This is a genomic window from Montanilutibacter psychrotolerans, from assembly GCF_003719825.1.
Lineage (GTDB): Bacteria > Pseudomonadota > Gammaproteobacteria > Xanthomonadales > Xanthomonadaceae > Montanilutibacter > Montanilutibacter psychrotolerans.
Window position 1 is genome coordinate 286,194 of sequence record NZ_RIBS01000004.1, and the last position, 164,243, is coordinate 450,436.

The window sequence follows — 164,243 nt, forward strand, 5'->3', positions numbered from 1 at the left end:
TCGGACGCGCCGCGACGCCGCGAGTCAGGGCATGGCCCCGGGGCCGGCGATCTTGCGGCGTGTGGTCTTGAAACAGGTGCATTCGGCGCGGCTTCCCCCAGTCGCAATGGCCATCTTGGCCGCTGCCGATGCTCGCCGCCAGCCAATCCGGTCGCGGATCGGCACTTGCAGCCGCGCGGCCAGCGCCGAGACCGAGGCAAAGAAAAAGGAGGCCTGGGCCTCCTGAAAACCGGCCGGAGCCGGAGGATTACGAGTTGTGGCGCCCGCAGGTTAGCGCGGCGCCAGAGTTGCCGCAACAGATGCGCTTACGCGCATAACGCATTGATTTTAAATTGCTGAATGGGGCGGGATGCCGGCGTCTATCGTTCCCGACACCCACGCGCGGGTGCCGGGAGGCGGGGCACCGGGTCAGGGCGCCACGTCCAAGGCGTCGCGTTTGGCGGCACGACGCGCCTGGCGGGGCTGCGCGCGGTCGTTGTTGAACAGCGCCGGTTCCCAAGAGCCATAGGTCGGGTTGGGCAGCATCCACCAGCGCTCGCCGAACCAGTCGCCGTACTCGTCGAGCAAGGCGTTGCGATCGCCGGGCGTGTTGCTGACCACCTGGACGAAGTCGCCCAGCTGATCGCCGAACTGCATCAGCACCCGGTACTTCTGCCCGGCCAGGCGCCGGCGGCAGTTCTTCTCGCTTCCGTGCTGCTCGCAGCCATCCACCACGGTGCCCAGGCCAAGGAACACGTCGTCGCTGGCGACCGGCAGGCCGACGCTGCGCAGGTTGGCCAGCGTGGCCTCGTTGAGGTGCACTGCGCGGTTGGACACATACAGCACGGTCACGCCCTTGGCGGTGGCGGCCTTGGCGAAGTCGACCACGCCCGGCAACGGCTTGGCCTTCTTCTCGGCGACCCAGGCATCCCAGGTCACTTCGTCGTACTCCTTGCCCTGCTGCACCAGGCGCGCCTGGTACGGCGAGTTGTCGAGTACGGTTTCGTCGATGTCCATGATCACCGCCGGCTTGAGGCCGGTGCTGGCGTTGCCGCGCTCGTCCGGCACCAGCGCATCCCAGTGGGCGGCATTGAGCGCGGCATCGAGGTGGTCGGCGGCGGCGCGGTAGGTCTGCGTCGTCAGCGCCCGGTACTCGGCCGATCGCTGCACCCAGAGCACGGCGTTGAGATTGTCATCGGCGGCCGTCGCGTCCGGGGTGGCAGTGACGGCCGCGGTCGCCGGCGGCGTGGCCTCGGTCGCCGGTGCCTTGGTGGCCGGCGCGGTGGGTTTGCAGGCGGCCAGCAACAGCGTGGTGGCCAGCACGGCGGGCAACGGGGACAGAGCGCGAGGCGACATGCGCGGTTCCGGATCGAAAGAAGCCGGCGAGTTTAGCCGAGTGCCTTGCAACGCCGTCCGGCGGCCCGCGGGCGAGGCCCGGGCGTTGCAGCGCGCTCATCGCGCGACGTCGCTTCTGCGACCAGGCCAAGCCCGCGTCGACGCAAGGCGCCGGCGGCATCGCCGGCGCGCCAGGGGGCGACGTGGTCCGGGCGTCTAGCCGTCCAGCAGGGCGCGGATCGCGGCGAAGCCGGCGCTCGCGCGTTCCTGCTTGCGCGCCGCGTCCGCCACCGGATCGGCGCCGTCGCGTTGGATCTCGGCCGCAGGCAGCTCCTCGAAGAAGCGGCTGGGCTTGAGGCGGATCGTGTCGCCCCATTTCTGCGCCATCTTCGAGTACGACATCCACAGCTGCTCTTTTGCGCGCGTGATGCCGACGTAGAGCAGGCGGCGCTCCTCGTCCAGCCTGCCTTCGTCGAGGCTGGCCTCGTGCGGCAGCGTGCCGTCCTCGACGCCGACAATGAACACGTAGCGGAACTCCAGCCCCTTGGCGCCGTGCAGGGACATCAGCCGCACCTGGTTGCCGGCCTCGCCCTTGTCGGCGTGCGACAGCAGCGCGAGCTGCGCGGCCAGTTCGCCCGGCCCGGAACCCTTGCCGCCGTCGAACCAGTCGGCGAGTTCTTCCAGATTGGCCTTGCGTCGCTGGAAACCGGCCTCGTCCTTGCACTGCTCGCGGATCGCCTGCAGCAGGCCGCTGCGCTTGCCAAGCTCGCGCACCAGATCGGCCGGGCTGAGCTTGTTGGCGTCGCTGCGCAGGCCGCGCACGATGTTGTTGAAACCGTCCAGCGCGTTGGCTGCACGGGGTGCCAGCTGCTTGAGCGCGCCCATCTGCTCGGCCGCGCGCGACATCGGCATGCCGGCCTGCTGGGCAAGCTCGGCAAGCCGCGCCAGCGTGGTCGCGCCGACCTCGCGCTTGGGCGAGGTGACCGCGCGCAGGAAGGCCGCGTCGTCGTCGGGATTGGCGATCAGGCGCAGCCACGCCAGCGAATCCTTGACCTCGCCGCGTTCGAGGAACGCCGTGCCGCCGGACAGGTGGTAGGGAACACGCAGCAGCTGCAGCGCCTTCTCGAGCGCGCGGCTCTGGAAATTGCCGCGGAACAGGATGCAGAAGTCGCTCCACGGCGCCTGCTTCGCGCTGGCGACGAAAGCGATCTCGGCGGCGACCTTCTCGGCTTCGTGCGCGCTGTCGCGGCACTCCCAGATGCGGATGCGCTCGCCGTCGGCCTGGTCGGACCAGAGCGTCTTGGGATGCTCGTGCGGGTTGTTGGCGATCAGCGCGTTGGCCGCGCGCAGCACGCGGTTCGAGCAGCGGTAGTTCTGCTCGAGCTTGATGATCTGCAGGGTGGGGTAGTCGCGACCCAGCTCGAGCAGGTTGTCGGGATTGGCGCCGCGCCAGGCGTAGATCGACTGGTCGTCATCGCCCACGCAGGTGAACAGCCCCTGCGGGCCGGCGATCGCCTTGAGCAGGCGGTACTGCGCGTCGTTGGTGTCCTGGCACTCGTCGACCAGCAGGTAGCCAATGCGCTCGCGCCAGCCCAGCGCGCACTCTTCGTGGCTTTCGAGGATCTGCACGGGCAGGCGGATCAGGTCGTCGAAGTCGACGGCGTTGAACGTGGTCAGGCGCGCCTGGTAACGCGCATACAGCGTCGCCGCTTCCATCTCGCGCGTGCTGGTGGCCGCAGCCAGCGCCTGTTCCGGCGACAGGCCGAGGTTCTTCGCTCGCGACACCAGGTTGCGCATGTCGTCGATCACGTCGGGCTTGCTGCCGGCCGGCAGGAGGTCCTTGATCTGCGCGGCACTGTCGTCGCTGTCGAACACGCTGAAGCCGCGTCGCAGCCCCGCCTTGGCGTGTTCGATCTGCAGGAACCGCAGGCCCAGCGCGTGGAAGGTGCAGATCGTCAGCCCTTCGGCGGCGTCGCCACGGATGCGCTTGGCGACGCGCTCCTTCATTTCCTTTGCCGACTTGTTGGTGAAGGTGATCGCGGCGATGCGGCGCGCGGGCATGCGGCCCGACGCGATCAGGTGCGCAATCTTCTCGACGATGACGCGCGTCTTGCCGCTTCCGGCGCCAGCGAGCACGAGCAGGGGGCCGTCGGTGGCGAGGACCGCGGCGCGTTGGGGGGGGTTGAGACCGTGCATTGAGGCTTCCGTATAGCCCATCAGTCTACCTGTGCACGGCGCCGGAGCCGGCTAGGCTATGCACATTGAACAATGGAATTCGGCAAAAAGCCCATGGAAATGAATGCGACCACTACCCGTCTGCGACAGGCTCTGCTGCTGACGCTACTGCCGGCGGCGTTGTGGGCCGGCGCGGCACTGGCGGGAGAGGACACCACCCCGCCGGACCCGATCGACAACCCGATGCTGATCACCGCCGGCTTCCTTACCCATCACCCCGACATGAAGTACCGGATGCTGGGGATGAAGGCGTACGAGCAGCAGCGCTACGCCGATGCGATGCGCCTGTTCCGCCGTGCCAGCTACTTCGCCGACAAGCCCTCGCAGGGCATGGTGGCGGAGATGTACTGGAACGGTCACGGCGTAGAGCGCGACCCGGCGCTGGCCTACGTCTGGATGGACCTGGCCGCCGAACGCAGCTACGTCGGATTCCTCGGCCTGCGCGAGCGCTACTGGGATGCGCTGGATGCCGCGCAGCGCGAGCGCGCGGTGCGTGAAGGCGCGCAGGTGTACGCGCGTTTCGGCGACGCTGCCGCGCAGGTCCGCTACGAACACCAGTTGCGCATTGGCCGCCGCACGCTCACCGGAAGTCGCACGGGCTTCAATCGCGGTGTGCAGATCGAAGTGCCCGGCCCGCGGGGCAGTCAGACGATCGAGGGTTCCAAGTTCTTCGATGATCGCTACTGGGATGCCAAGAAGTACTGGGCCTGGCAGGACAAGGTGTGGAAGAACCCGCCGATCGGGCGGGTCGAGGTTGGCGAGCTCGAGGTGGTGCGTGACGGAGCGCAGGTTCCGGACGTCGATTCGCGGATTCCGCAGACCGCTCCCGAGGTGGATGCGCCGATTCCGGATGTACCCGACGAGGCGATGCCCGAGCCCTCCGCGACGCGTTGATCGCAGACGGTCGATGCACGGCGCGGCAAATTGGTGCCGTGCCGGCGCCCCGATGGAAAGGCCGATCGACGCCAATGGTCGGAACCCTCACGTTGGCGCTTGTTGCGCCGCAGGTGCGGTGCTAAACAGGCCTCGCACGGCACCGGCCGTGCCTTCCACCAGGCAAGGAGCCGTCATGCGACATCTGCGTACACGCCGTGGAATCACCGCCATTCTGTACGTCGCAGCGTTCGTGCTGGGCACCGCCGATGCCGCCGAACGCCCGACGCTCAGCGCGATGAGTTTCATGCAGCTCGACGAGGCCGCGACGCTGGCCAAGGGCAAGCCGAACGAGGAGTCCCGGCTGCACGGCCTGAAGGCCTACCAGCGCGGCGACACCGAGGACGCGGTGCAGCGCTTCGAACGCGCCGCGTACCACGCCGACAAGCCGGCGCAGCACTACCTCAGCCTGATCCACTGGCACGGCGCGGGCGTACCGGTCGACCGTGTGCTGGGCTACATCTGGAGCGACCTCGCCGCCGAACGCGGCAGCCAGCGGCTGCTGCGGATCCGCGAGCGCATGTGGTCCGAACTCTCCGCCGATGAGCAGGCGCAGGTGGCATCGCGTGGCGAGTCGTTCGCACAGCGCTACGGCGACGCCGTCGCGCGGCCGCGCGCCGAGAGCCGTCTGCGCACCTTCGCACGCGCGATGACCGGCAGCCGGGTCGGCTGGCGCGGGCAGCGACTGGAAACCCGCGCCGGGTCGTCCAGCGGTTCGTTCGACGGACCGGGCAGCGGCAACCAGCTGTACGCCGTGGCGTCCGCCGACCGCCTGTACGGCGAGCTGGGCGGCCTCAGCGAACTCAATGGCTACTGGGAGCGCGAAGACCGCATGCTGGAGGGCAGCGTGGAAGCCGGTCCGCTCCGCCCGGTGGCCACGCCGCCTTCGCCGCCCGAGCCGTCGTCGCGCTGACTGGCGATCGGTTCCGCGTCGCCCCGCAACCGCCCGTGGCCGACGCCACGGGTGTGGAGGGCAGGGCGACGGCGACGGGATCGCGCGTTGGTCGTGCGGTGGCTCGGGCGCCGCATTCCACGCGCAGCGGCGGGCCGGCACGAGGTTCCATGCCGCGCGGGCAGCAGACCGCGCGTGGCGGCGACTAAAATGCGCGCATGGCCAAGCTCTACTTCTACTACTCGGCGATGAACGCCGGAAAGACCACCACCCTGCTGCAGTCCGCGCACAACTACCGCGAACGCGGCATGCGTGTGGCGATACTCACGCCGCGACTGGACAACCGCGCGGGCAGCGGCACGGTGGCATCGCGGATCGGCTTGCGCGCCGATGCGATCGCGTTCGACCGCGACCAGGACCTGTTCACCCTGGCGCAGTCGGACATCGTCGCTCATGGGCCGCTGCACTGCCTGCTGGTCGATGAGGCGCAGTTCCTGGGCAAGCCGCAGGTCTGGCAGCTCAGCGAGATCGTCGATCGCCTGCGTATCCCAGTGCTGTGCTACGGCCTGCGCACCGACTTCCGGGGCGAGTTGTTCGAAGGCAGCCAGTACCTGCTGGCCTGGGCCGACGAGCTCACGGAGATCAAGACCATCTGCCACACAGGCAGCAAGGCGACGATGACGGTGCGCGTGGACGACAACGGTTACGCGGTGCAGGACGGGCCGCAGGTGGAAATCGGTGGCAACGAGCGATACGTGTCGGTCAGCCGCGCCGAGTTCAAGAAGATCGTGCGCGGTGAAGGCCGCATCGAGCCGATGCAGCCCTCGCTGGCGCTTTGATACCGCGCCTATCGCTGCGCGTGCTGCACCGGCGCCTGGTCGCTGGCGGGCGTGGGCGATGCGGCGAAGCACTGGGCGAGCGTCCGGTCGACCTCGCGGCTCAGCAGGCCGCCCTCGGGGCGGATCTCCGGCAGCCGGTCATGCAAGGCCTGCACGCTGGCCAGGGCCGCGGGCTGGGTGGTGGTCTGGATGCAGCGCAGGCCGGCCGCGGCGACGCGTGCACGCCAGGCAATCTCCTGCAGGCGGATGCTTTTTCCAGGCCGTGCCGCCAGCGTATCCAGGTGCACCAGTGCCGCACTGTCGCCCCCGTTGGCCTTGACCCGCAGCAGCGAAAGCTCGGCCTCGAGCGAGCGCGGGTCGTCCGCGCCGTAGTCGGCACGGTTGAGCTTGATCGCCTGTTCGAGCAGCGCCATCCCCTCATCGGTGTTGCCCAGCGCGAGATGGACCTCGCCGAGTTGGCGATCGATGTCGCCACCACGAACGTTGCCACCATCGTGCAACTGGCTGACGCGTCGGCGCGCGTCCAGCAGCAGCGGCAACGCGTCGCTGTCCTTGCCGCCCTCGTGAAGCACCCGCGCCAACGTCGACAACGTGGCGATGGTCGCGGCCGGATCCGCGATCCGGCGCTGGATCGACAGCGCCCGTCGCAGCTCCGATGACGCGGTGGTCTCATCGCCAAGCTGCATCGCGATCTCGCCGAGCCGGCGGTGGTTTTCCGCGCGCGCGGGCTGGGCTGCGTCGTCGCGTTCGGGCAACAGCTGCTGGTCGTCGCGCACGCGCTGCCCGGCCTCGGCGTAATGGCCACCGTCCATCAGCACCGAGACCAGCTGCACGCGCACGGCGCGCGTGGACGGGTCGGCCGGCCCGTTGAGTTCGTTGCTTGCCTCCAGGGCGGCGCGCAGCTCGGTCTCGGCCGCGGCCAAGGCGCCCTCTGCCTGGTGCAGGCTGGCCAGGTTGCGGCGGATGTCGATCAGAAGGGGGTGGCGGTCGCCCAGGTCGGAGTGCAACTGCTCGCGCGCGGCCTTCAGCTCGGCCAGGGCCTGGCGTGTCTCGCCGGCATCGGCGTGCAGTCCGGCCAGGTCCATGCGGTTCTCGATCTCGCCCAGGCGAAGGTTGCGGCTGTCCTGGCGCAAGGTCAGGGAGCGCTCGAACAACTGCCGCGCCGTCTGGCGGTCGCCATTGGCGGCCCGGCAGCGGCCGAGCTGCGAATAGAACTCGCTGGCCTGCGGCGGCAGCTGCGCCTGCTCGCGGCGCACCTCCGCCAGCGCCGGCTGCATCAGCTCGATGCACGCGGTCGTGTCGCCGAGCAGGCGCAGCACGCGGCCGCGCTGCGTCAGCGATTCCAGTTTCAGGCTGGTCGGGATGCCCGCGGTGGTCTCGATGATCACCGTCTGGCGTGCCAGCAGTCGGCGGGCTTCGCTGTAGTCACCCAGGCCGATGCGCAGGCGCGCGACCACGCCCAGCAGCTCGGCGCGCGCGCGCGGCTGCCGCGAGAGTTCGCGGGTGCCGCGCTCGACCGAGGCGTCGAGCAGCTCGCGCAGGTCGAGTTCGCGCGCGCCGCGCGCGCCACCGGCGTTCTCGAACACGCCGATCATGAAATCCTGCATCGCCTGCGCGCGCGCGGCCTCGTTGAGTGCCTCGCGCGCCTGCCAGGCAACGATCGCGAGCGCGGCACTGAGCACCACGGTCACCATCAGGCCGGTCGCCAGTGACCAGCGGTGCCGGCGCAGGTACTTCTGCACCCGATAGCCGATGCTCTGCGCGCGTGCCTGCACCGGGCGGCCCGCCTCGTAGCGCTGCAGGTCCAGCGCCAGCGCCTCGACCGAGGGATAGCGCAGTTCGGGGCGCTTGGAGAGTGTCTTCAGGACGATGTTGTCGAGGTCGCCCGACAGCGTGCGCGCGTGCCGGCGCAATGCCAGTAGCGTCGCCTTGTCGCCCTCCGCGTCGCGCAGCAGGGCTTGCGATGGTCGAAGCGGATCGGCGCTGAGGATGGCCTCTTCCCACTCGGCATCCGTCTGCCGCTTCAGACGGTACGGCTTGCGGTCTGCCAGCAGTTCGTACAGCACCACGCCCAGCGAGTAGACGTCGGTCATCGTGGTGACCGGTTCGCCACGGATCTGTTCGGGCGCGGCGTAGTGCAGGGTGAATGCGCGCATGCCGGTGCGCGTCTGCTCGATCATCGGCGTGTCGCCGTCGAGCAGTTTGGCGATGCCGAAATCCAGCAGCCGCACCTCGCCACCTGGCGTCACCAGGATGTTGGAGGGCTTGAGGTCGCGGTGCACGATCAGGTTGGCATGCGCGTGGCTGACCGCGTCGCAGATCTGCTGGAACATCCGCAGCCGCGTCTCCAGCGGCGTCTCGTGGTCGTGGCAGTAGTCGGTGATCGGCGCGCCGTCGACATACTCCAGTGCGAGATATGGCCAGCCTTCCGCGCTGATCCCGGCGTCGAGCAGGCGGGCGATGTGCGGATGGGCGAGGCGGGCGAGGATCTCGCGCTCGCGCGTGAAGCGGATGCGCAGGTTGGTGTCGGCCAGCCCGGGCCGCAGCAGCTTCAGCGCGACCCGTCGCTGGTACAGGCCATCGGCACGCACCGCCAGCCACACCTGGCCCATGCCGCCTTCGCCGAGCAAGCTTTCGAGCCGGTAGGGACCGACCTCGGCACCGGTGTATGCACCGCGCGGCGGCTGCACCAGCGGCTCGGCGAGGAAGTCGTCGTGGTCGTCTTCCAGCGCGACCAGCCGCTCGAGCTCGGCGGTGAGCTCGGCATCGTCCGCGCGCAACGTGGCCAGGCGGTGCGCGCGCGCCTGCGCGTCGAGCTCGAACAGCTCGTCGAGCAGCGGGGACAGCCGTTGCCAGCGCTCCGGATCCATCGTGTCAGGTACCGCTACGGCCTTTGGACATCGTCAATTCCCCGGTGGGCATCCCGGCACAGGCACGCGGCGGCAGCGTTGCCGCCGTCGATCGATCCTGCCGCCGCCGAAGCGGGTCGTGCCGGCGCTGCCGCCCGGGGCGCTCAGCCGGCGGGTTCGTCGCGAAGCGAGGCCAGCAGGAACAGCCGCGCCTTCTGCCAGTCGCGGCGGATGCTGCGCTCGGAACGCTCCAGCAACGCGGCGATTTCGAGTTCGGACAGGCCGGCGAAGTAGCGCAACTCCACCACCTGCGCGAGGCGTGCGTCGACCGATGCCAGTCGTGTCAGCGCGGTATCCAGGCCGAGCATCTCTTCGTCCAGGCGCAGTGCGCCCTCGAGATCCTCGGGCAATTCGGTGACGCGGTGCAGGTCGCCGCCGCGCTTCTGGGCAAGGCGCTGGCGGGCGTAGTCCACGACCACGCTGCGCATCGCCGAGGCGGCGTAGGCGAAGAAATGGGCGCGGTCGTCGAACTGGGCCTCGCGTCGGCCGACCAGCTTGAGGTAGGCCTCGTGCACCAGCGCGGTGGCGTCGAGCGTATGGCCGTGCTGGCCGGCGAGCTGTCGCCGGGCCATCGAATGCAGCTCCTGGTAGAGCGTTGCGAGCACGTTGTCGAGTGCGCCACGATCGCCCCCCCGGGCTGCGTCCAGCAGGATCGTGATGTCGTTGGTGTCGGCCATCATGGCCCCCCGGTGGCAGATGGCCGGACTATAGCGCCTCCCCATTCGCCGCGGGAACGCGCCGACGACAGCGCTGGCGCCGCGGTCGGGCGAGCCGTGCTTCGCGGCCCGCCAACGGCGGGGATGGCGTCGACCGCTATGTTACCGGTGCCGGTGCGACAGCGCCCCAGGGACCGCCTCGCGCTCAGCGCTGGCAGTGGCCGCACCACACCGTGGCGCGCTGGCCGACCATCGCCTGTTTCAGTACGCGTCCGCACGTCGGGCAGGGCGCGCCGCCGCGGCCGTAGACCGACAGTTCCTGTTCGAAGTAGCCCGGTGCGCCGTCGGGGCTGATGAAATCGCGCAGCGTGGTGCCGCCGCGCGCGATCGCGTGTCCGAGGATTGCGCGTACTGCATCGGCCAGCCCACGGTAGCGCTCGCGCGACACCTTGCCGGCCTCGCGCACCGGCGAGATGCCGGCGGCGAACAGTGCCTCGGCGACGTAGATGTTGCCGACGCCCACGACCACCTTCTGGTCCATCAGGAAGCTCTTCACCGCCACGCTGCGGCCGCGGCTGAGGGCGAACAGGTAGTCGCCGTCGAAGGTGTCCGACAGCGGTTCCGGCCCGAGTCCGGCTAGCAAGGGATGGACCGAGTCGGCTGCCTGCCAGAGCAGGCAGCCGAAGCGACGCGGGTCATTGAATCGCAGGACGTGGCCGCCCTCGATGGCGAGGTCGACGTGGTCGTGCGCGCGAACCGGCGTGTCGCCCGGCAGCACCCGCAGGCTTCCCGACATGCCCAGGTGCAGCAGCGCGCTACCGACGGCGGTGTCCAGCAGCAGGTACTTGGCGCGACGGCGTACGGCGTCGATCCGTTGGCCCGGCAGTTCGGCGGCGATCTCCGGCGCGATCGGCCAGCGCAGGTCGGGCCGTCGCAGGGTCGCGGCCAGCACGCGCCGGCCCGTCAGGTGCGGGGCGAGGCCGGCACGGGTGGTTTCGACTTCGGGCAGTTCTGGCATCGGGCGGGCGCAGCAGCAACGAGGAAGGGAAGGGTAAAGCCTGGGCGATGGACGACGGGGCGTCCCCGGCTGGTGCGTCGCGGCGGGTCTGGGCCACGAACCTGACGACCGCCCGTCTGCACGGCATTTCCCGCCCCGCGCCAGTCCCGGCCGCTTCCGCTTGTCGGCGGGCGCGTTGTTTCCGTATGAACACCCCCATCACCGTGGTAAACCATACCGGGGCGCATGGCTTCGTATGGTGGCATCATCGCCAGCTGGATCGGCCTGGATGCCGGTCCGCCGCGCATCCGCTCCCGGTTGCGCAATGCCGCCCCGCCGCTGTTGGCGTGGCAGCCGGCCTTTCTTCCGTTTCCGGAGCACGTATGCCCGCTTCTCTCTACGACTTTCTCGCTGGTGGCCTGTTGCAGGCTGGCTTCGGGTCGCTCGTGATCTATTTCCTGGTCGCCACCCAGCTGACGATCTTCGCGGTGACGCTGTACCTGCACCGCTCGATGGCGCATCGCGCGGTCGACTTCCATCCGCTGCCCGCGCACTTCTTCCGCTTCTGGACCTGGCTGACCACCTCGATGGTCACCCGCGAGTGGGCTGCCATCCACCGCAAGCACCACGCCAAGTGCGAAACCGAGGAAGACCCGCACAGCCCGCAGGTCAAGGGCATCCGGACCGTGTTCTGGCGCGGCGTCGAGCTGTACCGCGAGGCACGCGCCGACCGCGAGTCGATCGAGAAATACGGCAAGGGCTGCCCGGACGACTGGATCGAACGCAAGCTCTACACCGCCCATCCGACGCTGGGTCCGACCTTGCTGCTGGTGATCAGCTTCCTGCTGTTCGGCTTTGCCGGCATTGCGATCTGGGCCATCCAGATGGCGTGGATTCCGTTCTGGGCGGCCGGCGTGGTCAACGGTCTTGGCCACTGGTGGGGCTATCGCAACTTCGAGAGCGCCGACACCTCGACCAACCTCACGCCGTGGGGCTTCTGGATCGGTGGCGAAGAACTGCACAACAACCACCACGCGTTCCCGAGCTCGGCCAAGTTCGCCCTGCGTCGCTTCGAGTTCGACATTGGCTGGGCGACGATCCGTCTGTTCGAGATGGTCGGCCTGGCCAAGGTGCTGCGCGTTGCGCCGTCGCTGGACGTGCGCCCGAACATCGCCATGCCCGACGCCGAGACACTGCGCGCGTTGCTGGCGATCCGTTTCCAGGCGATGACCGACTACTACCGCTGCGTGACCCTGCCGGCGCTGCGTGAGGAAGCGGCCAATGCCGGCGACCGGATGCGCGCGCTGCCGCGCAAATTGCGCCAGGGCCTGGCCGATGGTGGCCGCTGGCTCGACGACGACAAGCGCGCGCGCCTGCAGGCCTGGGTGGCCGAAAGCCCGCGCATGGCGCAGGTCGCCGATTTCCGCCAGCGCCTGGCCCAGGTGCTCGACGAGCGATCCAACGACGCGCAGGTCACGCTGCACAAGCTGCACGCGTGGTGCGTCGAGGCCGAAGCCAGTGGCGTGCAGGCACTGCAGGCGTTCTCCGAACGCATGAAGGGTTACGCTTTGGCGCCTGCGCGCGCCTGAGCGTCACGCACGGGATGACGCGGTCACCGGCCCGCCGGTGACCGCGGCAACTCGTCGCCGCGGCCCCGCGGCCGTACGATGCGGTTTCCCGCTCAGTCCGAAGTCCAGTCGTCGCCATGCGCCCGATCCTCCTGCTGCCGCTCCTGCTGATGCTGCCAAGCCCCGTGCCGGCCCAGGTCAGCCGCACCAGCGAATACCTCGATCGCATGGATCGCGACCAAGACGGCCGCGTCTCGCTGGCCGAATACCAGGCCTGGATGGGCTACGCGTTCGAGCAGATGGACCGCGATGGCAACGGCACGCTGGTCGCCGACGAGCTGCCCGGTGGACGCGGCAAACCGGTCAGCCTGGTTGCCCACCGCGAAGCGCTTGCCGCCGCGTTTCGGCGCCAGGACATCAACCGCGATGGCGTGCTCGACGCTCGCGAGCTGGCGGCACCGCCGCAGTGAACTGACCCGCGCGCGCCGGCCCGCGCGCGCCATCTCATGGCGTTGCGTCGCCGCGCCATCGCCTCCCTGCCCCGCGCACGGACGCGAGTGACCGCCACGCCACACGGTGTCGCAACCGGCCACGCCGCGCGCCCGCACGAACGCTTGCCGGTAGCGACCGGATCGGCGTTACCATCGAGCCGGCGATGCAGGTCGGCACCAACCCGACTCCGGATTCGCCACCGCGACAAGGCGTCGCCGGTGCAGTGAGAGTTCGCCTGGGGTAGCGATTCGCCATGGAGGTGGTCGTGATGTCGCCATGCAGCGTGTTGACGGACCGACCGACGGTGGCGCGACGCCCCAACGGCGCAGGCTGTGCGGTCGGCAGCGCGGCACGCAAACACCCATCCGCACGCGACCATCGGCCCACGGCCACAACGATGGCGGGCTGCCGCTCGCGGGATGGCTGACGCATGGCCACCGTCCTGATCGTCGATGACCGTGCCGAGAACCGTGACTTCCTGGTCAACCTGCTCGGCTACCAGGATCACCGCATCCTGACCGCGCGCAACGGATTCGAGGCGTTGGACCTGACCCGCGAAGAGCGTCCGGACCTGGTGATCACCGATGTGTTGATGCCGGCGATGGACGGCTACGAGCTGGTCCGCCGGTTGCGCGCGGATCCGGCCACCGAACACACTGCGGTCGTGTTCTACACCGCGCACTTCCACGGCCCCGACGCAGAGAGCCTGGCGCAGGCGTGCGGCGTGCAGCACGTACTGGCCAAACCCAGCGAGCGCGGCGTGGTGCTGCGCACGATCGAGAAGGCCCTGTCGGGCGTCGCCGAGCCGGCGTCATCGCCCGCAAGCGGGTTCGACGAGCAGCACCTGCGGCTGATCACCGACAAACTGTCGGAGACCGTGGACGTCTTGCGCCAGACCAACGCGCGCCTTGCCGCGCTGGTCGACATCGACCTGCAACTGGCCTCCGAGCGCAACCCGCGGCGTCTGCTCCGGACGGTCTGCAGCGCCGCGCGCGACCTGATCGGCGCCCGCTACGCCATGCTGATCAGCGGCAAGGCCGACGACGACGGCGAGGCCGAGCACATCACCACCAGCGGCATGGGACCGGAGGTGGCCGGGCAGCCGGAACTGCCGTTGCGTGGGCACGGAGCGGTCGGCCGCGCGCAGACGCTGCGCAAGCCCGTGCGCATGTCCAATCCCGGCGGCGATCCGGCCGCGGTCGGCTTGCCCGCGTGGCACCCGCGCGTGCAGGCGCTGATGGTTGCGCCGATCGTGTCGCTCTCGCATGTCTACGGCTGGATCTGCCTGGGCGACAAGCCCGGAGCGGACGAGTTCAACGCCGAGGACGAGCGCCTGCTCGCCATCCTCGCCGCGCAGGCGGGTCGCATCTACGAGAGCGGCCTGCTGTACCAGGAAGTTCGCGACCACGCCCAACAGCTGCAGGTCGAGGCGGCCGAGCGAAAGCGCGCCTCCGAGGAACTGGTCGAGAGTGAACTGCGCTTCCGGCAGCTTGCGGAAAACATCAACGAGGCGTTTTTCCTGGTGGACCCGCGCAGCGGTCATGTCCTGTACGTCAGCCCGGCGTTCGAGACGATCTTCGGCCGCACCTGCGCGAGCCTGCAGGCGTCGCCGCGATCGTGGCTGGACCTGGTGCATTCCGACGACCGCGAGCGCGCGATGGCGATCTACGACCCGGCCAACGCCCGTGGTCCGTTCGACCACGAGTACCGGATCGTGCGTCCCGATGGCGCCGTCCGCTGGATCCGCGTGCGGATCTTTCCGATCCGCGGCCCCAACCGGCGCGTCTATCGCGTCGCCGGTGTCGCTGCCGACATCACCCAGGCCCGCAACCAGCAGGAAAAGAGCAAGCGGCTCACGCGCATCAAGGAGGTCCGCAGCCGCATCAACGCGGCGATCGTGCACATCCGCGATCACCAGGGGCTGCTGGCCGAGGTCTGCCGCGTCGCGGTCGAGGTGGGCATGTTCAAGCTGGCCTGGACCGGCGTGATCGATACGGACACGCGCGACGGCCGGGTCGTCGCGTGGCGTGGTGGTGCGGAGGCCGACATCGAACCGGTGCGGTTGAGCGCGAGGCCGGATTCGCCGTTCCGCGATCGTCCCGCCAGCCGCGCGGCGCGTGAGCTGCGGCCGATCGTGTGCAACGACCTGCGGCTGGAAGCCACCGCGGCGCAAAAGGCCGAGCTGGCCCGGCAGGGCCATCGGGCGATGGCCGTGTTCCCGATGGTGGTGCTGGGCCGTGTGCACGTGCTGGCCTTGATCGCCGGCAACGCCGACTTCTTCGATCACGAAGAGATCGACGTGCTGCAGGAGCTGGTCGGCGATGTCGCCTTCGGCCTGGAACACATCGCCAAGGACGCGACGCCCAGCCAGGTCACCGGCTACGACGCGCTGACCGGCTTGCCCAACCGCATGCTGTTCTACGAATCGCTGAAGTGGACCATCAGCCAGTCCCGAGAGCACCACTGGACCGTGTCGGTGCTGCTGGTCGGGCTGGACGGTTTCAAGGACGTCAACGACACGCTGGGGCAAGCGTTCGCCGACGAGCTCGTTCGCCAGGCCAGCCAGCGACTGGGCGATGGCCTGGAGATACGTGAGACGGTGTGGCGCCTGGGCGGCGACCGGTTCGCGCTGGTGCTTGCCAGCCCGGACGGCCACCTGGGTTTCGACGTGGACGTCGGCAATGGCATCCGCGAGGTGCTGCGCAAGCCCTTCCAGCTGCACGACCGCAAGGTGTCGATCACCGCGAGCATCGGCATCGCCACGTGCCCCGTCGACTCCAGCGATCCGGACACGCTGCTGGAGTTCGCCGACGGCGCGATGCACGACGCCAAGGCGACGGGCGGCGACCGGCTTCGCTTCCATCGCGGCGAGATGAACGTGCGCGCGCTGGAGCAGCAGCAGCTCGGTGAGGCGTTGCGCGATGCCCTGGCTAACGACGAGTTCGAGCTGTACTACCAGCCCATGGTGTGCGCCAGCAGCGGTCGATGGGCCGGCGTGGAAGCATTGCTGCGCTGGAACCGGCCCGGCCACGGCCTCGTGCTGCCGTCGGTGTTCCTGCCCATTGTCGAAGGCACGCGGCTGGCCGCGCCGATCGGCGCCTGGGTCGTCGATGCCGCCTGCCGCCAGATGGTCCAGTGGCAGCGCGCAGGCATCGACGGCTTCCGGGTCGCGGTGAACGTGTCAGGGAAGGCGTTCGTGCTCGAAGGCCTGCTCGGCTCGATCGCGACCGCGCTGCGCGAGCACGCCATCGAACCATCGCGGCTGGCGATCGAGATCACCGAGAGCTCGCTGATGATGCCCGCCGGCGAAACCGTTGCGGTGCTGCGCAGGATCAAGGCGCTGGGCGTGGGCATCGCGATGGACGATTTCGGAACCGGCTACTCCAACCTCGCCTGCCTCAAGCGCTATCCCATCGACACGCTGAAACTCGACCTCAGCGTGGTGCGCGACATCAGCACCGACCCGGACGCGGCATCCGTCGCGATGACGGTGATCGAGATGGCGCATGGCCTGGAGATGAAGGCGATCGCCGAAGGCGTCGAGAGCCGCGAGCAGTTCGAGCTGCTTCGCGCCAGCGGCTGCGACGAGATCCAGGGGCACTACATCTCGCAGCCAGTGCCCGCCGACGCGCTGGAAACCCTGTTTGCCAACACGCAGGCCGTCGATGCGCCGGGCGTGGTCTGATCGACGGCTGCCCGACGCCAGCGCGCTGGCGGCCGCGGCGCCGGCTTGCGGTGCCGGAGGAAGCGGAGCACCCCGGGCATGAGCACCGACGGCGACCCCGGTGCATCCGCGGGCAGCAGCGAGCATCGGCGTTTCGTCGCGCGCATCTACCGCATGCGGATCCTCGGCCTGGGCACCGGCTGCATCGCGATCTCCGGCGTGCTGTACGAGAACGGTGCGTCGCTCCTGACCTGGATGGCGCTGGCGTTCAACGGCGGCATCTGGCCCACCGTGGCCTATGCGATCGCGCGCGGTAGCCGCGACCCGAAGCAGGCGGAGTTCCGGAACCTGGCCATCGATTCGATATGCGGTGGCATCTGGATCGCGGTGATGCAGTTCAACGTGGTACCCAGCGCATTGCTCGCGGTGATGCTGTCGGCCGACAAGATCGGCGTGGGCGGTTGGCGATTCCTTGCGCGCACGGCAAGCGTGCAGGCTCTGGCCTGCCTGGCGACGTGGGCGTTGCTGGGGTTCGGGTTCCGCCCGGACACCACGATGACGCAGGTGCTGGTCTGCCTGCCCTTCATGGTGGCCTACCCGCTGGCGATCAGCACCGCCGCGTACGCATTGGGCCGCAAGGTGGTGCGGCAGAACCGGATGCTGGACAGGCTCAACCGCACCGACGGGCTGACGGGCCTGCCGAACCGTCTGCACTGGGAGGAGGCGGCCGTCACAGAGTTGTCGCGCTGCTCGCGCACCCGCCGGCCGGCGGCATTGCTGATGTTCGACATCGACAACTTCAAGCAGATCAACGACAGCTACGGTCATCCGGCCGGGGATGAGGTGCTGCGGCGCGTGGCGGCCTCGCTGCGCGCATCGCTCCGGGCGCTGGATACACCGGGACGTTTCGGCGGTGACGAGTTCGGCGTGGTGCTTGGCGACACCGACAGCCGGGACGCGATGGACGTGGCCGAACGCCTGCGCGCCACGGTTGCCGCGATCCGCATCGAGGGCCTGCCGGACCTGCGCTGCACGATCAGTGTCGGCGTCGCCTTCATCGTGCCCCGCCTGGACAGCGTCAACGTGTGGATACGGCACGCCGACACGGCCCTCTATCGGGCGAAGCAGACCGGCCGCAATCGCGTCTGCACATCGGGCGCCTCCTGGGAGTAGGTCGGGCGGCGCCGCGTGCGGGGCGTCAGTGCACCTCGCGGACCACGGCGCGGTTTTTTCCTGCGTGCTTTGCGTCGTACATGGCGACGTCGGCGGCTTCCAGCAGCGGCGCGTACGACTCGCCGCGTCCGGGCGACACGGTCGCTCCGCCAACGCTCACCGTGATGCACGCGGCCTGGCTGCCACGGTGTGGAATCGCCAGGTTGCGGACGTTGGCGAGAATATCGTCCGCCACGCGTTGTGCGCCTTCGCTCGGCGTCGCGGGAAGGACCATGGCGAATTCTTCGCCACCGTACCGGGCGGCCAGGTCGGCGGGACGCTGCGCGCACCGCTTCATCGCGCCGGCGACGAGCTTGAGCACCTCGTCGCCGGCCAGGTGGCCGTAGGTGTCGTTGTAGGTCTTGAAGTCGTCGACATCGACCATGAGGATGGAGAATGGATTGCCATCGCGCACCGCGCGACGCCACTCGGTGTCCAGGTAGGCATCCAGGTAGCGACGGTTGTTGAGTCCGGTGAGGCCGTCGACGTCGCTCAGCCTGCGCAGCACCTCGTTGACCTCCAGCAGCTGCTGCTGGTTTTCGCGCAGTGCGCGGTAGGCCGCGTCGCGTTCGAGCTGGTTGAGGTACGAGCGCGAGTGGTGGCGGATCCGTGCGATCAGCTCGATCGGTTCGGGCAGCTTGACCAGGTAGTCGGCCGCCCCGGTCGCAAAGGCCTGACTCTTCACCGCGGCATCCTCCTTGCTCGACAGCACGATGATGGGCACGTGCCGCAGCGCGGGGTGCATCTGGTACAGGTGCACCAGCGTCATGCCATCGACATCGGGCATGACCAGGTCCTGCATGATCACCGTGGGGTGGAGCGACGCGGCCATCATTACCGCGTCGCTGGCCACGCTGCAGTAGTGGAACTCGATCTCCGGGTCATTGGCGACCGCGCGGCGAACCGCCTCGCCGATGATCGGCTGGTCGTCGACCAGGAAAACGACGATGCGGCGCTCGCCCGCGTTCATCGGCATCCCGAGCGGCAAACTGCCTGAAGCGGACGTGGTCATGGAGGATGCTCCTTGCGTCTCAACTAAGGTCCCGAAGGCGCGCTGCCACGCGCACCAGCGGCAGGATATCCACAGCCGCCCCCAGCTCCGCTGCCGCCTTGGGCATTCCGTACACCGCACTGCTTGCCTGGTCCTGGGCGATGGTGTGGTGCCCCTTCGCGCGCATGGCCTTGAGGCCGACGGCACCGTCGCGGCCCATGCCGGTAAGCAGCACGCCCACCGCCTGCCCCGGCCAGGTATCGGCGACGCTGCCGAAGAAAACGTCGACCGAGGGCCGATACGGCATCTCGACGGGTTTGCACGTGTAGTCCAGGCGGCCGTCGTCGCGAAGCACCAGGTGTTCGTTGGTTCCGGCCAGCAGCACCGTGCCGGTGGCCGGGACATCGCCCGGCCGGGCGACGCGCACCGGGCACTGCGAGAACCGGCCAAGCCAGTCGGCCATGCTCTTGGCGAACTTCTCATCGATGTGTTGCACCACCACGATCGCCATCGGAAACGTCACCGGCAGCCCGCCCAGGACCTCCGCCACGGCGGCCGGCCCACCGGCCGACGCCCCGATCGCCAGCAGCCGCATGGACGTCCCACGGCGCGCCGCCAGGGGCTTGCTGTGCGGGGCCTTCTGCCGCCGGTCGCCGCCGATCAGGCGACCGATCAAGTCGATCTTCGCCAGCAGCGCGGAGGCGCCTTCGGCGTCTTCCTCGCCGTTGACTGCCATCGTGGGCAGGTCGACGGCATCGAGGGCGCCGTGACCCATCGCCTCGAACACACGCGAGGCATTGCCGCCGACGCTGGTGGTGACCACCAGCACCGCGCAGGGACTGTTGGCCATGATCTGCCGCGTGGCCTCCACGCCGTCCATGCCGGGCATCAACAGGTCCATCAACACCAGGTCGGGTGTCTCCTGCGCACAGCGCGCAACGGCTTCGTCGCCGTTCGCCGCCGTCCACGCCACCACGTAATCGGGACGCTGCGACAGCGCGCGGCGCAGGGCTTCCACTGCCAGTGCAAGGTCGTTGACGATGCCGATCCTCACGCGGCCGCCTCGCCGATCAGATCGATCACCGCCTGCAGCAACGCTTCGTCGTGGAAGCTGCCCTTGGTGAGGTAGAAGTCGGCGCCGGCGTCCAGGCCACGACGGCGGTCCTCCTCACGGTCCTTGTAGGACACGATCATGACCGGCAGCGTGCGCAGGCGCGGATCCTTCTTGATCAGGGCGACCAGCTCGATGCCATCCATGCGTGGCATGTCGATGTCGGTGACCACCAGGTCGAACTGCCCCAGGCGCACCGCGTTCCAGCCGTCGACGCCGTCGACGGCGACCTCCACCGCGTAGCCGCCGCTTTCGATGAGCTTGCGTTCGAGTTCACGCACGGTCAGCGAATCGTCCACCACCAGCACGCGTTTACGCGCGACCGCTTCGGCATCGTCGTCGTAGCGCAGCCGGGTCAGGTGGCCGGTGGAAGCCAGCCGTTCGACCGAGCGGATCAGGTCGTCCACGTCGACGATCAGCAGCGGCGTTCCGTCGTCCAGCAGCGCGCCGGCACTGATGTCCTTGATCTTGCCCAACCGCGGGTCCAGCGGCTGGACCACGAGTTCGCAGACCCCGCGGAAGCGGTCCACCGCCAGCCCGTACTCGTGCCCGCGGGTGCGGTCGCCGACCACGATGATGCACAGCTGCTCGGGCGCCGATGCCGACTCGGTTCCGTCCATGACCTGCCGCGCGCCCACCAGTCCCACGCGGTGCCCGTTCAACTGGAAGTGCTGTCGACCTTCCAGCAACTGCACGTCATCGCGCGGCAGCATCGCGGTACAGACGATGTGCGCCAGCGGGAACGCGTACGGCTCTCCGCCGATATCCACCACCAGCGTGCGCACCACGGACGTCGTCAGCGGCAGGTGCAGGTGGAAGCGCGCGCCCTGGCCGTGCCGGGACGACAGCCGGACGCCACCGCGCAACTGCTTGACCATGTTCTGCACGGCATCCAGGCCCACGCCGCGCCCGGAGATCTGCGTCACCACGTCCTTGATGGTGAAGCCGGGCAGGAACAGGAACTCCAGCACCTCGGCCTCGGTGAAGCGCTGCGCGGTGGCCTCGTCGGCCAATCCGCGCGCGACAGTCGCCGCCCGCACGCGCTCGATGTCGATGCCCTGGCCGTCGTCACTGACAGTGATCTCCAGCAGGCCGGAGACGTGGTGGGCTTCGAGGCGGATCACGCCTTCGACGTGCTTTCCCGCGGCCAGGCGCGCCACCGGCGATTCGATGCCGTGGTCGACCGCGTTGCGCAGCAGGTGGCCGAGCGGGGCTTCGAGCTTGCCCAGCACATCGCGATCGACCTGGGTTGCCTCGCCCGCGATCTCCAGCCGCGCTTCCTTCCCAAGCTCGCGGGCGAGATCGCGCACCATCCGCTTGAACCCGCGCGTGCCGTCGGCAAACGGACGCATGTGGCTGGCCAGGGCTTCGTCGTAGAGCCGGTGCGCGACACTCGCCGATCGCCGGTCGAACAACTCCAGCTGGCCGACCTGGTCGCCGAACAGGCGCTGGCACTCGGCGATCCGTGCGCGGGCCTCGGCGAGGATGGCCATCGACACGTGGTCGCTCGGGTGCGCGCTCCAGGCATCGTTGAGACGGTCCAGCGTGTGCGCGGTTTCTTGCTGCAGGCGCTTGAGCCGACCCAGCGAACGGATGAACGGATCGACCCAGCGCGATTCGACCAGCGACTCGCCCGCCAGCCCCAGCATGCGGTTGAGGCTGCGCGCGGTCACCCGCAGCACGCGTTCTTCGGCATCGGTCTCGGCGTCGTGCTTGCCCGTGCCTGTGACGGCGGCGGGAGCGTCTGCGGCCGTCGCTTCGATCGCGGCCGCGGCCGGGATGGCCGTCGGTTCGCCCGCATCGCCGGCGTCCAGCGCCGCGGCCAGTGCCGTGCGGAAGTGGTCGACTTCCGGCGTGTCCTCCTGGCTCCAGTGATCGGCTTCCTGGGTTGGCGTGTCGGCGATACGGCTGAGCAGGTCGACGCCACGCAGCAGCACGTCGATCGCATCGTTGCCCAGGGTGAGGCGGCCGTGCTGCGCCTCCACCAGGCAGTCTTCCATGCTGTGCGCGACGCCGACGGCGGCGCTCAATCCAACGATCCGCGCCGCACCCTTGAGCGAATGCGCCGCGCGCATGCACGCTTCCAGCTCGGCGGCGGCCGAGGGCGAGCGCTCGAGCACCAGCAGGCCATCGGTCAACACCTGCCGCTGTCCCTCCACCTCCATGCGGAACAGGTCGTGCAACGAGTAGTCGCGGAGGTCTTCGGTACTCATCCCAGGCGCCGGTTGATTGCGTGGAACAGGAGTTCGGCATCGAGTTGCCCCACCACGCGATCGTTCCAGGGCAGCACGGCCGTGGTGAAGTTGGCCATCGAATGGGCGACCGTGGAGGGCACGGCCCGCAGGCTGGCCGGATCGAAGCGGTGCTCGCCGTGCACCTCGTCGGCCTCGAAGGCCGTCCGATGGCCTTGCGATGCCAGCACCACCAGCCGTCGGCCCAGCAGCGATTGGCGTCTGCGCTCGGGCCTGGCGACACCGAGCTGGAACAGCTGTTCCAGCGCGACGCACAGCGTGAGCTGCCCGGACACGTTGACCAGGCCACGCACCACGCCCTCGCGCCGATGGGGCAGAGCGTGGATCGCGCGCGGCTCCACCACCTCGTCGAAGTACGAGGTGGCCAAGCCAAGCCACTCCGCGCCGAGGCGGAAGATGAACATCGCCTGCGTCCGCACCAGTGAATCCTGTCCCGCCAGTGGACGGGCGACGTGTTCGGTCGCGTCGCGCAGCGCGTCGGCATCGAGCTGGCGATCGAGCAGGGCAGCCGCGGCGGTGGCGTTGTCGCGCGCCATGTCAGCTGGTCGCCTTGCTATGGCGCTTGGCACGCAGGCGCAGCACGCGTCCGCCGGCGATGTCTCCCCGGGTCTCCAGCAGCAACGCCAGGTGCATCAGGCTCTCCTCGTGGTCCGGTTCCAGGTACAGGGCCTTGCGGAAGCAGTCCTCGGCACGTGCCGGTTGGCCGTTGGCCCCGTGCACCAGACCGAGCAGGTGCAGCACCGTGGTCGACGGGCCGCGCGTCTTGAGCAGCGCCTCGCAGGCGGTCGCCGCCTCGGCGAACTGTCCGCCATCGGCCAGTCGCTGCGCGGCGTCCAGGGCCGCATCGCCAGCCGGGGGCGACGGCGGTGCGGAGGTTGCGGCCTTTGACGGCGCAGGCGCCGTGGCAGGCTTGGGGCGGGGGACCGCGGCAGCCGCGGCATCGACCCGGGCGGGCGTTCGCGGGGTGGTGGCGGTGCGGGCGGCCGGCACCTGGGACGCGGGAGTGTCGGTTCGCGTGTCCGGCTTGCGGAACGCGAACGCCATCGGCATCTGCGCCGAGACGAAGCCCAGGTTCAACATCAGGCCGGTCTCCGCCGGGCCGACGAACAGCAGGCCGTCCTGCCGCACCAGCCGTGCCAGTACCTCGACAACCTGGACCTGGGTCTCCAGGTCGAAATAGATCAGCAGGTTGCGGCAGAAGATCGCGTCGTAGATTGCCTGGCCCGGCAGGAACGTGCTGTCCATCGCGTTGCCGTGGATGAACCGCACGTGCCCGCGCACCGTATCCGACAATTGCCAGCCGCCGGCCACGTGCGCGAAATGTCGGTCGCGAAACCGTACATCGCCCCCGCGGAACGAGTTGCGTCCGTACCGCCCGCGTCGTGCCTTGGCCAGCGAGTGCTCGCTGATGTCCACCGCGTCGATGCGCAGCAGGTTGGCGGGAAACTCGGCATCCAGCAAGGCTATCGCCATCGTGTAGGGCTCTTCCCCCGAAGAGCACGGCAGGCTCAGCAGGCGCAGTGAACGACCCGGGTTTGCGGCCAGCCAGCGCGCGTCGAACACCCGGGCCAGCGCCGCAAACACTTCGACATCGCGGAAGAACGACGTCTCCGGAACGATGACCGCTTCGATCAGCTCCTGGCGCTCCTCCGGCGACTCCTGGACGAAGTGCCAGTAGCCAGCCAGGTCGTGGCGCTTGCACGCGGCCATGCGCGTCTTGACGGCGCGCTCGACCACCGACGGGCCGACCGTGCTCGCGTCCAGTCCCATCGCCTGCTTGAGCCACAGTTTGAAGTCGTCCCACTGCATCAGCCGGCGACCGCCTGCGTGAACAGCTGGTCGCGCAGCGCATCGGGAAGCAGGTGTTCGACCTGCACCCATTGCAGCAAGCCGCGTGCATCGGATGCGAGGGGGCCCAGGTAGCGCGCGCCGCCGTTGTCCACGCCGCTGGGCACGAACTGCGCCGGGTCGCGGACGACCGTTTCCAGAGCCTGCTCGGCAATCAGTCCCAGCCACCGCGTCTCCCCCGCGCCAACCGGGTAGTCCACGACCAGGACCCGGGTGCTGCGCCGCGGCTGCGAAGGCCGACCAACCGCCAGCACGCTCAGGTCGATCAAGGGTACCGGCGTGCCGCGGTAGTCGAACGCGCCCACCACGGCCGGCGGCGCCTGCGGGATGGCTTTGGGCACGACCAGCGGAAGCACCGCGGCGATCTTCGCCGCCTCCATCGCGTAGCGATCCCCACCCAGTTGGAATAGCAGGAAAAGCACGGCTGGGCGCTCCTTGTCCGGACGGTCATTGCGGCGGTCCTCGCGCCGCCAGCGCTTGGGCTATGCCTGCAACTTGAACTTGGAGACGCCATCGCGAAGACCCGCGCTGACCTGGTGCAACTCGTCGATCGCCTGGTTGGACTGGCGCAGCGCATCCACCGTCTGCTGCGCCGCTTCGCTCAACTGGGTCAATGCCAGGGTGATCTGTTCGGCGCCGGCCGACTGCGCCTGCACGCCTTCGTTGACCGCCTCGAACCGCGGCACCATCGCCTGCACGTGCTCGATCACCTGCGACAGCTGGCTGCCGACCTGCTGCACGTCGCTGGTGCCGCGGCGCACCTCTTCGGAAAACTTGTCCATGCCCATCACGCCGGCCGATACCGCCGACTGGATCTCGCGGACCATCTGCTCGATGTCCAACGTCGCCACGGCGGTCTGGTCGGCCAGCCGACGGATCTCCGTGGCCACCACCGAGAAGCCGCGCCCGTACTCGCCGGCCTTCTCGGCCTCGATCGCGGCATTGAGCGACAACAGGTTGGTCTGGTCGGCCACCTTGGTGATGGTGGTGACCACCTGGCTGATGTTGTCGGCCTTCTCGGTCAGCACCGCCAGCTTGGCGTTGATCGAGGCGGTGGCGTCGATGACGCGCCGCATGGTTTCTTCCATCTGCACCAGCCCGGTCTGCCCGCTGCCGGCCAGCAGCGAGGTCTGCTCCGCGCCGGACGCCACCGCGCCCATCGTGCGCGCCAGCTCCTTGGACGTGGCGGCGATCTCGCGCGACGTCGCACCGATCTCGGTGGTGGTCGCGGCGATCTGGGCGGCCGTGGCCTGCTGCTCGCGCAGCGTCGCGGTGATCTCGTTGATCGACGAGTTGACCTGGATGCCGGACGTCTGCACCTGGCCGACCAGCGAGGAGAGGTCCAGACCCATGCGGTCGTAGCCCTGGGCCAGCACGCCGAACTCGTCGCTGCGGGCCAACGCGAGGCGCTGGCTGAAGTCGCCCTTGGCCATGACCTCCGACGCGCGTGTCAGCAGGTGCAACGGCTGAATGATCGCCTTCAGCAGGTAGAAGCCCGACAAACCGGCCAGGAGCAGTGCGCCGATGAATGTCGCGGCGATCTCGATCTCAGCCGACTTCACGGCATCGTCGATGCGCTTTCCGGCTTCGACGGCGGTCGCGTGGTTGTAGTCCATGACCTGCTCGATCGCCTTCTCGCCCTGTCCGAAGGCCGGATCCAGACTGCCACGCATGAAAGCGCCGGCGGCCGCGACATCGGTGGTGCCCAACCGGAGCAGGTTGGGCTCGAGGGCGAAGTAGGCTTCCGTGGCCTGCTTGACTCTCGCGACGTTCTCACGGTCCTGGGCCGTGGTGATGGTGCCTTCGTAGTTGCCCAGCGCGGTTTCGAACTCGGCATGGGTGGCCTGCAGGCGTTCCTGCGCCAGCCGCCTGGCCTGGGCGTCGTCCGTGCCAACCAACGCGTGGATGGCCACGTAGTTGGCATGCCAGGCCGACTCCATTTCGCCGGCAAGGTGCATACCCGGAATGGAATCCAGTCGCAGCAGCGCCTCTTCTTTCTCGATGCGGAGCAGGCGCTGCAGCGCGATTCCCCCCATCACCAGCATCACCACGAGGATCACCGCAAAGCTCAACAGAATCCGTTGGCGGATCGTGACGTTCTTCATGAACGAACCCCGGATGAATGTCCTCGACGAGGGCATATCACGGCCCATGTGAGGACGATTTTCACGCGGTCCCGACGCCCACCCACGGCGGCGTCCGCCCGTCGAAGCCGGCGTCGTCGTTGCGGTGAGTGTCGGCCGCGCGGCAGCTACTCGGTGATGTCGACCCGGTAGGTCTCGCGAAGGAACAGCGAACCGATCACGAAGGTTATCAGGGCGATCACGATCGGGTACCACAGGCCGTAGTAGATGTTGCCCGTGGCCGCGACCAGGGCGAACGAGATCGTCGGCAGGAAGCCGCCGAACCAGCCATTGCCGATGTGGTACGGCAGCGACATCGAGGTGTAGCGGATGCGGGTCGGAAACAGCTCGACCAGCCATGCCGCGATCGGCCCGTAGACCATCGTCACGTAGATCACCAGCACGGTCAGGATCAGCAGCACCATCGGCTTGTTGATGCGCTCCGGATCGGCCTGGGCCGGGTAGCCACCGCGCTCGAGCGCGGCCTTGAGCGCACCGGTGAACGCCTCGCCGTGCGCCTTCGACACGTCCTTGGGCAGGCCGGTGGCCTCGTAGCTGGCGACCGGCACCGAACCGATCGACACGCTGGCGATCGCGCCCACCGCCGCCGGTTGCACCGTGTAGGGCACGCCGGCCTTGGCCAGCGCCGCGGTGGCGATGTCGCACGAGCTGGTGAACTGCTTCTTGCCGACCGGATCGAACTGGAAGCTGCAGGTGGCCGGGTCGGCGGTGACCACGGCCGGCGCGCTGGCGCTGGCCTCGGCGATTGCCGGGTTGGCGTAGTGGGTGAGCGCCTTGAACAGCGGGAAATAGGTCAATGCGGCGATCAGGCAGCCGGCCATGACGATCTTCTTGCGGCCGATGCGGTCGGACAGCCAGCCGAAAAACACGAAGAACGGCGTGCCCAGGATCAACGCGCCGCCGATCAGCAGCCAGGTGGTGGTGCTGTCGACCTTGAGCGACTGGCTCAGGAAGTACATCGCGTAGAACTGCCCCGCGTACCAGACCACCGCCTGGCCGGCGGTGGCACCGAGCAGGGCCAGCAGCACGATGCGGCCGTTCTTGGAGAAGAAGCTCTCGGTCAGCGGCGCCTTGGAGGTCTTGCCTTCGGCCTTCATCTGCTGGAACAGCGGCGATTCGGCCAGCTGCATGCGGATCCACACCGACACGCCCAGCAGCACGATCGACACCAGGAACGGGATGCGCCAGCCCCAGGCCTCGAACGCCTGCACGCCGATGCTTTCGCGCACGCCCAGGATCACCACCAGCGACAGCAGCAGGCCGATCGTGGCGGTGGTCTGGATGAAACTGGTGTACAGCCCGCGCTTGCCATTGGGCGCGTGCTCGGCGACGTAGGTGGCCGCGCCGCCGTACTCGCCGCCCAGCGCGAGTCCCTGCAGCATGCGCAGCACGATCAGGATGATCGGTGCGGTGATGCCGATGCTGGCGTAGCTGGGCAGCACGCCGACCAGGAACGTCGAGATGCCCATGATCACGATCGTGACCAGGAACGTGTACTTGCGGCCGATCATGTCGCCCAGGCGCCCGAACACCAGCGCGCCGAACGGACGCACCGCGAAGCCGGCGGCGAAGGCCAGCAGGGCGAAGATGAAGCCGGTGGTCTCGTTGACGCCGCTGAAGAACTGCTTGGCGATGATCGCTGCGAGTGAGCCGTACAGGTAGAAGTCGTACCACTCGAACACGGTGCCCAGGCTGGACGCGAAGATGACCTTCTTGTGCCCCTGGGTGAGGCTGCCGGCGGGTGCGGCGCCGGCGGATGCGATGGTGCTGGACATGGGTGGTTCCCCTTGGCGAGTAGCGGCAATCGGAAGCCGGGATGCGTGGGAGGTGCGTGGGATGTGCTTGGAATGCCGGGCGTGCGGGCGTCGAACGCCGGCACAGGGCTAGAAACTGTATTTGACGTGTGTCTGCACGCGGTTGAGCTCACCCGAGTCGCCGCTTTCGATCTCGCGCTTGCCCCAGATCAGCTCGGCCCCGAGGTCGAGTTTGGGCAGTGGCGAGTAGATCAGATTGAGGTGGGCCGAGGTGGCCGAGCGGGTGATGCCCAGCCCGGTGAGGTCGGTGGGGTTGTCGTACTGCGCAACCGAGACCATCAGGTTGCCGCGCAGCTTCGGGGTGAACACGTGGCGCCAACCGGCGAAGCCGGCCACCACGTCGATGTTCTCGAGGTCGCCGGTGGCATCCAGCACCGCATCGTTGTTGAGGCCCAGTCCGAGGTAGCGACCGATGCCGCTGCCGGCGGTGACCATGTAGCGCAGGTCGTCGTTGCTGCCCAGGTTGACCTTGCCCGACACGCTGACGCCGTAGCCGGTGGCGCTGGAGCTGATGCCGGCCGGACCGTTCTGGTACTTCAGCTGGCGCACCAGTCCAGCGACGCCGACGTGGCCCCACGCGCCCTTGGCGGTGTACCGGGCGATGACGTCGGGCACGGCGCCGTCGTCACCGGCGATCTGCGCCATGCCGCCATTGAACGGCGTGATGGCGGTCTCCGGATTCTCGATCGACACCGACCACGGCCCGCGGGTGTAGCGAACCTGCGCCTGACGCACGAAGGTGGTGCCCTCGGTCGGGCCGACGAAGTCGACCGCGTCGGGCAGCGCCGCGGTGTCCTGGAAGTTCGACCAGGTCTGGCCGGCCAGCCAGCCGTTCCAGCTCACGTAGGCCTGGCGCATCGTCAACGCGTAGGTGTTGGTGGCGATCTCGTTGCCGGTGAACGCGGTGCTTCCGCCGCCGAACAGGTCGAACTCCAGGTAGCCGCGCAGCTTGTCGCCGCTGTCCAGGTCGGTGTCGGCGGCAAACCAGAAGCGCGAGTACTGCGCGCCCATGTCGGTGTCGGTGCCGCTTTCCTTGCTGTGGCCGTTGCCGACCGGAATCGTCTTGGGAAGGTAGAACGTGCGGCCGACGCTGCCGTCGGCGATGTCGCCGTCGTTGGTGCGGGTGACCGACGCGTCGAGCTTGATGAAGCCGCCGTAGCTGAAGCGCGTGCCGGGGTTGCCACCGGGCAGGATCGACGATGCCTGGATGGCCGGCTTGCCGCCCGCGGTCGCGGACGCTGCGGTTGCGGGAGCGGTGACCTGCGCGCTGCGCACTTCGGTGATCTGCACCTGATGCTGCGATTGCTGCGAGACCAGTTGCTGCACCATCTTCTCCAACTCGGCCACGCGCGCCTCCAGCTCGACTTCCTTGGCGGTCTGCGCCATCGCGAAGCCAGGCAGTGCCAGCGCCACCAGCAGCGCGGCGGCCAAAGGTCGGGTGCGGTTCGATGCGATCTTCGATGCGATCTTGCGGGTGGACATGTCTCCCCTCCATGCGGGTGCGTAATCGGCAAACCGCACGCAACACCGCACGGCGCCGGCAGACTGCGTGGCCATCGCGCCGCACCACCATTCGCCATTGGTCGTAGGGACGCGCATTCAGGCGGTGGCCTGCGACCATGGTCTAAGGACTGCGCTCGCGAGCGTTGCCGCGGATGCGGCACACTGCAGTCCCTGCGCGATGCGCTCGCGTGCGCCGTCGCCCACCAACGTTCCGGAGTGCGCCATGACCCAACCCGCCTGCTATCCGATCTCCGAGGCATTCGCCGCACGCGCGCGCATCGGACGCGACGACTACCAGCGCGACTACGCGCAGTCGGTGTCGGAGCCGGAGGCGTTCTGGGGGCGTATCGCGCAACGGCTGGAGTGGTTCCGCGCACCCACGCGCATCAAGGACACCAGCTTCGCACTCGAGGATTTCCGCATCCGCTGGTACGAGGACGGCGAACTCAACGCCAGCGTCAACTGTGTCGACCGCCACCTCGCCACGCGCGGCGACAAGACCGCGTTGCTGTTCGAGCCCGACTCGCCGGACGCGCCCTCGCAGCGCATCAGCTACCGACAGCTGCACGAGCGCGTGTGCAAGCTCGCCAATGCGTTGCGTGCGCTGGGCGTGCGCAAGGGCGACCGCGTCACGATCTACCTGCCGATGATTCCCGAGGCCGCCGTGTCGATGCTGGCCTGCGCGCGCATCGGCGCCATCCACAACGTGGTGTTCGGCGGCTTCGCGCCAAACTCGATTGCCGACCGCGTTGCCGACAGCACCAGCAAGCTGGTGATCACCGCCGACGAAGGCCTGCGCGGTGGCAGGAAGGTGCCGCTCAAGGCCAACGTGGACGCGGCGCTGAAGCTGCCGGGTACCGATTCGGTCGAGACGGTGCTGGTGGTGCGTCATACCGGCGCGGCGGTCGAGATGCAGATGCCGCGCGACCGCTGGTTCGATGCGGTGGTCAATGACCAGCCCGCGCAGTGCGAGCCCGAGCGCATGAACGCCGAGGACCCGCTGTTCCTGCTGTACACCTCAGGCAGCACGGGCAAGCCAAAGGGCGTGCTGCACACCACCGGTGGTTACCTGGTCTACGCCAGCTACACCCACGAGGCGGTGTTCGACCTGCGCGAGGACGACGTGTACTGGTGCACCGCGGACGTGGGCTGGGTTACCGGCCACAGCTACATCGTCTACGGGCCGCTCGCCAACGGCGCCACGGCGCTGATGTTCGAAGGCGTGCCGAACCATCCGGACGTGTCGCGCTTCTGGCAGATCGTCGACAAGCACCAGGTCACGATCTTCTACACCGCGCCCACCGCGATCCGCGCGCTGATGCGCGACGGCGACGAGCCGGTCCGCCGTACTTCGCGCCGCTCGCTTCGCCTGCTGGGGACGGTCGGCGAGCCGATCAATCCCGAGGCCTGGCGCTGGTACTACGAGGTCGTCGGCGATTCCCGTTGCCCGATCGTCGACACGTGGTGGCAGACCGAAACCGGCGGCATCCTGATCAGCCCGCTGGCCGGCGCGATCGACCTCAAGCCCGGCTCGGCGACCAAGCCGTTCTTTGGCGTGCAGCCGGCGCTGGTCGATGCCGGCGGCAACGTGCTCGAGGGCGAAGCCGAGGGCAACCTGGTGCTGCTCGATTCCTGGCCGGGGCAGATGCGCACCGTGTACGGCGATCACCAGCGTTTCATCGACACCTACTTCAAGACCTACCCGGGCACCTACTTCACCGGCGACGGATGCCGCCGCGATGCCGACGGCTACTACTGGATCACCGGCCGCGTCGACGACGTGATCAACGTCAGCGGCCATCGAATCGGCACCGCGGAAGTGGAGAGCGCGCTGGTGTCGCACCCCAAGGTCGCCGAGGCTGCCGTCGTGGGATTCCCGCACGATCTCAAGGGACAGGGCATTTACGCCTACGTCACGCTGATTGCCGGCGAGGCGAACAGCGACGCGCTGCGCCGTGACCTGATCGCCCACGTGCGCAGTGAGATCGGCCCGATCGCGACGCCGGACCACCTGCAATGGGCGCCGGGCCTGCCCAAGACCCGCTCGGGCAAGATCATGCGCCGCATCCTGCGCAAGATCGCCGAGTCGGGTTCCTCGGAGCTGGCGCCGGAGCAGCTGGGCGACACCAGCACGCTGGCCGACCCCTCGGTAGTGGAAAGCCTGGTCAACGAACGCCTGCGGCGGTGATCACGCGCCCGGCCCTCCCGACCGCCTTGCAGGCCACATCGATGCCCACGCTGCTGATCGCCGATGACCATCCGCTGTTCCGCGAGGCCTTGCGCGGCGCGGTGGCACGCCTGCTGCCCGAGGCGCGGCTGCACGAGGCCGACAGCGTCGATGCGCTGTACGCGCTGGTCGATGGCGAACCCGATGCGGACCTGTTGCTGCTCGACCTCAACATGCCGGGCGCCCAGGGTTTCAGCGCGCTTGCGCACCTGCGTGCACTGCACCCGCAGCTGCCGATCGTGGTGGTTTCCGCGCGCGAAGAGCCCGCGGTGATGCGGCGGGCGCTCGATCACGGTGCGCTCGGTTTCATTCCCAAGTCCGCCGATTCGGCGACGCTGGGCACCGCACTGGCCAGCGTGCTGGCCGGCGATCGCTGGGCACCGTCGGCGGCGTTCGATGCGCCGGCTGCCGGCGTGGAAGAACACGACGCCGCGCAACGCCTGCGTGATCTGACGCCACAGCAATTCCGCGTGTTGCAGATGCTGGGCGCAGGCCTGCTCAACAAGCAGATCGGCTACGAGCTCAGCGTCTCCGAGGCCACCGTGAAGGCGCACGTGACCGCCATCCTGCGCAAGCTCGGCGCCAACAACCGCACCCAGGCCGTGTTGATTGCCGGGCGCCTGGCGCTCGACCCGGGCGCGATCGTCTTGCCGCCCGACGACGCCGACTGAACCCGCGCCGCGCACGCGCTCCGGGAGTCGCGCCATCACCTCGTCCTCGTCCGCACTGCAACGCTGCGCACGTTACAGGTTGTGACGGCGGTCGCAGGCAACTGGCACCGCCATGTTGTTCGATGGAGGTGTGTGACGGGGGGAACACAACATGCCTAGACGCGGTCTGCCGCGGCCCGATCGGGCCGAACTGGTAATGAGAGGATTGGCGGCGCTTGCGCTGCTGGTGGCAGTGGCATGGAGCTGGCTGGCTGGCGGGGCGATGCCGACGCCCTGACGCGCCAACGTGGTGGCACCTCAGCGGTGCCGCTGCGCCGCCAGGAACGCGCGCAACGACGCCGGTTTGACCGGCTTGGTCAGAACCGTGCAGCCGCGCTCGCGCGCGGCCAACTTGAGCGCGTCGCTGCCATCTCCGGTCAGCAAGGCGGCCGGCAACGAACGGCCACTGCGCACGCGCAACGCATCGATGACGCGCAGGCCGTCGAGGCGGTCGTGCAGATGGAAGTCGACCAGCACGACATCGATCGGCGCGGCATCGACGCGCGCGGGATCGTGGCGTCCGGCCATCAGTTCCAGCGCCTCGTCGACAGTGGCCGCGGTCAGCGCCGTGACGTGCCAGCGTTCGAGCAATACGCGCATGCCGTCGAGGATCTCGCGGTCATTGTCGACACACAGCACGTGCAGGCCGGCAAGCGAATCGGCGTGCCCCACCGCGCTGGCATCCGTCACAGTCGCTGCATCGGGCGCCACCTGCGGTGCACCGCCGGGCGGCACGCCGATCGAGAACACGCTGCCGTGGTTGAGCCGCGAGCGCACGCGCAGCGGGTGGCCCAGCATGCGGGCGATGCGCTGGCAGATCGACAGCCCCAACCCGAGCCCGCGTTCGCCGCCGATGCCGGGTTGTTCGAAGCGGCGGAACTCTTCGAAGATCTGCTCCAGGTGGTGCCCCGGAATCCCGGGGCCCGTGTCCCAGACCTGCAGCTCGACTGCGCCGCCTTCGCGCACGCGCGCGGCCAGCAGCGCGCCGCCGTCGCGGGTGTAACGCAGGGCATTGGCGAGGAAATTCTGCAGTGCGCGCCGCAACAGACGGCGATCGCTGCGCACCGGCAACGGCATCGGCGGCACGCGCACGCGCAGTTGCAGTCCGCGCCCCGCCGCACCGGGTGCGTACTGCGCGGCGAGTTCACGCAACAGCTCGCCGGCATCGAAGTCGGACAACTCCGGACGCAGCGCGCCAGCATCCAGCCGCGAGATGTCCAGCAATCCGTCGAGCAGATCCTCGGCCGCGCGCAGCGACGCGTCGACGCGCTCGGCCAGCCGCACCTGCTCGGCGGGCTCGCTGTTCTCGCGCAACGCGCTGGTGAACAGCCGCGCGGCATTGAGCGGCTGCAGCACGTCGTGGCTCACCGCCGCCAGGAAGCGTGTCTTTGACTGCTGCGCCTGCTCGGCCTCGCGCGTGCGCTGTTCGACGCGATGCTCCAGCGTTTCGTTGACCTCGCGCAGCGCATCCTCGTTGCGCTTGTAGTCGGTGACGTCGCTGTAGCTGGTCACGTAACCGCCACCGGGCAGCGGGCGGCCGCGCATCTCGATCACCTGGCCGCTCGCGCGCACGCGCTCGAACACGTGCGCACTGCCCGCGCGCATGTGCTCCAGGCGGCGGTCCACCTGGTGTTCCGGCACGCCATCGCCCATCTCCCCGCGTTCGGCGTTCCAGCGGATGAGATCGCTGACCGGTCGGCCGACGTAAAGCATCCCGTCCGGGTAGTCGAACAGCTCCTGGTAGCGACGGTTCCACGCCACCAGGCGCATCTGGCGATCGACCACGCTGACACCCTGGCTGATGTTCTCCAGCGTCGTGGCGAGGATTTCGCGGTTGAAGCGCAATTCCTGGTTGGCCTCATCAAGCAGCGCCACCACCTCGCCCAGCTCCATGCCCGAGCCACGCAGCGCGGTGGTCAATGTCAGGCGTGCCGAGGCCGCGCCGATCGCCGAAGCCAGCAGTCGCTCGGTGAACTGCGCGAGTGCGCGGTCGGCCGGCTGCTCGGGTTGCCACGTGTCGCCGTTGCGCGCGGCGTAGTCCTCGAACGCACGCCGCGCATGGCGCTCGCCGACGATGCGTTCGGCCAGTGCCAGCAGCTCGCCGCCGCGCACACTGCCGGCCCATCCGCCGGGACCCAGCGCAGGGCGCTGCACGTATGGGTCCAGGAACGGCGCGGCGCTGAGCTGGTCCTGCAGGCGCGGACGTTGGCGCACGGACACGTAAACGAACGCGGCGACGTTACCCAGCAGCGACCAGAAGGTTCCGTGGGTCAGCGTGTCCCAGCCTTGCAGGCCGAACAACTGCTGCGGGCGCAGCCAGCCGATCGCAAACGGTCCGTGCTCGATCCATTGCACGCCGGCACCGCCGTCGCCGAACCAGCCATCGCGTGCCAGCGTCGGCAGCAGCAGCGTGTACGCCCACAGCACGGCGCCGACGCACAGCCCCGACAGCGCGCCGGCGCGACTGGCGCCGCGCCAGTACAGGCCGCCGACCAGCGCAGGGGCGAACTGCGCCACCGCCGCGAACGCCAGCAGGCCGTGCGCGGCCAGGCCCGCATCGCTGGCGGGCGAGGACGCGGCGCCGCGCTGGTACGCATACGCCATCAACGCCAGCGCGAGGATCGTCGCGCGACGCACCCACAGCACCTGGCGATCGATGCCGTGGGCTTCGCGCAGCGCGCCGCTGCGCAGCAGCCACGGCACCACCAGATCGTTGCTGACCATCGTCGACAACGCGACGCTGGCGACGATCACCATGCCCGTCGCCGCCGAGAAACCGCCGATGTAGACCAGCAGTGCCAGCGTGTCTTGGCCGAGCGCGAGCGGCAGCGCAAGCACGTAGCTGTCGGGCGACACCGAACCGCCGCCGAGCACTGCCTTGCCGGCCAGGGTGATCGGAACCACCAGCACGCAGATCAGCGCCAGGTAGCCGCCAAACAGCCAGCGCGCCGGACGCAGCGTGGCCGGATCCTGGCATTCGACCACCGCGACGTGGAACTGCCGCGGCAGGCAGATCAGCGCGAGAAACGCGAGCAGGGTCTGCGCGACGAAGCCTTGCGGAAGACCGGGCGCGGTGACCACGGCGGCGGCCTGCACGACGCGCTCGCCCAGGTGTCCGGCGCCGGGCAGATGCGCAAACGCGAACACGCCGATCGCAACGAACGCCAGCAGCTTGACCAGCGACTCCAGCGCCACCGCCAGCACCATGCCGCGGTGATGCTCGGTGGCGTCGATGCGACGCGTGCCATACAGGATCGCGAACACCGCCAGCAGCAGCGCGACGTACAGCGCCGGATCGACCAGCACCGGGCTGTTTCCCGGCGTGCCGGCGAGCACCTGCAGGCTCATCGCCACGGCCTTGAACTGCAGCGCCACATACGGCACCGCGGCGATCAGCGCCAGCGCCGCGACCAGCGCCGCCAGACCGGGCGCGCGACCGTAACGCGATGAAAGAAAGTCGGCGATCGAGACGATGCGCTGTTCGCCGGAGATCAGCACCAGCCGCTCCAGGATGCGCCAGCCAAACGCCAGCAACAGCAGCGGCCCGAGGTAGATCGGCAGGAAGCCCAGGCCCGTGCGCGCCGCCGTGCCGACCGCGCCGTAGAACGTCCACGACGAGCAATACACCGCCAGCGCCAGCGCATAGATGGCCGGACGCATGCGCAGCAGCAACGGACCGTCGGGATGGCGATCGCCGTAGTAGGCGACGGCGAACAGCATGCCGACGTAGCCCAGCGAGACCAGCAGCAGCAACCAACCTGGAATCACCCGTGCGCATCCCCTTTGGTGGATGGATGCAGTCTAGTGGTTGGCGCAGGCCTCGCGCGCCTCACGGGTGCAACGTGCACGCCGTGCGGATTCGTCGTGCGGATTCGTCGTGCGGATTCGTCGTGCGGATTCGTCGTGCGGATTCGTCGTGCGGATTCGTCGTGCGGATTCGTCGTGCGGATTCGTCGTGCGGATTCGTCGTGCGGATTCGTCGTGCGGAGCCGGGCGCCATAAACGCACGATGGAGACCACTACCCCAGCACCATCGCAGCAATGTTTCCGAGTGATGCGCGTTCGACATCGCGCGTCGCCACGCAAGCCGAGACCTTGTTCGCGCCAAACCTTGTTGCAATGCACGATCGCGGGCCGGCGCACGATGGTTTCGATGCGTGCGCCGCGTGCCCTTGCGCAACCGCCTCTGCGGGCTTTTGAGCGCGTGAAGTCAAGGCCTCCTTCACTACCGCCGTCCGGATTGCGACGGGCAGCGGATCACGGTTCGAGGACAAGCGTTTGACAGTCCGTCCGACAGCGACGGATAACGACCGTCGGGCTATCCGCCCATGCGCGCAGGGGGCGCGCAGTGCACCGGGACATTGTCGCGTCGCCGTTTCTGACGCCGTGGAGTGGTTGTCGCCGGCACATCACATCAGCCGCGGGAAAGGACTCTGCAACGGAACGCCGCGCGTTCCGCACGGCCTGCCGCGGTCCACATGGATAGGGAGATGCGCATGAAACCTTCTCTGCCGCTGTACTCCGCCGTCACGCTGGTGACGGGCGCACTGTTTGCCTGCCTTCCGATGCAGGCCATCGCCGCCGGACCCGCGATCGTCGCCAATGCCGCCGCGCCCAAGCCGATGAAGATCGCCGATCAGCGCAGCGTGTCGCTGAGCCTGCGAGCCGGCGGACCCGGGCTGGTGGCGCAACCGATGCAGGTGATCCGCACCGCCGACGCGGCGTTCATCAAGGTCCACTTCGACCACTTCTCGCTGCCGGCCGGCGTGACGTTGGAGGTCTCCAGCCCCGATCGCCGCGAGGTCTACCGTTACAGCAAGCAGTCGCTCGATCGCCACACCGTCGACGGCGCATTGGGCCAGAACGGCGCGACCAGTTTCTCGGCGATGTCGATCCAGGGACCGGTCGCCGTGCTGCGCCTGGTCGGCACCGCAACCGAAGCGTGGACCGCGCGCCACGGCGTCACCGTCAGCCGCTACCTCGAAGGTTATCCGGAGCGGATGATTCCCGAGCTCGACAACGCCGGCCTGCTGGGCGATGTCACGTCCAAGTCGGTCTGCGGCGTGCAGGACGCGCGCGGGGCGGCCTGCTACTCCAGCAGCGAGCCGGCTGCATTCGACCGCACCCGTCCAGTGGGTCGCATGCTCAGCGGCAGCGGCAGCCTGTGTACGGTGTGGCGTGTCGGTCCCGACAACCGTCTGTTCACCAACAACCACTGCCTGTCGACGAGCTCGGCCGTCGCCGGTTCCGAGTTCTGGTTCAACTACCAGGCCAGCAGCTGCGGTGGCAGTGTCGCCACCCCGACCAAGGTCACCGGCAACACGATGCTGGCCACCGATGCGTCGCTCGACTACACGTTGTTCACCGTCAACAACTTCAGCGCGCTGGCGCCGTTCGGCTGGCTCGGACTCGATATCAGCACCCAGGCCGTGGGCGCCAAGCTGTACATCGCCGGCCATCCGGCGGGCCGTCCCAAGGAACTCAGCGTCGTCAGTGACCAGAACGGCGGTGGCTACTGCCAGGTCGACAACGCCAATGCGGAAGGTGGCCTTGACCTTGGCTACTACTGCGACACCGAAGGCGGCAGTTCCGGCTCGCCGGTCATTGCGCGCAACAGCAACAAGGCCATCGCGCTGCATCACTTCGGTGGCTGTCTCAACAGTGGCGCCAAGATCGCGTTGATCTGGCCGCAGGTCGCCAGCCACTTCGGCAACGTGGTGCCCGATGGCGACAACGGTGGCGGCAACGCGCCGCCCGCGGCGAACTTCGGCGCCGCGGTCAGCGGCCTGTCGGTGGCTTTCACCGACAGCTCGACCGACAGCGACGGCACCATCGCCTCGCGCAGCTGGAACTTCGGTGACGGCACCACCTCCACCGCCACCAACCCCAGCAAGACCTACAGCGCGGCGGGCACCTACACCGTCACCCTGACGGTCACCGACGACGACGGCGCCACCAACACGAAATCCCAGTCGGTCAGCGTGGGCACGGTCGGCAACGTGCTGACCAAGGGCGTGCCGGTGACCGGGCTGAGCGCGGCGGCGGGTGCGTCGTTGAACTACACGATGGTGGTGCCCACGGGCGCGAGCAACCTGACCTTCACGATGTCCGGTGGCACCGGCGATGCGGACATGTACGTGAAGTTCGGCAGCGCGCCGACCGACACGGTCTACGACTGCCGTCCGTACACCGGTGGCAACGCCGAGACGTGCACGTTCGCCGCGCCGCAGGCCGGCACGTACCACGTGCGCCTGAAGGGCTACTCGGCATTCTCGGGCGTGAGCCTGGTGGGCGACTACGGCACGGGCGGTGGCGGCACGCAGACCTACAGCAACGCCGCCGACTACACCATCAGCGACAACGCCACCGTCGACAGCCCGATCACCGTGTCCGGCCGTACCGGCACCGCGCCCAGCAACGCTTCGGTGACCGTGGCCATCGTGCACACCTACCAGGGTGACCTGAAGGTCGATCTGGTGGCGCCCGATGGCAGCCTCTACAACCTCCACAACCGCACCGGCGGCAGCGCCGACAACATCAACAAGACGGTCACGCTGAATCTCTCGACCGAAGCGTTGAACGGCACGTGGAAGTTGCGCGTCAACGACAACGCCGGTGGCGACACCGGCAAGATCGATAGCTGGAGCATCACATTCTGATCGCACGACGCCTGCCTCGTCCCACAACGGACGAGGCGGGTGGCATTCGCGTGTCCGTTGGTCCCCCTTCCATTCACAACGATGGAGTAGCGCATGAAAAGAATTCTGGGTTCCGCCGTACTGTTGGGCTTGTCGATGGGCACGGCGTTTGCCGCGCCAGGACAGGTTGGCCCCGCTGCGTTCGAGCACCGCAACCTCGCGCGTCTGGATCGCGTCGAACAGCGCCGCATGCCGGCCGTCGACGTGCAGCGTCTGCGTCGCGAGGACGCACAGCGTCTCGCCCGTGATCCCGACCAGCCGGTGCGTTTCGCCGCGCCGATGGCGGTCGACATGGACACGAAGAACGCAGGTACCTGGGAGACGCTCGACGCGGATCACGTGATCTGGCGTCTGCGCGTGCAGTCGCAGGACGCCAAGTCGCTGAACTTCGGCTTCAGCCAGTACCACATGCCCGCCGGCGGCCGCATGCTGATCTATCCGGCCTCGCTGGGCGTGCTGGGTGACAAGCGTCTCGTGCGCACCTTCACCGCCGCCGACAACGACGCGCACGGCCAGTTGTGGACGCCGATCGTCGATGGCGAGGAAGCGGTGATCGAGGTCGTGCTGCCGCGCGCCAAGGTCGGCGAGCTCCGGCTGAAGCTGGCCAAGGTCAACCACGACTTCCTGGGCTTCGCCAAGCTTGCCAGGGACCCGGGCCGCGTTACCGCGCAGGGCGTGTCGGGCAGCTGCAACGTCGACGTTGTCTGCCCGGACGGCAACAACCACCGCGACCAGATCCGCTCCGCCGCCGCCTACTCCAAGGCCGGCACCATGTACTGCAGCGGCGCGCTGGTGAACAACACCGCCAACGACCGCAAGATGTACTTCCTGACCGCCAACCACTGCGGCATGGGCAGCGACAGCGCGGCGGCCAGCATCGTCGTGTACTGGAACTACCAGAACTCGGTCTGCCGCACGCCGGGCAGTCCGCAGAGTGGCCAGGACGGCGACGGCTCGCTGAGCCAGTTCAACTCCGGCGCGTTGTTCCGCGCGACCAATGCCGCGTCCGACTTCACCCTGCTCGAGCTCGACGATCCGGCCAACCCCGCGTTCAACCTGTACTGGGCCGGCTGGGACCGTCGCAACATCAACTTCAACGGTGCCACCGGCATCCACCACCCGGCCGTTGCCGAGAAGCGCATCAGCCACTCGATCGTCAGCACGGCGATCACCGGCTACAACGGCGCTTCCGGCGACACCCACCTGTGGGTGAAATGGCAGACCAACGGCGGCATCACCGAGGGCGGCTCGTCGGGCTCGCCAATCCTCAGTCCCGAAAAGCGCATCGTCGGCCAGCTGCATGGCGGCCCGTCGAGCTGCTCGGCGACCGGCGACAACCGCAGCGATTACTACGGTCGCTTGTTCAAGTCGTGGACCGGTGGCGGCACCGCCAGCTCGCGCCTGAGCAACTGGCTGGATGCGGCCGGCACCGGCGTGGAGTTCATCGACGGTGTCAACGGCACGGGCGGCGGCAACGCGGCACCGGTGGCGAACTTCAGCGCCGCGGTCAGCGGCCTGTCGGTGGCGTTCACCGACAGCTCGACCGACAGCGACGGCACCATCGCCTCGCGCAGCTGGAACTTCGGTGACGGCACCACCTCCACCGCCACCAATCCCAGCAAGACCTACACCGCGGCCGGTACCTACACCGTCAGCCTGACGGTCACCGACGACGACGGCGCCACCAACACCAAGACGCAGTCGGTCAGCGTGGGCACGGTCGGCAACGTGCTGACCAAGGGCGTGCCGGTGACCGGGCTGAGCGCGGCGGCGGGTGCGTCGTTGAACTACACGATGGTGGTGCCCACGGGCGCGAGCAACCTGACTTTCACGATGTCCGGCGGCACCGGCGATGCGGACATGTACGTGAAGTTCGGCAGCGCGCCGACCGACACGGTCTACGACTGCCGTCCGTACACCGGTGGCAACGCCGAGACGTGCACGTTCGCCGCGCCGCAGGCCGGCACGTACCACGTGCGCCTGAAGGGCTACTCGGCATTCTCGGGCGTGAGCCTGGTGGGCGACTACGGCACGAGCGGTGGCGGCACGCAGACCTACAGCAACGCCGCCGACTACACCATCAGCGACAACGCCACCGTCGACAGCCCGATCACCGTGTCCGGTCGCACCGGCAACGCCCCGAGCAACGCTTCGGTGACCGTGGCCATCGTGCACACCTACCAGGGTGACCTGAAGGTCGACCTGGTGGCCCCGGACGGCAGCCTCTACAACATCCACAACCGCACCGGCGGCAGCGCCGACAACATCAACAAGACGGTCACGCTGAATCTCTCGACCGAGGCGTTGAACGGCACGTGGAAGTTGCGCGTCAACGACAACGCCGGTGGCGACACCGGCAAGATCGACAGCTGGAGCGTCACGTTCTGATGGGCCTGTCACCCGGCACGGCTGCGCCGTGTCGGGTGGCATCCACGCAACACCCTCTGCCCGGCGCGTTCCCGTTGCGGGTCGCACCGCGCATTGACCGATGAACCGCGATGCCCGGCCAGCCGGCCGGGCATGCGCGCCGAATGTTCGATCACTCCTGTTGCGGCAACGGGCGCGCCCGTTGGCACCCGCCCAGCCCCGGCAGGCGAAGACCACGAGCGCGGCCAGGTGTCCGCGCAAGCCCGATGAGCGTCCACGCGCGGTGCCGTCTGCACCGCATTGCCGCCCACCGCCCGCGAGGGCGCGATCACGCAAGACGCGATCTCGAAATACTCGCGATGCCGGTGCTGATTTCCGCTGTCGCGTCTCCCCCACGCACCGATGGCGTCGCGTCTGCCAAGGCAATCGCCGCCATCGCCCCCGGAGCCATGCCATGCGCATCCAGACCTTTGCCCTGCCGTTGCTGTTGACCCTGGCCGCCGGCGCCAGTGCCGCCGAGCCGCAGCCGGAATTCGTTACCGCCCGCTTCCAAAGCCGCGCCCAGCTGCAGCAGGCCGCGGCGCGTTTCCAGCACATGATCGTCGACCGTCAGGCGCGCACGATCCGCGTCGAGGCAATGCCCGAAGACATCGCTGCGCTGCGCCGGGCCGGCATGCAGGTCAACGTCGACCGCGAGGCCACCCTGCGCATGCATCGGGCCTTCGAGGCATTGCGCCAGAACGCGTCCGGCCGTGTCGGCCCCGCCAGCATTCCCGGCTACGCGTGCTACCGCACCGTCGAGGAGAGCTACACCACGATCGACCAGCTGGCATCGGCCAAGCCGGGCCTGACCGAGGTGCTCACCATCGGCCCGAGCTGGGCGAAGAGCCGCGACGCCGGCGCAGGCTACGACATGCGCGTGCTGCGCATCACCAACGAGGCCACCAACAGCCAGCTTCCCAACAAGCCGGTGATGGTGCTGCTGGGCTCGATCCACGCCCGCGAGTACACCCCGGCCGAACTGGTCACGCGCTTCGGCGAGTGGCTGGTGAACGGCTACGGCAGCAACGACGAGGCCACCTGGCTGCTGGACAACTTCCGCTTCGACCTGGTGCTGCAGGCCAACCCCGACGGCCGCAAGAAGGCTGAAGCCGGCGCCTCGTGGCGCAAGAACACCAACAACCTCAACGGCACCTGCAGCGCCAGCAGCTACGGCACCGACCTCAACCGCAATTTCCCGTTCCACTGGAACACCGCGTCGGGCGGGTCCAGTGGCAACGCCTGCGCCGAGACCTACCGCGGGCCCACCGCGCAGTCGGAGCCGGAAACGCAGAACATCGTGCGCTACGTCGCCGGCGCCCCAGGCGCGGGCAACGTCTACAGCGGTGGCGTGTTTGTCGACCGTCGCGGCGACGCCGCCACCAGCCCGGCGCCCGACGACACCCAGGGCCTGTTCTTCGACATCCACAGCTATTCGCAACTGGTGCTGTGGTCGTGGGGCGACACCAGCGACCCGGCGCCCAACCAGGTGCCACTGCGTTCGCTGGGCCGTCGCCTGGCGTACTTCAATGGCTACACGCCGCAACAGTCCGACGAGTTGTACGCCACCGACGGCACCACCGACGACACGATGTACGGCCTGCTGGGAGTGCCCAGCTACACGATCGAGCTGGGCGTGGCGTTCTTCGAAAGCTGTTCGACGTTCACCTCCACCACCCTGCCCACCAACATGGCGGCGCTGCGCTACGCCGCCCGCAACCTGTGGGCGCCCTACCGGTACCCGGCCGGCCCGGACACGAAGGTCATCAGCGTGGCGACGGCCACCGTTCCGGCCGGCACGCCGGTAACGGTCAATGCCACCGTCAGCGATGCCGACTTCAACCAGAGCAACGGCAGCGAAGCGGTGCAGGCGATCGCATCGGCGAAGGCCTGGCTGGACGCGCCGCCGTGGTCGACCAGCGCGGTGCCCTTCACGCTGTCGGCCAGCGACGGCAGCTTCAACAGCAGTACCGAGGACGTCACCGGCAGCATCCCGACCACGGGCCTGGCCCAGGGCGTGCACACCCTCTACGTGCAGGCCGCCGACGCCTCCGGCAAACCCGGCACGCCCAACGCGGTGCGCTTCACGGTGGGCGGCAGCGGCGGCAACGCGCCGCCCGCGGCGAACTTCAGCGCCGCGGTCAGCGGCCTGTCGGTGGCGTTCACCGACAGCTCGACCGACAGCGACGGCACGATCGCCTCGCGCAGCTGGAACTTCGGTGACGGCACCACCTCCACCGCCACCAACCCCAGCAAGACCTACACCGCGGCGGGCACCTACACCGTCAGCCTGACGGTCACCGACGACGACGGCTCCACCAACACGAAATCCCAGTCGGTCAGCGTGGGCACGGTCGGCAACGTGCTGACCAAGGGCGTGCCGGTGACCGGGCTGAGCGCGGCGGCGGGTGCGTCGTTGAACTACACGATGGTGGTGCCCACGGGCGCGAGCAACCTGACCTTCACGATGTCCGGTGGCACCGGTGACGCGGACATGTACGTGAAGTTCGGCAGCGCGCCGACCGACACCGTGTACGACTGCCGTCCGTACACCGGTGGCAACGCCGAGACGTGCACGTTCGCCGCGCCGCAGGCCGGCACGTACCACGTGCGCCTGAAGGGCTACTCGGCGTTCTCGGGCGTGAGCCTGGTGGGCGACTACGGCACGGGCGGTGGCGGCACGCAGACCTACAGCAACGCGACGGACTATGCGATTGGCGACAACACCACCGTCGACAGCCCGATCACCGTGTCCGGCCGCACCGGCAACGCGCCCAGCAACGCTTCGGTGACCGTGGCCATCGTGCACACCTACCAGGGTGACCTGAAGGTCGATCTGGTGGCGCCCGATGGCAGCCTCTACAACCTCCACAACCGCACCGGCGGCAGCGCCGACAACATCAACAAGACGGTCACGTTGAATCTCTCGACCGAGGCGTTGAACGGTACGTGGAAGTTGCGCGTCAACGACAACGCCGGTGGCGACACCGGCAAGATCGACAGCTGGAGCATCACGTTCTGATCGCACCAGGCACAGCGTGATCCCGTGGCCAGGCCCGTCCATCCGACGGGCCTGGCTGCGCATCGGTCGGTCGACCGGTCACGCACGCACCAGCGCTTGTTCCACCCCGTTCCATCCACCGAAGTCCCGCCAGGGGAGGGGTTCGATGGCTGCTGATCGCACACGGGGACGCGCCGTGGCGGCACCGACGACGTCGGGGGCGCGCCATCGCGGCGCGTTCCGTTTCAGGCACAAGGTTTCGCCCAGCGGGCCGGCATGTTGCATCCAACCATGACGGCGTGAGCTGGCAGCAGACGTGAGGGCGCGTGCCGCCCGGCGCGTGGCTGTCCGCGGCCCGCCACGCCTTAGCGCGTTGGCGCCCCCCGGGCGCCGGCAAGGAGAGCCATGTTGAACGCAATCAAGACCTGCCTGCTCGCCAGTATGGTGTGCAGCGTGTTGTACGCCGGCACATCGCTGGCGCAATCCCGCCCCGTCGTTGCCCCTCCCGTGTCCGCCGTCGTCGACCCGCATGCCCCGGTCTACGTGGTCACCTCGCGGGCGACCTGGCAAGGACAGCTGCAGACGATCGCCCCCGACGCCACGTCGCGTCGCGACAGCCTCGGTCGCGAGCTGGTGGTGTCGCGCATCCGCAACCACCAAGTCAGCGATCTGGCCCGGCACGTGCACGAGAACGAGAAGCGATGCGGCGGCTTCTTCGCGTTCGACAGCCAGGCCGCGGCCGACCGCTTCATCCGCGATGACCGCAGCGCCCAGGCGCTGGCACGTGCCTCGCTGGTGGCCTACACCATCGACAACGGCGCCACGGTGAACCCGTGGCTGGGCGCGGTGGATGCGAACCGCATCAAGTCCACGATCACGCACCTGTCCTCGTACACCAATCGCTACTTCAGCGCACCGACCGGCAAAACGTCGGCCGAGTGGATCAAGTCCAACTGGGACAGCATCACCGCCGGTCGCAGCGACATCAGCAGCGAGCTGTTCGCGTGCAGCAACTGCTCGACCCAGCCGTCGGTGATCCTGACGATCCAGGGCGCCGAGCTGCCCAGCGAGATCGTGGTGCTGGGCGCGCACCTGGACTCGATCAACGGCAGTGGCGGCGGCAGCTCGACCCAGGTCGCACCCGGCGCCGACGACGACGCGTCCGGCATCGCCACCCTGACCGAGGTGCTGCAGGTTGCCGTCGCCAACGGCTGGCGGCCCAAGCGCACCGTCAAGTTCATGGGCTACGCGGCCGAGGAAGTTGGCCTGCGCGGGTCCAACGCGATCGCGCAATCGTTTGCGAGCGCGAGCCGCAACGTCGTGGGCGTGCTGCAGCTGGACATGACCAACTACCAGACCGGCGGCACCGAGATGCGGATCGTGTCCGACTACTCGAACGCCGAGATGAAAACCTTCCTGGCCAATCTGTTCGATACCTACCTGGCGCCGCTGGGCATCCAGCGCGGCACCTACACCTGTGGCTACGGCTGTTCCGACCATGCGTCCTGGACCAGCGCGGGCTACCCGGCCGCGATCATGTTCGAGGGCGGCGACAGCGGCGGCGGCTACAACCCCAACATCCACACCACCGGCGACACGCTGGCGAACATGGGCAACACCGCCGCGCCGTCGGCGCATTTCGCGAAGCTCGGCCTGGCCTTCCTCGGCGAGCTCGGCAAGACCGCCGGCACCGGCGGCAACACGCCGCCGGTCGCCAACTTCAGTTCCACCGTCAGTGGGCTGACCGCCACCTTCACCGACAGCTCCAGCGACAGCGACGGCACGATTGCCTCGCGCAGCTGGAATTTCGGTGACGGCACCACCTCCACCGCCACCAACCCCAGCAAGACCTACACCGCGGCCGGTACCTACACCGTCAGCCTGACGGTCACCGACGACGACGGCGCCACCAACACCAAGACCCAGTCGGTCAGCGTGGGCACGGTCGGCAACGTGCTGACCAAGGGCGTGCCGGTGACCGGGCTGAGTGCGGCGGCCGGGGCATCGTTGAACTACACGATGGTGGTGCCCACGGGCGCGAGCAACCTGACCTTCACGATGTCCGGCGGCACCGGCGATGCGGACATGTACGTGAAGTTCGGTAGCGCGCCGACCGACACGGTCTACGACTGCCGTCCGTACACCGGTGGCAACGCCGAGACGTGCACGTTCGCCGCGCCGCAGGCCGGCACGTACCACGTGCGCCTGAAGGGCTACTCGGCATTCTCGGGCGTGAGCCTGGTGGGCGACTACGGCACGGGCGGTGGCGGCACGCAGACCTACAGCAACGCGACGGACTATGCGATTGGCGACAACGCCACCGTCGACAGCCCGATCACCGTGTCCGGCCGTACCGGCAACGCGCCCAGCAACGCTTCGGTGACCGTGGCCATCGTGCACACCTACCAGGGTGATCTGAAGGTCGATCTGGTGGCGCCCGATGGCAGCCTCTACAACCTCCACAACCGCACCGGCGGCAGCGCCGACAACATCAACAAGACGGTCACGCTGAATCTCTCGACCGAAGCGTTGAACGGCACGTGGAAGTTGCGCGTCAACGACAACGCCGGTGGCGACACCGGCAAGATCGACAGCTGGACGATCACCTTCTGACCTTGCCGGCACCCGCCCCGTGAAACAGAACGAAACCCGCCGTGAGGCGGGTTTCGTCTGGGGGAGGGCAGGTTCGCGCGCAGGCATCGCGCCAGTGATCTTCAACGACGCGTGGGTGGCCGGCCCGCGGCGATGCCGTTCGAGACGGCGGACGATGCGCGGATGACCTGGGGGCTCGGCCTCAATCCGCGCGCGGTCGACAGGGCTGTCGTGCCGGAGAACGGCCGTCGCCGCCACAAACACCACCAGCGCCACAAAGCAAAAGCCCACCTTGCGGTGGGCTTCTGGTCTTGCATCGAAGGTGATCGATCCGCTTGCGCGGCAGTAACGCAGTGCCGGGGTGTTCGCGCGGTGCGCGTACGCGCCGCTGCCTTACTTGATCTTGCCTTCCTTGTACGGAACGTGCTTGCGGACGACGGGATCGTACTTCTTGATCTCCATCTTGCCGGGCGTGTTCTTCTTGTTCTTGTCGGTGGTGTAGAAGTGGCCGGTGCCGGCCGTCGAGATCAGGCGGATCTTGTCACGCTTGGAAGCCATGGTTCAGTCCTCCTCAGATCTTTTCGCCGCGGGCGCGGAGCTCGGCGAGAACGGAATCGATACCGTTCTTGTCGATGGTGCGCATGGCAGCAGTGGAAACACGCAGCTTCACCCAACGGTTCTCGGAAGCGACCCAGAAGCGGCGCTCATGGAGGTTCGGGAGGAAACGGCGGCGGGTCTTGTTCATGGCGTGCGAGACGTTGTTACCAGTCGTCGTTCGCTTGCCAGTCACTTGGCATACACGGGACATACGCACCTCGAAAGGACTATTGGTGCTCCCCTTGGCCAGGGGGGCGGCGGCCCCGGCACCCGGCGGACTCCGCGGGCGGCGCGCGATACGGGCTGGAAACGCTGCGGGCAGCGGCTCGCTGTACAGGGGCCGGCCGGAATCGCGCTTCCGGTACGGCTCGGCACCCCGAAAAGCAGGCGCCGGACACAGCGAGCCGCGCATTGTGCCGATGTTTTCCTTGTTTCGCAAGGACTTGCGGGGGGTGCTGGCCCAGGTGGCGACCGGCCGGGGGTGCTGCACCCGAGCCGGCGCGGGGGGTAACCTGTGCGCTGGCCAAGCGGGGCCGGGTGACGGGAGGGCGGCATGGCGATCCGATACGCGAGCTGCAGCTGTGGGCAATTGCGGATGGGCTGCCGGGACGAACCGTTCCTGGTCTCGGTCTGTCATTGCCTGGCCTGCCAGCAGCGCACCGGCAGCGCTTTTGGCATCCAGGCGCGCTTCCAGCGTGACCAGGTGCAGCAGGCCGCGGGCCGCTCGACGATCTACGTGCGCATCTCCGACAGCGGCACCGCGGTGACCTACCACTTCTGCCCGGAATGCGGCAGCACGGTCTACTGGGTGGTCAACGGCGTGCCCGACATGGTGGCCGTGGCGGTCGGCGCGTTTGCCGACCCGGATTTCCCGGCACCGGCCGTGTCGGTGTTCGAAGCCAGCCGCCACGAATGGGTGGGCGTCGGCGGCGACGGGCTCCAGCACAACGACTGAATCGACCGTCGCGCAGGCTTGCCCTAATGGCTCGCCTTCTCGCGGTGCCAGCCGCGGTGACGGATGTCCAGCCACAGGCTGTAGGCCGCGGTGAACGCCGGGAACACGTTCTGGATCACGCCGACCGAGTCCTGCTTCTGCGAGAACACGAAGTAGCTCAGCGTCATCGCGCTGCCGACCAGGCTCATGTACCAGAACAGCCGCGGGATCACCGGCTTGCCTTGCTTGCGCGAGGCGAGGAACTGCACCAGCCAGCGGCCGCCGAACATCAGCGCGCCGGTCAGGCCGATCAGCTTCCACGGCGACATGTGCAGCCCGGTCCATTCGAGCCAGGCGATTGGCGCATTCATGAAGTCGACGGGCATGCTCAGACCTCCTCGAGCCGGGTGACCTTGCCGCGCCGGATCAGCCAGGCCACGCCACGCAGGTCGGCAATCCCGACCAGGGCACGGTTGAGATTGTTGTACTTGGACACGCCGGTACCGCGCGCGCGGTGATTGACCGGCACGCTGACGGTCTTCCAGCCCGCTCGCTGCATCAGCGCCGGCAGGTAGCGGTGCATGTGGTTGAAGTGCGGCAGGTCCAGGAACGCCTCGCGCTCGAACAGCTTGATGCCGCAGCCGGTGTCGGGGGTGGCGTCGCGCAGCATCCGGCTGCGGATCGCGTTGGCCCATTTCGACGCCCAGCGCTTGCTGCCGCTGTCCTGTCGGTTGACGCGCCAGCCGGCGAACAGTTTCACGTCCGGGGAGGACTTCGCGCGTTCGGCGATCAGCTTCGGGATGTCGGCCGGGTCGTTCTGGCCATCGCCGTCGAGCGTGGCGATCCATTCACCGCGCGCGGCCTTGACGCCGTTGCGCACCGCAGTGCTTTGCCCGCTTTGGGTGACGTGGTGGACCACGCGCAGTTCGGGCACCTCGGACTTGAGCTGGCGCAACACCGCAAGGGTGTCGTCGCGCGAGTGGTCGTCGACGTAGACGATCTCGAAATCGCCCCCCTCGGCGGCGGTGCGACCGCGCAGTGCCGCGGTGATCTCGTGCACCAGCGGGGCGACGTTGCCCTGCTCGTTGAACACCGGGACGACGACGGAAAGCCGGGGATTGCTGCTCATGCGTTCTCACCAAAGTACGTGCGGCACCATTCCACCACCGACGGCAGGCCCTGGGCGATGGTGATCGACGGATCGAAGCCGAACGCCGCCTGCGCGCGCGAGGTGTCGGCCATGGTCTCCACCATGTCGCCCGGCTGCATCGGCCGGTAGACCTTCTGCGCGGGGACGCCGGCGGCCTGTTCGATCACCGCGATGAAGTGCTCCAGCTCGACCGGCGTGTGGTTGCCCAGGTTGAACACACGATGCCGGCCCTCGTCGGCCGGCGCGGCGTCGAGCGCGCCGAGCACGCCGGCGACGATGTCGTCGACATGGGTGAAATCGCGCCGCATGCGCCCGTGGTTGAAGACCTCGATCGGGCGCCGCGCAAGCACCGCGCGCGAGAACAGCAGCGGCGCCATGTCGGGCCGGCCCCAGGGGCCGTACACGGTGAAGAAGCGCAACCCGGTCGCGCGCAGGCCGTACAGCTGCGCGTAGGTGTAGGCCATCAGCTCATTGGCCGCCTTGGTGGCCGCGTACAGCGAGCGCGGCTGGTCCACGCGCTGGTCTTCGGAGTACGGCGGCGTCGCCGAATCGCCGTACACCGACGACGAACTCGCGTACACCAGGTGCTGGATGTCGCGGTGCCGGCACAGTTCGAGCACGTTGACGAAGCCGGCGACGTTGCTGTCGACGTAGGCGTGCGGATTGAGCAGCGAGTAGCGCACGCCCGCCTGGGCCGCGAGGTGGATCACGCGGGTGGGGCGGATCTCCCCGAACAGCGCGTCCAGGCCCTCGCGGTCGGTCAGGTCCAGCGTGCGGATATCGACCTGCGGGCACAGCGCGGCGACGCGATCGCGCTTGAGTTGTGGATCGTAGTAGTCGTTGAAGCTGTCGAGCCCCACTACCGTTTCGCCGCGCGCCTGCAGCGCACGACAGGTGTAGGCACCGATGAAGCCGGCTGCGCCGGTGACTAGCGTGACTGGCTTGGACATGGTCTGGCCGTGTGGCGGTGGGCGACAGGGCAACCGGACTGCATCGCGCAGGATCGGCCGTGTCGGGCGATCCTGCCGGTGGTCCGGCGCCGGGCGGTCGCGCAGGATGCGCCTGCGGGTGTCTGAAAAACGTAAATCCGTGGGTGGGTGCCGATTCGTGCTGCGTGCGCGAAGGCGGGTTCTCCCGCCCCGCCTCGCGCCGGTCGGGCGCTACTCGACCTTGCCGCGCAGCTTTTCCAGCACGCCGTCGAGGGAGTCCAGATCGCTGTAATGGATCACCAGGCGACCCTTTCCGCCGCGGCCGTGCAGCACGTTGACCTTGGTGTTCAACGACTCGGACAGCTCGCGCTCGAGCGTGGCGATGTCGGCCTGCGGCTTGGCCTTGATGGGCTTGGGCCGGCCGCCGTTCACCGGCAGCACGCCGGCAGCCAGCAGCTGCACGCGGTGTTCGACCTCGCGCACCGACCAGCCGTTTTCGGCGGCCTGCCGCGCCAGCGCGATCGCCGCCTGCGGCGTCAGCGCGAGCAGGGCGCGGGCATGGCCCATCTCGATGGCGCGGGTTTCCACCAGCACGCGGATTTCGGCCGGAAGCTCCAGCAGGCGCAGCAGGTTGGACACCGCGGCGCGCGAACGGCCCACGGCCTCGGCGGCCTGCGCGTGGGTCAGGTCGAACTCGTCGATCAGCCGCTGCAGCGCGGTGGCTTCTTCGAGCGGGTTGAGGTCTTCGCGCTGGATGTTCTCGATCAGCGCCATCGCGACCACGGTGCGGTCGTCGACCTCGCGCACCACGACCGGGATCTCGATCAGACCGGCCAGCTGCGACGCGCGCCAGCGGCGTTCGCCGGCGATGATTTCGTAAGTCTTGCTGCCGCGGATGCCATCGCCGCGCGCGACCTCGCGCACCACGATCGGCTGGATCACGCCCTGTGCCTTGATCGACTCGGCCAGCTCGCCGAGCTTCTCCTCGTCCCAATGCTTGCGCGGCTGGTACCTGCCGGCGCTGATCGCATCGACCGGCAGGTTGCGCAGCACGTCACTCGGGGTGGCTTCCAATGCCGGTGCCTCGGCGGCGGCCTTCGGGCCGAGCAGGGCTTCCAGGCCGCGACCGAGGCCGCGCTTCTTCGCTGCACTCATGCCGTGGCCTCGCGGGGTTCGGCCTTGCCGGCCTGACGGAGGGCCTGATCGCGCTCGCGCTGGCGGCGCAGCACTTCACCGGCGAGGCCGAGATAGGCCACGCCGCCGCGGCTGGCGCGGTCGTAACCCACGATGCTCTGGCCATGGCTGGGCGCTTCGGCCAGACGGACGTTGCGCGGCACGATGGTGCGGAACACCTTGTCGCCGAAGTGGTTGGTCAGCTCGGCCGACACCGCGTTGGCCAGGTTGTTGCGCACGTCGAACATGGTGCGCAGCACGCCTTCAATTTCCAGGCCCGGGTTGAGCCTGGCCTTGAGCGCTTCGATCGTGTCGAGCAGGGCGCTGATGCCTTCGAGGGCGTAGTACTCGCACTGCATCGGCACGATGATCGAATCGGCCGCGGTCAACGCGTTGAGCGTGAGCAGCGACAGAGCCGGCGGGCAGTCGATCAGGATGTAGTCGTAATGCACGCGCAGTGGGGCCAGCGCGACCTTCAGGCGCTGCTCGCGCGCGTCCTCGTTCATCAGCCGGATTTCGGCCGCGGTGAGTTCGATGTTGCTCGGCAGCAGGTCGAAGTCTTCCTCGGTGCGCACCAGGATCGAGGCCGCGTCGGCCTCGCCGAGCAGCACGTCGCAGACCGAACTTTCGACCGCGCGCTTGTCGATGCCGCTGCCCATCGTCGCGTTGCCCTGCGAGTCGAGATCGACCAGCAGCACCCGCTTGGGTGCGCGGGCGAGCGCGGCCGCGAGGTTGACGGCGGTTGTGGTCTTGCCGACCCCGCCTTTCTGGTTGGCGATGGCGATGATGCGGGCCATGCGGCTCGTCCCCTGCTGTTCGGGCTGTGATGCTGATGAGGGCGACGCAGGCGTCGCACGGACTGGGGATTATGCCCGCTGGGGCGCGCCGATGCGTGTACGGGGCCCGGCCGGGCGACCGGCGAGGCTGCCGTGGGCCGGGCCGATCGACGGGATCGGGCCGCCGGGCCGTGCTTTGGGCCGTGGCCGGGTCGACCGGTGCGTCCGGACTGGGCAGATGGTTCGGGCCGCGCGGCCGCGCGTGGCGGCCGTCGGTGGCACGGTGGGCAGGCCACGCGGCGGGTGGGCCGCGCGCCGCGGGCTCAGTTGCGCGTCACCACCACCAGGTGGCGTTCCGCGTCCAGGCCCGGCACACGCAGCGGGTGCGAGGTCCGAAGCGTCCAGCCGGCCGGCATCGCGTCCAACTCCTCGACGGGGTGGACGCCCTTCATCGCGAGCAGTTGGCCGCCGTCGGCCAGCAGGTGGCCGCCCAGCTCGAGGATCAGCGGAATCGTTGCCAGCGCCCGTGCGGTGATCGCCGCGTACGCGCCCGGCTCATCCAGCGCCTCGATCCGCGATTCGGCCACGCGCACGTCCTTGAGACCGAGTTGGCGCACGGCTTCGCGCATGAACCTCGCCTTCTTGCCGTTGCTCTCGACCAGGGTCACGCGCAGCCCGGGTTTGACGATCGCCAAGGGGATGCCGGGAAGCCCGGCGCCGGTGCCGAGGTCGGCAAGCGCGCCGCCGCTGGCCACCAGGCCGTCGACGTACGGGTGCATGGCCAGCGAATCGAGCAGGTGCTTGGACACCATCTCGCGTGGGTCGCGCACCGCGGTCAGGTTGTAGGTCTTGTTCCAGCGCAGCAACAACGCGAGGTAGTCGAGCAGAGGCGTGGCGAAGGAGCGGTCGAGACCCAGCGTGGCCAGCCCGGATTCGAGCAGGGGACGCAGGTCGGGGGGCAGGGTGGCGGTATTCATCGGGGCGGAAGTATCGCCGATGGCGCCGTCCGGAGGCGGATCGCTGCCGCCGCCGCGTGCCTCAAGGCTGCGTTGCCGCGCGCCACGCGAGGGCGCCCAGGTAGCCCGGCGCGGGCGCCAGTTCCCGCAGTCGCCATTGGTCCGGCGCGCCAAGCTCGGCCGCGCATTCGACCAGGCGCAGGCGACCGGCGTGCTCCTCGAAACGCAGGCGGTCGAGCCCGAACGCCAGGCCGTGGCCGTGCGCCTTGAGCACCGATTCCTTGGCGCACCACAGGCGCAGGAAGGCTCGGGCCTGTGCATCGGCGTCGGGCTGGCCGGCCAGCCAGTCGACCTCGCCCGTCGTGAAATAACGCTGCGCGAGTGCCAGCGCGCGAGGCCGGGCGTGCTCGCGTTCCAGGTCGATCCCCACCTGCAGCCCACTGCCAATCACCACCAGCAGGCCCTCGCCGCTGTGGCTCCAGTTGCAGTCGTGTTCGAGCAGGGGAGTCAGCAGGCGCGGTCGGCCGCGCTCGTCGCGCTGCAGTGGCAGCGCCTCCGGAGCGATCCCCAGTCGCTGCCCCAGCCATTGCCGCGCCTGGTCTTCGGCGGCGACACCGGCATGGCGGTGCAGCCAGCTCCAGGACGGCTCGGACGCGACAAAGGGGAGGGCGTGGGTCGACATGAATGGCGCCAAGGGTCGGCCGCGACGGCGGCAAGACGGGCGGTCAGCGTAAGCTAGTGTGCAGGGGGCGACTACGGTCGCGGGGAACGCACGTTTGAAGAATGCAGCGCCATGGCCGGTCTAGCCGTCACAACGTTTGCATCCACCGAGTTGGCGGATGACACCATCAGACTCTGCCGGTTGACACACGGCGGTGGCGACCGCGCGCTGGTGTTCGACGGTGGACGCGTGGTCGATGTCGACCGGTTCGAGCGCGACGTGCGCGGCGTGGCGGCCTTGCTGCCCGATGCCCGCCACGCGATCAATCTGTGCGAGGACCGCTATCGCTTTCTCGTCGCCTTCTGCGCGGCGATGGTGCGCGGCCAGACCACGCTGCTGCCGCCCTCGCGCGCGCCGGCGGTGATTGGCGACGTCCTCACCCGCCACGCGGCCAGCTACTGCATCGGCGACGGCGAACTCGCGCCGAATCCGCCGCGCTACCTGCGCCTGCCGGTGGAGCTGCCGCAACGCGACGGCGCGCCCCTGCAGGTGGACCGCGATGCGCTGGTCGCGATCGGCTTCACGTCCGGCAGCACCGGGCAGCCGCAACCCAACGCCAAGACCTGGTCCGCGTTCACCGCCAGCACCCGGCAGAACGTCGCCGCGCTGGCCGATCTGCTCGAGGGCGATCGTGCTGCAGTGGTCGCGACCGTTCCGCCGCAGCACATGTACGGCATGGAAATGTCGGTGTTGCTGCCGCTGCTGAGCGCGGTCGCGGTGCACGCCGGTCGCCCGTTCTTCCCCGCCGACATCGCCGCCGCAGTGGCCGAAGCACCCGTGCCGCCGTTGCTGGTCACCACACCGGTGCACCTGCGCGCGCTGGTCGCGTCCGACGTCGTGCTACCGCCGCTGGCGGCAATCGTCTCGGCCACCGCACCGTTGTCGCACGAGCTCGCACGCGCCGCCGAACACCGCTTCGGCTGCGAGGTGCGCGAGGTGTTCGGGTCCACCGAGACCTGCGTGATCGCGCGCCGACGCACCGCGCACGAGATCGCATGGACGCCTCTGCCCGGCGTGCACATCACCGCGCACGAAACCGGCACGGTCATCGCAGCGCCGCACCTGGCGCAGCCCGTCCTGCTCGCCGACCGTTTCGAGCTGCGGGTGGACGGCCGTTTCGAACTGCTGGGTCGCGACGCCGACCTGCTGGAGATCGCCGGCAAGCGTGCCTCGCTGGGCGACCTCACACGCCGTCTGCTCGCCGTGCCCGGCGTGGAAGATGGCGTGGTGTTCCAGCTCGACGCGGCCGATGCCGGTGGCGTGCACCGCATCGCCGCGCTCGCCGTGGCGCCGGGGCTCGATGCGGAAGCCATCCTCGACGCGCTGCGCGCGCATCTGGATCCGGTGTTCCTGCCGCGGCCCTTGCGCTGCGTTGCCGCATTGCCGCGCAACGAAACCGGCAAACTGCCGCGGCACGCACTGCTGGCGTTGATGCAGGGCTGATGGTGTCAACGTCCCGAGGCGCACCACGCGGCGAGCATCCTCACGCGGCGTCCACCTTTCCCAACGCCGACGTGCGCTGACACCCCCGTCACGCAAGCCTCTCCATGATTTCTCCAGCCCGAATGCAGGGCTGTACCTGCAGGTCCTCTGCAGTGACCATTGGAGACAGTCATGGGCATCATCATCTGGTTAATCGTAGGCGGCATCATCGGCTGGCTGGCCAGCATGGTCATGAAGACCGATGGGCAGCAAGGCATCATCCTCAATGTTGTGGTTGGCATCATCGGTGCCTTCATCGGCGGCTGGCTCGGCGGCATGCTGGGCATCGGCGGCGGCGACATCAACGACGGAAACTTCAGCGTCACCGGTCTGCTGATGTCGCTGGTCGGTGCGATCGTCCTGCTGGCGATCGTCAACCTGTTCCGCCGTGGTCGCGTGCGTTGAACACGTCACGCTGAATCACGGTTCCCGGAATCACGTGACGCGGAACCCTGCGACACGTTGAAATGCAGAAGGCCCGGCAATGCCGGGCCTTCTGCGTTGCATGTGCCGTCTCGCGGCGGCGTCGCGCTCGACGGAAGTCAGCCGGCCAGTTCGACCCAGGCGGGCGCGTGGTCGCTGGGACGATCCCAGGTGCGCGGCTCGCGATCGATGCCGGCGGCGGCCGCGTGCGGGCGCAGTGCGTCCGACACCAGGGTCAGGTCGATGCGCAAGCCGAGGTTGCGGCGGAAGCCGGCCTGGCGGTAATCCCACCAGCTGAACTGCCCCGCGTCGTCGTGGTGCAGGCGGAACGCGTCATGCAGGCCGAGCGACTGCAGTCGTGCCAGCGCGGTGCGTTCGGCGGTGGAGGTCAGGATGTGGCCATCGTTCCAGACCTGCGGATCGTGCACGTCCCGATCGTCCGGGGCGATGTTGAAATCACCCAGCAGCACCAGCCGCGGGTGAGCTTGCAGCTCGCTGGACAACCAGCCGTGCACCGCATCCAGCCAGCGCAGCTTGTAGTCGTACTTGTCGGTGCCCACGTCCTGGCCGTTGACCACGTACAGGTTGACGATGCGCACGTCGCCGACGGTCGCGGCGATCACGCGCTGCTGGACGTCATCGAATCCGGGAATGCCCACCTGCACGTCGGCGATCGGCTCGCGCGACAGAATGGCCACGCCGTTGTAGGTCTTCTGCCCGGCGAACACGCTGCGGTAGCCCAGTCCGACCAAGGCCGTGTCGGGGAACCGGTGGTCCTCCAGCTTGGTCTCCTGCAGCGCGACCACGTCGGGCTGGAACTGACCGAGCCATTGTTCGAGGTGCGGCATGCGCACGTTGAGCGAGTTGACGTTCCAGCTGGCGATTTTCATGGCGCGCAGTCTACGCGGCGCGTCGGCAGCCGGCACGTGCGCGGCGATGGCATCATCGTCGGGATTTCCGGACGGGAGTTTCGATGGGCGCGACGAACAACGAGGCGATGCAGCTCCGCAAGGGAGACAGCGACGGCGACCTGGCCGGTTGGGTCGACCTGCGCAGCGACACCGTGACCCAACCGACCGCGGCAATGCGCGCGGCGATGGCGACCGCCGACGTCGGCGACGACGTCTACGGCGAGGACCCCAGCGTCAATGCGCTGCAGGCGCGGCTGGCCGATGAGCTCGGCTTCGACGCCGCGCTGTTCGTGCCCACCGGCACGCAGTCGAACCTGCTGGCGATGCTGGTGCACTGCCAGCGGGGCGACGAATACCTGGTGGGCATGGACGCGCACACCTACAAGTACGAGGGCGGTGGCGCCGCGGTGCTCGGCTCGATCCAGCCGCAGCCGATCGCCCACGCCGCGGACGGCAGCTTGCCGCTGGACGTGGTCGAGGCGGCGATCAAGCCGGTCGATCCGCACTTCGCGCGCACCCGACTGCTGTGCCTGGAGAACACCTGGCACGGGCGGGTGATGTCGCAGGAGTACCTGGCCGCGGCCCGCGAGCTGTGCGATCGGCGCGGTCTCGCGCTGCACCTCGATGGCGCGCGCATGTACAACGCGGCGGTGGCGTCAGGGGTGGCGCCGCGTGAGATCGCACGCCACTTCGACAGCGTCTCGGTCTGCCTCTCCAAGGGGCTGGGCGCGCCGGTGGGCTCGGTGCTGCTGGGCACCCGGGCGCTGATCGACGAGGCGCGCCGCTGGCGCAAGGTCTGTGGCGGCGGCATGCGCCAGGCCGGCATCCTCGCCGCGGCGGCATGGCATGCGCTGGACCACCACGTCGAACGCCTCGCCGACGACCACGCGCGCGCCGCGCGCCTGGCCGACGGCCTGCGCGGACTCGGCGCGATCGCGGTGACCGCGCAACACACCAACATGGTGTTCATCGACGTGCCCACCGAGCGCCTCGAAGCGCTGCGCCGCCACCTCGAGGCCGCGCGCGTGCGCGTCGCCATCGGCTACACGCCCAAGGTGCGACTGGTCACGCACCTGGATGTCGATGACGCCGGCGTGCAGCGCACGATCGACGCCTTCGCGGGGTTTGCCGCGCAGTCGGCCTGAGTTTCCCGCGCGGGCATCGAAGCGGGCGGCATCGTGGCGTACTGCCGCGGGCCGCCCGATCTGCAGGACGGGAGCCGCGCGCCGGCTACTTCGCCAGCCAGCGCACCAGCCGGTCGATCTTGCCGCGGTAGGGCGGCTTGATCAGGTCGGTCGCTGTCCAGCGGCGCTGGTGGAATACCGGCAGCAGCTTGCTGAAGGTGTCGAAGCCGAAGCGGCCGTGAATGGCGCCGATGCCGCTCGGGCCGATGCCGCCGAACGGCAGGCCGTGCGCTCCGAAGTGCAGCAGCGTGTCGTTGACGGTGACACCGCCGGCGAGCGTGCCGGCCAGGATGCGTTCGATGTCGCCGCGGTTGCTACTGAACGGGTACAGCGCCAGCGGGCGGTCGAGCGTGTTGATGCGGGCGATCGCCTCGTCGAGATGGTCGTACGACAGCACCGGCAGGATCGGTCCGAAGATCTCTTCCTGCATCACCTTGCTGTCCGCGCCCGGGTCAACCACCAGCGCCGGTGCAAACAGGCGTTCGTTGGCGCGTCGCGCGCGCGCGGCGTCGTCCTCGCCCGCGGTCAGCGGTTCGATCACCTGCACGCCGCGCATGCGGGCATCGTCCAGGTAGCCCGACAGGCGCGCGTACTGCGCGTCGTTGATGATGCGGGTGTAGTCGCGTGGCGAGCTGAAGTCGCCGTAGCGCGCGCGCAGCTGGGCCTGCAGTGCTTCCAGCAGTTGGTCACGGCGGGCCGCGTCGACCAGCACGTAGTCCACGCCGATGCACGTCTGGCCGGCGTTGAACCACTTGCCCGAGGCGATGCGGGCGGCCGCCAGCTCGATCGGGAAATCCGCGCAGACGATCGCGGGCGCCTTGCCGCCCAGCTCGAGCGTGACCGGCGTGAGGTTGGGCGCGGCGGCGGCCATGACCTTGCGTCCGACGGCGGTGGAGCCGGTGAACAGCAGGTGGTCGAAGCGCAGTGCCGAGAACGCCGCACCCACTTCCGGTCCACCCAGTGCGACCGCGACGCGGTCGGAGGGAAACACCGATGACAACAGCTCGCGCAACCATGCGCTGGTGCGCGGGGTGTGTTCGGACGGCTTCAGGTAGACGTGGTTGCCGGCGGCGATGGCCGACACCAGCGGAACCAGCGCGAGATTCACCGGGTAATTCCAGGGCGCCAGGATGCCGACGACGCCGACCGGCTCCGGACGCACCTCGGCGCGCGCCGGCCAGAACCGCCAGCCAACCGCCGCGCGGCGCGGTCGGGTCCAGCGGCGCAGGTTGCCCAGCGCCTGGTCGATCTCGGCCAGGGTGACCATCGCTTCCGACACCAGGTTCTCGTGCTCGGACCGATGCCCGAAGTCGCCGCGGATGGCCACGTCCATTGCCGGGATCGCCGCCCGGAATGCCTCGCGCAGGCGGACCAGGTCGGCCCGTCGCTGGGCGAGGTCGGGCTTGCGCGCCTGCCAGGCCGCGCGCAGACGCAGACGGGTGGACTCGAGTTGCTCGGTCGGGGTATCGGCGGTGATGTCCATACGGCGGAGTCTAGTCCTTGGGGCCGGGGAAATAGTGATGCGGCGCGGCAGCCCGGAAAAGCCGTCGCATCCGGCAGCCGGCTGCGCGTGGCGCCACGACGTGCAACCTGGCCCCGTCCCCCGGGCGACTACAATGGCGCCCATGGCCATCCGACCCTTCCTCGAACACTTTCCCGCGCTCGGCGAGCGTGTCTACGTCGATCCGGCCGCCACCGTGATCGGCCGGGTCACGCTCGGCGACGACGCCTCGGTCTGGCCGGGCTGCGTGGTCCGCGGCGACGTCAACGAGATCCAGATCGGCGCGCGCACCAACATCCAGGACGGCACCATCGTCCACGTTACCCACGAAGGTCCGTTCACGCGGCCCGGTGGCTTGCCGACCGTGATCGCCAACGACGTCACCATTGGCCACGGCGCGATCATTCATGCCTGCCGACTGGAGGAGTTCTGCCTGGTCGGCATGGGCGCCAAGGTGCTCGATGGCGCCATCGTGCAGCGTCACGGTTTCGTCGGCGCGGGCGCGGTGATCGCGCCGGGGAAAATCGTTGGCGCCGGCGAGTTGTGGCTCGGCAATCCGGCGCGCTTCGTGCGTAAACTCTCCGAACGCGAGATCGAACAGCTGCAGTACAGCGCGCAGCACTATGTCCGGCTCAAGGATCGCTATCTGGGGATGGCAAACACCGGCTAACGCGTGCCGGGCACGACGGCGCCAGCGGCGCCAGTTTCTGGGAGTGGACGAAGCGATGCAGCAACAACCCGGCGGCAGCCCTGCGCACTGTGCCCCGTACGCGTGTCAGATGCCGCACGAAGTGAATCGATCCGTTCTTATGCCCTTGCACGCGGCGCTGGCCGTCACCGACACCACCGCCGTGGCCGCCTGATGCTCGATACCCACCGGGAAGTCGTGACGCCCGAAGGCGTGGCGCTGCACCTGCCCGCCGCGGGGCCAGTGCCGCGCGCGCTCGCCTGGGTGCTCGACTTCGTGATCCGCATGGCCGTGGTGACCCTCGGCGCGATCGTGCTCGCTGCGATGGGCCGTGCGGGTTCGGGCATCCATGCGGTGCTGATCTTCCTGGTCTATTGGTTCTACCCGGTGCTGTTCGAGGCGCTGGGCAACGGCCGTACGCCCGGCAAGCGCGTGCTCGGCTTGCGCGTGGTCGCAGCGAATGGCGCCCCGGTGGGCTGGATGGCGGCGTTCGTGCGCAACCTGCTGCGCACCGTCGACATGCTCCCGTTCGGTTATGCCGTAGGGCTGGTGACCAGCCTGGCCGACCCCTGGGGCCGGCGACTGGGCGACATGGTTGCCGGCACGCTGGTGGTGCATGTCGAACGCGCGCACCCGCCCCTGCCGGGCACGACAACCGGCAGCCAGGCATCACCGGTGCCGTTGCTGCCCCACGAACAGGCGGCGCTGGTGGCCTTCGCCGAACGCGGTCCGCGCCTGACCGCGGCGCGCCAGGTCGAGCTGGCCGAACTCGCCGCGCCGCTGGTGGACAGCACCGGCACGCTCGCCGTGCACCGGTTGTACGCAATTGCCAACTGGCTGTTGGGGCGGCGATGAAGCAGGAACATTTCGTCGAACGCCACCAGGACGAGTGGCTGGCGCTCGAACGCTGGCTGGACGTGCGCTCGAACGCCCGCGACGCCCGCGCGAAGCGACGCGAGTGGCACGGCTTCGCCGACCACGAGTTCCCGTCGCGCTACCGGCGCCTGTGCCAGCAGCTCGCGCTTGCGCGCCGGCGTGGTTACAGCCCGGTGCTGGCCTCGCGCCTGCAGACCATCATGCAGCGTGGCCACAGCCTGCTCTACCGCACGCCGACGGCACGCTGGACGCGCGCGGGCGAGTTCCTGCTGGCCGACTTCCCTCGCCTCGTGCGGGCCGAACGTGCCTGCATGTTCGCCGCCGCGTTGCTGTTCTGGGTGCCGCTGCTGGCCACCTTCGCCGCGATCGTCTGGAAGCCCGAGCTGGCCAGCGCGCTGTTCGAGCCGCGTGAGCTGGCGGAGTTCGAGTCGATGTACGACCCTGCCGACCCGTCGCGGGCGCTCGGGCGCGACGACGGCACCGACCTTGCGATGTTCGGCCATTACATCTGGAACAACGTCAGTATCGGCTTCCGCACCTTCGCCACCGGCCTGCTGGCGGCGATCGGCACGGTGTTCGTGCTGCTGTTCAACGGGCTGGTGATCGGCGGCGTCGCCGGCCACCTGCAGGCGGTCGGGCACGGCGATCCGTTCTGGCGCTTCGTCGCCGGCCATTCGGCGCCGGAGCTGACCGCAATCGTGATCGCCGGTGGCGCAGGCCTCCGGCTGGGTCTCAATCTCGTCGCGCCGGGCCAGCGCCGGCGCATCGACGCGCTGGTCGAAGGCGGCATGCGTGGCGCACGGCTGTGCCTGGGAGTGCTGGCGATGCTGGTGTTCGCCGCCTTCGTCGAAGCGTTCTGGTCGTCGATCGGCTGGATGCCCGCGTGGATCAAGTACACCGTCGGCGCCGGTCTGTGGACGCTGACCGGGCTGTGGCTTGGCCTGGGCGGTCGCAACCTCGCTGTCGATGCTGCCGGCGACGGGGTGGCGCGATGAAGATCGAGGCACTGACCGTGGCGTTGCGGCCACGCACGGCGTGGGAGGCGGTCGAACTGGGCACGGCCCTGGTGCGCACTCACGCGGGCGCGGTGTGGAAGCCGTGGCTGCTGCTGAGTGTGCCGGTGCTGTTGCTGCTGAACCTGCTCACGTGGTCGATCGGCGCGGTGTGGCTGGCGGGGCTGCTGATGTGGTGGCTCAAGCCGGTGTTCGACCAGTCCGTGCTGTTCGTGCTGTCGCGCGCGGTGTTCGGCGATGTGCCCGGCACGGGTGCGGCCGTCGCCGCGCCATGGCGCTGGGGGCGGCACTGGTGGTTGCCGTACCTGACCTGGCGGCGGTTGAGTCCGGCGCGGTCGCTCTACTTGCCGGTGGATCTGCTCGAAGGCGCGCGCGGCGATGTCGCCAGGCAACGGCGCAGTGCGATCGGCGCACCGGTGTACGGCGTCGCCGCGTTGCTGACGGCGGTGTGCCTGGAGTTCATCGCTGCCTTGGCGATCGGCATCGTGCTGTCGGTCTGGATGTTCGTTCCCGAACAATGGCTGCCCGAATCGGCACGCTGGGCTGGTGCGCTGCTGGAGAGCGCGCCGGACTGGCTGATGATCACCTTCAACCTGGTGGCGTGGGCCGCGACCTGTGTGATCGAGCCGTTCTACGTCGGTGCCGGCCTCGGCCTGTACCTCAATCGGCGCACGGAGATCGAGGCCTGGGACATCGAGATCGTGCTGCGCCGCCTGCGCACCCGGCTGACCGCGGCCGCGCCGCTGGCGCTGGTGCTGGTGCTGGCCGTGCTGGCTGCCGGGCTGCTGCCGATGGCGCCGGCGCGCGCGCAGGACGCCGCCATCGCGCCGTCCACCGCGCCGTCCTCCGGCGCGCGCGCGCTGCCGGTGGTCGCCCCGTCGCCTGGCACCCCGACCAACGCGCCGGCACTGCCGCCCGAGCGCGATGAATCGTCAGAAGACGATGACGCTGGTCGCGTCGCCGAAGCGGCCGCAGCCGGAGAAGAAGCCGACGCCGCCGCAGCAGCAGGCAAAAAGAAGCCACGTCGCAAGGCCGAGGTCGTGCGCCCGCCGACGCTGCCGCCGGTGTTCGGCCCACAGTTCGTCGACGACGCGGGCCTGCGCAAGGCGGTCAAGCAGGCCTATGCCGATCCCAGCGTGACGCCCAAGCGCAAGGTCATGAGGTGGCAGCCGCGCGAGAAGGACACGCCGTCGGACAAGAAGATCAGGAACCCGGCCATGGAGAAATTCCTGGCCGCCCTGGCGGGCGCGGCTGCGGCGATCGGCGAGTACGGACTCTGGGTGCTGCTGGGCCTGCTGGTGCTGGCGTTGCTGGTGACCGCCCCGCGCTGGCTGCCGTGGCTGCGCACCGGCGTGTCGATGCCGCGCCGTCAGCACGGCCACGTCCACGAGCAGGATGCGCCACCGCCGGCGCCGTTGCCCGAGGATCCGGTCAGCGCGATCCGGCGCCTGTGGCTGGCCGGTCGCGCCCGTGACGCGCTGGCACTGATGTACCGCGCCAGCGTCGCGGCGATGAGCGTTCGCGCCGACGTGATGCTGGTGCCCGGCGCCACCGAGGCCCAATGCCTGCGAGCGTCGCGGCGCATGCCCGAGGCCGCCGACCGGGAGGCATTCGCCGATGCGGTTCGCCTGTGGCAATACGCCGCGTACGCCGGCCGGTTGCCGACGCAGGACGAGTTCGACGGCGTGCTGGGCGCATGCCGCCAGCGTTTCGGGTGGCCGGCATGAAGGCGCGGGCAGTGTGGATGGTGCTTGCCGGCCTGGCGGTAGCGGCGCTGGTCGCAGGCGGCGTGGTGTGGTGGAAACACAACTACAAGCAGGTGGAAGAGGAAATCGAACTGCCGCGCACCGGCGAGATCATCTGGAATCCGTTGTACGTGCTGGGTCTGGCACTGAAGAAGGACGGCCTCCAGGTCCAGTCGCGCCAGCGCCTGCTTGGCGGTAGCTCCGGCCTGGGCCGGCGCGACACGGTGGTGCTGTACGGCGATCCACAACAGCTCGACGCGGCCGAAAGCCGTCAGCTGCTGGCCTGGGTCGCCGCGGGTGGCCACCTGGTGATGCGCACCTCGCAGCCGCAGCCGTTCGATGACCTGCGGCCAACGCCGCTGTTCGACGCGCTGGGCGTCGCGCTGATCGAACCGGATCGGGGCAGCGATGAGGACGAGGAAGACGCTCGATCGACCTGCACCGCGATGTACGTGCCCGGGCAGGAATCGCACGTGGAGTTCTGCGGCGGACGCCAATTCGTCCTCACCGGCGCCGGACCGCTGCGCAGCTGGGGCGACCCCGAGAGCGGCTACGTCTACGCGCGCGTCGTGCACGGCCGCGGCCACGTCGACGTCGCCGCCGAGCTGGACTTCCTGCGCAACGACAGCATCGACGACGTTCCCCACGTCGCCCTGGCCAGGCAGATCCTGGCGCCGAACTACCGCGCCGGCACCGTTCACCTCATCTACGCCGGCGCGCTGCCGTCGATCTGGGAGTTGCTGCTGCAGCGCGCCTGGATGGCCTGGCTGCCGATGCTGCTGGTGCTGTTGGGTTGGCTGTGGCGACGCACGCAACGTTTCGGCCCGCTGCTGCCTTCGCCGAGCGCGGAGCGCCGCTCGCTGCTCGAACACATCGTCGCCAGCGGCCAGCACGCCTGGCGCTACGGCTATGGCCACGTGTTGCATGCCGCCGCGCGCGAGGCGTTCCTGACGCGCCTGCGGCGCCGCGACCCACAGGCCGCCGCGCTCGAAGGCGAGGTGCAGGTCGCGCAGATCGCGCAGCGCCTGCAGTGTTCGCCGGCCGAGATCCGCGACGCGCTGGCCACGCCAGTGGCGCGTGACGCCAACGCTTTCCGTACCCGCATCGCCACCCTGATCCGACTGAGAAACCAGCTATGACGCCTGCCGACGCCACTCCGATGTCGCCGCCCGCCGCCGGTCACGCGCCGATGGTTGGCGCCGCTTCCACCGAACGTGCGCCGATCACCGGCGCCGCCCTGGCCGAACGCGTCGCCGCCGTGCGCGACGAAGTGTCGAAGGCCTTCATCGGCCAGGGCGAGGCACTCGACCAGATCCTGATCGCGCTGCTCGCCGGCGGCCACGTGCTGATCGAGGGCGTGCCGGGCCTGGGCAAGACGCTGCTGGTGCGCGCGTTGGCCAAGACCCTGGACTGCGGCTACGCGCGCGTGCAGTTCACCCCCGACCTGATGCCCAGCGACATCAGCGGCCACGCGGTGTACGACCCCAAGACCGAGAGCTTCAACATCCGCCGCGGCCCGGTGTTCACCAACCTGCTGCTGGCCGACGAGATCAACCGCGCACCGGCCAAGACCCAGTCGGCGCTGCTCGAGGCGATGGCCGAGCGACAGGTCACCATCGAGGGCCACAGTTTCGAGTTGCCGCCGCCGTTCCTGGCCATGGCCACGCAGAACCCGGTCGAACAGGAGGGCACCTATCCGCTGCCCGAGGCACAGCTCGACCGCTTCCTGCTCAAGGTGCTGATCGGCTACCCCAGCCGCGACGACGAAAAGCGCATGGTGGCCTCGGTCAGCCAGGGCCGAACCGCATCGGACTTCGACCTGTCGCAATTGCGCCGCGTGGTGGGTCCGGACGAGATCGTCGCGATGCAGGCAGGCACCGCGCTGGTGACCCTGGACGATGCGGTGATCGACTACGCAGTGCGGATCACCGCGGCAACGCGCGAATGGGCCGGCATCTCGCTCGGCGCCGGACCGCGCGGCAGCCTTGCGCTGGTGCGAGCGGGGCGTGCGCAGGCGGTGCTGTCGGGCCGTGACTTCGTGACCCCCGACGACATCCGCGAGATCGCCAAGCCCGCGTTGCGCCATCGCATCGCGCTGGCCCCGGAGCTGCAGATCGAAGGCCAGTCGGTCGACGACGTGCTGCAGGCGCTGCTGGCCAAGGTCGAAGCCCCGCGTCGATGAACCGACCCGTACAACCCGGGCCCGCCGCAACGGCGCAGGCACCCGGTGCGGCGCCGTCGTTGGTGCAGGCGCCGCCTGGCGTCGCGGCGCGCACGCTGCCGCGCCCGGGCACGGGGCTGCTCCTGCTGTTGCTGGGTTGGGGGTTGCTCGGTCTGGTGGTGAGCGTCGGCGTCTTGCCGGCGCGGGCCTGGCAGGGTGCGGGCGTCGGATTGCTGCTGCTGATGCTGATCGACGGTGCGCGGCTGCTGGTTGCCGCCACGCCGCACGTCACCCGGCGTCTCCACGACACCTGGCCGGTGGGTGTCGAGCGCGAGGTCGTGCTCGAACTCGACGCCGCCACCCCCGTGACGGTCGACGTGTTCGACCTGCACCCCGGTGGCTGGGTCATGCACGGCCTGCCACGGCGTCTTCGCCTGCAACCGGGCAAGCTCAGCAGCGTGGGCTACCAGTTGCGGGCCAACGAACGCGGCGACTTCGCCTTTGCCGGCACGCACCTGCACCTGCATTCGCCGTGGCGTCTGTGGAGCCAGCTGCGTGGCGGCGGGCAGGCGCAACCGGTGCGGGTGTTCCCGAACTTCGCGCCGCTGGCACGCTTTGCGATGTTCAGCGCCGAGCAGGCCTCGCGCCTGGTCGGCGCGCACCTCAAGCGTCGACGCGGCGAGGGCACCGACTTCCACCAGATGCGCGACTACCGCGTCGGCGACAGCCTGCGCCAAATCGACTGGAAGGCCACGGCGCGCGCGCGTCGGCTGATCTCGCGCGAGTACCAGGACGAGCGCAACCAGCAACTGGTGCTCTTGCTGGACACCGGCCGCCGCCTGCTGGCGCGCGATGGCGAGCTGGCCCATTTCGACCACGTGCTCGATGCGGCGCTGGTGGTGGCCTATCTCGCGCTGCGCCAGGGCGATGCGGCCGGTCTGCTGGCCAGCGGCGGCGACCACTGCTGGGTGCCGCCTCGCCGTGGCGTTGCCGCGATCGACCAACTGCTGCGGGCGAGCTACGCCCTGCAGCCGCAAGCGGTGGCCACCGATTTCCTGCAGGCCGCCACCGAGTTGAGCCTGCGCCAGAACCGCCGCTCGCTGGTGATGCTGGTGACCAACCTGCGCGACGAGGACATGGACGACCTGCTGGTTGCGGTGCGCATGCTGCGTCGCCGCCATGTGGTGTGCGTGGCCAGCCTGCGCGAAGCATCGCTGGATGCCGCGCTCGCCGACGACGTGCACGATCTCCCCGGCGCGATCCGCGCGGGCGCGACCGCGCAGTACTTGCAGCAACGCGCCGCCGCCCACGAGGCACTGCGCAACCACGGCGTGATGGTGCTCGACGTCGCCTGCGAGCACCTGGCGGGCGCACTGGTCGAGAAGTACCTCGCGGTGAAGCGCGACGGCCTGCTGTAGCGCTGAGGCCACGCGATGCGGCGACATCGCGCGGATGCGGATGGACATACGCCCTCGCGCTTGCTTGCCTCGCTCGGCCTCAGGCCCGGCGCGGCATGCTCACTTGGCGTCAACGGGCCCTAGGGCCGGGTTGCCAGCTCCAGTGCCAGCAAGCCCGCCATCGCCGCCTGGCGATTGCTACCGCACATCTCCGCCGAGGGCTGCAGCGAAGCGCAGAACGCGGGCCGTTCGGGGTGGCCGAACAGCCGGCAACGCAGGTACTCGTCCAGCTGCACGCAGGCCACGCCGGCCGGCTTGCCGTCGGGCATGCCCGGAATCGGCGAGGTGATCGACGGCGCCGTGCAGCACGCGCCGCAACCGGTGCGGCAAGCGAACGCCGCGAGGCCGACCACCGGCACGGCCGCCACCAAATGCGCGTCGATGGGAATCATGCGGACCACGTCATCACGACCACGCCACGCCGGCGCGGGCCACGCCCGGCAACGCCACGTGCGCGGGTGTTGATTCGCCGTTGCGCTCGATCCCGCGGAAGCGGCGTTGGCCCATGCCCATCGCTACACCGCTCACGCTCTCGACCCGTCACTGCCGTCGGCCGGCGCCTCGAACGGTTCCGTGGCGATCACGGCCGACAGCGGTATGGGGCCGTACACGTGCGGGTAGTAGTCGCCACTGCCCTCGCTCCACTCGTAGCGCAGGCTGTCGCCCAGCGCCGCGGCATCGATCTCCAGCCGCACGCGCGGACCCGCGCCGCGCAGGTAGCGCGCCACCACCCCGGCAATCTGCGTTTCCGTCGCGCAGTGCAGGAAGCCTTCCTCGGCCAGCAGCGGCGGTGCGTACTCGCCGATGGGTTGCGCGATCTCCCACGCCGCCGGGACCGCGAAATGGAACACGTGCACCGGGCGCAATTCGGTCGAGGTCGGGGTCATCGGCGGCTCAGTCCGCGTTGACCAGCGCGCTGTCGTGCTGCCGCAGCTGCGCGTACACCGGGTCGGTATCGGGGCGCTGACCGTGCCAGCGCTCGAAACTCTCCGCGGCCTGCTCGACCAGCATGCCCAGGCCGTCGACCGTGCGGTCGGCGCCGCAGGCGCGCGCCCATGCCAGGAACGGAATCGCGACCTCGCCATAGCTCAGGTCGACGGCATCGCCACGCGGCGCGATCAGCGAGCCTGGCAGTGGCGGCAGGCCGTCGCCGCGGTTGGCGGCGCTGGCGTTGATGATCAGGTCGAACGCGCCCAGCGAATCGACGTCGGCGAGGTAGCGCGGGTGCACGCGGCCGGGCTCGCCAAGCGCGTCGGCCAGCGCGTCGGCACGCTCGGGCGTGCGGTTGACGATGTAGAGGTCGCCCACGCCGGCATCCAGCAACGCCGGCGCCACGCCGCGCGCCGCACCGCCGGCGCCGATCAGCAGCGTGCGGCGCTCGCGCAGGTCCATGCCTTCGCGTTCGGTAAGGTCGCGCACCAGCCCGATGCCGTCGGTATTGTCGCCGTCCCATCCGGTCGCGGTGCGGATCAGCGTGTTGGCTGCGCCGGCGCGCTGGGCGCGCTCGGTGAGGTTGCCGCAGATCGCCGCCGCGCGCGCCTTGTGCGGCAGCGTGACGTTCGCGCCGACGCCGCCCTCGGCCGCGAACGCCGCCAGCGCGGCGTCGAACTGTTCGGGCGTCGCGTCGATGCGGGTGTATTCCAAAGCGATGCCGAACTGCTGCGCGAAAGCGGCGTGGATGCGTGGCGACAGCGAATGCGCGACCGGGTGGCCGATCACCGCGAACCGCCTGGCGACGCTGTTTGGGCTGGACATGGTGGACCCTCGCTAGACTGCCGGATGACCGAAAACACCGAAGGATGAAACGATGAAGGACATCGCGATCCGCTTGCCAACGAGTCTACTCCGCGCCTGCGTGATCGGTGCCGTGTTGATCGGCGCGCCGGCCGCCTGGGCGCTGTCGGAGTACGGCATCGAGGGCATGGGCGTGGTGTCCACGCGCGACAGCGAGATCCGCGCCGCCGTCAGCCCCGATGGCCAGCGCATCGTCTGGGGCAGCACCGACCGCACCGGCGGCACTGGCGGTTGGGACCTGTGGCAGGCGCGCCTGCGCGAAGGCCGATGGCAGGACCCGCAGCCGCTGTCGCTCAACACGGCCGGCAACGACTTCGATCCGGCATTCAGCGCCGACGGCCGGTGGTTGTACTTCTTCTCGAACCGCCCGGGCGGGGCGGGCGGCGACGACCTGTACCGCGCGCCCGTGCTCGCCGACGGTGGGTTCGGCGATGCGGTGAACCTCGGCGCGGGCGTCAACAGCCCGGGTGACGAGTGGGCGCCGAGCCCGGGGCGCGACGGCCGGACGCTGCTGTTCGCCAGCGACGGCTTTGGCGGCCTGGGTGGCCACGACTTGCTGGTTGCGCGATGGGACGGCGAGGCATTCGTCGCGCCGCACCCCGTGCCCGGCGTCAATACGGCCGCAGACGAATTCGATGCGGTCTGGCTTGGCGACGGGGCAACGTTGGTGTTCGCGCGCTCTGCCGACGCCCAGTCCGCGCCGATCCAGCTGCAGCTCGCGCACTGCGATGGCACGCGTTATGTCGAAGCCGGCGCGCTGGCGTTGTCGTTCAATGGCGTCGGTGCGTGGACGCTCGGTCCGGGTATCGACTGGAGCAAACCGGGCGAATTGCTGGTCAGCGGCGCGGCCACGTCGCCGCGCGCGGGCAAGCTGGACATCTACCGGATGAAGGCGCCGGCGGCGACAGGCAAAACCGGCTGCGTCTGACCGATGCCGGGGCGGCGGCGAAGAGTGCGCATGCTGCAGTCGCCGCATCGCATGACGTCATCAGACGGTGCCAGGCGTCGCGGGATGGCCGCCGGTCCCAGGCGCATCGCCGCCCATCGGCTCCACTGCCGGATCGTGAAAATGTGCGTGGCGTCGCACTTTGGGGCGTGCCTATCCTGCGCCGGCCACGCTGCGTGGCCACCACAAAAAGGACTTTGTCATGAGCACCAAGATGCGCCGTAGCGCCCGCACCCTCCTTCCGTTGCTGCTGTGCGCCGCGGCACTGCCGCTGGGCGCGGCCCCGCCGGGCGGCCTCTCGCCAGTGACGCCGTCGCCGGCGACCTTCGGCACGTGGGAAGCCACCGTGCGTTGGGCCCAGCCGCACGATGTGCAGGGGCCAACGGGCTCGGTGCACTACACGTACACCTACGCGCACATTTCCGCTACCACGCAGGACTCGTGCGAAGTGCAGCTCGACGGTTACGCCTCGCAACGCGGCGTTACCGTGGTGGACTACTGCACGTTCGTTCCGTACTGAGGCAAATCGCCGCGGGGCTGCTGCAGCCCCGCGGCGCTTGTCGGGCGCCAGCGCCGGAATGCGCAACGTCGACGCGCGCGGGCAAGCTGGACATCCACCGGATGAAAACGCCGGCGTCGACGGGCAGGCCAGGATGCGTCTGTTTGGAGTGCGGGAGCCCGCGTGCGCAACGTTAGAGGTCGAATCAATTCCGGGCGTGTCAGGGCACTTCGACCCGAACCCAGCGGAATGCCCGCGTCCATTCCTTCACCTTGAACGCATAGGACTTGAAGGCTTCGATCACGGCCTCGGCGGTGACCGGGGCCAGCGCCACGTAGCGGTTTTTCGAGGTAACGAGCTGGTGCTCGATGATGTAGCTGCCGTCGGGCTTCTGTTCTGCCAGCAGGTAGGTGCCATGGCCGCGATCGAGCACGATGATCGGCTCTTCAGAATGGCTGGCCAAGCGGGGGACCCAGGTTTCGATCAGTTCATCCGTGGCCGGCCCCTCGTAGTCGGCGCCAGGACAAACCAGGACGGGATCCGCGTACTCGGCGCCGATGTCGAAGACGATGTAGCTCTCGGGCAACTGCGACCGCAGGTTGTAGGCCACGATCACGAAGCAGTTCGAATGATCCGCGTCGATGTGCGCCAGCAGATACCTGCCGTCTGCGGTCGCGGAGGTGTAGTAGACCCCACGATCCACGTGGTCCCAGCATCCCAGACCGGTCCTGGCCCAAACGGTTTCCACCGCCCGCAAGCAGGTCTGCACAACGGCCGGGGAAATCCCGGCCGTGCTGGCACCATCGGGCGGGAACAGATCCAGATACTCATGGATCTGCAGCAATCGCATCAGTGTGCGTCCTTCAACCAGCGCGCCGCATCCAGTGCGAAGTAGGTCAGCACGCCGTCGGCGCCCGCGCGCTTGATCGAGGTCAGCGCCTCCAGCGCGCAACCGCGTTCGTCGATCCAGCCGTTGAGCGCGGCGGCCTTGAGCATCGCGTACTCGCCGCTGACCTGGTAGACGAAGGTCGGCGCACCGAACTCGTCCTTGGCGCGACGCACGATGTCCAGGTACGGCAGGCCCGGCTTGACCATGATCATGTCGGCGCCTTCCTCCAGGTCGAGCGCGATCTCGCGCATCGCTTCGTCGGAGTTGGCCGGGTCCATCTGGTACGTGTACTTGTTGCCCTTGCCCAGCGCGCCGGCGCTGCCGACGGCATCGCGGAACGGCCCGTAGAACGCACTGGCGTACTTGGCGCTGTAGGCCAGGATGCGCGTGTGGACGTGGCCTTCGAGTTCGAGCGCGCTGCGGATCTCGCCGATGCGCCCGTCCATCATGTCGCTGGGCGCGACGACGTCGGCGCCGGCAGCGGCGTGCGACATCGCCTGCTTGACCAGTGCCTCGACGGTCTCGTCGTTCATGACGTAGCCGGAGGCGTCGATCAGGCCGTCCTGGCCGTGCGTGGTGTAGGGGTCCAGGGCGACGTCGGTGATGACGCCCAGTTCCGGGAAGCGCTGCTTGAGCGCGCGCACCGCGCGCTGGCAGAGGCCGTCTTCGTCCCAGGCCGCCGCAGCGTCGAGCGATTTGGCTTCCGGTGCGGTCACCGGGAACAGCGCCAGCGCCGGAACGCGCAGTTCGCTGGCCTGTTCGGCGACGCGCATCAGCTCATCGATCGACAGGCGCTCGATGCCAGGCATCGAGGCGACCGCCTCGCGACCTGCCGGTTCGTGCACGAACACCGGATAGATCAGGTCGTTGCTGGTGAGGACCGTCTCGCGCATGAGGCGTCGCGAGAATTCGTCACGGCGCATCCGCCGCGGGCGTGAGAAGGGATAGCTCATGGCGGCCGATTCTACGCCCGTCGGCAGCCGGTACCGTCACCCATCCTGTCCGAATTCCATGTCGGAGCATCGATCGAAAATTCTGGCGGTGCCAGGCCCTGGCTGCCTCGTCAGTCCGGATAGACCCGGTACCGCAGCAGCTGCACCGTCACCGCGGCGCCGAGCGCCGGCACGTGCGCATCGGGCGCCGCGATCAGATCCAGTTCCAGCATGCGCGCCTGCTCGTGGACCTGCAGGTCCAGGGTGATGCGGTCGGCGCGACGGTGGATCGCCACCACCCACGCAGGCAGGCAGGCGTCGGAGTCGTTGGCGCTGCCATCGGCCACCAGCGCCAGGTCGTGCGGGCGCACGAACAGGCGCGCGGGGCCGGTGGCGACGGCATCGCCGTGGGTGGCGGCCACGGGCAGGCGGTGGCCATCGAGCACGAAACGATCACCGTCGATGTGGCCGTCCAGCGCGTTTGCCCGGCCGATGAAATCGAACACGTAGGCCGAGGCCGGGGCGCGGTAGATCTCGTGGGGCGTGCCGACCTGTTCGATGCGTCCGTCCTTCAGCACCACCACCCGATCGGCCAGTTCCAGCGCCTCTTCCTGATCGTGGGTCACGAACACCGTGGTCTGCCCGGTCTGCTCGTGCAACTGGCGCAGCCAGCGACGCAGTTCGACGCGCACCTTGGCGTCGAGTGCGCCGAACGGCTCGTCGAGCAGCAGCACGCTGGGGTCGATCGCCAGCGCACGCGCAAGCGCGACGCGCTGCTTCTGCCCACCCGACAGCTGCTCGGGGTAGCGGCCGCCCAGTTCGGGCAACTGGATCAGGCCGAGCAGTTCCTCCACGCGGCGCGCGATCGTGGCCTTGTCCGGGCGCCGCGCACGCGGTCGGCTGCGCAGGCCGAAGGCGATGTTCTCGGCCACGGTCATGTGCTTGAACAGCGCGTAGTGCTGGAACACGAAACCGACGTTGCGCTCGCGCAGGCTGAGTCGCGTGGCATCGGTGTCGCCGAACAGCAGCCGACCCGAATCCGGGTGCAGCAGGCCGGCTACCACCCGCAGCAGCGTGGTCTTGCCCGAGCCCGACGGGCCCAGCAGCGCAACCAGCTCGCCCGAGGCAATGTCCAGGTCGACCGCGTCCAGCGCGGCAACGTCGGCATACCGCTTGCTGATGCCCTGGATGGCGAGGTTCATGCCGTGCGGTCTCGTCCGGAGGGTCGGGACGGTGTCCGTGCGCCCCGTGGGCGAGTGTGCGGGAGCCGCGTCATGACGGGCTTCACGCGGTGACAGCGCGACGACGTCGGCCAGGCGGGGCGATAGTGCCGTGGGCGCCGGAGCCAGTGGCCCGCGTTGCGTTGCTTCGTTGCGTGCTGTCGTCATTTCAGTGCCGCCGATGCGATTGTGCGAGGGCGTCGCCGTGACGCGCCTCCAGCCAGAACTTCAGGACCAGGGTCACCAGCGCCAGGCCGGCGAGCAGCGAGGCCACCGCAAACGCGGCGGTGCCGTCGAACTCGTTGTAGAGAATCTCGATGTGCAGCGGCAGGGTGTTGGTGAGGCCGCGGATGTGGCCCGAGACCACCGACACCGCGCCGAACTCGCCCATCGCGCGCGCGCCGCACAGCAGCACCCCGTACAGCAGGCCCCACTTGATGTTGGGCAATGTCACGCGGCGGAACATCGTCCAGCCACTGGCGCCAAGCGAACGGGCCGCGAGCTCCTCGTCCGCGCCCTGCTGTTGCATCAGCGGGATCAGCTCGCGCACCACGAACGGGAAGGTGATGAACAGCGTGGCCAGCACGATGCCGGGTCGTGCGAACAGGATCTTGATGTCGAACTGCTGCAGCAGCGACGCAAACCAGCCTTGCGAGCCAAACAGCAGCACCAGGCACAGGCCCGCCACCACCGGCGACACGGCGAACGGCAGGTCGATCAGGGCCAGCAGCACGCGCTTGCCGCGAAACGCGAAACGCGTGACCGCCCACGCGGTCAGCAGGCCGAACACGGCGTTGACGGGTATCACGATCGCCGCGGTCAGCAGCGTCAGCTTGAGCGCTGCAATCGCATCGGGATGGCGCAGCGCGTCGAGCCAGCGGGCGAATCCTTCGCCGAACGCCGCGCCCAGCACCATCAGCAGCGGCAGCACCACCAGCAGCGCCATGATCGCCACGGCCAGCACGATCAGGCTCCAGCGCAGCCAGCGCGGTTCGCGCAGCAGGTCGGCCTCGTCACTCACCGGTTGCCTCCGCGCCGCTCGTGGCGGAACAGCTGCGGGATCGCGTTGATCACCAGCAGGCACACGAACGAGGCTGCCAGCAGCAGCGCGGCGATCGCGATCGCGCCGTTGTAGTCGTACTCCTCCAGGCGGATGGTGATCAGCAGCGGCGCGATCTCGGTCTTGTAGGGCAGGTTGCCGGCGATGAAGATCACCGAGCCGTACTCGCCCAGGCCACGCGCGAACGCCAGCGAGAAGCCGGTCAGCAGCGCCGGCAGCAGTTCGGGCAGGATCACCCGGCGCAGCGTGGTCAACCGGGAGGCACCCAGCGAAGCGGCGGCCTCCTCCTGCTCGCGGCCCAGCGCTTCCAGCACCGGCTGCACCGTGCGCACCGCGAAGGGCAGGCCGATGAAGACCAGCGCGATCACGATGCCGGCTGGCGCGTAGGCGATCTTGATGCCGGCCGGCTCGAGGTAGCGGCCGACCCAGCCGTTCTGCGAGTAGATCGCGGTCAACGCGATGCCGGCCACGGCGGTGGGCAGGGCGAACGGCAGATCGACCAGCGCATCGAGCAGGCGCCGGCCGGGGAAGCGATAGCGCACCAGCACCCAGGCAACCACCGCGCCCGCCAGCAGCGCCAGCACCGCGGCCACCAGCGCAGCGCCGAAGCTGAGCTTGAGCGAGGCCTGCACGCGTTCGTCCTGGATCGCACGCAGCCAGCCCTCGGCGCCCAGTCCGGCCGCCTTGAACGCCAGCGCAGCCAGCGGCAGCAGCACCACCACGCCCAGCCAGGCCATGCCCAGGCCGAGGCTGAGGCTGAAACCCGGCAGCGGGCGGCGACCGCGTGGCGGTGCGGACGGCGATGTGATGGCAGTGGCGCTGGCGGTCATCGGGCGGTTCGGGGCCGGGAGTATTGCTGGACGCGCTTTCGCATGGAGTGGTCTGCCTCGCCGTTGTAAGGAACCCGGTGTTGGCTGGCGTGACGATCACGCACCGTGCCGGACAGACCCGGCACTGAACCCGCTATCGACTCGCCACGCCAGTGATGCAACGGCATGACGCCATAACCAGCGCGCCGGCCGGCCCTGCGGCGCCGTCACCGCAAGCCCCGGGCCGGCTCAGCGCCGGTAGATCCGGTCGAACAGACCGCCGTCGGCGAAGTGCTGCGCCTGCGCTTTGCGCCAACCGCCAAAGGCGTTGTCGATGGTGACCTGGGGCACGCGTGGGAAGCGCGCGAGCTCGGCCGCCGGGACGCCGGCCGGGTTGGCCGGGCGGTAGTGGTGGCGCGCAGCCAGGCGCTGCCCGGCCGGGGAGTACAGGAATTGCAGGTAGGCCTGGGCCTGCTTGCGGGTGCGGTGCTTGTCGACGTTGCGGTCCACCAGCGCCACCGGCGGCTCGGCGCGGATGCTCATGCTGGGTACGACGATCTCGAACTTGCCGCGGCTGCCCGGTTCGGCCAGGGTCAGCAGCGCCTCGTTTTCCCAGGCCACCAGCACGTCGCCGATGCCGCGCTCGACGAAGGTGGTGGTGGACCCGCGCGCGCCGGTGTCGAGCACTGGCACGTTGCCGAACAACTTGCCCATGTAGGCCAGCACCTGGTCGGCCCGGCGGTACTTCCACGACGCCCAGGTCCACGCGGCCAGGTAGTTCCAGCGCGCGCCGCCGGACGTCTTGGGATTGGGCGTGATCACGCCGATGCCGGGCCGCGCGAGATCGCCCCAGTCGCGGATCTGCTTGGGGTTGCCCCGGCGCACCAGGAACACGACGGTCGAGGTGTACGGCGCGCTGTTGTGCGGCAGGCGCGATTGCCAGTTGGCCGGCAGCAGCTGGGCCTTCTCGGCCAGTGCGTCGATGTCGGCAGCCAGCGCCAGCGTGACGACGTCGGCCTCCAGGCCGTCGATCACCGAACGGGCCTGCTTGCCCGAGCCACCGTGCGAGGCGCGGATGGTGAGGTTCTCGCCGGTCTGCTGTTTCCATTGCGCGGCAAACGCCTGGTTGACGTCCTGGTACAGCTCGCGCGTGGGGTCGTAGGACACGTTCAGCAGTTCGGCCGCGACGGCGTTTCCGGAAACGGCGGCAGACAGCGCGAGCAGCGCGGTCGCGGCAATCAATGCGGTGCGAAGGGTGCGCAGGCGGGTCGTCGTGCCGTTGCGCGGGGTGGGGGAGGCGGTGCTGGCAGAACGGGAGGCGATGGGCATCGTGGGGTCCTCGTGATGGCCTTGTGGGCTCTTGTAGGAGAGCGGATCGAAAATCCGGGTGAGCACCGTGTCGAGCAGCTCAGTACACCAGGCCGATGCGGGTCAGCAGCACGTCTTCGCGGCGGTCGGTGCCGCCGGGCGCGGCGTCGAGCCGGGTGCGTTCGTAATCGATGCCCAGGCGCAGGTGCCGGTTCGGCCACCAGTTGACGGTGACGCCGCGGCTGCGCGTGCGGCGCCATGCCGTGCCGGGGTTGGCGTAGAACGGGAACGCGTCGACGTCGGCATCCAGCCGGCCGATGCGCGCGGCCACCTGCACCGCGCCAAAGCCGCCGTTGCCGCCCAACAGCGGACGCGCGGGGGCGATGGCATCGAAGCTGGCGTCCTCGCCGGTCAGCACCCAGCCGCCCTGCAACTCCCACGCGCGGTGGTCGAGCGAGGCGCTGGTGCCCCCGCGACGAAGTGCGTGGCGCGACTGCAGCGTTTCGATCTGCAGGTGCGCCGGGCCGCGGTACCAGTCGCTGTACGCGCCGACGCGGGTGAATCGACCGTCGGCGATGGCGTCGCCGCGGTAGCGGAAGATCGTCTCGCGACCGGGTGTGCGGTAGCGGCCCAGGCGCGGGTCTTCGAGGCTGCCCTTGCGATCGCCGCGGCTGCCGGTCACGCCGACGCGCCACCGACCGCCCAGCAGCGGCTGCTTGAACTGCACGTGGCCGACCAGCTCGGCACCGGCGTCGGGGCTGTGCGCGATCTCGCCGTCGGGCGCACCGTCGAAGACGCCGGCCTGCACCTGCCAATGCTTGCCGGGCTTCCAACCGAGCATGAGGCCGTTGTCTCGGTTGGGTGCCAGTTCGCCGACCAGGCTGGACTCGACGAAGGTGATCGCGTTCGACGACTTCAGCCGATCCAGGCTGATCGGCGGCTTGGTACGGCCGACGGTCAACGTCCAGTCCTGGTCGATCTCGAACGCGACGTAGGCATCGAGCAGCTTGTTCTCGTCGCGCGTCAGCTCGGGCATCAGGCGCAGGTTCCAGCGTTCGCCCTTGAGCTGGATGATCGGGTCGACGCGGCGCCAGTACGACACGCGATCGGCCGGATGCGCGTTGTCGTCGAGAAATCGGACCTGGTCGTAGTGGATATAGCCGCCGAAGGTGGGCGTGACCGCCGCGGCGGTCGGGGCCAGCGCAAGCCATGGCAGCGCGCGCAGGACGATGGACAGCGTGGGCATGACGAATCCTCTGTAACGGTTGGTTGCGTGCGGCCAGGCAATGGGCAGGGCGTGGTTGTGGCAACGCCGCGCACGTCGACGTGCGCCTTGCTGGGCGCAATAACCGAAGGGCATCGCGCGGGATTCGATTACGTAGAGATGGGTTCTGCGTCGCGCGTCGCGTCCGGCGCATTACGCCTTCGGCTAATGCGCCCTACGGGCACATCGCCGATCGCCGATTGCATCCACGTTTCCTGGCCGGCACGTTGCGCCAGCGTGGCCAGGCTGCAGTGGTCCAGCACGCCCGACAGCGCCTGGCGGGTCTCGCGCATGAGCGCGCGCACCGCGCACCGCGACGGATCGGCGCAGTCGTGGCACGGCCGGTAAGCGGTGATGCTCGCGCAGCGCACCGGCGCCAGCGGACCGTCGATGGCGCGGATCACGTCGCCGACCATGATCGCGTCCGCCGCGCGTGCCAGTGCATGGCCACCGGTCTGGCCGCGGCGGCTGCGCACCAGGGCGGCCTTGCGCAGGTCCACCAGGATGGCTTCGAGAAACTTCGGCGGCACGTTCGCGCGCGCGGCGATCGCATGCGCCTGCAGCCAGTCCTCGGCGCTGCCGGTGAGGGCGCACATCGCACGTAATCCGTACTTGGCTTTGTTGGTCAGCATTTCCTAGTTTTTCTATAGGGATGGATTTTCAGCGTCAATCGCCGCTGCGCCATGTGGTCATGCGCCAACTCGGTGATCGCCTTGCGTGGCAACGGTTTCGCTGGTTCCGGTGCGGCTCATTGCCGGTTGGCATGTCGTGATGACCGGCTGCAGTGCGACCGTCGTGATCCGCTGCCAGATCGCGGCATTGCTGCCTTGCGACGACGTGGCGCGCGGCGGTTTGCGGATCGGCCTCGCTTAAGATGCGCCGATGCGATCTCGCCCCCTGCCACCACTCGTCCGCGCCTGCTTCGTCGGCCTATGCGCGCTCGCCGTGCTGTGCTGGTTCGGGCCGTGGCTGACCCGTTTCGATCCGCATGCGCCCGACTGGACGGCGCTGTCGGTTGCGCCCGGAACGGCCGGTCACTGGTTCGGCACCGATGCGATCGGTCGCGACGTGTTCGCACGCACCCTGGCCGGCGGCAGGCTGTCGCTCACCATCGGTCTGTTGTCGAGTGTGGTCGCGCTGCTGATCGGACTGGCTTACGGCGCGATCGCCGGACTTGCCGGCGGGCGCGTCGAGCGCGCGATGCTGCGGGTGCTCGACGTGTTCAGTGCCTTGCCGTTCCTGCTGGTGGTGATCCTGCTGTTGACGTTGTTCGAGCGTTCGCTGGCGTTGTTGCTGGCGGCGATCGGCGGCTACGTCTGGATCGACCTGGCGCGGGTGATGCGTGCCGAAGCCGCGCGCCTTCGCGAGGCGCCTTTCGTGCTTGCCGCGCAGGCCGCCGGGGCCGGCTTCGGCCAGCGCCTGCGCTGGCACGTGCTGCCCAACCTGCTGCCGCTGGCGTTGGTCTATCTGGGCCTGATCCTGCCGCAGGCGATCCTGGTGGAGAGCTTCCTGGGCTTCCTCGGACTCAGTGTCGACGAGCCCTCGGCCAGCTGGGGCACCCTGCTCAGCGAGGGCGTGCAGGAACTGGATTCGGCGCCGTGGACGCTGCTGTTCCCGGCCGGACTTCTGGTGGCGACGTTGGCCGTGTTCCAGTTTCTCGGTGACGGCCTGCGCGACTGGCTCGACGTGCACGGCGCGCGCGAGGCGGCCGCGGCATGAGGTCTTCCACGTGCGCACGTCGCCTTGCCGGCGGCGGCAGTCCCGCAGCAGCGGTTGCAGGTGGCCAGGCGTGTGCAGCCGGTCGGAGCGCGCCGCCATGATCGTGCTGCGCGACCTGTGCATCGAACACCGCGAACGCCGTCTGCTCGGCCCGTTGCAGCTGGAGCTGCGCGCAGGCGAATGCGTGGGACTGGTGGGCGAGAGCGGCAGCGGCAAGAGCCTGACGGCGCTGTCGCTGCTGGGGCTGCTGCCGGCGGGGCTGCGCGCCGCCGGATCACTGGCCTGCGATGGCCGCGCCATCGCGCTGGATTCGCCCGGGCACGCCGCATTGCGCGGCAAGGTGCTGGGCTGGGTGCCGCAGGACCCGCTGGCGACATTGCACCCGCTGCGCACCGTCGGTTCGCAGCTGACCGAAACCCTGCGCGTGTTGCGCGGACTGTCGCGCGGCGATGCCCTGCGCGACGCGCGCGCGCTGTTCGAGCGTGTGCAGCTGCCCGAGCCGCAGGCCGCGCTCGATCGTTACCCACACCAGTTCTCCGGCGGCCAGCGCCAGCGAATCGCGATCGCCCTGGCGCTGGCGACGCGGCCGCGCGTGCTGATCGCCGACGAGCCGACGTCGGCGCTGGACGCGCGCATCGCCCGCGACATCCTCGACCTGCTCGATGCGCTGCGTCGCGAGGACGGCCTGGCGATGTTGCTGATCAGCCACGACCTGCCGCTGGTCGGGGCCTACGCGCAGCGCCTGCTGGTGCTGCAGCGTGGCGTGGTGGTCGAGGCCGGCGACACCGCCACCGTGTTCGCGAACCCGCGGCACGCGTACACCCGCGAACTGCTGGCCGCCGACCGGTTGGCACCGTTGCCGCCCGGCAACAACGACGCGCCCTTGCTGCTGCAGGGCGAAGGGCTGCGCCTGCGCTACCCGCGCGCACCGCGCGATGCGCTGACCGACGTGGGCATCGAATTGCGCCGCGGCGAAGGGCTGGCGCTGGTCGGCGAGAGCGGCAGCGGCAAGAGCACCCTGGGCCGGGTGTTGCTGCGCCTGTTGCGCGGGGCGCACGGGCGCGTCCTGCTGCACGAGGCCGACGGCGGCGTGGTGGATCTCAACACCCTGCCAACGCACGCGCTGCGGCGTCTGCGCGCGCGCATCGGCGTGGTGTTCCAGGATCCGTACGCCTCGCTCGATCCGCGCATGCGCATCGCCGAGATCGTCGGTGAGCCGCTGCGCATCCACGGACGCGGCGATGCGGCCGCGCGTCGTGCCCGGGCCGCCGAACTGCTGCAGGCGGTGGGCTTGGGCGATGGCGATCACGCGGCCGGTGCGGACGTGCTCGATCGCTATCCGCACGAGTTCTCCGGCGGCCAGCGTCAGCGCATCGCGATCGCGCGTGCATTGGCCACCGATCCGGAACTGCTGGTCTGCGACGAGGCGGTGTCCGCGTTGGACGCACACCACCGCGGCGCCATCCTCGCCTTGCTGCAGCGGCTCAAGCGCGAACGCGGCCTGGCGTTGCTGTTCGTCACCCACGATCTTGCCGCGGCGGCGGCGGTGGCCGAGCGCATCGCGGTGCTCGAGAACGGGCGCATCGTCGAGACCGGGGCCACCGGCGCGGTGTTGCGCGCGCCGCAGCATGCGCACACAAAGGCACTGTTGGCAGCCAGACCGCCGGCGGCGTGAGGGTTGCCCTCGTCCGCTCGGCTCGACCTCTCGCGTGCGTCAGCCGCGCAGGTCGGTGTCGAAAGTCAGCAGTTGCAGGTACACCGCCAGATCGGCATCGCTGTGGCAGCAGAACACCACCTCGTTGATGCCGGGCACCTGCGGCAGCGTGGCGCACACCGTGTCTATCGCGATGCGCGCGGCCGGCAGGAACGGATAACCGTAGGCACCGGTGCTGATCGCGGGGAACGCGATGCTGCGTACGCCCGCATCGGCAGCCACACGCAGTGCGTTGCGGTAGCACGCGGCCAACAGCTCGGGTTCGCCGTGCGCACCGCCGCGCCACACCGGGCCGACCGTGTGCACCACGTACCGGGCCGGCAGGAGGTGCCCACCGGTGAGCTTGGCCTGGCCGGTCTCGCAGCCGCTGAGCCGGCGGCACTCGTTGGCAAGCTCGGGTCCGGCCGCGCGGTGGATCGCGCCGTCGACGCCGCTGCCGCCGAGCAGCGACGAGTTGGCGGCGTTGACGATCGCGTCGACGGCGAGCGTCGTGATGTCGGCTTGTCTTGCGCGCAGTCGGGTCATCGCGCACTCCCGGGGTTAGACGATACCGCCGCCCAGCATCAGCCGCGCGACCGCGACCACGATGACGATGCCGTTGAGCAACAGGCCGGTCTTGGCCCGGCCGTTGCGCTCGCTGCGGGTCAGTGCCATGGCGAGCGCGGCGATGATCGCGCCGATCGCGGCGAAGGGAATCAGGAACCAGTTGCCCCATCCCAGCAAGGGGACCAGCGCAACCACCATCCACACCATTGCCACGATGCCCCAGATCAGGCTGATCAGTCCCATCGGCTTCCCCCTGCGTGAGTGATGCGCCGAGGATAGCCGGTGATCGGTGATCGGTCCTCTGTCGGAAGTGGGTGGGTGGTCCGGGCCTGGCGCCGGGCCGTGGCGTGCCGGGGGACCGGCTCGATCACCCATCGCGGGTTCGGATCGCACGATCGGCGGCGATTGGCCAGGACCCTGCGGCAGCGGTCGCTGCCGCAGGGTGTGTGCGACGTGCTTGTCGCGGTGGCGCCGTTGCGGGCGCCGCGTCCCTCAGCCGTGCACCCCGTCGATCTCCACGCGCAGTTCGCGGCGGCAGATTGCCGCGTGCAGCACCAGCCGCTGCACCGCGGGGTCGAGGCGTTGTTCGAGCAGGGCGGTGACCTGGGCGATCTCGTCCCGGTCGCGCACGTAGACCTTGAGGCAGCTGGTCGCGCCGAAGCGCGGTTGCAGCTGGGGTTGCCGGGCGCGCGCGACGGCCAGCAGGCTGTCGAAGTTGGCCAGGGTTTCGTCCAGCTGCGCGGCCACCGAATCGGCGTGGCGCGACTCGTGACCGACCACCGCCGCGGTACCCGACAGCAGCAGCGGTACCTCGGCGCCGGTCGGCGGCAGCATCGCCCGGGCGAAGCTGGGCGGCTGCGGACCGTACTGGCGCGGGTAGCGGTAGGCGCTGACCTGGCGCGGGTTCTCCAGCGGATTGCCGGGCGCGCGCGCGGCCAGCCAGTAAACCTGCAGACGGCGTTCGTTGTCGACGCGGCCGATCGCGGTCGCGGCCGGCAGTTGCGCCGGATGGGCATCGCCGATGCCGCGCGCACGGCCGACGCAGAACACGCGATAGCGCTCGATGTCGCCTTCGCCGTGGGTGATGCCGTCGAGGTAGTTCCAGGTACGCAGCAGGTGCGGGTAGCCGTGCTCGAGGTTGAGCTCGCGCAGGCGCCGGTAGATGGTTTCGGCCGTCACGTCGATCTCGGACGTGCCTTCGTCCAGCTCGAGCGCGCCGAACAGCAGCTCGCCATCCTCCGCCCAGGCCAGACCGTCGATGCGGCCGTGGCGAACCGGGCCGCCGGCACGCCACAGTTCCAGCGGCGCGGCACCGTGCGGTTCGAGCGCGACGCGCAGGTAGCGTGGATCGTCCAGTACCGGTGCGTGGCTGCCGAAACCGAACAGCGCCAACGTGTCCGGCCTGGCGAGGAGTTCGGCCGGATCGCCGTCGACATAGTCGACCGACAGGCGCACCGGGTGCGGGCCATGGGCCATCAGCGCGCTCACGGATTGCCCTGCTGCAGGGTGTCGCCGGTGACGGTGACGTCGACCTGGCGGCGTCGACGCAGCCAGCCGCGCAATGCCGCCGGTGCCATGCGCAGTGCGGTGAACAGGTAGATCGCGCGGAACAGGCGCAGCCGGCGCAGTACGGCGGCGTTGTCGAACACATCGCCGGCCAGCATCGAGATCACGGCCTGCTCCACCTGCCAGTCGTTGCGCGGATTGTTGAACAGATGTTGCATCACCGGCGTCGTGAAGCGGTAGATGAACCAGGTGAAGTGCTTGAGGCCGCGTCGCAGCCGCTTGACCATCGCGGCCTGCAGGACCGGCTCGCGGCGCGGTTCGCGCAGGCTGCCATCGACCACCTCGGCGGCCTGCTCGGCGCTGTTCATGCCCAGGTAGACACCCGAGGAGAACACCGGGTCGACGAACGCGTAGGCGTCGCCCACCATCAGCCAGCCCGGGCCGGTCATCTGCGTGCAGGTGTAGGAGTAGTTGCCGGTGACGTGGACGGGCGCGACACGCTGGGCGTCCTGCATGCGCGCCCAGGCCTGCGGCTCGGACTCCAGCGTCTTCATCAGGAACGCCTCGCTGTCGCCACGGCGCTGCTTGAGGTACTCCGGGAAGCACACCGCGCCGACGCTCATGACGTCGTTCTGCAGCGGAATCAGCCACATCCATCCGTGTGCGAAGCGCTGCACGGTGATGTTGCCGGCGTCCTCGCCATCGCGCCGAAGCACGCCGGTGAAGTGGCTGAAGATTGCCGCCGACTGGTGCAGGGGATTCTTGCGCTTGAGCTTGAGCTGGCCGCCGAGCAGGGCGTCGCGGCCGCTGGCATCGACCAGGTAGCGCGGTCGCACCAGCAACGCATTGCCGTCGGCGTCGCGCGCACGCACCAGCGACGGCCGGTCATCGGCACCGAACTCGACCGATTCGACCTTGACCCGCTCGCGCGCGTCCACGCCGTTGGCCTGGGCGTGCCGGAACAGGATCTCGTCGAACTGCTCGCGCTTGACCTGGTACGCGTAGCCAAACCGCGGGTTGAGCGCGCGATCGAAACGGAACGTGTTGTAGGCCAGCCCGTTGCCTTGGCCGTCGTCGGTCACCGGGAATTCGGCGCCGGGCTTGAACGTGCCGATCGCCTTGACCTGCTCGAGCACACCCAGCCGCTCGAGGATCGGCAGGTTCATCGGCAACAGCGATTCGCCGATGTGGAAGCGCGGGTGTTCGCCCTTTTCCAGCAGCAGGACCCGCCAGCCCTTTCGGGCGAGGAGGGTGGCCGCGGTGGTTCCGGCAGGACCACCGCCGATCACCAGTACGTCGGTGTCGATCGGGGCAGACGGCGTGGCGGGGCGTGGCGGGGCGGACGGGTCGGCGGCGCTTTCGGTCATAGGACCGTATGATAGCCGGCCAACCGTGCGCTCCGTCGCGGTTGCGCCCGTGGTCTGGATGCCGGATCGTGGCGTCCCTTGTCATGCCACGCACTGGAAGTCCGATGTCCGAACAAACCGCCTCCGAACGCGCCCTGGCCGAGCTGCTGGTGGATAGCCTGAACCTGGAGGGCGTGTCCCCGGACGCAATCGACCCGGAAGCGGCGCTGTTCGGCACCGGGCTGGGTCTGGACTCGATCGACGCGCTGGAACTGGCGCTGGCGGTAGGCAAGCATTACGGCTTCCAGCTGCGCTCGGACAACGAGGAAAACCGTCGCGTGTTCGCCTCGCTGCGCTCGCTGTCGACGCACATCGAGCAGCACCGGACGGCCTGATCGCAGTCCTGCGGTCCTGCCCGCCGTGGAACGCGCCGACGTGGCGCGCCCGTCGCCCCTCCCGCCCGCCGACCCGGTGACACCGGCCTGGCTGGTCGGCGTGCGCGTGCTGCTGGCAGTCGCCTACCCGCTGCTGGCGCATTGGGCCAGCCATCGTGGCAGTGGCGAGGCCGCGGCATTCGCGCTGGTCGATCTGATGCTGATCGTGCTGCTGGGCCCGTTGGCCGCCCGCCGGCCGTGGGCGTGGGTGCTGCTGGCAGCGCTGATCTCCGGACTGGCGATGCTGGCCTCGACGCCGTGGCTGCAACTGCTTCTGCTGGCTCCGCCGATGCTGTTCACCGCGTTGCTGGCGTGGTGGTTCGGGCGCAGCCTGCGGGCGCCGCGCGAGGCGCTGATCAGTCGCATCGTCGGTGCGCTGGACGGCTGCGAGCCTTCCCAGCTGCCCTCGCCGTTGTACCGCTACACGCGTCGCCTGACGGCGGCGTGGTCGTTGCTGCTGGCCACCCTGTCGTTGACCAACGGTCTGCTGGCGGTGATCGCCGTGCCCGGCGGCGTGCTGGTCCGGTTGGGCCATCCGCCGCTGTTCGCCGTGGCGCAACAGCAGTGGTCGCTGTTCGCCAACCTGTTGAACTACGGCATCGTCGGCGGCTTCTTCGTCGCCGAGTACGTCATCCGCCGGCGCCTGTTCCCGCACCGCCCCTACCGGAATTTCGTCGATTTCATGCGCCGCATGGGGGCGCTGGGTCCGGACTTCTGGCGCAAGCTGTTCAGCTGAGACGCCATGGGGCCGATGCTCGTACCCCGGTCGGCGCCGACTCGCGCGCCTGGCTTATCCTTTGCCACCCTGTCTGTGGTGGCACGTCAGATGCAATTCACCGTCCCCGCCGACCATCCGTGCCTGCCCGGCCATTTCCCGGGGCGTCCGCTGGTGCCTGGCGTGGTAGTGCTCGACCGCGTGCTGGCGGCGGTAGAGGCCGCAACCGGCCGGCCGATCGAGACGCTGGGGCTGCCGCAGGTGAAGTTCCTGCTGCCGCTGTTGCCCGGTGAGTCGGCTCGGGTTGAACTGCAATCGGACGCGACCACGCCACTGCGCTGGCGATTTCGCGTGCTGCGTGGCGATGACCTGCTGGCCAGTGGCGAGGTGGTGATCGATGCAGGCCGCCCTGCCGATGGCTGCGGAGCGGGGGCATGAGCACGGACTGGAAGCAGCGCCCCGAAGGCGGCGGCCGCTTTGCGATCTGGCTGATCCGCACCATTGCCCGCTACGGCGGGCGTGCCGTGGCGCGTCTGCTGCTGTACCCGATCACGGCTTACTTCGTGCTGGTGCGCGGGCCGGAACGGCGTGCCTCGCAGGCCTTCCTCCAGCGGGCCCTGGGCCGACCGGCGGGCTGGACCGATGGCTTCCGTCACGTGCACAGCTTCGCCGCCACCATCCTCGACCGCGTGTTCATGCTCAGCGGCCAGTTGGAGCGTTTCGATATCACCATCGACGGCGTGGACGCCGTTCACGCCCAGCTCGACCGCGGACAGGGCGTGCTGATGTTCGGCTCGCACCTGGGCAGTTTCGAGGTGATGCGCGTGCTCGGCTGCCGGCGGCCGGGCCTCAAGGTGCGCGTGGTGTTCGACCGCGGCCACAACGCCGCGGTCACCCAACTGCTCGAAGCACTCGATCCGCAGATGGCCGCGACCGTGATCGATGCCGCCCAGGACGGCCCGTCGATCGTGTTCGCGATCAAGCAGGCGCTCGACGAGGGCGCGCTGGTGGCGTTGCTGGTCGACCGCGCGCGACCCGGCGAGCCGACCGTCCAGGCGCCGTTCCTGGGAAGCCCGGCACCGTTCCCGGTGGCACCGTGGCTGATTGCCGCGGCACTGAAGGTGCCGGTGATGCTGGCGTTCGGCCTGTACCGCGGTGGCCGCCGCTACGAGCTGGCCTTCGAGCTGTTCAGCGCGGGGCTGGACATCGGTCGGCATAACCGTGCTCAGGCATTGCCGGCGGTGGTGCACGACTATGCCGCGCGGCTGCAGGCACGCACCCTGGCAGCGCCGTACAACTGGTTCAACTTCTACGACTTCTGGCAGACCGACGATGCGAACGATCCCGCGTGTGACCCTGCTGGCGACGCTCATGGCGCTGGTCGCGAGCCCGCTGGCCGCCGCCCCGCCTGAGGTCCAGGCGGCCAGCGTCGACTGGGCCCTCGCGCAACTGGCGCAGCCCACGCCCAGCCGGACCGAATTCCTCGAACTGCGCGGGTCGGCGATGCTCAAGCAGCCGCTGCGCCTGCAGGGCGAGTACCGTCGTCCCGACGGGGCCACGCTGGTGCGCGAGGTGCGTCAGCCGTACGCCGAGACCACCACCATCCGCGCCGGTGAGGTGCGCATCGCGCGCGCTGGCCAGTCGCCGCGCACGTTCTCGTTGGCCCGCGCGCCGGAGCTCGCCGGGCTGCAGGCCAGTTTCGGCGCCCTGCTGTCGGGCGATCGTGCGCGCCTGGAGCGTGACTACCGCATCGTCGTCAACGGAAGTCGCGCGCAATGGACGCTGGCGCTGCGACCCAACGACGCCGCGCTGGCCGCGCGCGTGCAGGCGATCGTGCTGTACGGGCGCGCCGCCGAATTGCGCTGCATCGAGACCCGAGCCGTGCCGGCGCGCGGCGGCCCCATGGCGGCGCCGCAACGCACCCTGCTCGCCGGCGCCGCGCGCGCTGCGGCCACGGTCGCCGAGCCGGCCGGTCTGGCCGCGCTGTGCACCGGCCAGCCGGCGCAATGACGGCCTCGTCACCTTCCGGCGACGCGCCGTCCGGCCACGCCATTCCCGATGATTCCCAGCCCGGTGCGCCCCAACCTGATGCGACCGGATCACACGGGCCGCGTCTGCTGGCGCCGGGGCTGCGGATCGCGCTGGCGCTGGCGTGGCTGGGATTGCTGGTCGCGGCCGGCCTCTGGCTGGGGTCGCGCCTTCAACTCAGTGGCGACCTGCGCAAGTTCATGCCGGCCGCGCAGACGCCGGCGCAGAAGCTGCTGATCGACGAACTGGGCGAGGGCCCGGGCTCGCGCCTGCTGCTGATCGCGTTGTCGGGCGCCGATGCGCAGACCCTCGCCGCGCAATCGACGGCGATGGCCGCGACGCTGGCGGTCGAGGACCGGTTCCAGTTCGTCGCCAACGGCATGGACGGCGGGCTCGACGCCGTGCCCGAACGCCTGCGGCCCTACCGCTATTTGCTGTCGCCGACGCTCGACGGGCAGGCATTCGATGCGGCCTGGTTGGCCGATGAACTGGGCGCGCGCGTGCAGGACCTCGGCTCACCGGCGGCGGGCTTGATCGAACCGCTGCTGCCGGCCGATCCCACGCTGGAGACGCTCAAGCTGGCCGAGGCCTGGCAACCGGCCAACGCGCCCCAGCGCGTGCACGGCGTGTGGTTCGATCGCGCCGGTCGCGAGGCGTTGCTGGCGGTGCAGACGCGCGCTGCGGGCTTCGATCCGACCGGCCAGCAACAGGCGGTCGACGCCATCCGCGCGGCGTTCGAGGCCAGCCGCGGCGACAGCGCTGCCACGCTCACGCTCAGCGGCCCGGGTGCGTTCTCGGTGGAGATCGGTGGCCGCACCGCGCGCGAGGCCAGCCTGATCGGCACGATCGACTCGATCGTGTTCGCGCTGCTGCTGTGGCTGGCCTACCGCAGCTGGAAGGCACCGCTGCTGGGCGGCCTGCCGCTGGCCACGGGCGGGCTGGCCGGACTGGCGGCGGTCGCGCTGGCATTCGATGGCGTGCACGGCATCACCATCGCCTTCGGCTTCACCCTGATCGGCGTCGCCCAGGACTACCCGATCCACCTCTTCAGCCACCAGCGTGCGGGGCTGTCGCCGTGGGCGAACGCGCGCGCGCTGTGGCCCACGCTGGGCACCGGTGTCGCCTCGACCTGCATCGCCTACCTGACCTTCCTGGCGTCGGGTGTCGACGGCCTGCGCCAACTGGCGGTCTTCACCATCGTCGGGCTCGGCAGTGCCGCGCTCGCCACGCGCTTCGTGCTGCCCGCGCTGCTCGACCCCGATGCGCGCGATCCGGCGCACTCGCCCCGACTGGCCCGTCTCTGGGCGCGGCTTGCACGCTGGCCGCGCATGGGCCCGGTGTGGTTCGGCGCGGTGGCGATGGTTGCGCTGGCGATCGCGTTGCTCGCTCCGGGGCCGTTCTGGCAGAACGACCTGGCCAAACTGACACCGGTGCCGGCACCGGCACTGGCGCGTGACGCGCAGTTGCGCGACGAACTGGGTGCGCCCGACGTGCGCTACCTGGTGGCGCTGGAACGCGCCGATGCGCAGACCGCCCTGCAGGACAGCGAGCGACTGCGTCCGGCACTGGAGCAGTTGCGTACCACCGGCGCGATTGCCGGCTATGACCTCGCCGCGCGCTATCTGCCCAGCGCGGCGACCCAGCTCGCGCGGCAGCGTAAATTGCCCGACGCCGACACGCTGCGGCCGATGCTGGCCTCGGCCGTGGCCGCCAGCCCGTTCCGCGAGGATGCGTTCGCCGCGTTCGTCGATGATGTCGCCGCCGCGCGTGCCGCGCCGCCGCTGCGCCCGCAGGATCTGGCGTCGACGCCGCTGGCCGCCAGCGTCGATGGCTTGTTGTTGCGGCACGCCGATGGCCGCGCAACCGCGCTGGTGTCGCTGGGCGGGCTGCGCGATCCCGACGCGGTCGCGCGCGTCGTGTCGGCCAATGGCGCGCAACTGCTCGACCTCAAGCAGGCGTCCGAGTCGCTGGTGGCGCAGTACCGCAGCCGCGTGCTGTGGGCGCTGGCGCTGGCCTCGGTGTTGCTGGTGGCGACGGTGTGGTTCGCATTGCGATCGGGACGGCGCGTGCTGCGGGTGATCGCCCCGATGCTGCTGACCACGCTGCTGGTGCTCGCCCTGCTGCGTGGCCTGGGCATCGAACTCAACCTGTTCCACCTGGTCGCACTGATCCTTGCCGCCGGGCTCGGGCTGGACTACGCGCTGTTCTTCGACCATGCCGGCGACGACCGCGACAGCCAGCTGCGCGCGCTGCACGCGATCATCGTGTGCAGCCTGACCACGTTGCTGGTGTTCGCGCTGCTGGCGACCTCCAGCATCCCGGTGCTGCGCGCCATCGGCGCGACGGTCGCGCTCGGCGTGGCGTGCAACTTCGTGCTGGCGCTGTTGCTGGTGCGCGGCGCGGCCGAGGTGGACGGCGATCCGATGCCGAGCCGCGCCACGGCGTCGACCTGAGCGACTCGCGTGATACCAAACGTTTTCCGTCGCATGCCCGGATGCCCCAAATGAGCGAACCCGTCCTCGGTCGCGACCGTATCGTCGCCCTGGTACCCCATCAAGGTGCGATGTGCCTGTGGGACGAGGTGTTGGCCTGGGATGCGCAGACCATCCGCCTGCGCGCGGGCAACCACCGCGACCCCGCGCACCCGCTGCGCAGCGACGGCCGCCTTCGCGCGGTGCACCTGTGCGAGTACGGCGCCCAGGCAATGGCCGTGCACGGCGGCCTGCGTGCCGGCGAGGGAGGCGGCGCGGCGCGGCCCGGCGTGCTGGTCGCGTTGCGTGGCGTGGCGCTGCACGTGGCCCGCATCGACGACCTTGCCGACGCACTGGAGTGCGAGGCGCAACTGCTGGCCGAGGGCGAGGCCAGTCAGCAGTACAGCTTCCGCATCCACCACGCCGGCGTCGTGCTTGCCGAAGGCCGTGCGGCCGTGGTGCTGCAACCACGCGGGTAGCGCAGGCCGCCGGCAGCGTGCCGGAGCGGACCACCATTGGCCCGGCTCCTACAATGGCGGCCCACACTCCATCGAAGGTGCACCGATGCCCCAGGCCCCCACGCTCCGCCGCGCGCTCGTCACCGGCGGCAGCGGCGATCTCGGTGGCGCGATCTGCGCCCGACTTGCCGCCGATGGCCTGCACGTGATCGTCCACGGCAACGGCAACCCCGCGCGCGCGCAGGCGGTGGTCGAGGCGATCCAGGCCGAGGGTGGCAGCGCGCAGGCGGTGGTGTTCGATGTCGCCGACGGCGAGGCCGCGGCCACGGCGATGGCGGCCCTGCTCGCCGATGGGCCGATCCAGGTCGTGGTCAACAACGCCGGCATCCACGACGACGCACCGATGGCGGGCATGAGCGAGTCGCAGTGGAAGCGCGTCATCGACGTATCGCTGCACGGGTTCTTCCACGTCACGCAGCCGCTGCTGCTGCCGATGGCGCGCGCGCGCTGGGGGCGCATCGTCAGTGTGTCGTCGGTGGCGGCGGTGCTGGGCAATCGCGGCCAGACCAACTACGCCGCGGCCAAGGCCGCGCTGCACGGCGCCAGCAAGTCGCTCGCGCGCGAGATGGCCTCGCGCAACATCACCGTCAACGTGATCGCCCCGGGGGTCATCCAGGGCCGCATGGCCGCGGACGCGTTCCCGGCCGAGACCATCAAGCAGCTGGTTCCCGCCGGCCGCGCCGGCACGCCCGAAGAAGTCGCCGCGCTGGTCGGATTTCTCTGCTCGGACCAGGCGGGCTACATCAACGGCCAGGTGATCGGCATCGACGGCGGGATGAGCTGAACGGCGGATTGCGCCGCGCCGGCCGATTGCGGCGCGCAACGCATGCCCTCACCCGATTGGTGGTCCAGGTGGACTAGGATCACGGAGTGCTCCGCAGTGGAGCAGCCACTGGAGACCGCGATGGTCCGTTCCCTGACATTGCTGATGCTGACCTTGCTGCTGGCCGCATGTGCCAGCTCGCATGTACTGACCGGCACGCCGCGCCCGCCGGTCGATCCCGCCCAGGTGCGGGTGGTGTTCGGCCCGCCGCCGGTGGCCTACGAAGAGATCGCGCAGTTGCAGGCCACCAGTGGTGGCTTCACCTGGGGCGAGCAGAACAAGATGAACTCGGTGCTGCGCAAACTGCAGCGCGAGGCCGCGAAGCTTGGCGCGAACGGCGTGGTCATCCTCGGTATCGACGAGGGATACGGCGGTGGTGGCGTGGGCATCGGCGTTGGCGGTGGCCGCCATCACGTCGGTGGCGGCATCGGCGTGGACATCAGCCCCAGGCAGAAGATCGCGCAGGCAATCGCCGTGCACTTCAACGCGCCGTTGCCACCGTCGCCGCCGGCGCCACCGGCCGACTAGCCTCGCCGCTGCCGCGCTGGTGCCGGCGGGGTTTGACTGCCACACACCCGGCGCGGCTGAACTTCCGGGCGGCGTGGCCCGTGCGGGGCACTCAGTCGGCGATGTCGCCGTGCGCGCGGTCGTCGCGCAAGGCCGCCGGTGACCTGCCGGCAAACCAGGTCAGCAGCGGCCCTGTCATCACCGTGGTGGTCAGCGCCATCACCAGCAACATCGTGAACAGCTCCGGGCCGATCAGGCCCACGTCCAGGCCGACCTTCATCACGATCAGTTCCATCAGGCCGCGCGCGTTCATCAGCGCGCCCGTCGACAGGCTGTCGCGCCAGCCGTAGCCCGCCAGGCGTGCGCCGGCCGTGCCGCCGATGCCCTTGCCCAGCACCGCCGCGGCAAGGATCAACGCCAACGCGCCCAGGCCGGCACCGGTGAATGCATCGCTGCGCGTGTTCAACCCGGCCAGGGCGAAGAAGATCGGCAACAGCAGCACCACCGCGATGACCTCGATGCGGTCGATCAGGTACTGCAGCAGTCGGTCGTCGCGCGGCAGGCAGGCGCCGAACAGGAACGCACCAAACACCGCGTGCAGGCCCAGCCATTCGGTCAGCGCCGCGCAGGCGAGCATGCCGGCGAGGATGGCGGCGAGCAGCATCGGCGACGGCCGGCCGTCGGGGGCATGGCGCGCCAGCAGCGAGCCGTACAACGGTCGCAGCACGCCGAACACCAGCGCTGACAACGCCACCAGGCCCAACACGGTTTTCAGGAAGCCCACGGCGCCAGCGTCGGCACCGGCCAGTGCCACCACCACTGCGAGCACGATCCAGGCAAACACGTCGGCAATCGCCGCGCTGCTCAGCGACAACTGGCCCAGCCGCGTGCGGGTCATGCCGCGGTCCTTGAGGATCCGAGCCATCACCGGGAACGCGGTGATCGACATCGCCGCGGCCATGAACAACGCGAACGGCCAGAACGCGACCCCGTCCGGCGCCAGCGTGGGATGCAGCATCGGCGAGATCGCCACGCCCAACGCCATCGGCAGGACGATGCTGAGCAGGCCGACCGTGCCGGCCGATTTCAGCTGTGCGCGAACGCCATCGGGTGCGCGCAGTTCGGCGCCGACGATGAACATGAAAAGCACCAGGCCCAGTGTCGACAGCGAGGCCAGCGCCGGCAGCGACTCGTGCGCAAACAGCTGGGCGTGCAACTGCGGCGCCAGCGCGCCAAACACCACCGGTCCGAGCAGCAGTCCGGCGGCCATCTCGCCGATCACTGCCGGTTGGCCGACATGACGTAGCAGCAGCCCGCACAGGCGCGCGGTGACCAGGATGACAACCAGTTGCAGCAGGAGCAGCGAATGGGGCATGGCGATCGACGGCGAGAGAGGAGGAAATGGATCGAAGGGAATCGGCGCGCACCACGCCGACGCGGAATGCCAGGCGCCGGCGCACACCGCTCGGCTGGGAAATTACGAGTGGCTGGGCAGCGGCCTCAGGCCAGCACGGGTGCCTCGCAAAGGTACCAATGGCCGTCCAGCTGCTCGCCGCTTTCGTCGACGCCGACCAGCAACGCATCCAGGCCGTGGTCGTCGATGTCGGGCCAGTGCTCGCGTGCCCGTTCCAGCAACTCGGCGGCCAGTCCGCGCATGCGCACGACGTTGGCATCGATGCGGTCGGCGAAGGCGCCGGCGTCGAGCTCGTCCATCAGCGCGCGGTTCATCTCGTGGAACCAGCCCAGCGTGAACTGGTCCAGCATCGCCCGGTCGTGCGTGCGTGGGTCGTCGGCGTCGAACACACCGGCCGCGGCGTTGCGCTCGCCCCAATCGCGCAGCAAGGGCTGCACGGCCAGGTTGAGCTGGCGACCGAGCGTGAACTGCGGACGCAAACGGCCGAGCGTCGCGATGTCGGACTGTCGCTGGGCGAAGAACAGCGGTGCCAGCAGCGCCCAGTAGAACGTGTAGTCCCAGACCACCTTGAGTGGCATGACCTGGGCGTCGCCGAACAGCGGGTACTGGTCCTGGTAGATGCTCAACGTGCTCTCGTAGAACGAGAAGTACAGCTGCTGGTAGATCGACGCGTACGGCGCGAACTGCTCGCCGGCCCGGTCCTTGCCGATCAGCTCGCAGATGTAGGTGTTGCTCATCGCGATGAAGTCGCTGCCCGGCGAATAGAACGGGTCGAGGAACAGCCCGGCCTCGCCGGTCAATGCCCAGCGATCGGCCGAGAAGACCTGCTTGCAGCCGTACGAGAAGTGCCGCAGGAACAGGAAGTCCTGCACGCCGTGCGCGTCCTTGTCGATCGCGCGCGCCATCGCCGGCTGATGCGCGCGCAGCCAGTCCATCGCCTTGGCGTGGGTGTTCATGGTGTCGAGCGGATGCATCTTCGCGTCGCAGACGATGCCCAGTGAATGGGCGCCGGAAGCCAGCGGGATCAGCCAGAACCAGTAGCCGGGTCCGCACATGTGGTTGGTCGAACGCCAGCGGTCGGCGGGCGTGCAACGCTGCAGCCAGTCGGCATCGGTGGACCAGTCGTTCGGATCGACGAAGCCGTCGACACGCCACCACACCGCATTGACGTCGTGGTCGTTGGCCTGCGCGAGGTCGAGCTTGCGCTTGATCAGCCCGGCACGACCTGCCGCGTCGACCATCCAGCGCGCGGTCAGCGTATGCGCCTGGCCATCGTGCTCGTAGCGAATGAGGTGCGGCGTGTCGTCGACGCCGATGTCGAAGCCCCGGACCACGCACGCGTCACGGAAGTCGACGCCCAGCGCGCGCGCCTGTTCGCCGAGGAAGTTCTCGAATCGTCCGCGGTCGAGTTGCCACGACGGCGCTGGAAGCAGTTGCGAGACGCCGAGCTCGGTGCAGCGGTCGATGTCCGTGCGGCCTTCGCTGAAGAAGAAGCGGAAGCCGAACTTGCGGATCTGCTCTTGCTCCAGATGGTCGCGCAGGCCGAGCACGTGGGCGAAGTAGTGCGCGCCAATCTCCACCGACGACTCACCAACCTTGAACGCCGCCTCGCGCACCGGGTGCGCGTTGCGCTCCAGCACCACCACCTCGATCGTCGGATCACGCTGCCTGAGCTGGATCGCCAGGCTCAGGCCGGCCAGGCCACCACCGAGAATCACGACATCGGCGGTGGCGGGCGTTGGGGTGGTGGTGTGGGACATTCGACGGGCACTCCAGGGTGGAAGAGGCGACGCATCGCGTCGTGGCCGGTGGTGCTTCCTTGCAGTCGTGCCAATGCCAGTGTCAGTGCCGGTGATGCGGACTACGTGTCGAAGATCCGCGGCGGGTTGGCGCGCGTGCGCCGATACTCTCGGACCACGTGGCCATGACGCAAGACCTGGCCGACCACGTGGGAGGTGATGCGGTACAGATCGTGCAGCGGACGGAAGTGGCTCTTGCGGAACTGCACCGCTTCACCGGATTGCTGGTAGCGCGACTCGACCGGCACCGACACCACGTGCGCGTCGAGCCGGCGCGCGGCCGAGATCAGGATCTGCGCCTCGAACACGAAGCCGTCGCCGGGCACGTCGTCCAGCGCGCACACCGCGGCCGGGTAGTAGCGCTGTCCGCTCTGGGTGTCGGCGATGCGGTAGCCGCATCCCCAGCCGATGCCCCAGTCGCCGAACTCGTTGGCCATGCGGCGATAGCCAGGTTGCGAGGCCCGCTTGCGCAGGCGCGCGCCGATCACGATCGCCCCGGGATGCGCCGCGGCGGCGGCCAGCAGGCGTGGGATGTCGTCGGGCGAGTGCTGGCCGTCGCCGTCGATGGTCAGCACACCGTCGAAGCCACGACGCAGCGCCTCGGCGAACCCGTCGCGCAGGCTGGCGCCCTTGCCCTGCCGTTGCGCGTGGCGCAGCAGGATGACCGGCAGGTCGGCAATCTGTTCGTGGGTGCCGTCGTCGGAGCCGTCATCGACGACGATCACGTTCGGGCAATGCGCCAGCGCGCCCTCGACGACCTCGCGGATGCGCAATGCCTCGTTGAGCGCCGGCACCAGCACCGCGACGCGGTTGCGGTCGATCTGGGTCATGCGCGATCTCCGGCGCGGCGGCAACGGCACATGACGCGCAGGAGACGTGTGGTCATGGTCGCGGCTTGCAAGGGCGATGGGGAGTGGGTCATCGGCCAAGCTCCACCCGCAGCGCGCGTCCCGGTCCGGCATGCAGCAGCGCCTGCGTTTGACCGCTGGCGATCGCATCGAACAACGGCAGCATCGCCGCCATGGCATTGCCGGCGGCGAGCCGCGCGATGGCGCCGTCGCCGTCGTCGGCATCGCCGTCGACCAGGGTGATGCTCAGTGTCATGGCGTCGGTGCGGGGCGTCGACGACAGCACCAGCCCGGTGCCGAGCAGGCCCAAGCTGGACGATACCGCCGCGAGCGGGCCGGCCGAACTGCCGTCATAACCCACCAGCAGCACCGCCTCGCTGCCGCTGGCCAACTGCACCATGGCCTCGATCAGGCCCTGGGCGTAGCTGGCATCGAACGCGCTGATGGCGGTGGTCGGGTGCATGCAGCCCGCGCCGATCGTCCAGTAGCCGGCCGCGGCGTTGTGCACCGAATTGTGGAAACGCGTCGGCGACACCGATTGCGGCGCGTCGGCGAGCGTGGTGCAGATGTAGTCGGTGATCGTCAGGTCACCGTGCACGGAGGTGAACACACTGGGCAGGGTGGCCGGATCGCGCCCTGCCTGGGTGCACGCGGCCAGCGCCACTTCCAGCGCGACCGCGACGGTTTCCGGCGCGCGTCGACGCTCGTTGGGCGCCAGCAGCTGCGGCGATGGCCGGGTCGCGGCGTCGGTCGGCAACGTGCCGCCGCGCGCGTACGCCTGCGCGTCGGCCCACGACGGCAGGCCATGGGTCCACAAGCCGATGCCTTCGATCCAGGCAGTGAACACGGGCCCGCTCATGGCGCCTTCCCGAACAGCAGCGAGCAGTTGTTGCCGCCGAAGCCAAACGAATTGTTCATCGCGAACGCGAGGGTGTCCTGGCGCGCATTGTCGAAGCGGATCTGCGCACCGCAGACCGGGTCGGGCTCGCTGCTGTTGAGGATGCCGGGCAGCTCGCCCAGTTCGAGCGCGAGCAGGGCAATCACCGACTCGACGATGCCGGCCGCGCCGAGCGTGTGGCCGGTCCAGCCTTTGGTCGAGCTGGCATGCAGCGTGTCGGGGAACAGCGCGGCGACCGCGATCGCCTCGGCACGGTCGTTTGCCGGCGTGGCGGTGCCGTGCAGGTTGAGGTAGCCCACGGCGCTGGCGTCGATGCCGCCGCGCGCGAGCGCCTCGGCCATGGCCAGCTGCGCGCCCAGGCCCTCCGGGTGCGGCGACGACATGTGGTGGGCGTCGCTGGACTCGCCATAGCCGCGCAACTGCAGGCTGCCGCTGCGCTCGTCGGCGTCGCACCGCTCGAGCAGCGCAAAGCCGCCGGCCTCGCCCAGCGACAGGCCGACGCGCTGGGCGTCGAACGGTCGGCACGGCTCGCTGGAGACCAGCTGCAGCGAGTTGAAGCCGAACAGCACGCTGCCGCACAAGGTATCGACGCCGCCGACCAGGGCGGCGTCCACGACGCCGGCGGCGATCAACCGGGCGGCCTGGGCGAACACCTTGGCACTGGACGAGCAGGCCGTGGCGACGGTGATCGCCGGCCCGCGCACGCCGGTGGCCTGCTGGAGGAAGTTGCCAAGCGAATGCGGAGTGTGGATGCCAGGTCGGTCGAGGTCGTCCGGAAAGCGCTGGCCGTCGTCGCCGACCTGCAGGCGGGTGTAGGCCTCCTCGGTGGCGCCGATGCTGGAGGTCGAGGTGCCCACGACCAGGGCGACCCGTTCGGCGCCGTGGCGCGCGATCGCGGCGTCCACCGCCCCGCCGACGCCGTCCTGCTGCAGGGCCAGCCAGGCCAGGCGGTTGTTGCGGCACTCCCACGTCGCCAGCGACGGCGGCAGCGGCAGTGCCTCGAGGCCGTCGACGCGGCCGATCCAGCACGGCAGTGGCTTGCCGTCCGCGCAGGCCGGGCCGAAGTCGTTGGGGCGCAGGCCGCCGCGGCGTTCGCGCAGGGCGTGAGCGTGGGCGTCGCGGCCTCGTCCGAGGGCGCTGGTGGCGGTATAGGCACGTACCGCCACGGCGGGCATCGGTGCGGAGGGGGATACGGGAAGTTGCGGCACGCAGTGGTCCGGATTGCAGGCAATGGCGAGTATAGCCAGCGCCCGCGCGCTGTCCGCGTCCCACCATTCGGACCGGTATCCATGCCGTCGCCCGCGTCGCGGGCCCGCCGGCCGGTCCGTACGGCGCAGCAGCAGGCGCCGGGCCTTGCCGTCGGGCGCCACCGATCGCGCCAGCCGCGACGGCCGTCGCGCGTGCACTGGCCCGGGCCGCCGTAGACTGGTTGCCCACTGCCGCCAGGCCACGACGCCCGATGTCCAGCCGTACCGCCCACCGGCTTGCCCTGTTCGGCGATCGCGATGTGCTGCACGCGATGGCCGTGGCGTCGGCGGCCTGCGTCCTCAGTGCCGGGCTGGTCTACGTGGGCTACTTCGTGCACGTGCTGCGCGTCGCACGGCGCGCCCCCTGCCTGCCCACGCGTGGCGATTGCGTGCTGCTGTTCGGCAAACACTCGCCGGGCGGCCTGATCGACAACGATTTCGCCGCACGCCTGGACCGCGCGGTGTCGCTGTGGCGCGAGCGCCCGCCGGCCAGCGTGGTGCTGCTTGGCGGCGGCCCCGACGACGAACCCACCGAGGCCGAGCTGGCCCGTGACGGCCTGTTCGCGCGCGGCATGGCCGCCGATGCCCCGCTGTGGCTGGAGGCGGAGTCGCGCAACACCCTGCAGAACCTGCGCAACGCACGCGCGATGCTGCTGACCGGCGGTCCGACGGCCGCCGCGGGCGCGTCGCTGGTGGCAGCGTTGCCGCCGGGCACTGCCGTCCGGATCGAGGGCGCGGGCGTCACGGCGCCCGCAACGGCAACGGCCGCGCGTCCGCACGTGATCCTGCTCAGCAGCCGGTATCACCTGGCGCGCTGCGCGCTGTTCGCCCGCCAGCTTGGCTTCGATGCCGAACTGTGCGCCGCCGAGCCGCGCCTGCAGCTCGGCCCGCGCATGCTGCTGCGACTGGCCGGCGAGGCCGGCTACGTGTGCATCACCGATCTGGGAACCCGCTGGGCGCGCCTGATCCGCCATCGGCGGATGCTGGAACGCGTGAGTTGACCCGCGCGGACCGGGCGCGTCGTGACGCGCGCCCGCCCCCGGGCGTGGTCCGCATCAGCGCCCGGGCGTAGTCTTCGCGAAATCGCCGGCGGCGACGATGCTCAATCGTTCTGGACGCAGGTGCTTGCGGATCGCGGCGTTGACCTGTTCGACCGTCATCGCGCGATAGCGCGCGTCGCGTTCGGCGGTGTACTGCATGGTGACGCGGTAATGGAGGTTGCTGGCGAGGATGCCGGCGATGCTGCCGTCGGAGGCGCGGCCCTGTTCGCGCTGGGTCAGCAGCTCGGCCACCGAATCGCGCACCTCGGCCTCGGTGACGCCATCGCGCAGCAGTCGGTCCAGCTCCTCACGCAGGGCGCGCTCGACCTTGTCGACGTTTTCCGGGGCGGCGATCGCGTCGATGGCGAAGCTGCCAGCGTCGTCGCGGCCTTCCGGGCTGGCGTCGGCGCTGATCGCGCTGCCGATGCTGTAGCTCAGCCCGTCGCGGTCGCGAATCCGGTCGTACAGCCGCGACCGCCTGCCGCCGCCGAACACCTGGTTGGCCACCATCAGCGCCTCGTAATCGGCGTCGTCGATGTTCAGCGAGAGGTTGTGCCGCGCCTTCACCACCGCGTTGGACTTGTCGGGTGCGGGCAGGCGCAGGTCGGTCGCGGCGATGTCGACGTGACGGGTGTGGATCGGCGCATACGGCGTTGGGCTCTGCCAGTCGGCGAACAGAGCCTCCAGTTGCGCGCGCACGGCATCGGCATCGAAATCGCCGACGATGGCGATCTCGCCATCGGCGCTGCCATAGAAGTCGCGATGGAAGGCGCGCAGGTCCTCGACCTTGAGTGCGCGAAGCCGCGCGAGTGAATCGTCCAGCGGCACCCACTCCAGCGGGTGGCCGGCGGGCCACGTGTTGAAGTGACGACCCAATGATTCCCCGACCAACGATCCGGGCTCGTTTCGTGACGCTTCCAGCGAGGTTATCCAGCGCAGCCGGAGTTGTTCGAACTCGCTCTCGGGGAACACCGGGTGGCGCATCACGTCGGCGGCCAGCGCGAGCGCGTCGGCCAGGCGGTCGCGCTGCGAGATCATCGCGATGTCGGCCCCCTGCATGCCGCCGCGCAGGCTGGCGCGGGTCTTGAGCGCGTCGAAGCGCTGGGTGATCTCGTTGCGGGTCATCGTCGCGCTGCCGGCAGTCAGCAGTGCCCCGGCGACGGCGGCATCGGTGCGACCGCGCAGGCTGGCCTCGTCGCCGAAGCGGAACGTCGCGTTGACCACCACGGTGTCGCCGCGGTTGTCCTTGGGAAGCAACGACACCTTGAGGTGCGTGCCCAGCGTGAACGTCTGCGTGCGCGCGTCGATGTTGGCAGGGGTGGACTCGAAGCGTTCGCCAGCGGCCATCGCGGCGCGACCGGTGTAGCCCTGCAGCGCGGCCGCGGCCGAAGGCGCTGGCGGGATCTCGACGCGTTGGCTCGCATCGCCGGGCACATAGCGGCCCAGCGTGCGGTTTCCGGACTTGAAGTAGGTGCGTGCGACGCGATTGACGTCGTCGACGCTGACCTGCGCGACCCGATCGCGACGCAGGAAGAACAGTCGCCAGTCGCCCTGCGCGATCGCGTCGGTCAGCGCCATGCCGATGCCGTTGGGATTGCTCATCGCCAACTCGTAGCTGTTGGCGATGCGCTGCCTGGCGGCATCCACCTCGGCCGGGTTGGCGGCCGGGAAGTGCTCGATCTGCTCCAGCAGCACCGCCTGGACGCGCGCGGCGTCGCCGTCGCGCGGCAGGGCCGCGAACACCGTCATCAGCCCCGGCGCGCGGTTGTCCTCGTTGCCGGCGTTGACCGCCGCCGCCAGGCGCGTTTCGACCAGCGTCTGGTGCAGGCGTCCGCTCGGCGCGTGGTTGAGCAGGTTCGACAGCACGTCCAGCGCGGCGCCATCGGGGTGCGTGGCTGCCGGAATGTGGTAACCCAGCACGATGGCCTGGAAGTCACCGGCGCGGCGCAATACCACCTCGCGTTCGCCGTCCTGGGTGGGCTCGACGGTGTAGGCGCGCGGCATCGGCGTGGCGGGCCGGGCAACCGTGCCGAACGCGGCGGCAATGCGTGTCAGCGTCTCCGCCGCATCGATGCGCCCGGCGATCACCAGGCTGGCGTTGTCGGGTCGGTACCACGTCCGATAGAACGCCTGCAGGCGCTCGATCGGCACGTTTTCCACGTCGCTGCGCGCACCGATCGTGGTGTTGCCGTAGTTGTGCCAGAGGTAGGCGGTGGCGCGGACGCGCTCGTCGAGCACGTTGCCGGGGCTGTTCTCGCGGCTTTCCCACTCGTTGCGGACCACCGTCATCTCGCTGTCGAGGTCGGCCTTGGCGATGCGGGAGTTCACCATGCGGTCGGCTTCAAGCGCGAGCAGCCAGGCCAGGCTGTCGTCGTTGGCCGGGAACGACGCGTGGTAGTTGGTGCGATCCAGCCAGGTGCTGGCGTTGTAGCCGATGCCGCGACGCTTCATCTCGCCGCGGATATCGGCGTGGCGCGGTGTGCCCTTGAACAGCAGGTGCTCGAGCAGGTGGGCCATGCCGGTCTCGCCGTAGTTCTCGTGCACCGAGCCCACGGCGTAGGTCAGGCTGACCGTGACGGTGGGCCGGCTGGCATCGGGGAACAGCAGCACGCGCAGCCCGTTGCCCAGCGTGTACTCGCAGACGCCTTCCACGCAGGGGCCGGCACTGACACCGCGCGGCAGTGCGGCCGCGGCGATCTGCGGGTCGTCCGGGGCGGCTGTCGTGTCCGCGCCGGTGGCGGCCGCCGGTGGTGGCGTCGGGATCGCCAGCACGGCAAGCGTGGTGGCCAGCACGAGCGGGCGGAGGCGGTTCGGCAGCATCGGAATCCTTGCGGGCGGAGACAGGGCGACAGGAACGCGCCGGACGCGCGGCGCGATCGGCGAGAATGGCGATCCTCGCGAACCCGGCGCCGAATGTCATGCCCGAAACGTCACACCCGGCCGCCTTCGACGTCGGACCCGACAACGCATCCGCTGCCGCCGAGACCGACGTGCCGGCGATCGCCGAGGCCTGCACCGAGCCGGCGCCGGCCGCGCTCGCGGTGTTGTACGTCGATCCGTACCTGGCGGTGATCGACAAGCCGGCCGGCCTGATGGTCCACGACAGCGCGTTGGCGCGCGGCGAGACCGATTTCGCCGCCGACCGGCTGCGCGAGCAGTTCGGCCGGCCGATCTTCCTCGTGCACCGGCTCGATCGCGCCACCAGCGGTTGCCTGTTGCTGGCGTTCGACCGCGACACGGCTTCGGCGCTGGGCCGCGTGCTGATGTCGCGCGAGGTCGAGAAGGACTATTGGGCGGTGTGCCGTGGCTGGCCGGAGGAGGCGTTCGTGATCGACCACGATCTCGACGGCGGCCCGGGCAAGCCGATCAAGAAGCCCGCGATCACGCGTTTCGAGCGGCTCGCCACCACCGAGCTGGAAATACCGTCGGCGGGCTTTGGCACCTCGCGGTACGCCTTGCTGCGCGCGCAGCCGGAGACGGGCCGTTTCCGGCAGATCCGCCGCCACCTCAAGCACGTCTCGCATCACCTGATCGGCGACACCAGCCACGGCGACGGTCGCCACAACCGCAATTTCCGCATGCTCGGAATCCACCGCATGCTGCTACACGCGCGTCGTTTGGCGTTTGTCCATCCGCACGACGGGACACGCATCGAGGTCACGGCGCCGCTGGACGCGGAGTTCGCCAAGGCGCTGGCATTGTTCGCCGATGCCCCGGCGCACTGAACGGACCGGCTGACCGCAGTCCTGCCGGCCGGCGCACCGGCGTCAATTCCGGGCGCCGGCACCGGACGCCAACCGCCGCGCCTGCGTCTACAATCCCCGGGCCGCGTGGCCGTGCGCCCCGGTACGTTCACCGATTGCGAGCCGACCGCGCATGACCGAATCCCGTCCATCGCTGGCGATCCCCGAGGCCGAACTGGTCGAGCGCTTCGTGCGCGCGACCGGGCCGGGCGGGCAGAACGTCAACAAGGTGTCGACGGCGGTCGAGTTGCGTTTCGACGTGGCCAGCTCGCCTTCGCTGGCTGAACCGCTGCGCGCGCGCCTGCTGGCCAAGCGCGACCGCCGTCTGACGACCGAGGGCGTGCTGGTGATCAGCGCCCAGCGCTTCCGCACCCAGGACCGCAACCGCGAAGATGCCCGCGAGCGCCTGGCGGCGTTCATCGAAAGCGGCCTGCACGTGCCCAAGCCGCGGATTGCCACCAAGCCCAGCCGCGGTGCCAAGGAACGGCGTCTTGGCGAGAAGCGCGAGCGCAGTACGATCAAGCGCGGCCGGGGGAAATCCGATTGGGACTGAGCGTCGCTTCAGGCCACTGCGCGTCAGACCGGCCGTCGCCGGGCCGACACGGGTTGGCACATGCCGACCACGGGAGTCATGCACATGCCGGCCGACGACCCCATGACTGACCAGCCAGCGCGCGCGGGCAAGGCGGCCGGGGGCGGTCCGCCCGTGACGCATCCGGTCAGTGACATGGCGCCCGACGGTGTCGTCCTGCGGCTGCCGCCCAACGTGCCGCGGGTGCGTCCGAACCGCTTCATCCGCTGGCTGGCGCGCAGCATGCTGCGCCTGGGCGGCTGGCGGATGGCCGGCACGTTCCCCGACCTGCCCAAGATCGTCCTGATCGGGGCGCCACACTCGTCCAACTGGGATGGCGTGTGGGGGTTCGCGGCCAAGGTGGCGCTGGGGCTCGACATCAAGATCCTCGGCAAGGACTCGCTGTTCAAGGTGCCGGTGGTGGGCGCCCTGCTGCGTCACCTCGGGGTGATCCCGGTGGACCGGAACAAGCCGCAGGGCGTGGTGGAGCAGGCTGCGCAGATGATCCGCGACGCCGACCGGCTGTGGTTCGGGCTGGCGCCGGAAGGTACCCGCAAGCCGGTGGAGCGCTGGAAGACGGGCTTCTGGAAGATCGCCAAGGCCGCCGACGTGCCCGTGCTGCCGGCCTATTTCCACTACCCCGACAAGACCATCGGCATCGGCGAGCCGTTCACGCTCAGCGACGACATGGCCGCCGACGTTGCCCGGATCCGCGCCTGGTTCCGCCCCTGGCAGGGCAAGCACCACGGCACCACCTAGCACCGCGCGGTAAGGCCGGGGATTGGGCTGCGGGCTGAGGCCCGCCCGTCGCCTTCGAAGCGGTCGGCATGGCGGAAACCGGAGGGTCGGGCGACCGGTCCGGTTCACTTTCGGCCCGCCAAGGCCCCCCGGTGGCACGACCCTTGCATCGTTATCCACAAGACCGCCGTCCGGTGGTCGGGTAACGGCGGACCGACTCGCCGGGGAGGGGCAGGCATGCCGTGCCGCGACGTCGCCGTCGTTGCCTCTCCACGCACGCCCACGGGCCGGGGGTCACGTGCTGTTCTCGCTTAGCCCCGGCAGCCTGCTGGCCGTTGCCGGCGTGCTGCGTGGCCCCGAGCGGCGCGAGCCGACCCCGGCCGAGGACTGGCGGCGAGCCGTCGTCGACGTGGTGATTCCGGCAAGCCGGCACCAGCACAGCATCGTCCACTGCCTTTCCTCTCTTCTCAGCCAGACCCGTCCGCCGCGCCGCGTGGTGCTGGTGGACGATGGTGGGAGCGACCGCGACCACACCGCACAGATCGCCCGCGAGTTCGCCATCGCCAATGGCATGGACCTGGTGGTGATCGAGCGCTTGTGGTCGATCGGGCGCACGCCGACGATCAAGCGCCAGGCGCGCGAGCTCGACTGCGACGTCGAGTTCATCCTCGACGGCGATACCGTGCTGGAGTCGCCCGACTACATCGAACGCTGCGTGCGCGAGCTCTACCAGGGCGTGGGCATCGCCAGTGTCGGCGGCCTGCGACTGCCGATGCGGGCCCGGCACCGCCGGCGCTGGGCGGACAGTGAGCCGTTCCGGCGCTGGGTGGGCGGGGACGACTACCGCGACCCGTACCTGCAGGGCGGCGCCGAGGGCTTTGCGCGCTGGATCGCCGATGGCTACCGCGAAAGCGCGGCACTGTTTTCCCAGGGCTTCGTGCAACGCGGGCAGATGGCGCTGCTCGGCGGCGTCGCGCACCCGGCCGGCGGCGCGGTCGCGTATCGGCGGCGCTACCTGAAGGATCTGTTCGACCGCTACGAGCCGCACCACGGCGAAGACATGAGCGCCGTGCCGGAGATCTTCATCGGCCTGGCGCTCGACCACGAGGGCTACCGTCACGTGCAGCTGACCGACCTTCGTGCACGTTCGCTGGAAGCCGCACCTGAGCACCTGCCGCGGCAACTGCGCGAAAACACGATGGCGTTCCTGCAGTGCTGCCGCGCGTTCGACGCCCTGCTGCGCACGCCGTTCCAGCAGCCGCGGCAGTGGTGGCGTCGCCGGCAGGCACGCCGGCAGATCGCCAACGGCACGCGTCCTGAGCAACGGCGTGTCGTGGAGGCCTATCGGCAGCCGTTTGGTGCCCGATTGACGCACCAGCAGGGGCGGCCGATCGGCTGGGCGCTGGTGCTGGCGATGTTCGATCGCCTGGCCTTCCCGGCCATGTTGCTGCTGTTTGCTGCAGCTGCTTCCTGGACCGGACTGCTGGCGGCGGTGGCGATCGAGATGCTGGGGTGGCTGGGCGTGCTGATGATCGTCTCGCGCGGCGAACGCATGGCGATGCTTGGCAAAGGGTTGATTGCCGCGCCGCTGCGCTATCCGGCAGCGTGCGTCGAGTTGTACAGCCTGTTGGGTTTCATCGGGCGCAGCCCGGTGTCGGTGGTGCAGGAGCACCGGCACTAGCCGCGCGCCGGAGGTATTGGCATTGCCAGGCGGATCCAGGGCCTGGGGGGTACGCAAGGATGCCCGGTAGTGACGGGCATGGCGGAACGGGGGCGCCAGTGGGTGGCCTTCGGGCAGCACGGTCACGACAGGGCAATTGCCATGAACGACGAACTCCGGATGCCGATGTTCCTGCCGCAGCGATCGCGCAAGGCGATCGTGCTGCGCACCTTGCGCGTCGACGGTGCCGCGCCGCAGGGCCGCGCGCCGCAAGCCACCACCAACGCCGCCGCCGGCATCCGCCGCGCCGGCTGCCCGCCGCGACCGGTGCACACCCCGGTCGGATCCGGTTGGCAACAGGCACCCGTGCGACACGTTGCCACCACCGGCTGAACTCCGACCCGTACGTCACTGCGGCCGGCGAGGCGCGTTGCGGATATCGGTCAACGCGAACTTGCCAGGGATGTGCCGGTAATTCACCGCCCTATCGAACAACAGGGGAATGGGCATGCATATCTTGATCACCGGCGGCGCGGGCTTCATCGGCTCCCACCTGGTCGACCTGCACCTGGCGCGCGGCGACAAGGTCCACGTGGTCGACGACCTGTCGACCGGATCCCAGGCCAACATCGCGCACCACCAGAACCATCCGCACCTGCGCTTCGACGAAGCCGACATCCTGGTCTGGCCGAACCTGGGCCGAGCCGTGGGCTGGGCCGACCGCATCTACAACCTCGCCGCGGTCGTTGGCGTGTTCCGGGTGCTGGCCGAGCCGACCAACGTGCTGGCGGTCAATATCGCCGCATGCGAACGCTTGCTGCGTGCCGCGCGGGAAGGGGGCTGGCAGCCGCAGATGGTGCTGGCGTCCAGCTCGGAGGTCTATGGCCACAACGACGAGGACATCCTGCAGGAAGACCAGGACCTGGTGATCAGCACCCGCGCCGGCACGCGCTGGAACTACTCGGTCAGCAAGATCGCCGACGAAGCACTGGGGCTGTCGTATTCGCAGCGCTTCGGCATTCCGGCCGTGGTGTCCCGCTTCTTCAACACCGTCGGGCCACGCCAGGTCGGACGTTACGGCATGGTGGTGCCGCGCTTCGTGGCGCAGGCGGTGCGCAACGAGCCAATCACGGTGTTCGGCGGCGGGTTGCAGACGCGCTCGTTCTGCGATGTGCGTGACACCGTCGTCGCACTCGACGCGCTGGCGACGGCCGTTGGCCGCGACACCCTGGTGGCCAACGTCGGCAACGACCGCGAGATCAGCATCATCGACCTGGCCAGGCTGGTGATCGAGCGGGCAGGCAGCCGTTCGCAGATCACGCACATGGGCCTGCGTGAGGCCTATGGTGAAGACTTCGAGGACATCCGCCGGCGACGTCCCAACCTGTCACGACTTCGCGACAGGACCGGCTTCCAGCACCAGTATTCCCTAGAGCGCACGATCGATGATCTGATTGTGATCGAACGCGCCCGCCTTCAGGAAGAACGCGATGGCCACTGCACCCTGGTTCGTCCTCAGTCCGAATGTGCTGCTTAGCACCATCGGACTACTGCGCGGCGCCGACAAGACGGTGCCGACGCCGGCCGATGACTGGCGAGCTGCGGTGGTCGACGTGGTCATTCCCGCCTACAAGGAGGAGGACAACATCGTCCACTGCCTGGCGTCGCTGGCGCAGCAGACGATGGGGATCCGCCATGTGATCCTGGTCGACGACGGCGGCAAGGACGCGACGGTTCCGCGCGCGCGGGAATACGCGGCCGCCGCCGGACTCGACCTCGTGGTGATCGAGCGCGCCAGGTCGATCGGCAAGACGCCGACCATCAAGCGGCAATCGCGCGAGTTCGATTCGGACGTGGAGTTCATCCTCGACGGCGACACTTTCCTGGAGTCGCCGACGTACATCGAACGCTGCGTGCAGGAGCTTTACCAGGGCGTCGGCATCGCCAGCGCCTGCGGCACCATCCTGCCGATGCGCCCCAAGGATCGCCACGCCCTCGCCCAGACCGAGGCGTTCAAGCGCTGGCACGGCGCAACCACCTACGACGACCCGCATGCGCGTCGGGGTGCGCTGCATGCGGTGTGGTGGTGGATCACCAACGCCTATCGCGAGTGCCTGTATCTGTTCCTGCAGCGCTTCGTCTACAAGGGCCAGATGGTGTTCTTCGGCAGCATCACCAACCCGGTGGGCTGCGCGGTCGCGTACCGGCGGCAGTACATCGAGAACCTGTTCGATCGGTACGAGCCGATCTTCGGCGACGACCTCACCAACTCCGAGGACATCTTCATCGGCTTCGCGCTCAACAACGAGGGCTATCGGAACATCCAGCTGCAGGATGTGCTGGCGCGTTCGGAGGAGCCCGAAGTGCAGCGTCTGCCGCGGCAGATCTACCTGTGGTCGTCGTCGTTCCTGCAGAGCTGCTTCTACTTCGACGAACTGCTGCGCACGCCCTTCAAGTCGATCCGGCATTGGCGCAAGAAGCGCCGCGACCTGGCCAGTGGCCAGGCGCAGCGCGTCGAGGAGATGCGCCAAGTCAAGGAGCAGTACCGGCAACCGTTCGGCGAGCGATTCACGATCGAGTACGGCCGTCCGATCGGCTGGACGATGTTCATGTCAGCGCTGGAGAAGATCGGTTTCCCCACCGCGATCATCATCATGGCCATCCTGCGCATGTGGGAGCCGCTGGCGGTGACTTTGCTGGCCGAAATGGCCGTATCGCTGGCGGCGCTGATGGCGGTTGCGCGTGGGCAGCGTCTGGCGATCCTGCTCAAGGGCATCGCGTTGACGCCTTTGCGCTATGCCTTGATGGTCGCCGACACGCTCACGATTGCGCGCTTCGCGATCGATCTGTGGATCACGGGGAATCGGAAATGGCGCAAATAGGCAAACAGGGATTCGCGCGTGCCGGCCTGCTGGCATTGGCCTTCGCCACGACCGCGCCTGCCATCGCGGCCGACCAGGCTCCGCCGGACCCTGCGGCGCAACGCTCGCTTGCCGATCAGGCGCGCCAGGCCGCGTGGGACGGCCGCATCGGTCGAGGCATCGCGCTGATGGACCGGCACCTGGCCGAACATCCCGACGATCGCGCCGCGCGGCTCGATCGCGCGCGCTTCCTGGCTTGGCGCGGCGACCACGCCGGCGCGCTCGCCACTCTCGATGCAATGGGTCCCGCTGCGACGGGCGATGCCGAGGTGCAATCGCTGCGCGCGCGCATCCATGCCTGGGCGGGTCGGCGCGACGCCGCGCTGGCGCTCAACACGCCGCTATACCGGGACAACCCGGACAGCCCCGATACCGCATGGACGCAGGCGCTTGCCGCGCGTCTGGGCGAGTGGCCGCACGAGGGACTGTCGCCGTTGTCGAAGGTCATCGCGGCCAGGCCCGACGAGCCCGACACGCGCACGCTCGCGCAAGCGGTGCGATTGCCGATGTTCTCGTGGGTCGGGGCGCCGTTTGGTCACTACGAGGACGACGACGACATCCAGGTCGACACGTTCGGCCTCGACGCCAGCCTGCGTGTGTCGCCAACCTGGCGCCTGAATGCCCAGGCACAGCGCCGGGAGTACCGCGCGCCGGCACCCGGGCCCTTTGCGCCGGTCACCGGCGGCGACTCGGCCGACGACCGCCGGTTGGGTCTGGGCGCACGCGCATCGCTGTCGCCCGATACCGCGGTGTCGCTGATGCTGACGCAATCCCGGCTGGACACCCAGGACAACCGCGGGCAAGACAGCGAACTCCTCGGACGGGCCGAGCTCAACCATCGCGCAAGCGATGCGTTCAAGTACTCGTTGCGCCTCGAGCGTGAGCGCGTCGCCGCCTCGCCGCGTTCGCTCACCCTGGGGGTGCTGCGCGACACCGTCGCGGCCGATGTGCTGTGGACGCCCAACCTGCGCGACCGCATCAGCGGCCACGCCGCCTTCGACGATCACAACGACGACAACACGCGCCATTGGCTGCTGGTCGACTGGCGCCACGCCGTCATGCGCGCCGACCGCGCCACCCTCGACCTGGGCCTGCAGGGCGAGTGGATGGGCTACGCCAACGATCCCGGCAACGGCTATTACAGCCCCAGTCGGTACGCGCGCATCGCCCCGGTGGCGGCGAGCTACATCTACCTTGGCCAGAACGCCGGCCTCAATCTGCAGGCCGCCATTGGCGTGCAACGCGACGCCAGTTTCGACGGCTGGAAACGCGCCACCGACCTGAGCGCCGAACTCACCGTGGGGATCTACTCGCGCTGGCAGATGGTGGCACGCGCGGCCTACAGCGAGCGTCTCAACGAGTTCGGCCAGTACGAAGGCAGTTCGATCGGGCTGGAGCTGCGCTACCGATTCTGCGACCACCGCGCCGACGAATGTCCCGCGACGGCCGAATAGCGGAGCCGTCGCCCGGGAGTCGATGGCGGCGCTGGCGGCGCGCTACCGGTCCGATTGCCCGGTGGCGTAATAGTCGCCGCGCTCGAACAGGGCAGGGTGGATCAGCTCGGTGAACGCCCTGGCCTGCGGCGACAGGTACTTGCCCTTGCGCACCACCACGCCGTAGCTGCGCGACGGGAAATAGTCGGCCAGCGATCGCGCCGCCAGTCGCGTGCGGTCGGCGTCGGTCAGGCAGATCGCGGTGACGATGCTGATGCCCAGGCCCATCGCGACGTACTGCTTGATCACCTCCCAGCCACCGACCTCGAGCGCGACCGTGTACGGCACCCGGTTCTGCTGGAACACCAGGTCGACCATGCGGTAGGTGGTCAGGCGCTGCGGCGGCAGGATCAGGCCATACGGCGACAGATCCTCCAGGCGCAGCACCGGCTTGTCGGCCAGGGGGTGGTCGCGCGGGGTGATCAGCATCGGCTCGAAGCGGTACACCGGCGCGTAGTCGAGATCGGCCGGCACGTCGAGCATCGAGCCGACCGCCAGGTCGACCCCGTCCGAACGCAGCAGATCCAGGCCGCCGGCCCCGGTGACGTTGTGCAGGGTCAGCCGGACCTCGGGATGGGCGGCGCGGAAGGCTTCGACGATTTTCGGGAGCAGGTACAGGATGGTCGAGCTGCCGGCGGCGACCTGCAACTCGCCCGCATCGAGGCCGCGCACGCGCTCGCGGAACACCCCGTCGAGGGCGTCCAGGCCCTCGACCAGCGGCCGGGCCAGTTCGTACAGCTCCTCGCCTTCGCGGGTCAGTGCCAAGCGGCGGCCGCTGCGCTCGAGCAGGCGCACGCCCATCTCGCGTTCCAGCGCCTGCAGCTGCAGCGTGACGGCCGGCTGGCTCAGATACAGCGCCTCGGCCGCCCGCGAGACCGAGCCCAGGCGGGCTGTCTGGCAGAACGCCCGCAAGGGCTTCAGACGATCACCCTTGTAGGTGAATCGCGGGCTTTTGGGAGGCTTGGGGGCCATATCCATCAACACGTATAAGGTTAGCTAATGATATCTATTGCCAAAACTTGATTGTCAAATACAACACGCCGCCGCATGTTGCCAGTCCATTGAGACGGACGGAGTGCGGGCATGTCGGCAGTGTTGGCGGAATCGCATCAGGCGGGGTCGGACCCGGTGGCCATCGAACGCACCGGCAATGCCGGCCGCGCATCGGGCATCGAGTTGCTCGCCAGCATCGCGGGCCAGGAGCTGCTGCTGACCCCGGCTGCGCTGGCCTTCCTGGCCGGCATGCATCGCCGCTTCGAAGCCATCCGCCAGGCCCGGCTGGCGGCGCGACTCGAGCGGCAGGCCGCGTTCGACGCCGGCGCGCTGCCCGACTTCCGCCAGGACACCGCGGCGATCCGCGCCGGCGACTGGAAGATCGCGACCCTTCCGGCGGCACTGCTGGACCGCCGCGTCGAGATCACCGGTCCGGTCGATCCCAAGACCGTGATCAACGCGCTGAACTCCGGCGCGAACTGCTACATGGCCGATTTCGAAGACAGCACCTCGCCGACCTGGGCCAACCTGCTGGCCGGCCAGCGCGCGCTGCGCAAGGCGGTGGCCGGAACGCTCGACTGGATGGCGCCGGACGGCAGCAAGCACTACACACTCAAGCCTGCCGAGCAGCAGGCCGTGCTGATGGTGCGGCCACGCGGCTGGCACCTCGACGAGAAGCACCTGTGCGTCGACGGCCAGCCGATCTCGGCCAGCCTGTTCGACCTGGGACTGTTCGCCTTCCACAACGCGCAGGCGCTGGCGGCGGCCGATCGCGGGCCCTACTTCTACCTGCCCAAGCTGCAGTCGATGGAAGAGGCCGTGCTGTGGAACGAGGTGCTCGATCACATCGAGACCACCCTGGGCCTGGCTGCCGGACAGATCCGCGTCACCGTGCTGATCGAGACGCTGCCGGCGGTGTTCGAGATGGACGAAATCCTGCATGCGCTGCAAAGCCGCATCGCCGGCCTCAACTGCGGCCGTTGGGATTACGTCTTCAGCTATCTCAAGACCTTCCGTCTGCATCGCGACAAGGTGTTGCCCGAGCGCGGCCAGGTCACCATGACCCAACCCTTCCTGCGCAGCTATTGCGATCTGCTGGTGCAGACCTGCCACCGTCGCGGTGCCCACGCGATGGGCGGCATGGCCGCGCAGATTCCGATCAGCGGCGACGCGCAGGCCAACGACGCCGCGCTGGCCAAGGTGCGCGCCGACAAGCTGCGCGAGGTCATCGCCGGCCACGACGGCACGTGGGTCGCGCACCCGGCCCTCATTCCGCTGGCGCGCGAGGTGTTCGACGAGCGCATGCCCACGCCGCACCAGCAGCACGTGCTGCGCGAAGACGTGCTGGTCATCCGCGACGACCTCATCAAGCCTTCGCTGGGCACCATCACGCGCGCCGGGTTCGAGAACAACGTCGAAGTCTGCGTGCGCTACCTGGCGGCCTGGCTGGACGGCAACGGCTGCGTGCCGATCCACTGGCTGATGGAGGACGCGGCGACCGCCGAGATAGCGCGCACCCAGTTGTGGCAGTGGCTGCACGCTGCCGACGCCGGCCGCGACGCGCTGCACCTGGCCGACGGCACCGAGATCGACTTCGGCCTGCTCGATCGCGCCCTGATCGGCCTGCCCAGCAAGCTCGCCGACCGCATCAACCTGCCCGGTGCGAGCCGCATCAACGAGGCGATCGGAATGCTCGACCGCCTGTGCCACGCCGACACGCTGGAGGAGTTCCTGACCTTGCCTGCCTACAAGCGGCTTGACTGACCGGCGCCGCCCGCCGACCACCGCACCACACCGTTGCCAACGAACCCACCGCGACACAAGGAACTGCCACGATGATCAGCCAACTCCCGACCGCCGACCAACTCCGCCAGGAATGGGCCAGCAGCCCGCGCTGGGCCGGTATCGAACGCCCGTATTCGGCCGAGGACGTGGTGCGCCTGCGCGGCACCGTGCACGTCGAGCACTCCATCGCCAAGCTCGGCGCCAACAAGCTGTGGGCATCGTTGCACCGCGAGGAGTTCATCAACGCGCTCGGCGCATTGACGGGCAACCAGGCCATGCAGCAGGTCAAGGCCGGTCTCAAGGCGATCTATCTCAGCGGCTGGCAGGTGGCGGCCGACGCCAACCTCGGCGGCCAGATGTACCCCGACCAGTCGCTGTACCCGGCCGACTCGGTGCCGGCGGTGGTCAAGCGCATCAACAACACGCTGCTGCGCGCCGACCAGATCCAGTGCGCGGAGGGCGGCGGTGACACCGACTTCCTGCAGCCGATCGTGGCCGACGCCGAAGCCGGCTTCGGTGGCGTGCTCAACGCATTCGAATTGATGAAGGGCATGATCGAGGCGGGCGCCTCGGGCGTGCACTTCGAGGACCAGCTGGCCTCGGTCAAGAAGTGCGGCCACATGGGCGGCAAGGTGCTGGTGCCGACCCGCGAGGCCGTCGAGAAGCTCGTCGCCGCGCGCCTTGCGGCCGACGTGATGGGCGTTCCGACGCTGATCGTGGCCCGCACCGATGCCGAGGCTGCCGATCTGCTGACGGCCGATATCGATCCCAACGATCAGCCGTTCACCACCGGTGAGCGCACCGTCGAAGGCTTTTACAAGACCCGCAACGGCATCGATCAGGCGATCAGCCGTGGCCTGGCCTACGCGCCGTACGCCGACCTGGTGTGGTGCGAGACCGGCAAGCCGGACCTCGAGTTCGCGCGCCAGTTCGCCGAGGCCATCCACGCCCGGTTCCCGGGCAAGCTGCTGGCCTACAACTGCTCGCCGAGCTTCAACTGGAAGAAGAACCTGGACGACGCGACCATCGCCCGGTTCCAGAAGGCGCTGGCGGCAATGGGCTACAAGTTCCAGTTCATCACCCTGGCCGGCTTCCACAGCCTCAACTACGGCATGTTCAACCTTGCCCACGGGTACGCGCGTCGCCAGATGAGCGCGTTCGTCGAGCTGCAGGAAGCCGAGTTCGCCGCTGCCGAGCGGGGCTTCACGGCGGTCAAGCACCAGCGTGAGGTCGGCACCGGCTACTTTGACGCGGTGACCCAGACCATTCAGGGCAATCAGTCCTCGACCGTTGCGCTGAAGGGTTCGACCGAGGAAGAACAGTTCGACGCCGGTCCGACCGCTGCCGCGGCCTGATTCATTTAATTAGGGCACCGGTAGCCACCGCCTGCGTCGCCAGTGACGCGGGGGCGACCGGCCCGACGGATGCGGCCACCTCCGGGTGGCCGCCTTCGTTCCGGGTCCGCGTTGCCCCCAGGCCTGTCAGAGGCGCCGGGACCACCGTCCCGCCTCTCGAACAGGCGTGAAAGGCCAGGTGCTATCCTGCCCATCCACGCGACCGGGGGTTGTGGGATGAAGGTTGATGCCGTGGGGTCGGTAGCGCCCTGCGATCTGTCCAGCTCGAAACCGGTGACGCCGCGCGATCCTGCGGCGGCCGAGCTCACGCCTGCCGAATATGCGTTGTTCGCCTCGGTCGCTCGCGTGCGGCGCATGTACACCGGCGAGACCTTGTTTCGCCGTGGGGACTTGGGCACGACGATGTTCGTGATCAGTTCCGGCGCGGTCGAGCTCGACTTCGGCGAGGACCTCATCGCCAAGCGCCTGGGCCCGCGCGAATTCTTCGGCGAGTTGGGCCTGCTGATCGGCGACCACGCCCGCAGCGCCGACGCCGTGGCCACCAGCGATGGCGAACTGCTGGAGCTGCGCCACGAGGAATTCCAGCTGCTGGTCGAGCGCGATTCCACCCACGTCTCGTACTTCCTGCGCCGCGCGATCATGCGTGTGGTGCTCAACGAGCAGGGCCTCATCCGGCGCCTTCGCCGTCGCAACCAGGATCTCGAGTCCGCGCTCGACAGCCTGCGTGCCACCGCCCACCAGCTCAACCAGACCGAGGTGCTGATCCGCACCGACGAGCTCACCGGCCTGTACAACCGCCGCGGCCTGAGCCTGCACCTGCAGGAACGGCGTCGCAGCGGCACGCTGTCGGGGCTGGCGCTGCTGCTGGTCGACTGCGACCGCTTCAAGCAGGTCAACGACGAACATGGCCATCTGGTCGGCGATCGCGTGCTGCAGGGCGTGGCCAACATCCTGCGTTCGGTGGTGGGCCCGGGCGACCTGGCTTGCCGGCTCGGCGGCGACGAGTTCTGCCTGCTGGTCAAGGCCGGCGACCGCGACGAAGTGATGCGTTACGCCGACTTCGTGGTGGCCACCGCCCACGGCCTGCTGCAGGTGCCACAGTCGCCACCGCTGATCTGCACGTTGAGCCTCGGGGCTTGCCTGCTGGCACCGGATGCGGACTGGAACGACTGGTATGCCCGGGCGGACGCCGCCCTGTATCGCGCCAAGCGCCTCGGCGGCAGCCGGGTGGAATGGCAGGACGCCAGCCTCGCGCCGGCCTGATCAACGCACCCCTGCCGGCACGCATAGGACATGCAAGATGGACATGACTGACCTCCCCGGCCGCCGCGTTCCCGACGCCCCGCAACTACGCACCCTGCTGCTGACCGACCTGTGCGATTCGACCACCCTGGTCGAGCGTCTCGGCGATGGCCCGGCAGCAGAGCTGTTCCGTGAGCACGATCGCCTGGTGCTGAAGCTGCAGCAGCAATGGCGCGGTCGACTGATCGACCGTTCCGACGGCCTGCTGTTGCTGTTCGAGCGCCCGATCGACGGTCTCGGCTTCGCCCTCGACTACGTGCGTGGCCTGCGCGAGATCAGCCAGCGCGAGCCCTTCGTCTCGCGCAAGCTGCCCATCAAGGCGCGTGCCGGCCTGCACGTGGGCGAAGTGCTGACCTGGCGCAACAGCGACGAGGCGGTGAAGGTCGGCGCGAAGCCGCTCGAGGTCGAGGGCCTGGCCAAGCCGATGGCCGGCCGCCTGATGGCGATGGCGCGTCCGGGCCAGGTGCTGATCTCGGCCGTGGCCGAACCCTTGGCCCACCGCGCCGCGCGCGAGTTGGGCGAACGCGGCCAGCACCTGTTGTGGAAATCCCACGGCCGCTGGCGCTTCAAGGGCGTGCCCGAGTCGCAGCAGATCTACGAGGTCGGCGAGCCGGGCATCGCACCACTGCGCATGCCGCCCGCATCGGCCAAGGCCTGGCGCGACCTGCCGCTGTGGCGGCGCCCGGCGGCGTTGGCTGCCGAGGTCGCGGTGCTGGCCGGCCTGGCCGGTGGCGCCTGGTTCGTGACCCGTCCGCAACCGGCCATCGCGTTCCACGAGCGCGACTGGGTGGTAGTGGGCGACCTGCGCAACCTCACCGGCCAGAAGCTGCTCGACGACTCGCTCGAGCAGGCATTCCGGATCAGCCTCGAGCAGTCGCGCTACGTCAACGTGCTCAGCGACCTCAAGACCCGCGACACCCTGGCCCGCATGCAGCGCCCGGCGGGCACCGCGCTGGACCGCGCGATTGCTTCCGAGATCGCCCTGCGCGACGGCGCCCGCGCGGTGATCCTGCCCACCGTCGCCGAAATCGGCGGTCGCCTGCGCGTCAGCGCCGAGGTCATCGACCCGCACACCCAGACCACCGTCTACGCTGAATCCGCCGACGGCCAAGGCGCCGCCTCCGCACTGGCGTCGATCGACGAGGTCACTGCCAGCCTGCGCGAGAAGCTGGGCGAGGCGCTGGCCGCGATCGAGAGCGACTCCAAACCCTTGCCGCAGGTCACCACCGGCAACCTGGACGCGTTGCGGGCGTATGCGTTGGGGCAGGCTTCCTATGCGAGCGGAAAGCACCAGGAAGCCCTTCAGCTGTACGAGCGCTCGACCCAGCTCGACCCGAACTTCGCTTTGGCGTGGCTGGGTCAGGTGCGCGTCCAGTACTCGAACGTCAACGCGCCAGGAGCCATCGTTCCGCTTCGGAGAGCCCAAGGGCTGAGGGAGCGGCTGGCGTCCCGAGAGGCACTCTACCTCGATGCATGGGGAGCGGAGTTCGACAGCCCCGCAGACGCGATTGGGAAGTGGGTTGAATTGGCGAAGCTGTATCCGGACTTCTGGGCCGCACAAGGAAATGCGGCACTCGCGTTCTACACGAGGAACAATTTCCAGGAAGCCGTGGTGTACGCGAAGCGCAATACTGCTCCGCAGAACGAACTGTCCGCGATGGGCTGGGACTGGCTTGGGCGTGCGCAGCTCGGAATGGAGCAGTATCCGGACGCCGCCAAGTCCGTCGAGACAGCGTTGCGACATGGTTACAAGTCGAGCCTACGCAGAAAGGTCGCGATCCTCGCCGCGCAACGCGACTTTGCGACAGCGGGGCGCTTCCTGGACGACCTCGCTCCCAATGACCGGCACGCCTATATCGAACGCACAAGTGTCGCGCTGGATTCGGGGAAGTGGAGGGATGCCGTGGCCACGTCGCAAACGGGTCTCACGATGGCCAGGCATCAGGGCGGATTCGACAGTCGCGCGATGCTCCTTCCGATGGCGGTCTCGACTTGGCTTGCGGGTGACACTGCTGCGGCAACCAGATACTGCGCCACGGCCGTAAATCAAGCGCTCGGCGCGCTGAGTGCAGTGGAGAATGCCGATGCAGTGGAGGACGCGGAACTGGCCTTGTCGGCCTCGATTCTGATGGTGAGGCTCGGCGATCGGAGTCTTGCCGATCGGGTGCTGGACGTAGTGGATCGACAGGAAAAGATCTCCGCGATTCCGAGTGTCGTCGAACTCGCCGTGGTTCTCAGGGCTGAGCAGTTGAAGCTGGCGTCGGATCCCGAGTCCGCGGTGAAGCTATTGGAGCCCTTGCTTGCAGGGCACGAACGATTCCAGACCCGAGTCGCTTTGATGGGGGCCTATCTCGATGCCAACCAGCACGCTGCTGCGCTGGAGCAGGCCAGGTGGGTGCGGTCGAGGCGCGGGCTCGCGTACATCGAACTTGAGTGTGGCTACTGTCTACAGGCCTTGAACGTGGCAGACAGCAATGCCGCGATGCTTGCGGAAGCGCAGGCGCTTGCTGGGCTGGGGCGTGCTGGCGATTCGGCGCGTGCATTGCAGGATTTCGACCGGTATTGGCCGGTCGAAATCCTCCCGGCTCACTTGAGAGTGAAGCGCGATGAACTAACGGCGGTATCCAACTGAGGCGTGGTCTGGCTCAGGCCGCTGGTCAGCATCGCCTTGATGGCGCTGCGGGCCCCTGCAATCACTTCCTTCGACGCCAAGCGCACGGTCTTGCAGTCGATCAGCGCCTCGGGTTGGGCCTTGGCCACCAGCCCGCAAGCGGTCATCTGTCCCGGAGTGGGTGACTCGTAGCCGATCATTTCGAGTGCGGCGCGCGGATCCTGCTGGAACCTGGCGCGGTAGATGTCGTCACTGCTGAGCAGGTCCAGCAAACGATCAGCGATTATCGGATCCAGTGGCGCGCTCTTGGCTTTCTCGGTCATTCCCCTTCCCCCATCCTGGGCCCGACTGGCCCGGTTGCGGGGGAATCTAACCTTGTCGTCATTAGCTCACAAGCCGAGCAGGAGCGGGATGTCGCGTATCTGCTGCTGATTTCTCGACGTATGGGATGGAGCCGCGCCGGGCACTTGCGTGGCATTACGTTGCTCGCTGCCGGTAATGCGTCGATGCGAACACGCGGAGTTTGCGAGCGGATGCCGCGCGGCCTTCGGTGTGGCTGGTGTGCATGTCGACCCGTGTTGTTGTGACCACGGCCGACTTCAGCCGACACGGCAGTCACCTTCTCGCCTACGAGTTACTGCAAGTACAGTGCAGTCCTCTCCCTCGGCCGGAAACAATCATGAAGGTTCGTCGCTGCGCGGTGGTGTTTCTTGAGCCGCGCGAGGAAGTCAGCTTCGATCTCAACGTGCTGCTGTCCGGTGGCGACGGTCTGCAACGCGATCGGCAATGGCTGGCATTGGCGCCGCACTTGGGCGAGGAAGTCGCCATCGACATCGACGAACGTGAGCTGCTGGGCGCGCTCAGCCCGACCCAGTGGGTCGAAGCCGAAACTCTCGCCAACCATCCACCTTCCGCGATCGATCGCCTGCTGCACGAAGGCTTGCTGATCGGCGACGACGATGACCACGCTGCACAACGCCTGCGCGACGAACGTCTGCGCGACACCTACTGGCACCCGCTTGCCGCGACCTTGCATGCGTTCACCCGGTGGAGTGAGGTCGACACGGTCCAGAACTCGAAGGACAGCGGAACCGAAACTGCCGTGGCGATGCGCGAAGTGCTGGGGGCGCCGCCGGTCGAAGCGGCCCGACGCGTTGGCGACGCGCAGCGACTGCCGCTGCCGCGCAGTGCGCCCAACGACTTCGACCGCCTGCTCGCGCGCCGCGCCACGTGCCGCAATTTCGATCCACTCAGGCCACTGCCGATGGCGCTGTTCGCGCAGATGCTGCAACGGGTGTTTGCCGCGCAGGCCGAGGTGCGGGTCAGCGACGATCTGGTGTTCCTGAAGAAGAACGTGCCCTCCGGCGGCGGCCTGCACCCGATGGAGTGCTACCTGATCGTGCAGCACGTCGAGGGCGTTGCGCCCGGGCTGTACCACTACCAGGCCGGCGAGCACGCGCTGGAGCCGTTGCCGGCGCCGGATCGGCCGATCCGCGACTTCATCATGGACATGGTGGCCCAGCAGCACTGGTTCGCCGACGCGCATGTGCTGGTGGTGTTGTCGCCGCGCTTCGACCGCACCTTCTGGAAGTACCGACACCACGCCAAGGGCTACCGCGTGGTCGCGCTGGAGGGCGGTCACCTGTCGCAGACCCTGTACCTGGCGGCCACCGATGCGGGGCTGGGCGCGTTCATCACCGGTGCGATCAACGAGGTGCAACTGGAGCAGGCGTTCGGCCTGGATCCGATCCACCAGGGCGCCTTGGCGATCTGCGGGTTCGGCTGGCGGGCGCAGGTCATGGAAACCGCAGAGCTGGACCCCGCGGGCGAGGTCTGGGCGGCGGCCATTCCGACGGGTGAGGGCGCTGAACCCTGACGGGAACGCGCTACCAATTCCGACCCCGACCATGCCCGATGGCAGTCGACAGCCCGGCTGTCCCGCGTCTATGGTCGCCTCCCCCTCTCACGCTTGGGTTCCGCAACAATGCAATCGAATATCCGTTTCCGTCGCGCGCTGCTGGCTCCGGTCTTCGCCCTGTTGCTGGCCGTGTCGCTGTCCAGCGCCGCCAGTGCTCCCGTGGCCAACTTCAACATCGAAGCCATTCGTGCCCAGCAGGCCGAAATCCGCACCGGCGTGCAGGCCGGCACCGGTCACTTCAAGGACATGCCGCAGGCGACCCGGCAGGAACTGCTGAGCAAGCAGTCCGAAGTGCTCGCGACGATCGATGGCAAGACATCCACCGAGCAGTTGAATGCCGACGAAAAGTTGCGCGTTTTCAATGCGCTGGAATGGATCGAGGCCGCGATCAACAAGGCCGAAGACGAGCGCATGGTGTGCGAGCTGCGCAGCACCCTGGGCAGCAATCGCAAGACGCGCGTGTGCATGACCGCCGGGCAGATGCGCGAAGCGCGCGAGCGCAGTCGGACGGAGATCGAAAACAACCAGAACATGGGTCGGCGCCAGTGACCTGAGCTGCACACGCGTTCCGAGAAGGCGGCCTTGTGCCGCCTTTTCTTTTGCGGGTCCGCGGCCCGGGGGAAGCCGCACCGCGGACGGCCGCCTGCCCGGGGCTCGTTGAACCGTCGGCGGTCTGGGCGTAGTGTCGGCGTGGGCCTTGGCCCGGCCAGGACAGCGGCCGCTCCGGCAGGGGGAATCTTCCGGACCTGGCGCTTCACTACATGCAACTCACTACGTGCAACAACCCGATCGGACGACGATGGAACGCGCCGCGTGCCGTTGTCGTGATCAGGGTGCCATAGCAGTACGTCGTGCGGGGACGCCGCGATCCCGATGACGATGTACCGGACGTTCTTTTCACCTTCATGGAGATCGTGATGAAAGTGCTCTGTTCCATCGCTCTTGCCAGCCTGCTCGTCATTGCCCCGGCCGCCGCACAGATCGGCACCCCGGGTTTCACGGTGAAGTCGATCCTCGAGAACCAGCGCGAGATCCGCACCGAGACCGAACGCAGGAGCGGCGCATACACCCGTTTCGGAGAGTCGGCACTGTCGCAGATGCATTCGGCACAGGACCGCATCTTCCACTTGCTGGAAGGCGTGCAGGCCATCGAACAGCTCAACGACGAGCAGCAGGTTCAACTGGTCAATGCCATCGAAGAGGTCAAGGCGGTGATCGCCAACAACGAGGCCAGTCGCCTCGAATGCTGGCGCGAGCCCAAGACCGGCACCACCATGCGCGAAAAGCGCTGCGCGACCGTCGCCGAGCGCGCACGCATCCGCATGGAATCGCAGGACTGGAAGAACGAAACCGATTGACGCAGCGCGCTGGCGCCCGCGGCAAGCGGCTGGCCGGCATCAGGCAATGGCCCACGGCGCCGACGCGGCGCCGTGGTGATCTCAGTCAGCCAAGCAAGACGGGGGCAACATGAAGAAGGCAATCCTGTATGCGGCGATGATGGCGATGGCCCTGACGATGGCGGGCGAGGCGCTTGCCCAGCCAAGTCGCGACAACTCGCTGGAGAAGATCCTGCAACAACAGAATGCGTTGAAGGCCGACCTGGCCGACGATGGCATCGAGGGCCTGACCCCGCGCCAGTCGAACATCGTGCGACGCGCCCAGGAAGAGGTGTTTCTGGTGACGGCGGGCAAGACCATGATCGACGAGCTCTCGATGGAGGAAAAGATCCGCCTCGAGAACGCGTTGGAACGCATCAACGCGCAGGTTCGCAATACCCGCGCCGGTGGCGACGAACAGAACGTCTGCTGGCGCGAAGCCAAGACCGGCACGACCATCAAGGAAACCCGCTGTGGCACCGTGGCGGAGATGCGCGAAGCGCGCGAGGGCGCACGCGATTACCTTGAGCGCCCCAAGACCTGCGCCAAGGACTGCACTCCCTGATTCGTCGCCCCGATGCTGGTCCGGCCGCGATGTTGCCGGACTCGGGGACGCGGCATCATGCGATGCAACACAAGCGACCGGGCATGCCCCGGTCGTTTTGTGTCCGGGGTTCGGTGGCGCGCGCTTCGGTCGACGACGGTGTCGCTGCGATCGTGCGTGATCGGGTGGGTGCGTAATCGTGAGCATCGGCCGGGCTGCCGTTCCGATTTCGTTCCGGTCGAAGCGGCGCAGCAGATGACCTCACTTGTCGCCCGCCTGGGGCATCGATAGGCTCCGCCGTTCTCCAATCCACTGGAACCGTATGAACCGTCTCGCTGTCGTCGCAGCTGCCTGGGTGTTGAGTGTGATCGCAGGTCACGCAGGAGCGGCGGAGCGACCGGCTGCAGCGCCCACGCCGACCAACGCGGACGAGGTGTTCCAGCGACTGGGCGCGGAGTTCGTCGCCGCCGACCGGTCCGACGGGCTGTCGATCGCGGTGGTCGAGAACGGCCAAGCGAGGTTCTACAACTACGGCACGGTGTCGCGACAGAAACCGCAGGCACCGACCGAGCACACGGTCTACGAGATCGGTTCGATCACCAAGATCCTCACATCACTGATCCTGGCCAACGCGGTTGGCGAAGGCAAGGTCGGGCTGCAGGACGACATCCGCCGTTACCTGCCGGGCGAGTACCCCAAGCTCGCGTTCGACGGCGAACCGGTGCGTCTGATCCACCTGGCCAACACCAGTTCGGCCTTGCCGGACAACCTGCCGGCGCTGCCGGCCGACGCCGAACAAGCGCCGTTCCAGGCGGTCGCCGCGCTCAAGCGCATCACCGACCAGCACGTGTACACGGCGTTGGCGTCGGCCAGTCCGAGCGACCGGCCCGGTCACGAGCCGCGTCACTCCAACCTGGCCGCCAACCTGATGGGCGGCATCCTTGAGCGCGTCTACGGCCAGCCCTACGAGGCCTTGCTGGCGCGTTACGTCGAGCAGCCGCTGGGCATGGCAGCGGGCACCGGCGAGGCGCGCGCCGCGCTCCTGGCGACCGGCTACAACAGGGATCGCGCCGCCATGCCGGCGCTGGATGCGCGTTCGGTCCTGGCTGGTGGCGGCCTGCGTTACAGCACGGCCGACCTGGCGAAATTCCTGGGCGCGCAACTGTCCGCCAAGGATGCGGCGATCCGGCTGAGCCAGACGCCGGCCTGGGGCGATGCCGACAACGTCGCGGTGGGCTTCAACTGGATCATCAGCAAGACCATCGACGACCAACTGCACCTGCGCCACTCGGGCGGTACCTTCGGCTTCTCCAGCTACATCGAGATGTATCCGCAACGCGGCTACGGCATCGTCTTGTTGGCGAACCGGCCCGGCGAAGCGCAGGGGCAACTGCAGGAGCTGGCGAATCGTGCGACGGAAGCCCTGTGGGGCAAGCCGCCGGTGCTGACCGCATTGGAATCGGCGCTGCAGGCCAGCGCGTACCGGGACGTCGCCGGCACGGTGGCGCAGGTTCGTCGCGAGCACCGGGCGCTGCATCTCACCGAGGACTACCTCAACCAGTGGGGCTACCGCTTGCTGGCGGACAAGCAGACCGCCCAGGCGGTGGCGCTGTTCGGTTACGCCGCGCAGCAATGGCCCGACAGCTGGAACGCGTTCGACAGCCTCGGTGAGGCTTACGAACTGGCGGGTGACCGCGATCGCGCGATCGCCAACTACCAGCGCTCGCTGGACCTGTCGCCGAGCAATGGCAACGCGGCAGAGCACCTGCGCAAGCTGCGGCAGCAGCCGTAAACGCGGAGCTGTTGGCGGATCGCGGGGCAGGCGACGCGCGTGGGGCGGTCGCCTCGCTCGCCGTCGCCGACACCTGATCGGCGATGTTCGATCGTCGTCGCTCGACATCCGCCAGTTCGCGGAACGGCTCGGGTGCATGCGCTACAGGCCGGGCTGGCCCGGGGCTGATCCTGGTTTGAATCCCGGTCTGCGCGACCGACCACACCGTCAGTGCCGATCGTGTGCCGCGGCGGTCGGATCTCCGCGCCGGTAGCCGATCGCTTCGGCCAGGTGGGCGGTGAGGATGCGTGGACTGTCGGCCAGGTCGGCGATGGTTCGCGCGACCCGCACGATCCGGTGGTGCGAGCGCGCCGACAGTTGCAGGCTGTCCACGGCGCGTTCGAGCAGGGCGTGATCGGCCTCGGCGAGGCCGCAGCTGGCCTGGAGTTCCGCCTGTTCGAGGCGGGCGTTGCTCTTTCCGGCGCGCTCGTGCTGCAGCGCGCGCGCACGACCCACTCGGGCGCGGACCGTGGCGCTGGGTTCGCCGGCGGGCGCGTCGGGGCGCAGGTCCGACGATGGCAGGCGCGGTACGTCGACATGCAGGTCGATGCGATCCAGCAAGGGCCCGGAGATACGCGCGCGGTAGCGGCGGACGGTCTCGATGCCGCAGCGGCAGCGTCCGCTGGCGTCGCCGGCCCAGCCGCAGGGGCAGGGGTTCATGGCTGCGACCAGTTGGAAGCTGGCCGGGAACTCGGCACTGCGCGCTGCGCGCGACACCGTCACCACGCCCGATTCGAGCGGCTCGCGCAGCACCTCCAGCGCGCGTCGGTCCCATTCGGGCAGTTCGTCCAGGAACAGCACGCCGTGGTGTGCCAGCGAAATCTCGCCAGGGCGCGGCTCGGCGCCGCCGCCGACCAGCGCGACCGCGCTGGCGGTGTGGTGCGGCGAGCGGAAGGCGCGCTCACGCCATCGCGCGGGATCGAGCCCACGGCCGCTGACCGAGGCGATGGCCGCCGCTTCCAGCGCCTCGCGCTCGGTGGCTTCGGGCAACAGGCCGGGAAGGCGAGCGGCCAGCAGCGTCTTGCCGCAGCCGGGCGGGCCGACCAGGAGCATGTTGTAGCCTATTACGAGACCGTGCATCATGCTTCACATGACCAAAGCGTATTCCTACACTCGGATGTCTACCCCTGATCAGCAGAAGGGGGACTCAAAGCGCCGGCAAGTTGAGATGGCGCGGGCGTACGCTCAGCGGCACGACTTGGAGATCGTCGAGCGGTATGACGACCTCGGGGTGTCTGCCTTCCACGGCGCGAACGCAGCCCTTGGTGCGCTTAGTAGGTTCATAGGAGCTGTGGATGACGGGACGGTAGAGCCAGGAAGCGTTCTGATCGTGGAGTCGATTGATCGACTCAGTCGTCAAGCGGTGTCGTATGCGCTGACTCTGCTCATGGAGCTAATCAAAAAGGGAATTACCGTTGTCACCTTGGCGCCTGAACAGGTGTACTCGGAAGAGACGATAGAAAAGGAGCTCCATCTGATTGGTGCTCTGTTCGTGATGGCTCGCGCCCACGAAGAGTCAAAGATCAAGGCAATGCGGGGGCGCGAAGCCTGGAAGGCCAAGCGAGCAAGGGCGCGCGCTTCTGGTCAGGTCGCGACCCGCAGGGTGCCCGCATGGCTCTATTTGGAGGACGGCGTACTGAAGGTCCATGAAGGTCGGGCTAAGATCGTTCAAGAAATCTTCGCGCTGGCACGAGATGGTTGGGGCGCATTTTCCATTGCGCGGGCGTTGAACCAACGAGACGAGAAGCCTTGGGGAACGCGTCCCAATGCTGTCTGGCGTGATTCCTACATCAAGAAGATTCTGCACAGCCGGACTGTTTTGGGCGAGTACCAGCCCCACCAAGTCCATATGGTGGAAGGCAAGCAGCAGAGGGTGCCAGACGGGGATCCGGTGGAAGGCTATTACCCTGCCATCATTGATGTACCCCTCTTTCACGATGTCGGGCGCGGGCTCTCCATCCGCCGCTCAGTAGGGGCGGGTCGGAAGGGCGCAAAGTACGCGAATCTTTTCACGGGTCTTCTGCGCTGCTGGTGCGGGGCGGGCTACCGATACGTGTACAAGGGCACTCCGCCAAAGGGTGGCGAGTACCTGCAATGCTCAGTTGCCCTATCGAAGGGCAGTTGCTCCATGTCCCCAATCCGCTATCGCATCATGGAGACTCTGCTTTTGGATGCGGTCGATAGCATTGACGCCCGGAAGATCCTTGACCCCTCCACCATGAGCAAACGGGCGGTAGATGCGAGATCTAGACGTGCACAACTGATTGATTCGAGGGGCCAAGCTGCGCGGAGAGTGGCGAACTATGCGGACGCAATAGGTGACGACGGAAAAAGCCGCGAGCTGCTAGACCGCCTGGCCAAGCAGGAAGCTCACTTGCAGCATCTGGACGCGGAACTCGCCAGCGTTGAACGGGAAATCGCTGACCTCAACGTGGGTGAGGTCAGTCAACGGAAGGCGGCGCTGTCTGAGTTGCTCGTTGACATTAGAGCGGGAGGCGACGATGCCGTAGGGAAGCGAAGGGCGCTCGCAGGCGAACTGAGATCACTAGTCGAGAAGGTAGTGGTACACCCGTCGATGCATGTGGCTGAAGAGATTGCCAGCGGCGGCGTACTGTCCCCTCTTGGTGAAGACGACGGTGAGGCAGCGGAGACGGATTGGAAAAGCAAGTACGGGGTCAAGTCCATTGCCGGTCTCCGCAAGCTACTTCGTGAGCGCTGCTTTGAAGTTCATATCATTTACCGAACCGGTGCCTCCGAGCGGTTCGATGCCCTGACTGGACCGACCTTCAAGGTCACTTCGAGCCTTCGTATGAAGGAAATGCGCATGGTTAATGGATGACACCTCGCTGCGAGGACGAATCAACTGAAAGGACCTTTATCGCCGGACCATGAAGACGCGAGTCCAGCCAAGAGCGTTGCTTAGTTCAAATTCGTTTTCAAGTTCCTCAGCCCGGTCCGTCCTTCGCCCACGGCGGAGCTATCTATCAAGGCAGCCTAGCTGCCCTGATAGCTATCCCAACGTCAGCCTCCGCCCGAGCACTCGGCAGTCGGGAGGGGCGAGACCTGCGTGTTCAGCCAGTCGATGGCGTTTGCATAGTCCTGCTTGCTGCGCGTCTTCAGTATGTAGCTAAGCCAGCCGTCATCGCTTTCGGGTACAACGCGGTTTTGATCACGGCTTGCCCACCTCAACTGAGTCCAATATTGCGCTACTTTTTTGCCAAAGTTTTCGCCGCTCATGCCCGGTGGAATCTCGATCTTGAGGTGATAGTGAAGGCGCGTACCATCCTTAGCTCGCGTGCCCCCCTCCTGGACGGCGATGACCTGAAGGGCACGATTCCTGCCGCGCCGGTCCACGAACTTGTTGAGCCTTTTCATCAGCTCGTGGATGGCGGCTTGAGCGACCTCAGAAGTGAGGTACTCGGGCGAGCGAGCGGACCTAAAGGTGAGGGTGGCTGCCACCCCGTCGAAGGGGCGCTCTTTGAAGTACTTAAGCAACGCAGCCTGTTGCTGAGCGACTTTCGTGAGCCCGGAGGTGAGCCCTTGAGAGGCACTCGCTCGTGAATCGTACCGCTTCCTAGCCGGCTTGAAGCTGGGGGACTTGGGCTCCGGCGAGGGGACGAGCCTGCTGAGCCGAGCGCGCTGCTCCGCACTCAGGTTGGAATAGGAAAATCGACTGTCGAGGGGCATTGGAACTCACTCCATCTGGAAGAGCATCCAGACTCGCGAATTTAAATTCCAATGTTTTGGGGCGGCTCCGAAGGGAAAGGATAGGAGCGGCTGGTGCGGCAGCCCACCGGCGGAGCCCTCTGCAGAGGGCGAGACCGGCGAACGTGGAGATCTGACGCTATTCGTAGTTGTCGGCTTCTTGCAGAACTTCCCACGGCTTACAGCCGAGTCCGACGCAAACTTTGTGAAGAGTATCGAGCTGCAGGTTCTTCTCGCCGCGCTCGATTGCGCTGTAGTAGGTACGGTGCATTCCGATGTGGTCCGCGAACCCTTCCTGACTATAGCCAGCCGCCGAGCGTCGTACGCGCAATGCCTGTCCAAGCCGGTGCAGAAGGGAGGGTGTCATGCTCCAAACCGTAAGAGACCGCTCCTTTTAGCTCTACAGCCTTACAGGTAGACTACCTATAGGTATCTAACGGGGGGTGACGCTATGAGCTGGATGAATGCTTTGGTGGCAGCAGTGTTGGCGGTTGGATTGAGCGCCTGTCATAGAGGGGCGGGCGAGCTGCCTTACCCGCCCTCGCAGCGGCAGTTCGTTGACTTAAATCGAGGTTGCCTAGCTAGTTACGACGCTGGAGCCAACGAGATCCAGAAGTCTTTGGCGTTCAACGCGTGCAACAAGAGCCGGACCGAATTTGCCGCGAACGGTCCCATCCGTGGCTGGTTGGGCACCGTTGAGAGCATAAGTACCGATCAGGGCGCGGACGTCGTCTCTTTCAGAATCGCCACCTCGATAGATGGGTTCGACATCGCCTACAGGACGGTCAACAACCGGGTCTCGGACGACGGCTACGGTTCCCTAATCACGCAGGATAGTCCGCTGTTCGGCGCCCTCGCGAATCTTCGGGTTGGCGAGGTTGTCGCCTTCGATGGTGAGTTCCTGGACGACCCAAGCGATGAGCGACGGGTGTGGGAATCGAGCATCACTGAGCGAGGATCTATGGAAGAGCCGGGCTTCAACCTCCGCTTTACTTCAGTAAGAGCCACTCAGGACGAGTTGGCCAGTCCTGCACCTCAAGTGGGGCTACTGTCGGACGAGAGCCATTCCTCACGGATCAAGCTTCCGCCAGCCCGAGCCGATAGCCCAACGGTCGCCGGAAATGCTCAGCGTGAAGATGGTGCTAGCGGACGAACTGAGGTCGACAAGCCCTACTCCAGCAGAAGGGTCGACTTGCTGAAACGGGGCTACCAGCCCCAACCCGCAATCAACAACGTGCTTCCACACACATTGGGTGGAGATCCAGCTGCATGCGGCAACGCAGGCTGCCAGGTTCCGTGGACCAAGGGGGACGAGGTCGTGTGTGTCTCCGTCGAGGTCAATGACGACTTGGAGGAGGCGGGCTGGCTTTCTCACGCAGCGTCAGGACCCTGCACCTATTGAGGAAGCGGGAAGCATGATCGACACCGATGGTGCCCCGCCAGCGTAACGGGGGCGCGCCCATCGCCACGAAAATGACGAGTAGCCTCAGCCCAGCAAACGTTATATAATAACAATACGGGCGTATTGTCCTTATACGAGGCGCGCTATGACGCACTTTGTTCCTTACTACCGGGTGAGTACTCAAGCGCAGGGTCGAAGCGGACTGGGGCTCGAAGCGCAAAAAAACGCCGTGGAAGCCTTCATCGTCGCGCGCGGTGGGCAGGTGCTCGAGGAGTTCACGGAAGTGGAATCTGCGTCCAGCAGTGAGCGGGTCCAGCTCCGCAGAGCCATGGACCTCTGCAGGTCACGCAAGGCAACCTTGGTGATTGCACGCCTGGACAGGCTCGCAAGAAATGTCCACTTCATCAGTCGACTCATGGAGTCAGGCGTCGACTTTGTAGCTGCAGATATGCCCACTGCCAACAAACTTACCATCCACATAATTGCCGCAATGGCTGAGTACGAGCGAGACCTTATCTCCGAGCGGACGAAAAGGGCGCTGCAGGCAGCAAAGTCTAGAGGTACAGTTCTAGGAAATCCTGGCATCCGACTGGTATCCGCTGGCGGAACAGCAGCGCGAATCGCATCAGCCGATGCTTACGCGGCGCGCATATTTACCCTAATTGATGCGCAGCGAAAGATTGGGCGAGTCACTTATGCAAAGATTGCGGAAGGGCTCAACGATGGCGGTGTTCCTACACAGCGAGGTAGGCGGTGGACCCCCACCGGCGTACGGAACATAGTTAAGCGTATCGAGCCAAGTAAGGCAGGCTGAGACTTGCACGGACCGCCAAGGGTTGACATGCTGTCGTCTAAGGACAGCATGACTACAGGGGCTTGGCGTGCCAAAGGCAAAAATATTAGATCCGTGCATGCAGTACGGGGGGAAAGATCGCTATCTGACAGCGCTCAGGGGATCTCTCAATAGCGGCGACTTCACCACCATGCGTTTGGCTGCCGCCTATGCAAAGACATCCGGTGTGGCTCGAATTTTCGACGATGTTAGTGCACTTCGCAAACGAGGCGGGAATGCGGGGCTCATCGTAGGCATTGACCAGAAGGGCACCAGCTATCAGGCATTGAGCTTGGCAATGCAGGCATTTAATGAGGTGCACGTATCTCACACTGGGGGTGGGGGAACGTTCCATCCCAAGTTCTGTCTGCTTGCAGGTCCCGTGAAGGCTCAGCTCATTGTCGGTTCGCACAATCTAACGTGTGGTGGCTTGGAAACGAATCTGGAAGCAGGAGTCGTTCTCACTTACGAGCTTCCGCTTGAGAACGTTGAGTTCCAAGAAGCCGACGCCATGTGGACAAATCTGCTTGCAGCAAGCTTCACTAAGCAGCTCAGCCCCGCGAGCTTGAACACTCTCCTTCTGGCGGGCTCTCTTTTTGACGAATCTGCCAAAGGAGCGAAGCGGAGCAACGTTGGCAGCAGCGCCCAAGGCGCGGGCGGCGCCCTAATTTTCCCTCGAGTAAAGCTCACCCCTCCCAGTGCGATTCCAAAGGGCGTATTGGCGGCGGCAGCGCCACTTCCGCCGGGGTACCCACCCGCCGGTCCCTTCATGCCTCCAGCACCTGTAGTTCCGGGGGCAGTACCGTTACCGCTTGGTCCCGTAGTGCCCGGGGTACCGGTAGCGCCTCCGCTCGCAGCCCCTACTGTAGCCGGGGCAGCCGCGCTCGCACTCGTTATCCAATTGAGACCACACGACAACGGTGAGATATTCCTGAGCATGAGTGCGGTGAAGCAGAATCCCGCATTCTTTGATTTTCCGTTCACCGGAAATACCACGCCCAAGAAGCTAGGGGGCGTAGCCTACCCGCAGCGTGTTCCCGATCCGGTCGTCGACGTTACAGTGTATTCGAGCACGGGTGCCAAGCTAGTGACCCAGCTGGCCTATGCGCTCAACACCGTCTATTACAAGCCCAAAAGTGAGCTCCGCGTCACCATGACGTCTGCTATCCGGGACCACATCAGTAACCTGTCTATCCTTCATATGCAAATCGGAAGTGGCGGAGTGGACTACATCATGGATGTTTACAACCCTGGCAGTGCTGATTACGCGATGCTTCTGGCGTCCTGCAATCAGACTATGCCGGGTGGTGGAAGTGCTCCCAGGTTGTTCGGCTGGGTCTAGCCCTTTTTGAACCAATAGATCTCGTTAGTAGTGATGGTGTTCTTGCTATGGACTACGTTCTCACGCGTCACCGTGATGGGTTGAATGTGCTCCGTGGACCAGCCGGCAGCGTTGAACTGCTGTTCAATCACCCTCCCGCTACTGATCTTAATTTCAGTACCTCCTGCGGTGGTCTTGGTGTCGCCGATAACAACAAAGGCAGAGCCAGCGGGTTTGACCACTCGGGTGAGGTTCTGGACCACACGGTCCATCTTTTCGAAGTACTTGAGCAACAGGGCGGCGGTGTTCAGCTTTCTGAAACCCGCGTCCGTTCCTTGGTTTTCTGAGTGAATCATGCGCACCAGCTTGCGAGCAATGGAGGAGTTCAAAGAGCGAAGATCTCCTTCCTCGATCGTCGAATTGAGTGCGTTACGCTGGCGAGTAGTAATCTCTCTGCTCCCGATTAGCTGGTCTTCAGCGCACTTGCGTTGATCACTGGTCATGCTATGGCAGACCAGCATGCTCAATCGATCCGTGTCGATGTAGGGCAGGGCGGTGGCATAAGGAGGGCTGGTAACAACAAGATCGACAGACTCATCTTTCAGTGACGCCTTTGCAAATGAATCTGCTTCATCGGATGGACTGAGATTTGCTTGCGCCCTGCCTAGAGGGTAGGGCGCGTGGTTCTTCACAGAGGCGAAATGACGGAGCCGCCTCCGTATATCCCTGATTTTTTGCGTCAGAAGTTCAAAGACGGGGGCGTCGTCAAGGGGCAGCGCTCTGCGTCGAATTCGCAAGTCTCGCGGCTCTTGGTGCGAAATATCGCGGATGATGCTGCTTAATGCGACTCGCAGGATGTCGCGTGTGTGGGCATCAGGCACATCGTCAATTTCGGCTAGAACCGCAGACATTTTTTGGATCACAGGCGCTGGAAACCATGCCACGATCTCATCGAGGATCGCGCCGTTGAACCTAACGGATGAACTGAGCTTGCCAATTGAACTCAAAGCTTGGAGCTTCCGCTCGAAGCTGCAGAGGAGATGGTCCCGATAGACCGCATCAGCGCCTACTGCTCCCACTTTGGCAACGGCAGTCGCAATGGCAACCGGATTGACATCAAAGCCTACCGCGTTGCACCCCGACAAGGCTGCCTCAAGCAAGACTGTGCCGCTTCCACAGAATGGATCTATGACGGTGCTTCCGGGCTCAACCTTCGCTGTGTTGAAGAGCGCTTTGGCTAGCTGCGGGTAGAATTTACCTTTGTACGGATGGATTCCGTGCGTAACATACTTGGGATCCTTTCGCCCCACATGGGCGCTTTCGCCGCTCTCTAGAACCGCCTGCCAAGTGGGCTCAGTCGATCCTGATTTTGCCTTCAGTGCAGACGTAAAAGCCAAGCGCCTAGCCTGATTCCGCTGAAAGCGGTTCAGACGAACAATGAGACCTTCCTCTGTAAGCTCGGGCTTGCCCACTAGCGATTCAATTTCCTGCAGCGCAAGTAAATCTTCGTAGGGCTGCATCTTGTAGCTGGGCGGCTGTAAAGCAATGACGATGTCCGCAGACGGCTTGAACAGTACAAGAAGTTGCTCAGTTCTAAGGCGCCGCGCTGGGCTGGAGAACGAGCGCTTATTCTCTGGAAGATCGCGATTAATGATGCCTACCTGCTCAAAGCCAACGCTCACAGCCGCTTCACCTAGGTGCTTAGCTGTCTCGAACAGTTCCTTGTTGAAGATGGCATCGCCGACGACGAAGACAGCAAAGCTACCTGGCTTGAGTGCCAAGTACACGTTCGCGAGTACCAGCGTCATCTCCGAGATGTAGGAGCCGAACTCGGTTTTTTGCTTCTGGTGTCGAAGGTGCGAGCCAATCTCTGAGCTCGCCAGTCCCCGTGGATCGTGTCCTAGCCAAAAGATCCGAAAGCGATGGTAAAGGTGATAGTCGGTCGCGTTGGGGTAAGGTGGCGACGTCACGACCAAGTCAACTGACTCGGTTGCGATAGTTGAGCTAGGCTCGCTACCCACGATCTTCTTCCTCGCGTCCGCTGTAGCGAACACGGCTGAACGGAACTGCAGATGAGAGGCTTGTCGGCTCAGCTTGTCGATTGAGCTTGAAAGCGCTCTCGCAAACCTAGCGATTACGTCACCCGCGACTATGCCCTTCTCGATAGCCGTGTATCGCGTTTCAGAGTCCTGATTGGATGCTCCCAGAATTTCCTTGGAGAAGCACGCCAGTGCAACTGCTTTGGATTCATCCAAAAGAAGGTGTTCAATGCGGAACCTTAGGTACGCGAGTTCCGCGGTCGCCTCGGCAGTGAACCACTTGTCGTGATTAGGAATCTCAGGAACTCTGCTCCGGTCCCCCTCAAGCGGTGAAAGAGCCTCCTGAATTCGATGCGATGAGGAGGTCAACATGCGAAGTTCAGTGACCAGCTGGCTCAGCTCCACCTCGATCTCGGGAGTTAGGGTCGTGGTCTTAGCCGTACCTATGACTTGAGCCACTGGATTGAGATCTGTGCTGATGGCACGCCTGCCCAGCAGCAGTGCTTCTAGTGCTGTCGTGCCACTTCCGCCGAAGGGATCCCACACGAGATCGCCATGGTTAGAGAGTTTGGAGATCAGCGTGTTCGGTAGCTGCGGGATGAACTTTGCTGGGTAAGGATGAATGCCGTGTGCGAAATAGTCAGTCTTAGCAGATGCAAAATTCCAATCGATTGCATTCAGCGCCTCAAAGATGTCCTGGTGAGCATTTCGCACTGTTGAGGAATCGCTATGCGAAGTTCCAAGCGCGTCATCACGGGCGGCGTCGAGTTGTACAGATTGATCGGACACAGAGGGGGCTCAAAAACGGTTCTGGGAATTATAGGCTAAACCCAGAACGAGAGGTCGGCTGCTCTCAACGTACCTCTATCCGATCTCATCCTTCGCGACGAAAAGGGCGGCGAGCTGGCCCTCCATGTCGACAGACTGTGCTGATTGCCCGCCCGCTCCTTGGGGATGCGGGGATCTGCCATCCCCCGACGAATCCGTAATTAGCTATCATATGAGCAGATGATGACCGCCGGCCGCGGCGATCTCGAGTGCGCGCCTGGCGTGCAACTGGCCACGAACGTCGGCCAGGTCGGGACCTACGCCGCGCACGGTCGGCAACGCTTCGGCCGGCGGCAGCGGTTTGCGGCCGGTCAGCATCGAACAGACCTCGAGCAGGGTGCGCGCGGTGCAGGCCTCGACACGGCTGGCAAGCGCGGCCTCGGCGCCGTTTCCGGCCGGGACCACGAGCCGGCGGCCGGCATCGGCGGCCGCCAGCGCCGCCGGCAACACGCCGTCGACAGCGCGCAGCTCGCCGGTGAGGCCCAACTCGCCGAGGAACTCGCAGGTGGCCAGCGCGTCGAGCGGTATCTGCCCACTGGCGGCGAGAATGCCCAGCGCGATCGGCAGGTCGAAGCGACCGCCGCCCTTCGGCAGGTCCGCCGGGGCGAGGTTGACGGTGATCACCCGCGCCGGAAACTCGAACTGCGAGCAACTGATGGCCGCGCGCACGCGATCCTTGGCCTCGCGCACTGCAGCTTCCGGCAGGCCGACGATCGACATGCGTGGCAACCCGCCGGACAGGTGCACCTCCACGCGTACCGCTGGCGCACACACGCCCGATCGCGCACGGCTGTGCACGAGTGCCAGGTTCACGTCGAACCGCTCAGTGCTGCGGTGGCGTCGGGCCGTTGCCCAGTTGCGCCGCCTCGAGCTCGGCGACGGCGCGCTGCAGGGCTTCGAGCTTCTCGCGGGTGCGCAACAGCACCGCGCGTTGAACCTCGAACTCCTCGCGGGTGACGAGATCGAGCTTGCTCAGGCCGGACTGCAACACGGCCTTGAAGTTCTGCTGGAGCTCCTCGCGGCCTTCGCGCAGGCCCGGGGGGACCAGGGCGCTGAGGCGTCGGGCGAGGTCATCGATGGGGTTGAGGTCGATCATGGTCGGGCTCCTGCGGCGGTGCGCCAGCATGGCCGCGCGACGGCGGTGGCGCAGTCGGTTGGAATCGCGGCGTGGGGTCGGGAAACCCTGACGCGGGCGGCGCGCCAACGCAAGCCCCGGGCCGCCGGGCGCGGCCATCGCGTATCCTGCGGTCAGCAAAAAAAGCCGGATGGGAGACAGGCAATGAAGATGGTCATGGCGGTGATCAAGCCGTTCAAGCTCGACGACGTGCGCGAGGCGCTGGCCGAGGCCGGCGTGGCCGGCATCACCGCCACCGAGGTCAAGGGCTTCGGACGCCAGAAGGGCCACACCGAGCTGTACCGCGGCGCCGAGTACGTGGTCGACTTTCTCCCCAAGATCAAGCTCGAGGTTGCTGTCAGCGACGAGCAGGTCGACACCGTGGTGGAGGCGATCATGAAGGCCGCCGGCACCGGCAAGATCGGCGACGGCAAGATCTTCGTCTGGGAGATGGAACGCGTGGTGCGCATCCGCACCGGCGAAATGGACGCCGACGCGCTCTAGGCGAGCAGGGTTTTCAACGACGACTCCGCGATCGAATCGCGGACCCAGGGAGTGGGCGATGCACGGAAAGCGAAGGGTAGCGGGGCTGCTGGCAACGGCCGCATGGATGACGTTGGCGGGCAACGCGACGGCAGGCGCCGCCGGCGGTGACGGGATTGGCGCGGCGCTGGGCGACCCGCAGGCCTGCGCACAGGCCGAGGATTACCACGCCTGCACGCTGCGCGAGGAAGCCCGGCGGGTCGGCGAATCGAAGGCCCCGGTCAAGCGCGACGGACCGCAGCTGTGCGTGCGGCCTTCCGCTGGCGCGCCGGTCTGCTACCGCGACATCACGTTGGAGCAGTCCGAAGAGACGTACGCGATCCACCGCTTCCGCGGGGTGCTGCCAAACCTGCCGCTGGCGGTCATCGATATCACCCGGCACGAGGCCGGCGCGATCGAGCTGGTGTCGTTGCGCACCGGTGCCAGGACCGAGCTGTCGGGCATCGCCGCGCTGGCGCTCTCGCCCGATGGCCGCCATCTCGCGGCGGCCTCGGCCGATCTGGAAGCGGGCTACTTTCCCAACGACCTGGCGATCTACCGCATCGACGGCGACGCGCTGTCGGAAGCGTTTCGCGTGGCGCCCGACGACTGGGGTCCGGCGTCACCGCGCTGGCAGGACGCGAACACCCTGCGGATCACCGAATCGACTGACGAGGGAGCCGTGCACGTGTACCGGCGCCACGCGACGGGCTGGCGGGAGCAGTGAGCCGCGGTCACCGCCGGTGGCAGCGCGGGAAACACAGGACACTGTGAGGCCGCCGCCCCGGCGTGGCTGACAGCGCCACCTGCGGGGCGATCCGCGACGCCCGCATCCCGGCGGCCGCGCCGAAAAAAAAACAGCCCCGCACATGGCGGGGCTGCTGTCGGCGAACCGCTTGCGCGGGGACGCAGGTGATTACTCGCCCAGTGCCGCGGCCACGAACGGCGGCAACGTCGCCGCGCCCTTGTGGATGTCGGCGCTGTAGTACTTGCTGTCGAAGCCCTTGGCGCGCGCGTCCGCTTCGCGGAAGGCAAAGCCCTGGCCCTTGCGAGCCAGCGTGCAGCTCCACCAGCCGGTGGGGTAGCACGGCTGCGGGAAAGGCAGCGTCTGGAACGTGCTGAAGCCGGCCTTGCCCATCTCAGCGCGCATTTCCTTGATCAGGTCCAGCAGCACCAGCGGCGACTCGGACTGCTGGACGAGGATGCCGTCGTCCTTGAGCGCGCGGAAGCAGCTCTCGAAGAACGACTTGTTGAACAGGCCTTCGGCCGGGCCGACCGGGTCGGTCGAATCGACGATGACGATGTCCAGGCTGCCCGGCTCGGCGTTCTTCATGTACGCGATGCCGTCGTCGAACATCAGCTTCGCGCGCGGATCGTTGTTGGCATCGCACAGCTCCGGGAACCACTTCTCGGCCATGCGCGTGACCTGCTCGTCGATGTCGCACTGCACCGCGCTCTCGACGCCGGGGTGCTTGAGCACTTCGCGCAGCGTGCCGCAATCGCCGCCACCGATGATGACCACGTTCTTCGGGTTGGCGTGGGTGAACAGCGCCGGGTGCGACATCATCTCGTGGTACAGGAAGTTGTCGCGCGTGGTCAGCATCATCGCGCCGTCGATGAGCATGAGGTTGCCCCAGTCGGTGCTCTCGAAGATCTCGATCTTCTGGAAGGGCGACTGCACTTCATCGAGCTTGCGGGTGATGCGGTAGCCGATGGCCGAACCGGAGGGTTCGAAGTTCTCGTAGTGCCACGTCGTATTAGCGTTCATTCCAGTCCATCCGATCAAAAAGTGACCACCATCCGGCGCGCCCGGGCCGCCCTGTTGGGCCGGCGGACGCGTCGGTTCGGGCGCGGATTGTAGCGAACGGACATTGTCGGAGCGTGCAGGCGCTGCCTGATGGCCTTCACGCAGGGATGGCGACGCCTTCATGACGGTTTGCCAGGGATCCCGGCGCACGGCGGCCCTGCGGCCCGCCGTGCGCCTTCGGATCGGCCCCGTCGACAGGCGCTCAGGCGAGTGCGGGCTCTGCCACCGCGGCGACCCCGGCATCGCTGCCCATGCCCGGCCACGGCTGCTGCGGGTAGTAGCGCGCCATCATGCGGCCCACGTAGGCCACCAGGTTCGGGTATGACTCGGCCTCCCGGCGCAGGTCGGATGGGAACGTCGGCGCCATCAGGCCGGCCAGGACCGAGAACACCATCGCGTCGGTGCCGCTGGGCTGGTCGCCAAACAGGTAGGGCTGGTCGCCCAGCAGGATCGACAGCGCCGACAGCGAACGCGCGCCCAGTTCGACGATCTCGGCATGGCTGTGGCGGGTCAGGCCCACTCCGTGCACACGCTCCGATACCTGCGCCTGCACATCGGCCTGCACCGAGTCCGGCGCGCCGGCGAAGAAGTGCGCCGCCACCTTCGCGAAGTTCGCAGGCTGCAGCCAGCGCGTGTAGACCAAAGCCCACATCAGCTGGTTCTCGACCATGCGCTCGATGGCCCAGGCCTGCGCGCGCTGCCGGATGTCGAGCGCAGCGTCGAGGTCGATGCCGTATTCGCGCTCGATGTGGCTGCGGATGAAGGTCGAATCGGCGATGCGCACGCCGGCGTCTTCGATGAAGGGCAATTGGCCCTTGGGCGAATCGCCCGGCATCGCGCGTTCGACGCGATAGACCAGTCCGGCCATCTGCAACTGGACTTCGGACTTGCTGCAGTACGGGCTCAGCTCGGGCACGCCGAACGCGGGGCCGAAGCTGTAGAGGGTGATCGGGGCTTGCGTTTCCATCGCGGTGTTCCTGGTGGGGGTGGGGGAAGAGGCCGCTATGCTGGCGCCCCCCTGTTGCCACCGGTGTGGCAACAGCAGCACGGCATTCACCGGAGGGAGCTCGATGCGTCGCGCCGATCGACTGTTCCAGATCATCCAGGTCCTGCGCCGGCATCGCCGCGCGGTCACCGCGGCCGAACTCGCGGCGGAACTGGAAACCTCGCCACGCACGGTCTATCGCGACATCGCGACGCTGGTGGGGCAGCGCGTGCCGATCCGCGGCGAGGCCGGCAGCGGTTACGTGCTCGAACGCGGCTACGACCTGCCGGCGCTGATGCTGACGCCCGACGAGATCGAGGCCGCCGTGCTCGGCGCGCAGTGGGTCAGTGGCCGCGGCGACCCGGCGCTGGCGCGCGCGGCGCAGGACCTGATCGCGAAGATCGCCGCAGCGGTGCCCGAGCGGCTGCGGCCCTACGTGTTCGAGCCGGCCAGCGAAACCCCGCCGGCGCGCGCACGCGTGGTGACCGACGGCCTGGACATCGGGCGCCTGCGCGAGCAGATCCATGCCGGACGCAAGATCGCCCTGCGCTACCGCGATGAGAGCGGACGGGAGAGCGAGCGCGTGGTCTGGCCGGTCACAGTGGGCTACCTCGACACGGTGCGCATCCTGGTGGCGTGGTGCGAGCTGCGCGGCGACTTCCGGCATTTCCGCGCCGACCGCGTGCTGGCGGCGATGTTCCTCGATGTGCGTTGCCCGCAGCGGCCAGCGACCCTGCGCGCGCAGTGGCGGCGCTCGCTGGGGCTTCGCCGGCGTCCGTCCGCCGACGAGGCCGACGCGCGCCCCGCGGCGGTCTAGCGGGCCTGCAGCGACGCCAATGGCGCCGGCGCGCCGGGCTCCCGGCAGCCACGGCAACGTGGCGTTTGCCCCCGGGCGCTAGAATGCGCGTCCCCCACCCCCATTGGTGTCACGCCGATGACCGACTGGTCGCTCGATCAGGCACGCAAGACTTACTCGATCCCGCACTGGAGCGAGGGCTACTACGACATCGACGGCGCCGGCCGCGTCAGCGTGCACCCGCGCGGCGACCAGGGTCCGGCGATCGCGTTGGCCGAAGTGGTCGACGCGGCGCGCGACAACGGCGCCAAGCTGCCGATGCTGGTGCGCTTCCCGGACATCCTCGACGACCGCCTGGGCAAGCTGCAGGGCGCGTTTGCGCACGCGATGCAGGAATGGAACTACCCGGGCGGCTACACCGCGGTCTATCCGATCAAGGTGAACCAGCACCAGGGCGTCGCCGGCACGCTGGCAGCCAACCACGGCGAGGGCTTCGGCCTGGAGGCGGGCAGCAAGCCCGAGCTCATGGCGGTGCTGGCGCTGAGCCGCCCCGGCGGGCTGATCGTCTGCAACGGCTACAAGGACCGCGAGTACATCCGCCTGGCGCTGATCGGCCGCAAGCTGGGGCTCGAAACCTGGATCGTGGTCGAGAAGCCGTCCGAGCTGGCGCTGGTGATGGAAGAGGCCAAGGCGCTGGGCGTGACGCCGGGCCTGGGCGTGCGCATGCGCCTGGCGTCGCTGGGCGCCGGCAAGTGGCAGAACAGCGGTGGTGACAAGGCCAAGTTCGGTCTCAGCCCGCGCCAGGTGCTGGACCTGTGGAAAGAGCTGCGCGATGCCGGCATGTCCGATTGCCTCGGCCTGCTGCATTTCCACATGGGCTCGCAGATCTCCAACGTGCGCGACATCGCCAACGGCATGCGCGAGGCGGTGCGTTACTTCGTCGAGTTGTCCGTGCTGGGCGCCAACGTGCGCTACATGGACGTCGGCGGCGGACTCGGCGTCGACTACGAAGGCACGCGTTCGCGCAGCTACTGCTCGATCAACTACGGCGTGAACCAGTACGCCAGCAACATCGTCCAGCCGCTGGCCGAAGCCTGCGAGGAGTACGGCCTGGCGGCGCCGCGCGTGGTCACCGAATGCGGTCGCGCGATGACCGCGCACCACGCGGTGCTGGTGGCCAACGTCAGCGAGGTCGAAGGCGCGCCGGAAGGCCGCGTGCCCGAGGAACACGACGACGAGCCGGCGGTCATCCGCCACCTGCGCGAGGTCCATGACCAGCTCGATGCGCGCCCGGCGGTCGAGCTGTTCCACGAGGCCCAGCATCACCATGGCGAGGGTTTGTCGTTGTACGCGCTCGGCCAGATCGACCTGACCCACCGCGCGCGCATCGACGATCTGTTCTACGCGATCGCCCACGGCGTGCGCGACCGCCTCAGCGCCAGCGAGAAGAGCCACCAGGCCGTGCTCGACGAGCTCAACCAGCGCCTGGTCGACAAGTATTTCGTCAACTTCAGCGTGTTCGAGTCCATTCCCGACGTCTGGGCGATCGAGCAGGTGTTCCCGATCGTGCCGATCGAGCGCCTGGACGAGGCGCCCACGCGCCGCGGCGTGATCGCCGACATGACCTGCGACTCCGACGGCAAGATCGATACCTACGTCGAGAGCGAAGGCCTCAACAGCTCGATGCCGATCCACCCGCTGCGTTCGGGCGAGAGCTACCGGCTCGGGTTCTTCATGGTGGGCGCGTACCAGGAAATCCTCGGCGACATCCACAACCTGTTCGGCGACACCGATGCGATCGAGGTGCGGGTCGATGGCAATGGCTATCGCCTCACACAGCAGCGCCGCGGTGACACCACCGACGTGATGCTGGACTACGTCGGCTACGACCTTGCGCAGCTGCGTGCTGCCTACCATGGCAAGGTCGCCGCCGCGCACCTGCCCGCCGACGAGGCCGCCGCGCTGGAGGCCGCTCTGGAGGCTGGTCTGACCGGTTACACCTACCTCGACGACGAGCCGCTGATGTAGCGGCGCGGACGCCCGCAGGCGAGGCGGCGGACGGTTGGCACCAGCCACCGCGGCGCCGCCCCGGCCCGGGCCGGGCGGCCGATGGCCTTGGCCAGACGGACGGCAGCCGGCTCGCACCGGCGGCTGAAAATGCCGAAACTGCAACTCGATCGCGCTCCAGTGCCCGTTTTTGCACGGGGGGAAACCCGCGCTGCCGCGTTTTCCAATGGAACGCCCGACCGGCTTTTCGGATCGGGCAGAAGGAACAAGATGAAAGCTGGATTGATTGGACTCGGTGCCATGGGCGCACCGATGGCGCGCCACCTCAAGGAGCGTGGCCTGCTGACCGCGGTCGGCAACCGCACCCAGGCCAAGGCCGACGCGCTGGCCGCCGAACTGGGCGTCCGCGCCGCACGTTCGGGTGCCAACTTTGCCGACTGCGACGTGGTCGTGCTGTGCGTGTCGCTGGACATCGACGTACTCGAAAACGCGGCCGAGCTGGCCCAGGTGTTGCGCCCGGGCTCGCTGGTCATCGACCACTCCACCGTGTCGGTGCCCACTGCGCGCCGCGTGGCGGCAATGCTGGCCGAACACGCCATCGCCTTCCTGGACGCGCCCGTGTCCGGTGGCGCGGAAGGCGCGCGCAACGGCCAGTTGTCGGTGATGGTCGGTGGCACGGCAGCGGCGCTCGAACTCGGCCGTCCGGTCATCGACGCGTACGCCGCGCGCATCACCCACATGGGCGAAAGTGGCGCGGGTCAGGCGACCAAGTCGGTCAACCAGGTCATCGTCGCCGGCATCAACGAGGCGGTCTGCGAAGGCCTGGCGCTGGGCGAGAAGCTCGGCCTCGATCCGGCGCTGTTGCTACCGACGCTGATGGCCGGCGCGGCCGGCAACTGGTTCCTCGACAAGCGCGGCGCGACGATGCTGCGGAGCGAGTTCACGCCCGGCTTCAAGTGCGCGCACATGCTCAAGGACCTGCGCATCGTGCAGGCGGTGGCGCGCGACAGCGGCATCCGCAGCGTCACCATCGACCAGGCCGCGGCGGACTACGCCGAACTGGTCGAGCGCGGCCACGGCGACTCCGACACCTCGGCGCTGATCACCCTCAAGCGCGGCTGAGTACGGCGACCGCAATCGCCACCCGCGCGGGTGGCGTCAGCGGTCCGGTCTGCCGACGCGGCAAACTCACCTGCAAGGGTTTGATCCGCCGCAGTCTGTGAGACTCCTGCTTGCCACCGCCCCAAAAGGGCTTGTGACATCCATCAAAATCAGCCCGCAATCTGCGAGGAGCTGAACGGTGAATGATGACTTCCCGAGTTGCGCAAGAACCTATGCGACTCTGTGTTTTTACGGCGACTCCCTGGATCCGGACGCGATTACCAATGCCTTGGGCATAGGCCCGACCAGGTCAGTGCGGCGAAACGATGCACGAAAGCGGGGCAGTAAGACCATTATCGCGAAGACCGGCGCGTGGCTGCTCACATCTGATGAGCAATTGGACTCAAAAGATGTGCAATCGCATATCCGCTGGATCCTGCAGCGGGTAGCGGGGCGGCTGGGAGAGGTGACCCGTCTTCCGGAAGTGGAGACGGCCAGAATATTCTGCTTCTGGAGTTCGGTGCACGGAAATGGTGGGCCGGCCATCTCGTCGGCAACCCTGAAGTTGCTGGCGCAACATGACATTGATCTGGACTTTGATGTCTGGTTGGATCCAAGACCGTGAGGTGCGCTCGGTAGCGTCAACAAGCGAAGCGTAGCGCCGTATGCTGGATCGAAGCCCCACCCTTACCGGCGGGGCTTTTCATCTCGCCGCCGCGTCAACGCTGGGGGCTTCTCGGAACGGTGGAGCTAAGATGAAGCTGGCATGGTGGGTGTTGGCGGCACTTTGCATTGCAGCCATCTTGATAGTGAGAACCTTCGGCAACGCAGTCCTCGACAATCCCATTGTCGTGGCCGCTGTCGTGGCGCCATTCATTCTGTTCGGCCTTGTGCACCTGCTGCTCATGAAGCGCGAAATCAGTGCCCGCAAAGGATCAGGAAATCTGGCGGACAATGCAGTGCGAGTCTTCTATTGGATGGGGGCGGCCGCTTTCGCTCTGATTGCGATTGCGGTTCTGATCCAGTTGTACTCGTACGTGCAGTCAGCGTAGCTGGAGTTCAGCCGAAAATTGACCCTAATCGAAGCGCGTTGCGCCCGATGCTGGATCGAAGCCCGCCCTCAACGGCGGGGTTCTTCGTATTGCCAACGGCGTGGCCGGAATTGGAGTCCAGCACTCGCACGATGGCGCGGTGCACTGTCCGCGCGCCCCGGCAGAATCGTCGGGCTTGAGCCCGACCTACGGAATCAACGTGGGGCGGGCCCTGGCCCGCCGGATGGGGGCGCCGCGCGACCGTACGCCGGGCGAGAGCGCCGGGCTTGAGCCCGGCCTACGGAATCAATGTAGTGACGTAGGGTGGGCCCTGGCCCACCGATGGGTGCGCGCCGAGCGTTCGATCGAAGCCCAGATCAAGCCGCGGTGCGCAGTGGGAGGCGTAGCGTCAGGCGTTCGCCCGCGATGGCGCCGAGCCATGCCGCGCCCAATGTCAGCAGCAAGGCCGTAAGGCGCACTCGTAGGGCGTCAATAAGCGAAGCGCATTGCGCCGGATGTTGGGTCGAAGCCCCGTCCTCACCTGCGGGGTTTTCGACTACGGCCGTACATCGGCAAAAGCGTCGGGCTTGAGCCCGACCTACGAATCATCGTAGGGCGGGCCCAGGCCCGCCGGATCGGGCGCGACGCAAGGCCGCAAGGCGCACTCGTAGGGCGTCAATAAGCGAAGCGCATTGCGCCGGATGACGCAGCGGCTTCCTCGCAGGTCAGCCGGGCAGTTTCACCGGCCGCTTGGCTGCCAGTCGCTCGCCGATCAGGGCGCCGGCCCAGGCCATTGCGAGCGTCAGCAGCAGCGACATGCCGTTGTAGCGCAGGACCTGCCAGAACGCTCCGGCGAAGGAATCCATGTGGCGTTGCGCGGTATCGACCAGCATCGCCATCACCACCGCCGTCAGCAGCGCGGCGATCGCCAATGCGATCCAGCGGAAGCGCCTTCCGGCCAGCACGGCGCCCAGCGCCATGGCCGCGAACGTCACCACCAGACTGCCAAACGCGATCACGCCCAGCGGCGTTGATTTGGGCAGATCCAATGCCTTGCCCGACAGCAGGATGCACAGGTCGAACATCAGCATCACGATGACGGCCGCGAAGCTTCCCAATAGAACGCGCTTGTCCATGCAGTCCCCGCTTGTGGAAGCGGCGAGTCTACTGCAGCGGTCCGCCGCGCCACCGTGACCGGTGCGGCGTTGTCGCGATCCTCCGACGCAGGGTCGTTGGCGGCGGACAGGCGTTACGCCGGCGGGGGCGCCGCCGGCATTTCAGGTCGCGAGATCACGCCATCGGCGTTCGGTTTCGCCCCGTCACCGGCCGCACGGCGTGGCGCGCGGGGGATGCCGCATCACCCCCGCGGGATGAGCGCGGCGGGGGTGATGCGCGAGGTGTCAGTCGACTCGGCGGTACTCGCCGTCGTAGCTCACGCCGGTGCCGCATCCGGGGCTGGTGGCACTGACCGAGAGGCTGTCGGGCGCGAACATCAGGCGCAGCGAACACTCGCCCTGCTGGAACTGCGCACTGCCGACGCGCGGCGCGATGATGCCGTCGATGCCGGCCGTCGCGGACGCATGCTTGCCGGTGAGCCGGTACTGCGCGGTGTCGCGCGCGGCCAGCGTCAACTCGGTGCCGCTGGGATCGGGCCGGCCGCCAACGTAACGACGGTAGCGACCGGAGCTGACCAGCGACGGAGGCGCAACAGCGAGCTGCTTGTCCAGTTGTTTGAGGCGCGCGGCGTAGACCTGCTTGAGGCAGCCGGCGGCGGTGCAGGCGTCGCGCGTGCTGCGCAACCAGGCGGTCTGTTCGATCTGGACGGACGCGGCCAGGTCGCTGCGCGCCAGCACCTCGCGGTAGCGTGCGTCGAGTGCCTCGTCGAGGGCGCCGAGCGAAGGCTCGACGCAGATCGCGCGCTGGGCCCAGCTTTCGGCCTTGGCGCAGTCAAAGCTCGCGGCGTGGCCGGCAGGCGCCAGGGCGAGCAACAGGGAAAGGGTGGCGAAGCGGGGGAAGTGAGGCATCGCTGGACTCCGTTCCGTGCACCGCCGCGGCTTTGCGTGGCGATGCGGATGCGGCCGCGAAGCCGCGGGGTGGCCACGGACGTGGCCGTTGCAACCCGGTCGGAGGATGCCCGGCCGGGCCTGGGACTGTCGTGGGGACCGCCGATGCGCTGGCGGGGCCCGACGTGTGGCGTGGCGCTTACTTCACCTGGATCGCGATGCCCGGCAGGCCGCCGGCGGCGAGCTTGCCCTTGGCTTCGGACAGCTCGCCCGCACTGGCATACGGCCCCATGCGCACGCGGTAGACGGTCTTGTCGTTGATCTTGGCCGACTCGACGCGCGCGCCCAGGCCGAGCAGGGCGATCCGCGCCTTGAGTTCTTCTGCCGGGGTGGACGCCTGGAACGAGCCGGCCTGCAGCAGGTAGCGCCCCGCCTTGTCGGTGGCGGCCGCGGCGGTCGGCGTTGCGACGGTTGCCGCGGACGGGGCCGTGCTGGCGGCCGTCGTCGCGGCGGTGGCGGTGGCCGGGGTCGGGGTCGGGGAGGCGGTCGTGCCGGCGGGCCGGTTGCCCGTAGCGCCCTCGACCGGCAGCGGCAGGGCAGTGCCGGCCGTCGGCGGGATGGTGGTGGCGGCCGGGGAAGCGGTGCCGGCGGCAGGCGTCGACGCCTGGCCGTTGAGTGCGGCCAGTGCGCGTGCCCGCTCGGCGGCGGCGCGACGACGCTCCTCGGCCTGCGCGGTGGCGGCCAGCTCGGCGTCAGTCATCGGGACTTCCTTGCCCGGCAGCAGGTCGTAGAACTCGTAGTCGGTGCCCGCCTTGGGCGTTGCGGCGTCATTGGCCGCGCTGGCGGCGCGCGAAGGCTCCGGCGACGGCTCGCTGTCGTCGGCCACCAGGCCATCGTCGCCCGAGGCCGCCGGGGCCGGCTGCGCGTCGGGATTCGGGCGTGGGCGGAAGAAGCCATCGCCGTCGCCCTTGAGCAGCTTGGGCGCGGCCAGGATCACCACGATGCCGATCAGCAGGCCGGCAACGCCCCAGGCCCAGCCCGGTACCCCGCCGCCGTTGCCCTGGTTGCGTCGCGCCTGCGACTTGCCACGTCGTGCTGCCACTTACATCACCTCGGGGGCGTTCACGCCCAGAAGACCAAGACCGTTTGCGAGCACCTGGCGGGTTGCCGCGGCGAGTACCAGACGGGCATCGCGGGTCGCGGCATCGTCGACCAGGAACTGGTGGTCGTTGTAGTACGTCTGGAACGTCTGTGCCAGTTCGAGCAGGTAGCCGGCCACCTGGTGTGGCTCGAGGTCGGTGCCGGCGGCGGCGACCACGTCCGGATAGCGCAACAGGGTGGCGACCAGTTCGTGCGCCGCGCCGTCCTCCAGATCGAGCGGCTGGGCCAGCCCGTTTGCGCGGTCCAGCGTGAAGCCGCGCTCGCCGGCCTGGCGGAACACGCCGCAGATGCGCGCATGCGACAGCTGCACGTAGTAGACCGGGTTGTCGAGCGACTGGCTGCGGGCCAGGTCGATGTCGAAGGTGAGCTGCGAATCGGGCTTGCGCGCGACCAGGAACCAGCGCGTCGCATCGCGGCCGGCCTCGTCGATGAGATCGCGCAGCGTCAGGTAACTGCCGGCGCGCTTGGACAGCTTCACTTCCTCGCCACCGCGCATCACCGTGACCATCTGGTGCAGCACGTACTCCGGCCAGCCCTGCGGGATGCCGATGTTGAGGGCCTGCAGGCCGGCGCGCACGCGCGCGAGCGAGCCGTGGTGGTCGGCGCCAAGCTCGGTGATGGCGCGCTCGTAGCCGCGCTGCCACTTGCTGAGGTGATAGGCGACGTCCGGCAGGAAGTAGGTGTAACTGCCGTCGGACTTGCGCATCACGCGGTCCTTGTCGTCACCGAAGTCGGTGCTGCGCAACCACAGCGCGCCGCCTTCCTCGTAGGTGTGGCCGTTGGCGGTGAGCGCGCGCACGGTCTCCTCGACCTTGCCCTCGCTGTAGAGCGAGCTTTCGAGGAAGTACACGTCGAAGCCGACGCCGTACGCGGCCAGGTCGCCGTTCTGCTCGCGGCGCAGGTACGCCACGGCGAATCGACGGATCGCGTCGAGGTCGTCGGGATCCTTCTGCGCCACCACCGTGTGGCCGTCGACCTCGACGCTGTCACCGCGCAGGTAGGCCTGGGCGACATCGTTGATGTAATCGCCGCGGTAGCCGTCCTCGGGCCAACCGGCGTCGTCCGGGCCGCGGCCCTGGGCGCGCGCCTGCACCGAAATCGCCAGGTTGTTGATCTGCGCGCCGGCGTCGTTGTAGTAGAACTCGCGCGCCACGTCCCAGCCGTTGGCGGCCAGCACGCGACCGATGCAATCGCCGATCACCGCCGCGCGGCCGTGGCCGACGTGCAGCGGGCCGGTGGGATTGGCCGAGACGTATTCCACGCCGGCGCGGTGGCCGCGACCGGAGTCGTTGCGGCCGTATGCATCGCCCTGCGCGAACACCTCGCCGATCTGCCGGCGCCAGGTGCCTTCGGCCAGGTGGAAGTTGATGAAGCCGGGGCCGGCGATCTCGATGCGACCGAACTCGGCGCTGGCCGGCAACGCGTCGAGCAACGCCTGCGCGATCGCGCGCGGGTTGGACTTGGCCGGCTTGGCCAGCAGCATTGCGGCATTGGTGGAGAAGTCGCCCTGGACGCGGGTCTTCGGGCGTTCAATCACGAACTCGGGCGTGTCCAGGTCGGCGGGAATCGTGCCGGCGGCGCGCAGTGCGTCGATGGCCTGCGCGACCAGCGCGCGGAGAGTGGTTTTCACGGGGGCTCGGCAGGGTGTTGCGGGACCGCGCATTGTACGCGAGGGCTGGCGCGGCGCCTGAAGCGCGACGATGGAAGGCCTTTCGGGCGTCGCGGTCGCGGCGGGGATCGACCATCACCATCGACCAAAGACCGTTGGCGGCGAGCGCAACGGCCCATCGTCTGTGGCGGGAAACGCAGGCGCCGTCGGGCACGCCGACACGCTGGAGCGCTGCGGCGCCGCTCGTTGTCGGCGCGTTGTCGGCAGCGTCCCGGCGACGCCCGAGATGCGACCTGGCCGCGACCCGGTGCTACAGCCAGCCGCGTGCGGCGAGCGACACCGGCGGCCCATCGGCGATCACGAAGTGGTCGAGCAGGCGAAGGTCGACCAGCGCCAATGCGTGCTTCAGGCGCTCGGTCACGGCGCGGTCGGCGGCGCTGGGTTCGGGATTTCCGCTGGGATGGTTGTGGCCAACGATCACGGCCGCGGCGTTGTGCACCAGCGCGCGCCGCACGACTTCGCGCGGATGCACCTCGGTGCCGTCGAAGGTGCCTCGGAACAGCTCCTCGAACGCGAGCGCGCGGTGCCGGTTGTCGAGGAACAGCGCCGCGAACACCTCATGCGGCAAGCCCCGCAGCCGCTGCGCGAAGTAGCGTCCGGCCGCGGGCGGATCGCTGAGCACGATGCCGCGCTCGAGTTCGGCCGACAGGCGACGATGGCCCAGCTCGAGCGCGGCCGCCAGCGTGCAGGCCCGAGCCGGTCCGAGGCCGGGGAGTCGGGTCAGCTCGCCGGTTCCCAGCTCGAGCAACCGACGTAGCGGTCCGTGCGTGGTCAGCAGCCCGCGAGCGGTGGAAACCGCGTCTTGGCCGCGCAGGCCCGAGCCGAGGAAGATCGAGAGCAGTTCGGCGTCCGACAGCGCGGCGACACCGCGCTTGAGCAGTTTCTCGCGGGGGCGTTCGTCGGCAGGCCAGTCGTGGATGCGCATCGGGAAGGAGTGACCGCGGCGAGTGGAGGGGGCAGGCAGGGCAGCACGGGACAGCAGCGCCCCGCGAGGTTTGGGGAAGGGGCATCCGGGGCGCCAGGGTGGCCGCGATCGTGATGCCGGCGAGGCCCGCGCTACGTGCGCACGGTGCCGAACGTGATGGTCGGCCCAGCCTAACGGCGATGACGCGACTGGCGCCTCGGGACTTGCGAGGGGTTCGGGTAAGCTAACGGCCGCTTCCGCAGTAGGGATCAACCGCTCCTTCATGGCCGACAAGTCCGCCCCGCTGCATGGACAAAACCTGCTGCTTTGCGTGTGCGGCGGTATCGCCGCGTACAAGGCGGCCGAGCTGGTGCGGCGCCTGGGCGATGCCGGTGCCAAGGTGCGTGTGGCGATGACGGAAAACGCAACCCGCTTCGTCGGCACCACCACGTTCCAGGCCCTGTCCGGCGAGCCCGTCCGCACGTCGCTGTGGGACGAGGCGGCCGAAGCGGCGATGGGCCACATCGAGCTGGCCCGCTGGCCCTCCCGGATTGTCGTTGCCCCTGCCACGGCCAACATGCTCGCCAAGCTGGCGCACGGATTTGCCGACGATCTGGTCAGCACGCTGTGCCTGGCCAGCGATGCGCCGATCGCGGTGGCACCGGCGATGAACCGCCTGATGTGGGCCAACGCCGCCACCCAGGCCAATGTCGCCACCCTGCGCGATCGCGGCTTCGCGATCCTGGGTCCCGCCTCGGGTGGCCAGGCTTGCGGCGAGGTGGGCGAAGGTCGCCTGCTCGAACCCGATGCGATCGTGGCCGCCCTGGTGGCGGCCGGTGCCAGCGGAGCGTCGCGATGAGCGGCACGTCGCTGGCCGGGCTGCGGGTGGTGGTCAGCGCGGGGCCGACCTACGAGGACATCGACCCGGTCCGGTTCATCGGCAACCGCAGCAGCGGCAAGATGGGATTCGCCGTGGCCGCCGCGGCCGCGCAACGTGGCGCGCAGGTCGTGCTGGTGGCCGGGCCGGTGTCGCTGGCGACGCCCGCCGGCGTGACCCGCATCGACGTGCGTTCGGCCGCGCAGATGCACGCCGCCGTGTTTGCGCAGTTGCCGGCCGACATCTACATCGGCGCCGCCGCCGTGGCCGACTACAGCCCGCGCGAGGTCGCGACGGGCAAGATCAAGAAGCAGGCCGGTCGTGACACGCTCACCCTCGAGCTGGTGCGCACGCCCGACATCCTGGCCGAGGTTGCCGCGCATGCGTCGCGGCCGCGGCTGGTGGTCGGTTTTGCGGCCGAGACCGACAACGTCGAGGGTTACGCGCGCGGCAAACTGGCCAACAAGCGGCTCGACCTGATCGCGGCGAACCGGGTCGGCATTGCCGGAAGCGGGTTCGAGAGCGACGACAATGCGCTGACGGTGTACTGGTCCGACGGCGCCCGTGCGCTCGGCCCGGCGCCCAAGACGCAATTGGCCGACGAACTGTTCGACCTGGTCGTCGAGCGCCTGGCCGGCGCCGCCGGCAAGGAGCGCCACCCATGAATCTGGATGATCCGATGTCGCAGGGATCCGCTACTGTCCGGGGGCGCACCGCGCCGGACCGCGTCAAGGATGGATCACCATGCACCACACGCTTGAACTGAAGGTCCTCGACTCGCGCTTCGGCGGGCAATGGCCGCTTCCGGCCTACGCCACGCAGGCGAGCGCCGGGCTGGACCTGCGCGCCGCGCTCGACGCCGAACTGACCCTGGCGCCCGGTGACGCCGCGCTGGTGCCGTCGGGCCTGGCCATCCACGTCGGCGATCCCGGCATGTGCGCGGTGATCCTGCCGCGCTCGGGTCTGGGCCACAAACACGGCATCGTGCTGGGCAACGGCACGGGGCTGATCGATGCCGACTATCAGGGCCCATTGCTGATCAGCGTATGGAATCGTGGTCGCGAGGCTTTTACGATGCAGCCAGGGGATCGGATCGCGCAGCTGGTACTGCTGCCGATCATGCGGGCGACGCTGCAGGTCGTCGACGAATTTGAAAGCAGCGCGCGCGGGTCCGGTGGCTTTGGCCATACCGGCGTGCGCTGACAGGGGAATGGCGATGGATTTGAAGATGGCACGGCCGGGTATCTCAGCCGAACACCTCCGCCCGCTGCGTCCGGTGACGATCGTCGCGGGCGCGCTGGTGGCGATCTGGTTTGCCTGGTCCGGCTGGCAGCAGCATCAGGACGACTCGCGCCGCGAGGGAATCGCCGTGGCGCGCGACGACGCGGTGAACACCATCGCGGCAAGCCTGGCCAACGAGCGCAAGCTTCTGGACCGGCAGCTGTCCAACCCGGAGTTGCAGGCCGCGCTGGCTGCAGGCGACCTCGGACGGGCCGGCAACCTGCTGACCCAGGGCTGGCCCGGTGCGAAATCCGGCGTGGTACTGCGCCCGGACCTCGAACTTGCCTACGGCGAGCTGCCCAAGGGTGGCTACGGTCGGCTGGTCGCGCTGGAGGCGGCGATCGCCCACGACAAGCCGGTGGCCTGGATCGTCCGCGACAGCAGTGGCGACCACCTGAGCCTGGCCGCGCCAGTGCGCATGCCGGTGGCCGTCGGGTCTCCGGCTGCCCTGCCTGCCGCGGCTGACGGCACGGTCGTCGCCGCTTCTACCGCGGCCCCCGGTGCCGCCCCCGTGGTTGCAGATCCCGCCGCCACCGATCCCGCGTCCCCGGGCCCCACCGCGACCGGCGCGGGCGCCGTCGCCTCCGCTCCGACCGAGCCGGAAGCCACTCCCACGGCGGTTGCCACGGTGCAACTCCCGCTCAGCCGGGTCACCGACGGCCTCAACGCCGTCGACATCGGCGATGACGTCTATCTCGCCCTGCGCCAGAGCAGCGCCAGCGTGATCGAGCGCGGCGACACCGCGTTGTCCGGCGCCGCAGAGGCGCTGGCGGCCAAGGTGCCCGACAGTGACCTGCGCGTCGCTGCGGCGGTGCCCGATGTATCCGGCGGCCCATTCGGGCTGGGCGCGTATGCCTGCTATGGCATCGCGTTCCTGTTCGCGATGCTGACCCTGGTGACCTTGCGGCCACCATCGCAGCTGCGGCGTGCCGGCGCGGAGCGCGAAGAGCACCACGAACCGTCCTCCGGCCAGACCCTCACCGAGTCGCTCCAGGCGCTGCCACCGGAGGTTCCGGCCGCGCCGGTCTACGAGGTGAAGGAAGCGCGGACGGCGGCGCCGGTGGCGATCGACCGCAGCATCTTCCGCGCGTACGACATCCGCGGCGTGGTCGGCCAAAGCCTCGATGCCGGCGTTGCCGAACTGATCGGCCATGCCATCGGCTCGCTGATGCACGAAAAGGGGCTGCAGGACATCGTGGTCGGCCGTGACGGTCGCCTTTCCGGTCCGGTACTGGTCGAAAGCCTGATTGCCGGCCTGTTGAAGGCCGGGCGCCACGTCATCGACATCGGGCAGGCGCCGACGCCGCTGATCTACTTCGGCGCCTACCACCTGCGCGCCGGTTCGTGCGTCTCGGTGACCGGCAGCCACAACCCGCCCGACTACAACGGCTTCAAGATCGTGGTCGGTGGCGAGACGCTGTCGGGCGACGCGATCGTCGACCTGTACAGCCGCATCGCCGAGGACCGTCTGTACCTGGCCAGCATGCAGGGCAGCCTGGAGATGCGCGACATCGCCGAGGACTACGTGCAGCGTGTTTCGGCCGACGTGCAGATCGACCGTCCGCTGAAGGTCGTCATCGACGCCGGCAATGGCGTCGCAGGCGACCTTGCCCCGCGCGTGCTTGCCGCGATCGGCGCGGAAGTCACGCCGTTGTACTGCGACGTCGACGGCAACTTCCCCAACCACCACCCCGATCCGAGCGATCCGCACAACCTCACCGACCTGATACGCATGGTCGAGCGCCTGGATGCCGATCTCGGCGTCGCCTTCGATGGCGACGGCGACCGCCTGGGCGTGGTCACCCGCGATGGGCAGAACATCTTCCCGGACCGGTTGCTGATGCTGTTTGCGGCCGACGTGCTGGAACGCAACCCCGGCGCGATGATCATCTACGACGTCAAGTGCACTGGTCGCCTGCCGGGCCAGATCCTGCGCCACGGCGGCAGCCCGCTGATGTGGAAGACCGGACACTCGCTGATCAAGGCCAAGATGCGCGAGACCGATGCCGAACTGGCCGGCGAGATGAGCGGCCACTTCTTCTTCAAGGAGCGCTGGTACGGTTTCGACGACGGCATCTACGCCGCCGCCCGCCTGCTCGAGATCCTCGCCGCGCGTCCGCAGTCGCCCAGCGAGACGCTCAATGCGTTGCCCGACGGCGTGGCCACGGCCGAGATCAAGGTCGCAGCGCCGGGCGACGACCCGCACGCCTTCGTCGACCGCTTCGTCGCGGCGGCCAGTTTCCCGGGGGCGCGCCTGTCGACGATCGACGGACTCCGCGTCGACTTCCCTGACGGTTGGGGCCTGGTGCGCGCCTCCAACACCACCCCGGTGCTGGTGCTGCGTTTCGACGGCGACAGCCGCGAGGCCTTGCTGCGGATCCAGGACGAGTTCCGGGGCCAGCTGCTGGCCATCGAGCCGGGTCTGTCGCTGCCGTTCTGACGTCCCGCCCGGCACGCCCAGCGTGCCGGGACCTGCTTCGCGGCACCGCGATCCGCCACCGACGCCGCGTCACGCACGTGATCTGGCGGGTGGGGGCGCAAGGGGCGGATGACGCGTCGTCCGCCCCTCGCAGCGAGGGCATCCACGCGAGGCAGCCCAATCCAGGGCATCGCAACACGGCGGCGCGGCGCCGCCCACCGACGCGACGCCGGGCACCACGTTTGGGCGGCGGGGCGCCGTGGACCCAGGTCGATCGGCAGCATCGCTCGATCCGTCGTGGCGTCACTCGTGCGTCGTGACATCGCCGCATCGCAGAGCGCGCACCGCGAGCCTTCGGTGTTCCCGGTGCAGCGCGTCGTCGGGTTGTTCGCAGGTTCCAGCGCAGCCGCGCGCCCGGGAAGATCCCGCAGGCACGCCTTCAGCCGCCAGCGCCCAGCTGCTTGATCGATGCGTTGGGTTGCAACGCGCCTCGCCCGTGATCAGGTTCTGCGGCTGTCCCGTCGCCCGGACGCCGTTCGACACGGAGGTGCGTGACGCAAGGCCCGGCGGGGCGGCGCTTCGGCCTTAGCCGTCGGATCGGGACGGTGTCTTCATCGCCCGGTAGCGCTCGAGCGCGGAGTTGAACTCATCGTCGATGGCGCTTCGGTCCATGCGCTGCTGCGCCAGCACGCCCTGCTGGTGTTGCAGCAGCTGATGCTGGCCCAGGATCGACTCGGCCAGCGGGCGCGGCACCGGCTTGCCGGCGAGTTCCTCGTCGCTGGCCCGCCGCAGCAGGCTCAGCAGGCTCTGTCGCAGACCGGTGACGCCAAGCTCGGATGCCTTGACGGTTTCCTCCAGCAGCGTGATGCGGTGCTGGTAGGCCCGGCGCAGCGCGGTTTCGCTGTCGTACGACTCGGCCATCGCGTGGTCGCGGCGCTTGGCCGACTCGGCCGCCATGGCCGCCAGGCGCTCGGCGTGCGCGGCGCGTTGGGCAGCCTGGAGTTCTTCGCCCTGCAGGGCGCGACCCACGTGTGCGGTGGCGCGGCCACTCTTGACGCTGAACTCGGTGCGCGCGTGATTGACCGCGCTCGACGGCAGTGCGTCGCCGCAGACCTTCCGGCCGTTCTCGTTCCAGCAGTACAGCTTCTTGGTGGTCGACTGCGCCAGCGCCGTCGGGGCGAGGGCGAGCAACACCGTGGCTGCCAGGATCGGGGAGAGTTTGTTGAGGACGGCCATGTCGGTCACCGCTGTTATCTGGCTTAGATAACGCAAAACCCGGGCCACCTTCTGCCAAGGCGCGGTAACCTCGCCTGGCAGACGCTGTCGCGGGCGGCTCTGACCTAGCGTAAGCAGCGAAAAGTCAGCGCTGCGTGAGGCTGCCGTACGTCTCGCGGTAGGCCAGCAGGCGTTCGCGTTGCTCGGCGAAGTCGTCATTGGCACCGGTGAATTCGAGGAGGTCATGCAAGGTTGCCACAGCAATGACCGGTAGCCCCTGTTCAGCTGCGACGGTTTCTGCCGCTGAGCGTCGGGAACTGCCCGGGTCGACAGCTTCCTGGCGATCGAGCGCGATCACGATGCCGGCAACCTCGCCGCCGGCCTCGGCAATGATGGCCAATGCCTCGCGGATCGCGGTCCCGGCGGTGATCACGTCGTCGACGATCAGCACGCGCCGACCCTGCAGCGGGGCGCCGATCAGGCTGCCGCCTTCGCCGTGCGCCTTGGCTTCCTTGCGATTGAAGGCAACCGGCAGGTCGACGCCGCCGCGCGCGTACTCGCAGGCCAGCGCCGTGGCGAGCGGGATGCCCTTGTAGGCCGGTCCGAACAACAGGTCGAACTCGACGCCGGCGGCATCGATCGCGTCGGCATAGCAGCTGGCCAGCTCGGCCAGCGCCGCGCCGGAATTGAACAACCCGGCGTTGAAGAAATACGGGCTGACGCGTCCCGACTTCAGGGTGAACTCGCCAAAGCGCAGCGCCTGCGCGCGCAATGCCAGTTGCAGGAAACGGATGCGGTGATCGGTCATGCGAGAGGCTCCTCGACCGGGCGCCGGCGCGGCCGGCCACCGGGCGCTGGGTGGGGAGGGGCGGCAGTTTACTGAAAGCGCCGGCATCGGAGTCGCCGACCGTGGCGGCGGTCGGTATCCCGTGCCCGGCGCTTCCGTTAGGCTGACGCCGCCTTTGGATCACAAGAGTATTGCCTCCGGTGCGGATCATCAGCTTCAACGCCAACGGCCTGCGTTCGGCCGCAACCAAGGGATTCTTCGACTGGTTCCGTGCGCAGCAGGCCGACGTGCTGTGCGTGCAGGAAACCAAGGCGCAGGAGCACCAACTCAGCGGCCCCGCGTTCCTGCCCGACGGCTACCGCGCCTACTTTCGCGACGCGACCACGAAGAAGGGCTACAGCGGCGTGGCGATCTACAGCCGCCGCGAACCCGATGAAGTGCGCACCGCGCTGGGCTGGGCGCCGTTCGACGACGAAGGCCGCTACATCGAGGCGCGCTTCGGCAACCTCAGCGTGGTGTCGTTCTACATCCCGTCGGGATCGTCGGGCGAGCTGCGCCAGGGCTTCAAGTTCGAGGTCATGGAATGGTTGAAGCCGGTGCTCGACGAGTGGCTGGCCAGCGGTCGTGACTATGTCCTGTGCGGCGACTGGAACATCGTGCGCACCGCGCTGGACATCAAGAACTGGAAGTCCAACCAGAAGAACTCCGGTTGCCTCCCGCCCGAGCGCGACTGGCTCAACGGCATGTGCGCCGACCAGGCCGACGCGGCGGATGTCGCGCGCGGCTGCGGCTGGGTGGATGCATACCGGGCGTTGCGTCCGGACGGCCAGGATTACACCTGGTGGAGCAACCGCGGTGCGGCGCGCGCCAATGACGTGGGCTGGCGCATCGATTACCAACTGGTGACCCCGGGATTGCGCAGCCGGCTGCGGGACTGCGCGATCGAGCGCGAACAGCGCTTCTCCGACCACGCGCCGTTCACTGTCGACTACGCGCCATGACCGTGGTCGTCGACCAGCCCGGCGTGCGGCCGATGCTCGTGCGCATCCATCGCATGACGATGGTGCTGCTGCTGGGTTTTGCCTCGGGCCTGCCGCTGGCGCTGACCGGCGGCGCGATGCAGGCCTGGCTGACGCTGGAAGGCCTGGACCTGGTGACGCTGGGGTTCCTGGCGCTGATCGGCGTGCCCTACACGTTCAAGTTCCTCTGGGCACCGCTGATCGATCGGTTCGAACTGCCACTGTTCGGCCGCCGGCGCGGCTGGATCGTGGTGATCCAGCTCGCCATCGCCGGCGCGCTGATGTGGATGGCCAGCATCTCGCCCGGCAAGGCGACGGTGATGTTCGCGGTGGTCGCGGTGCTGGTGGCGTTCCTGTCGGCCTCGCTGGACATCGTCATCGACGCTTACCGCACCGACCTGCTGGCGCCCAGCGAGCGCGGCCTGGGCGGTTCGCTGTCGGTACTGGGCTACCGCCTGGCGATGGTGCTGTCGGGTGGCATCGTGCTGGTGTGGGCAGACCAGTGGGGCAGTTGGCCGCAGGTCTATCGCGTGATGGCGGGGCTGATGACGGTCAGCGCGGTGGTTTCGTTGCTTGCCTTGCCGGTGCTGCGCAATACCGCCAAGCCGCTGGCGTCGGCACCGGGGCGGGAGTTGCTGGGATTCGCCGGGCTCATCGTCGGCGTCGCCATCGGCGCCTACGCCGCACGCTGGTTGCTGATGCTGGTCGGCTTCGACGCCGACAGCCAGGACCGCTGGGCGCGCCTGGCCTTCCTGATCATGCAGATCGTCGCGGCGATGGGCCTGGGCCTGTGGATGGCCCGCCGGCTCGGCTTTGAAACCCTGAACCGCTCGCTGCAGAGCTACTTCCAGATGCCGGGCGCGTGGGCATTCCTTGCCCTGGTGGTGCTCTACAAGGTGGGCGATGCCTTCGCGCTGAGCTTGTCCACGCCGTTCCTCATCAAGGGCGTGGGCTTCAGCCAGACCGAGGTCGGCCTGGCCAACAAGTCGGTCGGCCTGCTGATGACGATCGCCGGCGCGATCTTTGGTGGCTTCGTCCTGTTGCGTGTGCGGTTGTCGCGCGCGCTGCTGGGCTTCGGCGTGCTGCAGCTCGTGTCCAACCTGGGCTACTACGCGCTGGCGGTACTGGGCGCGGGCGCCTACGGCTCGTTCCTGCTGCCGGCCTTCGACCTGTTCGTGGTCAGCGTGCCCGAACCGACACCGATGGACACCTTGCTGCTGGTGGCGTTGAGCCTGGACAACTTTGCCGGCGGCATGGGTACCGCGGCATTCGTGGCGTTGCTGATGAGTCTGTGCGGCGCACGCTTCTCGGCCACCCATTACGCGCTGCTGTCGGCGTTCGCCTCGCTCGGTCGAGTGTTCATCGGCCCGCTCGCCGGCGTGCTCGCCGAGCAGTACGGCTGGCCAACGTTCTACCTGGTGTCCCTGGCCGCCGGCGTTCCGGGGCTGTGGCTGGCCTTCCGCCTGCGCGCGGCAGTCGATGACACCCAGACGGTTCGCCCGGATGCGGCCGCTACCGCGCCCGCCTAGCAGCCCCGGCGGCACCCGCCCGGACTTCGCGGTTGCGTTGCGTTGAGCTGGCCCGCGCCGCGTGAGCGATCACGCGCGGGCGCGCCGTGGCGGCGTCCGACGGGCGTTCGCCGCCGCGCCCGTCGCTGAATGCTTGGCAGTAGGACCACCATCGGGATCACAGCCAGCCGAAGGCTTATTCGCTATTCTCCATACGATGCCGTTCCTAGCGGCGCTTCGGTCCCGCCGGACGGTACGGCATGCCGGTACGGCGGCCGATCAAGTGGAAGTGAGACAGGTAGGCGTATGACTGAAACCGTATTGCTGGACATCAATCCGATACTCCTCGAACGCGTTCGACGGATTGCCGCCACGCGCGAGTGGGGATTGCAGCACACGCTGCTGTACCTGCTCGAGCAGGGCATCTACAGCTGCGAACGGGGCAAGAGCGGACGTTTCGACGATTCCGACGCGGATGCGTTGCAGGCGGCCATCGCGGCGCTCGAGGGCATTCCCAGCAGCCCGGGGTTTTCGCTGATCGGGAAAGTCGAGGCGCCAGCCCAGGTGGTGCCCGAGAAGTTGCCCGGGTACGACGGCCCCGAGTTCCCTGATTTCCCCGAGATCCCCAAAGGCTGACGCGCCGCCTCGCGTCCTCGCCACGCCGGACTCAGGCGGCCGGATGCACCACGCCGAGCACGCGCGGTCCGCGCGCGCCGGTCACGCTGGGCACATTTCCGGGCAAGCCGGCCACGGTCTGCCGTGCCAGCCAGGCGAACGCCATCGCTTCGACGAAATCCGGATCGAGGCCGTACTGCGCAGTCGATTCGAGCGCCATGCCCTGTAGCTTCGCGGCGATGGCGGCCAGAACGCGCGAGTTGCGCACGCCACCGCCGCAGGCGATCACCCGGCGCGTCGCCGGCTGTTGCGCGCGCAACGCGTCTGCCACCGTCACGGCGGTGAGCTCGAGCAGGGTGGCCTGCACGTCGCGCGCGGATTCGTTGCCGGTCAGGCGCGATTGCAGCCAGTCGAGGTGAAACTGCTCGCGGCCGGTGCTCTTGGGCGGCGGCAGGGCGAACCACGGTTCGGCGAGGAGCCGTGCGAGCAGCGCGGCGTCGACCTCGCCGCTCGCCGCAAATGCGCCGTCCGCGTCGTAGGGCTGGCCGCTGTGGCGTTCGCACCAGGCGTCCATCAGGGCATTTGCCGGGCCGGTGTCGAAGCCGCGCACCGCGCCGCCATGCTGTGACGCCAACGCCGGCAGCAGGGTGTAGTTGGCGATCCCGCCCAGGTTGAGCACCGCGCGGTCCTCATCGGGCGCCTGCAGCAACGCGGCGTGGAAGGCCGGGACCAGCGGTGCGCCGTGACCGCCGGCGGCCACGTCGCGGCGTCGGAAATCGGCCACCGTGGCGATGCCGGAGCGCTCGGCGATCACGCCGCCGTCGCCGATCTGCCAGGAGAACGGGTGGCGGCCGTCAAGGTTGGCGCCGTCGGGGCGATGGCGCACGGTCTGGCCGTGCGAGCCGATGGCGCGGACCGCCGACGGTGCCACGTCGGCTTCGTCGAGCAACTGCGCGGTGGCCGCGGCGAACGCTTCGGCGACCTGCACGTCGAGGGTGGCCAGTTCTTCCAGCGACCGCGCATCGGCGCCTTGGCCGAGTTCCACCAGACGGCGGCGCAGCGTGTCCTGCCAGGGGTAGGTGCGGCCCAGGAGCAACTCGCAACGGGTGTCCGTCGCATCGCCGTCGTTGAAGCGCACCAGCGCGGCATCGATGCCGTCGGCGCTGGTGCCGGAAATCAGGCCGACGAACAATCCTGCTTCGGGCGTCCCGACGGGAACAGCCGATGCCGGGCCCGCGTGCGGACCCGCGCCGCCCGGCGCCACGTCAGGCCTTCGGCTTGCCGGGCCGCGCCGCGGCGCCGCGGGCGACCGGCGCGGTGTTGACCGGTGCGGCATCGGCGTAGATCACGTCCTCGACTTCGCGAATGCGCGCGAGCGCAACGCCGGTCTGGGCACGAAACTGCGACAGCGCCGCGCCGCTGAGCGGCTCCGGCGGCGGCATCGTGATCGAGAGCGGATTGCGGTGCACGCCATTGACGCGGAATTCGTAATGCAGGTGCGGGCCGGTCGACAGTCCGGAAGTACCCACATAGCCGATCACCGAACCCTGGCCAATGCGCTGGCCCTGCTTGTAGTTGCCAAAGCGCGACATGTGCCCGTAAAGCGTGGTGTAGCCGCGCCCGTGGTCGAGGATCACGGCGCGGCCGTAGCCGCCCTTCCACCCGATGAACTGCACCCGCGCATCGCCGGCGGCCATGATCGGCGTGCCGGTGGAGGCGCCGTAGTCCACGCCCATGTGACGGCGCACGGTACCCAGCACCGGATGGCGGCGCGAACCGAAGTTCGAGGTGAGGCGCGCATACGGAATCGGCATGCGGATGAAGCTCTTCTTGAGCGGGCGCCCTTCGCCGGTGAAGTACTCGGCCTTGCCGCCGCGCTCGAAACGGAAGCCGGTGTGCAACTTGCCTTCGGAGGTGAAGGTCGCAGCCAGGATCGGGCCGGTGCGCAGCAGCTCGCCTTCGCGCCAGGTCTGCTCGACCACGACGCTGAAGCGGTCCTTGGCAGTGACGTCGGAATCGAAATCGATGTCGTACTTGAAGATGTCGTCGGTCAGCGTGTTGATGTTGCTGGCGCTGAGGCCGAGCTTGCGCGCCGAGCGGAACAGCGACTTTCCGACCTCGCCGCTGATCACCACCGTCCGGGTGTCAGTCGGGCGGGTGATGACCTTTTCGCGGATCTGGTCGCCGGAAAGACTCAGCTCGATGCGGTGGCTGTCGTCGCGGTCGTAGCGGAAACCGCGCAGGCTGCCGTTGAGCGGCAGGTCAAACGCCACCTCGGTGCCCGGACGCATCCGGGTCAGCGCGCTGCGCGCGCCAGGTTGCTTGAGGATCTGCTGCATCGTCGAGGCCGGGATGCCGAGCTGCTCGAACAAGGTGCCCAGGGTCTGGCCCGCTTCGACGCGCACGACCTGCCAGTCGTTACGCTGCACGCTGCGGGTGCCGGTGTGCGGGAGCGGCGGCAGTGCGAGCGCCAGCGAGTAGCGCGGCGTGTGGGAGGTCTTGGCCGGCGTGGTGCTGAAGCCGGGGACGATCGCCGCTGCCAGCATGCCCAGGGTCGCGAACAGACTGGCCTGCACCCACTGCCGGCGCGACCAGCGGCCGTTGAATCCATCAGAGAGATGTCGTGCCAGCACCGGTCGGTGCAGAGCGGCTTCGCGCTTGGCTTTCAGGCGTTTACGCCGGTCCGAGCCGGAACTGGATACTGTCATTGATGGATCCCCCACGCGCTGGCTGTGTATGGCGCGTCACGGCGGTACCATAATCAGGTGAGGTGGGAGCGTCAAACCCTTGAGCTGAATGGGTTTTTTCTGCTCTAGTCGACTTAACCCCGCTTTAACTTCTTTTACGACGACCGTCGCATTCAGCTGCGGTCCTCCCAAGCCCAGAGTCCGTCGTGTCCGAATCCAGCCCCTCCCCAAGCGAACTGCAGCACGCCCTCGAACTGATCGGCCGCGGCGCCGACGAAATCCTCAAGCGCGATGAGCTCGAGGCCCGCCTGAAGCTCGGCCGGCCCCTGCGGATCAAGGCGGGCTTCGACCCGACTGCCCCCGACCTCCACCTGGGCCACACGGTGCTGCTGAACAAGCTGCGCCAGTTCCAGGACCTCGGTCATCAGGTGATCTTCCTGATCGGGGACTTCACCGGAATGATCGGCGACCCCACCGGCAAGAACGTCACCCGCAAGCCTCTGACCCGCGAGGACGTGCTGGCCAATGCCCAGACCTACGCCGACCAGGTGTTCAAGGTGCTGGACAAGGAGCGCACCGAGGTCCGCTTCAATAGTGAGTGGTTCGGCCGGATGACTGCCGCCGACATGATCCGCCTGGCCGCCCAGCACACGGTTGCCCGGATGCTCGAGCGCGACGACTTCGCCAAGCGCCACAAGGCCCAGCAGTCGATCGCGATCCACGAGTTCTTGTATCCGCTGGTGCAGGGCTATGACTCGGTGGCGCTCGAGTGCGACGTCGAGCTCGGCGGTACCGACCAGAAGTTCAACCTTCTTATGGGCCGCGGACTTCAGGAAAGCCACGGCCAGCCGCCGCAGATCGTGCTGACCATGCCGCTGCTGGAAGGCCTCGACGGCGTGCAAAAGATGAGCAAGTCGCTGGGCAACTACATCGGCATCAATGAGCCGGCGATCGATATCGTCACCAAGACGATGAAGATCGACGACGTGCTCATGTGGCGCTGGATCGAACTGCTGAGCTTCGAGATCGGCTCGCAGGAGGTTGAGACGCTCAAGCAGGACATCGCCAGCGGCGCACTCAATCCGCGCGACCTGAAGATGCGCCTTGCCCGCGAGCTGGCGGCGCGCTTCCAGGGCGCCGAGGCCGCCGACCAGGCGGTCGCCGGGTGGAATGCCGCGGTGCGTGGTGAAGGCGATGTCGCGACGCTGCCACTGAATGATGTCCCGGTGCCCGCCGAAGGGCTGCGCATTGCCGCGCTGCTGACCGCGGCGGGGCTGACGCCCAGCAACTCCGAGGCCAATCGCAAGCTCAAGGAAGGCGCGGTACGCGTGGATGGCGCCGTCGTGGACGACGCGCAACATCTCTATGTGCCAGGTTACGAAGGCGTGCTCGCGGTCGGAAAACGCACGTTCGCACGCGTCCGGTTGGTCGCCGCCTGAGGCGATTGCGACAAAGGCAAAACTATTTTGTTACAAGTGCTTCCCAAATCCGTTGTGCGTGTGCACAATGCGCGCCCCGCCGGGAGCTTGTGAAGGACTGGCGGGGGCGCAAAAGGCGGCAACGAAGTTAGTGCTTGACGACTGACGAAGTGGCTGTAAGATGCGCGGCCCGGTAGAGCAGTCGTGACGATGCGAAGCGGGGTGCAGCAAGGAAGTGGTTCACGGGTAGTTGACGGGACACGGAATTGCGGTAAGATGATCGGCCCGGTTGGTAGCCAGTACGGACCCCGGGGCGGCAAGAAAAAGATTCGGTTGAGGTGTTGACGGAATCGAAACTTGCTGTAAGATG

Annotated in this window: 137 protein-coding genes and 3 pseudogenes (1 of these 140 only partly in view); 73 read left to right on the forward strand and 67 right to left on the reverse strand. The window is 68.3% G+C overall.

Translation table 11 applies throughout. The features are described 5' to 3' along the window. The 3 genes from EER27_RS10425 to EER27_RS10435 all read right to left on the reverse strand — a co-directional run. Position 1: a 1-nt sliver of a hypothetical protein gene (locus EER27_RS10425; protein WP_148040997.1), read on the reverse strand. 938 nt of this gene lie to the left of the window's left edge; only 1 of the gene's 939 nt is visible here; its start codon straddles the left edge of the window (only 1 of its three bases is visible, at position 1); the stop codon falls past the left edge of the window. Between the two features lie 407 nt (positions 2–408). Continuing rightward, positions 409–1,335, reverse strand: a complete 927-nt coding sequence (locus tag EER27_RS10430; RefSeq protein ID WP_123088033.1) for a 5'-nucleotidase, lipoprotein e(P4) family — start codon at positions 1,333–1,335, stop codon at positions 409–411. A gap of 195 nt (positions 1,336–1,530) precedes the next feature. Next, positions 1,531–3,510 carry a UvrD-helicase domain-containing protein gene (locus EER27_RS10435; RefSeq protein ID WP_123088034.1) on the reverse strand — a complete coding sequence of 660 codons (1,980 nt, stop codon included), beginning with the start codon at positions 3,508–3,510 and terminating at the stop codon, positions 1,531–1,533. A 99-nt stretch (positions 3,511–3,609) separates the two neighbouring features. Between EER27_RS10435 and EER27_RS10440 the strand changes: the two genes are divergently transcribed. From EER27_RS10440 to EER27_RS10450, 3 genes are all read left to right on the forward strand, one after another. Next, on the forward strand, positions 3,610–4,443 hold the full coding sequence (locus EER27_RS10440; protein ID WP_148040998.1) for an SEL1-like repeat protein: 834 nt from the start codon (positions 3,610–3,612) through the stop codon (positions 4,441–4,443). A gap of 175 nt (positions 4,444–4,618) precedes the next feature. Beyond that, positions 4,619–5,395: an SEL1-like repeat protein gene (locus tag EER27_RS10445; RefSeq protein ID WP_123088036.1), complete on the forward strand. Its 777-nt coding sequence runs from the start codon at positions 4,619–4,621 to the stop codon at positions 5,393–5,395. 197 nt (positions 5,396–5,592) lie between these two features. Continuing rightward, the gene (locus tag EER27_RS10450; protein WP_123088037.1) at positions 5,593–6,213 is read left to right on the forward strand and encodes a thymidine kinase; all 621 of its coding nucleotides are present in this window, start codon (positions 5,593–5,595) and stop codon (positions 6,211–6,213) included. An 8-nt stretch (positions 6,214–6,221) separates the two neighbouring features. Here EER27_RS10450 and EER27_RS10455 read toward each other — a convergent pair whose 3' ends face one another. The 3 genes from EER27_RS10455 to mutM form a co-directional block, all read right to left on the reverse strand. Further along, positions 6,222–9,083: a serine/threonine-protein kinase gene (locus tag EER27_RS10455; RefSeq protein WP_123088038.1), complete on the reverse strand. Its 2,862-nt coding sequence runs from the start codon at positions 9,081–9,083 to the stop codon at positions 6,222–6,224. Positions 9,084–9,226: 143 nt separating this feature from the next. Continuing rightward, positions 9,227–9,799: an ECF-type sigma factor gene (locus tag EER27_RS10460; RefSeq protein ID WP_123088179.1), complete on the reverse strand. Its 573-nt coding sequence runs from the start codon at positions 9,797–9,799 to the stop codon at positions 9,227–9,229. Between the two features lie 184 nt (positions 9,800–9,983). Then, on the reverse strand, positions 9,984–10,796 hold the full coding sequence (gene mutM / locus EER27_RS10465; protein WP_123088039.1) for a bifunctional DNA-formamidopyrimidine glycosylase/DNA-(apurinic or apyrimidinic site) lyase: 813 nt from the start codon (positions 10,794–10,796) through the stop codon (positions 9,984–9,986). 362 nt (positions 10,797–11,158) lie between these two features. Here mutM and EER27_RS10470 point away from each other — a divergent pair, with 362 nt between their 5' ends. The 4 genes from EER27_RS10470 to EER27_RS10485 all read left to right on the forward strand — a co-directional run bounded on the left by EER27_RS10470 (position 11,159) and on the right by EER27_RS10485 (position 17,672). Continuing rightward, the gene (locus EER27_RS10470) at positions 11,159–12,364 is read left to right on the forward strand and encodes a DesA family fatty acid desaturase (protein WP_123088040.1); all 1,206 of its coding nucleotides are present in this window, start codon (positions 11,159–11,161) and stop codon (positions 12,362–12,364) included. 116 nt (positions 12,365–12,480) lie between these two features. Then, entirely contained in the window at positions 12,481–12,813 is a 333-nt protein-coding gene (locus EER27_RS10475) for an EF-hand domain-containing protein (protein WP_123088041.1), read from the forward strand. Between the two features lie 452 nt (positions 12,814–13,265). Beyond that, complete coding sequence (locus tag EER27_RS10480) at positions 13,266–16,520, forward strand: EAL domain-containing protein (protein ID WP_123088042.1); 3,255 nt, start codon at positions 13,266–13,268, stop codon at positions 16,518–16,520. Between the two features lie 78 nt (positions 16,521–16,598). After that, the gene (locus EER27_RS10485; protein WP_123088043.1) at positions 16,599–17,672 is read left to right on the forward strand and encodes a diguanylate cyclase; all 1,074 of its coding nucleotides are present in this window, start codon (positions 16,599–16,601) and stop codon (positions 17,670–17,672) included. Between the two features lie 25 nt (positions 17,673–17,697). Here the strand turns inward: EER27_RS10485 and EER27_RS10490 are convergent, their stop codons facing one another. The 9 genes from EER27_RS10490 to EER27_RS10530 all read right to left on the reverse strand — a co-directional run bounded on the left by EER27_RS10490 (position 17,698) and on the right by EER27_RS10530 (position 29,353). Continuing rightward, positions 17,698–18,723, reverse strand: a complete 1,026-nt coding sequence (locus EER27_RS10490) for a diguanylate cyclase domain-containing protein (RefSeq protein ID WP_317843126.1) — start codon at positions 18,721–18,723, stop codon at positions 17,698–17,700. 19 nt (positions 18,724–18,742) lie between these two features. Beyond that, entirely contained in the window at positions 18,743–19,756 is a 1,014-nt protein-coding gene (cheB, locus tag EER27_RS10495) for a chemotaxis response regulator protein-glutamate methylesterase (protein ID WP_123088044.1), read from the reverse strand. Continuing rightward, positions 19,753–22,026 (reverse strand): hybrid sensor histidine kinase/response regulator, encoded by a 2,274-nt coding sequence (locus EER27_RS10500; RefSeq protein WP_123088045.1) that lies wholly within the window; start codon positions 22,024–22,026, stop codon positions 19,753–19,755. The genes cheB and EER27_RS10500 overlap by 4 nt, the downstream gene beginning before the upstream one ends. Further along, on the reverse strand, positions 22,023–22,601 hold the full coding sequence (locus EER27_RS10505; protein ID WP_123088046.1) for a chemotaxis protein CheW: 579 nt from the start codon (positions 22,599–22,601) through the stop codon (positions 22,023–22,025). Before EER27_RS10505 ends, EER27_RS10500 begins: the two co-directional genes overlap by 4 nt. A 1-nt stretch (position 22,602) precedes the next feature. Continuing rightward, a complete protein-coding gene (locus tag EER27_RS10510; RefSeq protein WP_190285741.1) occupies positions 22,603–23,874 on the reverse strand; it encodes a CheR family methyltransferase in 1,272 nt (423 codons plus the stop codon). Further along, entirely contained in the window at positions 23,874–24,335 is a 462-nt protein-coding gene (locus EER27_RS10515; RefSeq protein ID WP_123088048.1) for a chemotaxis protein CheW, read from the reverse strand. The genes EER27_RS10510 and EER27_RS10515 overlap by 1 nt, the downstream gene beginning before the upstream one ends. A 60-nt stretch (positions 24,336–24,395) precedes the next feature. Next, positions 24,396–26,018 carry a methyl-accepting chemotaxis protein gene (locus tag EER27_RS10520; protein WP_123088049.1) on the reverse strand — a complete coding sequence of 541 codons (1,623 nt, stop codon included), beginning with the start codon at positions 26,016–26,018 and terminating at the stop codon, positions 24,396–24,398. Between the two features lie 146 nt (positions 26,019–26,164). Further along, positions 26,165–27,832: an MFS transporter gene (locus EER27_RS10525; RefSeq protein WP_123088050.1), complete on the reverse strand. Its 1,668-nt coding sequence runs from the start codon at positions 27,830–27,832 to the stop codon at positions 26,165–26,167. Positions 27,833–27,940: 108 nt separating this feature from the next. Next, a complete protein-coding gene (locus EER27_RS10530; protein WP_190285742.1) occupies positions 27,941–29,353 on the reverse strand; it encodes a DcaP family trimeric outer membrane transporter in 1,413 nt (470 codons plus the stop codon). Between the two features lie 244 nt (positions 29,354–29,597). Between EER27_RS10530 and acs the strand changes: the two genes are divergently transcribed. Together acs and EER27_RS10540 are read left to right on the forward strand one after the other, a co-directional pair. Next, positions 29,598–31,562: an acetate--CoA ligase gene (acs, locus tag EER27_RS10535; protein ID WP_123088182.1), complete on the forward strand. Its 1,965-nt coding sequence runs from the start codon at positions 29,598–29,600 to the stop codon at positions 31,560–31,562. A gap of 41 nt (positions 31,563–31,603) precedes the next feature. Beyond that, entirely contained in the window at positions 31,604–32,272 is a 669-nt protein-coding gene (locus EER27_RS10540; protein ID WP_123088183.1) for a response regulator transcription factor, read from the forward strand. Positions 32,273–32,569: 297 nt separating this feature from the next. Here the strand turns inward: EER27_RS10540 and EER27_RS10545 are convergent, their stop codons facing one another. Beyond that, on the reverse strand, positions 32,570–36,079 hold the full coding sequence (locus tag EER27_RS10545) for a hybrid sensor histidine kinase/response regulator (protein WP_123088051.1): 3,510 nt from the start codon (positions 36,077–36,079) through the stop codon (positions 32,570–32,572). Positions 36,080–36,807: 728 nt separating this feature from the next. Between EER27_RS10545 and EER27_RS10550 the strand changes: the two genes are divergently transcribed. From EER27_RS10550 to EER27_RS10565, 4 genes are all read left to right on the forward strand, one after another. Beyond that, entirely contained in the window at positions 36,808–38,970 is a 2,163-nt protein-coding gene (locus EER27_RS10550; protein WP_190285743.1) for a proprotein convertase P-domain-containing protein, read from the forward strand. 93 nt (positions 38,971–39,063) lie between these two features. After that, on the forward strand, positions 39,064–41,397 hold the full coding sequence (locus tag EER27_RS10555; RefSeq protein ID WP_223807275.1) for a proprotein convertase P-domain-containing protein: 2,334 nt from the start codon (positions 39,064–39,066) through the stop codon (positions 41,395–41,397). A gap of 433 nt (positions 41,398–41,830) precedes the next feature. Further along, a complete protein-coding gene (locus EER27_RS17495) occupies positions 41,831–44,437 on the forward strand; it encodes a M14 family zinc carboxypeptidase (protein ID WP_123088053.1) in 2,607 nt (868 codons plus the stop codon). 384 nt (positions 44,438–44,821) lie between these two features. Further along, positions 44,822–47,029, forward strand: a complete 2,208-nt coding sequence (locus EER27_RS10565) for a M20/M25/M40 family metallo-hydrolase (protein ID WP_123088054.1) — start codon at positions 44,822–44,824, stop codon at positions 47,027–47,029. Between the two features lie 372 nt (positions 47,030–47,401). Here the strand turns inward: EER27_RS10565 and rpmG are convergent, their stop codons facing one another. Continuing rightward, positions 47,402–47,566, reverse strand: coding sequence for a 50S ribosomal protein L33 (gene rpmG / locus EER27_RS10570; protein WP_123088055.1), 165 nt, complete (start codon positions 47,564–47,566; stop codon positions 47,402–47,404). A gap of 13 nt (positions 47,567–47,579) precedes the next feature. Then, positions 47,580–47,816 carry a 50S ribosomal protein L28 gene (gene rpmB, locus EER27_RS10575; protein WP_123088056.1) on the reverse strand — a complete coding sequence of 79 codons (237 nt, stop codon included), beginning with the start codon at positions 47,814–47,816 and terminating at the stop codon, positions 47,580–47,582. A gap of 342 nt (positions 47,817–48,158) precedes the next feature. Between rpmB and EER27_RS10580 the strand changes: the two genes are divergently transcribed. Continuing rightward, entirely contained in the window at positions 48,159–48,560 is a 402-nt protein-coding gene (locus EER27_RS10580) for a GFA family protein (protein ID WP_123088057.1), read from the forward strand. A 23-nt stretch (positions 48,561–48,583) separates the two neighbouring features. Here EER27_RS10580 and EER27_RS10585 read toward each other — a convergent pair whose 3' ends face one another. From EER27_RS10585 to EER27_RS10615, 7 genes are all read right to left on the reverse strand, one after another. Next, positions 48,584–48,925, reverse strand: a complete 342-nt coding sequence (locus EER27_RS10585; protein ID WP_123088058.1) for a lipid-A-disaccharide synthase N-terminal domain-containing protein — start codon at positions 48,923–48,925, stop codon at positions 48,584–48,586. A gap of 2 nt (positions 48,926–48,927) precedes the next feature. Beyond that, positions 48,928–49,668 (reverse strand): glycosyltransferase family 2 protein, encoded by a 741-nt coding sequence (locus tag EER27_RS10590; RefSeq protein ID WP_123088059.1) that lies wholly within the window; start codon positions 49,666–49,668, stop codon positions 48,928–48,930. Further along, a complete protein-coding gene (locus tag EER27_RS10595) occupies positions 49,665–50,639 on the reverse strand; it encodes an NAD-dependent epimerase/dehydratase family protein (protein ID WP_123088060.1) in 975 nt (324 codons plus the stop codon). The genes EER27_RS10590 and EER27_RS10595 overlap by 4 nt, the downstream gene beginning before the upstream one ends. A 210-nt stretch (positions 50,640–50,849) precedes the next feature. Beyond that, positions 50,850–51,773: a ParB/RepB/Spo0J family partition protein gene (locus tag EER27_RS10600; protein WP_123088061.1), complete on the reverse strand. Its 924-nt coding sequence runs from the start codon at positions 51,771–51,773 to the stop codon at positions 50,850–50,852. Continuing rightward, positions 51,770–52,588: a ParA family protein gene (locus EER27_RS10605; protein ID WP_123088062.1), complete on the reverse strand. Its 819-nt coding sequence runs from the start codon at positions 52,586–52,588 to the stop codon at positions 51,770–51,772. Before EER27_RS10605 ends, EER27_RS10600 begins: the two co-directional genes overlap by 4 nt. A gap of 302 nt (positions 52,589–52,890) precedes the next feature. Next, positions 52,891–53,544 (reverse strand): 16S rRNA (guanine(527)-N(7))-methyltransferase RsmG, encoded by a 654-nt coding sequence (gene rsmG, locus EER27_RS10610; protein ID WP_123088063.1) that lies wholly within the window; start codon positions 53,542–53,544, stop codon positions 52,891–52,893. 61 nt (positions 53,545–53,605) lie between these two features. Next, the gene (locus tag EER27_RS10615) at positions 53,606–54,205 is read right to left on the reverse strand and encodes a 4'-phosphopantetheinyl transferase family protein (protein ID WP_123088064.1); all 600 of its coding nucleotides are present in this window, start codon (positions 54,203–54,205) and stop codon (positions 53,606–53,608) included. A 180-nt stretch (positions 54,206–54,385) separates the two neighbouring features. On the opposite strand from EER27_RS10615, the gene EER27_RS10620 reads away from it, so the two are divergent. Together EER27_RS10620 and EER27_RS10625 are read left to right on the forward strand one after the other, a co-directional pair. After that, positions 54,386–55,687, forward strand: a complete 1,302-nt coding sequence (locus EER27_RS10620) for an AMP-binding protein (RefSeq protein ID WP_425480837.1) — start codon at positions 54,386–54,388, stop codon at positions 55,685–55,687. A gap of 171 nt (positions 55,688–55,858) precedes the next feature. Beyond that, complete coding sequence (locus EER27_RS10625) at positions 55,859–56,131, forward strand: GlsB/YeaQ/YmgE family stress response membrane protein (RefSeq protein WP_123088066.1); 273 nt, start codon at positions 55,859–55,861, stop codon at positions 56,129–56,131. A gap of 137 nt (positions 56,132–56,268) precedes the next feature. Here EER27_RS10625 and xth read toward each other — a convergent pair whose 3' ends face one another. Continuing rightward, entirely contained in the window at positions 56,269–57,039 is a 771-nt protein-coding gene (xth, locus tag EER27_RS10630; RefSeq protein WP_123088067.1) for an exodeoxyribonuclease III, read from the reverse strand. A gap of 107 nt (positions 57,040–57,146) precedes the next feature. Here xth and ltaE point away from each other — a divergent pair, with 107 nt between their 5' ends. Further along, on the forward strand, positions 57,147–58,205 hold the full coding sequence (ltaE, locus tag EER27_RS10635) for a low-specificity L-threonine aldolase (RefSeq protein ID WP_123088185.1): 1,059 nt from the start codon (positions 57,147–57,149) through the stop codon (positions 58,203–58,205). An 85-nt stretch (positions 58,206–58,290) separates the two neighbouring features. Here ltaE and EER27_RS10640 read toward each other — a convergent pair whose 3' ends face one another. Then, on the reverse strand, positions 58,291–59,721 hold the full coding sequence (locus tag EER27_RS10640; RefSeq protein WP_425480838.1) for a coniferyl aldehyde dehydrogenase: 1,431 nt from the start codon (positions 59,719–59,721) through the stop codon (positions 58,291–58,293). 148 nt (positions 59,722–59,869) lie between these two features. On the opposite strand from EER27_RS10640, the gene EER27_RS10645 reads away from it, so the two are divergent. From EER27_RS10645 to EER27_RS10675, 7 genes are all read left to right on the forward strand, one after another. Next, complete coding sequence (locus EER27_RS10645) at positions 59,870–60,415, forward strand: gamma carbonic anhydrase family protein (RefSeq protein ID WP_425480834.1); 546 nt, start codon at positions 59,870–59,872, stop codon at positions 60,413–60,415. A gap of 192 nt (positions 60,416–60,607) precedes the next feature. Beyond that, positions 60,608–61,288 carry an RDD family protein gene (locus EER27_RS10650; protein ID WP_123088070.1) on the forward strand — a complete coding sequence of 227 codons (681 nt, stop codon included), beginning with the start codon at positions 60,608–60,610 and terminating at the stop codon, positions 61,286–61,288. Next, on the forward strand, positions 61,285–62,304 hold the full coding sequence (locus tag EER27_RS10655; RefSeq protein WP_123088071.1) for a stage II sporulation protein M: 1,020 nt from the start codon (positions 61,285–61,287) through the stop codon (positions 62,302–62,304). The genes EER27_RS10650 and EER27_RS10655 overlap by 4 nt, the downstream gene beginning before the upstream one ends. Next, a complete protein-coding gene (locus EER27_RS10660) occupies positions 62,301–64,049 on the forward strand; it encodes a DUF4129 domain-containing protein (RefSeq protein WP_123088072.1) in 1,749 nt (582 codons plus the stop codon). The genes EER27_RS10655 and EER27_RS10660 overlap by 4 nt, the downstream gene beginning before the upstream one ends. Then, complete coding sequence (locus EER27_RS10665; RefSeq protein ID WP_123088186.1) at positions 64,046–65,206, forward strand: DUF4350 domain-containing protein; 1,161 nt, start codon at positions 64,046–64,048, stop codon at positions 65,204–65,206. Before EER27_RS10660 ends, EER27_RS10665 begins: the two co-directional genes overlap by 4 nt. A gap of 50 nt (positions 65,207–65,256) precedes the next feature. Then, positions 65,257–66,249, forward strand: a complete 993-nt coding sequence (locus tag EER27_RS10670) for an AAA family ATPase (protein WP_123088187.1) — start codon at positions 65,257–65,259, stop codon at positions 66,247–66,249. Further along, positions 66,246–67,646: a DUF58 domain-containing protein gene (locus tag EER27_RS10675; RefSeq protein ID WP_123088073.1), complete on the forward strand. Its 1,401-nt coding sequence runs from the start codon at positions 66,246–66,248 to the stop codon at positions 67,644–67,646. The genes EER27_RS10670 and EER27_RS10675 overlap by 4 nt, the downstream gene beginning before the upstream one ends. Before the next feature lie 119 nt (positions 67,647–67,765). Here EER27_RS10675 and EER27_RS10680 read toward each other — a convergent pair whose 3' ends face one another. The 3 genes from EER27_RS10680 to aroE form a co-directional block, all read right to left on the reverse strand. Continuing rightward, positions 67,766–68,077: a YkgJ family cysteine cluster protein gene (locus tag EER27_RS10680; protein ID WP_123088074.1), complete on the reverse strand. Its 312-nt coding sequence runs from the start codon at positions 68,075–68,077 to the stop codon at positions 67,766–67,768. A gap of 132 nt (positions 68,078–68,209) precedes the next feature. Continuing rightward, entirely contained in the window at positions 68,210–68,572 is a 363-nt protein-coding gene (locus tag EER27_RS10685; protein ID WP_123088075.1) for a DUF952 domain-containing protein, read from the reverse strand. Between the two features lie 7 nt (positions 68,573–68,579). Continuing rightward, on the reverse strand, positions 68,580–69,440 hold the full coding sequence (gene aroE / locus EER27_RS10690; RefSeq protein ID WP_123088076.1) for a shikimate dehydrogenase: 861 nt from the start codon (positions 69,438–69,440) through the stop codon (positions 68,580–68,582). A 52-nt stretch (positions 69,441–69,492) separates the two neighbouring features. Between aroE and EER27_RS10695 the strand changes: the two genes are divergently transcribed. After that, the gene (locus EER27_RS10695) at positions 69,493–70,407 is read left to right on the forward strand and encodes a TolB family protein (RefSeq protein ID WP_123088077.1); all 915 of its coding nucleotides are present in this window, start codon (positions 69,493–69,495) and stop codon (positions 70,405–70,407) included. A 220-nt stretch (positions 70,408–70,627) separates the two neighbouring features. After that, entirely contained in the window at positions 70,628–70,945 is a 318-nt protein-coding gene (locus EER27_RS10700) for a hypothetical protein (protein ID WP_123088078.1), read from the forward strand. 199 nt (positions 70,946–71,144) lie between these two features. Here the strand turns inward: EER27_RS10700 and EER27_RS10705 are convergent, their stop codons facing one another. The 8 genes from EER27_RS10705 to EER27_RS10740 all read right to left on the reverse strand — a co-directional run bounded on the left by EER27_RS10705 (position 71,145) and on the right by EER27_RS10740 (position 79,038). Then, positions 71,145–71,774 carry a hypothetical protein gene (locus EER27_RS10705; protein WP_123088079.1) on the reverse strand — a complete coding sequence of 210 codons (630 nt, stop codon included), beginning with the start codon at positions 71,772–71,774 and terminating at the stop codon, positions 71,145–71,147. Then, entirely contained in the window at positions 71,774–72,766 is a 993-nt protein-coding gene (gene hemB / locus EER27_RS10710; RefSeq protein ID WP_123088080.1) for a porphobilinogen synthase, read from the reverse strand. The genes EER27_RS10705 and hemB overlap by 1 nt, the downstream gene beginning before the upstream one ends. A 110-nt stretch (positions 72,767–72,876) precedes the next feature. Continuing rightward, positions 72,877–73,947 (reverse strand): sulfate/molybdate ABC transporter ATP-binding protein, encoded by a 1,071-nt coding sequence (locus EER27_RS10715; RefSeq protein ID WP_123088081.1) that lies wholly within the window; start codon positions 73,945–73,947, stop codon positions 72,877–72,879. A 187-nt stretch (positions 73,948–74,134) separates the two neighbouring features. Further along, positions 74,135–75,049, reverse strand: a complete 915-nt coding sequence (cysW, locus tag EER27_RS10720; RefSeq protein ID WP_123088082.1) for a sulfate ABC transporter permease subunit CysW — start codon at positions 75,047–75,049, stop codon at positions 74,135–74,137. Beyond that, on the reverse strand, positions 74,983–75,855 hold the full coding sequence (gene cysT, locus EER27_RS10725; RefSeq protein WP_123088083.1) for a sulfate ABC transporter permease subunit CysT: 873 nt from the start codon (positions 75,853–75,855) through the stop codon (positions 74,983–74,985). Before cysT ends, cysW begins: the two co-directional genes overlap by 67 nt. Positions 75,856–76,083: 228 nt before the next feature. After that, complete coding sequence (locus tag EER27_RS10730; RefSeq protein WP_123088084.1) at positions 76,084–77,163, reverse strand: sulfate ABC transporter substrate-binding protein; 1,080 nt, start codon at positions 77,161–77,163, stop codon at positions 76,084–76,086. A gap of 79 nt (positions 77,164–77,242) precedes the next feature. Further along, a complete protein-coding gene (locus EER27_RS10735) occupies positions 77,243–78,388 on the reverse strand; it encodes an OprO/OprP family phosphate-selective porin (protein WP_190285744.1) in 1,146 nt (381 codons plus the stop codon). A 128-nt stretch (positions 78,389–78,516) separates the two neighbouring features. Then, positions 78,517–79,038 carry an RrF2 family transcriptional regulator gene (locus EER27_RS10740; RefSeq protein WP_123088086.1) on the reverse strand — a complete coding sequence of 174 codons (522 nt, stop codon included), beginning with the start codon at positions 79,036–79,038 and terminating at the stop codon, positions 78,517–78,519. A 250-nt stretch (positions 79,039–79,288) separates the two neighbouring features. On the opposite strand from EER27_RS10740, the gene EER27_RS10745 reads away from it, so the two are divergent. Together EER27_RS10745 and nikE are read left to right on the forward strand one after the other, a co-directional pair. Next, positions 79,289–80,125 carry an ABC transporter permease gene (locus EER27_RS10745; RefSeq protein ID WP_123088087.1) on the forward strand — a complete coding sequence of 279 codons (837 nt, stop codon included), beginning with the start codon at positions 79,289–79,291 and terminating at the stop codon, positions 80,123–80,125. Positions 80,126–80,222: 97 nt separating this feature from the next. Beyond that, the gene (nikE, locus tag EER27_RS10750; protein WP_123088088.1) at positions 80,223–81,800 is read left to right on the forward strand and encodes a nickel ABC transporter ATP-binding protein NikE; all 1,578 of its coding nucleotides are present in this window, start codon (positions 80,223–80,225) and stop codon (positions 81,798–81,800) included. A gap of 39 nt (positions 81,801–81,839) precedes the next feature. Here nikE and EER27_RS10755 read toward each other — a convergent pair whose 3' ends face one another. The 4 genes from EER27_RS10755 to EER27_RS10770 form a co-directional block, all read right to left on the reverse strand. Beyond that, positions 81,840–82,364: an O-acetyl-ADP-ribose deacetylase gene (locus EER27_RS10755; RefSeq protein WP_123088089.1), complete on the reverse strand. Its 525-nt coding sequence runs from the start codon at positions 82,362–82,364 to the stop codon at positions 81,840–81,842. Positions 82,365–82,379: 15 nt separating this feature from the next. After that, positions 82,380–82,628, reverse strand: coding sequence for a hypothetical protein (locus tag EER27_RS10760; protein WP_123088090.1), 249 nt, complete (start codon positions 82,626–82,628; stop codon positions 82,380–82,382). Positions 82,629–82,877: 249 nt separating this feature from the next. After that, the gene (locus tag EER27_RS10765; protein WP_190285753.1) at positions 82,878–83,861 is read right to left on the reverse strand and encodes a chorismate transformation FkbO/Hyg5 family protein; all 984 of its coding nucleotides are present in this window, start codon (positions 83,859–83,861) and stop codon (positions 82,878–82,880) included. A gap of 8 nt (positions 83,862–83,869) precedes the next feature. Beyond that, positions 83,870–85,258, reverse strand: a complete 1,389-nt coding sequence (locus EER27_RS10770; RefSeq protein ID WP_123088091.1) for an NAD(P)/FAD-dependent oxidoreductase — start codon at positions 85,256–85,258, stop codon at positions 83,870–83,872. Positions 85,259–85,362: 104 nt separating this feature from the next. On the opposite strand from EER27_RS10770, the gene EER27_RS10775 reads away from it, so the two are divergent. The 9 genes from EER27_RS10775 (at position 85,363) to EER27_RS10815 (ending at position 92,754) form a co-directional block, all read left to right on the forward strand. Then, positions 85,363–85,632 carry a phosphopantetheine-binding protein gene (locus tag EER27_RS10775; protein ID WP_123088092.1) on the forward strand — a complete coding sequence of 90 codons (270 nt, stop codon included), beginning with the start codon at positions 85,363–85,365 and terminating at the stop codon, positions 85,630–85,632. A 91-nt stretch (positions 85,633–85,723) separates the two neighbouring features. Beyond that, complete coding sequence (locus EER27_RS10780) at positions 85,724–86,407, forward strand: COG4648 family protein (RefSeq protein ID WP_190285754.1); 684 nt, start codon at positions 85,724–85,726, stop codon at positions 86,405–86,407. Positions 86,408–86,497: 90 nt separating this feature from the next. After that, a complete protein-coding gene (locus EER27_RS17355) occupies positions 86,498–86,824 on the forward strand; it encodes an ApeI family dehydratase (protein WP_123088093.1) in 327 nt (108 codons plus the stop codon). Beyond that, entirely contained in the window at positions 86,821–87,798 is a 978-nt protein-coding gene (locus EER27_RS10790) for a lysophospholipid acyltransferase family protein (RefSeq protein ID WP_123088094.1), read from the forward strand. Before EER27_RS17355 ends, EER27_RS10790 begins: the two co-directional genes overlap by 4 nt. Continuing rightward, positions 87,758–88,396 (forward strand): LolA-related protein, encoded by a 639-nt coding sequence (locus tag EER27_RS10795; protein ID WP_123088095.1) that lies wholly within the window; start codon positions 87,758–87,760, stop codon positions 88,394–88,396. The genes EER27_RS10790 and EER27_RS10795 overlap by 41 nt, the downstream gene beginning before the upstream one ends. Then, positions 88,393–90,867 carry an MMPL family transporter gene (locus tag EER27_RS10800; protein ID WP_123088096.1) on the forward strand — a complete coding sequence of 825 codons (2,475 nt, stop codon included), beginning with the start codon at positions 88,393–88,395 and terminating at the stop codon, positions 90,865–90,867. The genes EER27_RS10795 and EER27_RS10800 overlap by 4 nt, the downstream gene beginning before the upstream one ends. 50 nt (positions 90,868–90,917) lie before the next feature. Continuing rightward, on the forward strand, positions 90,918–91,364 hold the full coding sequence (locus EER27_RS10805; protein WP_123088097.1) for a hotdog family protein: 447 nt from the start codon (positions 90,918–90,920) through the stop codon (positions 91,362–91,364). An 85-nt stretch (positions 91,365–91,449) separates the two neighbouring features. Then, positions 91,450–92,187, forward strand: coding sequence for a 3-oxoacyl-ACP reductase FabG (gene fabG / locus EER27_RS10810; RefSeq protein WP_123088098.1), 738 nt, complete (start codon positions 91,450–91,452; stop codon positions 92,185–92,187). Positions 92,188–92,307: 120 nt separating this feature from the next. Further along, complete coding sequence (locus tag EER27_RS10815; RefSeq protein WP_148040999.1) at positions 92,308–92,754, forward strand: hypothetical protein; 447 nt, start codon at positions 92,308–92,310, stop codon at positions 92,752–92,754. 91 nt (positions 92,755–92,845) lie between these two features. Here the strand turns inward: EER27_RS10815 and EER27_RS10820 are convergent, their stop codons facing one another. From EER27_RS10820 to EER27_RS10840, 5 genes are all read right to left on the reverse strand, one after another. Continuing rightward, positions 92,846–94,108: a cation:proton antiporter gene (locus EER27_RS10820; protein ID WP_123088100.1), complete on the reverse strand. Its 1,263-nt coding sequence runs from the start codon at positions 94,106–94,108 to the stop codon at positions 92,846–92,848. Positions 94,109–94,233: 125 nt separating this feature from the next. Continuing rightward, the gene (locus tag EER27_RS10825) at positions 94,234–95,907 is read right to left on the reverse strand and encodes an NAD(P)/FAD-dependent oxidoreductase (RefSeq protein WP_123088101.1); all 1,674 of its coding nucleotides are present in this window, start codon (positions 95,905–95,907) and stop codon (positions 94,234–94,236) included. A gap of 101 nt (positions 95,908–96,008) precedes the next feature. After that, positions 96,009–96,776: a glycosyltransferase family 2 protein gene (locus EER27_RS10830; RefSeq protein ID WP_123088102.1), complete on the reverse strand. Its 768-nt coding sequence runs from the start codon at positions 96,774–96,776 to the stop codon at positions 96,009–96,011. A gap of 88 nt (positions 96,777–96,864) precedes the next feature. Continuing rightward, positions 96,865–97,641, reverse strand: a complete 777-nt coding sequence (locus tag EER27_RS10835; protein WP_123088190.1) for a beta-ketoacyl synthase chain length factor — start codon at positions 97,639–97,641, stop codon at positions 96,865–96,867. A gap of 8 nt (positions 97,642–97,649) precedes the next feature. Beyond that, a complete protein-coding gene (locus EER27_RS10840) occupies positions 97,650–98,867 on the reverse strand; it encodes a beta-ketoacyl-[acyl-carrier-protein] synthase family protein (RefSeq protein WP_123088103.1) in 1,218 nt (405 codons plus the stop codon). Between the two features lie 284 nt (positions 98,868–99,151). Between EER27_RS10840 and EER27_RS10845 the strand changes: the two genes are divergently transcribed. Continuing rightward, on the forward strand, positions 99,152–99,940 hold the full coding sequence (locus EER27_RS10845) for a YdcF family protein (RefSeq protein WP_123088104.1): 789 nt from the start codon (positions 99,152–99,154) through the stop codon (positions 99,938–99,940). A gap of 54 nt (positions 99,941–99,994) precedes the next feature. Here the strand turns inward: EER27_RS10845 and EER27_RS10850 are convergent, their stop codons facing one another. Next, positions 99,995–102,799 (reverse strand): M16 family metallopeptidase, encoded by a 2,805-nt coding sequence (locus tag EER27_RS10850; RefSeq protein WP_123088105.1) that lies wholly within the window; start codon positions 102,797–102,799, stop codon positions 99,995–99,997. A 98-nt stretch (positions 102,800–102,897) separates the two neighbouring features. Here EER27_RS10850 and EER27_RS10855 point away from each other — a divergent pair, with 98 nt between their 5' ends. The 8 genes from EER27_RS10855 (at position 102,898) to EER27_RS10890 (ending at position 111,066) form a co-directional block, all read left to right on the forward strand. Continuing rightward, positions 102,898–103,704, forward strand: coding sequence for a pseudouridine synthase (locus tag EER27_RS10855; protein ID WP_123088191.1), 807 nt, complete (start codon positions 102,898–102,900; stop codon positions 103,702–103,704). A 151-nt stretch (positions 103,705–103,855) separates the two neighbouring features. Then, complete coding sequence (arfB, locus tag EER27_RS10860; protein ID WP_123088106.1) at positions 103,856–104,275, forward strand: alternative ribosome rescue aminoacyl-tRNA hydrolase ArfB; 420 nt, start codon at positions 103,856–103,858, stop codon at positions 104,273–104,275. A gap of 174 nt (positions 104,276–104,449) precedes the next feature. Then, positions 104,450–105,052: a lysophospholipid acyltransferase family protein gene (locus EER27_RS10865; RefSeq protein ID WP_123088192.1), complete on the forward strand. Its 603-nt coding sequence runs from the start codon at positions 104,450–104,452 to the stop codon at positions 105,050–105,052. 277 nt (positions 105,053–105,329) lie between these two features. Next, positions 105,330–106,712 (forward strand): glycosyltransferase, encoded by a 1,383-nt coding sequence (locus EER27_RS10870; RefSeq protein WP_190285745.1) that lies wholly within the window; start codon positions 105,330–105,332, stop codon positions 106,710–106,712. Between the two features lie 141 nt (positions 106,713–106,853). Then, on the forward strand, positions 106,854–107,084 hold the full coding sequence (locus EER27_RS10875; protein WP_123088108.1) for a hypothetical protein: 231 nt from the start codon (positions 106,854–106,856) through the stop codon (positions 107,082–107,084). Positions 107,085–107,199: 115 nt separating this feature from the next. Further along, entirely contained in the window at positions 107,200–108,228 is a 1,029-nt protein-coding gene (locus EER27_RS10880) for an NAD-dependent epimerase/dehydratase family protein (RefSeq protein ID WP_123088193.1), read from the forward strand. Beyond that, positions 108,182–109,573, forward strand: coding sequence for a glycosyltransferase (locus tag EER27_RS10885; protein ID WP_123088109.1), 1,392 nt, complete (start codon positions 108,182–108,184; stop codon positions 109,571–109,573). Before EER27_RS10880 ends, EER27_RS10885 begins: the two co-directional genes overlap by 47 nt. Beyond that, positions 109,561–111,066, forward strand: coding sequence for a tetratricopeptide repeat protein (locus tag EER27_RS10890; RefSeq protein WP_123088110.1), 1,506 nt, complete (start codon positions 109,561–109,563; stop codon positions 111,064–111,066). The genes EER27_RS10885 and EER27_RS10890 overlap by 13 nt, the downstream gene beginning before the upstream one ends. 42 nt (positions 111,067–111,108) lie before the next feature. Here the strand turns inward: EER27_RS10890 and EER27_RS10895 are convergent, their stop codons facing one another. Further along, the gene (locus tag EER27_RS10895; RefSeq protein WP_123088111.1) at positions 111,109–112,077 is read right to left on the reverse strand and encodes a LysR family transcriptional regulator; all 969 of its coding nucleotides are present in this window, start codon (positions 112,075–112,077) and stop codon (positions 111,109–111,111) included. Between the two features lie 111 nt (positions 112,078–112,188). Here EER27_RS10895 and aceB point away from each other — a divergent pair, with 111 nt between their 5' ends. The 4 genes from aceB to EER27_RS10915 all read left to right on the forward strand — a co-directional run bounded on the left by aceB (position 112,189) and on the right by EER27_RS10915 (position 119,172). Beyond that, entirely contained in the window at positions 112,189–113,862 is a 1,674-nt protein-coding gene (gene aceB / locus EER27_RS10900; protein ID WP_123088112.1) for a malate synthase A, read from the forward strand. Positions 113,863–113,933: 71 nt separating this feature from the next. Then, the gene (aceA, locus tag EER27_RS10905; protein ID WP_123088113.1) at positions 113,934–115,238 is read left to right on the forward strand and encodes an isocitrate lyase; all 1,305 of its coding nucleotides are present in this window, start codon (positions 113,934–113,936) and stop codon (positions 115,236–115,238) included. A 216-nt stretch (positions 115,239–115,454) separates the two neighbouring features. After that, positions 115,455–116,501: a GGDEF domain-containing protein gene (locus tag EER27_RS10910; RefSeq protein WP_123088114.1), complete on the forward strand. Its 1,047-nt coding sequence runs from the start codon at positions 115,455–115,457 to the stop codon at positions 116,499–116,501. A 43-nt stretch (positions 116,502–116,544) separates the two neighbouring features. Beyond that, positions 116,545–119,172, forward strand: a complete 2,628-nt coding sequence (locus EER27_RS10915; protein ID WP_223807277.1) for a putative peptide modification system cyclase — start codon at positions 116,545–116,547, stop codon at positions 119,170–119,172. On the opposite strand, the gene EER27_RS10920 is transcribed toward EER27_RS10915, so the two are convergent. Beyond that, a complete protein-coding gene (locus tag EER27_RS10920) occupies positions 119,127–119,474 on the reverse strand; it encodes an NHLP-related RiPP peptide (RefSeq protein ID WP_123088116.1) in 348 nt (115 codons plus the stop codon). The two genes, EER27_RS10915 and EER27_RS10920, sit on opposite strands and share 46 nt — an antisense overlap. 356 nt (positions 119,475–119,830) lie before the next feature. Here EER27_RS10920 and EER27_RS10925 point away from each other — a divergent pair, with 356 nt between their 5' ends. The 5 genes from EER27_RS10925 (at position 119,831) to EER27_RS10945 (ending at position 124,781) form a co-directional block, all read left to right on the forward strand. Beyond that, entirely contained in the window at positions 119,831–121,027 is a 1,197-nt protein-coding gene (locus EER27_RS10925; protein WP_123088117.1) for a putative peptide maturation dehydrogenase, read from the forward strand. Between the two features lie 108 nt (positions 121,028–121,135). Beyond that, a complete protein-coding gene (locus EER27_RS10930; RefSeq protein ID WP_123088118.1) occupies positions 121,136–121,618 on the forward strand; it encodes a hypothetical protein in 483 nt (160 codons plus the stop codon). Positions 121,619–121,986: 368 nt separating this feature from the next. Beyond that, positions 121,987–122,427, forward strand: a complete 441-nt coding sequence (locus tag EER27_RS10935) for a hypothetical protein (RefSeq protein ID WP_148041000.1) — start codon at positions 121,987–121,989, stop codon at positions 122,425–122,427. Positions 122,428–122,536: 109 nt separating this feature from the next. Beyond that, positions 122,537–123,010 carry a hypothetical protein gene (locus tag EER27_RS10940; protein WP_123088120.1) on the forward strand — a complete coding sequence of 158 codons (474 nt, stop codon included), beginning with the start codon at positions 122,537–122,539 and terminating at the stop codon, positions 123,008–123,010. Positions 123,011–123,311: 301 nt separating this feature from the next. Further along, the gene (locus tag EER27_RS10945; RefSeq protein ID WP_123088121.1) at positions 123,312–124,781 is read left to right on the forward strand and encodes a serine hydrolase domain-containing protein; all 1,470 of its coding nucleotides are present in this window, start codon (positions 123,312–123,314) and stop codon (positions 124,779–124,781) included. A gap of 207 nt (positions 124,782–124,988) precedes the next feature. Here EER27_RS10945 and EER27_RS10950 read toward each other — a convergent pair. Beyond that, a pseudogene (locus EER27_RS10950) lies at positions 124,989–125,882 on the reverse strand (YifB family Mg chelatase-like AAA ATPase); the annotation flags it as partial. A gap of 28 nt (positions 125,883–125,910) precedes the next feature. Here EER27_RS10950 and EER27_RS10955 point away from each other — a divergent pair. Next, a complete protein-coding gene (locus EER27_RS10955; RefSeq protein ID WP_190285746.1) occupies positions 125,911–127,659 on the forward strand; it encodes a recombinase family protein in 1,749 nt (582 codons plus the stop codon). Between the two features lie 182 nt (positions 127,660–127,841). On the opposite strand, the gene EER27_RS10960 is transcribed toward EER27_RS10955, so the two are convergent. Both EER27_RS10960 and EER27_RS10965 read right to left on the reverse strand, forming a co-directional pair. Continuing rightward, entirely contained in the window at positions 127,842–128,507 is a 666-nt protein-coding gene (locus tag EER27_RS10960) for a rolling circle replication-associated protein (protein ID WP_123088124.1), read from the reverse strand. Positions 128,508–128,664: 157 nt separating this feature from the next. Further along, positions 128,665–128,892: a helix-turn-helix domain-containing protein gene (locus tag EER27_RS10965; RefSeq protein WP_123088125.1), complete on the reverse strand. Its 228-nt coding sequence runs from the start codon at positions 128,890–128,892 to the stop codon at positions 128,665–128,667. An 84-nt stretch (positions 128,893–128,976) separates the two neighbouring features. On the opposite strand from EER27_RS10965, the gene EER27_RS16945 reads away from it, so the two are divergent. From EER27_RS16945 to EER27_RS10975, 3 genes are all read left to right on the forward strand, one after another. Continuing rightward, a complete protein-coding gene (locus tag EER27_RS16945) occupies positions 128,977–129,927 on the forward strand; it encodes a hypothetical protein (protein WP_148041001.1) in 951 nt (316 codons plus the stop codon). A gap of 145 nt (positions 129,928–130,072) precedes the next feature. Then, complete coding sequence (locus EER27_RS10970) at positions 130,073–130,741, forward strand: recombinase family protein (RefSeq protein WP_123088126.1); 669 nt, start codon at positions 130,073–130,075, stop codon at positions 130,739–130,741. A 67-nt stretch (positions 130,742–130,808) separates the two neighbouring features. Further along, on the forward strand, positions 130,809–132,101 hold the full coding sequence (locus EER27_RS10975) for a phospholipase D-like domain-containing protein (RefSeq protein WP_148041002.1): 1,293 nt from the start codon (positions 130,809–130,811) through the stop codon (positions 132,099–132,101). Here the strand turns inward: EER27_RS10975 and EER27_RS10980 are convergent. The 3 genes and pseudogenes from EER27_RS10980 to ubiK all read right to left on the reverse strand — a co-directional run bounded on the left by EER27_RS10980 (position 132,098) and on the right by ubiK (position 136,043). After that, on the reverse strand, positions 132,098–134,908 hold the full coding sequence (locus tag EER27_RS10980) for a DNA methyltransferase (RefSeq protein ID WP_123088128.1): 2,811 nt from the start codon (positions 134,906–134,908) through the stop codon (positions 132,098–132,100). The genes EER27_RS10975 and EER27_RS10980 overlap by 4 nt on opposite strands. Before the next feature lie 210 nt (positions 134,909–135,118). Continuing rightward, positions 135,119–135,760, reverse strand: a pseudogene (locus EER27_RS10985) (magnesium chelatase domain-containing protein); the annotation flags it as partial. Between the two features lie 10 nt (positions 135,761–135,770). Further along, positions 135,771–136,043: a ubiquinone biosynthesis accessory factor UbiK gene (gene ubiK / locus EER27_RS10990; RefSeq protein WP_123088194.1), complete on the reverse strand. Its 273-nt coding sequence runs from the start codon at positions 136,041–136,043 to the stop codon at positions 135,771–135,773. Between the two features lie 183 nt (positions 136,044–136,226). Between ubiK and EER27_RS10995 the strand changes: the two genes are divergently transcribed. Then, positions 136,227–136,565 carry a P-II family nitrogen regulator gene (locus EER27_RS10995; protein ID WP_123088130.1) on the forward strand — a complete coding sequence of 113 codons (339 nt, stop codon included), beginning with the start codon at positions 136,227–136,229 and terminating at the stop codon, positions 136,563–136,565. Positions 136,566–136,623: 58 nt separating this feature from the next. Then, a complete protein-coding gene (locus EER27_RS11000; RefSeq protein WP_148041003.1) occupies positions 136,624–137,310 on the forward strand; it encodes a TolB-like translocation protein in 687 nt (228 codons plus the stop codon). 189 nt (positions 137,311–137,499) lie between these two features. Here EER27_RS11000 and speE read toward each other — a convergent pair whose 3' ends face one another. Both speE and EER27_RS11010 read right to left on the reverse strand, forming a co-directional pair. After that, a complete protein-coding gene (gene speE / locus EER27_RS11005; RefSeq protein WP_123088132.1) occupies positions 137,500–138,351 on the reverse strand; it encodes a polyamine aminopropyltransferase in 852 nt (283 codons plus the stop codon). A gap of 241 nt (positions 138,352–138,592) precedes the next feature. Further along, a complete protein-coding gene (locus tag EER27_RS11010; RefSeq protein WP_123088133.1) occupies positions 138,593–139,357 on the reverse strand; it encodes a glutathione S-transferase family protein in 765 nt (254 codons plus the stop codon). Between the two features lie 103 nt (positions 139,358–139,460). Between EER27_RS11010 and EER27_RS11015 the strand changes: the two genes are divergently transcribed. The 5 genes from EER27_RS11015 (at position 139,461) to EER27_RS11035 (ending at position 144,331) form a co-directional block, all read left to right on the forward strand. Next, positions 139,461–140,192, forward strand: a complete 732-nt coding sequence (locus EER27_RS11015; protein ID WP_123088134.1) for a helix-turn-helix transcriptional regulator — start codon at positions 139,461–139,463, stop codon at positions 140,190–140,192. Positions 140,193–140,309: 117 nt separating this feature from the next. Continuing rightward, complete coding sequence (gene speA / locus EER27_RS11020; protein ID WP_123088135.1) at positions 140,310–142,199, forward strand: arginine decarboxylase; 1,890 nt, start codon at positions 140,310–140,312, stop codon at positions 142,197–142,199. A gap of 249 nt (positions 142,200–142,448) precedes the next feature. Further along, entirely contained in the window at positions 142,449–143,300 is an 852-nt protein-coding gene (locus tag EER27_RS11025; RefSeq protein WP_123088136.1) for an NAD(P)-dependent oxidoreductase, read from the forward strand. Positions 143,301–143,478: 178 nt separating this feature from the next. Further along, entirely contained in the window at positions 143,479–143,904 is a 426-nt protein-coding gene (locus tag EER27_RS11030) for a DUF4279 domain-containing protein (protein ID WP_123088137.1), read from the forward strand. A 130-nt stretch (positions 143,905–144,034) separates the two neighbouring features. Then, positions 144,035–144,331 (forward strand): hypothetical protein, encoded by a 297-nt coding sequence (locus tag EER27_RS11035; RefSeq protein ID WP_123088138.1) that lies wholly within the window; start codon positions 144,035–144,037, stop codon positions 144,329–144,331. 704 nt (positions 144,332–145,035) lie between these two features. Here the strand turns inward: EER27_RS11035 and EER27_RS11040 are convergent. The 5 genes from EER27_RS11040 to radC all read right to left on the reverse strand — a co-directional run bounded on the left by EER27_RS11040 (position 145,036) and on the right by radC (position 150,068). Further along, positions 145,036–145,446 (reverse strand): hypothetical protein, encoded by a 411-nt coding sequence (locus tag EER27_RS11040; protein WP_123088139.1) that lies wholly within the window; start codon positions 145,444–145,446, stop codon positions 145,036–145,038. A gap of 264 nt (positions 145,447–145,710) precedes the next feature. Next, on the reverse strand, positions 145,711–146,334 hold the full coding sequence (locus tag EER27_RS11045; RefSeq protein ID WP_148041004.1) for a lysozyme inhibitor LprI family protein: 624 nt from the start codon (positions 146,332–146,334) through the stop codon (positions 145,711–145,713). A gap of 178 nt (positions 146,335–146,512) precedes the next feature. Continuing rightward, on the reverse strand, positions 146,513–147,415 hold the full coding sequence (locus tag EER27_RS11050; protein WP_123088141.1) for an SPOR domain-containing protein: 903 nt from the start codon (positions 147,413–147,415) through the stop codon (positions 146,513–146,515). Next, positions 147,416–149,104: an arginine--tRNA ligase gene (argS, locus tag EER27_RS11055; RefSeq protein ID WP_123088142.1), complete on the reverse strand. Its 1,689-nt coding sequence runs from the start codon at positions 149,102–149,104 to the stop codon at positions 147,416–147,418. A 289-nt stretch (positions 149,105–149,393) separates the two neighbouring features. Continuing rightward, positions 149,394–150,068 carry a RadC family protein gene (radC, locus tag EER27_RS11060; protein ID WP_123088143.1) on the reverse strand — a complete coding sequence of 225 codons (675 nt, stop codon included), beginning with the start codon at positions 150,066–150,068 and terminating at the stop codon, positions 149,394–149,396. A gap of 262 nt (positions 150,069–150,330) precedes the next feature. On the opposite strand from radC, the pseudogene coaBC reads away from it, so the two are divergent. From coaBC to EER27_RS11075, 3 genes and pseudogenes are all read left to right on the forward strand, one after another. Then, positions 150,331–151,589, forward strand: a pseudogene (gene coaBC / locus EER27_RS11065) (bifunctional phosphopantothenoylcysteine decarboxylase/phosphopantothenate--cysteine ligase CoaBC). 79 nt (positions 151,590–151,668) lie between these two features. After that, positions 151,669–152,127: a dUTP diphosphatase gene (gene dut / locus EER27_RS11070; protein ID WP_123088144.1), complete on the forward strand. Its 459-nt coding sequence runs from the start codon at positions 151,669–151,671 to the stop codon at positions 152,125–152,127. Positions 152,128–152,140: 13 nt separating this feature from the next. Then, entirely contained in the window at positions 152,141–154,645 is a 2,505-nt protein-coding gene (locus EER27_RS11075) for a phosphomannomutase/phosphoglucomutase (protein WP_223807278.1), read from the forward strand. Between the two features lie 564 nt (positions 154,646–155,209). On the opposite strand, the gene EER27_RS17110 is transcribed toward EER27_RS11075, so the two are convergent. Both EER27_RS17110 and pyrE read right to left on the reverse strand, forming a co-directional pair. Next, positions 155,210–155,860, reverse strand: a complete 651-nt coding sequence (locus tag EER27_RS17110) for a hypothetical protein (protein WP_190285747.1) — start codon at positions 155,858–155,860, stop codon at positions 155,210–155,212. A 124-nt stretch (positions 155,861–155,984) separates the two neighbouring features. Next, a complete protein-coding gene (gene pyrE, locus EER27_RS11085) occupies positions 155,985–156,647 on the reverse strand; it encodes an orotate phosphoribosyltransferase (RefSeq protein ID WP_123088145.1) in 663 nt (220 codons plus the stop codon). Between the two features lie 179 nt (positions 156,648–156,826). Here pyrE and EER27_RS11090 point away from each other — a divergent pair, with 179 nt between their 5' ends. From EER27_RS11090 to EER27_RS11100, 3 genes are all read left to right on the forward strand, one after another. Further along, complete coding sequence (locus EER27_RS11090) at positions 156,827–157,627, forward strand: exodeoxyribonuclease III (RefSeq protein ID WP_123088146.1); 801 nt, start codon at positions 156,827–156,829, stop codon at positions 157,625–157,627. Then, the gene (locus EER27_RS11095; RefSeq protein ID WP_123088147.1) at positions 157,624–159,174 is read left to right on the forward strand and encodes an AmpG family muropeptide MFS transporter; all 1,551 of its coding nucleotides are present in this window, start codon (positions 157,624–157,626) and stop codon (positions 159,172–159,174) included. Before EER27_RS11090 ends, EER27_RS11095 begins: the two co-directional genes overlap by 4 nt. Positions 159,175–159,459: 285 nt before the next feature. Continuing rightward, on the forward strand, positions 159,460–159,789 hold the full coding sequence (locus EER27_RS11100; protein WP_123088148.1) for a hypothetical protein: 330 nt from the start codon (positions 159,460–159,462) through the stop codon (positions 159,787–159,789). A gap of 31 nt (positions 159,790–159,820) precedes the next feature. Here EER27_RS11100 and EER27_RS11105 read toward each other — a convergent pair whose 3' ends face one another. Next, positions 159,821–160,960: an anhydro-N-acetylmuramic acid kinase gene (locus EER27_RS11105; protein WP_223807279.1), complete on the reverse strand. Its 1,140-nt coding sequence runs from the start codon at positions 160,958–160,960 to the stop codon at positions 159,821–159,823. Between the two features lie 73 nt (positions 160,961–161,033). Continuing rightward, positions 161,034–162,476 carry a peptidoglycan DD-metalloendopeptidase family protein gene (locus EER27_RS11110; RefSeq protein WP_123088150.1) on the reverse strand — a complete coding sequence of 481 codons (1,443 nt, stop codon included), beginning with the start codon at positions 162,474–162,476 and terminating at the stop codon, positions 161,034–161,036. A gap of 185 nt (positions 162,477–162,661) precedes the next feature. On the opposite strand from EER27_RS11110, the gene tyrS reads away from it, so the two are divergent. After that, positions 162,662–163,894, forward strand: coding sequence for a tyrosine--tRNA ligase (gene tyrS, locus EER27_RS11115; RefSeq protein ID WP_223807280.1), 1,233 nt, complete (start codon positions 162,662–162,664; stop codon positions 163,892–163,894). The last annotated feature ends 349 nt before the right edge of the window (positions 163,895–164,243 follow it).

Excerpts from the sequence above, each read along its gene's own strand:
- EER27_RS10430 (WP_123088033.1), bottom strand. The coding sequence starts at position 1,335 with ATGTCGCCTCGCGCTCTGTCCCCGTTGCCCGCCGTGCTGGCCACCACG.
- EER27_RS10435 (WP_123088034.1), bottom strand. The coding sequence starts at position 3,510 with ATGCACGGTCTCAACCCCCCCCAACGCGCCGCGGTCCTCGCCACCGAC.
- EER27_RS10440 (WP_148040998.1), top strand. The coding sequence starts at position 3,610 with ATGAATGCGACCACTACCCGTCTGCGACAGGCTCTGCTGCTGACGCTA.
- EER27_RS10445 (WP_123088036.1), top strand. The coding sequence starts at position 4,619 with ATGCGACATCTGCGTACACGCCGTGGAATCACCGCCATTCTGTACGTC.
- EER27_RS10450 (WP_123088037.1), top strand. The coding sequence starts at position 5,593 with ATGGCCAAGCTCTACTTCTACTACTCGGCGATGAACGCCGGAAAGACC.
- EER27_RS10455 (WP_123088038.1), bottom strand. The coding sequence starts at position 9,083 with ATGGATCCGGAGCGCTGGCAACGGCTGTCCCCGCTGCTCGACGAGCTG.
- EER27_RS10460 (WP_123088179.1), bottom strand. The coding sequence starts at position 9,799 with ATGGCCGACACCAACGACATCACGATCCTGCTGGACGCAGCCCGGGGG.
- mutM (WP_123088039.1), bottom strand. The coding sequence starts at position 10,796 with ATGCCAGAACTGCCCGAAGTCGAAACCACCCGTGCCGGCCTCGCCCCG.
- EER27_RS10470 (WP_123088040.1), top strand. The coding sequence starts at position 11,159 with ATGCCCGCTTCTCTCTACGACTTTCTCGCTGGTGGCCTGTTGCAGGCT.
- EER27_RS10475 (WP_123088041.1), top strand. The coding sequence starts at position 12,481 with ATGCGCCCGATCCTCCTGCTGCCGCTCCTGCTGATGCTGCCAAGCCCC.
- EER27_RS10480 (WP_123088042.1), top strand. The coding sequence starts at position 13,266 with ATGGCCACCGTCCTGATCGTCGATGACCGTGCCGAGAACCGTGACTTC.
- EER27_RS10485 (WP_123088043.1), top strand. The coding sequence starts at position 16,599 with ATGAGCACCGACGGCGACCCCGGTGCATCCGCGGGCAGCAGCGAGCAT.
- EER27_RS10490 (WP_317843126.1), bottom strand. The coding sequence starts at position 18,723 with ATGACCACGTCCGCTTCAGGCAGTTTGCCGCTCGGGATGCCGATGAAC.
- EER27_RS10500 (WP_123088045.1), bottom strand. The coding sequence starts at position 22,026 with ATGAGTACCGAAGACCTCCGCGACTACTCGTTGCACGACCTGTTCCGC.
- EER27_RS10505 (WP_123088046.1), bottom strand. The coding sequence starts at position 22,601 with ATGGCGCGCGACAACGCCACCGCCGCGGCTGCCCTGCTCGATCGCCAG.
- EER27_RS10510 (WP_190285741.1), bottom strand. The coding sequence starts at position 23,874 with ATGCAGTGGGACGACTTCAAACTGTGGCTCAAGCAGGCGATGGGACTG.
- EER27_RS10520 (WP_123088049.1), bottom strand. The coding sequence starts at position 26,018 with ATGAAGAACGTCACGATCCGCCAACGGATTCTGTTGAGCTTTGCGGTG.
- EER27_RS10525 (WP_123088050.1), bottom strand. The coding sequence starts at position 27,832 with ATGTCCAGCACCATCGCATCCGCCGGCGCCGCACCCGCCGGCAGCCTC.
- EER27_RS10530 (WP_190285742.1), bottom strand. The coding sequence starts at position 29,353 with ATGTCCACCCGCAAGATCGCATCGAAGATCGCATCGAACCGCACCCGA.
- acs (WP_123088182.1), top strand. The coding sequence starts at position 29,598 with ATGACCCAACCCGCCTGCTATCCGATCTCCGAGGCATTCGCCGCACGC.
- EER27_RS10540 (WP_123088183.1), top strand. The coding sequence starts at position 31,604 with ATGCCCACGCTGCTGATCGCCGATGACCATCCGCTGTTCCGCGAGGCC.
- EER27_RS10550 (WP_190285743.1), top strand. The coding sequence starts at position 36,808 with ATGAAACCTTCTCTGCCGCTGTACTCCGCCGTCACGCTGGTGACGGGC.
- EER27_RS10555 (WP_223807275.1), top strand. The coding sequence starts at position 39,064 with ATGAAAAGAATTCTGGGTTCCGCCGTACTGTTGGGCTTGTCGATGGGC.
- EER27_RS17495 (WP_123088053.1), top strand. The coding sequence starts at position 41,831 with ATGCGCATCCAGACCTTTGCCCTGCCGTTGCTGTTGACCCTGGCCGCC.
- EER27_RS10565 (WP_123088054.1), top strand. The coding sequence starts at position 44,822 with ATGTTGAACGCAATCAAGACCTGCCTGCTCGCCAGTATGGTGTGCAGC.
- rpmG (WP_123088055.1), bottom strand. The coding sequence starts at position 47,566 with ATGGCTTCCAAGCGTGACAAGATCCGCCTGATCTCGACGGCCGGCACC.
- rpmB (WP_123088056.1), bottom strand. The coding sequence starts at position 47,816 with ATGTCCCGTGTATGCCAAGTGACTGGCAAGCGAACGACGACTGGTAAC.
- EER27_RS10580 (WP_123088057.1), top strand. The coding sequence starts at position 48,159 with ATGGCGATCCGATACGCGAGCTGCAGCTGTGGGCAATTGCGGATGGGC.
- EER27_RS10585 (WP_123088058.1), bottom strand. The coding sequence starts at position 48,925 with ATGCCCGTCGACTTCATGAATGCGCCAATCGCCTGGCTCGAATGGACC.
- EER27_RS10590 (WP_123088059.1), bottom strand. The coding sequence starts at position 49,668 with ATGAGCAGCAATCCCCGGCTTTCCGTCGTCGTCCCGGTGTTCAACGAG.
- EER27_RS10595 (WP_123088060.1), bottom strand. The coding sequence starts at position 50,639 with ATGTCCAAGCCAGTCACGCTAGTCACCGGCGCAGCCGGCTTCATCGGT.
- EER27_RS10600 (WP_123088061.1), bottom strand. The coding sequence starts at position 51,773 with ATGAGTGCAGCGAAGAAGCGCGGCCTCGGTCGCGGCCTGGAAGCCCTG.
- EER27_RS10605 (WP_123088062.1), bottom strand. The coding sequence starts at position 52,588 with ATGGCCCGCATCATCGCCATCGCCAACCAGAAAGGCGGGGTCGGCAAG.
- rsmG (WP_123088063.1), bottom strand. The coding sequence starts at position 53,544 with ATGAATACCGCCACCCTGCCCCCCGACCTGCGTCCCCTGCTCGAATCC.
- EER27_RS10615 (WP_123088064.1), bottom strand. The coding sequence starts at position 54,205 with ATGTCGACCCACGCCCTCCCCTTTGTCGCGTCCGAGCCGTCCTGGAGC.
- EER27_RS10625 (WP_123088066.1), top strand. The coding sequence starts at position 55,859 with ATGGGCATCATCATCTGGTTAATCGTAGGCGGCATCATCGGCTGGCTG.
- xth (WP_123088067.1), bottom strand. The coding sequence starts at position 57,039 with ATGAAAATCGCCAGCTGGAACGTCAACTCGCTCAACGTGCGCATGCCG.
- ltaE (WP_123088185.1), top strand. The coding sequence starts at position 57,147 with ATGCAGCTCCGCAAGGGAGACAGCGACGGCGACCTGGCCGGTTGGGTC.
- EER27_RS10645 (WP_425480834.1), top strand. The coding sequence starts at position 59,870 with ATGGCCATCCGACCCTTCCTCGAACACTTTCCCGCGCTCGGCGAGCGT.
- EER27_RS10650 (WP_123088070.1), top strand. The coding sequence starts at position 60,608 with ATGCTCGATACCCACCGGGAAGTCGTGACGCCCGAAGGCGTGGCGCTG.
- EER27_RS10655 (WP_123088071.1), top strand. The coding sequence starts at position 61,285 with ATGAAGCAGGAACATTTCGTCGAACGCCACCAGGACGAGTGGCTGGCG.
- EER27_RS10660 (WP_123088072.1), top strand. The coding sequence starts at position 62,301 with ATGAAGATCGAGGCACTGACCGTGGCGTTGCGGCCACGCACGGCGTGG.
- EER27_RS10665 (WP_123088186.1), top strand. The coding sequence starts at position 64,046 with ATGAAGGCGCGGGCAGTGTGGATGGTGCTTGCCGGCCTGGCGGTAGCG.
- EER27_RS10670 (WP_123088187.1), top strand. The coding sequence starts at position 65,257 with ATGGTTGGCGCCGCTTCCACCGAACGTGCGCCGATCACCGGCGCCGCC.
- EER27_RS10675 (WP_123088073.1), top strand. The coding sequence starts at position 66,246 with ATGAACCGACCCGTACAACCCGGGCCCGCCGCAACGGCGCAGGCACCC.
- EER27_RS10680 (WP_123088074.1), bottom strand. The coding sequence starts at position 68,077 with ATGATTCCCATCGACGCGCATTTGGTGGCGGCCGTGCCGGTGGTCGGC.
- EER27_RS10685 (WP_123088075.1), bottom strand. The coding sequence starts at position 68,572 with ATGACCCCGACCTCGACCGAATTGCGCCCGGTGCACGTGTTCCATTTC.
- aroE (WP_123088076.1), bottom strand. The coding sequence starts at position 69,440 with ATGTCCAGCCCAAACAGCGTCGCCAGGCGGTTCGCGGTGATCGGCCAC.
- EER27_RS10695 (WP_123088077.1), top strand. The coding sequence starts at position 69,493 with ATGAAGGACATCGCGATCCGCTTGCCAACGAGTCTACTCCGCGCCTGC.
- EER27_RS10700 (WP_123088078.1), top strand. The coding sequence starts at position 70,628 with ATGAGCACCAAGATGCGCCGTAGCGCCCGCACCCTCCTTCCGTTGCTG.
- EER27_RS10705 (WP_123088079.1), bottom strand. The coding sequence starts at position 71,774 with ATGCGATTGCTGCAGATCCATGAGTATCTGGATCTGTTCCCGCCCGAT.
- hemB (WP_123088080.1), bottom strand. The coding sequence starts at position 72,766 with ATGAGCTATCCCTTCTCACGCCCGCGGCGGATGCGCCGTGACGAATTC.
- EER27_RS10715 (WP_123088081.1), bottom strand. The coding sequence starts at position 73,947 with ATGAACCTCGCCATCCAGGGCATCAGCAAGCGGTATGCCGACGTTGCC.
- cysT (WP_123088083.1), bottom strand. The coding sequence starts at position 75,855 with ATGACCGCCAGCGCCACTGCCATCACATCGCCGTCCGCACCGCCACGC.
- EER27_RS10730 (WP_123088084.1), bottom strand. The coding sequence starts at position 77,163 with ATGCCCATCGCCTCCCGTTCTGCCAGCACCGCCTCCCCCACCCCGCGC.
- EER27_RS10735 (WP_190285744.1), bottom strand. The coding sequence starts at position 78,388 with ATGCCCACGCTGTCCATCGTCCTGCGCGCGCTGCCATGGCTTGCGCTG.
- EER27_RS10740 (WP_123088086.1), bottom strand. The coding sequence starts at position 79,038 with ATGCTGACCAACAAAGCCAAGTACGGATTACGTGCGATGTGCGCCCTC.
- EER27_RS10745 (WP_123088087.1), top strand. The coding sequence starts at position 79,289 with ATGCGATCTCGCCCCCTGCCACCACTCGTCCGCGCCTGCTTCGTCGGC.
- nikE (WP_123088088.1), top strand. The coding sequence starts at position 80,223 with ATGATCGTGCTGCGCGACCTGTGCATCGAACACCGCGAACGCCGTCTG.
- EER27_RS10755 (WP_123088089.1), bottom strand. The coding sequence starts at position 82,364 with ATGACCCGACTGCGCGCAAGACAAGCCGACATCACGACGCTCGCCGTC.
- EER27_RS10760 (WP_123088090.1), bottom strand. The coding sequence starts at position 82,628 with ATGGGACTGATCAGCCTGATCTGGGGCATCGTGGCAATGGTGTGGATG.
- EER27_RS10765 (WP_190285753.1), bottom strand. The coding sequence starts at position 83,861 with ATGGCCCATGGCCCGCACCCGGTGCGCCTGTCGGTCGACTATGTCGAC.
- EER27_RS10770 (WP_123088091.1), bottom strand. The coding sequence starts at position 85,258 with ATGACCGAAAGCGCCGCCGACCCGTCCGCCCCGCCACGCCCCGCCACG.
- EER27_RS10775 (WP_123088092.1), top strand. The coding sequence starts at position 85,363 with ATGTCCGAACAAACCGCCTCCGAACGCGCCCTGGCCGAGCTGCTGGTG.
- EER27_RS17355 (WP_123088093.1), top strand. The coding sequence starts at position 86,498 with ATGCAATTCACCGTCCCCGCCGACCATCCGTGCCTGCCCGGCCATTTC.
- EER27_RS10790 (WP_123088094.1), top strand. The coding sequence starts at position 86,821 with ATGAGCACGGACTGGAAGCAGCGCCCCGAAGGCGGCGGCCGCTTTGCG.
- EER27_RS10795 (WP_123088095.1), top strand. The coding sequence starts at position 87,758 with ATGGCGCTGGTCGCGAGCCCGCTGGCCGCCGCCCCGCCTGAGGTCCAG.
- EER27_RS10800 (WP_123088096.1), top strand. The coding sequence starts at position 88,393 with ATGACGGCCTCGTCACCTTCCGGCGACGCGCCGTCCGGCCACGCCATT.
- EER27_RS10805 (WP_123088097.1), top strand. The coding sequence starts at position 90,918 with ATGAGCGAACCCGTCCTCGGTCGCGACCGTATCGTCGCCCTGGTACCC.
- fabG (WP_123088098.1), top strand. The coding sequence starts at position 91,450 with ATGCCCCAGGCCCCCACGCTCCGCCGCGCGCTCGTCACCGGCGGCAGC.
- EER27_RS10815 (WP_148040999.1), top strand. The coding sequence starts at position 92,308 with ATGGTCCGTTCCCTGACATTGCTGATGCTGACCTTGCTGCTGGCCGCA.
- EER27_RS10820 (WP_123088100.1), bottom strand. The coding sequence starts at position 94,108 with ATGCCCCATTCGCTGCTCCTGCTGCAACTGGTTGTCATCCTGGTCACC.
- EER27_RS10825 (WP_123088101.1), bottom strand. The coding sequence starts at position 95,907 with ATGTCCCACACCACCACCCCAACGCCCGCCACCGCCGATGTCGTGATT.
- EER27_RS10830 (WP_123088102.1), bottom strand. The coding sequence starts at position 96,776 with ATGACCCAGATCGACCGCAACCGCGTCGCGGTGCTGGTGCCGGCGCTC.
- EER27_RS10840 (WP_123088103.1), bottom strand. The coding sequence starts at position 98,867 with ATGCCCGCCGTGGCGGTACGTGCCTATACCGCCACCAGCGCCCTCGGA.
- EER27_RS10845 (WP_123088104.1), top strand. The coding sequence starts at position 99,152 with ATGTCCAGCCGTACCGCCCACCGGCTTGCCCTGTTCGGCGATCGCGAT.
- EER27_RS10850 (WP_123088105.1), bottom strand. The coding sequence starts at position 102,799 with ATGCTGCCGAACCGCCTCCGCCCGCTCGTGCTGGCCACCACGCTTGCC.
- EER27_RS10855 (WP_123088191.1), top strand. The coding sequence starts at position 102,898 with ATGCCCGAAACGTCACACCCGGCCGCCTTCGACGTCGGACCCGACAAC.
- arfB (WP_123088106.1), top strand. The coding sequence starts at position 103,856 with ATGACCGAATCCCGTCCATCGCTGGCGATCCCCGAGGCCGAACTGGTC.
- EER27_RS10865 (WP_123088192.1), top strand. The coding sequence starts at position 104,450 with ATGGCGCCCGACGGTGTCGTCCTGCGGCTGCCGCCCAACGTGCCGCGG.
- EER27_RS10875 (WP_123088108.1), top strand. The coding sequence starts at position 106,854 with ATGAACGACGAACTCCGGATGCCGATGTTCCTGCCGCAGCGATCGCGC.
- EER27_RS10880 (WP_123088193.1), top strand. The coding sequence starts at position 107,200 with ATGCATATCTTGATCACCGGCGGCGCGGGCTTCATCGGCTCCCACCTG.
- EER27_RS10885 (WP_123088109.1), top strand. The coding sequence starts at position 108,182 with ATGGCCACTGCACCCTGGTTCGTCCTCAGTCCGAATGTGCTGCTTAGC.
- EER27_RS10890 (WP_123088110.1), top strand. The coding sequence starts at position 109,561 with ATGGCGCAAATAGGCAAACAGGGATTCGCGCGTGCCGGCCTGCTGGCA.
- EER27_RS10895 (WP_123088111.1), bottom strand. The coding sequence starts at position 112,077 with ATGGCCCCCAAGCCTCCCAAAAGCCCGCGATTCACCTACAAGGGTGAT.
- aceB (WP_123088112.1), top strand. The coding sequence starts at position 112,189 with ATGTCGGCAGTGTTGGCGGAATCGCATCAGGCGGGGTCGGACCCGGTG.
- aceA (WP_123088113.1), top strand. The coding sequence starts at position 113,934 with ATGATCAGCCAACTCCCGACCGCCGACCAACTCCGCCAGGAATGGGCC.
- EER27_RS10910 (WP_123088114.1), top strand. The coding sequence starts at position 115,455 with ATGAAGGTTGATGCCGTGGGGTCGGTAGCGCCCTGCGATCTGTCCAGC.
- EER27_RS10915 (WP_223807277.1), top strand. The coding sequence starts at position 116,545 with ATGACTGACCTCCCCGGCCGCCGCGTTCCCGACGCCCCGCAACTACGC.
- EER27_RS10920 (WP_123088116.1), bottom strand. The coding sequence starts at position 119,474 with ATGACCGAGAAAGCCAAGAGCGCGCCACTGGATCCGATAATCGCTGAT.
- EER27_RS10925 (WP_123088117.1), top strand. The coding sequence starts at position 119,831 with ATGAAGGTTCGTCGCTGCGCGGTGGTGTTTCTTGAGCCGCGCGAGGAA.
- EER27_RS10930 (WP_123088118.1), top strand. The coding sequence starts at position 121,136 with ATGCAATCGAATATCCGTTTCCGTCGCGCGCTGCTGGCTCCGGTCTTC.
- EER27_RS10935 (WP_148041000.1), top strand. The coding sequence starts at position 121,987 with ATGAAAGTGCTCTGTTCCATCGCTCTTGCCAGCCTGCTCGTCATTGCC.
- EER27_RS10940 (WP_123088120.1), top strand. The coding sequence starts at position 122,537 with ATGAAGAAGGCAATCCTGTATGCGGCGATGATGGCGATGGCCCTGACG.
- EER27_RS10945 (WP_123088121.1), top strand. The coding sequence starts at position 123,312 with ATGAACCGTCTCGCTGTCGTCGCAGCTGCCTGGGTGTTGAGTGTGATC.
- EER27_RS10955 (WP_190285746.1), top strand. The coding sequence starts at position 125,911 with ATGACCAAAGCGTATTCCTACACTCGGATGTCTACCCCTGATCAGCAG.
- EER27_RS10960 (WP_123088124.1), bottom strand. The coding sequence starts at position 128,507 with ATGCCCCTCGACAGTCGATTTTCCTATTCCAACCTGAGTGCGGAGCAG.
- EER27_RS10965 (WP_123088125.1), bottom strand. The coding sequence starts at position 128,892 with ATGACACCCTCCCTTCTGCACCGGCTTGGACAGGCATTGCGCGTACGA.
- EER27_RS16945 (WP_148041001.1), top strand. The coding sequence starts at position 128,977 with ATGAGCTGGATGAATGCTTTGGTGGCAGCAGTGTTGGCGGTTGGATTG.
- EER27_RS10970 (WP_123088126.1), top strand. The coding sequence starts at position 130,073 with ATGACGCACTTTGTTCCTTACTACCGGGTGAGTACTCAAGCGCAGGGT.
- ubiK (WP_123088194.1), bottom strand. The coding sequence starts at position 136,043 with ATGATCGACCTCAACCCCATCGATGACCTCGCCCGACGCCTCAGCGCC.
- EER27_RS10995 (WP_123088130.1), top strand. The coding sequence starts at position 136,227 with ATGAAGATGGTCATGGCGGTGATCAAGCCGTTCAAGCTCGACGACGTG.
- EER27_RS11000 (WP_148041003.1), top strand. The coding sequence starts at position 136,624 with ATGCACGGAAAGCGAAGGGTAGCGGGGCTGCTGGCAACGGCCGCATGG.
- speE (WP_123088132.1), bottom strand. The coding sequence starts at position 138,351 with ATGAACGCTAATACGACGTGGCACTACGAGAACTTCGAACCCTCCGGT.
- EER27_RS11010 (WP_123088133.1), bottom strand. The coding sequence starts at position 139,357 with ATGGAAACGCAAGCCCCGATCACCCTCTACAGCTTCGGCCCCGCGTTC.
- EER27_RS11015 (WP_123088134.1), top strand. The coding sequence starts at position 139,461 with ATGCGTCGCGCCGATCGACTGTTCCAGATCATCCAGGTCCTGCGCCGG.
- speA (WP_123088135.1), top strand. The coding sequence starts at position 140,310 with ATGACCGACTGGTCGCTCGATCAGGCACGCAAGACTTACTCGATCCCG.
- EER27_RS11025 (WP_123088136.1), top strand. The coding sequence starts at position 142,449 with ATGAAAGCTGGATTGATTGGACTCGGTGCCATGGGCGCACCGATGGCG.
- EER27_RS11035 (WP_123088138.1), top strand. The coding sequence starts at position 144,035 with ATGAAGCTGGCATGGTGGGTGTTGGCGGCACTTTGCATTGCAGCCATC.
- EER27_RS11040 (WP_123088139.1), bottom strand. The coding sequence starts at position 145,446 with ATGGACAAGCGCGTTCTATTGGGAAGCTTCGCGGCCGTCATCGTGATG.
- EER27_RS11045 (WP_148041004.1), bottom strand. The coding sequence starts at position 146,334 with ATGCCTCACTTCCCCCGCTTCGCCACCCTTTCCCTGTTGCTCGCCCTG.
- radC (WP_123088143.1), bottom strand. The coding sequence starts at position 150,068 with ATGCGCATCCACGACTGGCCTGCCGACGAACGCCCCCGCGAGAAACTG.
- dut (WP_123088144.1), top strand. The coding sequence starts at position 151,669 with ATGCACCACACGCTTGAACTGAAGGTCCTCGACTCGCGCTTCGGCGGG.
- EER27_RS11075 (WP_223807278.1), top strand. The coding sequence starts at position 152,141 with ATGGATTTGAAGATGGCACGGCCGGGTATCTCAGCCGAACACCTCCGC.
- EER27_RS17110 (WP_190285747.1), bottom strand. The coding sequence starts at position 155,860 with ATGGCCGTCCTCAACAAACTCTCCCCGATCCTGGCAGCCACGGTGTTG.
- pyrE (WP_123088145.1), bottom strand. The coding sequence starts at position 156,647 with ATGACCGATCACCGCATCCGTTTCCTGCAACTGGCATTGCGCGCGCAG.
- EER27_RS11095 (WP_123088147.1), top strand. The coding sequence starts at position 157,624 with ATGACCGTGGTCGTCGACCAGCCCGGCGTGCGGCCGATGCTCGTGCGC.
- EER27_RS11100 (WP_123088148.1), top strand. The coding sequence starts at position 159,460 with ATGACTGAAACCGTATTGCTGGACATCAATCCGATACTCCTCGAACGC.
- EER27_RS11110 (WP_123088150.1), bottom strand. The coding sequence starts at position 162,476 with ATGACAGTATCCAGTTCCGGCTCGGACCGGCGTAAACGCCTGAAAGCC.